189 protein-coding genes, 2 tRNA genes, 10 pseudogenes, 1 riboswitch and 1 other annotated feature are annotated in these 204,425 nt (G+C 52.1%); of the genes and pseudogenes, 147 read left to right on the forward strand and 54 right to left on the reverse strand.

The features are described 5' to 3' along the window. The 3 genes and pseudogenes from CBW42_RS15355 to CBW42_RS08550 form a co-directional block, all read right to left on the reverse strand. Positions 1 to 162 (reverse strand): annotated as a pseudogene (locus tag CBW42_RS15355) (IS3 family transposase); the annotation flags it as partial. Further along, the gene (locus CBW42_RS15360; protein ID WP_087020011.1) at positions 89 to 502 is read right to left on the reverse strand and encodes an IS3 family transposase; all 414 of its coding nucleotides are present in this window, start codon (positions 500 to 502) and stop codon (positions 89 to 91) included. The pseudogene CBW42_RS15355 and the gene CBW42_RS15360, both read right to left, overlap by 74 nt. A gap of 62 nt (positions 503 to 564) precedes the next feature. After that, a complete protein-coding gene (locus CBW42_RS08550) occupies positions 565 to 861 on the reverse strand; it encodes a transposase (RefSeq protein WP_087017840.1) in 297 nt (98 codons plus the stop codon). A gap of 64 nt (positions 862 to 925) precedes the next feature. Between CBW42_RS08550 and CBW42_RS08555 the strand changes: the two genes are divergently transcribed. Further along, entirely contained in the window at positions 926 to 1,396 is a 471-nt protein-coding gene (locus CBW42_RS08555) for a hypothetical protein (protein WP_087020014.1), read from the forward strand. A gap of 82 nt (positions 1,397 to 1,478) precedes the next feature. Then, positions 1,479 to 4,415 carry a phage tail tape measure protein gene (locus CBW42_RS08560; RefSeq protein WP_087020017.1) on the forward strand — a complete coding sequence of 979 codons (2,937 nt, stop codon included), beginning with the start codon at positions 1,479 to 1,481 and terminating at the stop codon, positions 4,413 to 4,415. 104 nt (positions 4,416 to 4,519) lie between these two features. Here CBW42_RS08560 and CBW42_RS08565 read toward each other — a convergent pair. Further along, a tRNA-Arg gene (locus tag CBW42_RS08565) sits at positions 4,520 to 4,596 on the reverse strand. Positions 4,597 to 4,721: 125 nt separating this feature from the next. Here CBW42_RS08565 and hydE point away from each other — a divergent pair. Beyond that, complete coding sequence (gene hydE, locus CBW42_RS08570) at positions 4,722 to 5,774, forward strand: [FeFe] hydrogenase H-cluster radical SAM maturase HydE (RefSeq protein ID WP_087020020.1); 1,053 nt, start codon at positions 4,722 to 4,724, stop codon at positions 5,772 to 5,774. Here hydE and CBW42_RS08575 read toward each other — a convergent pair. Next, entirely contained in the window at positions 5,758 to 6,009 is a 252-nt protein-coding gene (locus CBW42_RS08575; RefSeq protein ID WP_087020022.1) for a hypothetical protein, read from the reverse strand. The two genes, hydE and CBW42_RS08575, sit on opposite strands and share 17 nt — an antisense overlap. A 44-nt stretch (positions 6,010 to 6,053) precedes the next feature. Between CBW42_RS08575 and CBW42_RS08580 the strand changes: the two genes are divergently transcribed. After that, complete coding sequence (locus CBW42_RS08580) at positions 6,054 to 6,695, forward strand: NAD(P)H-hydrate epimerase (protein WP_087020025.1); 642 nt, start codon at positions 6,054 to 6,056, stop codon at positions 6,693 to 6,695. 24 nt (positions 6,696 to 6,719) lie between these two features. Here the strand turns inward: CBW42_RS08580 and CBW42_RS08585 are convergent, their stop codons facing one another. Continuing rightward, positions 6,720 to 7,901 carry an iron-containing alcohol dehydrogenase gene (locus CBW42_RS08585; protein ID WP_087020029.1) on the reverse strand — a complete coding sequence of 394 codons (1,182 nt, stop codon included), beginning with the start codon at positions 7,899 to 7,901 and terminating at the stop codon, positions 6,720 to 6,722. A 90-nt stretch (positions 7,902 to 7,991) separates the two neighbouring features. Then, positions 7,992 to 8,501, reverse strand: coding sequence for a methylated-DNA--[protein]-cysteine S-methyltransferase (locus tag CBW42_RS08590; RefSeq protein ID WP_087020032.1), 510 nt, complete (start codon positions 8,499 to 8,501; stop codon positions 7,992 to 7,994). A gap of 156 nt (positions 8,502 to 8,657) precedes the next feature. Between CBW42_RS08590 and CBW42_RS08595 the strand changes: the two genes are divergently transcribed. The 3 genes from CBW42_RS08595 to CBW42_RS08605 all read left to right on the forward strand — a co-directional run bounded on the left by CBW42_RS08595 (position 8,658) and on the right by CBW42_RS08605 (position 11,915). Beyond that, entirely contained in the window at positions 8,658 to 9,590 is a 933-nt protein-coding gene (locus CBW42_RS08595; protein WP_087020035.1) for a helix-turn-helix transcriptional regulator, read from the forward strand. A 350-nt stretch (positions 9,591 to 9,940) separates the two neighbouring features. Further along, on the forward strand, positions 9,941 to 10,840 hold the full coding sequence (iolE, locus tag CBW42_RS08600) for a myo-inosose-2 dehydratase (protein ID WP_087020039.1): 900 nt from the start codon (positions 9,941 to 9,943) through the stop codon (positions 10,838 to 10,840). A 58-nt stretch (positions 10,841 to 10,898) separates the two neighbouring features. Beyond that, the gene (locus tag CBW42_RS08605) at positions 10,899 to 11,915 is read left to right on the forward strand and encodes a Gfo/Idh/MocA family oxidoreductase (protein WP_087020041.1); all 1,017 of its coding nucleotides are present in this window, start codon (positions 10,899 to 10,901) and stop codon (positions 11,913 to 11,915) included. A gap of 104 nt (positions 11,916 to 12,019) precedes the next feature. Here the strand turns inward: CBW42_RS08605 and CBW42_RS08610 are convergent, their stop codons facing one another. From CBW42_RS08610 to CBW42_RS08670, 13 genes are all read right to left on the reverse strand, one after another. Next, a complete protein-coding gene (locus tag CBW42_RS08610; protein WP_087020044.1) occupies positions 12,020 to 13,231 on the reverse strand; it encodes a MalY/PatB family protein in 1,212 nt (403 codons plus the stop codon). A 117-nt stretch (positions 13,232 to 13,348) separates the two neighbouring features. Next, complete coding sequence (locus CBW42_RS08615; RefSeq protein WP_087020047.1) at positions 13,349 to 14,509, reverse strand: sodium ion-translocating decarboxylase subunit beta; 1,161 nt, start codon at positions 14,507 to 14,509, stop codon at positions 13,349 to 13,351. 15 nt (positions 14,510 to 14,524) lie between these two features. Next, positions 14,525 to 14,905: a biotin/lipoyl-containing protein gene (locus tag CBW42_RS08620; protein ID WP_087020050.1), complete on the reverse strand. Its 381-nt coding sequence runs from the start codon at positions 14,903 to 14,905 to the stop codon at positions 14,525 to 14,527. An 18-nt stretch (positions 14,906 to 14,923) separates the two neighbouring features. Beyond that, positions 14,924 to 15,259 (reverse strand): OadG family transporter subunit, encoded by a 336-nt coding sequence (locus tag CBW42_RS08625; protein WP_087020052.1) that lies wholly within the window; start codon positions 15,257 to 15,259, stop codon positions 14,924 to 14,926. A 12-nt stretch (positions 15,260 to 15,271) separates the two neighbouring features. After that, positions 15,272 to 16,660, reverse strand: a complete 1,389-nt coding sequence (locus CBW42_RS08630; RefSeq protein ID WP_087020056.1) for a pyruvate carboxylase subunit B — start codon at positions 16,658 to 16,660, stop codon at positions 15,272 to 15,274. Positions 16,661 to 16,971: 311 nt separating this feature from the next. Next, positions 16,972 to 17,796, reverse strand: coding sequence for an MBL fold metallo-hydrolase (locus CBW42_RS08635; RefSeq protein ID WP_087020059.1), 825 nt, complete (start codon positions 17,794 to 17,796; stop codon positions 16,972 to 16,974). Between the two features lie 80 nt (positions 17,797 to 17,876). Beyond that, positions 17,877 to 18,656, reverse strand: coding sequence for a tryptophan synthase subunit alpha (gene trpA / locus CBW42_RS08640; protein ID WP_205703628.1), 780 nt, complete (start codon positions 18,654 to 18,656; stop codon positions 17,877 to 17,879). Next, positions 18,649 to 19,833, reverse strand: coding sequence for a tryptophan synthase subunit beta (gene trpB / locus CBW42_RS08645; RefSeq protein ID WP_087020062.1), 1,185 nt, complete (start codon positions 19,831 to 19,833; stop codon positions 18,649 to 18,651). Before trpB ends, trpA begins: the two co-directional genes overlap by 8 nt. 2 nt (positions 19,834 to 19,835) lie before the next feature. Further along, the gene (locus tag CBW42_RS08650; protein ID WP_087020064.1) at positions 19,836 to 20,432 is read right to left on the reverse strand and encodes a phosphoribosylanthranilate isomerase; all 597 of its coding nucleotides are present in this window, start codon (positions 20,430 to 20,432) and stop codon (positions 19,836 to 19,838) included. A gap of 4 nt (positions 20,433 to 20,436) precedes the next feature. After that, positions 20,437 to 21,219, reverse strand: coding sequence for an indole-3-glycerol phosphate synthase TrpC (gene trpC / locus CBW42_RS08655; RefSeq protein ID WP_087020067.1), 783 nt, complete (start codon positions 21,217 to 21,219; stop codon positions 20,437 to 20,439). Positions 21,220 to 21,260: 41 nt separating this feature from the next. Beyond that, positions 21,261 to 22,283, reverse strand: coding sequence for an anthranilate phosphoribosyltransferase (gene trpD, locus CBW42_RS08660; RefSeq protein ID WP_087020070.1), 1,023 nt, complete (start codon positions 22,281 to 22,283; stop codon positions 21,261 to 21,263). A 36-nt stretch (positions 22,284 to 22,319) separates the two neighbouring features. After that, positions 22,320 to 22,880, reverse strand: a complete 561-nt coding sequence (locus CBW42_RS08665) for an anthranilate synthase component II (protein ID WP_087020073.1) — start codon at positions 22,878 to 22,880, stop codon at positions 22,320 to 22,322. A 14-nt stretch (positions 22,881 to 22,894) separates the two neighbouring features. Then, entirely contained in the window at positions 22,895 to 24,364 is a 1,470-nt protein-coding gene (locus tag CBW42_RS08670) for an anthranilate synthase component I family protein (RefSeq protein WP_087020076.1), read from the reverse strand. Between the two features lie 75 nt (positions 24,365 to 24,439). After that, positions 24,440 to 24,688: a binding site (T-box leader), on the reverse strand. A 364-nt stretch (positions 24,689 to 25,052) separates the two neighbouring features. On the opposite strand from CBW42_RS08670, the gene CBW42_RS08675 reads away from it, so the two are divergent. The 6 genes from CBW42_RS08675 to CBW42_RS08700 all read left to right on the forward strand — a co-directional run bounded on the left by CBW42_RS08675 (position 25,053) and on the right by CBW42_RS08700 (position 33,935). Then, positions 25,053 to 27,434 (forward strand): glycogen/starch/alpha-glucan phosphorylase, encoded by a 2,382-nt coding sequence (locus CBW42_RS08675; protein WP_087020078.1) that lies wholly within the window; start codon positions 25,053 to 25,055, stop codon positions 27,432 to 27,434. 244 nt (positions 27,435 to 27,678) lie between these two features. After that, the gene (gene ppk1, locus CBW42_RS08680) at positions 27,679 to 29,862 is read left to right on the forward strand and encodes a polyphosphate kinase 1 (RefSeq protein ID WP_165761110.1); all 2,184 of its coding nucleotides are present in this window, start codon (positions 27,679 to 27,681) and stop codon (positions 29,860 to 29,862) included. Between the two features lie 168 nt (positions 29,863 to 30,030). Then, entirely contained in the window at positions 30,031 to 31,506 is a 1,476-nt protein-coding gene (locus CBW42_RS08685) for a WG repeat-containing protein (protein WP_087020084.1), read from the forward strand. Positions 31,507 to 31,520: 14 nt separating this feature from the next. Next, entirely contained in the window at positions 31,521 to 32,462 is a 942-nt protein-coding gene (locus CBW42_RS08690) for a substrate-binding domain-containing protein (protein ID WP_087020087.1), read from the forward strand. A gap of 154 nt (positions 32,463 to 32,616) precedes the next feature. Continuing rightward, on the forward strand, positions 32,617 to 33,381 hold the full coding sequence (locus tag CBW42_RS08695) for a helix-turn-helix domain-containing protein (protein ID WP_165761111.1): 765 nt from the start codon (positions 32,617 to 32,619) through the stop codon (positions 33,379 to 33,381). 101 nt (positions 33,382 to 33,482) lie between these two features. Next, on the forward strand, positions 33,483 to 33,935 hold the full coding sequence (locus tag CBW42_RS08700) for a DMT family transporter (protein ID WP_087020093.1): 453 nt from the start codon (positions 33,483 to 33,485) through the stop codon (positions 33,933 to 33,935). Here CBW42_RS08700 and CBW42_RS08705 read toward each other — a convergent pair. The 5 genes from CBW42_RS08705 to CBW42_RS08725 all read right to left on the reverse strand — a co-directional run bounded on the left by CBW42_RS08705 (position 33,932) and on the right by CBW42_RS08725 (position 38,397). Then, positions 33,932 to 34,855 carry a TIGR01212 family radical SAM protein gene (locus tag CBW42_RS08705; protein ID WP_087020096.1) on the reverse strand — a complete coding sequence of 308 codons (924 nt, stop codon included), beginning with the start codon at positions 34,853 to 34,855 and terminating at the stop codon, positions 33,932 to 33,934. The genes CBW42_RS08700 and CBW42_RS08705 overlap by 4 nt on opposite strands. A gap of 76 nt (positions 34,856 to 34,931) precedes the next feature. Beyond that, positions 34,932 to 35,561: a uracil phosphoribosyltransferase gene (upp, locus tag CBW42_RS08710; RefSeq protein ID WP_087020099.1), complete on the reverse strand. Its 630-nt coding sequence runs from the start codon at positions 35,559 to 35,561 to the stop codon at positions 34,932 to 34,934. Positions 35,562 to 35,567: 6 nt separating this feature from the next. After that, positions 35,568 to 36,299 carry a tRNA (adenosine(37)-N6)-threonylcarbamoyltransferase complex dimerization subunit type 1 TsaB gene (gene tsaB / locus CBW42_RS08715; RefSeq protein WP_087020102.1) on the reverse strand — a complete coding sequence of 244 codons (732 nt, stop codon included), beginning with the start codon at positions 36,297 to 36,299 and terminating at the stop codon, positions 35,568 to 35,570. Further along, on the reverse strand, positions 36,296 to 36,724 hold the full coding sequence (gene tsaE, locus CBW42_RS08720; RefSeq protein WP_087020105.1) for a tRNA (adenosine(37)-N6)-threonylcarbamoyltransferase complex ATPase subunit type 1 TsaE: 429 nt from the start codon (positions 36,722 to 36,724) through the stop codon (positions 36,296 to 36,298). Before tsaE ends, tsaB begins: the two co-directional genes overlap by 4 nt. A 2-nt stretch (positions 36,725 to 36,726) precedes the next feature. After that, a complete protein-coding gene (locus tag CBW42_RS08725) occupies positions 36,727 to 38,397 on the reverse strand; it encodes a formate--tetrahydrofolate ligase (RefSeq protein ID WP_087020109.1) in 1,671 nt (556 codons plus the stop codon). A gap of 345 nt (positions 38,398 to 38,742) precedes the next feature. Between CBW42_RS08725 and CBW42_RS08730 the strand changes: the two genes are divergently transcribed. Further along, on the forward strand, positions 38,743 to 40,071 hold the full coding sequence (locus CBW42_RS08730) for an FtsW/RodA/SpoVE family cell cycle protein (protein ID WP_165761112.1): 1,329 nt from the start codon (positions 38,743 to 38,745) through the stop codon (positions 40,069 to 40,071). A 48-nt stretch (positions 40,072 to 40,119) separates the two neighbouring features. Here the strand turns inward: CBW42_RS08730 and CBW42_RS08735 are convergent, their stop codons facing one another. Then, the gene (locus tag CBW42_RS08735; RefSeq protein ID WP_165761113.1) at positions 40,120 to 40,734 is read right to left on the reverse strand and encodes a DUF5067 domain-containing protein; all 615 of its coding nucleotides are present in this window, start codon (positions 40,732 to 40,734) and stop codon (positions 40,120 to 40,122) included. Positions 40,735 to 40,941: 207 nt separating this feature from the next. On the opposite strand from CBW42_RS08735, the gene CBW42_RS08740 reads away from it, so the two are divergent. After that, complete coding sequence (locus CBW42_RS08740; protein WP_087020115.1) at positions 40,942 to 41,376, forward strand: RrF2 family transcriptional regulator; 435 nt, start codon at positions 40,942 to 40,944, stop codon at positions 41,374 to 41,376. Between the two features lie 53 nt (positions 41,377 to 41,429). On the opposite strand, the gene epsC is transcribed toward CBW42_RS08740, so the two are convergent. Next, positions 41,430 to 42,353: a serine O-acetyltransferase EpsC gene (gene epsC, locus CBW42_RS08745; RefSeq protein WP_087020118.1), complete on the reverse strand. Its 924-nt coding sequence runs from the start codon at positions 42,351 to 42,353 to the stop codon at positions 41,430 to 41,432. Positions 42,354 to 42,526: 173 nt separating this feature from the next. On the opposite strand from epsC, the gene CBW42_RS08750 reads away from it, so the two are divergent. After that, on the forward strand, positions 42,527 to 43,270 hold the full coding sequence (locus CBW42_RS08750) for a tRNA threonylcarbamoyladenosine dehydratase (RefSeq protein WP_087020121.1): 744 nt from the start codon (positions 42,527 to 42,529) through the stop codon (positions 43,268 to 43,270). A gap of 49 nt (positions 43,271 to 43,319) precedes the next feature. Here the strand turns inward: CBW42_RS08750 and CBW42_RS08755 are convergent, their stop codons facing one another. Genes CBW42_RS08755 through CBW42_RS08765 form a run of 3 tightly spaced genes read right to left on the reverse strand, consistent with a single transcriptional unit; the run spans position 43,320 to position 46,788 of the window. Then, positions 43,320 to 45,590: a xanthine dehydrogenase family protein molybdopterin-binding subunit gene (locus CBW42_RS08755; RefSeq protein ID WP_087020124.1), complete on the reverse strand. Its 2,271-nt coding sequence runs from the start codon at positions 45,588 to 45,590 to the stop codon at positions 43,320 to 43,322. Next, positions 45,587 to 46,039 (reverse strand): (2Fe-2S)-binding protein, encoded by a 453-nt coding sequence (locus tag CBW42_RS08760; protein ID WP_087020127.1) that lies wholly within the window; start codon positions 46,037 to 46,039, stop codon positions 45,587 to 45,589. Before CBW42_RS08760 ends, CBW42_RS08755 begins: the two co-directional genes overlap by 4 nt. Then, positions 46,030 to 46,788, reverse strand: coding sequence for an FAD binding domain-containing protein (locus CBW42_RS08765; RefSeq protein ID WP_087020130.1), 759 nt, complete (start codon positions 46,786 to 46,788; stop codon positions 46,030 to 46,032). Before CBW42_RS08765 ends, CBW42_RS08760 begins: the two co-directional genes overlap by 10 nt. Positions 46,789 to 46,881: 93 nt before the next feature. Between CBW42_RS08765 and CBW42_RS08770 the strand changes: the two genes are divergently transcribed. From CBW42_RS08770 to xdhC, 20 genes are all read left to right on the forward strand, one after another. Further along, the gene (locus CBW42_RS08770; protein WP_087020133.1) at positions 46,882 to 47,082 is read left to right on the forward strand and encodes a hypothetical protein; all 201 of its coding nucleotides are present in this window, start codon (positions 46,882 to 46,884) and stop codon (positions 47,080 to 47,082) included. Positions 47,083 to 47,179: 97 nt separating this feature from the next. Then, entirely contained in the window at positions 47,180 to 49,300 is a 2,121-nt protein-coding gene (gene glgX / locus CBW42_RS08775; protein ID WP_205703630.1) for a glycogen debranching protein GlgX, read from the forward strand. Continuing rightward, positions 49,297 to 50,337: an A/G-specific adenine glycosylase gene (mutY, locus tag CBW42_RS08780; RefSeq protein ID WP_087020139.1), complete on the forward strand. Its 1,041-nt coding sequence runs from the start codon at positions 49,297 to 49,299 to the stop codon at positions 50,335 to 50,337. Before glgX ends, mutY begins: the two co-directional genes overlap by 4 nt. 128 nt (positions 50,338 to 50,465) lie before the next feature. Next, positions 50,466 to 51,416 (forward strand): ROK family glucokinase, encoded by a 951-nt coding sequence (locus CBW42_RS08785; protein ID WP_087020142.1) that lies wholly within the window; start codon positions 50,466 to 50,468, stop codon positions 51,414 to 51,416. Positions 51,417 to 51,519: 103 nt separating this feature from the next. Further along, on the forward strand, positions 51,520 to 51,726 hold the full coding sequence (locus CBW42_RS08790) for a hypothetical protein (RefSeq protein WP_087020145.1): 207 nt from the start codon (positions 51,520 to 51,522) through the stop codon (positions 51,724 to 51,726). Then, positions 51,681 to 52,319, forward strand: a complete 639-nt coding sequence (locus CBW42_RS08795) for a zinc metalloprotease (RefSeq protein WP_087020148.1) — start codon at positions 51,681 to 51,683, stop codon at positions 52,317 to 52,319. Before CBW42_RS08790 ends, CBW42_RS08795 begins: the two co-directional genes overlap by 46 nt. 53 nt (positions 52,320 to 52,372) lie before the next feature. Next, positions 52,373 to 52,861 carry a CarD family transcriptional regulator gene (locus CBW42_RS08800; RefSeq protein ID WP_165761114.1) on the forward strand — a complete coding sequence of 163 codons (489 nt, stop codon included), beginning with the start codon at positions 52,373 to 52,375 and terminating at the stop codon, positions 52,859 to 52,861. Between the two features lie 21 nt (positions 52,862 to 52,882). Beyond that, positions 52,883 to 53,626: a 2-C-methyl-D-erythritol 4-phosphate cytidylyltransferase gene (gene ispD / locus CBW42_RS08805; RefSeq protein ID WP_087020155.1), complete on the forward strand. Its 744-nt coding sequence runs from the start codon at positions 52,883 to 52,885 to the stop codon at positions 53,624 to 53,626. Further along, positions 53,623 to 54,096, forward strand: a complete 474-nt coding sequence (gene ispF / locus CBW42_RS08810; RefSeq protein WP_087020158.1) for a 2-C-methyl-D-erythritol 2,4-cyclodiphosphate synthase — start codon at positions 53,623 to 53,625, stop codon at positions 54,094 to 54,096. Before ispD ends, ispF begins: the two co-directional genes overlap by 4 nt. A gap of 132 nt (positions 54,097 to 54,228) precedes the next feature. Next, a complete protein-coding gene (locus tag CBW42_RS08815) occupies positions 54,229 to 54,414 on the forward strand; it encodes a hypothetical protein (protein ID WP_087020161.1) in 186 nt (61 codons plus the stop codon). 5 nt (positions 54,415 to 54,419) lie between these two features. After that, positions 54,420 to 55,934 (forward strand): IS1182 family transposase, encoded by a 1,515-nt coding sequence (locus tag CBW42_RS08820; protein WP_087020163.1) that lies wholly within the window; start codon positions 54,420 to 54,422, stop codon positions 55,932 to 55,934. Between the two features lie 92 nt (positions 55,935 to 56,026). Then, a complete protein-coding gene (locus tag CBW42_RS08825) occupies positions 56,027 to 56,593 on the forward strand; it encodes a GNAT family N-acetyltransferase (protein ID WP_087020166.1) in 567 nt (188 codons plus the stop codon). A gap of 37 nt (positions 56,594 to 56,630) precedes the next feature. Further along, positions 56,631 to 57,008, forward strand: a complete 378-nt coding sequence (locus tag CBW42_RS08830; protein WP_087020541.1) for a YaiI/YqxD family protein — start codon at positions 56,631 to 56,633, stop codon at positions 57,006 to 57,008. Between the two features lie 12 nt (positions 57,009 to 57,020). Further along, positions 57,021 to 57,353, forward strand: a complete 333-nt coding sequence (locus tag CBW42_RS08835; protein ID WP_087020169.1) for a YccF domain-containing protein — start codon at positions 57,021 to 57,023, stop codon at positions 57,351 to 57,353. A gap of 31 nt (positions 57,354 to 57,384) precedes the next feature. Beyond that, the gene (locus CBW42_RS08840) at positions 57,385 to 57,795 is read left to right on the forward strand and encodes a peptide deformylase (protein WP_087020172.1); all 411 of its coding nucleotides are present in this window, start codon (positions 57,385 to 57,387) and stop codon (positions 57,793 to 57,795) included. A 20-nt stretch (positions 57,796 to 57,815) separates the two neighbouring features. After that, positions 57,816 to 58,187 (forward strand): DUF4186 domain-containing protein, encoded by a 372-nt coding sequence (locus CBW42_RS08845; RefSeq protein ID WP_330395847.1) that lies wholly within the window; start codon positions 57,816 to 57,818, stop codon positions 58,185 to 58,187. A 158-nt stretch (positions 58,188 to 58,345) separates the two neighbouring features. After that, positions 58,346 to 59,308 (forward strand): GTP 3',8-cyclase MoaA, encoded by a 963-nt coding sequence (moaA, locus tag CBW42_RS08850; protein ID WP_087020176.1) that lies wholly within the window; start codon positions 58,346 to 58,348, stop codon positions 59,306 to 59,308. A gap of 58 nt (positions 59,309 to 59,366) precedes the next feature. After that, positions 59,367 to 61,793 carry a xanthine dehydrogenase subunit XdhA gene (xdhA, locus tag CBW42_RS08855; RefSeq protein ID WP_087020179.1) on the forward strand — a complete coding sequence of 809 codons (2,427 nt, stop codon included), beginning with the start codon at positions 59,367 to 59,369 and terminating at the stop codon, positions 61,791 to 61,793. A gap of 26 nt (positions 61,794 to 61,819) precedes the next feature. Continuing rightward, positions 61,820 to 62,710, forward strand: coding sequence for a xanthine dehydrogenase subunit XdhB (gene xdhB, locus CBW42_RS08860; RefSeq protein ID WP_087020181.1), 891 nt, complete (start codon positions 61,820 to 61,822; stop codon positions 62,708 to 62,710). Next, entirely contained in the window at positions 62,703 to 63,197 is a 495-nt protein-coding gene (gene xdhC, locus CBW42_RS08865) for a xanthine dehydrogenase subunit XdhC (RefSeq protein ID WP_087020184.1), read from the forward strand. The genes xdhB and xdhC overlap by 8 nt, the downstream gene beginning before the upstream one ends. A gap of 58 nt (positions 63,198 to 63,255) precedes the next feature. Here xdhC and CBW42_RS08870 read toward each other — a convergent pair whose 3' ends face one another. Further along, positions 63,256 to 64,416: a DUF4317 domain-containing protein gene (locus CBW42_RS08870; protein ID WP_087020187.1), complete on the reverse strand. Its 1,161-nt coding sequence runs from the start codon at positions 64,414 to 64,416 to the stop codon at positions 63,256 to 63,258. 140 nt (positions 64,417 to 64,556) lie between these two features. Next, positions 64,557 to 67,172, reverse strand: a complete 2,616-nt coding sequence (locus CBW42_RS08875) for a calcium-translocating P-type ATPase, PMCA-type (RefSeq protein ID WP_087020191.1) — start codon at positions 67,170 to 67,172, stop codon at positions 64,557 to 64,559. A gap of 341 nt (positions 67,173 to 67,513) precedes the next feature. Here CBW42_RS08875 and CBW42_RS08880 point away from each other — a divergent pair, with 341 nt between their 5' ends. The 5 genes and pseudogenes from CBW42_RS08880 (at position 67,514) to CBW42_RS08900 (ending at position 72,841) form a co-directional block, all read left to right on the forward strand. Further along, positions 67,514 to 67,792 (forward strand): hypothetical protein, encoded by a 279-nt coding sequence (locus CBW42_RS08880; RefSeq protein WP_087020193.1) that lies wholly within the window; start codon positions 67,514 to 67,516, stop codon positions 67,790 to 67,792. Positions 67,793 to 67,816: 24 nt separating this feature from the next. Beyond that, positions 67,817 to 69,972: pseudogene (locus CBW42_RS08885) on the forward strand (hydratase). A 154-nt stretch (positions 69,973 to 70,126) separates the two neighbouring features. Beyond that, positions 70,127 to 70,300, forward strand: a complete 174-nt coding sequence (locus tag CBW42_RS08890) for a DUF4250 domain-containing protein (RefSeq protein ID WP_087020196.1) — start codon at positions 70,127 to 70,129, stop codon at positions 70,298 to 70,300. A gap of 236 nt (positions 70,301 to 70,536) precedes the next feature. Next, on the forward strand, positions 70,537 to 71,409 hold the full coding sequence (locus CBW42_RS08895; RefSeq protein WP_242969837.1) for a phosphoribosylaminoimidazolesuccinocarboxamide synthase: 873 nt from the start codon (positions 70,537 to 70,539) through the stop codon (positions 71,407 to 71,409). 85 nt (positions 71,410 to 71,494) lie between these two features. Further along, positions 71,495 to 72,841: an MATE family efflux transporter gene (locus tag CBW42_RS08900; protein ID WP_087020199.1), complete on the forward strand. Its 1,347-nt coding sequence runs from the start codon at positions 71,495 to 71,497 to the stop codon at positions 72,839 to 72,841. An 80-nt stretch (positions 72,842 to 72,921) separates the two neighbouring features. On the opposite strand, the gene CBW42_RS14660 is transcribed toward CBW42_RS08900, so the two are convergent. Next, a complete protein-coding gene (locus CBW42_RS14660) occupies positions 72,922 to 73,089 on the reverse strand; it encodes a hypothetical protein (RefSeq protein ID WP_165761115.1) in 168 nt (55 codons plus the stop codon). Between the two features lie 73 nt (positions 73,090 to 73,162). Next, positions 73,163 to 73,239 (reverse strand) — tRNA-Pro (locus tag CBW42_RS08905). A gap of 202 nt (positions 73,240 to 73,441) precedes the next feature. Between CBW42_RS08905 and acpS the strand changes: the two genes are divergently transcribed. From acpS to CBW42_RS08935, 6 genes are all read left to right on the forward strand, one after another. Then, on the forward strand, positions 73,442 to 73,795 hold the full coding sequence (gene acpS, locus CBW42_RS08910) for a holo-ACP synthase (protein WP_087020202.1): 354 nt from the start codon (positions 73,442 to 73,444) through the stop codon (positions 73,793 to 73,795). Then, positions 73,792 to 74,652: an NAD(P)H-hydrate dehydratase gene (locus CBW42_RS08915; RefSeq protein ID WP_087020205.1), complete on the forward strand. Its 861-nt coding sequence runs from the start codon at positions 73,792 to 73,794 to the stop codon at positions 74,650 to 74,652. The genes acpS and CBW42_RS08915 overlap by 4 nt, the downstream gene beginning before the upstream one ends. Positions 74,653 to 74,656: 4 nt before the next feature. Then, positions 74,657 to 75,238, forward strand: a complete 582-nt coding sequence (locus CBW42_RS08920) for a hypothetical protein (protein WP_133058283.1) — start codon at positions 74,657 to 74,659, stop codon at positions 75,236 to 75,238. 12 nt (positions 75,239 to 75,250) lie between these two features. Beyond that, positions 75,251 to 76,420 (forward strand): alanine racemase, encoded by a 1,170-nt coding sequence (alr, locus tag CBW42_RS08925; RefSeq protein WP_087020211.1) that lies wholly within the window; start codon positions 75,251 to 75,253, stop codon positions 76,418 to 76,420. 160 nt (positions 76,421 to 76,580) lie between these two features. Beyond that, a complete protein-coding gene (locus CBW42_RS08930) occupies positions 76,581 to 76,940 on the forward strand; it encodes a type II toxin-antitoxin system PemK/MazF family toxin (protein WP_087020214.1) in 360 nt (119 codons plus the stop codon). Positions 76,941 to 77,080: 140 nt separating this feature from the next. Further along, positions 77,081 to 77,581, forward strand: coding sequence for a hypothetical protein (locus tag CBW42_RS08935; RefSeq protein WP_087020217.1), 501 nt, complete (start codon positions 77,081 to 77,083; stop codon positions 77,579 to 77,581). A gap of 9 nt (positions 77,582 to 77,590) precedes the next feature. On the opposite strand, the gene CBW42_RS08940 is transcribed toward CBW42_RS08935, so the two are convergent. Further along, entirely contained in the window at positions 77,591 to 78,916 is a 1,326-nt protein-coding gene (locus CBW42_RS08940; RefSeq protein ID WP_087020220.1) for a DUF1015 domain-containing protein, read from the reverse strand. A 316-nt stretch (positions 78,917 to 79,232) separates the two neighbouring features. Between CBW42_RS08940 and CBW42_RS08945 the strand changes: the two genes are divergently transcribed. The 12 genes and pseudogenes from CBW42_RS08945 (at position 79,233) to CBW42_RS09000 (ending at position 91,172) form a co-directional block, all read left to right on the forward strand. Beyond that, a complete protein-coding gene (locus CBW42_RS08945; RefSeq protein ID WP_087020223.1) occupies positions 79,233 to 79,430 on the forward strand; it encodes an alpha/beta-type small acid-soluble spore protein in 198 nt (65 codons plus the stop codon). A 566-nt stretch (positions 79,431 to 79,996) separates the two neighbouring features. Continuing rightward, positions 79,997 to 80,825, forward strand: a pseudogene (locus CBW42_RS14995) (IS3 family transposase); the annotation flags it as partial. 287 nt (positions 80,826 to 81,112) lie between these two features. Then, positions 81,113 to 82,678 (forward strand): annotated as a pseudogene (locus CBW42_RS08960) (terminase large subunit). 137 nt (positions 82,679 to 82,815) lie between these two features. Then, positions 82,816 to 84,048, forward strand: coding sequence for an ATP-binding protein (locus tag CBW42_RS08965; protein WP_087020228.1), 1,233 nt, complete (start codon positions 82,816 to 82,818; stop codon positions 84,046 to 84,048). Between the two features lie 393 nt (positions 84,049 to 84,441). Continuing rightward, a pseudogene (locus CBW42_RS15530) lies at positions 84,442 to 85,650 on the forward strand (IS110 family RNA-guided transposase). A gap of 124 nt (positions 85,651 to 85,774) precedes the next feature. After that, positions 85,775 to 86,788, forward strand: a pseudogene (locus CBW42_RS08975) (DNA topoisomerase); the annotation flags it as partial. 240 nt (positions 86,789 to 87,028) lie between these two features. Next, the gene (locus tag CBW42_RS15375; RefSeq protein ID WP_407922963.1) at positions 87,029 to 87,184 is read left to right on the forward strand and encodes a hypothetical protein; all 156 of its coding nucleotides are present in this window, start codon (positions 87,029 to 87,031) and stop codon (positions 87,182 to 87,184) included. Further along, on the forward strand, positions 87,181 to 87,489 hold the full coding sequence (locus CBW42_RS08980; protein WP_087020231.1) for a hypothetical protein: 309 nt from the start codon (positions 87,181 to 87,183) through the stop codon (positions 87,487 to 87,489). The genes CBW42_RS15375 and CBW42_RS08980 overlap by 4 nt, the downstream gene beginning before the upstream one ends. Beyond that, positions 87,489 to 88,829: pseudogene (locus CBW42_RS14665) on the forward strand (LPD16 domain-containing protein); the annotation flags it as partial. The gene CBW42_RS08980 and the pseudogene CBW42_RS14665, both read left to right, overlap by 1 nt. Before the next feature lie 477 nt (positions 88,830 to 89,306). Beyond that, entirely contained in the window at positions 89,307 to 89,525 is a 219-nt protein-coding gene (locus CBW42_RS08990) for a transposon-transfer assisting family protein (RefSeq protein ID WP_087020550.1), read from the forward strand. Positions 89,526 to 89,710: 185 nt separating this feature from the next. Beyond that, the gene (locus tag CBW42_RS08995; protein ID WP_087020234.1) at positions 89,711 to 90,964 is read left to right on the forward strand and encodes an ATP-binding protein; all 1,254 of its coding nucleotides are present in this window, start codon (positions 89,711 to 89,713) and stop codon (positions 90,962 to 90,964) included. Between the two features lie 46 nt (positions 90,965 to 91,010). Beyond that, positions 91,011 to 91,172, forward strand: coding sequence for a hypothetical protein (locus tag CBW42_RS09000; RefSeq protein WP_242969838.1), 162 nt, complete (start codon positions 91,011 to 91,013; stop codon positions 91,170 to 91,172). 348 nt (positions 91,173 to 91,520) lie between these two features. Here CBW42_RS09000 and CBW42_RS09005 read toward each other — a convergent pair whose 3' ends face one another. Continuing rightward, positions 91,521 to 92,744 (reverse strand): IS256 family transposase, encoded by a 1,224-nt coding sequence (locus CBW42_RS09005; RefSeq protein ID WP_087017483.1) that lies wholly within the window; start codon positions 92,742 to 92,744, stop codon positions 91,521 to 91,523. Between the two features lie 105 nt (positions 92,745 to 92,849). Further along, positions 92,850 to 93,913, reverse strand: a pseudogene (locus tag CBW42_RS09010) (IS3 family transposase); the annotation flags it as partial. A 239-nt stretch (positions 93,914 to 94,152) separates the two neighbouring features. Between CBW42_RS09010 and CBW42_RS09020 the strand changes: the two are divergent. The 3 genes from CBW42_RS09020 to CBW42_RS09030 all read left to right on the forward strand — a co-directional run bounded on the left by CBW42_RS09020 (position 94,153) and on the right by CBW42_RS09030 (position 95,708). Further along, positions 94,153 to 94,599 (forward strand): hypothetical protein, encoded by a 447-nt coding sequence (locus tag CBW42_RS09020; RefSeq protein ID WP_242969839.1) that lies wholly within the window; start codon positions 94,153 to 94,155, stop codon positions 94,597 to 94,599. A gap of 173 nt (positions 94,600 to 94,772) precedes the next feature. Further along, complete coding sequence (locus CBW42_RS09025; protein ID WP_087020247.1) at positions 94,773 to 95,231, forward strand: low molecular weight protein-tyrosine-phosphatase; 459 nt, start codon at positions 94,773 to 94,775, stop codon at positions 95,229 to 95,231. Between the two features lie 63 nt (positions 95,232 to 95,294). Next, entirely contained in the window at positions 95,295 to 95,708 is a 414-nt protein-coding gene (locus tag CBW42_RS09030; protein WP_087020250.1) for a helix-turn-helix domain-containing protein, read from the forward strand. Between the two features lie 50 nt (positions 95,709 to 95,758). On the opposite strand, the gene dapB is transcribed toward CBW42_RS09030, so the two are convergent. The 3 genes from dapB to asd all read right to left on the reverse strand — a co-directional run bounded on the left by dapB (position 95,759) and on the right by asd (position 98,603). Beyond that, the gene (gene dapB / locus CBW42_RS09035; RefSeq protein WP_087020252.1) at positions 95,759 to 96,520 is read right to left on the reverse strand and encodes a 4-hydroxy-tetrahydrodipicolinate reductase; all 762 of its coding nucleotides are present in this window, start codon (positions 96,518 to 96,520) and stop codon (positions 95,759 to 95,761) included. A gap of 13 nt (positions 96,521 to 96,533) precedes the next feature. Next, positions 96,534 to 97,427, reverse strand: coding sequence for a 4-hydroxy-tetrahydrodipicolinate synthase (dapA, locus tag CBW42_RS09040; RefSeq protein ID WP_087020255.1), 894 nt, complete (start codon positions 97,425 to 97,427; stop codon positions 96,534 to 96,536). A gap of 96 nt (positions 97,428 to 97,523) precedes the next feature. Beyond that, positions 97,524 to 98,603, reverse strand: a complete 1,080-nt coding sequence (gene asd, locus CBW42_RS09045; protein ID WP_087020258.1) for an aspartate-semialdehyde dehydrogenase — start codon at positions 98,601 to 98,603, stop codon at positions 97,524 to 97,526. Between the two features lie 151 nt (positions 98,604 to 98,754). Next, positions 98,755 to 98,936: riboswitch (Lysine riboswitch) on the reverse strand. 210 nt (positions 98,937 to 99,146) lie between these two features. Here asd and queA point away from each other — a divergent pair. The 14 genes from queA to CBW42_RS09120 all read left to right on the forward strand — a co-directional run bounded on the left by queA (position 99,147) and on the right by CBW42_RS09120 (position 117,564). Further along, a complete protein-coding gene (gene queA / locus CBW42_RS09050) occupies positions 99,147 to 100,208 on the forward strand; it encodes a tRNA preQ1(34) S-adenosylmethionine ribosyltransferase-isomerase QueA (protein ID WP_087020261.1) in 1,062 nt (353 codons plus the stop codon). Beyond that, a complete protein-coding gene (gene tgt, locus CBW42_RS09055) occupies positions 100,201 to 101,331 on the forward strand; it encodes a tRNA guanosine(34) transglycosylase Tgt (RefSeq protein ID WP_087020263.1) in 1,131 nt (376 codons plus the stop codon). Before queA ends, tgt begins: the two co-directional genes overlap by 8 nt. A 98-nt stretch (positions 101,332 to 101,429) precedes the next feature. Further along, positions 101,430 to 102,701 (forward strand): 2-hydroxyacyl-CoA dehydratase subunit D, encoded by a 1,272-nt coding sequence (locus tag CBW42_RS09060; RefSeq protein WP_087020266.1) that lies wholly within the window; start codon positions 101,430 to 101,432, stop codon positions 102,699 to 102,701. Beyond that, positions 102,694 to 104,349: an acyl-CoA dehydratase activase gene (locus tag CBW42_RS09065; RefSeq protein WP_087020269.1), complete on the forward strand. Its 1,656-nt coding sequence runs from the start codon at positions 102,694 to 102,696 to the stop codon at positions 104,347 to 104,349. The genes CBW42_RS09060 and CBW42_RS09065 overlap by 8 nt, the downstream gene beginning before the upstream one ends. A 145-nt stretch (positions 104,350 to 104,494) precedes the next feature. After that, entirely contained in the window at positions 104,495 to 105,826 is a 1,332-nt protein-coding gene (locus CBW42_RS09070) for an SPFH domain-containing protein (protein ID WP_087020272.1), read from the forward strand. 30 nt (positions 105,827 to 105,856) lie between these two features. Further along, positions 105,857 to 106,969: a Trm112 family protein gene (locus tag CBW42_RS09075; RefSeq protein WP_087020275.1), complete on the forward strand. Its 1,113-nt coding sequence runs from the start codon at positions 105,857 to 105,859 to the stop codon at positions 106,967 to 106,969. Between the two features lie 13 nt (positions 106,970 to 106,982). Beyond that, entirely contained in the window at positions 106,983 to 107,783 is an 801-nt protein-coding gene (locus tag CBW42_RS09080) for a TPM domain-containing protein (RefSeq protein ID WP_087020278.1), read from the forward strand. 192 nt (positions 107,784 to 107,975) lie between these two features. Then, the gene (locus CBW42_RS09085) at positions 107,976 to 109,385 is read left to right on the forward strand and encodes an amidophosphoribosyltransferase (RefSeq protein ID WP_087020281.1); all 1,410 of its coding nucleotides are present in this window, start codon (positions 107,976 to 107,978) and stop codon (positions 109,383 to 109,385) included. A 129-nt stretch (positions 109,386 to 109,514) separates the two neighbouring features. Continuing rightward, positions 109,515 to 111,203 carry a sensor histidine kinase gene (locus CBW42_RS09090; RefSeq protein ID WP_087020283.1) on the forward strand — a complete coding sequence of 563 codons (1,689 nt, stop codon included), beginning with the start codon at positions 109,515 to 109,517 and terminating at the stop codon, positions 111,201 to 111,203. Then, on the forward strand, positions 111,200 to 112,156 hold the full coding sequence (locus CBW42_RS09095) for a sugar ABC transporter substrate-binding protein (protein ID WP_087020286.1): 957 nt from the start codon (positions 111,200 to 111,202) through the stop codon (positions 112,154 to 112,156). Before CBW42_RS09090 ends, CBW42_RS09095 begins: the two co-directional genes overlap by 4 nt. Beyond that, positions 112,149 to 113,645 carry a response regulator transcription factor gene (locus CBW42_RS09100; RefSeq protein WP_087020289.1) on the forward strand — a complete coding sequence of 499 codons (1,497 nt, stop codon included), beginning with the start codon at positions 112,149 to 112,151 and terminating at the stop codon, positions 113,643 to 113,645. Before CBW42_RS09095 ends, CBW42_RS09100 begins: the two co-directional genes overlap by 8 nt. 305 nt (positions 113,646 to 113,950) lie before the next feature. Beyond that, entirely contained in the window at positions 113,951 to 114,958 is a 1,008-nt protein-coding gene (gene iolG, locus CBW42_RS09105; protein ID WP_087020292.1) for an inositol 2-dehydrogenase, read from the forward strand. 1 nt (position 114,959) lies between these two features. Next, positions 114,960 to 115,748, forward strand: coding sequence for a TIM barrel protein (locus CBW42_RS09110; RefSeq protein ID WP_087020295.1), 789 nt, complete (start codon positions 114,960 to 114,962; stop codon positions 115,746 to 115,748). A gap of 304 nt (positions 115,749 to 116,052) precedes the next feature. Further along, positions 116,053 to 117,564, forward strand: coding sequence for a solute:sodium symporter family transporter (locus CBW42_RS09120; RefSeq protein ID WP_087020301.1), 1,512 nt, complete (start codon positions 116,053 to 116,055; stop codon positions 117,562 to 117,564). Positions 117,565 to 117,856: 292 nt separating this feature from the next. Here CBW42_RS09120 and CBW42_RS09125 read toward each other — a convergent pair whose 3' ends face one another. Then, on the reverse strand, positions 117,857 to 119,140 hold the full coding sequence (locus tag CBW42_RS09125) for a helix-turn-helix transcriptional regulator (protein WP_087020304.1): 1,284 nt from the start codon (positions 119,138 to 119,140) through the stop codon (positions 117,857 to 117,859). Positions 119,141 to 119,523: 383 nt separating this feature from the next. Between CBW42_RS09125 and uidA the strand changes: the two genes are divergently transcribed. The 9 genes from uidA (at position 119,524) to CBW42_RS09170 (ending at position 131,952) form a co-directional block, all read left to right on the forward strand. Next, complete coding sequence (gene uidA, locus CBW42_RS09130) at positions 119,524 to 121,344, forward strand: beta-glucuronidase (RefSeq protein ID WP_087020307.1); 1,821 nt, start codon at positions 119,524 to 119,526, stop codon at positions 121,342 to 121,344. A gap of 57 nt (positions 121,345 to 121,401) precedes the next feature. Next, positions 121,402 to 123,672, forward strand: coding sequence for a glycoside hydrolase family 2 protein (locus tag CBW42_RS09135; protein ID WP_087020310.1), 2,271 nt, complete (start codon positions 121,402 to 121,404; stop codon positions 123,670 to 123,672). Between the two features lie 52 nt (positions 123,673 to 123,724). Then, a complete protein-coding gene (locus CBW42_RS09140; RefSeq protein WP_087020313.1) occupies positions 123,725 to 125,116 on the forward strand; it encodes an MFS transporter in 1,392 nt (463 codons plus the stop codon). Between the two features lie 98 nt (positions 125,117 to 125,214). Further along, positions 125,215 to 126,060, forward strand: a complete 846-nt coding sequence (locus CBW42_RS09145; RefSeq protein ID WP_087020316.1) for an HAD family hydrolase — start codon at positions 125,215 to 125,217, stop codon at positions 126,058 to 126,060. Between the two features lie 108 nt (positions 126,061 to 126,168). Continuing rightward, positions 126,169 to 127,239, forward strand: a complete 1,071-nt coding sequence (gene uxuA, locus CBW42_RS09150; RefSeq protein WP_087020319.1) for a mannonate dehydratase — start codon at positions 126,169 to 126,171, stop codon at positions 127,237 to 127,239. Positions 127,240 to 127,257: 18 nt separating this feature from the next. Beyond that, positions 127,258 to 128,658: a glucuronate isomerase gene (gene uxaC / locus CBW42_RS09155; RefSeq protein WP_087020322.1), complete on the forward strand. Its 1,401-nt coding sequence runs from the start codon at positions 127,258 to 127,260 to the stop codon at positions 128,656 to 128,658. A gap of 29 nt (positions 128,659 to 128,687) precedes the next feature. Continuing rightward, positions 128,688 to 130,274, forward strand: coding sequence for a mannitol dehydrogenase family protein (locus tag CBW42_RS09160; protein ID WP_087020325.1), 1,587 nt, complete (start codon positions 128,688 to 128,690; stop codon positions 130,272 to 130,274). 18 nt (positions 130,275 to 130,292) lie between these two features. Further along, positions 130,293 to 130,937 (forward strand): bifunctional 4-hydroxy-2-oxoglutarate aldolase/2-dehydro-3-deoxy-phosphogluconate aldolase, encoded by a 645-nt coding sequence (eda, locus tag CBW42_RS09165; RefSeq protein ID WP_087020327.1) that lies wholly within the window; start codon positions 130,293 to 130,295, stop codon positions 130,935 to 130,937. Next, a complete protein-coding gene (locus CBW42_RS09170) occupies positions 130,930 to 131,952 on the forward strand; it encodes a sugar kinase (protein ID WP_087020330.1) in 1,023 nt (340 codons plus the stop codon). The genes eda and CBW42_RS09170 overlap by 8 nt, the downstream gene beginning before the upstream one ends. A gap of 190 nt (positions 131,953 to 132,142) precedes the next feature. Here CBW42_RS09170 and fliB read toward each other — a convergent pair whose 3' ends face one another. The 3 genes from fliB to CBW42_RS09185 all read right to left on the reverse strand — a co-directional run bounded on the left by fliB (position 132,143) and on the right by CBW42_RS09185 (position 135,371). Beyond that, positions 132,143 to 133,210, reverse strand: a complete 1,068-nt coding sequence (gene fliB / locus CBW42_RS09175) for a flagellin lysine-N-methylase (protein ID WP_087020332.1) — start codon at positions 133,208 to 133,210, stop codon at positions 132,143 to 132,145. 170 nt (positions 133,211 to 133,380) lie between these two features. After that, positions 133,381 to 134,406 (reverse strand): ketol-acid reductoisomerase, encoded by a 1,026-nt coding sequence (gene ilvC / locus CBW42_RS09180; RefSeq protein ID WP_087020335.1) that lies wholly within the window; start codon positions 134,404 to 134,406, stop codon positions 133,381 to 133,383. Between the two features lie 59 nt (positions 134,407 to 134,465). Then, on the reverse strand, positions 134,466 to 135,371 hold the full coding sequence (locus CBW42_RS09185; protein ID WP_087020338.1) for a LysR family transcriptional regulator: 906 nt from the start codon (positions 135,369 to 135,371) through the stop codon (positions 134,466 to 134,468). Between the two features lie 466 nt (positions 135,372 to 135,837). On the opposite strand from CBW42_RS09185, the gene CBW42_RS09190 reads away from it, so the two are divergent. Both CBW42_RS09190 and ppk1 (CBW42_RS09195) read left to right on the forward strand, forming a co-directional pair. After that, positions 135,838 to 137,205, forward strand: a complete 1,368-nt coding sequence (locus CBW42_RS09190) for an NAD(P)/FAD-dependent oxidoreductase (RefSeq protein ID WP_087020341.1) — start codon at positions 135,838 to 135,840, stop codon at positions 137,203 to 137,205. A 156-nt stretch (positions 137,206 to 137,361) separates the two neighbouring features. Then, entirely contained in the window at positions 137,362 to 139,446 is a 2,085-nt protein-coding gene (gene ppk1 / locus CBW42_RS09195; protein WP_087020344.1) for a polyphosphate kinase 1, read from the forward strand. A 95-nt stretch (positions 139,447 to 139,541) separates the two neighbouring features. Here ppk1 (CBW42_RS09195) and CBW42_RS09200 read toward each other — a convergent pair whose 3' ends face one another. Beyond that, positions 139,542 to 140,447, reverse strand: coding sequence for a precorrin-6B methylase (locus tag CBW42_RS09200; RefSeq protein WP_087020348.1), 906 nt, complete (start codon positions 140,445 to 140,447; stop codon positions 139,542 to 139,544). 216 nt (positions 140,448 to 140,663) lie between these two features. On the opposite strand from CBW42_RS09200, the gene CBW42_RS14670 reads away from it, so the two are divergent. From CBW42_RS14670 to CBW42_RS09220, 4 genes are all read left to right on the forward strand, one after another. Next, positions 140,664 to 141,083, forward strand: coding sequence for a leucine-rich repeat protein (locus tag CBW42_RS14670; RefSeq protein ID WP_165761118.1), 420 nt, complete (start codon positions 140,664 to 140,666; stop codon positions 141,081 to 141,083). 35 nt (positions 141,084 to 141,118) lie between these two features. Then, a complete protein-coding gene (locus CBW42_RS09210) occupies positions 141,119 to 141,421 on the forward strand; it encodes a hypothetical protein (protein WP_087020351.1) in 303 nt (100 codons plus the stop codon). A gap of 259 nt (positions 141,422 to 141,680) precedes the next feature. After that, the gene (locus tag CBW42_RS09215) at positions 141,681 to 142,664 is read left to right on the forward strand and encodes an IS5 family transposase (RefSeq protein ID WP_087020354.1); all 984 of its coding nucleotides are present in this window, start codon (positions 141,681 to 141,683) and stop codon (positions 142,662 to 142,664) included. 400 nt (positions 142,665 to 143,064) lie between these two features. Continuing rightward, on the forward strand, positions 143,065 to 143,838 hold the full coding sequence (locus CBW42_RS09220) for an IclR family transcriptional regulator (protein ID WP_087020357.1): 774 nt from the start codon (positions 143,065 to 143,067) through the stop codon (positions 143,836 to 143,838). A gap of 96 nt (positions 143,839 to 143,934) precedes the next feature. On the opposite strand, the gene CBW42_RS09225 is transcribed toward CBW42_RS09220, so the two are convergent. Continuing rightward, a complete protein-coding gene (locus CBW42_RS09225; RefSeq protein WP_087020360.1) occupies positions 143,935 to 146,160 on the reverse strand; it encodes a glycoside hydrolase family 3 N-terminal domain-containing protein in 2,226 nt (741 codons plus the stop codon). A 268-nt stretch (positions 146,161 to 146,428) separates the two neighbouring features. Between CBW42_RS09225 and CBW42_RS09230 the strand changes: the two genes are divergently transcribed. From CBW42_RS09230 to CBW42_RS09250, 5 genes are all read left to right on the forward strand, one after another. Continuing rightward, a complete protein-coding gene (locus CBW42_RS09230; RefSeq protein WP_087020363.1) occupies positions 146,429 to 146,989 on the forward strand; it encodes a flavin reductase family protein in 561 nt (186 codons plus the stop codon). A 14-nt stretch (positions 146,990 to 147,003) separates the two neighbouring features. After that, on the forward strand, positions 147,004 to 147,201 hold the full coding sequence (locus CBW42_RS09235) for a DUF1858 domain-containing protein (RefSeq protein ID WP_087020366.1): 198 nt from the start codon (positions 147,004 to 147,006) through the stop codon (positions 147,199 to 147,201). A gap of 167 nt (positions 147,202 to 147,368) precedes the next feature. Next, a complete protein-coding gene (locus tag CBW42_RS09240; RefSeq protein WP_087020369.1) occupies positions 147,369 to 148,232 on the forward strand; it encodes a leucine-rich repeat domain-containing protein in 864 nt (287 codons plus the stop codon). Between the two features lie 10 nt (positions 148,233 to 148,242). Continuing rightward, entirely contained in the window at positions 148,243 to 149,589 is a 1,347-nt protein-coding gene (locus tag CBW42_RS09245) for a vWA domain-containing protein (protein WP_087020372.1), read from the forward strand. Next, complete coding sequence (locus CBW42_RS09250; RefSeq protein ID WP_087020375.1) at positions 149,586 to 151,106, forward strand: ATP-binding protein; 1,521 nt, start codon at positions 149,586 to 149,588, stop codon at positions 151,104 to 151,106. The genes CBW42_RS09245 and CBW42_RS09250 overlap by 4 nt, the downstream gene beginning before the upstream one ends. 67 nt (positions 151,107 to 151,173) lie before the next feature. On the opposite strand, the gene CBW42_RS09255 is transcribed toward CBW42_RS09250, so the two are convergent. The 4 genes from CBW42_RS09255 to CBW42_RS09270 form a co-directional block, all read right to left on the reverse strand. Further along, positions 151,174 to 151,716 carry a TetR/AcrR family transcriptional regulator C-terminal domain-containing protein gene (locus tag CBW42_RS09255; protein WP_087020379.1) on the reverse strand — a complete coding sequence of 181 codons (543 nt, stop codon included), beginning with the start codon at positions 151,714 to 151,716 and terminating at the stop codon, positions 151,174 to 151,176. 212 nt (positions 151,717 to 151,928) lie between these two features. Further along, complete coding sequence (locus CBW42_RS09260) at positions 151,929 to 152,669, reverse strand: energy-coupling factor ABC transporter ATP-binding protein (RefSeq protein ID WP_087020382.1); 741 nt, start codon at positions 152,667 to 152,669, stop codon at positions 151,929 to 151,931. Further along, complete coding sequence (cbiQ, locus tag CBW42_RS09265) at positions 152,666 to 153,478, reverse strand: cobalt ECF transporter T component CbiQ (RefSeq protein WP_087020385.1); 813 nt, start codon at positions 153,476 to 153,478, stop codon at positions 152,666 to 152,668. Before cbiQ ends, CBW42_RS09260 begins: the two co-directional genes overlap by 4 nt. After that, positions 153,475 to 154,473: an energy-coupling factor ABC transporter permease gene (locus CBW42_RS09270; protein ID WP_087020389.1), complete on the reverse strand. Its 999-nt coding sequence runs from the start codon at positions 154,471 to 154,473 to the stop codon at positions 153,475 to 153,477. Before CBW42_RS09270 ends, cbiQ begins: the two co-directional genes overlap by 4 nt. 206 nt (positions 154,474 to 154,679) lie before the next feature. On the opposite strand from CBW42_RS09270, the gene CBW42_RS09275 reads away from it, so the two are divergent. The 9 genes from CBW42_RS09275 (at position 154,680) to CBW42_RS09315 (ending at position 160,828) form a co-directional block, all read left to right on the forward strand. After that, positions 154,680 to 155,018: a metal-sensing transcriptional repressor gene (locus CBW42_RS09275; RefSeq protein WP_087020392.1), complete on the forward strand. Its 339-nt coding sequence runs from the start codon at positions 154,680 to 154,682 to the stop codon at positions 155,016 to 155,018. Positions 155,019 to 155,252: 234 nt separating this feature from the next. Beyond that, positions 155,253 to 155,555, forward strand: coding sequence for an urease subunit gamma (gene ureA, locus CBW42_RS09280; RefSeq protein WP_087020395.1), 303 nt, complete (start codon positions 155,253 to 155,255; stop codon positions 155,553 to 155,555). A gap of 12 nt (positions 155,556 to 155,567) precedes the next feature. After that, a complete protein-coding gene (ureB, locus tag CBW42_RS09285) occupies positions 155,568 to 155,927 on the forward strand; it encodes an urease subunit beta (protein WP_087020398.1) in 360 nt (119 codons plus the stop codon). Positions 155,928 to 155,939: 12 nt separating this feature from the next. Continuing rightward, positions 155,940 to 157,661, forward strand: coding sequence for an urease subunit beta (gene ureB / locus CBW42_RS09290; protein WP_087020401.1), 1,722 nt, complete (start codon positions 155,940 to 155,942; stop codon positions 157,659 to 157,661). Positions 157,662 to 157,688: 27 nt separating this feature from the next. After that, positions 157,689 to 158,198 carry an AmiS/UreI family transporter gene (locus tag CBW42_RS09295; RefSeq protein ID WP_087020405.1) on the forward strand — a complete coding sequence of 170 codons (510 nt, stop codon included), beginning with the start codon at positions 157,689 to 157,691 and terminating at the stop codon, positions 158,196 to 158,198. 27 nt (positions 158,199 to 158,225) lie between these two features. Beyond that, positions 158,226 to 158,705: an urease accessory protein UreE gene (locus CBW42_RS09300; RefSeq protein ID WP_087020407.1), complete on the forward strand. Its 480-nt coding sequence runs from the start codon at positions 158,226 to 158,228 to the stop codon at positions 158,703 to 158,705. 11 nt (positions 158,706 to 158,716) lie between these two features. Next, the gene (locus CBW42_RS09305) at positions 158,717 to 159,406 is read left to right on the forward strand and encodes an urease accessory protein UreF (RefSeq protein WP_087020410.1); all 690 of its coding nucleotides are present in this window, start codon (positions 158,717 to 158,719) and stop codon (positions 159,404 to 159,406) included. A 24-nt stretch (positions 159,407 to 159,430) separates the two neighbouring features. Continuing rightward, positions 159,431 to 160,039 (forward strand): urease accessory protein UreG, encoded by a 609-nt coding sequence (ureG, locus tag CBW42_RS09310; RefSeq protein ID WP_087020413.1) that lies wholly within the window; start codon positions 159,431 to 159,433, stop codon positions 160,037 to 160,039. Further along, complete coding sequence (locus tag CBW42_RS09315; RefSeq protein ID WP_087020416.1) at positions 160,040 to 160,828, forward strand: urease accessory protein UreD; 789 nt, start codon at positions 160,040 to 160,042, stop codon at positions 160,826 to 160,828. A 60-nt stretch (positions 160,829 to 160,888) separates the two neighbouring features. On the opposite strand, the gene CBW42_RS09320 is transcribed toward CBW42_RS09315, so the two are convergent. After that, the gene (locus CBW42_RS09320) at positions 160,889 to 162,031 is read right to left on the reverse strand and encodes an MFS transporter (RefSeq protein ID WP_087020419.1); all 1,143 of its coding nucleotides are present in this window, start codon (positions 162,029 to 162,031) and stop codon (positions 160,889 to 160,891) included. Between the two features lie 194 nt (positions 162,032 to 162,225). Here CBW42_RS09320 and CBW42_RS09325 point away from each other — a divergent pair, with 194 nt between their 5' ends. The 12 genes from CBW42_RS09325 (at position 162,226) to CBW42_RS09380 (ending at position 174,691) form a co-directional block, all read left to right on the forward strand. Beyond that, positions 162,226 to 163,182 (forward strand): tRNA dihydrouridine synthase, encoded by a 957-nt coding sequence (locus tag CBW42_RS09325; protein ID WP_087020422.1) that lies wholly within the window; start codon positions 162,226 to 162,228, stop codon positions 163,180 to 163,182. 225 nt (positions 163,183 to 163,407) lie between these two features. Then, entirely contained in the window at positions 163,408 to 163,776 is a 369-nt protein-coding gene (locus tag CBW42_RS09330; protein WP_087020425.1) for a metal-dependent transcriptional regulator, read from the forward strand. Between the two features lie 135 nt (positions 163,777 to 163,911). Next, positions 163,912 to 166,140, forward strand: a complete 2,229-nt coding sequence (locus CBW42_RS09335; RefSeq protein ID WP_087020428.1) for an S-layer homology domain-containing protein — start codon at positions 163,912 to 163,914, stop codon at positions 166,138 to 166,140. 78 nt (positions 166,141 to 166,218) lie between these two features. Beyond that, positions 166,219 to 166,596, forward strand: coding sequence for a NusG domain II-containing protein (locus CBW42_RS09340; RefSeq protein ID WP_165761119.1), 378 nt, complete (start codon positions 166,219 to 166,221; stop codon positions 166,594 to 166,596). Between the two features lie 24 nt (positions 166,597 to 166,620). Further along, positions 166,621 to 167,127, forward strand: coding sequence for a Gx transporter family protein (locus CBW42_RS09345; RefSeq protein WP_087020433.1), 507 nt, complete (start codon positions 166,621 to 166,623; stop codon positions 167,125 to 167,127). Further along, a complete protein-coding gene (locus CBW42_RS09350; protein WP_087020436.1) occupies positions 167,124 to 168,182 on the forward strand; it encodes an FAD:protein FMN transferase in 1,059 nt (352 codons plus the stop codon). Before CBW42_RS09345 ends, CBW42_RS09350 begins: the two co-directional genes overlap by 4 nt. A gap of 15 nt (positions 168,183 to 168,197) precedes the next feature. Next, the gene (locus CBW42_RS09355; protein ID WP_087020438.1) at positions 168,198 to 169,583 is read left to right on the forward strand and encodes an FMN-binding protein; all 1,386 of its coding nucleotides are present in this window, start codon (positions 168,198 to 168,200) and stop codon (positions 169,581 to 169,583) included. Further along, complete coding sequence (locus CBW42_RS09360; protein ID WP_087020441.1) at positions 169,580 to 170,029, forward strand: FMN-binding protein; 450 nt, start codon at positions 169,580 to 169,582, stop codon at positions 170,027 to 170,029. The genes CBW42_RS09355 and CBW42_RS09360 overlap by 4 nt, the downstream gene beginning before the upstream one ends. Further along, positions 170,026 to 170,904, forward strand: a complete 879-nt coding sequence (locus CBW42_RS09365) for a 4Fe-4S binding protein (protein ID WP_087020443.1) — start codon at positions 170,026 to 170,028, stop codon at positions 170,902 to 170,904. Before CBW42_RS09360 ends, CBW42_RS09365 begins: the two co-directional genes overlap by 4 nt. Before the next feature lie 257 nt (positions 170,905 to 171,161). Next, on the forward strand, positions 171,162 to 172,217 hold the full coding sequence (locus CBW42_RS09370; RefSeq protein WP_087020446.1) for a LacI family DNA-binding transcriptional regulator: 1,056 nt from the start codon (positions 171,162 to 171,164) through the stop codon (positions 172,215 to 172,217). A 603-nt stretch (positions 172,218 to 172,820) separates the two neighbouring features. Next, positions 172,821 to 173,246 carry a MarR family winged helix-turn-helix transcriptional regulator gene (locus CBW42_RS09375; protein WP_087020449.1) on the forward strand — a complete coding sequence of 142 codons (426 nt, stop codon included), beginning with the start codon at positions 172,821 to 172,823 and terminating at the stop codon, positions 173,244 to 173,246. A gap of 86 nt (positions 173,247 to 173,332) precedes the next feature. Then, the gene (locus CBW42_RS09380; protein WP_087020452.1) at positions 173,333 to 174,691 is read left to right on the forward strand and encodes an MATE family efflux transporter; all 1,359 of its coding nucleotides are present in this window, start codon (positions 173,333 to 173,335) and stop codon (positions 174,689 to 174,691) included. 196 nt (positions 174,692 to 174,887) lie between these two features. Here CBW42_RS09380 and CBW42_RS09385 read toward each other — a convergent pair whose 3' ends face one another. After that, positions 174,888 to 176,138 (reverse strand): ferritin family protein, encoded by a 1,251-nt coding sequence (locus CBW42_RS09385; protein ID WP_242969840.1) that lies wholly within the window; start codon positions 176,136 to 176,138, stop codon positions 174,888 to 174,890. 405 nt (positions 176,139 to 176,543) lie between these two features. Between CBW42_RS09385 and CBW42_RS09390 the strand changes: the two genes are divergently transcribed. The 15 genes and pseudogenes from CBW42_RS09390 (at position 176,544) to hpf (ending at position 187,959) form a co-directional block, all read left to right on the forward strand. Continuing rightward, the gene (locus CBW42_RS09390) at positions 176,544 to 177,329 is read left to right on the forward strand and encodes a class I SAM-dependent methyltransferase (protein ID WP_087020457.1); all 786 of its coding nucleotides are present in this window, start codon (positions 176,544 to 176,546) and stop codon (positions 177,327 to 177,329) included. A 381-nt stretch (positions 177,330 to 177,710) separates the two neighbouring features. After that, positions 177,711 to 178,205 (forward strand): response regulator transcription factor, encoded by a 495-nt coding sequence (locus CBW42_RS09395; protein ID WP_242969841.1) that lies wholly within the window; start codon positions 177,711 to 177,713, stop codon positions 178,203 to 178,205. 13 nt (positions 178,206 to 178,218) lie between these two features. Continuing rightward, entirely contained in the window at positions 178,219 to 179,220 is a 1,002-nt protein-coding gene (locus CBW42_RS09400) for a sensor histidine kinase (RefSeq protein ID WP_165761120.1), read from the forward strand. Between the two features lie 127 nt (positions 179,221 to 179,347). Continuing rightward, a complete protein-coding gene (locus tag CBW42_RS09405) occupies positions 179,348 to 180,022 on the forward strand; it encodes a polyphosphate polymerase domain-containing protein (protein ID WP_407922962.1) in 675 nt (224 codons plus the stop codon). 35 nt (positions 180,023 to 180,057) lie between these two features. Next, positions 180,058 to 180,728: pseudogene (locus tag CBW42_RS09410) on the forward strand (DUF4956 domain-containing protein). 17 nt (positions 180,729 to 180,745) lie between these two features. After that, entirely contained in the window at positions 180,746 to 182,659 is a 1,914-nt protein-coding gene (locus CBW42_RS09415) for a CotH kinase family protein (protein ID WP_087020462.1), read from the forward strand. Between the two features lie 217 nt (positions 182,660 to 182,876). After that, positions 182,877 to 183,005 (forward strand): annotated as a pseudogene (locus CBW42_RS15380) (integrase DNA-binding domain-containing protein); the annotation flags it as partial. A 57-nt stretch (positions 183,006 to 183,062) separates the two neighbouring features. Continuing rightward, complete coding sequence (locus CBW42_RS09425) at positions 183,063 to 183,305, forward strand: RNA-binding S4 domain-containing protein (RefSeq protein ID WP_087020465.1); 243 nt, start codon at positions 183,063 to 183,065, stop codon at positions 183,303 to 183,305. A gap of 72 nt (positions 183,306 to 183,377) precedes the next feature. Then, the gene (yabP, locus tag CBW42_RS09430; RefSeq protein ID WP_087020468.1) at positions 183,378 to 183,665 is read left to right on the forward strand and encodes a sporulation protein YabP; all 288 of its coding nucleotides are present in this window, start codon (positions 183,378 to 183,380) and stop codon (positions 183,663 to 183,665) included. Then, positions 183,662 to 184,060 carry a spore cortex biosynthesis protein YabQ gene (gene yabQ / locus CBW42_RS09435; RefSeq protein WP_133058284.1) on the forward strand — a complete coding sequence of 133 codons (399 nt, stop codon included), beginning with the start codon at positions 183,662 to 183,664 and terminating at the stop codon, positions 184,058 to 184,060. The genes yabP and yabQ overlap by 4 nt, the downstream gene beginning before the upstream one ends. 108 nt (positions 184,061 to 184,168) lie before the next feature. After that, entirely contained in the window at positions 184,169 to 184,459 is a 291-nt protein-coding gene (locus CBW42_RS09440) for a septum formation initiator family protein (RefSeq protein WP_087020473.1), read from the forward strand. Positions 184,460 to 184,489: 30 nt separating this feature from the next. After that, complete coding sequence (locus tag CBW42_RS09445; protein WP_087020476.1) at positions 184,490 to 184,975, forward strand: S1 RNA-binding domain-containing protein; 486 nt, start codon at positions 184,490 to 184,492, stop codon at positions 184,973 to 184,975. Positions 184,976 to 185,178: 203 nt separating this feature from the next. Further along, on the forward strand, positions 185,179 to 186,339 hold the full coding sequence (locus CBW42_RS09450) for an amidohydrolase (RefSeq protein WP_087020478.1): 1,161 nt from the start codon (positions 185,179 to 185,181) through the stop codon (positions 186,337 to 186,339). After that, positions 186,336 to 187,178 (forward strand): fumarate hydratase, encoded by an 843-nt coding sequence (locus tag CBW42_RS09455; protein ID WP_087020480.1) that lies wholly within the window; start codon positions 186,336 to 186,338, stop codon positions 187,176 to 187,178. The genes CBW42_RS09450 and CBW42_RS09455 overlap by 4 nt, the downstream gene beginning before the upstream one ends. Before the next feature lie 247 nt (positions 187,179 to 187,425). Further along, positions 187,426 to 187,959, forward strand: coding sequence for a ribosome hibernation-promoting factor, HPF/YfiA family (gene hpf / locus CBW42_RS09460; RefSeq protein ID WP_087020483.1), 534 nt, complete (start codon positions 187,426 to 187,428; stop codon positions 187,957 to 187,959). 87 nt (positions 187,960 to 188,046) lie between these two features. Here hpf and CBW42_RS09465 read toward each other — a convergent pair whose 3' ends face one another. Next, positions 188,047 to 188,901: a DMT family transporter gene (locus tag CBW42_RS09465; protein WP_087020486.1), complete on the reverse strand. Its 855-nt coding sequence runs from the start codon at positions 188,899 to 188,901 to the stop codon at positions 188,047 to 188,049. A gap of 72 nt (positions 188,902 to 188,973) precedes the next feature. Further along, a complete protein-coding gene (locus tag CBW42_RS09470) occupies positions 188,974 to 189,525 on the reverse strand; it encodes a DUF4364 family protein (protein WP_087020489.1) in 552 nt (183 codons plus the stop codon). 148 nt (positions 189,526 to 189,673) lie between these two features. Between CBW42_RS09470 and CBW42_RS09475 the strand changes: the two genes are divergently transcribed. The 15 genes from CBW42_RS09475 to CBW42_RS09545 all read left to right on the forward strand — a co-directional run bounded on the left by CBW42_RS09475 (position 189,674) and on the right by CBW42_RS09545 (position 204,346). Next, positions 189,674 to 190,900: a THUMP domain-containing class I SAM-dependent RNA methyltransferase gene (locus tag CBW42_RS09475; protein WP_087020559.1), complete on the forward strand. Its 1,227-nt coding sequence runs from the start codon at positions 189,674 to 189,676 to the stop codon at positions 190,898 to 190,900. Positions 190,901 to 191,045: 145 nt separating this feature from the next. Further along, complete coding sequence (locus CBW42_RS09480; RefSeq protein ID WP_087020492.1) at positions 191,046 to 191,330, forward strand: co-chaperone GroES; 285 nt, start codon at positions 191,046 to 191,048, stop codon at positions 191,328 to 191,330. A 42-nt stretch (positions 191,331 to 191,372) separates the two neighbouring features. Next, entirely contained in the window at positions 191,373 to 193,001 is a 1,629-nt protein-coding gene (groL, locus tag CBW42_RS09485; protein ID WP_087020495.1) for a chaperonin GroEL, read from the forward strand. Between the two features lie 212 nt (positions 193,002 to 193,213). Then, entirely contained in the window at positions 193,214 to 194,206 is a 993-nt protein-coding gene (locus CBW42_RS09490; protein ID WP_087020498.1) for a CehA/McbA family metallohydrolase, read from the forward strand. A gap of 41 nt (positions 194,207 to 194,247) precedes the next feature. Next, entirely contained in the window at positions 194,248 to 195,069 is an 822-nt protein-coding gene (locus CBW42_RS09495) for a MerR family transcriptional regulator (RefSeq protein ID WP_087020501.1), read from the forward strand. A 120-nt stretch (positions 195,070 to 195,189) separates the two neighbouring features. Then, positions 195,190 to 196,302, forward strand: a complete 1,113-nt coding sequence (locus CBW42_RS09500; RefSeq protein WP_087020503.1) for an ABC transporter substrate-binding protein — start codon at positions 195,190 to 195,192, stop codon at positions 196,300 to 196,302. Between the two features lie 15 nt (positions 196,303 to 196,317). Next, positions 196,318 to 197,169, forward strand: a complete 852-nt coding sequence (locus CBW42_RS09505) for an ABC transporter permease (RefSeq protein WP_087020506.1) — start codon at positions 196,318 to 196,320, stop codon at positions 197,167 to 197,169. Continuing rightward, positions 197,166 to 197,960 carry an ABC transporter permease gene (locus tag CBW42_RS09510; protein WP_087020508.1) on the forward strand — a complete coding sequence of 265 codons (795 nt, stop codon included), beginning with the start codon at positions 197,166 to 197,168 and terminating at the stop codon, positions 197,958 to 197,960. Before CBW42_RS09505 ends, CBW42_RS09510 begins: the two co-directional genes overlap by 4 nt. A 7-nt stretch (positions 197,961 to 197,967) precedes the next feature. Further along, positions 197,968 to 198,972 carry an ABC transporter ATP-binding protein gene (locus CBW42_RS09515; RefSeq protein ID WP_087020511.1) on the forward strand — a complete coding sequence of 335 codons (1,005 nt, stop codon included), beginning with the start codon at positions 197,968 to 197,970 and terminating at the stop codon, positions 198,970 to 198,972. 83 nt (positions 198,973 to 199,055) lie between these two features. Continuing rightward, positions 199,056 to 199,943 carry an agmatinase gene (gene speB / locus CBW42_RS09520; protein ID WP_242969842.1) on the forward strand — a complete coding sequence of 296 codons (888 nt, stop codon included), beginning with the start codon at positions 199,056 to 199,058 and terminating at the stop codon, positions 199,941 to 199,943. After that, the gene (locus CBW42_RS09525; RefSeq protein WP_087020519.1) at positions 199,930 to 201,276 is read left to right on the forward strand and encodes a D-serine ammonia-lyase; all 1,347 of its coding nucleotides are present in this window, start codon (positions 199,930 to 199,932) and stop codon (positions 201,274 to 201,276) included. The genes speB and CBW42_RS09525 overlap by 14 nt, the downstream gene beginning before the upstream one ends. Before the next feature lies 1 nt (position 201,277). Beyond that, complete coding sequence (locus CBW42_RS09530; RefSeq protein WP_087020522.1) at positions 201,278 to 202,051, forward strand: histidinol-phosphatase HisJ family protein; 774 nt, start codon at positions 201,278 to 201,280, stop codon at positions 202,049 to 202,051. A gap of 200 nt (positions 202,052 to 202,251) precedes the next feature. Continuing rightward, entirely contained in the window at positions 202,252 to 202,728 is a 477-nt protein-coding gene (locus CBW42_RS09535; RefSeq protein ID WP_087020525.1) for an NfeD family protein, read from the forward strand. Then, the gene (locus tag CBW42_RS09540; protein ID WP_205703629.1) at positions 202,716 to 203,615 is read left to right on the forward strand and encodes an SPFH domain-containing protein; all 900 of its coding nucleotides are present in this window, start codon (positions 202,716 to 202,718) and stop codon (positions 203,613 to 203,615) included. The genes CBW42_RS09535 and CBW42_RS09540 overlap by 13 nt, the downstream gene beginning before the upstream one ends. A gap of 110 nt (positions 203,616 to 203,725) precedes the next feature. After that, the gene (locus tag CBW42_RS09545) at positions 203,726 to 204,346 is read left to right on the forward strand and encodes a hypothetical protein (protein WP_087020532.1); all 621 of its coding nucleotides are present in this window, start codon (positions 203,726 to 203,728) and stop codon (positions 204,344 to 204,346) included. Positions 204,347 to 204,425 lie beyond the last annotated feature (79 nt).

Here is a 204,425-nt window from a genome sequence, read left to right on the forward strand (position 1 = left end):
CGGATACCGGCAGGCAACTGCCTTGAGTGTATTGATACAAAGTTCTTTTCGCATATTGTCATCCATCTGAAGAGAAAGAATCTCACCGTTAAAGCAATCCATAATCGGGGAAATATAGAGTTTTCCGTCCAGGCAGCCGATCTGCGTGATATCTGTCAGCAGTTTTTGATACGGGGTATCCCGAAAATCCTGCTTGATCAGATTTTCCTCCTCTTGAATTTCGGTGGCAGCGCGTGTTAAACCATGCGGACGTCTGGTCTGCGTGAATCAGACCTTTTTCGTGCATAATTCGCCTGATTCTACGTTTTCCTGTGTGGAATCCGTTCTGCTCCAAGGCAAGCTGCATTCGTTCCACGCCGTAATTGTCATTATAATCGGATTCATTCATAATCCTGTCTATTGCCGCCGAAAGAAGCGCGTCCTTAGACGGCTTACTGAGATTCTTCAGATATCGATAATATCCAGATTCGCTTATATGAAGAATTCTGCATAATAGTTCCACACTCCACTCCTTATCTGAATCTGTCTGTATAGAGTGGATAAAGCGGTATCGCTCATGTGCTTTTACTTCTTTCGGCGCGCTGCGAAAAAACCAAGAGCCTCCTGAAGTATATCGTTAGCTCGTTGGAGCTCTTTGACTTCCTTCTCCAGCTCAAGCATTCTTCGTTCCTGCTCGCTTGCCGGCAGTTGTTTATGACCACTTCCTACAAATGCCTGATCTCCGTATTTCTTTCGCTTACCTCGCCAGGTTGTGACTGTATTGTAGGGGATTCCAAGCTGGTCAGCCGCCTTCTTTGCTCCGATTTCATCTGAGAGCTTCAATGCTTCTTCTTTAAAATCTTTATCGTAGCTTCTTGCCATGATTTCTCACCGTTCCTTTGTTCTTATTCTATCATAGTTTGGTGAGTTTTCCGACTCTACTTAAATGATACCACTCCAGAGTTACTGCGGCGTACAAAAGGTATCCATCCTTAGATTAAAAAATAATGATATTGCATGTGTTAAAGGTACATCTAAAAAGAAGGAGTTAAAACCTTATAATATCCCACTTGTGCATATCTATAATACGGATAACGCTGCCAGAGTAGGCAGAAGATCATGGGAAAATTGGAAGAAGAAAAGCAAACATAATAAACAACAACTTTATGGTGACAATAAGAAGTATAGCGTGATTGCCACAAATGGGCAAAAGTATTTTTTTAGTGGTTCACAACATCAAAAAATTACTAATGCAAAAAAGTGGTGCGAGGAGATGGGATATGAGTTGCTATTGTATGCATCAGATAATCCGTCAGGGACGTTTGCTATTAAGGATAGTAATGGCGAAATTATTAAAAAGTGCTACACAGTTAAACAGTTGCAGATGTATGTAAAACAGAAAAAATTATCAAAATGAGTTGTATACAAAATTTAAGTCAGCCCCTAAAAGGCTGACTTTTTTTATTGAATGCTCACAGATTTAATAAAAGGATGGTTAAATGAATGAATTTAAAGCAAGGATAAAAGCAGAACTAGATACAACAAAATTAAATCAACAGCTAAAACAGTTGGAAAACGGCGATCATAAGCTAAAAGTAGATACTGACACCGAAGATGCAAAAAAAGATGTACAGAACGTCAACAAACAGCTTCAAACATCTCAAAAGACAGCAGCTTCATTCGGCAGTACGTTAAAGAGTGCGCTCAATATTGGCAGTGCAGCAGCCGTTACAGCTAAAGGTATACAGGTGATCGGAACTACTGCAAAAAGTGCAGCAGAGTCGATAAAGGAAATTGATAAATCCATTGTTAGTTTGCAGATGGCAACGGGTGAAAGTCGTTCTGCTGTTGTGAGCATGATGAACGACTATAACCAGATGGCACAGCAGATGGGTGCTACCACCACACAGATTGCAGATGCAGCGGATGCCTGGCTTAGACAGGGACACTCTATAAGTGATACCAATACACTCATCAAGGATTCAATGATGTTGAGCAAGGTTGCCGGTATTGATGCTGCTGACAGTACACAATATTTGACCTCTGCAATGAAGGGTTATAAGGTTGCAGCGGAAGATGTCGCGGGCATTGTAGATAAATTGACTGCCGTTGACCTTGTTTCTGCGACAGATGCCGGGGGACTTGCAGAAGCGATGTCCAGAGTTGCGGTAACTGCTGACACGGCTGGCGTGTCAATGGATAGACTGCTGGGTTATCTGGCAACGACAGGAGAGGTAACACAGCGTTCAATGTCATCGATTGGTGAAGCATATAAAACGATTTTTACCAGAATGTCCGATATCAAGAGTGGTAAACTCAAACTGATTGATGACGATGGAACAGAGGAAATGCTTTCTGATGTTGAACAAACTTTGGCAAATGTCGGCATTGATTTACGCAAAACAGTTACAGAATACAATGATTACCAAGATGTATTGGACAATCTTGCGGCAAAATGGAGTTCGCTGAGTCAAGTTCAGCAAAATGCGCTGAGTAAGGCCTTTGCTGGAACAAGACAGGCAGAATACTTCCGCGTGCTGATGGAGAATTACGACAGTGCAAAGAAATATGCTGATGTTGCCGCAAATTCCGCAGGATCGGCAGAACAGAAATTTGGTGCGTATCTTGATTCTTTGGAAGCAAAGACCAATACATTAAAAGCAGCGTTTGAATCTCTGGCAATGAATAACATTTCTACTGGTATTGTCGGTGGTATTTTGGAAGCATCAACGGCGGTATTAAAATTTGTAGATGACACAAATTTATTAAAAAGCACCTTTGCGGGACTTGCAATCACAGGAGCAGTCAAAGGATTTGCACTGTTAAGAACTGGCATTATGCAGGCGGCAACCAGTTTGAGCACATTTGATACCGCCATGGGATTGGTCAAAGGCACTCAAGTGTTGGAGGATGACTTTCAAACACTCATCTCGCTTGCTGGAAATCTGTCAAAATCTCAGTTACGGGCAGTATTATCATCCGAAGCATTGTCAAACGCTCAAAGAACGACCATCCTGACCAGCGTAGGGATGACAGAAGCAGAAGCGTCAGCAGCACTTGCATCAATGGGACTTGCAACAGCAGAAGGAACAGCAACAGGTGCTACAGTAACGCTGGCAGGCGCATTTAAGGGATTGATGGCTACACTGGCAGCAAATCCGCTTATAGCTGTTACACTGGGTATTATGGCAGCAGGGGCAGCAGCTTCCGCACTGGCAAAAAGATATTACAATGCAGCAGAAGCAGCACAGGAAGCACAGACCACCTATGAGGATACCGTAAGCCAGCTTGATTCTGTGAATAGCGAACTGGAAACTACACAAGAAAGAATCGAAGAATTACAGGCATTATCTTCCAATGGTACAATCACATTGACACAGGAAGCTGAACTGGAAAAGCTGAGACAGCAGAATGCAGAACTGGAAAGACAGAAAGCATTATTAGAAGCCAATGCACAGTCACAACAGCGGTCAGCTACAAATGCAGCTATGAATGCATTGACCATTGAAGGAAGTCAGTCCCAGTATTCTAAAGATTACAATCTGAATGCTGTTGGATATACCAACGTCATTGATGCGGCAAAAGAGGATATCAAGCACTTACAAGACCTGTATAACGAACGGGCAAAGCTGAATCAGCAATTGGATGCGGCATTGAATAGTAATGATGTCAATGGAATTTCATATGTGCAGAAACAGTTAACCGATAACCAAGCCGAGATTGACAAATATAATGAGTCTGTTTCAGGCACGATGGAAGAACTCGAAGGATACCGGGATACACTTGCACAGGATACGCAGATTGGCAAGATCAGCGGTGGACAAGAAGCCCTTGACGCTTTAAATGAAATTATAAAAGTCATCAAGGGTGATCCATTGGAACCTGCAATCATGCTGGGATTATTTCTAGGATTGAGGAAATCGGAGTGTTTGGGCTTGCGCTGGGAAGATGTTGACTTCGAGAATGATCTAGTGCATATCAGGAATACGGTTGTACGGTCTAATTGCGGTATCATCGAAAAAGAACAGACCAAAAGTGAGGCTGGAAAGAGGGACTTGCATCTTATGCCAGCGCTGAAAACGTATCTTCTCGACTGGCGCGAACGGAGAGAGGAGATGCGGGAGTTGATTGGTGATTGCTATGTGGAGAATAACCATGTGTGTTGTTGGATTGATGGCAGACCACTTGAACCGAGTTATCCATCACATCATTTTCCGCGCATTCTAAAAAATAACAATCTACCTAAGATCACCTTCCATGAGTTACGGCATACAGCAGGAAGCCTGTTAATCAATGCGGGCGAAGATGCGAAGCGTGTACAAGAGTACTTAGGTCATCAAGATGTAAGCACAACGCTGAACATCTATACTCATTTGACCCCGGCGGTAAAGCGTGAGACTGGAAATCTGATGAACAGTCTGTTGGAAGATGATTGACCCCTTGTTAGAAGTCTTGTTAGAAGTCACTGCAACAGAATAAAACTGAACATCGAAAAAGTTATGAAAAAACCGCCATTTCATTAAGAAACAGCGGTTTTAAGTGGTACGCCCGACTGGAGTCGAACCAGCGGCCTTCAGAGTCGGAGTCTGACGCTCTATCCAACTGAGCTACGGGCGCGTGTCTAACTGTTATTATAGCAACCCTGCCATCATTTGTAAAGTTTTTTTTGAAGAATTGCGCACTTCGCAGAGGAATGGTATACTGTTTTCAGTATTTCCGCGCACGAAAGGAACATTTTATCTATGAATCGACTGATTGACCGCCTTTCGGCTGAGCATGTTCTTCCACGGACAGATTTTGTGCAGCTGATTTCGGCGTTTGCACCGGAAACTGCCTCCTATGCCGCTGAATGTGCACGCAAAACCGCGCAGGCAGTTTTTGGAAACAAAATATATATTCGTGGTCTGATTGAACTGAGCAATTTCTGTCGCAATGACTGCTATTATTGTGGAATCCGACGTTCCAACCGCAAGGCACAACGCTATCGGCTGGAAAAAGAAGAAATCCTGCAATGTGCGGCAGAGGGGTATGCACTGGGATTTCGCACATTTGTTTTGCAGGGCGGAGAAGATGGATACTATACTACGGAGCGCATGGCAGACATCGTATCGTCCATCAAACGGCAGCACCCGGACTGTGCTGTTACATTGTCGGTCGGAGAACAGACCAGAGAGACGTATCAGGCATATTTTGACGCAGGAGCAGATCGTTATCTGCTGCGGCATGAAACAGCAGATGAGGCACACTACAGCCGCCTGCATCCCGCAGAGCTTTCCGGTGCACATCGCAAACAGTGCCTGCGATGGCTGAAGGAGATCGGTTTTCAGACTGGTTCCGGGTTTATGGTCGGCTCACCGTTCCAGACGGCGGAAAATTTGGCAGATGATCTGTTGTTTCTGGCAGATTTACAGCCGGAAATGATCGGAATCGGGCCGTTTATCCCGCATCATGATACTCCATTTGCACAGATGCCGCAGGGGTCAGTGGAACTGACCCTGTTCCTGCTATCACTGTTGCGGCTGATGTTTCCGGATGTGCTGCTGCCCGCGACAACAGCGTTGGGAACGCTCGATCCGGTTGGGCGCGAAAAAGGCATCCTGGCGGGTGCAAATGTCGTCATGCCGAATCTCAGCCCACAGGCAGTGCGCAGCAAATACATGTTGTATGACAACAAGCTGGCAACCGGCGCAGAATCAGCACAGCATATTGCCGATCTGCGCGCACGGTTTGCCAAAATTGGATATGAAATTCAGATCGACCGCGGCGATTCTCCGCGCGTCAAAACATTGAATTGAACTGGTCGGCAACCATCTGTGCCTCCGGATAGGAATCACAGCGGCGGTAGCCGAACTGTTCACACCAGATTTCTGTGGCTTCAAAATCTGGAAGGGAATCCTCATCTGCCAGATCCGGATCCCATTCGCCCTCGTCACAGACGCGGGCATAAAGTTCACATTCCTCTTCGTCATAAACGAGGAAAACGCCCCAGCCGGTGGAGGGGCAGACAAAGGTTTCACTGATTATTTTCATAGGTCATTCTTCCTTATGTTATTGAAATTGGAGGTAATTTTGCTATGCGTATTGTTACAGCCGCACAGATGAAGCAGATTGAATGCAATGCCGACGCGGGCGGGCTTTCCTATCTGCAAATGATGGAAAATGCCGGGACAGCTGCTTATCAGATCATCCGTGCGCACAAGCCGGATGCACATGTACTTGCCATTGTTGCCGGAAAGGGCAACAACGGCGGCGATGGATTTGTCATTGCGCGCCTTGCCGCACAGGATGGGTTGGCCGTACGGGTTGTGCTTGCAGAGGGGGAGCCGGTCACGGTGGATGCAAAGACTAATTTTCACCGCCTGGATGGGTTGAATGTAACCGTCTGCCCAATTGAGCAGATTGATCGGCTGACAGATGCAGATGTTGTCATCGACGCGCTGTATGGCACAGGATTTCACGGTACTCTGCGTCCATCCGGCGCAAAGGCATGCTGCTTCATGAATGAATCGGGGGCGTATCTTGCTGCACTTGACCTGCCAAGCGGGATTCATGCGGATACAGGCGCTGTTGCGGAAGGCGCGGTGCATGCCGATCTGACCGTGACCTTTGATTCATATAAACCGCTGCATGTGCAGGAAACATCCAAACCATATTGCGGTGAAATCGTACTGGCAGATATCGGCATTTCAGAGGAGTGTCATAACGGCATCGGGTGAATACCCGATGCCGTTTGGCTTTTGTTATGCCTTTGCTTTCTGATAGACTTTGTAAATCGCTTCTTTATCCAGCGGTACAAAGCGGCCGATTTTGCGCGTATCCATAAAGCTGCACTTATAGGCGAGTTCGCGCATGTCCTCTTCGGTCAGTTCAATGCCCATCTGATTGATGCGAACCGGCATGCCGATGGACTGGAAAAAGGCTTCCATTGCGTCAATGCCGCGGTTAGCAGTTTCGATGTCGTCTGCCCCCGGCTGTACGCCCATGACCTGGATGGCAAATTTTGCAAAGCGCGCGGGATTGGCAGGCATGACAGTCCGTGCCCAGCTCGACCAGACAGCACACAGGCCTGCGCCATGTGCGACGTCATATTTGCCGCTCAGCTCATGCTCCAGCTGATGGCAGGACCAGTCGCCGCCGTCCGTGCCGCAGCCGGTCAGGCCGTTGTGCGACAGGCTGCTTGCCCACATCAGTCCGGCACGTGCGTCATAATCCTCCGGATTTTTCAGCGCAGCGGTTACGTCGCGCATGACGGATTTCAACAGGCTCTCTGCGATGGAATCGGTGAGACCGAGTGTGTCTACCTGCGTGAAATAACGCTCCATTGTGTGCATCATAACATCGGCGGCGCCGCTTGCCGTCTGGTATGCCGGGAGTGTATAGGTCAGCGTCGGGTCCATAATGGCGAATTTACAGCGACACAGCTCGGTACTCAGTCCGCGCTTGAGCCATCCGTCCTCGTTGGTGATGACGGAGGAATTGCTCATTTCACTGCCTGCCGCTGCGATGGTTAGGATTGTACCGACCGGGGCACACGCCTGTGGTACGCGCTTCTTGGCGTAAAAATCCCATACATCGCCGTCGTTTGCAATGCCATAAGCAATCGCCTTGGAGGAATCGATAACCGAGCCGCCGCCGACTGCGAGGATGAAATCGACGCCCTCGCGCTTGCACAGCGCAATGCCTTCGCGCACAAGGCCGAGGCGCGGATTGGGTACGACACCGCCCAGCATGACATAGGAAATCCCGGACTGTTCCAGCGCATCTGTGACGCGATCGAGCAGTCCGCTGCGCTTAGCCGAACCGCCGCCGTAATGGATCAGAACCTTTTTGCCGTTCTGACCTGTGATGAGTTCGCCGACGCGTTCTACGGCATGTTTGCCGAATACGACATGCGTCGGGGTATAGTATTCAAAATCCTGCATAGATAAGCCTTCCTTTCGCAAAACCAGTCTATCAATTACTGCCTTTATTGTAACGGATTTGTGGCAGCTGTGCAAGGTGCTGCGGCAGAGTTATGTGCGAAAGTGCGCGCCCTCCAGCGTCAGAAGCTGTGCTTTTGCGCGCAGGCCGCCTGCATATCCGGTCAGGCTGCCGTCCGCGCCGAGTACACGGTGACAGGGAATCAGGATACTGATGGGATTGTGCCCGACCGCGCCGCCGACTGCTTGTGCGGAAATGCGCTTTCCGGTCTGCTGTTCCAGCTGCACCGCAATTTGTCCATAGGTCATGGTTTCACCGTATGGAATGCGGAAAAGAATGTCCCAGACTGTCTGCCGGAAGGCACTGCCCTCCGGCGCAAGCGGGAGCGTCATAGCAGGCGCTTCGCCGTGAAAATAACGGTTGAGCCAGTCGATGGCCTGTGCAAAAACAACAAGATTTTGCTCTGTGGCATTCGGTGCGAGTGTGCTGCCGAAATACTTCTGATGCTCCAGCCACAGCCCAGTCAGCTGTGTCCCGTCGGAGGCGAGTGTCAGCACGCCGACAGGGGAATAATAGGTCGTAAGATATGGACTGCGATTCATTTTCAGTTCCTCTCTTCCTGTGCGTTGACCGTATCATATCACAGAAACAGACACGAGACAAGGCGGGGAAAAAACAATAATCTGCTACTCTGACTTTCAAGATTCTGCTATAATAAAGTGCATAGAGAAAGAAACAAGAGGAGAGGAGAAAAAACGATGGCGCAGCAGAATCCACTCAATGTGCAGTGCTTTGTGAAGAAGGATTTTCAGTCGGTATTTGTCGGGGAAAACGACCCTAAATTGCTTTACGTCAGCAGGATTTCGCCGGATGCAAGCACACATCCGCGCGTGATGCATGCACACAGGGATTTTGTAGAGCTGCTCCTGATTTGCAGCGGCAGCAGTGAATATCTGATTCATGACAAGAAACAGCTCATCAAGCCGGGTGATCTGCTGATTTACAATGCCAATGTTGTGCACGATGAAATTTCCGGACCGGGCATCGAAGTCGGCAGTTACTGTGTTGCGGTCGGCGGGCTGCATATGCCCGGCCTGCGTGAAAATGCGCTGATTCCCGACGATGCGGGTTATATTTTCCCGACCGGAGAACACTTTGAAGCCATGCGCACAATCTGTGAAATGATGTTTCACAGTCTGTCCTCCGGAGAGCCGCGTACAGAAGCGTTCTGCCATAGCCTGATGCATGCGCTGCTGGTCAAGGCGCTGACTGTTGTCGGCGGAAGAGAGGCTGCTGCGGATGAACCGGAGGTTGAGGAACCGCATGTACTTGGCCTGCGCATTAAATCGTACATCGACGAGCACTATATGGAACCAATTACGTTGCAGAGCATGGGGGAGGCGCTGCATATCAGTCCGTATTATCTCTCACATGTGTTCAAGCAGATGAGCGGATATTCCCCGGTGCAGTATTTGCTGCGCCGCCGCATCGGCGAGGCGCAGACACTGCTTATCACGACCGATTTGCCGATTACAACAATTGCCGGTATGGTAGGTTACGATACCCAGAGCTATTTTAATCTCCAGTTTACGAAAAATGTCGGCATGCCGCCGAAAAAATACCGGCAAAATTATATTGTCAGCGTCGAGGAGGAAACCAAGCGGGCAAAAAAGAAGAAGAAAAAAGAATAAAAAAACAAGAAGGTGCTGCCGAAAACAGGAAATATTCCGGGTTTCGGCAGCTTTTTTGTGCCCATCACGTGGAAAAACGGTGCGGATCATGGGCTGATATTTTGTGAAATCGCAGGATTTTATAAAATTCGTTCCGGCGGACGCTGTCTGCATATACGGGGATTTTAAGATGAAGGGAATAAAAAATACACAGGAATATCAATTTTGATAAAAAAACGGACGGGAAACAGATTTTTTTGGTAAAAACAGATAAGCCAAGAAGTTGAAAGACGAAATTGCCGCCGGATGATATACTAAAGTCACAATAAAGAAACGAAACATACCGAAGAGGAAAGGAAGGTATTTTGAATATGTTGGACCCGAAGAAAGTAAAAATTGGAATTGCTCCGATTGCATGGACAGAGGATGACATGCCGGAGATGGGCGCGGAGAACAGTTTTCTCCAGACCATCAGTGAAATCGCACTGAGCGGTTATGTCGGCACAGAAATCGGCTGCCAGTATCCGAGAAATCCGGCAGTCCTGAATGAGGAATTCGGCCGCCGCGGCATCTCTGCTATCACGGCATGGATCAGCACGTATCTCAACGAGCAGCCGATGTGGTGGAATGAACGCGCATTTGTCGACCACATGAATTTCCTGAAGGCCATCGGTGCTGAGGTCATCAATGTCTCTGACCAGAGCTTCTCGATTCAGCATCAGTGGAACACCCCGCTGGCGAACAAGAAGGTTCTGAACGATGATGAGTGGGAGGTTCTCACCAAGGGCCTCGATCATCTGGGCAAGATCGCTTATGACAGCGGCATGAAGATCGTTTATCATCACCACATGACGACCACCGTACAGAAGACGGGGGAGATCGACCGCCTGATGGAGATGACTGATCCGAAGTATGTCAGCCTGATTTATGATACCGGTCATCTGACCTTCTCCGGCGAAGATCCGATTGAAATCCTCAAGAAGCATCACGACCGCATCGGCCATGTACATCTGAAGAATGTCCGCAAGCCGGCAATGGAAAAGTGTTATGCAGAAAACAAGAGCTTCCTGCGCTCGATTCCGGAAGGCGTATTCACGGTACCGGGCGACCCGGAGGGCTGCGTAGACTTCCCGACCGTCTTCAAGCTGCTGGATGAGTACAATTATGAAGGCTGGCTGGTTGTCGAAGCGGAGCAGGATCCGGCAAAGGCAAATCCGCTTGACTATGCACGCATGGCGCGCGCCTATGTCAACAAGTATACTGGCCTGTAATCGGACACAATAACGAGTTTATTTCTATCATATAACCATACGTAAGGAGAGAGTTCGTATGAAAAAGCTGAAAATCGGTATCATTGGTGTCGGCCGTCTGGGCTATGAGCATGCCTGCAATATCGCAAACCGCGTACCGGGTTCTGAACTGGTTGCAATCTGTGATGGTAATTTTGCACGTGCAAAGGAAGTTGCAGAGGAACTGGGTGTGACCGCTGTTTACAGCGATCCGAAGGAAATGTGTGCAAATCCGGAGGTTGAGGCGGTTGCCATCGTCACCAACACTGCATCCCATGTTGAAATGATTCAGATTGCCATGGATGCAGGCAAGCATGTCTTCTGCGAAAAGCCGCTGGCAGACACGGTTGAGAAGTGCAAAGAAGCGGAGAAGATCATCGAGTCCCATCCGGAACTGATCTTCATGCTGGGCTTCATGCGCCGCTACGATCATTCCTATCAGGTTGCCAAGCAGAAGATGGAAAATGGTGACATCGGCGATGTTATCCTCGTTCGCTGCTATTCTCAGGATCCGATTTCCATCATTCAGGGCACGCTCGAGTATGCACCGCGCTCCGGTGGACAGTTCATCGACATGTCCATTCATGATATCGACCTGATCCGCTGGCTGACCGGCTCCGAGCCGAAGAAGCTGTGGGCAATCGGCGGCTGCTTCGAGTTCAAGCAGTACAAGGATTGGGACGACGGCGACAATGTTTCCTGCCTGATGCAGTGCGAGAACGATGCAATGGCATTCTTCTTCGCAGGCCGTGCAGCAGCACATGGCTCCCATGTTGAGACCGAAATCGTCGGCACCCGTGGCACGCTGCGCATCGCAGGCGTACCGGCAAGCTCCATGGTTGAAGTTATGAGCGAGCATGGCGTATGCCGTGAGTGCTATCAGGACTTCGTTACCCGTTGGCATGATGCTTACATCACCGAGATGGAAGAGTTCTGTGACTGTGTTGCAAAGGGTCGTCAGGGCAGCCCGAATGTATATGACGGCACTGCATCCACCAACATCGCGTTCCGCTGCAAGGAATCGTTCCTCAAGAATGAGCTGCTGACGCTGGAGTAAATCCAGTTCGATTCCCCCATTTTATTGCTAATATCTCCTATCTGAATATAAGTCTCTGAAAAGCCCCGCCGCTTCGTTTGGAAGCTGGCGGGGCTTTTCCATGTTCAGGTATTGAAAACGTATTTGTCCAGACGGCGGAATGCTTCCTGCACACGGCTGAAGGGCAGGGCAAGGTTCATGCGGATGGCACAGGGGGCTTGGAACATGCAGCCATCCTGCCAGGCAACGCCGACATTCCAGCCGGCTTTTTGCAGTTCCTGCACGGTCTTGCCGTGCGCTTCACACCATTCCGTACAGTCGAGGAACAGCATATAGGTACCCTCTGGCTTGCTGACCCGGATGCCATCAAAATGCTGTACAATGAAGTCATACGCATAGTCTATATTTTGCGTCAGAACCTGACACAGCTCGTCCACCCATTCATATCCCTCAGGCTGATATGCACCAATGAGTGCGTGCATGGAAAGCACATTCATGCTGTTGTAATGCGGCTTGCCGCTCTTTGCACGCACGCGGTCGCGCAGATAGCGGTTGTAGATAATGTGGTAGCTTCCGACCAGACCGGCGAGATTGAATGTCTTGCTCGGAGCATAGACGGCAACTGTACGGTTCTTTGCGTCCTCACTGACCGACTGGGTGGGGATGTGTTTGTGTCCGGACAGCAGAAGATCTGACCAGATTTCGTCCGAAATAACAACGCAGTCGTTGGCACGATAGACCTCCATGGCCTTGTCCAGCTCCCAGCGCTCCCAGACGCGCCCGGTGGGGTTATGTGGGCTGCAAAAGACAGCAACATGGATGTGATGCTGTTTGATTTTTGCATCCATGTCATCGAAATCCATGCGCCAGACACCGTCTGTATCCAATTGGAGCGGGCTGTGGACAATGTGGAAGCCGTTGTCTTCGATGCTGTTGGTAAAGCCAATGTAGGTCGGGCTGTGCAGCAGCACGGCGTCGCCCGGGGCGGCGAATGCGGTTAGCGCGGAAATAACACAGCCAAGCACACCGTTTTCATAGCCGATACAGCTGGCTGTCAGGCCGGTCACACCGTTGCGGCATTCCTGCCATTGAATGATCGATTGGTAATATTCTTTGGTTGGATTGAAATAGCCGAACGCCGGATGCTGGGCGCGTGCAAGAATCGCCTGCGGAATGGTAGGAACAGTGGGGAAATTCATATCTGCAACCCACATCGGAATGGCATCAAAGCCCTCCTTGGGCGCTTCCGGCGCAAAGCCGGGCATAGTTCCAAGGCCGTCAACTGCGATGGCGTCCTTGCCATGGCGATCCAGAATCGAAGTGAAATCATATTTCATGGCAGATGCTCCTTTCTCTGTTATGTGATTGCACCTATTGTAACACACATATCGTTTGCGGGCAAAAAAATCCCCTTCCGGATTTTCCGGAAGGGGATACAAGCCGTATGAAAAGACTCAGCCCATCAGCATCGGGACGAGCTTCAAGAAGAAGCCTGCCGCAGCAGCGGAGCCGATAACACCGGCAACGTTCGGGCCCATGGCGTGCATGAGCAGGAAGTTGGACGGGTTTTCCTTCTGGCCTTCAATCTGTGCAACACGTGCAGCCATCGGTACGGCAGATACGCCTGCGGAACCAATCAGCGGGTTGATCTTGCCCTTGCTAATCCAGCACATGATATCGCCGAAAATGACGCCGCCGAAGGTAGACAGTGCAAATGCAACCAGACCCATCAGGATGATCTCGAGCGTCTGCCAAGTCAGGAACGTATCAGCAGCAGCAGTAGCGCCGACAGACAGACCCAGGAAAATGGTGACGATATTCATCAGGGCATTCTGTACGGTTTCGTCCAGACGAGCGGTTACGCCGCAGACGTGGAACAGGTTGCCGAGCATCAGCATGCCGATCAGCGGAGCGGTATCCGGCAGCAGCAGGATGACGACAGTTGCAACCGCGATCGGGAAGACGATCTTCTCGGTGTTGGATACCTCGCGCAGCTGGGTCATCCTGATCTGACGATCCTTCTTGCGGGTAAACAGACGCATAATCGGCGGCTGAATCATTGGGATCAGCGCCATGTATGAGTACGCGGCGATTGCGATTGCGGACAGATACTCCGGTGCCAGCTTGGAGGTAACCATGATGGCAGTCGGGCCGTCTGCGCCGCCGATGATGCCGATGGCAGCGGCGACGTTGACCGGGAACTTAAAGATCAGCAGCGAGCCGAGGAATGCGGTGAAGATACCGAACTGTGCGGCAGCGCCAAGGATCAGCGAGGACGGGCGCGCAATCAGCGGACCGAAGTCGGTCATCGCGCCGACACCCATAAAGATCAAAGGCGGGTAAATATCCAGCTTTACGCCGGTATACAGCCAGTGCAGCAATCCGTCATTATCCACATTGGAAATCATGTTGGAGAACGGCAGATTCGCCAGCAGCATGCCGAAAGCGATGGTGACGAGCAGCAGCGGCTCGAATTTCTTTGCGATGCCCAGATACAGTAGGACAAACGCGATGAGAATCATAAGCAGGTTTTTCCAACCGCCATCCATGAAAAAGCCTGCATAGCCGGATTCTCCGAGAATTTTGCCGAGAACGGCAGTGAAAGAAAAATCCATTACACGCGACCTCCGTTAAGAGATGGTGCACAGAACACTGCCGGTATCAACCGACGCGCCCTTGGATACACATACGGAAGTGACCGTACCGTCCTTGCTGGCGAAGATTTCGTTCTCCATCTTCATTGCTTCCAGGATGAACAGGATGTCGCCGTTCTTGACGGTCTGGCCCTGCTGGCAGCGGACATCGAGGATGGTGCCCGGCATCGGAGCAGTGATCGGATCGCCTGCGCCTGCCGGAGCGGCCGGAGCAGCAGCCGGAGCCGGAGCGGCCGGAGCCGGAGCAGCAGCAACCGGAGCCGGAGCAGGTGCTTCGCCGATGTAAGCGGCAACAGCCTTGCCCTTTTCTACTTCGACCTCATACTGTTTGTCATTCAGCGTTACAATATATTTCATGTTGTTTGTACCTCCCAATTAAAGCGCCTGAATGCGTCTGAACTGAAGCTCGTCCAGCGGAATATCGGTCTCATCGCTGATGATGGCCATAATGCAGGCAGCAGTTTCCTCATCGACATCGATGAGCTGAAGCTTGCCGTCCCACGGCTTGGAGGGCTTTTCCTTTTCCTTCGCCGGAGCGGGAGCCGGAGCTGCGGTCTCAGCAGCCGGAGCGGCAGCCTTGCCCTTTCCCTCGATTGTCATAACGACAGCAGAAATGACCTTGATGACGAGAATCAGGAACAGGAGAAGGAGGAATACGGTTGCAAAGCCACAGAGAGAAATCAGCAGGGCTTCGCCTACGCCAATGTTCATAGTTGCCCCTCCTTAGTCGTCAACCTTCTGGATGGAATACGTTACCTTCATGCCCTTATGCTCTTCGCGGTACTGGAAGAACTTCTCTGCCTGCTGCGGGAAAGCAACATAGGACAGAACGTCCTCTTCGCAGGTAGCCAGATCGCCCAGCTTCTCGACAGCTGCCGGGATTTCCGGCTCGAGGGTCTCAGCGTAACGGCCTTCCATCGGCTTCTCATCGCCCATAACCTTCTTGACCAGTTCCGGATTGACAGGTGCCGGGGAGGTGCCGTACTCGCCGCGGATATAAGCGCGGATTTCCTTGGTGATGTTCTTGTAGCGCTCGCCCATCAGGACGTTGTTAACAGCCTGCGAACCAACCATCTGGCTCAGCGGGGTAACCAGCGGCGGGTAACCCATATCCTTGCGGACATTCGGAACCTCTGCCAGAACCTCGTTCAGGCGATCAAGTGCCTTCATATCGGTCAGGTTTGCGATCAGGTTGGACAGCATGCCTCCCGGAATCTTGTAGTGCAGGGCGTTGGTGTTGACGTTCATGACGAACGGATTGATCTTGCCCTCGGTGACATAAGCCTTCTTGATCGGCTCAAAGAACTCGTTGACCTTGCGCATTTCCGCTCTGTCCAGACCGGTTTCATAGCCCATCTGAGTCAGAACGTGATCCATTGCCTCGGTGCACGGCTGGGACGTACCGCCGGCGAACGGGGAGATCGCGCAGTCAATGACCTCAGCGCCTGCCTCGACAGCCTTCAGGTAGGTCATGGAGCCCAGACCGGTGGTGGCATGGGTGTGAACGACAATCGGAATCTTGACCTCGGACTTGAGCGCAGTGACGAGGTCAAATGCCTCCTGCGGGCTCATGACGCCGGCCATGTCCTTGATGCACAGGGAGGTGCAGCCCAGCTCTTCGATGCGCTTGCCGAGCTTTGCGTAGTTCTCAAGCGTATGTACCGGGGACTGGGTGTAGGAAATGGTGCCCTGCGCTTCGCCGCCAGCCTTCTGACACTCGTCAACAGCGGTCTCGATGTTGCGCATGTCATTCAGTGCGTCGAAGATGCGGATGATGTCGATGCCGTTTTCCACGCTCTTGCGGACAAATGCGCGGACGGTATCGTCAGAATAATGCTTGTAGCCCAGGATGTTCTGGCCGCGAAGCAGCATCTGCAGCTTGGTATCCGGCATCAGCTCACGGATGGTGCGCAGACGAACCCACGGATCTTCGTTCAGGTAACGAAGACAGGAATCGAACGTTGCACCGCCCCAGCATTCGACGGAATGATAACCAACCTTGTTCATGGTCTCGAGAATCGGCTTGAACTCCGACATCGGGAGACGGGTTGCGCACAGAGACTGGTTGGCGTCACGAAGGACGGTCTCTGTGATCTTCAGTTTTTTTGGCACAGTGTATCAGCTCCTTTTGAAAGATAAAAGATGACAAATAGATACAGTTTGGAAGGGGAAATGCCGATACCAGTCGATTCTGGTGAAAATGATGGTAATCCGGGCGAAAAACACCTCCACCAAACAGGAATATTATACAACAGAATCGTGTGCATTTGCAACGAAAAATTCGAAAAATCAGGCATTTTTGCCTGAAAATTAACAGAGTTTGCAATCGATTGAAATCTTTGCTGTAGAAATGCACAAAGAAAAATGTGAATAAAGTGTAAACTATGGTATTGTTGACAAAATTGGTGCAAGTGATGCAAGAATTAACCCGTTGCAAGCGCAATCTGCATGCCGCCGGACAGATAGGAAACCTGTGCACCCAGCTCGCGACGCAGGATTTCATAGGACGGCATGCCGGTGCAGTGGCAGGTGAAATAGCGCGCTGGAGTGCGTCGGAGCTCGTCGGCAATCGCACAGACAGTCTCCTCCGGTTCATGGATGCCGCGCGAGGGCTGGCACAGATGGAAACCAGAGACAACGTGTGTCATCGGGCGGCCTGCGACCTGCTGTGCCTGCTCCATGATGTTGAGGATGCCGGTGTGTGCACAGCCTGCGACCAGCAGACAGATATCGCCCTCTTCGACGATCAGGCTCTGCTCATGAGAAAAATCATCCGGCAGGCGGGAGCCGTCTGCCTGCTCCATTTGCAGGCCTGCGCAGGAGGAGGCGAGGAATCGGTGTCCGGGTGCGCCGGAAATCAGCGTCAATCCATCCCCCAGATGCGTCACACCGTCGGTGTAATGCAGGCGCGGGCTTGTTTTCAGAGACTGTTCCAGTCCGATATACCGCGTGGCGGATGACCAATGAGGGATGAAGGCATTTTTGTGCAGGTAAATCGGTGCATGGTCATTAACCTGCAAAAAAGCAGGCAGTCCGCCGCCATGGTCATAGTGCCCGTGCGACAGAAATGCGAGGTCTGCCGCGGCGATATCCACACCCAGTTCCGCCGCGTTGTGCAGGAATGTGTCATCCGGACCGAAATCGAATACAATGCGGTGCGCCGCAGTTTCCAGATACAGCGACAGCCCGTGCCGCGATTGGATTTCCGGCGCATGCGAGGTATTTTCCAGCAGGGAAATCAGCTTCATTTTCAAATATCCTTTCTCAGTAAAAAAACAGTGCAGGAAGCATTCCTGCACTGTCAGTGTATCAAATTGGAGGCGGGAAATCAATCCGCGCGGCGGCAGGCGTCCTTTATGGACTTCACATATTCTGCGACCGGCTGCACGCTGTCACGACCGTATTTTGCAATCAGCTTGACAATTGCCGAGCCGACGATGGCACCGTCTGCCTGACGGCACATGGACTCCGCCTGTTCCGGCGTGGAGATGCCAAAGCCGACTGCGCACGGGATGTCGTTGACTTCCTTGACGAGTTTGACCATCGCGCCGATGTCGGTGGTGATATTGCTTCTCGTGCCTGTGACGCCGAGCGAGGAGACACAGTACAGGAAGCCCTCTGCCTGCTCCGCAATGGCGCGGATGCGGTCATGCGAGGTCGGCGCAATCATGGAAATCTGTGCCAGACCATACTTTTTGCACAGAGGCTCGAATTCCTGCTTTTCCTCAAACGGAACATCCGGCACAATAATGCCGTTCATGCCGATTTCTGCGGCGGTTTTGAGGAATTTTTCTGCACCGTAAGAGAAGATGACATTCGCATAGGTCATGAAAACCATCGGGATGCTGACCGTCTGGCGCACACGGCGAACCATATCAAAAATCTTGTCGGTGGTCACGCCGCCGGACAGCGCGCGCAGGTTTGCGTCCTGAATGACCGGGCCTTCGGCGGTCGGATCAGAGAACGGGATACCCAGCTCAATCAGATCTGCTCCTGCGTCTGCAATGGCGGAAATGAGTTTTTCTGTGGTCTCCAAATCGGGATCTCCACAGGTCAGAAACGGGATAAACGCCTTGCCATTTGCAAAGGCATCTGCAATTTTAGTCATGGAGATCCTCCCCTCTGTAGCGGGCAATGGCAGCGACATCCTTGTCGCCGCGGCCGGAGACGTTGATTACAATAATCTGATCAGGCGACATAGTCGGTGCGAGCTTGCACGCATAAGAAATGGCATGTGCGGACTCGATAGCCGGAATGATACCCTCGGTGCGGGACAGGTACTCGAATGCCTGAACCGCTTCTTCATCGGTGACAGGGACATACTTGGCACGGCCGGAATCGAACAGCATCGCGTGCTCCGGGCCGATGCCCGGATAGTCCAGACCGGCAGAAATGGAGTAAACCGGTGCAATCTGACCGTATTCATCCTGACAGAAGTAGGATTTCATACCGTGGAAAATGCCGAGGCGTCCGGTGGACAGCGTTGCGGCGGTTTCCTTTGTATTGATGCCGCGGCCTGCGGCCTCACAGCCGATCAGCTGTACCTCAGGATCGTCAATAAAGTTGTAAAACGCGCCGATGGCATTGGAACCGCCGCCGACACAGGCGATAACCGCATTCGGCAGGCGGCCTTCACGCTCCAGCATTTCCTGCTTGATTTCCTTCGAGATTACCGACTGGAAATCACGGACAATCGTCGGGAACGGATGTGGACCCATGACCGACCCGAGGACATAGTGCGTGTCGTCGATGCGGCTGACCCACTCGCGGAAGGTCTCGGAAACGGCGTCCTTGAGCGTCGCTGTGCCGCTGTCGACCGGGTGTACCTTGGTGCCCAGCAGCTTCATGCGGTAGACATTGAGCGCCTGACGCTCGGTGTCGAGACGGCCCATATAGACCTCGCATTCCAGGCCGAGCAGTGCGGCTGCAGTTGCGGTGGCAACGCCATGCTGACCTGCGCCGGTCTCCGCGATGACGCGTGTCTTGCCCATTTTCTTTGCGAGCAGGCACTGTGCGAGTGCGTTGTTGATTTTGTGTGAGCCGGTGTGGTTGAGATCCTCACGCTTGAGATAAATCTTTGCACCGCCGAGGTCTTTGGTCATTTTCTCGGCATAGTACAGCAGGGAGGGGCGGCCGACATAGTTCCTCATCAGTTCGTCCAGCTCTGCGTTGAATTCCGGATCGTCTTTATAGCGGTTGTACGCTTCTTCCAGTTCATGAATGGCATTCATCAGGGTTTCGGGGATGTATTGTCCGCCGTGAATGCCGAATCTTCCGTTAGACATGTTTAGAAACTCCTTATTTGTTCGATCAGCGCGCGGATTTTGTCAGCGTCTTTGACGCCGTCCGTTTCCGCGCCGCTGGAAATGTCCATGACATACGGCTGCATCTTTGCCGCATCACTGAGATTATCTGCCCGCAGTCCGCCTGCGAGTGCGAATGGTCTGCCGATATCGCGCACAAGCGTCCAGTCAAACACTTCGCCGGTGCCATATCCGTTGTCCAGCAGCACGAGATCTGCGCTGCTGTGGCGTGCCGCGTCCAGATCAGCCTGTGACCGAATGCGGAATGCCTTCCAGACTGGCTTTCCGGTGCGCGCCTGCAATTTTTGGACAAAGGCATCGTCCTCCTGTCCGTGCAGCTGGATGATGTCCACTGTGTGGCTGTTCAGCAGTGCGGCGTTGTACGCGAGCGGTTGGTTGACGGTCACGCCGACCGCCGGGATTTCAGGGGACAGGTCTGTCCGGAGCAGCCATGCCTGTTCCGGGGTCAGGCTTCGATGGCTTTTGGGAAAGTTGATGACAAAGCCGATGTAATCCGGGCGGTATTGATTGACCACTTGAATGTCTTCCGGGCGTTTGAGCCCGCAGATTTTTACTTTCATCGGATTACCCCCGCATCTGTGCCAGCAGAGCAGCTTTATCCGGGGCGCGCATCAGGACTTCACCCATCAGCACGGCGTCCGCGCCGATGCTGCGCAGAGCGGCGACATCAGCCGCGTTTTTGACGCCGGATTCCGCGACATATACGCAGTCCGCCGGGATCAGGTCGCGCAGGCGTGCGGCGTTGGAAAAGTCGACAGAAAAATCCTTCAGATTTCGGTTGTTGACGCCGATGAGTCGGGCACCGGCCTCAACTGCGGAACGGATTTCCGCTTCGTCATGTGTTTCCACGAGAGCGGACAGGCCGAGCTTTTCGCAAATTTCCAGATGGTGCGCGATGGTCTGTGTGTCCAGAAGCGCACAGATGAGCAGGACGGCGTCCGCACCCATCAGCTTTGCCTGATAAATCTGGTATTCGTCTACCGTAAAATCCTTCCGAATCATCGGTGTGTTCACGCGGCTGCGGATATCGGTGAAGATTCTGTCGCTGCCGAGGAACCATTTCGGCTCAGTGAGACAGGAGATGCAGTCCGCGCCTGCCTGCTCATATTCTGCGGCAATGTCCAGATAGGGGAACGATTTTGAAATAATGCCCTTGGACGGAGAGGCTTTCTTAACCTCACAGATAAAGGAAAGGCCGTCGCCGCGCAGCGCTCGTTCAAAGCAAAACGGCGGGCGGGAAGGAGCCGCACCGTCTGCGCACAGATGTTGCAGCGCATCGAGAGAAGTTTTTTCTTTGTCAGCCGCGACGCGCACGCGGGCATAATCGGCAAGTTGATCTAAAATCATGATTTTCTACCTTATCATATTATACTTGCAACGCGATATACTCAGGCATTGGAAACGGCAATATATGCGTTCAGCGTTTCCATTGCCTTGCCGGAGTCGATCATCTCCGCCGCCAGCTTGATGCCATCGGCAATCGAAGCTGCCTTGCCGCTGATGTAAAGGGCAGCGCCTGCGTTCATCAGGACGATATCACGCTTTGCGCCGCGCTCCGTGCCGGACAGGATTGCGCGGGTGATCTGTGCATTTTCTTCCGCACTGCCACCGGTGATATCGCTCTTCTGTGCGCGGGACAGGCCGAAGTCCTCCGGTTGGATGGTGTAGGTCTTGTATTCACCGCCGCCAAAGTCGCAGACTGTCGTCGGTGCGCTGATAGAGATTTCATCCATGCGATCCTGACCATAGACAACCAGGCCGCGCTTGACACCCAGATTGGTGAGCACGCGTGCCATCGGCTCAACCAGATACTCGTCATAGACACCGAGCAGCTGGTAGCACGGGCTGGCCGGATTGGTGATCGGCCCGAGAATATTGAATACGGTGCGGATGCCCAGCTCCCTGCGGATTGCACCGACATACTTCATGGAAGTGTGATATTTCTGTGCGAAGAAGAAGCAGATACCTGCGGTTTTCAGTTCTTCCACACATTTTTCCGGGGACTGGTCGATATTGACGCCCAGTGCTTCCAGACAGTCCGCTGCGCCGGATTTCGAGGAAGCGGCGCGATTGCCGTGCTTTGCAACCGGCTGGCCGGCTGCTGCGATGACGAGTGCAGCAGAGGAGGAAATATTGAACGAGTTGGAGCGGTCGCCGCCGGTTCCGACAATTTCCAGGCATTCAATGTCACCGGTATCGACCATCAGCGCATGGCTGCGCATTGCAGCGGCACAGCCGGAGATTTCATCGACGGTTTCTGCCTTGGCGCTCTTGGTGGACAATGCCGCGAGAAATGCAGCATTCTGTGTGGGCGAGGTTTCGCCGCTCATAATTTCATTCATGACCTGATATGCTTCGTCATAGGTCAGATCTTCCTTCATAACGATTTTTTCAATTGCTTCTTTAATCATGGTAAACGCTCCTTTTTCCGATCCATACACGCATGCTCACAGAGCAAGAAAATTCTTCAGGATAACGGCGCCGTCCGGCGTCAGAATGGATTCCGGATGGAATTGCAGGCCGTATACCTGCTTATCACGGTTCATGACTGCCATGACCTCGCCCACGCTGTCAGCGGAAACAACGGTCAGAGCATCCGGCAGGTCGGTGCCGATGAGGGAATGGTAACGTGCGACCGGAATGTGATCGGGCAGCCCGTCAAACAGGGGGCATGCGGGATCGAGTGAAACGACGCTCTGCTTGCCGTGCATCAGACGGCGCGCATGGGTGACAGTACCGCCGAAGGTCTCACAGATGGCCTGATGACCGAGGCATACGCCGAGCATCGGGATTTTTCCGGCAAATTCGCGGATCACATCTTCGCAGATACCGGCGTCACAGGGACGACCCGGGCCGGGCGAGAGGATGATATGTGACGGCGCGAGTGCACGGATTTCATCTAATGTAATCGCATTGTTGCGTACAACGAGGATATCCGGCTCGATTGCGCCGCACATCTGGTACAGATTATAGGAAAAGCTGTCGTAGTTATCAATCAGTAAAAGCATGCTGCATCCCCCTCTCAGTCCGCATCAACTTCTGCGGCGCGCTCGATGGCGGAGATGACCGCGCCTGCCTTGTTCTGTGATTCCATGTATTCGTTTTCCGGTACGGAGTCGGCGACAATGCCGCCGCCCGCCTGTACGGTAACACGGCCGTTTTTCTTGACTGCCATGCGGATGGCAATGCAGGTGTCCATGTTGCCGGTGAAATCGACATAGCCGAGTGCGCCGCCATATACGCCGCGTGCGCACGGCTCCAGATCCTCGATGATCTCACAGGCGCGGATCTTGGGTGCGCCGGACAGAGTTCCGGCAGGGAGCAGGGTGGAGATGGCGTCAAAGGCGTCAAACTCCGGTTTGATATCGCCTTCAACCACGGAAGTGATGTGCATGATGCGTGAATAGCGGTGGATCATCTGATAATCGGTGACCTCGACCGAGCCAAATTCAGACAGGCGGCCGATGTCGTTTCTGCCGAGATCGACGAGCATATTGTGCTCGGCAAGCTCCTTCTCATCCGATAGCAGGTCAGCTTCCAGCGCCTGATCCTCGGCCTGTGTTGCACCGCGCGGGCGGGAGCCGGCGACCGGGAAGGTGGCGAGACGGCCGTTGCGCAGGCGGACAAGTGTTTCCGGAGAGGTGCTCATCAGTTCAATGTCGTTCTGATGCAGGTAAACCATGTACGGCGACGGGTTAGTGGTGCGCAGGACGCGGTAGGCATCGAGCAGGCTGTCGGTATACGGCGTTTCAAACCGGCGTGAAAGGACTGCCTGGAAGATATCGCCGTCTACAATATATTGCTTGGTTTTGTTTACAATGTCACAGTACTCTTCCTTTGTTACATTGCAGGTGAAGTTCGGCTTGCAGTGGCTGCGCGTGACGGGCAGCGGCATCGGCTCGCGGATCAGACGGATGATTTTTTCGATTTCCGCGCGTGCAGTGCCGTAATTCTCCAGCATATCGTCCGTCCGCATGTTGACAATGACGTCGATTTTCTGCGACAGGTGGTCATAGGCGATGACCTTGTCGAACAGCATCAGGTCGAAGTCATCGACATCGCTCGAGCGCAGGTTCAGGGTCGGTTCGGCATAGCCGATCATGCGGTAGGCGTAGTAGCCGACCAGACCGCCGGTGAACGGCGGGAAGCCCTCAATGCGGGGCGCCTTGTATTGTGCCATCAGTGTGCGCAGCACTTCATTCGGGGTGTCGGTCGTGACGGTCTCCGTGGGGCGTCCGTCGGTGTACTCTGTCGTGACGACATGATCCTTGCAGGTTACGTGCACAATCGGATCGAAGCCGAGGAACGAATACCGGCCCCAGCGCTCGCCGCCCTCGACGCTTTCCAGCAGGAAATAGCGGTCGGAGACCTGTGCGATTTTGCGCAGCAGCGCAATCGGCGTCGTGATATCCGCATAAATTTCGCGGCACAGCGGAATTGTGGAATAATCGGCTGCATAAGCCTGAATTTCTGAAGCAGTTGGTTTCAGCATGGAGAATCTTCCTTTCTTACGATTTGCGGCGGGAAGGGCAACAAAAAAAGCCTTCATCCCGAGTTTGTTCCAAACTCAAGGGACAAAAGCCAAAGCCTCTGCGGTGCCACCCTGTATTGCCGATCCGAAAGGAATCGACCACTCGCCGCACACCATCATGTGCGTTCCGATATAACGGTCGGAGACCGTCAGCGCCTACTGGCCGAAGCGTTCAGGCTGCCCTCACGAGTCCATTCCGCGATCTGTGCGCCGCCGCAATCCCACCACCTGCGGCTCTCTGCATGCGTATCTCGAAAGCGTACTTCTCTCGTTCAACGGTTTTACTTTATTGCATTAAAGATATCACAGAATTGCGACATTGTCAACAGGGAATTGAAAAAACGGTGTTACCAGAAAAAACCTAATCTTGAAAAAGTGAGGGCAATATGCACAAAACGAATTTTTTTACCGAGAAAATCTGACGAAAATCTGTAAAAATATGTTGGAGAATTTGGCAATGCGTTATAAAATGGGGGATGTAAGGCAGGTTTTAGTTGAAAACATTTCAAATCATGGTATAATATTCATATCTCAGATAGGGTCTTGCCGGATTGGGCAGAGGAAGCATGACAGTACGACGGCGTAAACCGCTGCGTATGCCTCCGGCGGAGCCTGTTGCTTACGATCAGAAAGGTGGTATATTCACACGATGAATTGCTCAAAAATTATGGACAACATGGAGGTCTACCTGCGAAGTGACCTTCGCAAAGACCTCGACGAGGCCAATGCGCAGGACCTGCACCATGCACTGTCCAAGGCGATCATGTCAGAAATTGCCGAGCCGTGGAAAGAAAGCCTGCTTCTTCACCAGGCAGGACGCCATGCATATTATATGTCTGCGGAATTCCTCATCGGCCGCGCGATTTACAACAACCTGCTCTGCCTTGGCATCTACGACGAGGTCGAGGAGAAGTTCAAGGAAAGGGGTCTCGACCTGTCTATGCTGGAAGAGGTTGAGGACGCATCGCTCGGCAACGGCGGCCTGGGCCGTCTGGCAGCTTGCTTCCTGGACTCCGCAGCAACGCTCGACCTGCCGCTCGACGGCTATGGCATCCGCTACCGCTACGGCCTGTTCAAGCAGTATATTCAGGACGGCTTCCAGAAGGAGACCGCGGATGACTGGACCCGTTTCGGCGATCCGTGGAGCATCCGTTCCGACTCCGATGCAGTTCTGGTCAAGTTTGCAGACCAGACCGTCCGCGCAGTACCGTATGATATTCCGATCATCGGCTACGGCACCAAGCACATCGGCAACCTGCGCCTGTGGCAGGCAGAGTCCATCTCTTCCTTCGACTTCAACGAGTTCAATGCGCAGCATTACGATGCATCCGTCCGCGAGAAGAACCGCGCAGAGGACATCTCCCGCGTTCTGTACCCGAACGACTCCACCGACGAGGGCAAGAAGCTCCGCCTGAAGCAGCAGTATTTCTTCTGCTCTGCATCCCTTCAGGACATCATCAAGAAGTACAAGGCAAATCACGGCAATGATTTCACCCGTTTTGCTGAGTTCAACGCAATCCAGCTGAACGATACCCATCCGGTTATCTCGATTCCGGAGCTCGTCCGCCTGCTGACCACCTATGAGGGCGTTGAGTTCCGTCAGGCCGTTGAGATTGCGCAGAAGACCTTCGCTTACACCAACCACACCATCCTGCCGGAGGCGCTGGAGAAGTGGAACAAGCATCTGCTGATTGCTGTTGTACCGGAAATCTACGAGATCATCGAGAAGATCAACAACATGTTCATTGACGAGCTGTACAAGCAGCAGCGCAACCCGGATTTCATCCAGGATGTACAGATCATCAAGCACGACATGGTTCACATGGCAAACCTTGCGATGTACGGCTCCAGCTACGTCAACGGCGTTGCTGCGATCCACACCGAGATTCTGAAGAAGAACACCCTGCACTCGTTCTATGAACTGTGGCCGGAGCGCTTCCAGAACAAGACCAACGGCATCACGCAGCGCCGCTGGCTGGCGATGAACAACCGCGAGCTGTCTGCGCTGATTACCCGCCTGCTTGGCTCGGATGCGTGGGTTACCGACCTGACTCAGCTCAAGAAGCTGGAGAAGTATGCGCATGACGAAGCGGTTCTGGACGAGTTCTGGAACATCAAGCACCAGAAGAAGCGCCAGCTCGGCATGTTCATGCTCAAGCACGACGGCACTGCGCCGATCAAGGGCTCGATCTATGATATCCAGATCAAGCGTCTGCATGAGTACAAGCGCCAGTTCCTGAACGCACTGTCCATCCTGTACATTTACTACGGTATCAAGGACGGTTCCATCCAGGACTTCTACCCGACCACGTTCATTTTCGGCGCAAAGGCTGCTCCGGGCTATGACCGTGCAAAGGGCATCATCAAGCTCATCAACGAGATTGCGCGTCTGATTGAGAATGACGGTCAGGTACGTGACAAGATCCGCGTTGTCTTTGTCTCCAACTACAACGTATCCTATGCGGAGAAGCTGGTTGCGGCTGCAAATGTATCCGAGCAGATTTCTACCGCAGGCACCGAGGCTTCCGGTACCGGTAACATGAAGCTGATGCTCAACGGCGCAGTTACGCTGGGTACGATGGACGGTGCAAACGTCGAGATTGTCGAAGAGGCAGGTCTCGAGAACGAATACATCTTCGGCGGCACAGTCGAAGAGATCGAGCGTCAGGAGAACAACAACTATATCCCGTACAACATTTACAACGGCGATCCGAAGATCAAGCGCGTTATGGAAGCACTGGTCAACGGCACGCTCAACGATGGCGGCACGGGTATCTTCCGCGAGCTGTATGATTCCATCATCCATAAGGTTGACTGGGGTCAGAGCCATCCGGATAAGTACTTCCTCATGTACGACTTCCAGAGCTATGTCGACACCAAGCTGCGTCTGAACCGCGATTACCGCGACAAGTATGCATTTGCATCCAAGTGCTGGATGAACATCTGCAATGCAGGCAAGTTCAGCTCTGACCGCACCATCCAGGACTATGCTGCCAACATCTGGCACATTGATCCGGTTGAGTTCGAGTAATTCACCGTTTGAAATAACAGATATGCCAATGTCGGCATCGCCCTTGCGGCGATGCCGACATTTTTTTGCACAGGAACGTCATATAATGAAACAATACGGCTTTTCTATATATGCGTCGGGAAAAAATGTAAAAAATGACGAAAGCCCCCTCGTAATTTGTGCATGATTGCGATATAATGAAACAGGGACAGCCCTGCTGTGATACAACAGAATGAATAACAGGATAAGAAGGAGGGCGGCTGACATGCTTCCCAAGGAATTGCTGGTCAACCGGGAGTTGAGCTGGCTGGAATTTAATAAACGAGTGCTTTCCGAAGCGCTGCGCGCGGATGTGCCGCTGTTTGAACGGCTGAAATTTGCTGCCATCTATTTTTCCAATCTGGACGAGTTCTTCATGGTGCGCGTCGGCTCGCTGACCGACCAGAGCATTATGGATCCCGATAAGCTCGATGACAAGACCGGCTGGAATGCGGCAGAACAGGTTGCACGTATGCTCGAAATGGTGCACTCCTTTGAGCCGATGACCGAAGAGATGTATACCTCCCTTGTCATTGAGCTCAAGCAGCACAGCATCGACTTCATCAATTTTAAGAAGATCAGCAATATGGACGAGATGATTGCGCAGAAGTATTTTACCGAGGAGATCAAGCCGTTGCTTTCGCCGCAGATTGTCGACCGACATCATCCGTTCCCATTCCTGCGCAACAAGGAAAAATATGTCGTCACCTGTCACAACAACAAAAACGGCGGGGAACGGTTTGGGGTTATCCCGATCGGCCATCTGCCGGATTATTTCGTCGTCAGCTTTGACGGGCGCAAAAAGGTGTTGTTCACGTGCGACATTGTGGAGCACTTTATTGGGCAGCTGTTTACCAAGCAGAAAATCGTTGAAAAGGCGACCATTCGCGTCACGAGAAATGCGGATATTGCGGTGGATGAGGCATTGCTGGATTATGATATGGACTTCCGAGGCGTGATGCAGGAGCTGCTCAAAAAGCGCCGCCGTCTGTTTGCTGTCCGTTTGCAGATGTCCTGCAAGTCGGAAAAAATTCAGAAATATCTCTGTGAGCATCTGGAAGTCACGCTTCCGGGCGTTTTCATCCAAAAAATTCCGCTTGATTTTGGCTTTGGCTTTTCCCTTGCCGGGAAGGCGAAGGAAACCGATATCTCGCTGTTTTATCCGGAGCGCAAGCCGCAGGTTCCGGCAGTGTATCATCAGAATATCCCGATCCGTACACTGGCGGACAATGAGATCCTGCTGGCGTATCCGTTCCACAGCTATAATCCGTTCCTCAACATGCTGTATGAGGCGGCAGATGACCCGGAGGTCGTTTCCATCAAGATTTCCCTGTATCGTCTGGCTGGGCACAGCAAGGTGGTTTCCGCGCTGTGCTATGCGGCGGACCGTGGCAAAGATGTGCTGTGCATGCTGGAGCTGCGTGCGCGCTTCGACGAGCAGAGCAACATTGATTATTCCGCAATCCTGGAGGAGGCAGGCTGCCGCGTCATCTACGGACTGAGTGACTACAAGGTGCACGCAAAGCTGTGCCTGATTACGCGCAAGGATGCCGACGGCAACGTCAGCTATACCACTCAGGTCGGCACGGGCAACTATAACGAGAAGACGTCCGAGCAGTATACCGATCTGTGCTTTATCACCAACGAGGAGGCCGTCGGGCGCGATGCGACCGAAGTGTTCAATAATCTCTCCATCGGTGAGACGACGGAACAGACGGAATCGCTTTGGGTTGCGCCGCACTGCTACCGCACACATGTGCTGGAGCTGCTCGACCGCGAGATCGAGGTGCAGAAGAACGGCGGGCATGGTTATGTAGCGATGAAGATCAATTCGTTCAACGATGTCGGTATCATGGAAAAAATGATCGAGGCGTCACAGGCGGGTGTAGAAATCCATCTGTATATCCGTGGTATTTGCTGTCTGCGCCCGGGAATTGAGGGCAGTACGGACAACATTACCATTCGTGCGATAATTGGCCGCTATCTGGAGCATTCGCGCATCTTTGTCTTTGGCGAGGGCGAGCGCCAGCGCATTTATCTCGGTTCGGGCGATCTGCTCAACCGCAATACGCAGCGCCGCGTCGAGATTTTTGCGGAGCCGAAATCGAAGGAAATTCGCAAGCAGCTGTTGTATATTATGAAGACATTGGAAACCGACAACAGCCAGTCGTGGCTGATGCAGCCGGATGGCACCTATGAGCGCGTCGTCTGTCGCGAAGGAGAACGCCCAGTCAACAGCCAGATGAAGCTGTATGACTATTTTAACTGCGATACCGTGACGGCATCCGCCATTCCACCCGCAGCGAAACAGAAGCCGGTTGTTGCTGCCGCGCCGAAAGCGTCGCAGCCGAAATCACAGCCGAAACCCGGATTTTTCCGGCGGCTGTTGGATAGTCTGTTCAAAAAATAATACAAAATTATACAGCGCAGATGGCACAGCTGACCTGCCCAAATCGGACGGGCGGCTGTGCCGTTTTTGCATTATGGCAGAATGTTTACAATACAAACCTTGACAGCGCGATAATACCTGCTTAGAATAATAAAATGATACCGAATACAAACAAGTAGGAGTGATAGTATGAAAAAGCGGGCAGCTGGCCGGGCAGCCGGCATGATTGTTGTATCTGCGCTGCTCTGCGCGGCTGTTGCGGCGCAGCCACAGCCGCGTGCGCCGCAGGACACAGGCTCCGCGCCGGAGGAAAAACCGGCGGCCGCAGAGCTGAGGCCCAATACAGAGGATGTCCTGTTTGAGATACAGGAACCGGTCGGCATTGCGCGCGCCATCGGCGTCAGGGATACACTGACGCCCGCCTCCGATTATGGGCAGATTCTGCCGTATGCTGCAAAAGTGATTGGCTGGAAGCAGGATGGCACACCGGTTTACCGCTATGCACTTGCGGATTCTGCCGGAGAATTGGTCACCAATCCGGTTTATACCTCTGTGGAGCGCAAAACCTGTCAGGATCAGCTGATCTGGTTGATGGTGCAGGACACGGAGGAGGGCACACGTGTTTCCTGTGCCGCACACGACGGCAGTTGGGTACTCGGCCCGTTTGACGGCAGCATTACCGTGAACGAAAGCTGTATTTTTGTTCAGCGCACCGGAAACTCGGTCACAACGGTGTATGACAGCGATGGTAAGATCATCGGGCAAGTGAACGGCGTTGTCTCGTCGTGCACGGATGGCATCATTGTGAGTCGGGAGAGCGCAGAGGACACCACGATCTGGCATATCAGTGACGCAGATTCCACTGAGAGCCGCGCTGCGCTCGCGGCTGTGAAGGTCGGTGCATTTTCTGACGGTACTGCGACGGTACAGCTCACAGAGAATGAATGGGGCTTTATCGACGAGGACGGCACGGTAACAGAGGTGGATGCGGCCTGGCTGGATGAGAGCTGTGACGGTTATGCGCTGGCAAAGAATGCCGAAGGCAAGTTCGGCGTGCTCGATTCATCCGGCAAGACTGTGGCAAAATTCCAGTATAGCAATGGCACGCAGTGCGGCGATGCGCTTCCGCTGTATCAGTTGTGGGAAACAGAGGACGAATGCATGGTTCTCAGCGCCGCGATGGGGCAGAAGCTGATGCTGCCGAAGGATCTGAATGCACAGCAGCTGATTGCACTGCCGGAGAGCTACTTCGCCTATACTGATGCGGAGGGAAATTCGGTTGTATTTGACGATCTCGAGAGCTTTGCGTTTGAGGGCGAGGCATCGTTTTACCGGCAGGGCAGAGAGCGGATGATAGTCGCTCTGGAGGACGGCTATCAGGTCTTTGATCTCGAAGAGGCCAAGGTCGGCAAGCTGCGCCCGTATCTATATACCGCGCCGCAAACGCAGGCCGCATATGACGACTCTGTGTTTACGATTACCGATCCGGAGACCGGCTTGCAGGGCATCGGCGATACCAAGGGACGCATTGTGCTCGAGCCGGAATATAACAGCATTTCCAGCGTGGACGGTTCGTATTTTGCGGCAGTATCTGGCTGCTGGTCGGGCATTGTGGATTCCAATGGCGATTGGATTGTCCGGACAATGCTCACGGGTATAAATTGAGGAGGCGAGCGACGATGAAGAACAGAAACGGTTTGTTCGCGGCGGTGCTGTGCACCGTCCTGCTGGCGGGCTGCGGTGCGGCTCCGGTGCAGGAGGGAAGCGCAGCAGGCTCGGCTTCTGAGGAACCGGCACAGTCTGCGACGGTGGAAAAGATTCCCGCAGACGGACTGGAAGCCTTTGGCGGCTGTGAATCGCTCAGCCTGCCCGGAAATCTGGCGGCAGCCGCGGCGACTGGCGGCGATTATGAGGATGCTTCCGCCCTCACTTCGTTTTATGGCACGAGTGAGGAGGCGTGGCAGCGACTGCTGGACGGAGATCTGGATATCGTGCTGGCGTATGCGCCGGACAGTGAGACCGAGGCGAAGCTGAAGGAACAGGGCGTTTTATTGCAGCCGGTCGGCACAGATGCACTGGTCTTTCTGGCAGGCAGCGCACAGGAATCTTCCGCAGCATTGACACGGGACGAGATTGCAGCAGCCTATAAGGGCAGCTCGGCAAACTGGAAGGGCTATGCATCCGCGCCCAGCGCGGACAGCCGAAAGCTGTTTGCACAGCTGTTTGGTGCGGACAGCGCTGGCGTGCAGGTAAAGGATGGAGAGGATATGCTGACAGCGGCTTGCCCGCATACAGCAGGAACCCTCTGCTATACAACCTGGCTGGAGATGCAGGAAAACGGCATTCCGCAGGGCACTGCGGTCGTTGCGGTGGATGGTATCATGCCGACTGTGCAGACGCTGACAGAGGCCGCAGGTTCTGCGGTGTATCCGCTGCGGGCACAGTATTCTCTTGCCGTATGCGGCGGGCTGGAGGAAGACGATCCCGCGATGCTGTTTTATCGCTGGCTGACGTCGGAGGACGGCATGAACTGGCTTGCGGAAGCTGTTGCTGCACCCCAGGGCGGGGATGCTGCGGATAACACGCAAAGCGAAGAGGAAGCCGGTTCCGGTGAAAGCTGATACTCCTTCTTGCGGGAGTATACTTATTCAGAATTATTTTGGGTTAGTGCTTGACAGTTTGCTGACAGCATGATATCATATCCCTGTAAAACAAAGGCGTTTTATGGTTTTTTACCGTAGAACGCCTTCTTTTTTTATGTTGGAGGCGACAAATTTGCATATACAGGAAGCCAATGATTGGGTAATTTTTAACAATATCACATATCAGATCCATCAGATCAGCGACTTCAATGAAATGTGCCGGAATTTTCTGGAACAGATGCATCTCCTGATGGATTTTGATGGCGCGGTCTTTTATTATTCCTCCGAACAGGAGCTGCCACAGCTGCGGCATGCAGTTTGCAATTCCTATTCAGAGCGCGTTGCAAAGGAATATCTCGACAATTATCAGAAGCTGGACTTCAGCCGCGGCCTGCTTATGGGCGGCAAGAGCATGGTTTACCGCGAGAGTGATGTCTTTTCTGAGGACGAACGCATGGAAACCGAGTGTTATCAGCGCTTTTCCAAGGCGGAGGGCTTTCATCACAGTGTCCATATCCTGCCCGCATTTGAGGGAAAAGTACTCGCAAAAATTTCATTTTACCGCCGTCGCGGGCAGCCGGATTTCCTGTATGACGATGTCTTCCTGCTGGATATGTTCAAGGAACATCTGGCGCTGCGCACTGCACGGTATTATGAAGACCGTGCGCGCCAGCACGAGAAGCTGAGCATCCATGAATGTGAGGAGCGCTTTCATCTGACGGCGCGGGAGACAACCATCCTCGGTCTGCTGATGCAGGGTCTGCCGAATGATGTCATCTGCGCACAGCTGACCATCACCAATAACACGCTGAAGAAACATATTTTAAACATTTACAAAAAGCTGAGTATCCGCAACCGGACACAGCTGTTTAAAATGGTACGTGAATATGCTGACTGAGAAAAAGGGGTTTATCTTTCGAGGAAGATAAACCCCTTGCAGTTGATGTGAACGGAACCGGCAAAAACGGACAATGACACAACAACCCTTGAGGTAGGAGAATAAAACCAGCTCAGGTTGCATTTTGCAGGGCGGTATGCGTCTGCTGGGGATTTGAAAATAACTGCACGCGCCGCATGTCACAGAAGGATGCCGGGCAGATTGTCGTCATTAAGGGACTGTGCTCGGGCTGCAGCTCGCTGCTGCTTGCACTGGCGGTAGGGGAGACGTTTCCTGAGCCTGGTTTTATTGCGCTTACAATGCTGCTGGGTTTTGTCGCATATGGATTGAGCATTTTCTTCTATGTTCGCGCACAGCGCGAGCTTGGCGCGGCAAAAACCAGCGCGTATTATGCAATTGCACCCTTTATCGGAACTGGTCTGTCGCTGCTCCTGTTTCGACAGCGGCCATCGGTTTCGTTCCTCGTTGCGCTTGCAATCATGGCAGCCGGGACATATTTTGCGTCGACGGAGGGCAGACCAAGCCGGAAGGCCTGCCCGCTCCGCTGGGATTAACTGCGCAGGCGGCAGCCCTGCACGCTGTCGCGGCGTTTGAGCTCGCGGTCGATGGCGGCGAGCACAGCGCGCTTGTTGCGGCTCCAGTCGGGCGCGAGCAGATCTTCGCCTTTGCCGTCACCGGTTAGACGTTGGATGACCACATGCGGCGGCAGAACCTCCAGTTGGTCACAGATGACGGAGACATACTGTTCCATGGTCAGACATGAATATTCTGTTTCGGCGAGCGGTGTGCCGCGCAGGATGTGCAGCGCGTGCAGCTTGACTGCGTCGATGCCCATGCTGCCGATCAGACGGGCGGATTGCACCATCTGTTCCGGTGTTTCGCCGGGAAGACCGTCGATCAGATGGACGCACACGGATACCGGCATGCGGCGCAGCCGTTCGAGTGCACGCTCGAAATCTGCAAACGTGTGGTGCATGTTGCACCGCGCGGCAGTAGCATCGAATACCGTCTGCACACCCAGTTCAATGGTCAGGTCAGCCTGTTGTGCGAGCTCCGCGAGCAGCGCACAGACCTCCTCTCCGACGCAGTCCGGGCGGGTGGCAATGGACAGCCCGACTGCATCCGGGAGCGAAAGTGCCTGTGTGTACAGCTCGCGCAGGCGGGATACAGGCGCATATGTCCCGGTAAACGACTGGAAATAGGGGATATAGCCGACCGGCTCCCATTTGCGGAGCATTTGTGTGCGATAGCGGTCGAACTGTGCGCGCAGAGAGGATTCCGGTGCGGCGATAAAATCTCCGCTCCCGGCGGCGGAGCAGTAGCTGCATCCGCCGGTGCCCTTCGTGCCGTCGCGGTTGGGACAGGTGAAACCACCGTCCAGCGGAACCTTTGCGATGCGGCCGCCGTATGTTGTTTTCAGATACCAGAAATACGGATAAAACCGTTTGCCCGAGCCGTCAAAAGGCAGAGACATGGAAAAAACCTCCCCGGACAGAAAAAAGCCGACGCGGCTTCGTTTGATGCGAGCAGCGTCGGCTTTCTGTTTGTGTTTACTTGGTGCCGAACAGACGGTCTCCTGCGTCGCCTACGCCGGGGACGATATAGCCCTTGGAATTGAGCTTTTCGTCGATGGCTGCGCAGTAGACTTCGACATCCGGATGCTCTTCCTGAATGGCCTGAAGCGATTCCGGAACAGCGAGAATGGAAATCAGCTTGATGTTCTGCACGCCGTAGTTCTTGAGGAACTGGATGGCAGCGATGGCAGAACCGCCGGTTGCCAGCATCGGGTCTACAATAATGACATCGCGGCTGCTGATATCAGTCGGCAGCTTGCAGTAATATTCGACCGGCTGCAAGGTATCCGGATCGCGATACAGACCGATATGACCGATCTTGGCATTCGGGATCAGATCGAGAACGCCGTCAACCATGCCGAGGCCGGCGCGCAGAATGCAGACGATAGCCAGCTTTTTGCCGGAAATAAAGCTCGCCTTGGTGCGGGCGATCGGGGTTTCAATTTCAACTTCCTTGAGCGGAAGGTCGCGGGTAGCCTCATAGCACAGCAAGGTGGAGATTTCCTCAACTGCCTCGCGGAATTCTTTGGGGCCGGTAGACTTGTCGCGCATGAGAGACAGCTTGTGTACAATCAGCGGATGATCCATTACGTGAACCTGAGCCATGATTCGTTACTCCTTTGTTGTAATGTGGGTGGTTTGAGCAGCCTCGCGTGCGAGCCGTTCGCGGACGGCCTGCGGCTGGCGCAAATAGCACGGCAGCAGCTGCGCGGCAGATATCAGGTGCCCTTCCTGTGCAAGGCGGTGCGCTTCCATGGCAGCGCCGTGGGCACAGGGGAAAATCAAACCGGGTGGTGCGGGGACAACATCCAGTTCCCCCGAACCGATGAACTCATTATAGCACATTTGTGCGCCATCTCCAACCAAAAGAACGGATTTTCCCAAAGAAATCAGTTCTTTTTTGAGATCGCTTTTGGTAATCAGCCGATCGGGCGTCAGTCGTTCCAGATTGCCGCCGGAGCTGGTAAACAGCGCGTTGTAAAGCTGACTGCGGCGCGCGTCCATAACCGGACAGATAATGCGGTCGGTCAGCGTGACATTCCATGCCGCGCCTGCGAGGCTGGAAACGCCGATGCACGGCAGGCTTTTGCCGTCTGCAATGCCTTTGGCAGTAGCGACGCCGATGCGGATGCCGGTGAAGGAACCGGGGCCGGTGACGGCGGCGACGGCATCGATGTCATCCATCGTCAGCTGGGATGCCGCCATGACATGGTCGATCATTGGCAGCAGGGTTGCGCTGTGCGTCAGCCCGCAGTTCTGGAATGACTGTGCCAGCAGTTTGGTGTCTTCTGTCACGCAGACCGAAGCGGACAGCGAGGAGGATTCCAGTGTAAGAATTTTCAAAGTGTAGTCCCTCCGTCTATCGTGATGATGCGGTCGGTTTCGCCTGCGCCGCGGCGGATATCGACCGTGACATGCGGCTCCGGCAGAGCACCTGCAATGTTTTCGCTCCATTCGACGAGCAAAATGGTATCGCCGTCGAAATAGTCATCCCAGCCGATGTCGTACAGCGCGTCCTCATCCAGGATGCGGTACATATCGAAATGGCAGACACGGCACAGATCGGTGTCATATTCGTTGACAATGGCAAAGGTCGGGCTGGTGACGCGCCCGGTATAGCCAAGCGCATGCAGGAAGCCGCGGCAGAATGCCGTTTTGCCTGCGCCGAGGTCGCCGGTAAAAGCCACGAGTGCACCCGGGGACAGCTTTTTGGCCAGCATACCGCCCGCGCGCTCCGTGTCAGCAACATTGTGTGTTTGAATTACCATAATCAGAACAGTCCGGTGATGCGTCCTTCCTCATCGACATCGATGTTAAAGGCAGCCGGCTTCTTCGGCAGACCCGGCATGGTCATGATTGCACCGGTCTCACAGACAACAAAGCCTGCGCCCGCGCTGACGCGCACCGTGCGGACATTGACAGTGAAGCCGGTCGGACGGCCGAGCTTTGCGGCGTCATCAGACAGAGAATACTGGGTTTTTGCGATGCAGACCGGAAGATTGCCATAGCCCAGCTTCGTGATTGCATCGATGGACTTTTCCGCTGCCGGAGAATAGGAAACACCGTCTGCGCCATAGATTTCCTTTGCGACGGTCTCAATCTTTTCTCTGAGCGGCATCTCGTCCGGATACAGCGGCGAGAAAGCGGCCTTGCCGCTGTCTGCTTCTTCGATGACCATCTGTGCCAGCTCCATGCCGCCGTCTGCGCCCTTTGCAAATACCTCAGACAGGGCATAGCGTGCGCCCATATCGTGGCACAGCGTGCGCAGGTATTCGATTTCCGCGTCAGTATCGGAAGCGAAGCGGTTGATTGCGACAACGACCGGGACATGGTACTTGCCGATGTTCTCGATGTGCTTCTGAAGGTTGACCGAACCGGCCTTGAGCGCTTCCAGGTTTTCCGTACCGAGATCTGCCTTGGCAACGCCGCCATTGTACTTCAGTGCACGGATGGTTGCGACGAGGACAACGCAGTCCGGATGCAGACCGGCCTTGCGGCACTTGATGTCGAAGAATTTTTCTGCGCCGAGGTCTGCACCGAAGCCGGCCTCGGTAACAGTATAATCCGCCAGCTTGAGCGCCATACGCGTCGCGGAGATGGAGTTACAGCCGTGTGCAATATTGGCAAACGGACCGCCATGCATCAGGCAAGGAGAACCGGTCAGCGTCTGTACCAGATTCGGCTTGAGTGCATCCTTGAGCAGGGCAGTCATGGCGCCGTCTGCCTTGAGGTCACGTGCGAATACCGGAGAGCCGTCATAACGGTATGCAACCAGAATATCGCCGCAGCGCTTTTTCAGGTCAGACAGGCTGGTAGCCAGACAGAGGATTGCCATGACCTCACTGGCGACAGTAATCATATAGTGATCCTCGCGCGGTACACCGCTCATCGGACCGCCCATACCAACGACAATGTTGCGCAGTGCGCGGTCGTTCATGTCGACGACACGGGTAAAGACAATGCGGCGCGGGTCGATCTGAAGCTCGTTGCCCTGCTGCAAATGGTTGTCAATCATTGCGCACAGCAGATTGTTTGCCGCGCCGATGGCGTGCATGTCACCGGTAAAGTGCAGATTGATATCCTCCATCGGGACAACCTGTGCATAGCCGCCGCCGGCAGCGCCGCCCTTTACGCCGAATACCGGGCCGAGCGACGGCTCGCGCAGCGCGATGATAGAGCTTTTGCCCATCTTGTCCAACGCCTGTCCCAGACCGACAGTCGTGGTCGTTTTGCCTTCGCCCGCAGGTGTCGGGTTGATGGCGGTTACCAGAATCAGCTTGCCGTCCGGCTTGTCCTTCAGTCGTTTCCAGGCATCGTCGGAAATCTTAGCCTTGTACTTTCCATAGTACTCCAGTTCGTCCTCCAGAAGGCCCGCCTTTGCCGCAACGTCGCGGATCGGCTGCATGGAACAATTCTGTGCAATTTCGATATCAGTAAGCATAAGAAAAACTCCTTTTTCAAACTGAGATTTGTGTTCGTGTGCGAATGGCATCCGTTGCCGGAGGCCCAAATATATTTCCTATTATACCATGAATATATGGAAAATGAAGCCTAAGTTTTGCAAATTACGGAGAATTCCGTACAAAACTGTAAATTTGTGCGAGATGACGGCAATCCGCGTGCGGGAAAATGCGATTTGCAGCAAAAAACTATTTACCACGTGCGACAAAGGTGGTATGATTATTAGGTATTAAATCTGAAACGGATGCGGTTGAATCCCAGTCTGTGTACAGGTCTTCCGCAGCCGCGGAAACGGATTTCCGTTTTCCGGAAAGGGTATCAGTTCATGCAACATTTGAAAGAGAAAATGAGCCGGTATTTTCGGACGATGGACTATTTTCTGCTGCTGATCGCGCTGTTTTGTTCGGCGTTCGGCATGGTTTTGATTTATTCCGCAACCCACAGCCTGGATGGCGGCAGTACGCGGTATATGGTCATCCAGGGTCTGGCGATTGTACTCGGTCTGATCGGCTTTGTGATCGTGTCCTGTGTCGATCTGGAAAAGCTGGCGGGCTGGTGGCGGATTGTCCTCGTCGTGAATGTTCTGTTCCAGCTGTCGCTGATTCTGTTTGGCTATGAGGACGGCGGCAATAAGAGCTGGCTGCGCTTCGGTGGAATCGGCATTCAGCCGGCAGAGCTGGGCAAGCTGTTGTTTATTTTCACGTTTGCCAAGCACATCAACCTGCTGCGTTATCGGCTCAATCGTGTGCGCAGCCTGCTGATGCTGGGTGCGCACCTGCTTGCGATCATGGCAGCAATCATCCTGCCGTCGCATGATGTCGGTATGTCGTTGCCGTATGTCTTTATCGCTGTGCTTATGCTGTTCTCCGCAGGCCTCAGCTTAAAGTGGTTTGCCGGCGGTGCGATTCTGGCCTGCGCGGCAGTACCGATCCTGTGGCAGGTACTCAGCAGCATTCAGAAGAACCGTATTCTGGTTCTGTTTGATCCGACGATTGCACCGGATACATATTGGCAGCAGGAGCAGAGCCGCATTGCCATCGGTTCAGGCAAGCTGTTCGGCACCGGTTTCCTCCAGGGCAACCAGACGCAAAACAACATGTTGCCGGAGAAGCAGACCGATTTTATTTTCGGCGTTGCCGGAGAGGAATGGGGACTGGTCGGATGCATGGTCATCGTAATCGCACTGATGGCTTTGATATTCCGTACTTTTTTCATTGCATATCATGCACACGGACAAATTTCATCGCTCATATGCGTCGGTGTGGGCAGTATGATGCTGTTCCAGACCTATGAAAATATTTTCATGTGCCTCGGCATCGGCCCGGTTATGGGTCTGACGCTGCCGTTTTTCAGCTATGGCGGTTCGTCGATTGCAACGATGTATCTGGCACTCGGTATGGTAGTCAGCGTTTCCCGGCGTGAAAAAACGCGCAGGCTGAAGGGACTTCCGGCAGGGGAACACCTCGTTTCGGAGGAGGCAGAGCGTTTGGGCGAAAAGCGTTCCAATGAAACTGCTGTGCCGCTGCGGCAGCAGCTCCAGCAGCTCGGAGACAGGGCAAAGGATCTGAAATCGCGTGTGAAAATCGATTGGGTGCCCCAAAAAAAGAAAAAAGACAGCTCCGGGAAACGGGATGAGAATTCCGGAGACAAATAAAAAGCGGAGTTCGCGCGTTGCGAACTCCGTTTTTTGCTGATATGTGAATTATTTGCTCTTTACATTTGTTTCGGGATAATCTTCCATTGGCATGCCAGCGATGTCCAGTGTGCGGCACAGGGCATCCGCAGAGCTGTCACGAAGATCCTTAATTTCCAGTTCAACCGGAAGATCGGTAGAAGACAGCTTGAAATAACCGGCGCAGACGATAGATTCCCCGGGATCGAGCAGCGTGAGCAGGGCAGAGTATTCCGGGTCAGTCTCGGCCGGGGTGGCATAGGCCAGCGCTTCCTGTGGATCACCCTGATACGCATTGGGGATGACGGTTGTGCTGAACGAAGCAGACGATTTGGAATCATTTCGGAATTGGCATTCTACACGCAGCGCCGGCTCGCCGTCACGGTCTTCACGGATGCTGTAGCCGAGGATGGTCACAGAACAGTCGCGGTAGACACGTGTATTGGGATCCTCCTGTGCAGATGACGATCCGGATGCGGAACCGGGGGACGGAACAGCAGAACCGGAAGGAATGACAGGCTCAGCGGGAGCTGAACCGGTATCCGATGTATCGGCGGAGCCTGCCGGCGTGGCTGGCGTTGTACCGCAGGCAGTTAAAGTAAGACTCAGAAGACAGGTTGCGAGCATTGCGCCCAGCTTTTTCATGGCAGAAACCTCCCTATTTGTGAAACGTCGAATAATATCATAACATTTTGTTAACACAGATACAAGTAAAAAAATGGGCTTTGCCGAGTTTTTGTACAGAAGTTTCATACGCATCGGAAGGTTTCTGTCAACATCGTACAGAAAAGAACAAAAAGAGCTTGCATGCCTATTTTTCCTACTGTATAATAGGAAAAGGAGGAAGATGGCATGAGAATTTCGACAAAGGGCCGGTATGCGCTTCGCCTGATGCTTGATCTGGCGCTGCATGACACCGGCGAAAATATAGCACTGAAAACAATCGCAAAGCGTCAGAACATCAGCGGGAAGTATCTCGAGCAGATCATTGGTATGCTGACGAAGGCGGGTTTTGTCAAGAGTGTGCGCGGTTCATCCGGCGGCTACCGCCTGGCAAAAGCACCGGAGGAATACACGGTAGGTGACATCCTGCGCCTGACGGAGGGTTCACTCGCGCCGGTTGCCTGCGTGGAGGAGGGCGTGGAGACCTGTCCGAAGGCAGAAAACTGTGTCACCCTGACGCTGTGGAAGCAGCTCAATGATGCAATCAACGGCGTAGTTGACCATGTGACACTGGCTGATTTGGTCGAGCGCAGCGAGAACATGGGCGATTTTTATTCCATATAAATCGGATTCCATCTGACGGCGAAACAGCCGGGGCATTGCCCCGGCTGTTGTGTTTACTGCTGGTTTCCCGATGCTTCATAGGCCTTTTCTCCGAAGTCATCTACGGTCAGCTCGGGATTTTTGACACTGACGCGCGAGAAGGGCGGAATAGAGGAGGTAATAAATGCATTGCCGCCGATGGTACAGCCCTTGCCGATGACAGTCTGGCCGCCCAGAATCGAAACATTGGAATAAATCGTGACGTCGTCCTCAATGGTCGGGTGGCGCTTTTTGCCTGCCAGCTTGAGACCGGCACGGGTGGAAAGTGCACCCAGTGTGACGCCCTGATAGATTTTGACATTGTTGCCGATGGTGGTGGTCTCGCCAATCACGACGCCGGTGCCGTGGTCGATGAAGAAATATTCACCGATGGTCGCGCCGGAGTTAATATCAATGCCGGTCAGGCCGTGGACATATTCACTCATGATGCGTGGGATATACGGAATATCGCGCAGATACAGTTCATGTGCAATACGATGGACAAAGATCGCATTCAGGCCCGGATAGGAAAAGATGACCTGCTCACGGCTGCCTGCGGCAGGGTCGCCGTTGAGTGCGGCTTCTACATCGATGAGGAGCAGCTTTTGAATGCGCGGCAATTCCATGAGCAGTTCGGAGGCAGCTTCCTCGGCGCGCAGCGTGATGCTTTTTGTGCGGCCGCCTTCTCGGTAGGCGAGCGCCAGCTCAATCTGTGGACACAGCTCTTCATAAATGCGGGTCAACATATGGCCTGCGAAATAAGGCGCAGAGGTGCGCGTCGGCTTCTCGTCGCCGAAATAGCCGGGGAACAGAAGCTGGCGGAAATCATTCAGAATCTGAATGATGGCGTTGCGGTTTGGCCGTTCCAGACCGTCGCGGGTAAAAAATAAGTCACTGGACTGGTAGCCGGTTTGCAGCTGCCGGACGATATCGTCCAGATGGTCGTTAAAATGGGACATGGCGGTGATCTCCTTATACATATAAACGGCTGCGAGAGGCAGCCATTTCCTACCGTACTAGTATAACAATAAATGCGGCACAATGCAACAACCAGTGCATTGACAGTCCGCAGCCTGCTGCACTATACTGGAACAAATACAATTCAATTGATATCAAACCGGGAGGACAAACTATGCGGGAAGAATTTGTGCGCACTGAAGCAGTATTTGGCACGGAAGCGATGGAACGGCTGGAACGGGCACGGGTTGCTGTGTTCGGCATCGGCGGTGTGGGCGGTCATGCTGTGGATGCACTGGCGCGCAGCGGCGTCGGCGCACTCGATCTGTTTGACGATGACACGGTGTCGCTTTCCAATATTAACCGGCAGCTTGTGGCGACGCATGCGACGCTCGGACGGCAGAAGACAGAGGTCATGCGAGAGCACATTCTGGATATCAATCCGGACTGCGCGGTCACAGTGCACAATCTGTTTTATCTGCCGGAGACCGCAGACCGCATTGATTTGAGCGTATATGATTATATCATCGACGCAGTTGACACTGTGTCAGCCAAAATCGAGCTGGTATGCCGGGCCAATCAGGCGGGCGTGCCGATCATCTGCTCCATGGGTGCAGGCAACAAGCTCGATCCGACGCGCTTTGAAGTGGCGGATATTTATCAGACATCCGTTGACCCGCTGGCGCGCGTTATGCGGCGCGAACTGAAAAAACGCGGAATCCGCCATCTGAAAACAGTATATTCCAGAGAAGAGCCGTCTGCGCTCAAACGTGAGATTGCAAACGCTACTGTAGCGGGACGTCCGGGCAACAGCAAAAAGCAGGCACCGGGCAGTCTGGCGTTTGTGCCGTCCATTGCCGGGCTGATTTTAGCCGGAGAGGTGCTCAAGGATCTGGCGGGGATTTCCTCGCGCGCATGAAAAATGCGGACTGTCGAATGATAACGACGGTCCGCATTTTCTGTATTGGTTATTTCTGTCCCATCAGGATTTTTTCCGGTTTGATCGGCAGGGTGGTCACACGCACGCCGGTCGCCTGGCATACAGCCTGTGCAATCGCGGGAGCGGGTGTGTTGATGACGACTTCACCGATGGATTTTGCGCCGTACGGGCCGGTCGGCTCGTAGCTTTCGGAGAAGTCCACGACAATTTCGCCCGTATCCATACGGGTTGGGATTTTATAATTCATAAAGCTGTCGGTCATCATTTTGCCGTTCTGCTGATACTGTACGTCTTCGAACAGGGCGAAGCCGATGCCCTGAGACAGTCCGCCTTCGGTCTGCACGCGGGCGAGCGCGCGGTTGATCGGCGTGCCGCAGTCGACGACACCGACCATTTTAATGACATCGGTTTTGCCGGTTTCCGGGTCAGTCTCGGTTTCAACAAAGCCTGCCATAAACGGCGGTGGAGAGATCGGGGAGCCATGAGATGCGGTTGCGACCAACTGATGTGTCTGCGGGCCTGCAACAAGTGCTGATGCGAGATCGTCGAGCGCGAGCGATTTCCCGTCCTCGGAGGTGACGGCTGCGCCGTCAAAGGTGAGCGCTTCACGCGGGCAGTCCATGCGCACTGCCGCCTCATCCAGAATCAGCTCCTGCATGTGTTCGCAGGCCTTGACAACTGCCATGCCGGTGACATAGGTGGAAGCAGAGGCATATGAGCCCGGGTCATACGGCGATACATCGGTATCGACGCCGTGCACCATGACTTTTTCCATCGGGCAGTTCATCGCATCGGCGACCATCTGTGCAAAAATTGTATCACAGCCCGTGCCCATGTCAGTTGCGCCGATCATCAGCGTGTAAAAACCGAAATCCTCCAGCCGCAGCTCGACAGAGGCGGTGTCGACATTCGCAATGCCGGAGCCCTGCATGCAGATTGCCATGCCCATGCCGCGGATTTTTCCGTCCGGCATGACCTGGCGGTGTGGCTTTTCGTTCCAGCCGCTCAGCTCCATGCCGCGGGTGATGCAGCCGCGCAGGCCGGTGGAGTTCAGGTATTTGATTTCCGGCGTCATAAAGACCTCTGCGCCTTCCTTTGCGATGTTGCGCAGGCGCAGCTCTGCCGGGTCAATGCCTGCCTTTTCTGCGAGCTGGTTGATGGTAGATTCCAGTGCAAACGTGCCCTGTGTCGCGCCGTAGCCGCGGAAGGCAGCGGCGGGCTCCATGTTGGTGTATACGACATCCCAGGTAAACCGTCCGCCCTTGAGCTTGTTGTACAGCGGGATGGTCTTGTGTCCGACCAAGCCGACGACTGTTGAGCCGTGTTCGCCGTATGCGCCGGTGTTGGACAGTGATTCCATGGAAATTGCGGTGATGTTGCCCTCTGCGTCACAGCCTGCACGCGCACGCACGCGCATCTGATGGCGGCTGTTGGAGCAGGCAAACGCCTCCTGCCGCGTAAAGATCAGCTTGGACGGCTTGCCGGTCAGCCAAGTGACCGCAGCCGGATAAAATTCAGAGACCGAGGTCTGCTTTGCGCCGAAGCCGCCGCCAATGCGCGGCTTGATGATGCGTACCTTTGTGTATGGGATGCCGAGCATGGTTGCCACATGGCGGCGGGCATGGAACGGTACCTGCGTGGAAGAGACCAGCGTCAGGCGGCCGGAATATTCCATATAGGCGTAGGAACGGAAGGTCTCCATCATGCACTGTTGCTGTGCGGGGGTGTAATAGGTACAGTCGACCGTGTAAGCACATTTGGCAAATTCCGCGTCGAAGTCACCGAAATCTTCACTGCCGGAGGTAATAATGTTGCGTTCCGGGGCATAGCCGAACGGCGCTTTGGCAAAGCTGTCATCGTCGTGCACACGGATTGGGTTGTCCTTCGCCGTTTCAAAGTCCAGAACCGGTTCGAGTACCTGATATATGACTTTGATGAGCTTGCACGCCTGCTCGGCGTGTTTTTCGGTATCCGCCGCGACGATGGCTGCGACATCGCCGACATAGCGCATGGTGTCATCGCACAGCACGCGGTCATAGGGCGACCATTCGGGATAGGTCTGCCCTGCGGAGGTATAGCGGTGGCGCGGTGCGTTTTTACAGGTGAGGATCAGCTCGACACCCGGCACCTTTTCCGCAATTTTTGTGTCGATATCGACAATTTTTGCGTGTGCATGCGGGGAGCGGAGCAGCTTGATAATCAGGCAGTCCTTCGGCGCGAGGTCGTCGGTATACACCGGCTTGCCCTGTACCAGCGCATCCGCATCCAGCTTCTTCACTGCGGTATTGACGTATTTCACGCTTCCACCTCCATATATTTGCGGATGGCGCGCATCTGCCCCATGTAACCGGTGCAGCGGCACAGGTTGCCGGACAGATACTGCCGGATTTCCTCTTCTGTCGGGTTGGACAGCTCGCGCTTCATTGCGAGCACATTCATGATAAAGCCGGGGGAGCAGAAGCCGCACTGCTCTGCGCCCTCTGCGGCGAGGAAATCGGTAAATTTTTTGGATTCCTCCAGTACACCCTCCAGCGTGGTGATTTCATGCCCTGCGGCACGCGCCGCGAGCACCGAGCAGGACAGCACGGGCGTGCCATCCATCCAGACCGTACACAGGCCGCAGTTGGTGGTTTCACAGCCGCACTTGACGGAATAACAGCCGCAGTCACGGACAAAGGTGTATAGTGTGGTGTCCGGATCGACGAGGCGGGTATATTTTTTGCCGTTGATGGCGATGGTTATCTGCATGCCTGTACCTCCTCAAGCGCACGGCGGATGAGAACGGGACAGATTTTGCGGCGGTACTCCGCACTGGCCCGCATGTTGGATGAAAAATTCAGGCTGTCGGTAATGGCCTGTGCGTCCGGTGCCTGCCCCTGGTAGGCGAGACATGCCTTCTGCGGGCGCGCGCCAACCGAAATGCGGTGTATGCCGTCCCGACAGGAAACCGCACAGGTCAGCACGGGAAAATCGGTTGCCTGAAAGCGCATATGCTGATAGGATGCGGCATACGCTTGTTTGGGCAGGATGATGCACTCCAGAATATCCTTTTCATACGGCATAGCGGCGAAGTCCTCGATGGAAACCGTGCCGCGATGGTATAGCCTGACCTGTGCGGGCAGGGCGAGCAGCGCGGTGAGCACATCGGAAAAGCCGAAACGCCCGTACACGCTGCCGCCAACGGTCGCCGTGTTGCGGAACTGTGTGCCGACGATGCCGGAAACCGCGTCGCGGAACAGCGTTCCGTATTGCTGGCGCAGCAGCTCGCTGGTTTCGAGCTGGCGCAGGGAAACCATGGCACCGATTTCAATGGTATCGCCTGTATCGGTAATGCGGTCCAGACCCAGCGCAGAAAGGTCGATGGCGGTGCCGATGGCGCGCCGGCCGAGCCGCAGCCACATGCAGCCGCCCAGAACCGTGTTGTTGCGCGCCGCAGTCAGCGCCTGGTAGGCTTCTTCCAGACTGGAAGGGCATAGAAACTGACGGATGGTATACATATTTTCTCTTCTCCTCCTGCAAAATGGAGCATAATACAAATACTATCATTATAACAAAATTTACTGAGAAAACAAGAAAAACAAACGATTTCAATGATAATATCGGACAAAAAAGTAAAAGGTGTGGAAAAACATACGGATAGCGCGAAAGGAACGGATTTTTCTTTGAAACAGAAATTGAAAACAATTGACAATCCAGTGAAAAAAGATGATAATAATAAGCAAGATTATTACACTGGCGGAGTTTTGATTACCGCTCGCTATAGAATAAAACGAGGTGAGTCACTTGTCTGAACAGAGTCGGAACACAAGGCCGAATTCTTACAGCAGTGTACCGGGAGATATACCTGCTTCCATGCGGCAGGATGATATGGAAACGATTTTACAAAACATGGAATCCGTGCTGCGCGTGCGCAACCGGAAGAGCTTCTTTCACCCAATGCGGGAGATTGGCGGCTTTAAGACCTGTCCCGGATACTGTCTGCAAAATGGCGCCTTTGAATTGCCGGGCGGCATCAATTTTACCATTACGTCGCAGGGTGCAACCAGCGTCGAGCTGGTTCTGTTCAAGCGCCGCCAGTCGGAGCCGTTTGCGGTGCTCCCGTTTCCCGATGAATACCGCGTCGGCAGCGTCTATTCTATGATTGTCTTCGGGCTTCAGATCGATGAATTTGAGTATGCATATCGGATTGGTGGCCCGTATGACCCGAAAAAAGGCCTGCTGTATGATAAGAAAAATCTCCTGCTCGATCCGTATGCCCGTGCGGTTGCGGGTCAGTCTGCCTGGGGCACGCGCCCGCAGACCGGCTTTGAGTACCGCGGACGCATTGTTTCGTCCAATTTCGACTGGCATGGCGTGCGTTCCCCGCACATTGAGATGCAGGATCTGGTCATCTATGAAACACATGTGCGCGGTTTTACGCGCCATGAATCGTCTGATGTCACACATCCGGGAACCTTTGACGGACTGATGGAAAAAATCCCATATCTCAGGGATCTGGGTGTCAACGCCGTCGAGCTGATGCCGATTTTCGAGTTCGATGAAATGCGCGATATGCGCGTGCATGACGGTAAGCTGCTGCTCGATTACTGGGGATATAACCCAGTGGCATTCTTTGCGCCCAATACGGCGTATTCTGCCGAGCATGAATTTACCAACGAGGGAGACGAGCTGCGCCGTCTGGTCCGTGCGCTGCATAAAAACGGCATGGAAGTCATTCTGGACGTCGTGTTCAACCACACGGCCGAGGGCAATGAGGACGGCTCGATTTTCTCGTTTAAGGGTGTGGACAATTCCGTCTATTATCTGCTCGAACCGGACGGAAAATACTATAATTTCAGCGGCTGCGGCAATACGGTCAACTGTAACCATCCGGTTGTCCATCAGATGATTGTCGAGTGCCTGCGCTATTGGGTCATTGAATACCGCATCGATGGTTTCCGCTTCGACCTGGCATCCATTCTCGGGCGCAATGAGGACGGCACACCGATGCACAACCCGCCGCTGCTCGAATCGCTCGCAGCTGATCCGCTGCTCGCGGGCATCAAGCTGATTGCGGAGGCATGGGACGCAGGTGGACTGTATCAGGTTGGCTCGTTCCCATCGCGCGGCGACCGCTGGGCGGAATGGAACGGCAAGTACCGCGATGATCTGCGCTGCTTCCTCAAGGGTGACAGCGGCATGGCAAAAGCCACGTCTTACCGCATTCTGGGTTCGCAGGATCTATACCCGCCGACCAAGCGCGGCGAGTGTGCATCCGTCAACTTTATTACCTGTCACGACGGCTTTACGCTGTATGATCTGTATACCTATAACAAAAAGCACAACGATGCCAACGGCTGGGACAACACGGACGGTGAATCCAACAACAACAGCTGGAACTGCGGCGTGGAGGGCGAAACAGATCGCCAGGATGTCAATGATCTGCGCCGCCGATTGCAAAAAAATGCGGCTGCGGTGCTGATGTGCTCCCGCGGTACGCCGATGTTCCTCGCGGGGGATGAATTCGGCAATACGCAGTTTGGCAACAACAATGCATATTGTCAGGACAATGAAATTTCCTGGTTGGACTGGAATCTGCTGGAGAAAAACCGGTCACTGCATGATTTCTTCCGTTATATGATTCATTTCCGCAAAAAGCATCCGATTCTGCGCGGACATACCAAGCCGGCAGAGAGTCGCTTCCCGGAGACCAGCCTGCACTCCGCAAAGCCGTGGGATGCCAATTATCAGGAAGATACACGCGTCATCGGCGTGACCTTTGCCGGGCGCAATGAAGACGACACGGCGGATGATATTGTGCACATTGCCCTCAATTCTCACTGGGAAGGGCATCAGGTGCAGCTGCCGGAGCTGCCGGACGGCATGTATTGGAGGATCGCAGTCAATACGTTTAACGGTCCGGAGAGCGATTGTATTGAAAACATTGAGGATATGCCCGTATCGCACAGTGGAATTGTCTGGCTTGAGCCGCGTTCTGTGATGATTCTCGTGGCAGCAGAGGGCAAATGACGGAAAAAGAACGTCTGAATGAGGCAGTTGATGCGCTGTGCCGCTGGTATCGCGCCGGGCATCGTGATTTGCCATGGCGCCGGACGCCTACACCGTACCATGTGTGGGTGTCGGAGATTATGCTTCAGCAGACGCGCGTGCAGGCGGTGCTGCCATATTATGAGCGCTTCATGCGCGCACTGCCGACGGTGCAGGCGCTTGCAGAGGTGCCGGAGGAACAGCTGATGAAGCTGTGGGAAGGCCTTGGCTATTACAGCCGTGCGCGCAACCTGCAAAAGGCGGCACGCGTGGTGTGCACACAGTACGGCGGTGAGATGCCATGCACCCGTGACGAACTTCTTGCCCTGCCGGGCATCGGCCCGTATACGGCGGGAGCAGTGGCGTCCATTGCGGGCGGGCAGACGTGCCCGGCTGTGGATGGCAATGTGCTGCGCGTGCTGTCTCGCCTGTTTGCACGCGAATGGGATATCCGGGCGCAGGCAGTCAAGCGGCAGGCGGAACGCGAGCTGACAGCCGTGATTCCGGCGGACTGTCCGGGCGACTGCAACCAGGCGCTGATGGAGCTGGGCGCGATGGTGTGCCTGCCGAACGGTGCACCGCTGTGCGATCACTGTCCAGTGGCAGGACTGTGTCTGGCACATGCAGCGGGAGTTGAGCAGAGGCTCCCGGTTCGCGCGCCGAAAAAACAGCGTCCTGTGGAAAACCGCACGGTTGTTCTGCTGTGGAAGGACGGCAGAATCGCGCTGCGCAAGCGTCCCAATCGTGGCCTTCTGGCGGGACTGTGGGAATTCCCAAACTTTCTGGAGGGAGAAGACGCGGAAAAACAGCTCGGTGTGCGCCTGATGGAAATTCGTCCGCTCAAGCGTGCAAAGCATGTGTTCACTCATCTGGAGTGGCATATGACCGGTATTTCTGCACGAACGGAGGACGGCGGTCTGTTTACATGGGTCACGCCGGAGCAACTGGAACACGACATTGCGCTGCCCAGTGCGTTCTGTGCCTATCGCGCCATTGCGCTTGAACAATTCAAATTGTAAACACAGGTGTATTTTCGCCCCCGGCGGCGGAGATACACCTTTTGCTTTGGACGGATTTATGGTACAATGGACAGGAACAAGAGGCTTTTTGAAACAGGATACATTTGATTCAAAAGAGAGGGATTGCAATGAAAAAGTATTACATTGGCGCAGATATCGGCGGCACAACGGTAAAAATGGGCCTGTATAGTGAAGAAGCCGGATGGGTTGAAAAATGGGAAATCCCAACCCGTACGGAAAAAAGCGGAGCATATATTCTGCCGGATGTTGCGGATACGATTGCGCAGACCTGCGCCGGGCACGGCATTTCCATGGCCGATGTCGCAGGCATCGGCGTGGGCGTGCCGGGACCTGTCCTGCGCAACGGCACGGTCAACGGCTGTGTCAATCTCGGCTGGGGTGTGGTCAATGTCGCCGATGTACTCGGCGGGCTGACGAACTTGCCGGTTTATGTGGCAAACGATGCAAACATTGCAGCACTCGGCGAGCAGTGGAAGGGCGCAGGCAGTGCATACCAGAGCGTTGTCCTGTTGACGCTGGGCACTGGTGTTGGCGGCGGCGTCATTCTGGATGGCAGAATTGTAACCGGCGTTGTCGGTGGTGCAGGCGAGGTCGGACATATGCCGGTATTTGACCACAGCGAGGGCGCATGCAACTGCGGCAAGGACAACTGTCTGGAGCTGGCTGGCTCCGCGACAGGCGTACTGCGCGATGCAAAGCGGCGTCTGGCGGAGAGCGATGCGCCATCTGCCATGCGCGGAATTGAAAATCTGACTGCCAAGGATGTCTGTGACTGCTGCGCAGCGGGCGATACGCTGGCACAGGCGTGCATCCGTCGCACGACGGATGCGCTCGGCACGGCGATTGCAAGCATTGGCTGTGTGCTCAACCCGGAAGCGTTCCTGTTTGGCGGCGGCATGGCGGCAGCGGGGGAACTGCTGCTCGAGCCGATTCGTAAGGTCTACCGCGAAAAGGTATTCCCGCCGCTGCGCGACACACCGGTGCTGCGTGCGACGCTCGGCAATGAGGCCGGTATCACAGGCGGCGTCCGTCTGGTACAGGTTTCGCAGGAAAAGTAAATAACAGGAGATCTGGACCGCGCTGCATCGAAGAACATTCCGGTGCAGGCGGTCTTTTTTTGCGCCGCGCTGCATAGGATAACAGGGAAGGAGGGACGACCGAATGGGGGAGACAATTCGGAGTGCGCTGTGGTGCACCGTGGTCTGTCTGGGAATTCTTCTGACAGCCCGGATGCTGCGTGCGTCCGGCGCGCTGTCCTTCCTGCCGGAGAACGATGCGGGGAAGGCAGCTGCGGTGCTCGGCAGTGCCGTTTCACAGGACGGATGGTCGGAGGAGCTGGTGGCAGTATTCGCGGCGCAGGGAGAGTAACGGCGGCAAAGCTGCGTGCAGAGCCGTCGTTTTATGTATTCTGGGCGGTGTTCTGCCTGCTGGACAGCGAAGGTGTGCTTCCGGTATTCGCAGGTGCGGCGTTGGTGCACGAGCTGGGACATGTGTTCGCCATCTATGCGTGCGGCGGACAGGTGGAATATGTCAGGTTGTCCGCGTGTGGTGCAGTGCTCCGGCAGAGCAGGCCGCTCAGCGATCTGTCCGACTGTGCGATTGCATTGGCAGGACCGGCGGCAGGCATAACGGCGGCTTTGTTGCTCTCAGCCGTGGGTTTCCCCACGGCAGCGGGTGCCAATGTGATTCTGTCAGCGTTCAACTGTCTGCCGCTTCTGCCGCTGGACGGCGGCTGTGCCTTGGCCGCCCTGCTTGCCTTGCTGCCGCCGCGCGCCGCAGAAACAGGACAGCGTGCGCTGGTACAGCTCTCGCTTGCCGGCACATGTATGCTGATTTTGGGCGGTGCGGCGCTGCTGCTGCACACCGGACGCAATGCGACCGTGCTGGCAGCGGGGTTGTTTTTACTCGGCGCGAACCGCTCTTTGTTGCATGAACTGACTAATTATGGTATGATACAATAGAAATCATACTGTACATCCATCGGATGAAAAACGGTGGAAACAGGGGTGATGAATTGACCTTTTCTGTCGGGGATCATGTGCTCCATCCGCTGCATGGCGCGGGCACAATTACATCGATTTCCGTCCGGCAGACCGGCAGCGGCGCGCAAAAATATTATGTGCTGCATCTGGCGCTGGATGGTGCGGTGGTGTATGTCCCGATTTCCTGCTGCAAACAGGTCGGGCTGCGCCCGGTTTGCAGTGCGCAGGAGGCACAGTGTATTCTGTGCGGTGAAATTGGCGTTTTGCCGCCGCAGCCATCGGATTGGGGCGTGCGGTATCGAAACAATATGGAACGCATGCGTTCCGGCGATATCCGAAAGGTTGCACAGGTCGTGTGCTGCCTGCGGCAGAGAAACCGCAGGCGTGCGCTGGCGGGAAGTGAAAAACGCATGCTGGAATGCGCGGAGCGGATCCTGCATTCTGAGCTGATGCTCGCCGCCGGGCTGAGCCGGGACGAGGTAAGACAGAGACTCGAACAACTGTGGAAACGGCTGAGATAACAGAACGGATAGAGGAAAAATATGCTGGATTTATTTAAGAAAAGACCGCAGGACAGGCATGAGCCGGAAACACGCGGCAAGAAGGTATATGCCATTATTCCGGCCGCGGGTTCCTCGCGCAGGATGGGCGGCGGAAATAAGCTGGTAATGGAGCTGGGCGGACAGCCGATTTTGTGCCGGACACTCCGGGTTTTCAATGCGTGCGATGTAATTGACGGCATCATTTTGGTCTGCCGCAGGCAGGATCAGAAGACGTATGCCTCGCTGTGCGCGGACTGGAAGATTGACAAAGTGGCGAAGATTGTCGAGGGTGGCCCGTCGCGTGAGCATTCGGTGCTCAACGGCGTGCTTGCCTGCGGAAAGGAAATCGGCTATGTCGCCATTCATGATGCCGCACGCCCGCTGATTACGGAAGACATCATCCGGGAGACTGTGGAGGCGGCAAAGCGCGATTCGGCGGCGGCTCCGGCGGTCGGCGTCAAGGACAGCATTCAGCGCGTCCAGAAGGGAAAAATGATGGAAAATGTCGACCGCGAGACCATCATGGCGGTGCAGACACCGCAGTGTTTTGACATTGACCTCATCCGTGCGGCGCTGACGAAGGCGATTGACAGCGGCACAAGCCTGACGGATGACTGCGGCGCAGTCACAAAGCTCGGTCAGCCGGTCAGCATGACGCGCGGCAGTTATGACAACATTAAGATCACAACGCCGGAGGATGTCATCCTCGGCGAGGTTATTCTGAAAGGACGGTCGCGCCGATGAGAATTGGACATGGGTATGACGTACATCGCCTTGTGGAAGGGCGTGCCTGTATCATCGGCGGCGTGAATATTCCATATGAAAAGGGGCTTCTCGGGCACAGCGATGCGGATGTGTTGACGCATGCCGTCATGGATGCGCTGCTCGGTGCGGCGGCGCTGGGGGATATCGGACATCTGTTCCCTGACAATGACGATGCATTCCTCGGCGCGGATAGTCTGCTGCTGCTGCGCCGTGTCAACAGCGTGCTGAAGGAGCACGGCTGGAAGCTGGGCAATCTGGACGCGACGGTCGTCGCACAGGCACCGAAGATGGCGCCGCACATCGTACAGATGCGGCAGAACCTCGCGGACTGCCTGGAGGCGGATCTTTCGTGCGTCAGCGTCAAGGCAACGACGGAGGAACACATGGGCTTTACCGGCTCCGGCGAGGGAATTGCGGCACATGCGGTATGCCTGCTCGAAACAATTTGAATGCTCCGATTCCCACAGCCGGTTCAGCCGGTTTGTGGGAATTTTTCATGCGCTTTTATGAAAAAAGCGGAAATAATTTTGGGTATCATCTGCGCCTGACAGGGAAATGCTAACGTCGAGGTGAGAAAAGCAATGGCAGATTATAGGAACCTGACCGAAATGCTCGACCGCGACCGAACCGTGAATGAATATTATCAGGCGCTGCCGGATTTTATCCGCAGCCAGTTGAAGGACGCGGAGATCACATCTTTTGACGAGCTTCAGAAGTATGTGCAGAAAATCGAGATGCAGGAGCGGACAGAATATCCGGAGCTTTAACCGGGATGAAACAGGGCGGCTTCCGTTGTCGGAAGCCGCCCGCAGCCTGTCGAAAAAGTCGCCGAAAGGCGGCTTTTTCTGTTATAATAAAGATAAGAAAGACAGGTGATAAAATGATAGTAAAAGGGAAGGAAAACAGAGAGGCAGTAGAGATTGTAAGTCTGGATATGTTAGTGCCCGAGGATCATCTACTGAGGAAAATAGATGCAGCAGTAGATTTCAAACAAATTTATGAATTTGTAGATGATTTGTACTGCAAGGACAACGGCAGGCCAAGTATCGATCCGGTAGTATTGTTTAAGATTGTAATGATACAGCACATATATGGGATACCATCGCTCCGGCGGACGCTGGAAGAAGTGAATATGAATGTTGCATACAGGTGGTTTATCGGTTATCCATTGAATGAGCAGGTGCCGCATTTTTCAACAGTAAGCTATAATTTTAAGCATCGTTTTACAACAGCAACTGTAGAATATATATTTCGCTGGATATTAAACGCAGCAGCGAGTGAAGGTTTTCTGGATACGAGTGCAATCTTTATAGATGGGACACATATCAAAGCAAGTGCAAACATGAAGAAAAAAGCACGAAAAGCTGTTCCAGTTGAAGCAAAACGATATGCAAAGGAGCTGCGGGAAGAAATTAACAAAGATCGCGAAGAACACGACAAAAAGCCATTCGATGATGATGACGATTCAACACCGCCAAAGGAGAAAGAAATAACAGTTTCGACAACGGATCCGGATGCCGGCGTATTCCATAAAGGTGAACACAAGAAGTGTTTTGCCTACGAAGCGCATACAGCCTGTGACAAGCATAATTTTATTCTCGACGTAGAAGTAACAGCAGGAAATGTACATGACAGTGTAGCGTTTGACCCGTTATATGACCAGCTTTGCGAACATTACCCAGAACATAAAACGATAGTAGCAGACAGCGCCTACAAAACTCCTTCGATTTGCAAACGTATTTTTGAGAGTGGAAGAGTATTATCTACAGCATATAAACGTCCAATGATAAAGAAAGACGGTCATGAATGGTGGAAATATGTTTATGATGAGTATTATGATTGTGTAATCTGTCCGGAGTATAAAACACTTCATTATGCAACAACGAACAAAGATGGATATCGTGAATATAAGAGCAGGTCATACGTCTGCGAACATTGTCCGACCAGAGAGCTGTGTACATCGAGTGCAAAGTTTGAAAAGACTGTCACCAGACACGTATGGGCCGATTATGTAGAGTTGGCAGAAGACGCACGTCATATGACTGAATATCGTGACTTATATAAACTCCGACAACAAAAGATTGAACGTGTATTTGCAGATGCCAAAGAAAAGCATGGCATGCGCTATACACAATATCGAGGCTTGGCTCAAGTTACCAACTGGGTGAAGCTTAAATTTGCTGCCATGAATCTGAAAAAGCTGGCTATGTGGAAGTGGAAGATCCATTTCCCTATTCCAGTTTTCCGGCTTTTTCCCTATATGTGCCAAAATCTGGCTCTCGCTTAATGCGCAGCCGGGTTCTTCGACAGGCTCAGGGCGGCTTCCGTTGTCGGAAGCCGCCCGCTGTGCTAAAATAGGGGAAAAGAAGGTGAAGAGACATGATATTGCAGACAAAACGGTGTGTCCTGCGCCCGTGGCGCGAATCGGACGCGCCGGCACTGTATGAATATGCGCGTGACCCGCGTATCGGGCCGGCCGCGGGCTGGCCAGTACATACGGATGTGCAAAACAGCCGCCGGATTATCCAGGAGGTGCTGTCGGAGGAGGAGACCTATGCGGTTGTGCTGCGCGGAGACAGCGCAGATCGACCGGTTGGAAGCATCGGTCTGATGTTCGGCACGGCGAGCAATCTGCCGCTTGGTGAAGGTGAAGCTGAGCTGGGCTACTGGGTTGGCGTGCCATTCTGGGGACAGGGACTCATTCCTGAGGCGGCACATGAGCTGATGCGGCATGGATTTGAGACGCTTGGTCTGCACACCATCTGGTGCGGCTATTTTGCGGGCAACGAAAAATCACGCCGGGTGCAGGAAAAATGCGGCTTCCGCCCGCACCATGTCAACAAAGATCAGCCGTGGCCGCTGATGGGCGATATCCGCACCGAATATATCACGTGTATCACGCGTGCGCAGTGGGAGGAATTGTGTGAAGCCAAAAATTCTGATTGATGCAGACGGCTGTCCGGTCGTCGATTTGACCGTGCACATGGCGTGTGAAGCGGGACTGGAATGCCTGATCCTGTGTGACACCTCACATGTGTTTGATAAGCCGGGTGCGCAGACCCTGATCGTGTCCAAGGGCGCGGACAGCGTGGATTTTGCGCTGGTCAACCGCGTGCAGCGCGGTGATATCGTGGTTACACAGGACTACGGGCTTGCCGCCATGTGTCTGGCGCGCGGTGCGCGCGTGCTGCGGCAGGACGGACTCGAATACACGGCGGACAACATGGATGCGCTGTTGATGGCGCGGCACACGGCGAAAAAAGTCCGTCGCTCCGGCGGGCGCCTGCACGGGAATGCGCGGCGTACAAAGGAGGAAGACCGGAAGTTTATGCGCGCACTGCGCGCTGTGATTGCGGGATAACGTCAAAATTCGATTTTATTTTACACTTTTGTTTCCGGTCTGAGTTGGTGTCTTGCCGGTCTGCTGTGGAGCATTACGATTGTCGGGATTCCGATTGGCAGACAGTGCTTTAAGTTTGCACAAGTGAGTTTTTTCCCGTTCGGCAAGCAAATCGAATACGGCGGCGGTACGGTGTCAATGCTGGTCAATATCATCTGGCTGATTGTGTCCGGCTTCCCGCTTGCACTGGAGCATCTGGCATCCGGCGCTGTGCTGTGTGTGACCATTATCGGCATTCCGTTCGGCTTGCAGCAGTTCAAGCTGGCAAAGCTGGCGCTGATGCCGTTCGGTGCGCGCATTGTTTGAAATTGACAGAAAAAACTGGAGTGAGAGAAGTATGGTAAAACCAATTATGAAGGATATCTTTTTCCTTCAGCAGAAATCAGAGCCCGCAGCAGCGGCGGACGCGCAGGTCATGCGCGACCTGCTGGACACATTACAGGCGCACAGAGAAGAGTGCGTCGGCATGGCGGCGAATATGATCGGCGTGAAGAAGCGCATCATTGCGGTCTGCATCGGGCCGATCCAGCTGCTGATGGTCAACCCTGAAATCGTCAAAAAATCCGAGTCGTATGAGGCAGAGGAGGGCTGTCTGTCGCTGCCCGGCGTGCGCCGCACGACGCGCTATCAGAGCATTGAAGTGGAATATCAGGATCAGCAGTTGAAGCCGCACCGGCAGGCGTTCAGCGGCTGGACGGCACAGATCATCCAGCACGAGGTCGACCACTGCAACGGCATTCTGATCTGATAGAAGGTTTGGGTAAGCAGATGATGTATGAGAAAGACCGGTTCGGAGATCTGTTTTACCGGCTGTCGCGGTCAAAATTCCGCAGCCGGTTTTATCTGAACGAAAAGGAAAAACAGTATGTGCATGACAAGGGCATGGATACCATCCGCCGCCATGCGGAAGATTTTGTCCGCCAGCGCCTTGCGCCTGCTGTCATCCCGAACGACGGGAAGCAGACGCCAATGCGCGGCCATCCGGCTTTTGTTGCACAGCATGCAACGGCGACCTGCTGCCGTGGATGCCTGTCTAAATGGCATCATATTCCGGCAGGCGTGCCGCTGACACAGGCACAGCAGGACTATGTTGTGGATGTTATGATGGCATGGATTGCGCGGCAGATGCGCATGCAGTGAATACAAAGGTACACAGAGGGCCGGAACGGGCAAAATAATCCGTTCCGGCTCATTTTGCAGGTCTGCGGCGGAGTTGGTCTGGTGTTTCTGGCGGCGATATGGTATGATAGAATCAACAAATATACGGCAACATGCATGGAAGGGAGCGGCAGATTTCGGTGAAAGACGGTTACGGAAGAACCATTGATTATCTGCGGATTTCGATTACCGACCGCTGTAATCTCCGCTGTACCTATTGCATGCCGGAGGAGGGCATTCCGTGCCTGGCGCACGGTGATATCCTGACCTATGAGGAAATTGAGACTATTTGCCGCGCGATGGCACAAATCGGGCTGAAGCATGTGCGCATCACGGGCGGCGAGCCGCTGGTGCGGCGGCAGTGCTGGCGGCTGGTGAAAAAGCTCCGGCGTGTTCCGGGGCTTCAGACCGTTACGCTGACCACCAACGGGATTTTGCTGGAGGAGCAGGCACAGCAGCTGGTTGCGGCAGGATTGGATGGCGTGAACATCAGTCTGGACACACTGGATGCCGCCGTTTACCGGAGTATTACGCGTTGTGGCGATGTCAGCCGCGTGCTCGCCGGGCTGGAGCAGATGCAGAAATATCCGCAGGTCACGGTAAAGCTGAATTGTGTGCTGGGCGGCGTACAGTGGGAACAAACCGCTGTAGCCGTTGCGGGTCTGGCCAAGCGCTGTCCGGTGCATGTGCGCTTCATTGAGCGCATGCCGCTGGCAGAGGAGGATACACAGAGCTGTGCGCAGGACGATGTGCTCGCCGCACTCGAGGCTGTTTACGGCGCGGCGCAGCCGTGCGAAAAGCCGATGGGGTTCGGCCCGAGCACCTATGTACAGTTTGCAGGCTTTTTGGGCAAAGTCGGGTTTATCAGCGCAGTGAGTCACAAATTCTGCGCGGACTGCAACCGCATCCGCCTGACGGCGGACGGGAAGCTCCGGCTGTGCCTGCAATCCGACCGAATGGTCGACCTGCGGGCGCTGGTGCGCGGCGGGCGCACAGCAGAATTGATTTCCACTGTGCAGGAAGCATTGAAGGAAAAGCCGCAGGCGCATTGCTTTGAGCAGCGCGGGATTGAAACTGCGTGTATGTCGTGCATCGGCGGATAGACAATCCGCATGGCAGGACAGTCGGCGGAATACAATAACAGAACAGGGAGGGGAACGTATGCATGTCGTAGGAAAAGCGCTGCCGCGCGTGGATATCCGCGGCAAAGTGACGGGCGAGGCGAAATATACCGCCGATCTGGAACCCGCCGGTATTCTGCACGGGAAGGTGGTGCACTCCACCATTGCAAATGGTGTAGTTACGGGTTTTGATCTGGAGAAAGCGTTGGCTGTACCCGGTGTCGTCAAAATTGTGACCTGCTTTGATGTGCCGGATCATCCGTTCCCGACCGCCGGACATCCGTGGAGCGTGGAAACACGCCATCAGGATATCCGTGACCGAAAACTGCTCAATCAGCGCGTGCGCTATTACGGCGATGATATTGCGGCGGTTGTGGCGGAGACTGAGCTGGCTGCGGAAAAAGCGGCGCGGCTGGTAAAAGTACAATACGAGGAATACCAGCCGATTGTCACGACGGAGGCGGCGATGCGCGAGGGCGCAACCCCACTGCACCCTGAGCTGAGAAAGGACAACGTCATCGTACATTCCCATATGACAATGGGACCGTCGGATTTTACTTTTGAAGAAGGCAGAAAACAGGCGGAGGAACAGTACGGGGCGGACAACATCGCAGTTGTCGACCGGGTTTATCATACCCCGCGTGTTTCACATTGTCACCTTGAACTTCCGACTTCATGGGCATATGTGGAAACCAACGGCAAAATTACCGTTGTGACTTCCACACAAATTCCGCATATTGTGCGCCGGTGTACGGCGCAGGCGCTCGGCGTCCCGGTGGGACAGGTGCGCATCATTAAACCGTATATCGGCGGCGGCTTCGGCAATAAGCAGGATACCCTGTATGAGCCACTCAATGCCTATCTGTCGCTTTCAGTCGGCGGCAGGGCAGTCAGGCTGGAAATCAGCCGTGAGGAGACCATTGTCAGCACGCGCACCCGCCATGCCATTGACGGGCATTGCCGCGGCATCGTCACCAGGGACGGGCGCATTTTGGCGCGCCAGTTGGAGGCGTATGCCAACAACGGTGCGTATGCGTCGCACGGGCATGCCATCTGTGCCAACTGCGGCAATGTCTTTAAGGATTTGTACCGTGACGAGATGGGCGCGGAAATCGACTGCTGGACGGTGTATACCTCGTCCCCGACGGCGGGCGCCATGCGTGGCTATGGCATTCCGCAGTCCATCTGGATGGCGGAATGTCTGACGGATGATCTGGCATATGCCATCGGCGCAGACCCCTGCCAGTTTCGACTGGACAACTGCATGCAGGCTGGCTTTGTCGATCCCGCGAACGGCATCACATTCCATTCCTATGGTCTGAAGAAATGCATCGAAGCGGGACGAAAACACATTGGCTGGGATGAAAAGTGGGAAAATTACCGTCATCAGACCGGCTCTGTGCGCCGCGGCGTGGGCATGGCGATTTTTTGCTATAAGACAGGCGTGCATCCGATTTCACTCGAGACCGCATCCGTCCGCATGGTGCTCAACCAGGACGGTTCGATACAGTTGTGCATGGGAGCGACGGAAATCGGGCAGGGTGCGGATACCGTGTTCACCCAGATGGCGGCAGAAACAACCGGCATCACACCCGACCGTATCTATGCCGTTTCAACACAGGATACGGATATCACGCCGTTTGATACCGGTGCATATGCCTCTCGACAGACCTATGTCTCCGGCATGGCGTGTAAAAAGTGCGCCGAAGAGCTGCGCGCCAAAATTCTGGCGTATGCGGTGCGCATGCTCAATCAGGACGGAATCCAGATGGAGCAGACCATTTATGCCGGTCAGGTGAAACAGGCTGTCCAAAAATTACAGCAGTCGATTGGCCTGCGTGACGGCGAGCCGGTCTCTGCGGATATGCTGGACATCGTGGACAACAAAATTGTCGTTTCCGGCGGCGAACCGGTGCTGTTCGACGTCGCTGAGGTCGCTACGACGGCGTTTTATTCGCTCGATGATTCGCGGCACCTGACTGCGGAGGTCACCAACCAGTGCAAGGACAATTCGTTTGCGTCCGGCTGCTGCTTCGTGGAAATTGAGATTGACCTCCCGCTCGGACTTGTCACCGTGAAGGATATCATCAATGTGCATGATTCGGGTACGATCATCAATCCGCAGACCGCGCGCGGGCAGGTACAGGGCGGCATGAGCATGGGTCTTGGCTACGGTCTTTCTGAAGAGTTGCTGATAGATGAAAAGACCGGTCGCGTACGGAATGACAACCTGCTGGATTATAAAATTCCGACTGCGATGGATACACCTGATCTGCATGTGGAATTTATTGAACTGGATGACCCCACCGGGCCGTATGGAAACAAATCACTCGGCGAGCCGCCTGCCATCCCGGTGGCACCCGCCATCCGCAACGCGATTCTGAACGCGACCGGTGTGGCAATGGACACGGCGCCCATGACTGCACAGCGGCTGATTGCGGCGTTCCGGCAGCATGGGTTGATTTAAGTCTCTGAGATCGGAGGGAGCATACCATGTATGACATCAAATCGTTTTACGAGGCTTCGAGTGTTTCGGATGCGGTCGATGCGCTGGTGCGCGAGCCGGATGCGGAGATTATCAGCGGCGGCACAGATGTGCTCATCCGCGTGCGAAATGGACGCGACACCGGGAAAGCACTCGTTTCCATCCACAATCTGAACGAATGGAAGGGCGTGCGCCTGACGGAAGACGGCGACCTTTGGATTGGTGCGGGCACTGCATTTTCTCACATCACCGCAGATCCGTTGATTCAACGATATGTGCCGATGCTGGGCGAAGCAGTCGATCAGGTCGGCGGCCCACAGATTCGCAATGTCGCCACCATCGGCGGCAACATCTGCAACGGTGCGACATCGGCGGATTCTGCGTCTACCATGTGCACACTGGAAGCAGAGGTCGTACTGAGCGGCCCGAACGGGCAGCGTGTTGTCCCGGTGTGCGAGTTTTACACTGGACCGGGCAAGACCGTGCGCGAGCGGACGGAGGTTTGCACGCATTTTCTCATCCGGCGGGAAAATTTTGAGGGATGGTCGGGCGAGTATATCAAGTACGGCAAGCGCCGGGCGATGGAAATTGCGACGCTCGGCTGTGCCGTGCGCGTCAAGCTGTCACAGGATAAAACGCGCTTTGAAGATGTGCGGCTGGCTTATGGCGTGGCCGCACCGACGCCGGTGCGCTGCCGGGCTGCGGAGGATGTGCTGCGCGGCTGTGCGGTTGCGGACAGCCAAGCAGCCGCAGCATTTGCCAAAACCGCGCTGACTGAGGTCAATCCGCGCTCGTCGTGGCGCGCATCGAAGGAATTTCGTTTGCAGCTGGTAGAGGAACTCGCCAAACGCGCGCTGCACGCAGCAGTACAGAAGGCAGGAGGGATCCCATATGCTTAACATTGTACATATGACGGTCAACGGGAAGGAACAGGAGCTTGCTGTTGATGTGCGTGAGTCTCTGCTGGATACATTGCGGAATCGCTTGCATCTGACCTCGGTCAAAAAAGGCTGTGAGGTCGGCGAATGTGGGGCATGTACGGTGCTGGTCGACGGCGAGGCAGTAGACAGCTGCCTGTATCTGACCATGTGGGCAGATGGCAAACATGTGCTGACTGTAGAGGGGCTGAAGGGGCCGAACGGTGAGCTGTCGCCCATCCAGCAGGCCTTCATTGATGAAGCTGCCGTGCAGTGCGGCTTCTGTACGCCCGGACTGATCCTGACCGCAGTAGAAATCGTCGGAACCGGTAAGACATACAGCAGGGAGCAACTGAAAAAGCTGATTTCCGGCCATTTGTGCCGCTGCACCGGCTATGAGAGCATTTTAAACGCCATGGAACGCATTGCCGGAGAAAAACGGGAGCAGACAGCATCGGACGACAGATAACAACACATAAAAATGCACACCCTCGTTCGGGGGTGTGCATTGCTGCATAACAGGGAATTTATTCTCCTGCTTGCGCCGTGGCAAGCTCCGGCTCAAACTGGATGGTTACGCCGCTGACTTCCACATTGTCCTCGGCGCGGATCAGGATGTACTTGATGCCGTCGATGGTTTTTGTCTGAATCAGGTCGCGCGCTTCCGGCTTGACCTGAATGGTCACACCGGTTGTTTTGATATCGAAGCGCCGGTTGTCGATGATGTTTTTCGGGCTGACTGTCTGTCCTGCGCCAAAAGCGGCATCGAACTGCTCTTGAAAGGCATCGAGATGTTGTTCGGAAACGCCGCAGTCCTCCAATACCTCTTCGACTGTTTCGCGGTTAATCATCAGCGGTTCGGGCACTTTGCTTTCCTTGTGCATCTGGATCAGATCACTGAGCTGCTCGTGCACCGCCTGCACGACCTCCATGCTGCACTCTTCTTCCAGAGAAGCGGACAGCACTGTCTCAAAGCTGCGCCGCTGCTCCATGGCGGGTTTGGGCGCTTCTGCCTGGAAAATTGTGCTGATAAATTCCTCATGCGCATCGTCATCGCTGCGGGTATAGCACAGTGAATTATACAGGTTGGTCGTGCGGTCGTCGAAGGCGGGGAACAGGAAGCCGAGCTGCGGCGGGGAAACCAGCCAGTTTCCGGCAATGGTGCAGAACGACTGCTGCTGATAATCATAGCCCAGCCCCGGTTTGGATTTTTTCACCGGGCAAATGCTGCAAATAATATGGGAGAATACATCCTCGGAACCGTCGGACAGCTCGAGGTCATCCTTTCCACGATATGGCACATCATAGGCGTTGTGCGCCATCAGGATGAGGTAATTTTCCCCAAGCGATACGCAGGAGATGACCTTCTGATAGAAGGTATTGCGCGCATCGGCGTCCTCCAGACGGCTGTCGCGCAGCTTCATCAGCAGCGCGTGCGCTTCGCCATGCATCACCTGTTCGTTGCTGAACGGGATATCGAGCAGATTTTTGCCGAGCGTGCCCGAAAGACTTTTTTTCAGCAGCCCGAGATATGCCTCGGATTCCTCTTGTGTCGTCAGCCCGAGAGACTGCTCAAAGGTGGAGACAATCGTGCGGTTTTCATTGACATAGCAGCCATATACCTTTGAAATTCCACTGCGATCCGGGCGAAGCTGACGGCGCAGTTCGGAAACTTCTTTTTCAATCATAGCATAACTCCTGTTCTGGGTAATCGAAAATGTATTGCCATTTTACCGCGCAACCGGAGGAATTGTCAACATGGGTGTGCCGCAGAAAAAAGCCCGGCGTCCGCGCAGATGACGCGGTACCGGGCAAAAGCCAGACAGGCTTAGTGACTGTGCCGAATCAGACCACATGCCTTGGAAAACTCCATGACTGCCACGGGGACGAAAATCAGCACCAGCCCGATGAGATACAGGCTTACCGGCAGGCGAACCAGTCCGAACGGGATGGACAGCGGCGTAAACAGCACCAGAGCGACCAGCACAATGGATACCAGTGCTGCCTGATTCAGTCTTCGATTGCGGAACACGCCGATGCGGAACAGCGAGTGCTCAGAGCGCATGTTAAATGCCTGAATGACCTGGGACAGCGAAAGGACGAGGAATGCCAGTGTCTGTCCGCCAGCCAGCTCGCCGGTGACGGTCTGTCCGATGTGGAAGGCAAGCAGACACAACGCACCGAACAGAACGCCTTGAAGTACGATGCGCACGCCAAAGCCGTGGGCAAATAAGCTCTCATTTTTCGGGCGCGGTTTCTGATCCATGACATCCGATTCAACTGCCTCCATGCCGAGCGCAATAGCGGGCAGACTGTCGGTGACGAGGTTGGTCCACAGCAGCTGCATGGACAACAGCGGTGATCTGTGCCACAGCAGCATGGCGGCAAAGACAGCAATGACCTCGCCGATGTTGGTTCCGAGCAGGAAGCCGACGACCTTTTTGATGTTTGCATAAATGCCGCGTCCTTCGCGCACTGCGTCGACAATGGTGGCAAAGTTGTCATCTGTCAGTGTGATATCAGCGGCGCCCTTGGCGACATCCGTGCCGGTGATGCCCATCGCGCAGCCGATATCAGCGGCCTTGAGTGCGGGTGCGTCGTTGACGCCGTCGCCGGTCATGGACACGATCTGGTCTTTGCGTTGCCATGCCTTGACGATGCGGATTTTATTTTCCGGTGAAACGCGCGCATAGACGGAGATGTGTTCCACCTGTGCGTCCAGTTCCGTTTCACTCATCGCATCGAGCTCAGTTCCGGTAACAGCGCGGTCGCCGTCTTGAAAAATACCCAGTTCGCGCGCGATAGCTGTGGCAGTTACAACATGGTCGCCGGTAATCATCACTGGCTTAATGCCGGCTTTGCGGCAGACGCCGACGGCTTTCTGTGCTTCCGGGCGCGGCGGATCGATCATGCCGACCAGACCCAGGAAGATCAGCCTGCTTTCCAGCTCTTCCGGAATCGGCACGGCGGGGACACAGTCGATTTCTTTGTATGCGACTGCCAGCACGCGCAGGGCGGAGGCGCTCAGCTGTTCGGTGATACGCTGTGCGGCTTCCAGATTGCCGCTGATACAGCGCGACGCCATCACATCAAACGCACCCTTGACGATGACAACATACCTGCCATCGATTTTATTTATCGTGCTCATGAGTTTGCGGTCGGAATCGAATGGGATTTCTGCCAAACGGGGGCATGCCCGGTTGAGCTCGTTCTTCGGCATGCCGTTTTTGTGGGCGGCAAGAATAATAGCGGTTTCAGTCGGGTCGCCGACGTGCTGTTCTTGGCCGTTTTCAAATACAACGGAGCCATCACAGCAGAGCGCACCATATCGCAGCAGCTGTTTGATTTCTTTGGAATTGTCTGTGGAGATGTCCTCCGGGCTGTCCATACCGTCGAGCCATGCCTTGGTGAGCGTCATGCGGTTTTGGGTCAGCGTGCCGGTTTTATCCGAGCAAATTATAGACGCACTTCCCAGTGTCTCGACAGCGGGGAGGCGGCGGATAATTGCGTTTTTGCTGACCATGCGCTGCACGCCGATGGACAGAACGATGGTGACAATGGCCGGAAGACCCTCTGGAATTGCGGAAACAGCGAGGGAAACGGCGGTCATGAAGATTTCCATCGACGGGATACCGTTCAGAATGCCGACAACAAAGATAATTGCACAGGCAGCGAGTGCGAGAATGCCCAGATATTTGCCGAGCTGCGCCAGCTTTTTCTGGAGCGGCGTCATGCTTTCCTCCTCGGCTTCGAGGAGGTTGGCAATGTTACCCATCTCGGTGTTCATACCGGTAGCGGTGACGACAGCTGTTGCGGTGCCGTAGGTGATGCTGCAACCGGAAAAGACCATGTTGGTGCGGTCGCCCAGCGGGGCGTCCTCTGCAATGACCGCTTGTGCGTCCTTTTCTGCGGGGACGGATTCACCGGTGAGGGCGGATTCTTCACTTTTCAGACTGGCACTCTGGATAAGCCGCGCATCTGCGGGGATAAAATCGCCTGCTTCCAAGCGGATAATGTCGCCTGGGACAAGCTCACTCGCGTCAATAACGGTTTCTTTTCCGTCGCGCAGGACACGGGCATGCGGTGCGGAGAGATTTTTGAGCGCGTCGAGCGCTTTTTCTGCCTTGCTCTCCTGCAGGACACCCATCATTGCGTTGAGTACGACAATGAGCAGGATGAGCACTGGCTCAAAGAAGCCTTCCGGATCGCCTTCGATACAGGCGATGACAAAGGAAACTGCGGCAGCTGCAATCAGAATCAGGATCATAACATCCTTGAATTGATCGATAAACCGGCGCAGATTGCTTTTTTTCTTCTTTTCACGCAGCCTGTTTGATCCATACTGCTGTTTGCGCTGCACAGCCTGGCTGCTGCTCAGACCGTCGGACAGGCTGGAAGCAAGCTCCTGCATGACGGTCTCACCCGTTTCATGATGGAATATCATAGAGCATCCTCCTTGTTTGGGAATATTGGAATATCAAGACAGCTAGGGCGTATCAGAAAAGTCGAAACGTTTGACTCTTTCTACAAGTGCGGATCGCTTCATCGTTAAAAACACTTGAAATCCGAACGGATTCCTGCGAGCTTTTGTCGAGAATCGACCTCGCCTTTGCGAAATATTCGTCATTTTCTTGGTTTTTAGATAGCGCCTGGAAAAAGTTCGATATTTCCTCAGATTACAGAATCTGCTGCGCTTTTGGACATTATACATGATTCATGCGGAAAATACATGCAGATTCCCGTTTTTGTTGTGTTAAGGATGATCTGACCGGCAACGGAGGATGGATGGCGGAAGAGACAAAAGAAGTACCTGCAAGATGTACGGAGATTACCCCTGCTACTGCTCCGGGGGAAGCCGAACACGCCGATGTTGCAGAATGGAGCGGAAAAAAGCACGATTTTTGCAAAGAAATAGAAGGAATTCCGCGCTTTTTGATTGAAGAATTGAAAAAGATATCATATAATATTTCTAAAGAACAGCAGAACGGCTTTGTGTGGACATCTGCGCAGGCCGGGACGTTGTCCGCAAAACCAGAGTATTCGATAACGATTTCCAATCGATGACGAATAAAGAAGGGAGCAAATCAAATGGTCAAATTATATGACGGCGGCGTATATCTGGTCGGCGGCAAGGAAATTGTCGCAGAGCAGGATGCAGCGAAGGTACAGGCACTGACCGGACAGGCGGCAGACAAGGAGGAAGCAAAGAAGGGCACGATTGCCTATTCCATCCTCTCCGCGCACAACACCTCCGGCAACATGGACAAGCTGAAAATTAAGTTTGACGCCATGACTTCGCATGACATCACGTTTGTCGGCATTGTCCAGACAGCCAAAGCATCCGGCATGGAGAAATTCCCGATCCCGTATGTCCTGACCAACTGCCACAACTCGCTGTGTGCGGTCGGCGGTACCATCAACGAGGACGACCATGTATTCGGCCTGTCCGCTGCGAAGAAGTATGGCGGCATTTATGTTCCGCCGCATCTGGCAGTTATCCACCAGTACATGCGCGAAAAAATGGCAGGCTGCGGCAAGATGATTCTCGGCTCGGACAGCCACACCCGTTATGGCGCACTGGGCACCATGGCAATCGGCGAAGGCGGCGGCGAGCTGGTCAAGCAGCTGCTGTGTGATACCTATGATGTCAGCTATCCGGGCGTTGTCGGCATTTATCTGGACGGCAAGCCGCAGCCGGGTGTCGGCCCGCAGGATATCGCACTGGCAATCATCGGCGCAGTCTTCAAGTGCGGCTATGTCAAGAACAAGGTCATGGAATTTGTCGGCCCGGGCATCGCTTCGATGACCACCGATTTCCGCAACGGCGTCGATGTTATGACGACGGAGACCACCTGCCTGTCTTCGATCTGGTGCACGGATGACGACACCAAGGCATATCTGACGATGCATGGCCGCGGCGATGACTATAAGAAGCTCAATCCGGCGGATGTTGCATACTATGATGGCATGGTTTATGTTGACCTGAGCACCGTCAAGCCGATGATCGCACTGCCGTTCCATCCGAGCAACACCTATGAGATCGACGAGCTGAACGCAAACCTCGGCGATATCCTGCGTGCAGTAGAGAAGGATGCGGAGCGCCTGATCGGTGGCAATTCCGATATCAAGTTTACGCTGATCGATAAGATTGTAAATGGCAAGCTACAGGTACAGCAGGGCATCATTGCCGGCTGCGCAGGCGGCGGCTACACCAATGTCATGGAAGCAGCACACATCCTGCGCGGCGCACAGTGCGGCGCGGACGAGTTCACACTGTCCGTCTATCCGTCTTCCATGCCGGTTTACATGGATCTCGTCAAGAAGGGCGCAGTTTCCGAGCTGATGGCAGCAGGTGCTGTTCTCAAGACCGCATTCTGCGGCCCGTGCTTCGGTGCAGGCGACACACCGGCAAACAACGGCCTGAGCATCCGCCATACGACGAGAAACTTCCCGAACCGCGAGGGCTCGAAGCCGGGCAGCGGTCAGATGTCCTCTGTCGCACTGATGGACGCGCGTTCCATCGCGGCAACGGCGGCAAACGGCGGCATTCTGACTCCGGCAACCGCAGTGGTCGACGATTATGTTGTACCGGAATACGAGTTCGACGATTCGTCCTATCGTTCCCGCGTCTATCAGGGCTACAATGCACCGGTTGAGGGTGCAGAGCTGGTTTACGGCCCGAATATCAAGGACTGGCCGCAGATGAGCGCACTGACCGACAACATCCTGCTCAAGGTATGTACCAAGATCATGGACGACGTCACTACGACTGATGAGCTGATTCCGTCCGGTGAGACCTCATCCTACCGCTCCAACCCGCTGGGTCTGGCAGAGTTTACGCTGTCCCGCCGCGATCCGAAGTATGTCGGACGCTCCAAGGAGGTCGACAAGCTGGAAAAGGCGCGTGCCGCAGGCAAGAATCCGGTTGACCTTGAGCCGGAGCTGGAGAAGGTTTATGCACAGATCAAGACCATCGATCCGGACATGGTTCCGGCCGATACCGAAATCGGCAGCATGATCTACTGTTCCAGATGAAGGGCGAGCCGGAGTTTGAGATCGGCGATTACATCTATATCCCGAATGTCAAGGTCGCACTTGACGGCGATATGCAGGACATCAAGGCGTACGTTCTCGGCGAGCAGGTAAAGGAGATTTCCCTTTACATCGCGGATATGACGCCGGATGAAAAGAAGATTGTCAAGGCAGGCTGCCTGATTAACTACAATCGCAATCGCAACCGCTGAGTTGTGGCAAATCAAGATGCCTGAAAGAATACAAAAGGAGGGGCTGCACAAGCAGCCCCTCTTTTTGCATGTGGTTGCATCCGAGCGTGTTCTGATGTAAAATAACAGGGAAAACAGACAGGAAATACAGATGAGAAACACAGGAGGTTTTTTTATGCTGCCACAGGATCCGATTATGCTGCTGAGCTATGTCAACACTAAGTTGCGCGACTCGTATTCGTCGCTGGACATGCTTTGCAGTGATCTGAATATCGACCGGGAAACGCTCGTGCGCAAGCTGGACGCCGTCAATTATACCTACGATTCCCAGCAGAACCGCTTTGTTTGACCGCTGTGGTCAGACAGCAGAATCAGCCTCGACTCGCAGCTGCGTTGCAGCAATGGCGGTGGGAGGCTGTTTTTCATGTGCAGGTATGACCGTCCCGCCTGTATTGAAAATAATATGGTGCTTTTTTGACAAAAAATAGTGAAAAATACCATTGATTTTTATCTCGAAATCTGATTAGCTAATAAGTAGTATTTTTTTACGAAAATTCCGCAATCTGTACAGTGAGGTAATCGAACATGAGTACGAAAGAAATGAAGCCGATTAAGGAAGGCAAGGTTCGTGAGATCTATGACAACGGTGACAGCCTGATTATGGTTGCAACTGACCGCATCAGCTGCTTTGATGTCATTCTGAAAAATCAGGTCACCAAGAAGGGCACTGTCCTGACCCAGATGTCCAAGTTCTGGTTTGACATGACGCAGGATATTCTCCCCAATCATATGATTTCCGTCGATGTAAAGGATATGCCGGAATTTTTCCAGCAGCCGAAGTTTGACGGCAACAGCATGATGTGCCGTAAGCTGGAGATGTTGCCGGTCGAGTGCATCGTCCGCGGCTATATCACGGGCAGCGGTTGGGCGAGCTATCAGAAGGATGGCACGGTCTGTGGCATCAAGCTGCCGGAGGGCCTGAAGGAGTCCGACAAGCTGCCGGAGCCGATCTATACCCCGTCCACCAAGGCGGAAATCGGCGACCATGACGAAAATATTTCCTATGAGCAGAGCATTGCTTATCTGGAAAAGCGCTTCCCGGGCAAGGGCGAGGAATATGCTTCCAAGCTCCGCGATTATACCATTGCACTGTACAAGAAGTGCGCTGATTATGCACTCAGCCGCGGTATTATTATTGCAGATACGAAGTTCGAGTTCGGTCTGGACGAAGAGGGCAATATCGTGATCGGCGACGAAATGCTGACCCCGGACAGCTCCCGCTTCTGGCCGGCAGATGGCTATGAGCCGGGCCATGGCCAGCCGTCTTTTGACAAGCAGTTTGCGCGTGACTGGCTCAAGTCCAATGAGCATGACTGGGAGCTGCCGCAGGAAATTGTCGATAAGACGATTGCCAAGTATCTCCAGGCATACGAGCTGCTGACCGGCAAGAAGCTGTAACAATTATTTGCTGCACAGAAATACCATGTCGGTGGCTGCTTTCGGCAGCTGCCGGCATTTTTTGTGCACAGGGGAGCAAGACAACATGTTAATCAAAGATAAAAAATTTTACCGTTCATTTCTCATGCTGTGCCTGCCGATTGTCCTGCAAAATGTCATTGCGCTCAGCGTCAACCTGACGGACAATCTGATGCTGGGACGATATGCGGAGAGCGCGCTGTCCGGCGTAACAGCGGTCAATCAGATCCAGTTCATTTATCAGAATCTGCTGATGGGCATCGGTGACGGTATGGTCATCCTTGCCGCACAGTATTGGGGAAAAAAAGACACGGCTTCGATTCGCAAGGTAGCGGGTGTTGCCATGCAGACTGCGCTTGTGTTAATGGCGCTGCTGTTCCTCATCGTGTCGTTCTTTCCGGCGCAGGTGGTCGGCTTATTTACGGAAGATCCGGCGATTATCGCGGAGGGTGTGCGCTATCTGAATATCGTTCGCTTTACCTATCCGTTCTTTTGTATCACAACGATCCTGTTGGCAGTTCTGCGCAGCACAGAGGTCGTAAAGATTGCTTTTTTTCTGTCACTGAGCACGTTGTGCATCAATTTCAGCATTAACTGGGTGCTGATTTACGGACATTTTGGCATGCCGCGCCTGGGTGCAGCGGGCGCTGCCATCGGCACGCTGACCGCGCGTATCATTGAATGCGTTGTCCTTTTGCTTTATATCAAAAAGAAAGAAGTCAATCTACACCTGAAGCTCAAGGATTTCCTGCATGCTGACCGCACGATTGCCGGAGATTATTTCCGTGTCAGTGCGCCGATTATCCTGCTGCAAAGCCTGTGGGGCGTCAATACGGCGTTGCAGACAGCGATCCTCGGACATCTGACCTCGAGCGCAATTGCAGCAAACAGCATGGCATCCAACCTGTTCCTGATTGTCAAGACAGTTGCGGTCGGCTCTGCTTCGACGGCGAATGTCATGATCGGCAAGGCGATTGGCGAAGGCGAGATGAAGACGGTCAAGGATTACGCGAAGACCTTTCAGGTGGTCTTCCTGTGCATGGGTATTTGCTGTGGTATCCTGCTGTTCGCATTGACCGAACCGGTATTGTCGCTGTACAGCTTTTCGGATGAAAGCCGCCAGTTGGCGCGCTCGTTCCTGCATATTCTGTGTATTGTCATGGTCGGCATGTCTTATCAGATGCCAGTCAATGCCGGTATCATCAAGGGCGGCGGCGATACCAAGTATGTCATGAAGCTCGACCTCATCAGCATCTGGTGTATCGTCATTCCACTTTCGTTCATTATGGCGTTTGTCGTGAAGGCGTCGCCCATAGTCGTCGTCTGGTGTCTGAACCTCGATCAGCTGTTCAAATGCGTCCCGGCGTTTATCAAGGTAAACTACGGCCACTGGGTGAAAAAACTGACCCGGTAAAGAAAGTAAAAGTACATAGAAAAAAGGTGCTGATTCCCGGCAAAGGAGTCAGCACCTTTTTACAATTCTATGGAATGTGGTCACAGGAACAGCTTGAGCAAAATTCCGGCTGCGGCGAACAGCAGAAGAGTAGGGGCAGGAGACAGCGTGAGTTGTTTGCCGATTGCCGCATACCAAAGAACGGAAAACACAAGCGGCAGAGTGCAATTGTCGAACTCTTCGTCAGCGGGGCGGATGTTGCGTTTCATGAATCAGCCGCCTTGAACCATACCGTTGTTTGGACAAAAAAAACAGAGCAAGCGAAATTTCGCTTGCTCTACATGGTCGAGGTGGCGGGACTTGAACCCACGGCCTCTGCGTCCCGAACGCAGCGCTCTACCAAACTGAGCCACACCTCGATATTCTGTTCAGCAGCTTTCCTCGCTGCAACGATAATTATTATATCAGCCTGACCGAACAATGTCAACAATTTTTTTCAAATTCTGCGAAAAATTTTTAAACGCAGGATTTTGGGGCGAATCCTGCAAAAAAAGGAGAAAAACGCGACAACACGCGGGAATTGTGGTACAATAAAAACCGCATGGACAGGAGGAATTGCATATGACTGGTTTGGGAACAGATATGATAGAGATCCGCCGCATCGAGCAGGCATTGCGCCGTCCTGCCTTTGCACAGCGCGTGTTCACACAAGCGGAGCGTGACTGGCTGGATGGGCAGGGAAACAACCTCCCGCAGTCTGCCGCAGGTCTGTTCTGCGCAAAGGAAGCAGTTGCAAAGGCATTGGGAACCGGCTTTCGCAATGGACTGAATCTGAAGGATATCGAAATCAGCCATACGGAGCTGGGTGCACCGTTTGTGCTGCATCCGCATCGGAATTTTCTGTTGAGCATTGCGCATTGTCAGAGTTATGCGACGGCGACAGCGATTTTGCTGGATGGAGGGAATGCGGAATGACTGTCATTGACTGGAATTATGTTGCGGCGCACATCCGGCCGCGTCAGCCGGAGAGCGACAAAAATACCTATGGCCGTGTGCTTGCCATTTGTGGCTGCCGGGATTACATCGGAGCGCCGTATTTTGCGGCACAGGCTGCCGTGCGCACCGGTTCGGGTATCGTAACGCTTGCCGTGCCGCAGTGTATTTACCCGATTCTGGCGGGCAAGCTCAATGAGCCGACTTTTTTGCCGCTGGAGGCGGACGAAAACGGCAAAATTACGGCAGACTGTCTGCCGCCGCTTGCGCGGCGCGCGGCTATTCTGGCAGGACCGGGATTGGGCATCAGCGAAGGCGTTGCACAGGCGGTGCAAACAATCATCCGTGAGGCAGAATGTCCCATTATTGTCGATGCAGACGGTATAAATGTGCTCGCCGGACATATACATGTACTGGAGGAAGCCAGGTACCCGGTGATTCTGACCCCACATGCACGCGAATTTTCGCGCATTTGTGACATTCCCTGCACAGGAATTCCGGAGCGGGATGCCGCAGCCTTTGCACAAAAACATCACTGTGTGCTGCTGCTCAAGGGACACCGCACGGTTGTTGCGGGGCCGGATGGGACGGTGCTGCAAAATGTGCACGGCAATCCCGGTATGGCGAAGGGCGGCAGCGGAGATGTGCTGTCCGGCATCATTCTGTCACTGCTGGGACAGGGGGTGCCGCCGCTGGCAGCTGCTGCTTGCGGCGCGTATATCCACAGCCGTGCAGGCGATTTGTGCGCCAATGAAATCGGTGAGTTTGGCATGACGCCGACCGATATGCTGTCCCGTATCCCACAGGTACTCAAACCGCTGAACTCCAGGGAGTGGTAAGTGTTTGTTTCGACGCTGTTTTTGCGCTGTGGCAGCTGTCTTTCTACTGACCGGCTGTTCTGCGGTAAAAAACCCCGAAGAAATCGCCGCATCCGTCCGGGATGTGTATGCGGCGGCTTCGTCCATCGAGACAGTTGCAGACATCACATCCGATTTGAATGAAGAGACTATGACCTATCAAATCGGCTATGACTATGAAAAAAAGGAAGGGACAGCGACTGCTGTCATGACCGTGCTTGCACCGGAATCCATTGCGGGGATTCAGGCTGAGGTAACGGGGGAAGACGTTACGTTCTCTTATGACGGCACAGAGCTGGAAACTGCCATGCCGGACCGCAAAGGTCTGACGCCCGCAGATGTCACCACCTATCTGCTGTATGATCTGATGAATACCGTTCCGGAGCAGGTATGGATGGAGGGCGAGCTGTTGGCGCTCCGTTTTGAGGAGGTCACGGATGAATGCACGGCAGTGAAGGAAGTTTATTTGAATGCAGAGACAGGCGCCTTGTCTGAGGCGCGTATTTACTGCGACGGAAAACAAATCATGCGGTGTACGTTTGCATCGTGCACGCTGAATGGAAAGTGAGCATCAAACAGTATGGAAATCCCCAATAAAACCAGCCGGAGCTGGGCAGAAATCAATCTGAACAATTTGGAATTCAACTTTACGCAGATCAGGCAGCGCGTCAAAGCGATCATGCCGGAGGCAAAGGTACTCGGCGTTGTCAAGGCGGACGCGTATGGACATGGCGCGGTGCAGGCGGCGCGGACATTGGAGCGTGCAGGCGCGGACTTTTTTGCCGTTGCAACTGCGCTGGAGGGCGTTGAACTGCGCGAAGCGGGCTTTACTCTGCCAATTCTGGTTCTCGGTTATGTCGGGGACGAGGACGCGCCGCTGCTGGCGCGCTATGATATTGCCGCAGCGTTGTGCGACAGGGACAATGCGGAAGCCTTTTCCCGGGCCGCACAGGCGGAAGGCAAGCCCATCCGCGTACATATTGCCCTCAATACCGGCATGACCCGTATCGGCTTTGAAACGCGCAGCACAAAGGAAAATGTTCGACAGATTCTGGATGCAGTGGCACTGCCGGGTATCGAGACAGAAGGTATCTTTACCCACTTTGCCGTTGCTGATGTTGATGGCGGCGAGGAATTTACAGAATTACAGTATCGCCGCTTTGTCGACATGTGTCTGGAATTGGAAAAGCATGGTGTGAGCCTGCGCTACCGCCACTGTGCAAACAGTGCGGCGATTTTACAGCACAGCCAGACATTTACCACCGACCTGTATCAGGATGGCGTGTTCAATATGGTGCGCGCGGGCATTATCCTCTATGGCTATTATCCGGACAGTACAACCCAAAAAACCATCCCGTTAAAACCGGTTATGACTGTCAAGGCACGCGTGGTTCAAGTGCGTGATATCCCGGCGGGCGATTCCATCGGCTATGGCCGCACGTTTACGGCGGACAAACCGATGCGCGTGGCGGTGTTCACAATGGGCTATGCGGACGGTTATCCGCGCTGCGCGAGCAACCATATTTCCGTCGTCATAGGCGGCAGGGTTGTCCCAACCGTCGGACGCATTTGCATGGACATGGCGTGGGCGGATGTCTCTGGTATGGATGTCAGACGCGGTGATGAGGTCGTAATTTTCGGCGATGGCCCGGTGACGGCGGATACACTCGCGGAAGCTGCCAATACGATTTCCTATGAGGTGCTGTGCGATATCAGCAAGCGCGTTCCGCGCATTTATATCGGCGAATAAAGCGCGCATGCAACCGCCGTGCGCAGGCCGCATAAGATGAGACAGAAAAATATTCATACGATGCATGATTAAAGCAATGGGTTGCTGGGGAAAGTAACAGTAACAGGCGGGAAGTGAATCGCTTCCTCCTGAAATTTCTTTCCTTTGGAGTGTGATTAGATTGGATCATCATGTCAAGCGCGGAGACATTTATTATGCAGATCTTTCGCCTGTTGTCGGCAGTGAACAGGGCGGCATGCGCCCGGTGCTGATTGTGCAGAACAATGTCGGCAATCGGTACAGCCCGACCGTTATCGCAGCCGCGATTACATCGCAGGTCAATAAAGCCAAAATGCCGACACATATTTCCCTCGGCGCGCGCAGCTTCGGCCTGACGCGGGATTCCGTGATTCTGACCGAACAGATCCGGACGCTGGATAAACGCCGCCTGCGCGAGAAAATGGGTACGCTGGATGAATCACACATGGATGAGGTTGACCGTGCGCTGGCTGTCAGCTTTGGTTTGACCGCGCGGGAGTAAAGAGAAACGGTTTCGGCCGATGCTTACATAAAACACCGGCCGGACTGGTAATAGAACTCCCCTGCATGGCATATGCTGTGCAGGGGAACCTCTTTTTTTGCAGGAAAAATTCGGTGTGTGCCGCGAAAGGAGTCGGAGCCATGCGCATCAGCAGGAACGGAGAGGACTGGGGCGAGATCACTGTACAGACGGACGGACAGCAGGTGAAGTTCCGTGCGCACGGCGCGCTGCCGAAATACGGTGAGATTTTACGCGTCTGGGGCATACGCGACGGCGCCCAGCCGCTGCTCATCGGCGTAGCGGAGCCGGATGGCGATGGGCTGGCGGTCAGCCGCACGATGAGCCGACAGTATCTCGCGTCTCTGGGATATACGGAACTGCCGGAGCAGTATGTCGCCGGTGTCCGCGCACCGGAGCTGGCAGAGATGCCGCATACAGATGACCCGCTGGTGCAGCAGGCGATGCAGGACGGGACGGTCAGTGTGCGCAGAGAAGAGGGAGTAGACGTACTGTCATGTACATTTGAAAAAAACCATGCCTTCCCGCTGGCCTTTGCCTGCTGCTGCTGTACGGTACAGGGAGGGCGGGCACAGCTGGTCTGGGACAGAAAAAAGGGCTGTCCGGTGTGGACAGCCCCATAAAGTCATTGCTTATCTGACGATCAGTTTGGATTCCATATAATAGCGCTTTTCATGCGCTTCGCCCATGGAGAAGGTCTTTCTCGGCAGGACGCCGTCGATGATGACACCGCGGAACAGGTCATTCTTTTCGATATCGGGCAGGAAGAAGCCCATGTTGCCCTCCGCTCTGCCGAGCGAGTTTACAACATCTGTACCGTGGATGTAGTCGATTTTTGCGTCTGTATGCTGATCCAAATAGGCATCGAGGAACGCCTGAAGCGTGCCGAGCGGGATACCCCACTTCGGATTCTTCACAGTCAGCACTCCGGTTTTTTCACCGCAGCAGATACCGACGGTATGTACGTTTTCTTCCTGTTTCAGGCTGTATGCGGTCGGGCTGTCGCTGAGGAAATATTCGCATTCGCTGCCGTTTGCTGCATAAAACTCCTTTGCGGAAGCCAGCAGGTCATCTGCGTTGACATGGAACATTACGCGGTGGATCGGCTCGATGATGAGGCTTTCGTCGTGAATATTGACGATTTCACACAGCGCAAAGCGTGCCGGATGGGTCGCCTGCTCTTCCGGTGTCAGGTTCTTTTTGACATCCTCCCAGTATGCCTTTGCGGTCGCCATCGAATGGTTGCCGTCACCGACTGCGAACGGCAGCAGCGGCAGGTCTTCGGTCAGACGGTATTTCTTATTGAAGGTCTCGCGGTCGTTCAGTGCATCCATCGCAGAAAGCAGATGATCGGTCAGCGCACCTTCCGGAATGAACCAACCGTTGATGTGACCGCCGTCCTGCATCAGATCGGTGTTGTAAACCTGCTCCAGTTCTGCGGTTTTTTTAAACATCGGCTCAATCACGGTGCGATCCGGGTCATCGATGAGCAGCATGATATGCGGAACCTCGATCGACGCATTTTTGCGGATTTCCAAGCGTGGCGGGATGCGCTCGACAACCGTCTTTTCGGTTGGACGGACGAGGGAACGGGAGCCTGCGGTATATTCATAGCACTCGAGGTCAATTGCTGCGACAAGGCCGCGGCGCGGCGTTTCTCCGCCGGAGAAGCGTTCGGTCAGGATAAAGCCTGCCGGCAATTCGGTCAGTACACCGTCGGACAGGTACTGCTTCATCGTGGTATTGATCTCATCGGTCAATGCTGCGACATCACCGGTTTCCAGAAAGACCTCCGGCAGTGTAATGCGCAGGGTGGACGGTGCATCGCCGACAATGCGGTCAGTTTCTTCCCAGTATTCCGGCTGGGATGTATACTGGTCGCAGGCGACAACGGACCATTTATACAGGTCAGTGCCTTTTTTAGGCATCAGAATTTTCGGTACGGATACACAAGACATGATTATTCCTCCAGAAATATAAAGAAATCATTTCAGCTTTCTCTATTATACCGGACAAGCTGCCATGATTCAAAACAAAATACATATTTTAGACAAATACTGGCATAGTCCATAAAATATATGGGAAATGATACATGTGTTTGCGGGAAAACGACAACGAATGGATGCAAAACCGGGGGCTGGACATGGCGTCCAAATTTGACCGAATAACCAAATGTTTCTGGCAATTTCGACATTCTTTTTGCATAGGATTTTTAAATTTCCATACACTATTAGCACAGAGGACGGACGGGGACCAAAAAAGGAGAGAACGATTATGAACCGCAACTCGAACAAACTGACTGTACCGGAAGCTAAGGCCGCAATGGAACGTTTCAAGATGGAAGCGGCGAATGAGGTTGGTGTCAACCTGAAGGAAGGCTACAACGGCGATCTGACCTCCCGTCAGGCAGGCTCGGTCGGCGGCCAGATGGTCAAGAAGATGATCGAGGCATACGAGAACAGCATCAAGTAACGCACAGAAAACGCGAAAGAACAACTGTTGTGGTGACAACGGGATTTTGCGATTGAATTGGGAACAGGCACCTGTACAGGTGCCTGTTCTGCAATGGTGCATGAGCAATTGAACCGATAAAAACGGACAATGTTTTTTACAGTTTTAGAGTGGAGCACACAAGCAAAATTGCGAAGTGTGGCTATACTCCGACAAAACGAGGGTGTCCCAAGGATCCCCCCTTGGCACACAACATTTGGAACAAAGGTATATTGGGGCGTGCGAGGATAAGAAGAAATTAACCTATGTCCAGCAGCCAATCCTCTGTTTCCTCATCGAAGTAAACTGTTTCTCCATCTAATGTTATGTAGGTCATATAGACTATATTGCTATACTCTGGAACATAGTAGCACCGGGCTGTTACCTCATGCAAAATATTTTGTCCGAATGCATTGGTTGTTTCATAGGCGGTCCGAATGAGATAATAATAGGCCGTATATCCATCACTTGTTTGTGAATCGCTGATATAACTATACGCCGTATGAGTCCACTTATAATCACTGTATGGAACACCAATTCATGATTTTTTCAGTTTGCGCTGGCTGCTCAGACGGCTTTGTAATCTGTCCGAATGCTTATTATAACTACCGGAAACACCGGAAGGCGGATTATTATACCCAAAAATCAGAGGTGCAGTCACAAATCATGGATATTTACCATGAGCACATGGGCGTGGATGGATATCGGAGCATGACGGTTTATCTGGCGCGCAGAGGATATCATTACAGTCGAACACCCATTCATAAATATATGAATAATAAAACTGTTCTCTGTCGTGCGTCCGAAAAAGCCGGATTATGGACATGGCAAGCCACAGCTACATAAAGTGTTTGAAAATAAGCTCCATCAGGATTTTACTGCTGAAAAGCCAAATCAAAAATGGTGTACGGATTTCACATATCTGTTTTTGAAAAACCATGGAGTACGGTATAACTGCACCATTCTGGATCTGTATGACCGCAGCGTAATCGCCAGTACACTGGATCGAAACATTGCCAGTGAGCTTGCCATCCGCACGCTGAAAAAGCGTTGGAATCACAGCCGTCTATCAAAGTCGGAGTGATCCTGCATTCCGATCAGGGGACACAGTATACGTCGAAAGCATTTACCGAATTTTGTGAATCTCAAAATGTGACGCAAAGCATGAGCAGGGCAGGTTATCCATATGACAATGCACCAATGGAGCGATACTTTAACACGTTGAAAAGCGAGTGTACAAATTTATATGAATTTGCAACGGAAGAATCGCTCTATCAGAAAGTGGAGGAATTTGCATACGTTGACTACAATCATGTACGACCATACACCTTCAATGGATATCGGACCCCGTTCGAGGCCGGAATGCAGCGTAACTGATTTATGATATTTTTAGCCATAAGTGTTACAAAAAAGCTTGACCACAACATTTCCAATCTCATAGTAATAGGTAGACTTGGACAACCCCAGCGCTTTCAGTAAGTATTTCAGGGTGTATCCTTCTTCGCGCAGTTCTTCGACGAGCGCTGCTTTCTCGCCTTGAGTTGCGCTACACATCTCTCTTCTCTCAAGGCGATCTCTTTTTTTATTACGGCATTCTCCGCTTTCAGTCGCTCATTTTCCGCTCTGAGCCGAATCATCTCTTCGCGTTCTGACGGTGTCAGTTTATGCTGGACACCTCCTATTATGATAAGGAGTTAGCGGATTACGCGGTCAGCTTTGTTGAGTGCCTTTGCCATACTAAGGGAACCTGGGCCGGTAAGCCATTTAAGCTCTTGGACTGGCAGGAACAGATTATCAGAGATCTGTTCGGTACGGTTAAACCCAATGGGTACCGACAGTTCAACACTGCATATATCGAAATTCCGAAGAAAAACGGCAAGAGCGAGCTGGCAGCAGCGGTTGCCCTCTTACTTTGCTGTGGAGACGGTGAACAGCGTGCCGAGATCTATGGCTGTGCAGCAGATCGAGGGCAGGCTACCATTGTTTTTGATGTGGCTGCGGATATGGTTCGCATGTGTCCGGCTCTGAATAAGCGCTGCAAAATTCTGACCTCCTAGAAGCGTATTCTTTTTACGCCAACCAATAGCTTTTATCAGGTGTTGTCGGCAGAAGCCTATAGTAAACACGGCTTTAATATTCACGGTGTTGTATTTGATGAGCTTCATACACAGCCAAACCGAAAGCTGTTTGACGTCATGACCAAAGGCTCCGGCGATGCCCGTATGCAGCCGCTATATTTTCTGATTACAACGGCCGGCACGGATACACATAGCATCTGTTTTGAAACCCATCGGAAAGCATTGGATATTTTGGAGGGCAGAAAAATTGATCCAACTTTCTACCCGGTGATTTATGGTGCCGGTGATACAGAAGATTGGACTGATCCTAAGGTCTGGCTGAAAGCAAATCCATCTTTGGGTGAGACCATCGGAATGGATAAAGTTGAGGCCGCTTGCGAAAGTGCAAAGCAGAATCCCGGTGAGGAGAACTCCTTCCGACAGTTGCGTCTGAACCAATGGGTGAAGCAAGCTGCGCGTTGGATGCCGATGGACAAATGGGATGCCTTTGCTTATCCAGTCGATGAAGAAATGCTGGAAGGCCGCGTCTGTTATGGCGGCTTGGACTTATCTTCTACCACAGACCTTACTTCCTTCTGCTTGGTGTTCCCTCCAGAGGATGAGGACGAGCCATATTATGTATTGCCGTATTTCTGGGTTCCTGAGGATACGTTGGAGCTTCGCGTCAAGCGCGACCATGTTCCATATGACCTTTGGCACCGACAGGGATATTTAGAAACCACAGAAGGTAATGTTGTTCACTACGGTTATATCGAAAAATTTATTGAACGGCTGGGAGAATGTTTTAACATTCGTGAGATTGCCTTTGACCGTTGGGGTGCGGTTCAGATGGTACAGAACTTAGAAGGTATGGGATTTACAGTCGTTCCGATGGGACAGGGTTTTGCCAGCATGTCTCCTCCAACGAAGGAACTGATGAAACTGACGCTGGAAAAGAAGCTGGCACACGGTGGGCATCCAGTACTTCGCTGGAATATGGATAATATTTTCATCCGTACAGACCCTGCCGGAAACATCAAAGCAGATAAAGCAAAGCCCACAGAGAAGATTGACGGTGCCATCGCCATGATTATGGCATTAGACCGTGCAATTCGCTGCGGCAACGATGTCAGTGAATCGGTCTATGACAGCCGAGGACTGCTGTTTATCTGACGGCACACAGTTGGATTTTTTGCCCTAGCAAGTCGAAAACTATCGAATATAAAGAAGTTTTAGACTTACACTTCAGAAACTATTTACTTTCTCGAGATTTTGGATATAATAGAATCAAGAAATTCAGGAGGTGCGTTATGACCGAATTGATTAATCGACCCCAATATCTGAATCAGCTGATTCAAAACAAGGATGTGGATTTGGTGAAAATCGTCACCGGCATCCGACGCTGCGGAAAATCGTCCTTACTGGATTTGTTCCATCAGTATCTGTTGGAGCAAGGTGTGCCGGATTCTCATATTATCCATATGAACCTGGAGTCTTTGCGCTATCGTGACTTGACCGATTATCTTTCGTTTTATGATTATGTCAGCAAGCAGATTGCTGAGGAAGGAAAGACCTACCTTATCTTTGATGAACTGCAGGCAGTGGAGCACTGGGAAAAAGCAATCGAGTCGTTCCGTTTGGATTTTGATGTAGACATCTATATCACGGGCTCCAATGCTTACCTGTTGTCCACGGAATTTTCTACGCTGCTCTCCGGCAGATATGTAGAGATACGGATGCTGCCGCTGTCGTTTAAGGAGTTTCTGGACTTTTATGAATTTGCAGCCGATGTAACTATGGATGAAAAATTCCAGAAGTATCTCCAATTCGGCGGGATGCCTATTTTGCGAGAATATAAGTTCAACGAAGCCAGAAGCAACCAGGCGTTGGAGGGTATCTATTCCACTGTAGTACTGCGGGATATTTTGCAGCGCAACAGTGGAGCAGACCAGGCAATGCTTCAGAAAATCATGCTGTTTCTGTGCTCCAACATCGGCAGTATCACTTCCCCAAACAGCATCGGAAATGTGCTCTCCAACGAGGGAGATATTCATACCGGAAAGCAGAAAAACATCGCAGGGAAAACGGTGGACAAATATATTTCCATGCTGTGCAATGCATTTGTATTCTTCTCTGTTGGTCGGTACGATGTAAAAGGCAAGCAGCTTTTGAAAACGCTGGGCAAGAACTATATCATTGATATGGGCTTTCGCAATATGCTGTTAGGCTATCGAGATGTTGACCGCGGGCATATTATTGAGAACATCGTATTTCTGGAACTTCTCCGCCGTGACTATCGGATGTATATCGGAAAAGTTGGAGAAACAGAGGTTGACTTCGTTGCGGAAAAGCCAAATGATAAGGTATATATCCAAGTGACGGAGAGTATGCAGTCACCGGAGACCCGTGAACGGGAACTTCGCCCACTGCGCCTGATTCCAGACAACTATGAAAAAATCGTGCTGTCTATGGACCGCAGCTTTATCAATTCCTATGATGGCATCAAGTCCGAAAATCTCATAGATTGGCTGCTCACCGAATAAGCATTGCATTTTCGATGCGGAATCAAAAGTTTCTGCATTTCAAGTCGGAAACTCCTAAAATCAAAACACTTTCGGACTTGAAAATAGCTACATTCAAACTCTTCAAAGCATCTGTCTGATAGGCAGGTGCATTTGGTACTATAAAAGCGTAAGTGTAAGGCACCGACGGGTGTTTCACATTTGCGCTTATTCTTTTACAATAAGGGAGTAATTGGTCTGGCGTGGTGCTTTTTGGAGCGAAGCCTCCGACATAAAAACTGCCAGCCATCCCTTATTGTAAACATTCGATTAAGCAGGTTGAAACCGGAATGGGCTTTCGCGTAACGAACCAAACTGAATAGCAATAAGTGCAGATGGGATTACAATTACAGATTTCAATCAGGAGGGTTTAACATGACAAGCGTTGGCATTGATGTATCGAAGGTCAAAAGTACCGTCTGTATTCTCCGACCATACGGAGAAGTAATTGCTTCACCATATGAAGTACAGCACAGTGAGCCGGAGATCAAAGAGCTCATATCCCGAATCAAGGCTGTTGACGGAGAGGTTCAGATCGTAATGGAAGCCACCGGAGCTTATCATCTACCGTTGCTTTCCAGTTTCAAGGAAGCTGGCCTTTTTGTGAGCGTTGTCAATCCGTTGTCTATGAAGCGGTATGCTTCGACGGCCATTCGCAAGGGCAAAACCGATAAAATGGATGCCGTGAGAATTGCAAACTACGGGATTGACAATTGGTTTAAGCTGGTGGATTATATACTGCCGGATGAAATATATGCCCAGCTTAGAATTTTGGGGCGGCAATACGCCCACTATATTACGATTCGGATTGAAAGTAAACTGGCTTTGACTAATCTGTTGGACAGGACTATGCCCGGAATAAAGAGCTTACTCAGCTGAAAACGTTCGGAAGAGCCAACAAAGGACAAACTCAGTGATTTTGTAGCGGAATACTGGCATTTTGACAACATTACAAAGAAAAGTGAAGCTCAGTTCGTTCGGTGTTATTGTAACTGGGCCAAAAAGAAAGGATACCATGCAAGTGAATCCAAGGCAAAAGAAATTTACACCTTGGCTTGCAATGGTATCCCTACTTTGCCCTCCGGCGCCGCATCGACCAAAATGTTAACGCTGGAGGCTGTGAGAGTCCTAAAAGAAGTGAACAAGACTCTGGAAACTATTTTAGCACAAATGCAGGAGCTTGCAACTACTTTACCCGAATACAATACTGTTCGTGCTATGAATGGCGTTGGTGATGTTTTAGCGCCAAGGCTGATTGCCGAGATTGGCGATGTTCGACGTTTCCATAGCGGAAGCGCACTAATTGCCTTTGCCGGGATTGACTCGCCACCGTTTCAGTCAGGCAGCTTTACAGGGACACAGCGTAAAATCTCTAAACGAGGATCTTCACTGCTTCGTAAAACCGGATATGAAGTAATGAAATGCCTAAAGGCTGTGAAACCAACCGAGGACGCGGCTGTTTATCTGTATATGCTCAAAAAAGAAGCCAAGGGTAAACCTAAAAAAGTGGCAAAGATTGCAGCCCTCAACAAGTTCCTGCATATTTATTACGCCCGCGTGAGCGAGGTGTACGCAGCGGAATAATAATCCCAGCTTCATTAGGTCAGCGGATTCCCGGTGGCCCGCTTTGCTATACCTTTTTTCTCAATAATATTTTTCTCGTCTTGCTAAGATTTGTCCTTGACTTTTCTTAGCAGGTTTTTATACGGTGAAGCTGGATGCCGGTGATTTCACGGCGGTCAGTGAAAAGATGAAAAACAAGCCGGATGCGGAAAACCTGAAATCTGCCTGCACAGGAGCGCCGGCGGTGATCCGAAGTGTGAAGCAGAAGGAGAAATCCGAAAAAGCCCCGGCGCTCTATGACCTGACGACACTCCAGAGAGATGCCAACCGTATCCTGGGCTTTACCGCTCAGCAGACGCTGGACTATCTTCAGTCCCTGTATGAGAAAAAGCTCTGCACCTATCCGCGAACCGACAGCCGCTTCCTGACGGACGATATGGAAAGCGGAGTTCCGGCCGTCGCGGCCTGCGCCGCCGGAATTCTCGGCGTATCGGTCGGAGATGTGTTTGCAAAACAGGTCTGCAACAGCCGCAGGGCTTCCGACCATCACGCCGTCATTCCTACGATGGCTGCCGGAGAAGCCGAACTCTCTGCTCTGACAGCCGGAGAGCGCGAGGTGCTGAAGCTGGTTGCCCGTCAGGTTCTGATGGCGGTCAGTGCGCCGTACACCTATCTGGAAACGGTGGCAACCGTCGAATGCGGCGGACAGGTTTTCACCGCAAAAGGAAAAACCGTGCTGAACGCCGGTTGGAAAAGCTATGCGGCGGGCGAACAGAAGGAAAAGGTGCTCCCTCCGATGACCGAAGGACAGTCCATTGACAGTTTTGCTGTTTCGATGGAGGAAGGAAAAACAAAGCCGCCTGCCCGATAAACCGAGGATACGCTGCTTTCCGCCATGGAAAATGCGGGAGCCAAGGAAATGCCGGACGATGCCGAGCGCAAGGGGCTGGGCACGCCCGCTACCCGCGCCGGGATTCTGGAGAAACTGGTTTCCTCCGGCTTTGTGGAGCGAAAGAAAAATAAAAAGGCGGTCAGCCTGGTTCCCCAGGATATCGGCATCTCCCTGATCACGGTGCTTCCGGAGCAGCTTCAGTCTCCGCTGTTAATTGCGGAATGGGAGAACATGCTGAAGGAGATCGAGCGCGGCGAGCTCTCTCCGGAGGCGTTTATGGCGCAGATCAGCCGCATGGTTTCCGAGCTGGTGCGTGACTACGAACCTGTGAGCGGTGCGGAGGTGCTGTTCCCGTCCGGACGCCCGGTGGTCGGAAAATGTCCCCGCTGCGGCAGTCCGGTTACGGAGAGCAAGACCGGCTTTTTCTGTGAGCGCCGCGACTGCCGCTTCGGACTCTGGAAGGACAACCGCTATCTGTCCGCAAAGCACATCATTCTGACAAAAAAGATGGCGGAGGCGCTTCTGAAGGATGGAAAAACCTTTGTCAGCGGCATGTACTCCGAAAAGACCGGCAAAAGCTATTCTGCCTACCTCGTACTGACGGACGACGGGCAGAAATCCAGCTACGCACTGGAGTTTGACAGGGAGAAAACCGGCGCATGAAGCTGAGCCCCGCAGAACGCGAAACGATTATCCTGTTTTCCGATGCAGACGATACCACCAGCGTCTACACCTACGACAGGAGGCTGATTAAAAAGCTGGACGCCCTTTGCAGAAAATGTCCGGAAGAAGTGTATGAGGAGAAGAAGCGTTCCTCTGCCGGTGCGAAAAGCTATATCGTGCCGAAAAGCTGTGTTTCCGTCCGAGAGCCGTTTTCCAGAGCGCGGCGCGAGGCGGCCAGCAGGCGTGCAAAGGAGGCCGGCACCGTCCCGCCGGACAGAAGCAAAGGCCGCGATTCAGATGAATAATGCAGGGAGATGGGCGCAGGGCTTCGGCTCTGCGCCCTGTTTCCCGGAAAGGATGGTATATGGCAGAAAAACAGAACAGCAAGGACAAGCTGAAGGAGATCACAGCGAGCATTGAGGACGGCATCAAGGAGCTGTTCCAGTCGGAGACCTATGCGCAGTATCTTCAGACCATGAGCCGGTTTCACCATTACAGCGTCAACAATCAGGTGCTGATCCACATGCAAAAGCCGGACGCCACGCTGGTGGCGGGCTTCAATAAGTGGAAAAATCAGTTCGGCAGAAATGTCATCAAGGGAGAACACGGCATAAAAATCATCGCCCCGACTCCCTTTAAGAAGAAAATCGAGCAGGAAACGCTCGACCCGGATACGCATCTTCCCATGCTGGATGCGGACGGGAAAGTTATTACAGAGGAAAAGACCATCCAGATTCCCATGTACAAGCCGGTGACGGTGTTCGACGTTTCGCAGACCGAGGGCAAGCCTTTGCCCCAGCTGGCCCATGACCTGTCGGGCAATGTGGCGAATTACGATGTGTTCATGGAGGCGCTGCGCCGCTCCTCTCCGGTTCCCATCTCCATGGAAGTGATGGGCGGCGGCATGGACGGTTACTTTGACCTGGAGCATCAGGATATCGCCATCCGCAGAGGCATGAGCGAAGTGCAGACGGTATCTGCGGTCATACATGAGATGGCGCATGCCCTACTTCACAATCGCAAGACAGCGGATGAACCTGCTCCGGGCTGGAATGTGGTTATGGTCAGCGAAGGAGGAACGAAGCGCGCATTCAGTTCCGGTTTTGAGACTGAGGAAGAAGCGGAGAAGTTCGCTGAGTCGGAGGGCTGGCGCTATGTGGATGAGAATGAATTTGAGTGGCGTCTGGAAGTTGAGGAAGCATCCTCCGAAGTGAAGGTACAGACACTCTCCCGCAGTACCGAAGAAGTACAGGCGGAAAGTATCTCTTATGCGGTGTGCGCTTATTACGGCATCGCTACCGGCGACAACAGCTTCGGCTATATTGCATCTTGGTCGAAGGATAAAACTCTGCCGGAGCTACGGGAAAGTCTGGAAGTGATCAGCAAGACTGCCGACGGTCTTATCAACGATATCGACCGGCATTATGCGGAAATCCTGAAAGAGCGCGAGGCGGAGCTGATTGCCGCTGAACCTGCCATGGCGATGGAGCGCCTTTATGCCGTGGATGAGCGGTATCTTCATGTTCAGCGCACAGACACTGGTGTGGATTACACGATTTACGATAAGGCATCCATGAAGGAACTCGACGGCGGTCAGCTGGATATGGAGATCAGCACGCTGGCCGGCGCGGTGCTTGAAATCTGCAACTCCCATGGAATCGGGCAGAAGGCCCCGAGATATCGGGATACTGGATGAGCTGCAGGCCGCGCAGGATGCAGCGATTGCCATCGAGCCGCCTGTGCAGGGGAATCCGGAGCCGGAGACGGACATTCCACCTGACCCGGCAATTTCCGTGGAGGCACGGAACGCTTACGGCTATACGGATGATGCGATGCTCCCGCTGACAAAAGAACGTGCTATGGAGCTGTTTGAACGCGATGTGCCGGTGTATCTTCTCTATGGAGATACATCATCAACAACGGTCCAAAGGAACAGCCGGAGGTCAAGCCAAAGGCGCCCGATTTATCGGCGCTGTTTGAAGCCGCAAAACAGGTTATTCAGGAAGATAAGCAGGATTCTGAACCGGGTAAAAAGCCTTCCGTTCTGGCAATGCTCCACGCACCCGCGCCGTCCAGAAGCGAAAAGACCGCGCAGACAAAAAAGCGCAGAAAGGGATTTGATATGACGAAGTTCACCAATGATGAGATGAATCTGATGTGCATCTACAGCGCCGGCAGCAGCCGTGCCGGTCTGATGCAGAAACTCACGGAAATGAAGAAGTACCTGGAACGCGATGAGGTGCAGCTTCTGGAACTGACCGAGGGGGCGCTTGCAAAACTGGGAACAATGACCGATGAGGAGTTCGGGCAGCTGGAGCTCTACCCCGATTTCGATATCTGATTCTATTCCGAAAAAAGGTGCAAACGCACCCAATTTCGGAATACAGTTTGATTTTTATTTCAGATTTTTGCGGGAAACCGCAAAAATCTTTCGTAGACCGGTTGTAAAATGACTTCGCGCGAGGTATAATACTATTGCAGATAATTGCAGTAAACCGCAAAAATCTGCAATAGGAGGTGCGCTGCATGGAAATTAAAAGAGACCGTTACCTGAATCTGCTGATCAGCAAGAAGCATAACGGATTGATTAAAGTGATAACCGGCATGAGGAGATGCGGAAAGTCTTATCTTCTGTTCAATCTCTTCAAGGATTACCTGCTTTCGGAAGGAGTAGAGAAAAGCCACATCATTGAGATTGCATTTGATGCTTATGAAAACAAGCAGTACCGTGATCCCGATGTGCTCTATCCTTACCTGAAGGAGCAGATCAAAGACGACGGCATGTATTATGTGCTGCTTGACGAGGTGCAGCTGCTTGGGGAATTTGAGGCAATCCTGAACAGCCTGACCCGAATGAAAAACGTGGATGTGTATGTGACCGGAAGTAATGCCCGCTTCCTCTCCAAAGATGTGATCACCGAGTTCAGAGGACGCGGCGATGAAGTGCATATGTATCCACTCAGCTTTGCGGAATTCATGTCGGTTTATCCTGGTACGAAGCAGGATGGCTGGAATGAGTATATGCTGTACGGCGGTCTGCCGCTGGTACTGAGCTTTACTACTCCGGATCAGAAAATCGCGTTTCTGAAATCTCTCTTTGAGGAAACCTATATTTCGGATATTGTCGGAAGGCACAACATCCGCAACAAGGCGGAGCTGGAAGAGCTTCTGAACATTCTATCCTCCGCAATCGGTTCGCTGACAAACCCTGAAAAACTGGCTGCAACCTTCCGGTCGGTCAAAAACAAGAAAATCAGCAGCAGTACAATCAAGAAGTATATTGATTATCTCTGCGATTCCTTCCTGATCGACAGCGCCGTCCGGTATGATGTGAAAGGCAAAAAATACATTGATACCCCGATGAAATACTACTTCACCGATATGGGGCTGAGAAATGCCCGTCTGAATTTCAGACAGCTGGAAGAAACGCACAGTATGGAAAACATCATCTTCAATGAGCTGAAAATCCGCGGCTTCAATGTGGATGTGGGCGTTATCATGCAGTATGATACCAACGAAAAGGGAAACAGCATCCGCAAGCAGTTGGAGATTGACTTCGTCTGCAATAAAGGCTCCAAACGCTATTATATCCAGTCGGCTTACGCGATTCCGGATCAGGCAAAGATGGAGCAGGAACAGCGTTCTCTGATGCTGACCGGAGATTTCTTCAAGCGGATTATCATCACCAAGGATACTCCAGCGCCGCATTACAATGAGAATGGTGTCCTGATTATGAGCGTCTATGATTTCCTGCTGAACGAAAACAGTCTGGATATCTAAAGCAATGGGAAAGAGCAATAAGGTCTGCACGAACTGCGGACGAAGGATGAAACAGCAGTTCATCGGCTTGCAGCATTGTAAATGCGGGATGAGCTGGAAAAAAGATATTGGCTTTTTTGAACGGACGTCGGATATGGTGTTCGGACTCCGGCATAATGCGCCGGGTAAAAAGCCAAGCCGGATGATCGAGATCAGACGGGAAAACTGAATACAATTCAAAGTGTTGTGGTCAAGCTTTTTTGTAACACTTTGACCTGATTTTTACTGCATAGGTTTTACGCCCCGTAGCGTGCCTCGAAAGGCGTTTTGTAATTATTATAAGAATGCGGTCGTTCATGGTTATAATGGACATACGCAAATTCTTCGATGGATGTATAGGTACTCCGTAGAATTTTGTGTAAGCGATATTCGACAAATGTCAAGAATGGTGCAGTTTTCTGCGCATGTGCTGGCCTGAATTCCCTTGGCTACCGTTCTCCCGTGCAGGCTCTGCAATATGCGCGCCCGCAGGGCGTGAATGCTGCCAGAGCCTGCCGGGAAGCCTACAGCCTGGGAATCAGGTAACGCTGCGGTCGGCGAACATGATCTCCAACTGGCTCAGAATCAGATCCCAGTTCTGGCACCGGGGATGCCAGTGCTTCACAATCCGCTGTGAGGCCAGATAAAGCATCCGGCGCAAGGAATCGTCGTTGGTGAACGACGGCTTGTTCTTCGTCATTTGCCGGAACTGGCGGTTCAGCCCCTCAATAATGTTCGTCGTGTATATGATCTTCCGAATCTCCATGGGATATTCGAAGAAGGTGCTGAGCACGTCCCAATTCTCTTCCCAACTCTTGACGCAGGAAGGATATTGGCTGCACCATTTTTCTGCAAAGTTTTTCAGTTGTTGTATGGCCTCGTCTTCTGTCACTGCCGTGTAGATTTTCTTCAGATCGGCAACGACTTGACGGATGTCTTTGTAGCTAACATATTTGGTAGAACTGCGAATCTGGTGCACGATGCAGCGCTGCAGCCTTGCCTTGGGATAGACCGCCTCAATCGCCTGGGGCATTCCACAGAGACCATCGGTGCAGAACAGATAAACATCCAAAACTCCTCTGCTTTTCAGGTCATTCAACACATTTAGCCAAAATTTGCTGCTCTCGTGCTCTCCAATCCAGACACCTAAGATATCCTTCTGACCGTCCATCGTGATACCCAGCACTACATAGGCAGCCTTGGTCACATATCGGTGATCCTCCTTGACCTTGTAGTGGATAGCATCCATAAAGATAAATGGGTAGACCGGTTCCAGCGGGCGATTTTGCCAGGCTGTAACTTCTGGCATAATTTTCTCACTGATCTTTGTGACCAACTCAGGAGAAATGTCCACGTCATACAGGCTCTTGATCTGCTCTGCAATATCCCGCTGGCTCATCCCGCAGGCGTATAGGGCCAGAATCTTGTCCTCCATCCCCTCCGCATTCCGACTATACTTGCCAATAATCTTTGGCTCAAAGCTGCCGTTGCGGTCACGCGGGACCCTGATGTCAATCTCGCCTAACTGGGTTTTTACTTTCTTCCGGGAATAGCCGTTGCGGTAATTCCTGGGTTGATCTCCTGCTGTAGGGGCAGAACGCTGGCATCTTTCATGACCGAGTTCCTCCTCCATCTCCACTTCCATCACCTGCTGAATGACGTCTCGGAACATCTCTTTCATAGCTTGCATGATGTCGGCTGTGCTGGTAAAGTGTTGGCTTTTCACGTATTCCCGTAATAAATCCTGTGGTACTCTCTGCATGATTATTGTCTCCTTTTCCGTTTAGGTGGTTGCTTCCATTCTTGACGGATTGGAGTTCAATCATACTGCCGAAGCTTGTCGTTTACACGAAATTTTCAGGGGTCTCGATGTATATAATTCTTTCTCAGAATGATAGTAATGATGATTTATCAATTCATTCTTGAGAGTGTTGTAATATCGCTCCATAGGGGCATTATCGTATGGATATCCAGCCTTGCTCATACTTTGCGTTATACCAACTGATTCGCAGTATTCTGTGAATTCCTTTGAGGTATACTGGCTTCCCTGATCCGAGTGAAGAATCAGGCAGCTGGGATCTAAGCCCGGCTGGGAATCAATTGCTTTCTGCAGGGTCCTTTTTGCAAGCTCTGCGGTTATGTGTTTGTCGGTAATGCTGGCAATAACGCTTCTGTCATATAGATCAATAATCGTGCAATTATAACGTTTGCTGCCATTCGTTAAAAATAAACAGGTAAAATCAGTGCACCATTTCTGGTTAATGGATTCTGCCTTAAAATCCTGATGGAGCTTATTCTCAAACACTTTATGAGGTGCACCGTATTCATAGTCCGGCTTGCGTTTCCTTACAATTGAGAATAACTGAAGCTCTGTATTCATGTATTTATGGGCAGTTATGCGACTGATGTTATATCCTCTGCGAAGGAGATAAGCATGCATGGTTCTGTAACCATCTGTGCCGTTGTGAGAGTGGTATATATTCACAATTTCACGCTTGATTTTGTCCTTATGCTTATGATAATCACATTTTCTGTTTTTCAGAAAATTATAATAAGCATTTGGTAAGATATTCAGTCTTTTCAACAACCAACGGACACCATATTTGTGCCCATACTGCTGAATAAATCGATAAGCCGCTAATCGATTTCCTTCGCAAAGAACGCCGCCGCTTTTTTTAGGAAGTCATTTTCCTTCTGAAGTTCTGCCAACTGCTTTTTCAATTGCAGATTCTCCTTCATGTAATCATAATCAGCTTTGGCTTCTTCATTTGTTTGGCATTCTTTGCGGAACTGCTTGATCCAGATAGATATACTTGCCTTGGATACACCATATTCGGCAGCAAGCCCTTTGAGGGTCCTTCCCTCCTCAAGATGAAGACGAACTATCTTCTTCTTGAATTCTGGTTCATAGTGTTTACTCATTTGTGACATACCTCGTTTCCTCCTAAGATTATATCCTATTAGGTCGAGGTGTTACAACTATATTATATCACAACAGTAATGGCAATTCTGTCGAGCTTGTATACGATATTTTTGACAGAGTCGTTGAAGAGAAGTATAATGGAACAACAAAGTATAAATATGTTTACAATGGCGAAGGTGACCTGGCGAAGAAAATTGAAGTCAATGGTGACCAAATAGTCAACATCACTGGTTATGAATATGATGGATTGGATCGTCTGATTCACAGCTGGGAAGAGCGCGTCGAAGGTAACAAGATTACCGAAGTGCAGCGCAGTGAGCATACTTTTGAACAAAAATCTTGTCATATAGAGGTAGGAGATTCTATAAATCAGAAATTCATTGAGATTTCTACTCGGCAAGCTTCATTTAATAGTATGAGTACGGATGAAAAACTTGCCGAGATTGCAAACTTAATAGAAAATATGCTAAAACGGGACGGGAAATTTGTAACGCCCGATTATTCAAAAGTGTGCTGTGGATTTATCACTGATTCTGTGGTAAAAGACTACAGAAAGAAGATGCAATGCTTTCGGCATTGTTCGGATGAAGCGATAGGAGAAAGAAAAACCTATTCTGAAGAACAAAAGAATTTCTTTGTTGATTACGGGCTCACTATTGTTAAAGCTATTCATTCACTGTTGCAAAAACGGTAGTAAACAGGCCCGATTTTTACTACCATTTTACTACTACAGCTTGCCGTAACTTGCTCCATTTTGCCCTGTTTCGGGAAATCTGTGACAGAGCAGATGCTACTACACCCAGAAAACAGTCAGGATAAATCGGAGCAAATCGGGGCAGGACAGTGCATTTTAGGAGGAATTACATTTTGATAAAAGTATTATTTGTTTGCCACGGCAATATCTGCCGCAGTCCAATAGCTGAATTTGTGATGAAAGATATGGTACAGACCGCCGGGTTATCTGGCGAGTATTCTATTGAATCTGCTGCGACGAGCTCGGAGGAACTGGGCAATCCGGTGTATCCGCCCGCACGGCGTATCCTTGCCGCACATGGCATCGATTGTTCCGGCAAGACGGCACGTCGCATACGCCGAAACGATTATAATGACTTTGATCTGCTAATTGGCATGGATCGAGCGAATCTGCGCAATATGCACCGCCTGTTTGTCGAAGATCCTGAAGATAAAATTCATGCGCTGATGGAATATACTGACCGACCGGGAGATGTGGCTGATCCATGGTATACACGAGATTTTGAAGCGACCTGGCGCGATGTGCAGGAGGGTTGTGCCGGTTTGCTGAAGTGGCTTGAGACAGGAAAGTAACTCTACGCTGCGTTTGTTGCACTGACTGCCTCTGTCCTGTATGATAGATATGAGGTGAGAAAAATGGATATCAAGAATACCGGCAGATTAATTGCGGCGCTGCGAAAAGAACAGCATATGACGCAGAAGGAACTGGCGGAGCTGTTGTATCTGAGTGACCGCACGATTTCCAAATGGGAGCGCGGGGCGGGTACGCCGCTTGAGCCTCTGGAAGCGAAGCCGGAGGATGATACCCATGCCATTTCCGTGGAAACGATCGACGGCGAATACTATGTCAGTGTACAGCATGTCATGACAAAGGAACACCATATTGCTTTTATGGCGTATCTGACAGGTGATAAGCTGTATCTCAATCGTCTGTATCCGGAAGGAGATGCGGCGTCCCGATTTCCGAGAATTGGAATGGGAACACTGTATGTGTACTGTACAGATGACGGACTGTATCGAAAATACATCCGGCGGGAAAGAAAAGCATGAAAAAATCCCTCAGACCGCTGGTCTGAGGGATTGCTGTTTATAAGAGAAGTTTACTTTGCAGCGATGACATCCGACATGTCATACATACCCGGCTGAGTATGTGCGCCAAGAAAAGCCGCTGCATCGACTGCGCCAACAGCAAAGACTTCACGGGACAGGGCAACATGGCGAATTTCAATCAATTCGTCACGGCCTGCAAACAGAACCTCATGTTCGCCGACAATTGTGCCGCCGCGGACAGTATGAATACCGATTTCATGTTCCGGGCGCTTCATGCGGCGCTCATGGCGGTCATACACATACTCGGCATCGTACGGCAGTGCTTCGTTGACTGCATCGGCCAGCATCAGCGCCGTGCCGGACGGAGCGTCCAGTTTCTGATTGTGATGCTTTTCCGTGATTTCCACATCGTAGCCGTCGCCGAGGACAGAAGCTGCCTTGCGCAGCAGATCCATCATCAGATTGATGCCAATGGACATGTTGCCGGAACGAAAGACAGGAATTTCCGCAGAAGCGGCGCGCATTTCTGCAAGCTGCTCCTTGCTGTGGCCGGTGGTGCAGATGACAACCGGTGTCTTAGTCTTCTTGCAATAATCCAACAGCATTTCGAGTGAATTTGCATTCGAGAAGTCGATAATAACGTCACATGCACCGGTAAACTCATGCGGATCAGCGTAAACCGGGTAATCCGACAGTTTTTCGGTGTAGGCATCAAAGCCTGCAACAATTTTCATGTTTTCTTTTTTGGAGACAATGTCAGTGATGACCTTGCCCATGCGGCCATTGCAGCCGCAGAGTCCAATTTTCAACATCTGTTTGTGCTCCTTATTCTGCCAGCTTGAGGCCCGCTTCGGTCATGGCAGCTTTGAGCTGTGCCACATGCGCATCTGTCATGTCACAGAGCGGCATGCGCAGTTCGCCGACATCCCAGCCGAGGAAACGCATTGCCATCTTGACCGGAATCGGGTTGACCTCGAGGAACAGCGCATTGATGAGATCAAGGTATTTGATCTGCATTTCCCGTGCTTCGGCATACTGACCGTCGAGACATTTCTGTGCAATGCCATGTGCGATATCCGGTGCGACGTTAGCGAGGACGGAGATAACACCCTTGCCGCCCATTGCCATCAGCGGTACAATCATGTCGTCGTTGCCCGACCAGAAGTTCAGCTCATCGCCGCAGAGACGCATGGCTTCTGCCAGCAGGGAGAAGTCACCGGAGGCTTCCTTTGCACCGTTGATATTCGGATGCTTAGAGAGCTCAAAATAGGTTTCGGGTTTGATGGTCATGCCGGTGCGGCTCGGTACGTTGTAGACAACGATCGGGGTTGTCGTTGCATCAGCCAGCGTATAAAAATGCTTAATCAGACCCTGCTGGGTGGTCTTGTTGTAATACGGGGTGACAGTCAGCAGGCCGTCAGCGCCCGCCTGGGATGCGAATTTACCCAGTTCAACGGCATATCTCGTGTCATTGGAGCCGGTACCTGCGATAACCGGAACACGGCCGTTGACATAGTCGATACAGAACTGGATGGTATCCTTGTGCTCTTTGTCAGTCAGGGTGGAACCCTCGCCGGTCGTACCGCAGATCGTGATGGAATCAATGCCGCGGTTGATCTGGTCGTCGATGATGCGTTTAAATTCCGGATAGTTGACGCCGGTAGCGGTCATCGGTGTAATAATAGCGACGTTAGCGCCGGTAAAGATAGGCTGTTTCATGAAGTTTTCCCTCCGATCAAATTGGTGTCTATCTGCTCTCCAGCGGAACCGTTCCCGGTTTCAGAGAAACGGGAACGGGTTCTGTTGTTGGAACAATCAATCCATGTAGCCCTCGGCACACAGCAGCTCTGCCATTTCAACAGCGCCGCCTGCAGCACCGCGCAGGGTGTTGTGTGACAGGCTGACAAAACGGTAATCAAAAATGACATCGTCGCGCAGTCTGCCAATGGAAACGGCCATACCGCCCTCGAGATTGCGGTCCAGACGTGCCTGCGGGCGGTCATCCTCTTCAAAATAGTGCAGGAACTGCTTCGGTGCGCTCGGCAGATTCAGCTCCTGTGCACGGCCGCTGTAGTTTGCCCATGCTTCCAGAATCTGCTCCTTGGTCGGCTTGTTCTTGAACTTGACGAAGGCAGCGGCGGTGTGACCGTCGCTGACCGGGACACGCAGACACTGCGCAGAAATCACCGGTTCAGAAGCTGCAACAATTTCATTGCCCTCGATGTGGCCCCAGACCTTCATCGGCTCCTTCTCGGATTTCTCTTCTTCGCCGCCGATGTACGGAATGACGTTGTCAACCATCTCCGGCCAGGTCTCGAAGGTTTTTCCGGCGCCGGAAATTGCCTGATAGGTGCAGACAGCGACCTTCTCAATGCCGAAATCCTTGAGTGCGGTCAGAGCCGGAACATAGGACTGGATGGAGCAGTTGGACTTAACGGCAATAAAGCCGCGCTTGGTTCCCAGACGCTCGCGCTGTGCCGGGATGATCTTTGCATGGTCTGCGTTAACTTCCGGGATAATCATCGGAACATCCGGGGTAAAGCGGTGTGCGCTGTTGTTGGAGATAACCGGGCATTCCAGCTTTGCATACTTCTCTTCGAGGGCGCGGATGACGTCCTTCTTCATATTGACAGCGCAGAAGGTGAAGTCGACCTTAGAAGCGAACTCCTCCGCATCTGCCTCTGCGTCGTACAGAACCATGTCCTTGACGTTCTCCGGCATCGGGGTGGTCATCTTCCAGCGACCCTCGACCGCTTCCGCATAGGTCTTGCCCTTGTTGCGGCCACTGGCTGCGATTGCAGCGACAGTAAACCACGGATGGTCTGCGAGCAGGGTGACAAAACGCTGACCTACCATACCGGTGGCGCCAATGATGCCGACTCTGTAATTCTTCATGTTGGGTATCCTCCTGAAAAGCAAATGTTTTGTCATTATTATAGTCCGCAGCACGCAGTTTGCGCCGGCTTTTTGAGCAAGAAAAAGCCGGTCGGAAAAAGCCGGCCGGAGATGCGGAACAAAGTGCCTGCACGAAGCCGCACAGGGAACAAGTAGCGATAGCGCATCACGGGAGCAAACCGGTGACAGCCGGGCAGATGTTCTCGTACCCGTCCAGACAGACGTCAGCGAACGAAACGCCCTCTTCGGCGGCAGACCCTTTTGTGTCCGGTCATCGGAGCATTCGCCTCCTGTTCGGACAGTACTGATGAAAACCGCGCCTCAATCGTACTATGAAATTATGCTTTCCTTATTTTATCATGGTACAAAAAACTTTGTCAAGCCGATTCCATGGGGAAATCGCACAAAACGACGGCTTTTCCCGCACTTGATTTCGTATGTGCTTTGCGATATGATAGAAGCCGTATCATTCCGGGCAGAATTTTTACTGCTGCAAGGGGATAAGGAGGCAGGCGCGCTGTACTCGCGCCAACAATGTGAACGATGAAAACAAGTGATTTTTATTATGACCTGCCGGAACGTCTGATTGCACAGACACCGCTCGACCACCGGGACGAGTCGCGTCTGCTTGCGCTCTGTAAGGACACCGGCGAGATTCAGCACAGGCATTTTTATGACCTGCCGGACTTCCTGCGTCCGGGTGACACGCTGGTGCTCAACAATTCCCGCGTGATTCCGGCGCGCCTGCTCGGTGTGCGTGAAGATACCGGATATCCGATTGAGCTGGTGCTGCTGACGGATAAGGGCGACGGTGTATGGGAATGCCTGACGCGCCCAGGCAAAAAATGCCGCGAGGGCGCAAAGCTGAGCTTTGGCGACGGCAAACTGACTGCCACAGTCGAGGAAATCCTGCCGGACGGTGGCAACCGCCTGATCCGTTTCCATTACGAGGGAATTTTCCTGGAAATTCTGGAGGAGCTTGGCATGATGCCGCTGCCGCCATATATCAAGGAAAAGCTGGATGACCCGGAGCGTTATCAGACAGTTTACAGCAAGACGCCGGGCTCTGCAGCTGCACCGACGGCAGGTCTGCATTTTACACCGGAGCTGCTGGAGAAAATCAGGGCAATGGGTGTCAACATCGCCTGTGTGACACTGCATGTCGGTCTGGGCACGTTCCGTCCGGTCAAGGTGGACGATGTGCAGGATCATGTCATGCATTCTGAGTTTTATATGATGGACGAAGAAAACGCGGCAATCATCAACAACACCCGCAAAAACGGCGGACGCGTTTTTGCAGTCGGTACGACGGCAACGCGCACGCTGGAAACCATTGCGGCAGAGGATGGTTCGGTGCGCGCCTGCTCCGGCTGGACGAATATCTTTATCTATCCGGGCTACCGCTTCAAGGCGATCGACTGCCTTGTGACCAATTTCCATCTGCCGGAGAGCACGCTGATGATGCTGATTTCCGCTTTTGCAGGGCGTGATATGATTATGAATGCCTATCAAATCGCTGTCGAACAGGAATACCGCTTTTTCAGCTTTGGCGACAGCATGCTGATCTACACCGAAAACGCACACAGGGAGGACACGAATGTTTAAGGTACTGCGTACAGAGGGCAATGCCCGCCGCGGCGAATTTACCTGTGCCCATGGCACGGTGCAGACGCCGGTTTTTCAGAATGTCGGTACACAGGGCGCGATTAAGGGTGCTGTTTCCGCACAGGACTTGAAGGAACTGGGCTGCCAGATTGAGCTTTCCAACACCTATCATCTGCATGTGCGTCCGGGTGACCAGATTGTGCGCGCGATGGGCGGTTTGCATAAGTTTATGAACTGGGACGGCCCGATTCTGACCGACAGCGGTGGATTTCAGGTGTTTTCACTGTCGTCCCTGCGCCGCATCAAGGAAGAGGGCGTATATTTTTCTTCGCATGTAGACGGCCGGAAGATTTTCATGGGTCCGGAGGAGAGCATGCAGATCCAGTCCAATCTCGGCTCTGATATCGCGATGGCATTTGACGAGTGCTGTGAGAACCCATCGCCGTATGAATATGTCAAAAAATCCTGTGAGCGCACGACGCGCTGGCTGTATCGCTGCAAAGCGGAACTGGATCGCCTGAATAGTCTGCCGACTACGGTCAATCCGCAGCAGATGCTGTTTGGCATCAACCAGGGCGGCACGTATGATGACCTGCGCATCCAGCATATGAAGGACATCGCGCAGCTCGACTTGCCGGGCTATGCCATCGGCGGCCTTGCCGTGGGCGAGTCCACCGAGACCATGTACCACATTCTTGATGTCGTGCTGCCGCACGCACCGGCGGACAAGCCGCGCTATCTGATGGGTGTCGGCACACCGTCCAATATCATCGAAGCCGTCTGGCGCGGTGTAGACTTTTTTGACTGCGTCATGCCGACGCGAAATGCGCGCCATGGTCACCTGTTTACCTGGGACGGCATCCGAAATCTGAACAATGCAAAATATCAACTGGATGACAAGCCGATTGATGAGCGCTGCAACTGTCCGGTCTGCCGCACCTACAGCAGGGCATATATCCGCCATTTGCTCAAGTCGGGCGAAATGCTCGGCCAGCGCCTGACGGTCATGCACAATCTGTGGTTCTACAACAACCTGATGGCGGAAATCCGCAAGGCGCTTGATGAGGGCCGCTTTGCCGAATTCCGCGCGCAGTGGAGCGACCGGCTGAGCCAGCGCATCTGATGAAACAACACCGCGTGCAGTGGAGAGCCGGTATGCTTTCCCTGCACGCTTTTTGCGGCATCATGCGCCGCACAGACACCTCTGAGGGGAGGCAACGTATGCAAGTAGTAGAAACCTTTGGAAAACTGATAGAAAACTGGAGCGATACCAGCCCGGCGCGTGCACAGTGGCTGCTCAAAACCGGCTGGGAGGCGCAGAATCTGAAAAATCAATGGAAGCCGGACAGACGGCTGCTTCCGGCAGACCGATATATGGCGAAAATGATGATGGATGCCATGCTGAAGCCGCTGCAAAAGCCGGAGCAGTCTGTCATTGTCAGCGTGTTTACACCGTGTGAGCTGATGCAGGAGGTCGGCTTGAACCCGTATAATGTCGAGAGCTTTTCCTGCTTCCTGGCGGCGTCGAAGGCGGAGCGTGCGATGCTCCAGCAGGCGGAGAACAGCGGGCTGTCCGAAACGCTGTGCAGCTATCACAAGACATTTCTCGGCGCGGCGGAAAAGGGATTGCTGCCCCGGCCAAAGTGCATTGTTTACACCAACCTCACTTGTGACGCGAATCTTGTGACGTTCCGCAGGCTGGCGGAACTGTTTGATGTGCCGTCATTCGCCATAGATGTGCCGATGCAGCAGAACGGCGAAAACGTTGCCTATGTTGCGGACCAGCTGCGCGGGCTGGCCGCATTTCTGGAACAGCAGACAGGCAAAACGATCAAAGAAGATCGGCTCATCCGTCGTCTGGAGACCAGCCGCCGTACATTGCGGCAGCATGAGACCTTCCAGATGCTGCGTGCGGACAAATATATCCCGGAGGATCTGGTCTCCCCACTGTATGCGGGTATGGCGAACAATATTTTGCTCGGCACATCGGAACAGGAGAAATATACGAAGCTGCTGCTTCGTGATGTGAAGAAAGCGCCTCCGGCAAAGGGAAAACGCATTTACTGGATGCACACGATTCCGTATTGGTCGGATGCGGTGCGTGATGCGCTGCGGTTCAATCCCGATGCGCAGATTGTCGGCTGTGAGCTTTCCCAGACATGGACCAAAGATTTTGACCCGGACAAGCCGTATGAAGCAATGGCATCCCGCATGGTCTATCATGCGCTCAACGGCTGTGTTTCGCGCCGCATCGATCATGGCATCAAATGCGCCAGACAGGCGGGCGCGGATGGCGCAGTCTGGTTCTGCCACTGGGGCTGCAAACATACGCTCGGCGGCGCACAGCTGGCGAAAAAGAAATTTGAGGAAAACGGTATCCCGCTGCTGATTCTGGATGGCGACGGCTGTGACCGCAGCCACGGCGGAGAGGGACAGACTGCAACCCGCCTCGGTGCGTTCCTTGAAATGCTGGGAGGGGTAGAGCATGAATAAAACCTATTATGTCTGCAAATATACACCGGTTGAGCTGCTCACGGCGTTTGGCGCGCAGTGTGAAAACCTCAATCAGATGCCGCAGGGCTTTGAGCTGGCAGATCAGATTGCGCACCCGAATCTCTGCGGCTTTGGCAAGGCGCTGATCGAGGCAGTCATGGCGGGCGAGGTAAAAGAACTGGTACTCGTCAACTGCTGTGATACCATCCGCAGTGTGTATGATATTCTGGAGGACAGCGGCAAGCTGGATTTCCTGTATCTGGTCGATATTCTGCACAGCGATGGCACGTGCAGCCGTGCGCGCACAGCGGTGCAGCTCAAAGGACTGGCGCGCGCCTATGGTGCATACAAGGGAACGGCGTTTAACGAAGAGAAATTCCGCGCCGCGTTTGTGCGGCCGCATCAACTGCATGAACCATATCTGACGGTGCTCGGCGCGCGCATGGGGCGCGAGCTGTTCAGCATGGTGCAGGAGGCGATGCCACTGCCTGTACAGAACAACAGCTGTGTGCACAACCGTTCGGTCGGTGAGGAACAGCCGCCGGAGGGACTGGATTTTGATGCGCTGATGGAATGGTATGCGGGCGAGCTGCTGCATCAGCTGCCGTGCATGCGCATGCTGGACAACACCGGGCGCAAACAGCTGTATCATGACCCGAACCTGCGCGGTATCATCTATCATACGGTCAAATTCTGTGATTTTTACAGCTTTGAATATGCAGAGCTCAAGCAGCATGCTGCCGTGCCGCTGCTGAAAATTGAATCGGATTACACGGTGCAGAGCAGCGGGCAGCTGCTGACGCGGCTGGAGGCGTTTGCGGAGAGCATCGATCCGGCACAGTGTGAAGGAAAGGAGATCAGCATGGGGAAAGGATATTTTGCGGGCATTGACAGCGGCTCGACGAGTACGGACGTTGTCATTTTAAATAGAGATAGAGAGATTGTCACAGATATCATCCTGCCGACCGGTGCAGGCGCTGCCATCGGCGCGGAGCGCGCACTCGAAGAGGCACTGAAGCATGCAGGGCTGGAGCGCAATGACATCGATGCGCTCGTTACGACCGGTTATGGCCGCACGGCGATTGAGCAGGGCGATAAGAGCATTACAGAAATTACCTGCCATGCGCGCGGTGCACATTATCTCGACCCGGAGGTGCGCACGGTCATCGATATCGGCGGGCAGGACAGCAAGGTCATCCGCTTGAATGAGGACGGTTCGGTTGCAAATTTTGTCATGAACGACAAGTGCGCGGCGGGCACCGGGCGCTTTCTGGAAATGATGGCGCGCACGATGGAGATGAGCCTGGACGAGATGAGCGTTACCGGACTGGAGTACGGTGAGGATATCACGATTTCGAGCATGTGTACGGTGTTTGCGGAATCCGAGGTTGTCTCGCTGATTGCACAGAACAAGGCGACAGATGACATTGTCCACGGATTGAATAAAGCGGTTGCGGCAAAGACCGCATCACTGGCGAAACGCGTCGGCGGTGCGGAAAAATATATGATGACCGGCGGCGTATCCAAAAACAAGGGACTGGTCAAAACGCTGGAGGAACGACTGGGTACAGAACTGGTCATCAGCGATAAGGCACAGCTGTGCGGCGCGCTCGGCGCGGCACTGTTTGCAGCCGATATGGTAAAATAAATTGTAAAAAAGTGACAGCTGCCGGGGCATAACAGCCCCGGCAGTTTGTATATTCAGCGCATCCTAAGTGGATTTTATCGCCTTGGTCTGATATAATGAACGCAGAGAGACAACCGAATTGTTGAGATGGAAGGGAGAACAGGATATGGGATTGATTAAGGCAGCGTTTGGCTCCGCAGGCGGCGTTCTGGCCGACCAGTGGAAGGAATATTTTTATTGTGATGCACTGGAAGCCGATGTCATCGCGGCAAAGGGACAGAAGCGCACTTCGAAACGCTCCTCCAATAAACGCGGCAATGAAAACATCATTACGAGCGGCTCAGTGATTGCGGTTGCCGACGGACAGTGCATGATGATCGTCGAGCAAGGCAAGGTTGTCGATATCTGCGCCGAACCGGGCGAATATACCTATGATGCGGCGACTGAGCCGTCGGTTTTCTGCGGCGATCTGAGCAAAAACATACCGGCGGTGCTGAAAAATATCGGTAAGCGGTTCACCTTTGGCGGTGAAGCGCCGATGGATCAGCGCATTTACTATTTCAACACCAAAGAGCTGATCGGCAACAAGTACGGCACGCCGTCCCCGGTGCCGTTCCGCGTGGTGGATACCAATGTTGGCCTTGATGTCGACATTTCCATCCGTTGCTTTGGCGAATACAGCTATCGTGTGACCAATCCGGTGCTGTTTTATACAAATGTCTGCGGCAATGTGGACGGTGTTTATGAACGCAGCGAACTGGACGGACAGTTGAAATCCGAGCTGTTGACGGCATTGCAGCCTGCGTTTGCGCGTATCAGTGAACTGGGTGTGCGCTATTCCGCGCTGCCCGGACATACAGCGGAAATTGCGGCGGCGCTCAACGAGATTCTCTCGGCAAAGTGGAAGGATCTGCGCGGCATTGAGATTGTATCCTTCGGTGTATCCAGCGTCAAGGCGTCGGATGAGGATGAGCAGATGATTAAGGAGCTGCAACGCAATGCAGCGTTCCGCAATCCGACAATGGCAGCGGCACACATGGTCGGCGCACAGGCGGCAGCGATGCAGAGCGCGGCGGCGAACGAGGGTGCAGGCCCCGCCATGGCGTTTATGGGCATGAACATGGCACAGGGCGCAGGCGGAGCCAATGCACAGCAGCTGTTCCAAATGGGGCAGCAGGCACAGCCTGCTCCTGCTCAGCCTGCGGCAGCATCGGCGGCGTCGGGAGCCGGTTGGACGTGTACCTGTGGACATACGGGCAATACTGGCAAATTCTGTACGGAATGCGGTGCGAAAAAGCCGGATGCGGACGGTTGGGTCTGCCCGTCCTGCGGTACAGTGAACAAGGGGAAATTCTGCTCTGAGTGCGGAACGAAGAAACCGGCGGGTGTTCCGCAGTATCGGTGCGACAAGTGCGGCTGGGAACCGGAGGATCCGGCACACCCGCCAAAATTCTGTCCGGAGTGCGGCGACCCGTTCGATGATGGCGATATCAGATAAACGACATATTTTCGGGAGAGGGGTATACCGATGCCGACACAGGTAAAAAATTATCAGTGCCCTGCCTGCACCGGGCCGCTGCATTTTGACGCGGCGACCGGAAAGCTGGCGTGTGATTACTGCGGCTCATCCTATGAGATCGCGGAAATCGAGGCAATGTATGCACAACAGGAACAAAAAACAGAACAGGCAGAACAGGCCACACAGACCGGGCAGAAGGAGGAAGCGAAAACAGATGCGTGGGATACCTTCGGTATGGCAGGCGAATGGCACGCGGACAGTATGCGCGCCTATACCTGCCCGTCCTGCGGCGCGGAGCTGATTTGTGATGCGAACACAGCGGCGACGAGCTGCCCATACTGCGGCAATCCGACTGTTGTGCCCGGGCGGCTCGAGGGTATGCTCAAGCCGGACTACATCATTCCGTTTAAGGTGGATAAAAAAGCCGCAGTGGAAGCGCTGAAAAAGCATTACAAAGGCAAGCGCCTGCTGCCCAAGGCATTCACCAGTGAGAACCATATTGAGGAAATCAAGGGCATTTATGTCCCGTTCTGGCTGTTTGACGGCACGGCAGATGCGGATGTGCGCTTTCATGCGACCCGATCCTTTATGCATTCGGACGGGGAATATGAGATTACGACCACCCAGCATTTCGAGGTGCACCGCGCGGGTACCATCCCGTTTCAGCGCATTCCGGTTGATGCATCCAGCAAGATGCCGGATGCGCATATGGATTCCATCGAGCCGTTTGAGTATGCGGATTTGGAGCCGTTTTCCATGGGGTATCTGCCCGGTTATTTGGCCGATAAATATGATGTCAGCATAGAGGAATGCGCTGAACGTGTAGAAGATCGCGTACAGCGCAGCGCCGTTGAGGCCATGCAGGCAACGGTACATGGCTATGAAATGTGCGTGCCGGAGCGTGCAGATGTGCAGCTGCATCGGGGAAAGGTAAGCTATGCGCTGCTTCCGGTCTGGATGCTCAGCACACAGTGGAACGGGAAGAATTTTCTGTTTGCCATGAACGGGCAGACCGGAAAGCTGGTTGGCGATCTTCCTGTAAGCTGGGGCAGATTCTGGGCATGGTTCGCAGGCATTGCATTGCCGCTGGCGGCAGTGCTTGCGCTGGTGCTGTTTTTATGAGGAGGGCAGGACAATGAAAAAACGGATAACTGCGTTCCTTTTTGCACTGTGTCTGTTGCTTGCATTCCCAGTGGCAGCTTGCGCAGCGGATGCGGATTTTGTCGTCGATGAAGCTGGTCTTCTGACCGATACAGAAAAGTCGGAGCTCACGCAGCGTGCGTCTGCCATCTCGCAGCAGTATGCATGCGGTGTCTATATCGCCGTGTTGCAGGATTTCACCGACGGCGGTTATACGGATATTCTGGCGTGTGCGAAGGATTATTACAGAAACAACGATCTCGGCGTAGGTGAAGGCAGGGACGGCGAGCTTCTGATGCTGAGCATGGAGGATCGCGATTTTGCACTTATCGCGTATGGGGATTTCGGCAACGCCTCGTTTACCGATTACGGCAAGGAGGTGCTGGAGGATGAATTTCTCGACGATTTTGCCGATGACAACTGGTATGACGGCTTTTCCGACTATCTGGACAAGAGTGAGGAAATGCTGGCGCTGTCGCAGAACGGCACACCGCTGGATGTGGGCAGCGATCCGGATGCGGCGCGCCGGTCGATGGGCACCAATCTCGCCATTGTCATTGTCGTGCCGTGCCTGATTGCGGGCGTTGTCTGCCTGATTTTCCGCATGCAGATGCGGACGGTACATGCCGCGCCGACTGCGCGCGATTACATCGCAGCGGATGCTGTGGCCCTCACACTGCATACAGATATGTACACCCACACGACCGAAACGCGGACGAAGATTCATAAGGATTCGGACAGCGGGGGAACGAGCGTGGGTTCGGACGGTTTTTCCGGCGACAGCGGAAAATTCTGACCAAACGATGTGAAAAAACGGGAAAAGGGAATCCTGCCGGCGGGCGGATTCCCTTTTTGGCGGATGGAAACAACTTTTTTGTGAAAAAATGGTTTCTTCCCGCCACAAAAGCACACATCTGTGTTATACTTGCTTTGAAGAAATTTTTGCTTTTCATCACATTTGTTTTTTTGATGCATAAGGAGGAAACCCATGGGAGGATTTTTTGGCGTTGCTGCGAAGGATGACTGCGTGTTTGACCTGTTTTTCGGAACGGATTATCATTCTCATCTCGGAACGCGTCGCGGCGGTATGGCGGTGTATGGCGAAAACGGCTTTGACCGTTCCATCCATAACATTGAAAATGCACCGTTCCGTACAAAGTTTGACAAGGATGTCCAGGAGATGAAGGGCTATCTGGGCATCGGCTGTATCTCCGACTACGAACCGCAGCCGTTGATTGTGCGCTCGCATCACGGCACCTACGCTATTACAACGGTCAGCAAGATCAACAACACCGATGAAATCGTCAGCACCATTTTTGACAATGGTAATTCGCATTTTCTGGAGATGAGCGGCGGTGACGTCAACCCGACTGAGTTGGTCGCGGCGCTGATTAACCAGAAAGAAAATCTCATCGAGGGCATCCATTATGCGCTGGAGACCATCGACGGCTCGCTGACGCTGATGGTCATGACACCGAAGGGTATTTATGCCGCGAGAGACAAATACGGCAGAACGCCGATCACCATCGGCAAAAAGGACGATGCCTATTGTATCGCCTTTGAAAAGTTCTCCTATCTCAATCTCGGCTATCAGGATTACAAGGAGCTCGGTCCGGGAGAAATTGATGTCGTGACGCCGGAGGGAGTCAAGACACTGATTGCGCCCGGAAAGGATATGAAGATTTGCACGTTCCTCTGGGTCTATTATGGCTATCCGTCCAGCTCGTATGAGGGCGTGAGCGTCGAGCAGATGCGCTACCGCTGCGGACAGAAAATGGCAAAACGCGACCATGTCCGCCCGGATACCGTCGCAGGCGTGCCGGACTCCGGCATTGCGCATGCAGTCGGCTATTCCAACGCGTCAGGCATTCCGTATTCCCGTCCGTTCATCAAGTATACGCCGACCTGGCCGCGCTCGTTCATGCCGACCATTCAGAGCAAACGCAATCTGATTGCAAAGATGAAGCTGATCCCGGTGCACGACCTAATCCGCGGCAAGCGCCTGATGCTGATCGACGATTCCATCGTCCGCGGCACACAGATGCGCGAGACGACGGAATTTCTGTATCAGAGCGGTGCGAGCGAAGTACATATCCGTTCGGCCTGCCCGCCGCTGGTATACGGCTGCAAATATCTCAATTTCTCGCGCTCGTCGTCGGAGATGGATCTGATTACCCGCCGTGTCATCGCACGGCTGGAAGGTACGGAGGATGTTTCTGACGAGGTGCTTCAGCAGTATACCGATCCGGAATCCCCGAAATATGACACCATGGTCGAGGAAATTCGCAAGGAGCTGGACTTCACGTCACTGCGCTATAACCGTCTGGACGATATGCTGGAAGCGGTTGGCATTCCGAAGGAAAATCTCTGCACCTATTGCTGGGACGGCAGGGAATGACAGAAACAGAAAATTGACCCGCGACGGGGCTGCCGGTGTGCAGCCCCGTTTTTGCTGTATTTGATAACCATTTTTGAATGTGATATAATTACCGCGACAGAAACAAAGGGAAAAGGTGGAAGAGGGTACATGAAGCTGGGATTCAGGCAGAAAAGCATACTGAGCATGATTTTTGTATCGATGATTGTGTCCATTGCATTGTCTGCGGTATTATATAACAATTCCGTGGATGTCATCGAGGAAAATTATACCGATTCAGCGACCAACAGCCTGACTGTCTGTGCCGGAATGTTTGACGACATGATGCGGGAGGCGTACTATACGGCAATCAATGCAGCGGCGGATACAGAACTGCAGCAGCTCGTACAGGACTACGACAGCAGCACCGATCCTCAGATTCTGGAACGGCTGGCATCGTACCGCAACGGCAGCATTGATTCGGTTTACTGCTTTCTTCCGTCACAGAGCCTCGCGCTCAAGGTGACGCAGTCAGAACAGCTGGCTCAACCGTGCAGTGAAGAAGATGTCTTGTGGATGTACCGCCTGACCGATGTGCAGGACGACCCGCTTTCGCCACAGTATGTGACAGATGAGACCTCTGTCGTGAAAAAACAGATTTTCACCTATGCAAAGCCTGTGCACAATACAACAGACGGGCAGACGGTGGGATATATCATTGTCAATGTGGACGAGCGCGATGTATATTTCAGCTGTTTGCAGGGGCATGGAAATCCCGGCAGGGGGAGCAGCTATATTATCACGCCGGATGGACGTGTGGCTTCGGGAACAAACCTGAAGCTGCTCGGAACACAGCGGAAGGAACCGCAGGACAATATGCTTGTCACAAGCGTGACAGCGCCACTGAGCCAGTATGAGATGACCATTGTAGCGGACAGGAGTGTTATCACAGGCGACATCACGCGCACAAGAAACCAGATATTCCTGATTGCGCTCCTGCTCAACCTTCTGGCATGCATCCTGATTCTGGTCATTGTCACCAAGATGCTGCGCCCGTTGAAAAATCTGGAGGAAACGATGGATCAGGTCAGCCAGGGCGACCTGACGGCGCGTACAGAAGTACAGTCGGAGGATGAAATCGGACGCCTGTCCAAAGGATTTAATGATATGATCGGACAGGTTGAGGATTTAATTGACCAGCTGGTTACGGAAAAGCTGCTTAAAAAGGAAGCGGAAATCGAGGCGCTCAAATATCAGATTACACCGCATTTCATGTATAATACGCTCAATTCCATCAAATACGCCGCGGTTTTGCAGAATTCCTCCGAGATCGCGGAGCAGCTGGAGGCATTTATCGAGCTGCTGCAGCTCAGCGCGAGCGACCGCGGCGCGTTTATCACCATGGAGCAGGAGATTCACATGGTGCAGAATTATACAAAGCTCCAGCTGTTCCGTTATGCCAACAGCTTTACAGTGGATTTCGATGTCAGTCCGGATATTGCACGCTGCTATGTGCCCAGCCTGCTCATTCAGCCGCTGGTGGAAAATGCAATCCTGCACGGCATCGACCTCAAGAAATCGGGCGGGCGCATTGTTGTCCGCGCGGCAAAGGAAGGGGATATGCTGGCAATCAGCGTCGAGGACAACGGCAGAGGCATGACAGAAGACGATCTGAAGCAGTTGATGAGCGGCGAACGGCGCAGCAAATTCAGCGGCATCGGCGTGCGCAATGTGCGCGAGCGGCTGCAATTATACTATGGAGAAAAGGGAAAGCTCGCATTTTATTCCGGAGCGCAGTACGGCACGGTGGCCGTGATTACCATGCCGGCTTCCTATGATGCGGAGGAGTATACGATTTGAGAAGGCATGCAATTAAAATTGCTGTATTGCTGCTGGCAGCGCTTTTGCTGGCCGGCTGTGGCAGTGAGGAGCAAACGCAGGAAAAGCGCACGATCTGCGTCGTACTCAAAGCGATGGACTCAGTGCACTGGCTGTCTGTGGAGGACGGCTTGAAAAGCGCGGCAAATGATTACGGTGTTTCAGTCAACATCCTGTGGCCGTCGCATGAGGACGATGTGGAGACGCAGAATACCATTTTGCAGGATGTAATCGATTCTGAACCGGATGCCATTGCGGTCTCACCGTGTGATTCGGATGGTGCTGATGTGCTGGGTCTGGCTGCGCGGGAGGACATTCCATGCTTTTATATTGATACGGTGGCGGATCGGTTTGATTTTCCATATATCGGCGCAAACAATCATCAGATCGGCGTGCTGGCGGCAAAAGCACTGGACAGAAAGCTGGGGAGCGGAAAGGTTGCCGTCATCACCGGCAGCCGCAGGCAGAGTACGCATGAGGAGCGTTTGCAGGGCTTTACTGACTACATCGAACAATATACAGATTTAGAGCTTTGTGCGGTCGAAGAGGCAGAGAGCAGCAGCTATGTCGAGGGCACAGCCTGTATGGAACAGCTGATGCGGGAGAACCCGGATATTGAAGGTGTCTTCTGCACCAGCGCAGTGATTGTGCTCGGCGCAATGCAGCAGCTTGAGCGCACCGGCGGTGATGTGCAGCTGGTTGGTGTGGACATGCAGAGCGATGCGATGGCAGGCGTTGAGGATGGAAAAATTCTCGCGCTGGTCGGACAAAACGGCTATGAAATCGGATATCAGACCGTTGCGACCATTGTACATTCGTTGGATGGGGAGGAAATTTCCCACCATACATATGTGGAGACACCGCTGATTACACAGGGAAATGTGGCGGAATATTTAGAAAAATATCTGACGGAGAGAGGTGAGAGTGATGACTAAGATACTGCTTGTGGATGATGATTTCCTTGTCCGCACATTCTTATCGCGCCTGACGGACTGGGAAAAGCACGGCTACACACTGGTCGGTGCAGCGCAGGACGGAGAGGAAGCGCTGCGCATGACGGAGGAATACCGGCCGGATATCATCATCACCGACATCAGCATGCCGGTGATGGACGGCATTGAACTGATCCGCAGGCTCAGACAGCAGGAAAATACCGCGTGTATCGTCGTACTGAGCTGCCATGACGACTTTGACTATGTCAGGGAAGCCATGAAGCTCGGCGCAAATGAATATGTCCTCAAAAATCTGCTGACAGAGGACACGCTGCTCAAGCTGCTCGTCGATTTGAAGAAGAAGATTGTATCGACATCACAGGGCGGGCTTCAGTTCGATGCGCCGGAGGTGGAGCGGGCCTATTACCTGAAGCTGCTGCAGGGCAGCGCGCCGCGGCCGGAGGACGGCTTCCACACAGGGGCTGCACTTGCGGTGCTGATTCTCGATTATGAAACCCGGGTCTCTGCAATGGAGCTGGAGCAGCAGAAACGATTCCATTCCTCATTTGCTCAGATTTGCCGCGAGGTGTGCCGCAACCAGTCGGCCGTCCGCTGTATCCATGTGCAGCAGGGGGAATATGCATTGCTGCTGGATTTTTCCGGCATTTCGAGCGTATATGAACGCCGGGAGAAAATACAGCAATATGCATCGGCGGTTGTGCGGTATGCGGAGCGGTATCTGGCAGTTTCGGTGTGCGTCGGCACGAGCCGGGCAGAGAATTTCAATCCGAAAGCTGACGAATGCTGGCAGGAAGCACAGGAAGCACGGAACGAGCGGTTTTATTCGGCGCAGACCGTCCTGTATGGCTGGCAGATTGAGCCATGTGGAAAAGAAATCCCGTCTGCGGCGCAGCGGTTCAGTGAGGAAGTGCCGAAGTATATGGAAAAGCGGGACGGCGGGCTGCTGCGGCAGCGGTGGGAGGAAGCACTGGCGGCATTCCGCGCGGAACATACCGAGGCGCGGCTGGTACAGGAATGGCTGCGGCAGACAGACCGGAAAGCTGGGATTCCCCAGCGCACTGCGCCGGATATGCTTGACGGCTTCCGCGGCTTGGAACGTGCCTACCTGACCTTCCGCGAGGAAATCCTTCCGCAGCCGGACAACTACAGCAGTGCGGTCAGCCGCACCATCCGCTATCTCCAGCAAAACCATACCGGTGAAGCCACACTGATCGAAGCGGCAGAACAGGTTCACCTCAACCCGGCATATCTGAGCCATATTTTCAGCAAGGAAACCGGCATCACGTTTTCGGAATACCTGCTTTCCTGCCGCCTTGGCACGGCGAAGGAACTGCTGGTGAATACGGATGATAAAATCCGGGAGGTCAGCGTAAAGAGCGGTTTTAATGACTACCGTAATTTCTGCAAGGTGTTCAAAAAAACTGTGGGAGAGACCCCACAGAATTACCGGAAACAGTGCAGGACAAAATAAACCACAGGAAAACAGGCAGGGCAGAAGGCATATGCTTTCTGCCCTGTTTTTTTGCCTAAAAAAATGACACAATTCCAAAAGATGAACACAAAAAAACGGGAGACAAACGTGGCAGACCTAAAATAATGACACATTGAGAAAATGTTTGTACAGTTTTCCGAACAGCTTTTGACCAAAGTGCAAAACCAACAACACAAAATCTAAACAAACTGACATTTTTCTGCCTGTATTTTCGCAGTACAATAGCGCCAGCAAAAGACAATGACAGCTTCTGCAAAATAATTCACGAAAAAGGAGAGATTTTCATGAAGGTTGGTATTATCGGTGCTGGACGTATTGGCAAGGTTCATGCAAAAAACATTTCCATGTTTGTCCCGGAGATGGAGATCAAGACCATCGCGGATCCGTTTGCGAACGATGCAACTCGTGAGTTTGCGGCACAGTGCCACATCCCAAACGTTTCCACCGATCCGGCAGATATCCTGAACGATCCGGAGATTGAAGCAGTTCTGATCTGCTCCTCCACGGATACGCACTCTCATTTCATCATCGAAGCGGCGAAGGCAAAGAAGCATATCTTCTGTGAGAAGCCGATTGATTATGATCTGAACAAGGTTCACGAAGCAATCAATGCGGCAAAGGAAGCCGGCGTCAAGCTCCAGATCGGATTCTGCCGCCGCTTCGACCACAACCACCGTGCCGTATACGATATGGTTCAGAGCGGCAAGGTTGGCAAGGTCAACATCATTAAGGTGTCCTCCCGTGACCCGGAGCCCCCTCCGGTATCCTATGTCAAGGTTTCCGGCGGTATCTTTTATGACATGATGATCCACGACTTCGATATGGTTCGCTTCCTCGCGGGCTCTGAGGTAACGGAAGTCAGCGCATACGGTTCGGTTCTGGTTGATCCGGGCATTGGCGAGGCAGGCGACGTAGATACCGCAGTTGTCACCCTCAAGTTTGAGAACGGCGCAATCGGCATCATCGATAACTCCCGCAAGGCAGTTTATGGTTATGACCAGCGCGTTGAGGTCTTCGGTTCCGAGGGCTGCGCACAGGATGAAAACGATATCCCGTCCACCGCTGTTCTGTCCACTGCGGATGGCACAACCTATGGTACCGCATACAAGGTTATGTGGGATCGTTACACCGGTGCATTTGTCTCTGAGATGAAGGCATTTGCAGATGCTGTAATCAACGACACAGAGACCCCGGTAACCGGCGAAGACGGTCTGTATCCGGTTCTGATGGCTGCTGCGGCAACCAAGTCCCTCAAGGAAGGCCGCCCGGTCAAGATTTCGGAGGTAGAGTAATATGGCATTGAGAAAATGCGCATGCATTGACACCCTGTATACTGAGCTGCCGTGGCTGGAACGCTTCCAGGCGGCAAAAGATGACGGCTTTGAAGCCGTAGAGTTCTGGGACTGGCGCATTCGTGATCTGGATGCGACCCGCGAAGCGGCGGAAAAGGCTGGCATTGCGATTTCCGGTTTCAACGGCGACGCAGATTACTCGCTCGTCGATCCGACGCACAAGGAAAAGTACATTGATTATTTGAAACAGTCGATTGCGGCGGCAAAGAAGGTCGGCGCTTCCAGCGTGACCATTCATTCCAACGCACTGGGCGACGGCGGCATTGTCGTTGACCACTATGACAACCTGTCACACACTGTCAAGCTGTGTTCGATGTACGACATGCTGCTGGAATGTGCCAAAATTGCAGAGGAAGAGGAAATGAACCTCAATCTGGAAGCACTGAACATCACAACCGACCATGTCGGCAATTTCCTCGAAACCACCCAGATGGGTGCAGAAATCTGCCGCCTGATTGGTTCCCCGCGCCTCAAGCTGTTGTACGATGTCTATCACATGCAGATCAACGAAGGCTGTATCTGTGACACCATCAGCAAGTACAGCGATCAGTTTGGCCACATTCATGTGGCAGATGCGCCGGGCCGCCACGAGCCGGGCACGGGCGAGATCAACTATACCAAGGTGATCCGTCATCTGGAGGCCTGCGGTTATACCGGCCGCGTCGGCTATGAGCTGTTCCCGTCCACCGACACAAAGACCGCTGTTAAGGCAATCATGGAGAACTGCTGAGCCGGGCATTTTGCCTGTAATTTGGGAACGAACTGCCATACATGGCAGTTCGTATAGAGTTTATAGTTTTTCTCAAAACATCTTCAACTCACGTGAAAGAGGAAACGCTCCTTTCGAACCCCGGCGCAGGATTCCGGGACGGCGGCTATTGGGAGGCCGCTGTCCCAATGGGATCTTTCACAGCAGGGAAGGGAAGAAGAAATGAGAAACAGTTAAAGCATCATTCCTTTACAAATAGAAAAAGCGGGTTTGAGTCCCGCATTGCGAATCAAAAGAAGAGAATAGAAAGAGAGGGTATAGAGATATGCTTTGGACACTGATTACCTTTATCGGCTTTACGATTCTGGTTGCGGTCATCTCGTATGTCAAGACGAAGGGTGACGACCAGACGACAGCCGACGGTTATTTCCTCGCAGGACGCGGCCTGCCGGGCTTCGTCATTGCAGGATCCCTGCTGCTGACCAACCTGTCCGCAGAACAGTTGGTCGGAACCAACGGACAGACCTGGGCAGTTGGCATGAGCCCGATGGCATTTGAGGTTCTGGCTGCTACTGCACTGATTGTACTGGCACTTTGGGCGGCACCACGCTATCTGAAGAGCGGTATTACCACCATTCCACAGCTGATCGGCCTGCGCTTCGACCGCAGCACCAAGCTCTGGTTCTGCATCGCATACATCATCCTGTACCTGGTTGTACAGATTCCGGTTATCCTGTATTCCGGTTCCCTGGTCTTTGAGAATATTTTCGGCGTTTCGCAGCTGCTGCACATCACCAAGTTCCAGTCCATCGTTGTTCTGTGTATCTTAATCAGCGTTGTCGGTTCGATTTATGCGATTTTCGGCGGCCTGAAGGCAGTTGCCGTTTCCGATACCGTCAACGGTATCGGCCTGCTGATCGGCGGCCTGATGATTCCGTTCTTTGCACTGCATGTGCTGGGCAATGCCACCGGTTCGGAAGGCCTTGCCATTGTCGATGGCTTCAAATATCTGGTTCAGAACTATCCGGAGAAGCTGAATTCCATCGCCCCGGCTGATTCCCTGCCGCCGGCAGTTCCGTGGCCGACCGTATTCACCGGCCTTGTATTTCTTGGCCTCCAGTCCTGGTGCACGCACCAGTCGTTCATTCAGCGCGTACTCGCTGCTGAAAATCTGAAGGAAGCACAGAAGGGCGCACTGTACTGTGCATTCCTGAAAATCCTGGGCTTTATGTTCCTCGCACTGCCGGGTGTCATTGCATACGCGCTGTTCGAGGTACAGGGCAATCAGGTTACCATGATGGATGACGCATATCCGCAGCTGGTTACGCAGGTCATCCCGGCGCCGCTGATGGGCTTCTTTGCAGCCGTTATGTTCGGCGCGATTCTGTCCTCGTTTAATTCCGTTCTGAACTCGGTTAACACCATGTTCACGATGGATATCTATAAGGAATTTATCAACACAAACGCTTCGGAAGAAAAGCTGGTCAAGGTTGGCAAGAATGTCGGCATCGTCTTTGCGGTTGCTACCACCATTGTCGGCCCGATGGTTTACTTCTTCCCGGCAGGTCTGAAGACCTTCCTCGATTCGTTTGTCATGCTGATCGGCCTTCCGGTTCTGTCGGCAGTATTCGGCGGTTTCTTCTTCAAGTATCTGCCGAAATATGTGGCGAAGGTTATCATGGTATTCCACATTGCCGTTTATGGCATTTTCATGATTACAATGAGCAGCGATCTGCATTATCTGTATGCAGTTGCCGTTCTGTGGCCGATTGAGCTGATTATGATGGCAATCATGAACAGCCGCAACAAGGCAAAGAATCCGCAGCTGAAGGCCTAGGAGCAGGAGGATGTCAAGGCAGTTGACCTGACACCGTGGAAGTACCGCAAGATTGTCAGCGTAATTGTTCTGATCTGCGTCATTGCGGTTTACATCGCATTCTCCCCGCTCGGAATTGGCGCATAAAACAGCTATCTACTTTTTGCACTTTTGTGTTTTCTCTCAACTTGTCGGAAACAGAGCCTTATGCCATGGGGCTCTGTTTCCCATTTTACGGAAAAAAGAGAACAATAATCCCCTTCCGCACCGGATGCGAAAGGGGATATTTGCTGTTTGGACGAAAAAGCAGACATCAGTGAAAATCGGAGGAATCCGGGTTCCCGGCGGAAGGGGAAGCCATCTCCTGATATTGCTCGAAGGAATTGGTGTTGTTGCGATATGCCTTCGGCGTTGTACCTGTGATGCGCTTGAACAGGCGGCTGAAATAGTAGACATCCGGAATGCCGCATTTCAAGGCGACCGATTTGATGGGCATTTCCGTGCTGATAAGCAGCTTTTGAGCGTGTGAAATGCGCCGATGGTTGACAAAATCTGTCAGAGACATGCCCATTTCCTTTTTGAACAGTGTAGAAAGATAGCTCGCATTGACCGACAGACGCTCGGAAAGTGCCTTCAGACTGAGGTCGGCGCACAGCTCGGTGTCCACATAGGTGATAATTTTTTGTGTCAACAGGGAATAATCCTTCAGGTTGTGCTTGCGAACGAGCAGGCAATAGGAGCGGATCATCTTTGAGCGAAAGCTCCGGCACTGTTCGATGCTGGAAAGCTGCTCGATCAGCTGGATGTTTCGATTGGATACCGAATCGATGTGGATGGGATGCACGCCCGCCTGTTCTACTGTTTTTCGCAGCAGAGTGTTGAGCGTAATCATATAGTCCTTGCTGTCACGCAGTTCGTTGGCTAAGCGCTGGGGAATTACATGTGCGGTCCAGCGCGCACAGGATGCAAGAGCTTTGCTTTCATTTCCGTTGGCGACAGCATTGAGCGTCGCATTTTCCAGCTCATACCGCTCTTCAATCATCTGGATGCTCAGAAACGGCTTGTCCGGAACACGGTAATAGTACTCATAGCTTTGAAACAGCTCTTTCATGGAGCCGAAATCCGAATAAATCGCCTCATAGTTGTTTTCTCCAAACAACTGATTGCCGAGTATCGTAAATACACTCAGGTACAGGGTTTGCGCGGGGATGAATACCACGCGGTAATAGTAATCCCGAATCTGGTCGCGCAGTTCTTCCGGCACATTCAGCTTGTCGCAGATTTGTGTCAGTCGTGCGGCGCGGATCTCTTCGAACAGAACCGGACCGCACACAAGCATTTCATCGCTGTCCGGCAGCCGGATCAGTGTATAGTTGCACTGAAAGTCATCGGTGGTGTGATAGATTTTGTTCTTCTGGAGCGTAGCGAGCCAGTGGTTCAACTCATCCGTAGAGGAGGAAACATCTGAATGCAGAATGCTTTCACGAAGTCCCATGTCGAGCCATGTCAGGTTGTCACAAGGTGGTTGAATAAAACGAACCGGAATGTGGTTGATTTTTAAAAACTGGTATACAAAATCGATTGAAGTGTTTTTCATGCCCTATCCTCTCCCAAGCGGCGCAAAATCCTCTGACGTGCTGTCCTGACAATATCATACGGACTGTTTTTTGCCGATGGACTGCTTTTGGATTTCTTTGTACAAAATTTAGGTTGATTGTATTTCATCCAAAAAACAGACAAAAACAGCTGAAAATTCTGCATAGCAAATCGTCGAGATTGACAATATAATAACATTAACAAAAAACAGGAAAATGCAAATGAAATTGTGCAGAAAGTCAGTCATACTTCGTGCGTTTTACAGTTAAAATGTGTATTGATGAGTAAAAATTGTTAATTTATACAAAAAATATTGCCGGATTTAGAGTGATAACGCATAAAATGTTTTTAAAAAAACACAAATGTCAAGGAAGGTGATAAAAAATGTTAAAATATTCGATGTTGTATCCGGAAAATACATGTTCCAGACGTTCTGTCAACCTGAGTGGTATGTGGAGGTTCCAGACAGACCCACAGTCATGCGGCGTGGAGCAGGGCTGGAATGACGGCCTCCCGGCGCCCGACATGATTCCGGTACCGGCGAGCTTTGCAGATTTTTACACTGACAAAGAAACACGCGAATTTTGCGGTGATTTCTGGTATGAAACCGATGTCTTTGTGCCGGATGAATGGAAGGGCAGAGAGATCGATCTCCGTTTCGGCAGTGTAACTCACCGTGCGACGGTTTACTTTAACGGCGTTGAGATTGCGACGCATGAGGGCGGTTTTCTTCCATTCTGCGTTAGAATCACAGAGATCGCGCGTTATGGCGCAAACAACCGGCTTGTCGTTCTCGGCAACAATGAACTGAGCGAAACCACACTCCCGTGCGGTTCGGTTTCCACCCTGCCAAGTGGGCGCAAAATCGCAAAGCCGTATTTTGATTTTTATAATTACGCAGGCATTCACCGTCCGGTCTGGCTGATTGCGACACCGAAGGAATACATCTTTGATTTCTCCGTATCCCATGCCATCAGCGGCTCCGACGCAGTGGTCAGCTATCACACCGTCACGACGGGCGACAACGAGGTTACAATCGAAGTAAAGGACGAGGCGGGAAACACCGTTGCTATGGCAAAAGGCAAGGACGGGGAGATCGATATCCCGAATGTCCACCTGTGGAAGGTGCGCGATGCGTATCTGTATCAGTTTATCATCCGCATTGTCGACGGAGAAACCGTTGTCGATGAATATACCGAGCATATTGGTATCCGGACTGTTGTAATTCAGAACAATAATATTCTCATCAATGGCGAGCCGGTGTATCTGAAGGGCTTTGGCAAGCATGAGGACAGCGACATCGTTGGCCGCGGCTTCAACATGGGCGTGATGAAACGGGATTTCGAGCTCATGAAATGGATCGGTGCCAATTGTTTCCGCACCAGCCATTATCCGTACAGCGAGGAAATCTATCAGTTGGCAGACCGCGAGGGCTTCCTGGTGATCGACGAGGTTCCGGCAGTCGGCATGTTCCCGAGCCTGATGAACTTCACCGATGCGTCCAGCGGCAAACAGACTGCATTCTTTGCGCAGGAGACCGCACCGGAGCTGCAAAAAAATCATCTGCTTCAGGTAGAGGAAATGATTGCCCGCGACAAAAATCATGCCTGTGTATTCGCATGGAGCCTGCTCAATGAGCCGGACACGCTGGACGAATCATCTACCGTTTATTTTGAGAAAATTTTTGACCGCTGCCGTGAGCTTGATCCGCAGAAACGTCCAAGAACCTTCGCATTGCTGATGAATAGCACGCCGGATAAATGCAAATGCTGGCAGTTATCAGACTTTATTTCGCTCAACCGCTATTTTGGTTGGTATGTTCTGGGCGGCGCGGATATTGAGAGCGCGGAGATCGCATTCCGCAAGGAAATGGATGCATGGGCACAACTGGTCGGGGATCGCCCGATGATTTTCACCGAATATGGCGGCGATACCAATGGCCAGATGGACAAGCTCCCGAGCGTCATGTGGAGCCAGGAATACCAGATCGAGTGTCTGGATATGTGCCACCGTGTCTTTGACAGCTATCCGTTTGTCAAGGGCGAGCTGGTCTGGAACTTTGCAGATTTCCAGACGACAGAGGGTATTATGCGCATGGACGGCAACAAAAAGGGCATTTTTACCCGTCAGCGCCAGCCCAAGCGTGCGGCATTCACTTTCAAGCAGCGTTGGGAGAGCTTGCCGCTCGATTACAAGGCAAAGTGAAACACAGCATGGCTTTCATGCTGACAAACATACAGTAAGGAGATTAGGAGGAAAACTATGCGCAACATTATCAACATCAATGACGGCTGGCAGTTTATCCAGAAGGACGTTGGCCTTCCGGCATCCATGCCGACCGACTGGCAGTGCATTGATCTGCCGCATACGTGGAATGCTGTTGATGGGCATGACGGAAATGGCAGCTATGATCGCGGCACCTATTGGTATGCCAGAACCTTCGCAACCCCGAAGCAGCCGCTGGCAGGCGGTCGCGTATACGTGGAAATTCTGGCGGCAGGCCAGCAGGCTTCCGTATATGTCAACGGCGAGAAGGTTACCTATCATGAAGGCGGTTATTCCATCTTCCGTGCAGATGTCACTGACCTGTGCAAAAACGGCGAAGATAACCTGCTGGTTGTCGAGTGCAGCAATGTAAACAAGAGCAGCGTATATCCGCAGTCAGCTGACTTCACCTTCTACGGTGGCCTGTACCGCGGCGTCAACATCATCAGCGTACCGGAAACTCATTTCGATCTGGATTTTTGCGGCAGCAACGGTCTGCGCGTCACTCCGAAGCCGTGTGACTGTGGCGGTGCCTGCTTCGAGGTGAATTCCTGGGTCAAGAATGCAGATGAAAACTTCACCGTTCTGTACACCATCACCGATGCAGACGGCAAGGAAGTGGGTTCCGCATCCCGCCCGGCAGACGCTACAAAGACGACAATTTATGTACCGGATGCGAAGCTGTGGGAGATTGACAGTCCGTATCTGTATACAGTGACCGCAACCCTCCAGCGCCGCAATGAGGCATATGATGAGGTATCTGCTAAGGTCGGCGTCCGCAGCTTCTCCTGCGATCCGGACAAGGGCTTCATCATCAACGGCAAGGCAACTCCGCTGCGCGGTGTCAGCCGCCATCAGGATCAGCTCTACAAGGGCAATGCCCTGACCCGCGAGGATCATTTTAAGGACGCGGAAATCATCAAGGAACTGGGTGCAAACACCATCCGTCTGGCACATTATCAGCATTCCCAGGATTTCTATGATGCATGCGATGAGCTGGGCTTCATCATCTGGGCAGAGATTCCGTTTATCAGCGTGATGAACAACGATCCGCAGGCACATCAGAACTGCATCAGCCAGATGAAAGAACTGATTGCACAGAACTACAACCATCCGTCCATCTGTTTCTGGGGTGTTTCCAATGAAATCCTCATCGGCGGCATTTCCGAGCAGCTGGTTGAAAACCACAAGGAGCTGAACGCACTGTGCAAGGAGATGGATCCGACTCGTCTGACCACCATTGCGCACGTTTCCATGACGCCGGTTGACAGCCCGATGCACGGCATCACCGATGTCGAGAGCTACAACCATTACTTCGGCTGGTATGGCGGAAAGATGGAGGACAACGGCCCGTGGTTCGATGACTTCCATAAAAAGCATCCGGAAATTTGCATCGGCGTTTCCGAGTACGGCTGTGAGGGCATTATCACCTACCATAGCTCCAACCCGATGTGCAAGGATTATTCCGAAGAGTATCAGGCTCTGTACCATGAGCATATGGCAAAGGTGCTGGACGAGCGTCCGTATATCTGGTCGAGCCATGTCTGGAATATGTTCGACTTCGGCTGCGCAGCACGCGACGAAGGCGGCGTGGCAGGCAGAAACAACAAGGGCCTCGTCACAATGGATCGAAAGACCAAAAAGGACAGCTACTATATCTACAAAGCATACTGGAACAGCGAGCCGATGGTTCACCTGTGCGGCAGACGCTATGCACAGCGTGCAGGCGAGACCACCCAGATTCGTGTTTACTCCAACCAGTCCCCGGTTTCGCTGTATGTCAACGGCAAGCTGATCGATGTCAAGGCAGCTGACAAGGTATTTGTATTTGACGGCGTTGCACTGGATGACGGCATGAACATCATTGTCGCTGAGGCATGCGGCGTAAAGGACACCATGACGCTCGAGAAGGTCGAGACCGAACCGTCTATCTACGTTCTGCCGGAGTTCAACGAGAGACAGGAAGGCGTTGCCAACTGGTTCAAGCTGGCAGGCGACCTCGACCTCAAGGCTCCGATGGAATTCCCGGAGGGCAAGTACAACGTTAAGTACACGATGGAAGAGCTTGCAGAGAGCGAAGAGGCACTGGCAGTTGTCGCTGAAGCGGTTAAGCTGGCAACCAACTTCAATCTTGTACCGGGCGAAGGCATGTGGGATATGATGAAGGCCATGTCGCCTGAGCGCATGATGGCGATGGCGGGCAATACCCTGCCGGAGGGCTTCCTCGAGAGCCTCAACGCCAAGCTGATTCAGATCTCTAAGGCATAACAGTGCCTTAGAGATAGAGAGAATTGATTTGAAAGAAAGAGAGGGAAAAATAATGGCAGCTAATTCTACATCTGTGCGGCCGTTTGGCATGAAGGATAAGATAGGCTACATGTTTGGTGACTTCGGCAATGACTTCACCTTCATCCTGTCCTCCAGCTTTATGCTGAAGTTTTATACCGACGTAATGGGAATCGGTGCAGGCGTAGTCGGATTGCTGATGATGGCAGCCCGCTTCGTCGATGCGGTAACTGACGTTACGATGGGTCAGATCGTTGACCGTTCCAAGCCGACCAAGGACGGCAAGTTCCGCCCGTGGATCAAGCGCATGTGCGGCCCGGTTGCAATCGCTTCATTCCTGATTTATCAGTCAGAATTCGCAGGCATGTCCTACGGATTCAAGGTATTCTGGATGGTTGTCACCTACATCCTGTGGGGTTCCATCTTCTATACCTCCATCAACATTCCGTACGGTTCGATGGCATCGGCAATTTCTTCCGATCCGACTGACCGTGCACAGCTTTCTACCTGGAGAACAGTCGGCTCTACACTGGCAAGCTTGGTTATCGGCGTTGGTACGCCGCTGGTTGCGTATGAAACCGTACAGGGCAACACCGTTCTTTCCGGTTCCCGCATGACCATCATTGCAGGCGTATTCAGCATTTGCGCCATCATCTGCTATCTGCTTTGCTTCAACCTGGTTCGCGAGCGCGTTGAGGTTCCTGCAAATACCGAAAAGCTCGATGTGGTAAAAATGCTCAAGAGCATTTTCACAAATCGCGCACTGCTGGGCATCATTGCAGCTGCAATCCTGCTGCTGCTGGCTATGCTTGGTATGCAGGGCATGTCTGCATATGTCTTCCCGAACTATTATGGCAGTGCAGCAGCACAGTCTGCGGCTTCGTTTGCAGGTTCGATTGCTATGCTGGTTATCTGTGCGCCATTTGCTACCAAGCTGTCGGCGAAGTTTGGCAAAAAAGAGCTGGCTACCGTTTCCTGCCTGTTTGGCGCAGCAGTATACGTTGTCTGCCTGATTCTGCGTCCATCCAATCCATATGTGTACGTTGCGTTCTACACGCTGGCATTTATCGGCCTCGGCTTCTTCAACACGATTATCTGGGCCATGATTACCGACGTTATCGACGATGCGGAAATCAAGAACGGCATCCGTGAGGATGGCACGATCTATTCCGTTTACTCGTTTGCACGTAAGCTGGGTCAGGCGTTCTCCTCTGGCCTGGTAGGCGGTATTCTGGGCATGATCGGTTACACCCCGGAAACTGCATTTGATCCGGCTGTTACGTCCAAGATTTTTGATATGTCCTGCATCATTCCGGCTGTCGGCCTGTTTGCCGTTGCATTGGCACTGCTGTTCATCTACCCGCTGAGCAAGAACAAGGTAGAAGCGAACGTAGCAGAACTGGCACGCCGCCGCGGTGAAGGCTAAAATCCATCCTCCAACCACATAACTCTCCAACTGACCGGAAGGGAGAGGGCTTTCAGGGAGCCCTCTCCCACCCGGGAGGGAAGAAAGGCAGGATTGCTATGGCGAATCAGCTCGAACGTTTTGTAAAACGGAAAAATTACCTGGTTTTTGTCGACAGTGACGGATGCGCCATGGATACCATGGAGAGAAAACATACACAGTGCTTCGGCCCCGGCCTTGTGGCGGAATGGGGACTGGAGCCGGCGCGCGGCCTGGTTCTGTCGCGCTGGAATGAAATCAATTTGTATTCGATGACACGCGGAATCAACCGCTTTGAAGGTCTGGCATTGATCCTGAAAGAGATCAGTGATGCAGGCGGTGATATTCCAGGGCTGGACGATCTGCTGCGGTGGACATCCGCCGGCGGAGTGCTCAATCATCGCACACTTCGGGCGGAGATTGAACAAACCGACAGCATTTGTCTGAAAAAGGCACTGCTTTGGAGCAGGGAGGTCAATCGTCAGGTTGCCCTGCTGCCAAAGGAAGACCGACGCCCGTTTGAGGGTGTACAGCGTGCACTGGCACGGGCGCACCGCTATGCGGATGTTGCCGTCATTTCCAATGCACCGCTGGAAACCGTATTGGAAGAATGGGACATGTATGGGCTGCTGGAACACACAGATATTGTTCTGGCAGAGGATTGCGGAAGCAAGGAACGCTGTATTGCGGGGCTGCTCGAAATGGGCTATTCCCGCGACCATGTGCTCGCCTGCGGCGATGCCTGCGATGACCTGCGTGCGGCAGAGCGGAGCGGTGTGTTCTTTTATCCCATTCTGGTAAAGCATGAAAATGAGAGCTGGGCGGAGTTTGCATCCGACGGCCTGAACTGCCTGCGCACCGGAACCTATGCCGGTGCCTATCAGCAGGAGAAAATAGAACAATTTTTAGCGAATCTTTCCAAATGAGTTGTTATTGGGAACGAGAAAAAATTTACAGAGAAACTCATATTGTTTACTATAAATGATAGGGTTTAGTATGAGATTTATAACAGTGAGCAGTAAGGAGGATTTTTTATGCAGATGACATTCCGTTGGTACGGCGAGGGCAATGACAGCATCACGCCGGAAATGATTAAGCAGATCCCGGGCGTCACCGGACTGGTCTGGGCACTGCATGACAAGCAGGCAGGCGAGGTCTGGACGGTCGAGGAGATCGAAGAGGCTCGCAAGCAGATTGAGGGCGCAGGCTTCAATATGGATGTCGTAGAGAGCGTCAATGTGCACGACGACATTAAGATTGGCCTTCCGACCCGTGACAAGTATATCGAAAACTACAAGACGACACTGAAAAATCTGGCGCAGTTCGGTGTCAAGGTTGTTACCTACAACTTTATGCCGATCTTCGACTGGACGCGTACCGACCTGTTCCATCCGATGGGAGACGGCGCAACCGCACTGTACTACGAAAAGTCCAAAATTCAGCAGGATTACAAGGAAATGGCAGATTACATCCTCGGCAACCTGCATGGCATGACGTTCCCAGGCTGGGAGCCGGAGCGCATGGCGAAGCTGGACGAGTTGTTTGAGGCGTATAAGCCCGTTACCAAGGAAAAGCTGTGGGAGAACCTGAAGTATTTCCTCGAAGCCATTATGCCGACCTGCCATGAGACTGGCATCAAAATGGCGATTCATCAGGACGATCCCCCCTGGGATATCTTTGGTCTGCCGCGCCTGCTGGTTGACAAGGAATCCATTGGACGCTTCCTGAACATGGTGGACGATGACCACAACTGCCTGTGCCTGTGCTCCGGTTCGCTGGGCGCAAACCCGAAGAACAATGTCGCAGATATCGTCCGCACCTATTGCGACCGCATTGCGTTCGCACATGTGCGCAATGTCAAGCATTTTGACAACGGCGACTTCACCGAAGCCTCTCATCGTGACTGCGATGGCGATGTCGGCATTCTTGACATCATGAAGGCGTACCACGACTGCGGCTATCAGGGCTACATGCGTCCGGATCATGGACGTCATATCTGGGGCGAGGAATGCAGACCGGGTTATGGCCTGTATGACCGCGCACTCGGCATTATGTACCTCTGGGGCTGCTGGGATATGCTCGACAAGACTGAGGGCAAAGTATAAGCAACAGGAGGCGCAGGTATGAAACCGTTTCTGGATCAGGATTTTCTGCTTTCCACTGAGACAGCAAAAAAGCTGTACCATGAAGTAGCGGAGCAGATGCCGATTATCGACTATCACTGCCATATCAATCCGCAGGAAATTGCTGAGGATCGGAAATTTGATAACATTTCTCAGGTCTGGCTCGGCGGCGACCACTATAAATGGCGCGTGATGCGTGCAGCCGGAACGACCGAAGACAAGGTCACCGGTGACGCAGATGACCGCGAAAAATTCCGTGCTTTTGCGGCGACTATGCCCCAACTGATTGGCAATCCGCTGTATCACTGGAGCCATCTTGAGTTGCAGCGCGGCTTTGGTATCACAGAGCCGCTGACGCCGGATAATGCGGACGAAATCTATGACAAATGCAATGAAATCCTGAAGGGATATTCCGCACGCAGCCTCATGGAGAAGTTCAATGTCAAGGCGATTTGCACGACCGATGATCCGGTGGACGACCTGCACTGGCATGAGCTGATTGCCGCAGACGAGTCATTTTCGATCAAAGTGCTGCCGGCATTCCGTCCGGATAAGGCGGTCAATATCGAAAAACCTGGGTTTGATGCGTATATCCGGAAGCTGTCCGGCGTTGTCGGACGCGAGCTCACAAGCGCGGAGGATGTCGCGGCGGCGCTGTGTGAGCGCATTGCGTATTTCGGTGCAAAGGGCTGTCTGTGTGCAGACCATGGCCTGGATTACTGCATGTATGCCGCACCGGATTCCGCGGCAGCCAATGAGGCATTTGCTCTTGCGATGGCTGGAAAGAAGCCGGATCAGGCGCTGGCGGATGCATATAAGACGCTGGTTACCATTGCATGTGCAAAGAAATACACGGAGCTGAACTGGGTCATGCAGATTCACTTCGGCTGTCTGCGCGATAACAACAAACCGCAGTTTGCAAAGCTCGGCCCGGACACCGGCTATGACGCCGTCAACAGCCAGTCCGGTGTGGAAAATGTCGCACCGCTGCTCAATGCCTTTGCGGAAAACGACGGTCTGCCCAAGATCATCCTGTATTCGCTCAATCCGGTAGATAATACCGCGATTGCAACGATTATGGCATGTTTTCAGGGCGGCGGCGTTGCAGGCAAGATGCAGCAGGGAAGCGCGTGGTGGTTCAACGACAACCGCCCGGGTATGCGCCAGCAGCTGATTGACCTCGCGTCGAACGGCGTGTTGGGACGCTTTGTCGGCATGCTGACCGATTCGCGTTCGTTCCTGAGCTATACGCGGCATGAATATTTCCGCCGTGTCCTGTGTGAACTGATCGGCGAATGGGTCGAGAGTGGACAGTATCCGGCTGACGAAACGCAGCTCAGAAAACTGGTGGAAGACCTGTGCTATCACAATACCAATGAATTTTTCCGCTTTGGCGTGTGAATTTTTAAAGAGAAAGAGATGGGAAAATTATGAAGCTTTCGTTACAATCCATTCAGAATAAGGACGCATGGAAGGGCTACCACCTTCCGAGCTTTGACCCGGCGGAGATCGCTGCCAATACGGCGAAAAAGCCGCAGTGGATGCATTTCGGTTCGGGCAACATCTTCCGCATTTTCCCGGCGGCACTGTGCCAGCGCCTGATCGAACAGGGCAAGATGGACACCGGCATCATCTGCTGCGAGAGCTATGACGACGAAGTGATTACCAAATGCTTCCGTCCGTATGATAACCTGACCATTGCTGTTACGCTGAACGCAGACGGCAAACTGGACAAGGAGGTTATCGGTTCGATGGCGGACAGCCTGACCATGCTGTATGACGGCGATAAAATTGCCGAAATCTTCAAGCAGCCGTCGCTCCAGATGGTTTCGTTCACCATCACGGAGAAGGGCTACAGCCTGCGCAATGCAAAGCATGAGCTGGTTCCGGCTGTTGTCGAGGATATGGCAAACGGCCCGGAGGGCTGCAAATCGTTCATGGCACAGCTGGCTGCCATGTGTCTCGGCAGAAAGCATGCCTGCGGCGCGCCGCTCGCACTGGTATCTATGGACAACTGCTCGCACAATGGTGAGAAGCTCCAGATGGCAGTGATGGAAATCGCCAAGGCATGGCTGGATAACGGTAAGATTTCCGCAGAGGATTACGCATATCTCGAAAACGATATCGCATTCCCGTGGAGCATGATCGATAAGATCACCCCGCGCCCGCATCCAGTTGTTGAAAAGCAGCTGATTGAAGACGGTCTGGAGGATATCAGCCCGTTTACGACGGCAAAGCATACCTATACCGCACCGTTTGTCAATGCAGAAAAGACGCAGTATCTGGTTATCGAGGATCAGTTCCCGAACGGCAGACCGCCGCTGGAGGACGCTGGTGTCATCATCACTTCCCGTGACACCGTCAACAAGGTCGAAAAGATGAAGGTCTGCACTTGCCTGAACCCGCTGCACACCTGCCTCGCTGTTTACGGCTGCATTCTGGGCTATACCTCTATCGCAGAGGAAATGAAGGACCCGGAGCTGAGTGCATTTATCGATAAGATGAGCCATGTCGAAGGCATGCCGTTTGTCGTTGATCCAGGCGTCATCGAGCCGAAGAAGTTCCTCGAAGAGGTACTGACTGCACGTTTCCCGAATCCGTTCATGCCGGACACCCCGCAGCGCATCGCAACGGATACGTCGCAGAAACTGTCCATCCGCTTCGGCGAAACCATCAAGGCATATATCGCATCGCCTGACCGCGAAGCTTCCGAGCTGAACCTCATTCCGCTGGTACTGGCTGGCTGGCTGCGTTACCTCATCGGCGTGGACGACGAGGGCAAGCCGTTTGACATCAGCCCTGACCCGTTGCTTCCGGCTATGCAGGAGAAGCTCACCGGCATCACGCTGGGCGGCGAGATCGACGCAGAGCAGCTGCGTCCAATTCTGTCCGACGCATCTATTTTTGCAGTTGATCTGTACGAATGCGGTCTGGCAGAGAAGGTCATCGGCTACTTCCAGGAACTGATGGCGGGCCCGGGCGCAGTCCGTGCAACGCTGAAGAAGTATGTCCACTGACGGCAGGAGGATGCAACTATGAATGCACTGAATCAGGCAATTTCCGACATCGGCGTAGTCCCTGTTATTAAGTTAAACAACCCGGAGCGCGATGCCGCTCCGCTGGCAAAGGCACTGTGCGAAGGCGGCGTTCCGGTCGCTGAAGTCACCTTCCGTGCAGCAGGCGCACCGCTCGCCATCAAGGCAATGAAGGAGACCTGCCCGGACATGATCGTCGGCGCAGGTACCGTGACTACCACCGCACAGATCGACGAAGCGATTGCTGCGGGCGCACAGGTTATCGTAACCCCGGGCTTTGATCCGGAGCTGGTTGCATATGCACAGAGCAAGGACATCGCCATTTATCCGGGCTGCACCACCCCGACCGATTACCATGCGGCTCTGAAGTTTGGTCTGGAAGTCCTGAAGTTCTTCCCGGCTGAGCAGTCCGGCGGCCTCGCTAAGATCAAGGCAATGAGCGCACCGTTCCCGCAGTTCAAGGTTATGCCGACCGGCGGCGTATCCCTCAAGAACCTGAAGGACTATTTGTCCAGCCCGGTAATTGCAGCATGCGGCGGCTCCTACATGGTAACTGCTGATCTAATCGATAACCATAAGTGGGATGAAATCACCGACCTGTGCAAAAAGTCCCGTGAAATCGTAAAGGAGGCGCGCAATGGCTAAAGTAATTACCTTCGGCGAAATTATGCTTCGCCTTGCTCCGAACGGTTACTACCGTTTTTTCCAGAATGACCAGATGCAGGCAACCTTTGGCGGCGGCGAAGCCAATGTCGCCGTTTCGCTGGCAAACTATGGCATTGATACGGCATTTGTCACCAAGCTGCCGGAGCATGCCATCGGACAGGCAGCTGTCAACAGCCTGCGCCATTACGGTGTAGATACCTCTATGATCGTCCGCGGCGGCGACCGTGTCGGCATCTACTATCTGGAAAAGGGTGCATCCCAGCGCGGCTCGGTATGCATCTATGATCGTGCCCACTCTTCTATTCAGGAATCCTCTGCGTCCGAGTATGACTGGAACGCAATTTTCGAGGGCGCAGAGTGGTTCCATTTTACCGGAATTACCCCGGCACTCGGCCCGAATGTCGTTGAAATCTGCCGCGAGGCATGCAAGGCGGCAAAGGCACACGGCGTCAAGATCTCCTGCGATCTGAACTACCGCGGTAAGCTGTGGACGCGTGAAGAAGCGCGCGCAGCAATGACCGATCTGTGCCAGTATGTCGACGTCTGCATCTCCAACGAAGAGGATGCAAAGGATGTCTTCGGCATCGAAGCAGAGAACACAGATATTTACGGCGGTAAGCTGAACAAGGAAGGCTACAAGTCGGTAGCCAAGCAGCTGGCTGACAAGTTTGGCTTCGAGAAGGTTGCCATCACCCTGCGCACCTCGATTTCCGCAAGTGACAACGACTGGGCAGCAATGCTGTACGACGGTGAGAACTACTGTTTCTCCAAGGAGTATCACCTGCACATCACCGACCGCGTCGGCGGCGGCGACAGCTTTGGCGGCGGCCTGATTTACTCCCTGCTGACCGGCAAGTCCACGCAGGATGCGGTTGAGTTTGCTGTTGCGGCATCCGCACTCAAGCACTCCATCGAAGGCGACTACAACCTGGTTACGGTTTCTGAGGTTGAAAAGCTCGCCGGCGGCGACGGTTCCGGCCGTGTTCAGAGATAATCTACCAATCCCCTTACTTTCCCTATGAAGTGCAGGACAGCATTTCCTGAGAGGGAAGCTGTCCTGCATAAAATCCTTTCCTTATTTTGATATCTGATTTCTCATTTGATAGCATCCAGTAATACACCTTTCCTGCTTGAGCCCGTCCGCCTTTTTTGGCGGACGGGCTCAAAACTTTGTATCGAAATACTCACAGGATAGAATACAGGAGGATTTTTTCCGTGTTTTCCTCGTCGTATTCAATTTCTTCGGAATAGCGCCTGCACAGATCAATTTGTCGGGCATGCGTCAGGCATCCCTCTGTCAGCCATGTCTGTATGTCCAGCAACTGGATCATGCAGGTGCTGATGAGCGCAAAATTGACACGCCCACACAGCATGCCATCCCAGCGAGCTCCCATAAAATGGCGATACAGGAAGTAGAGAAGCAGCTGTTCATATTCATACAGATTATCCTGATAACAGGAAAGAAACGCCTGTCTGTGGCGCAGGAGTTCAGGCAGCTGTGCTTTTGTCTCGAAGAGCAGGTCACGCCATGCAGGTTCATTGATTTCCAGCGTGAGAAAGAAATCGAGCAGACGGGTGAGCGATCCCAGCTGCCAGAATGCATCCGTCCAATTGGGGACGTATGCAGCTTCGACGGCAGAAAACATCCATGTATCACAGGTTTTCTGCATGTTGACGGCAGTGATGTACAGCCGGTTCATGCGTTCCTCCAGCGGCAGATATGGTTCTGCTTTGACGATGTGAAACAGCTCGTCCCGCATGCGGAACAGCTCATGCTCTGCGGCGCGCTCGTCTTCTGAAAGCGCTTCTGGTTCAAAGTCGTCATCGGGGACGGCTTCCAGCGCGGGAACACTGGTATTTTGCAGAATCAGCTCAGCGGCAGCCTCACAGCACAATCCGACACCGGCTTCTGTCCCATCGGAAAACCAATCGTAATAGCGCGGATGCTCGGTGCAGATCTGACAGAGGTGTTCTGCACCTAGCTCGGTATAAATATCGCACAGGTTGTGCTTACCCAGAAACGGGCAGCGTCCCTGTGTATCGAGCATAAAATGTGCGGTTTCGCCCGGCTCAGCGGGCAGTGCGATATGTGCCCGCAGGCGGTCACCACATGCACCATCGACCTGCTGGTAATAGGTGAGCGTTTCGTCGTCGATGTCGATTTCCCAGCCCGCAAGACAGCAGTTGTGCGTACAGGCGGATGCCGTACAGCGGAATTTTGGATAATAAGACGGGTATCTCAGATAACCCATGCAGCATTCCTCCCAGATGGAAAATGTCGTTCCCATTATAGCAAACGGAGCGCGGAAAGTACACAGCCGCGTTCTAAATGCAATGGTTCCGGCAAAACAAAAAGAAGAGGCTTTCGATCAGTTGACCAAAAGCCTCTCCCTTTTTAGGAAAGCAAAATTTTAGGAAATAATCAGTTGTTAATCAGCTTGTCGCTCTCGTTGTTCCAGCTGTACAGCTTGCGGATCTCCTCGCCGACCTTCTCGGACGGATGCTCAGCATGCAGCTTTCTCATCGCCTTGAAGTGAACCTGCTTGCCGGCATCAGCCATGTCGAGCAGGAAGTCCTTTGCGAAGGTGCCGTCCTGAATGTCAGCCAGAACCTTCTTCATTGCCTTCTTGGTGTCCTCAGTGATGATCTTCGGACCAGTGATGTAGTCGCCGTATTCAGCGGTGTTGGAGATGGAGTATCTCATGCCTGCGAAGCCGCTCTGGTAAATCAGGTCGACAATCAGCTTCATCTCATGGATGCATTCAAAGTATGCATTTCTCGGATCATAGCCAGCTTCGCACAGAGTCTCGAAGCCTGCCTGCATCAGAGCGCAGACACCGCCGCACAGAACAGCCTGCTCGCCGAACAGGTCGGTCTCAGTCTCAACGCGGAACGTGGTTTCCAGAACGCCAGCGCGTGCGCCGCCGATAGCGGAAGCATAAGCCAGTGCAAGATCCAGAGCCTTGCCGGTAGCGTCCTGCTCAACAGCAACCAGGCACGGGGTGCCCTTGCCAGCGAGGTATTCACTTCTTACGGTGTGGCCCGGAGCCTTCGGCGCGATCATGGTGACATCGACATTCTTCGGCGGAACGATGCAGCCGTAATGGATGTTGAAACCATGTGCGAACATCAGCATGTTGCCCTCTTCCAGATTCGGGCGGATGCTTTCCTCGTACAGCTGAGCCTGTTTCTCATCGTTGATGAGGATCATGATGATGTCAGCCTTCTTGGCAGCCTCGGCAGCGGTATAAACCTCGAAGCCAGCCTTTTCAGCCTTAGCCCAGGAACGGGAGCCTTCGTAAAGGCCGATGATGACATTGCAGCCGGATTCCTTCAGGTTCAGTGCATGTGCATGACCCTGGGAGCCGTAGCCGATGATGGCAATGGTCTTGCCATCCAGCAGTGCAATATTACAATCTTCCTGATAGTAAATTCTTGCGTTTTCCATGGGTAATTACTCCTTTTCGCATCTATAGAATTGAAATCGAAAACAAAAACAGGTGCGGTCTATCGTCCGCTGTCCTCCATGTTTTTCTGAATCCAGCCAGTCGTGAATGTCCAAAACCGTTTTTCTGCCGCTGACATCTCCTGATTTTTGCGCCGCACGAGAAATACATTTCGCGTGAAGCTGTCGTCACAGAACGGGATGACGGCAACATTGTCATCTGCATACTGCTCAGCGAAGAAGTCCGCCGTGATACCGGCACACCAGTTTTGCCGCGCAGCTTCCACAATCAAAGAATCATCGCTGATTTCCAGCAGAATCTGCGGCGTCAGTCCACCGCGTGAGAATTTTGTCATATTGACCGGATAGAACGAATAATCCCGCCCCTTAATGGCGAGAGGGATGCCGTTCAGGTCGCGGTACTCGACGCAATCTCTGTCTGCCAGCGGATGTGCTTTGTTGACAACCAGACAGTATCTGTGGGAAAAACAGTATTCGATCTCATACTTGACAATGTCAATCGGTTCGGGGAGAAATGCAAAATCAATTTTCCCCTCATCCAGCATGTCGAAGATGGGATATTCCGGATATTCGACCAGATCAAGATGAATGCTTGGATTCTCACGGTAAAAATCCTGAATGAACGCGAGTGACAGGCGCTTCGGCACACCGTAGGTCGATGCGATATGCAGTGTGCAGGTTGAGTCACTGGTCTGCCCGCTGAACACAGCGCGCACACGCTCATATTCGTTCAGAATGATGTTAGCGCTGTAAGCCAGCTGATGTGCGTGCGGCGTCGGTGTCAGGCCGGAAGGGGAGCGGTCGAACAGTGTCTGTCCCAGTTCTTCCTCAAGCCGCTGAAGCCGTTTGCTCATCGACTGCGGAGAGATATACAGTTCATCCGCCGCCTTGTGGATGCTTCCCAGCTGGTATAGCTTTGTAAAACAAATCAGACTGTATGAATCCATTGAAGTCCTCCGTGCATTATCATGCTCAGACGGAACGCTGTGTCAAATTTCTGTTGCTACGCGCTCCGACATCAAATAGCATAGCTTATTTTTTATCAGCCGTCAATTCATGTCATAATTGCGGCCTTATCTGTGAGGACGTTACTATTATAGCTGAATTTCCCAACATCAGATATCACAAAGGAGGAGACTGGTATCACATTTTCGTTGATACCTTGTGCGATACCATCCACGTTTTGCTGATAGCGTATCAGTGCATGCGTGATTCTGTACAGAAAATTGGGGGGAGCAGACGGCCGCAGCACGGTCTGTCCTGCGGCGAAGCGAAAAGAATAGCGTTCCGGCTTTGGATGCATACTGACAGTATCAATTGAAAAAAGTGCCGGGCAATGCTACAATAAAGGCGGTATATCAAATAACTGCATGCATGGTAGAAGATGGTGCGTGTGATCCGGGAGAATTTTGTATGAAATATGACGTAATTATTATAGGTGCAGGGCCGGGCGGTATTTTTTCCGCCTATGAACTGTGCAAAAAGGGCAGTGGGTTGCGTATTGCCGTATTTGAGGCAGGATATCCGCTGGAAAAGCGGCGATGCCCGATCGACCGCAGCAAGGTAAAATCGTGCATCAACTGTGAAACCTGTGCGATTATGAACGGCTTCGGCGGTGCAGGTGCTTTTTCTGACGGAAAATACAACATCACAAACGATTTCGGCGGCACGCTGTATGAGTATATCGGCAGGGAAGAGGCTATTTCACTGATGAAATATGTCGACGGCATCAATGTCTCGCACGGCGGAGCGCATACGAAGATGTATTCGACTGCCGGAACGAAATTCAAAAAGCTGTGCATGCAGAATAAGCTGAAGCTGTTGGATGCCTCTGTCCGGCATCTCGGCACGGACATCAATTATGTCGTGCTGGAAAATCTCTACAATGAACTGAAGGACTGCGTTGACTTCTATTTCCATACACCGGTCACCGATTTGGAATGTATCGAGGACGGATACCGCGTGCGGTATACAGATGGCTTTGCCGACTGTACCAAATGTATTGTTTCGGTCGGACGGAGCGGAAGCAAGTGGATGGAACGTATTTGCAGCAGTCTGGACATCCCGACGAAATCCAATCGTGTGGACATCGGTGTGCGCGTAGAGCTTCCCGCTGTGATTTTCTCTCATCTGACAGACGAGCTGTATGAGAGCAAAATCGTCTATCGGACGGAAAAATTTGAGGACAATGTCCGGACATTCTGCATGAACCCCTACGGCATTGTCGTCAATGAGAATACAAATGGCATTGTAACAGTCAACGGTCACAGCTATGAGGACCCGGAGCACCAGACAGAAAATACCAATTTTGCGCTGCTGGTGGCAAAGCATTTTTCCGAACCATTCAAAGACAGCAACGGATATGGCGAGAGCATTGCGCGCTTGTCCAACATGCTGGGAGGCGGTGTCATTGTCCAGCGCTTTGGTGACCTGATCCGTGGCAGGCGGAGCACAGCGAAGCGCATGGAGGAGGGCATGGTCGTTCCGACGCTCACGGCGACACCGGGCGATCTGAGCCTTGTACTGCCCAAACGTATTTTGGACGGTATTGTTGAGATGATCTATGCGTTGGATAAAATTGCGCCGGGAACGGCGAATGATGATACGCTGCTCTATGGTGTAGAGGTCAAGTTCTATAACATGGAAGTGGATTTGGACAAAAATCTGGAGACAAAGCACAGGGGACTGTATGTCATCGGCGACGGCAGCGGTGTCACGCATTCGCTGTCACATGCATCCGCGAGCGGAATCTATGTCGCAAGGCATATTTTAGGTGAATAACCATTGCAATGGGGCTCCCGGCTGTGCCTGCAGCTGACAGGAGCCCTGTTTTTTTACAAAGACATTACATTGTTTTACAGAAAAGTGGTAGAATCGAGTTAAAATTACTGGTTTAATAATGATAAAAGCGATTGATTCATAATAGGGAGGATATCAATGGATACCACATGCTATACAAACAGAGAGCTGTCCTGGTTACAGTTCAACGAACGGGTACTGAATGAAGCAGGGAATGCCAGAGTTCCACTGGCAGAGCGCCTGAGCTTTGCGGCGATCTATCAGTCCAATTTGGATGAATTTTTCATGGTTCGCGTCGGCACATTGATGGTTCAAATGCATTCCGATGAAAAAATTCGTGAGAATAAGACGAATATGACCAGCGAGGAGCAGGTAAAGGCCATCCTCAAACGTGTTGCGGAGCTGGAACAGAAGAAATCCAGAATTTATGAACAGCTGATGGGCGAGTTGGAGCCGCAGGGTATCCGCATCATCAATTTTAACAAGCTGTCGAACGAGGAAGGCGCTCTGCTGGAGACCTATTTCGACCAGAATATTGCGCCGTTCCTGTCCCCGATGATTATCGGCAAGCAGCAGCCGTTCCCATTCCTCAACAACAAGCAGTTGTATGCGCTGGTTTTGCTGTCCACAAAGGGCGGCAAGGGCAAGATGGGAATCGTGCCATGCACAAACAGTGTATTTAAGCGCCTGATTGAAATCCCCTCCCGTCCGGGCACGTTTATGCTGTGCGAGGAGCTGATTCTGCACTTTGTCTCTAAGCTGTATCCGAAATATACCGTCAGAGAAAAGTCCATCATGCGCGTAACCCGCAATGCAGATATTGACGCAACAGATGTACTGGATGAAGATCTCGATTACCGCGATGTCATGGAGCATCTGATTAAACAGCGCACCCGCCTGAGCCCGGTGCGTCTGGAGCTGAGTCGGCAGATCAATGATAAGACACAGAAGGAGCTTGCAAAGTTCCTCGGCGTACATAAGCGGCATATCATCAAGGTAGACACCCCGCTCGACCTGTCGTTTGGCTTCCAGCTGCAAGGCTATCTGCGAGATAAGACCAACCTGTTTTATGAGCGCAGAAGCCCGCAGATGACGCCCGCACTCAACCTTAAGGAAAGCATTCTGGATCAGGTCGCAAAGAAGGATGTCCTGCTGTCCTATCCGTTTGAGAGCATGAAACCGTTCCTGCGCATGCTGCATGAGGCGGCAGAGGATGACAGTGTGGTATCCATCAAAATGACGTTGTACCGCGTTGCAGAGCGCAGTAAGGTCATCGATGCACTGATCGAAGCGGCAGAAAACGGAAAAGAAGTTGTCGTATTGGTTGAACTGCGCGCCCGGTTTGATGAGGCGAACAATATCGAGATGTCCAAGCGGCTCGAAGACGCTGGCTGCCACATCATTTACGGTCTCGGCATGTACAAGGTACATTCCAAGCTGTGCCTCATTACGCGCCATACCGAACAGGGGCTGTCCTATATCACCCAGATCGGTACGGGCAATTACAACGAAAAGACTTCGCGGCTGTATACCGATCTGTCGCTGCTCACGGGCAACCAGAAAATTGGTGCAGAAGCGGCACGCGTATTCAAATCGTTGATGCTCGGCGAGACGGTGGAACAGACGGAACACCTGCTGGTTGCACCGAAGTGCCTGCAAAACAAAGTTATCGCGATGATCGACGCCGAAGAACAGAAGGCATTGCGCGGTGAGCCTGCTTATGTCGGCGTAAAGATCAATTCGCTCACAGACAAGGCCATCATTGAAAAGCTGATTGAAGCATCGAAGGCGGGCGTAAAGATTGAGCTGATTGTCCGCGGCATCTGCTGCCTTGTTCCGGGCATTCCCGGCGAGACAGAAAATATCACGGTGGTCAGTGTTGTCGGACGTTTCCTCGAGCATTCACGTATCTATCGCTTCGGCGTAGGGGCAGACGAGAAGATTTATATCGCTTCTGCCGATTTCATGACGCGCAATACCATCAAACGCGTTGAGGTCGCCGCGCCGATTTATGATGAAGAAATTCGTGACCGCCTGCGCCATATTTTTGATACAGTTATGGCGGACGACGAGAAGGGCAAGCAGCAGACCTGTGACCGCGCATATGTTGATCGGAATCTCCATGAGAAAAAGCTCAATTCACAGGAGCTGTTCTATGAGGAGGCATACCGCGCAACTGCGACACAGGATCCGGCAACTGCCGCACAGGATCAGGATAACTGAGAAGATATCTGCGCAAAATTGTGAAAACAGCAGCCGGAAGCTGCAAAATGCGGCTTCCGGCTGCTGTTATTTGTTCAGAGATTCTGTATCACGGCTCATTCTCCCGCCTTGCCGGTGATGATCCACGGTGCCGGCTGGGTGTCAAAATTGTTTTTGCTGTTGAGCTTGGAGACCGAAATCTGGATGATATCCGGGTCGTTGATGCCGAGACTCTTGCACAGCGCAGGCATTTCGGCGGCAACTCTGAAGTCCAGTGTATAGATGACAAATTCCATGTTCGGATTGAGCTTGAGCAGGCACTTCATTTCCTGCTCCATGCTGGCGGATGCGACGAGCATCGTGACGTCCGGAACAGGCAATCCCTTCATGGTCTCGTCATCGACATGATCGATGATGGTGACATTGTTCAGACCAAACTGGTTGATGTTGTCTTCCAGAGTCTTGCGGTCGCGGGAGTTGTATTCTACGGCGATAACTGTACCTTCGCCGCCGAGGATGGCAGCTTCGACAGCGATGGATTCGCCCGAAATGACACACAGATTTTTCTGTGGATCGATCTGCATCTTGCTCAGGATGACAGCACGGATTTCCGATCCGACATACCGGACAGAGCCGAAGGCAAAGGAAAGGTTGTTCATGCCGAATTTAAACGTGCTGCGTGCCTTGGGATTGAGAATCAGCATGCCGGCAGAGGCATTGATGCCGCGGTTCATCATATCATAAACCTTGTTCTGCTTGATCGGGCCGCTCGGTTCACTGCCTTCGTTGTAGATAACGGTGCATTCACCCAGACCGGCGTTATACATGCGATAGAAGATATCCGGATGGCCGGCTTCGGTAAACACCAGAACAGAACGATGGGACTCAACAGTCGGAATCAAGTTTTTGTTTTTTCGGGTGATATCCAGAATTTTGACCCGTTCCAGATCAACATCTGCGTTGTCCGTAAAATACTGAAGCCATGCCAGAATATGGGCATTTGTAAAAAGGTTGTTTTCCATATAAAAACGCTCCTTTGCGTTTGGTTTCTCTTATCATATCATACTTTCGTGAGAAATGCACGAAATATAAAGAAGAATAGAGAAGTTTTTTGTGTGAATGCGCCTGCGGACAGGCCAATACCTTCTGTGGGAAATTGCCAAATCCCCTTGTCAGTCTTTCGGAGGTGTGCTATGCTAACAATAATTCCTGAGAATGAAAGTCAGAGAGGGACTGGTATGGCAGACGAAAACAGGCTTGAAATCATTGACGGAACCCTGAGACGATGCATCGGCGGAGCAGGAAAGCTCGTCCTGCCGCACGCAGTGGAACGGATTGCAGCACAGGCATTTGAAAGCTGTACGTCTGTGGAGAAAATAGAATTGCCGGGCAATCAGCTCCGGCTGCTCGCAGAGCATATTTTCTCCGGCTGTACGTCGCTGAAAAAACTGTCACTCTGGGGTGAAGTAGAAGATGCGGAAGGAAAGCGTTTTACAAGCCGGGCTCGGTTGAGAGAATACCTTGGGCTGGAAGAAAACGTACAGCTGGAATGGGAGTGCCCGACTGTTTGGTGTCTGGAAGACCGGTGCCAGTTCTGCGGCGGAATGCTTTGGGACGGCGTAATGCGCGTCTGTTCCTTCTGCGGAAGAATCAACTGATGGATGCGCTGCATCTATGGGAAAGGAGAACAGAAATGACATTTGAGCAACTGGAACAGAAATTTATCGGCAGAGAGGTCGATGAGGACAGACTGAATTATTATTTTACCATGATGGGAAGGTTTGGCAAGGCATCGATGTATACGTTCTCGTTCCATACGGAAGGATATACCATTTCAGCGGATGTATGTGTCGAACAGGGCAGAATCACGGGTATTGTGCCGGAAAAGGAGCCGCGTGAAGATGAATGGGGCCGTGTTCCCGATCCCGGCCCGGCAGATATCCAGCCGGAAGAATACGAGTCGATGGCAATGTATTTTCAGAGCGTGGTAATTTAGGAGTATCTGAACAGATAGTGCCTAAGCTCCACATGCCGCAGACGATGCAGCGACAGAGGAAAAGGGAAAAGGCAGACCAGAAGCAAGTTGTGCTTTCGGTCTGCCTTTTTTGCAGGAAAATAGATTGGGTTTTGTAGGTTAGGTTTAGTAATGAGAGTTTATTTTGTGAGAATTAGGGAACCTCTGATTTAATCCTCACCACCATATAGGTTGGGGATATGATAAAATAAGACTATCAAAACAAAGGTGGTGCATGACAATGAAGCAGGAAACATTTACAGACATGGAATACAGCTTCCGCAAGAAGAAAACCAAGCGGGAAGAATTTCTGGAAATCATGGACGAGATCATCCCCTGGGATGAGTGGGTAGGTGTCATTGCACCCTACTACCCCAAGGGAAAACGAGGCCGTCCACCTATGGGAATTGAGAAAATGCTGCGGATGTATCTGCTTCAGATCTGGTTCAACCTGTCTGACCCGGCAACCGAGGATGCCATTTACGACAGCTATGCCATGCGGAAATTTACAGGCATTGACTTCATGACGGAAGCGGTGCCGGATGAAACGACGCTGTGTAAATTCCGCCATCTTCTGGAAGAAAACGGGCTGAATAAACTGTTTTTTGACGCAATCAACCGGGTTATGGTAGGAACCGGACACATGATGAAGGGCGGCACCATCGTGGACGCGACGATCATCAATGCTCCCAGCTCCACAAAAAACGCTGAGAAAGCTCGTGACCCCGAAATGCACCAGACCAAGAAGGGGAAAGAATGGCGGTTTGGGATGAAATGTCATATCGGCGTAGATGCAGGCAGCGGCCTGGTTCACACGATAACCGTCACAGCAGCAAACGAGCATGACATCACGCAAGTAGCGAATCTGCTCCGGGAAGATGACGAGGTAGTCTATGGGGATTCCGGCTATCTTGGAGTACAAAAACGTCCTGAAATTGCCAACAATGCGCATTTTTCAAAGATTGACTTTCGTATTAACCGCCGTCCCAGAAGTCTTCCTAAAGTCAGTGACAAAGCCACTGACTGGGAACGGTATATCGAAAACCACAAATCCTCGGTGCGGTGCAAAGTAGAGCATGTGTTTCGGATCATCAAGTGTCAGTTCGGCTACAAGAAAACGGTGTATCGTGGACTGATGAAAAACGAGAATCGACTATACGCCATGTTCGCCTGTGCCAATTTGTACGCTCTCGCCATCGCCGGGCGAAAACTTTCCACAACCTGATATAGGGGTAGTCTGCCCTTTTTCGGAAAAGGAGCCGAAAAACAGAAGAATAACGGCTATTTCGCTCTGAAATCGCCTTAACCAAGCGCAAAAACGGCAATGTATCGAGTGGGAACAGAATAAAGGCTATTTATTCAGAGGTTCCTTAACTTAATAACAGGGACTACGCCGATGTCGGAAATTGCCTGATTCAGTGCATTCATTTTGTTTCCCTCCAGATTTGTTTTGAATTATGAAACTGCGTTTTGTATTTCCCTTTGCTGATTCTTATTATGTACCCTTTGCCAAAAAAACAAGTGGAAATTCGTGAATTGATTGACAAAAATATCTTGTAATTTTTATGAAAAACCGATAAAATAGAAACAGAGTTTCATAATTCAAAACAGAGAGGAGATTGACCATGGCTGAAAAGAGTTCTCCCGTGCAGTCGCTCGACCGTGCATTTGATATCATGGAGCGACTCTGCGAAGCGCGCGACGGACTGACCATTCACACACTCACTGAGATGACCGGACTGCACAAGAGCACCGTGCACCGGATGCTGTCTGCCATGGTAACACGCGGCTATGTGCGCAAGGATGAGGAGACAAACAAATACCGCATGACGACGCGCCTGTATGCGCTGGCAGGACAGGTCGTGGAAAACCTCGACCTGGTACAGATTGCCCGCGGGCCGATGGAGCGCCTGCGCGACGAGGTCGGAGAGACTGTGCATTTGGTCGTGCCGGACGGCAGCGACATTGTCTATGTCCACAAGGTGGAGGCAGAAAACAGTGCCATCCGCATGTTCTCGCGCATTGGCATGCGCCGCCCGATGTACTGCACGGGTGTGGGCAAGGCGATTCTTGCGAGCCTGACCGATAAAGAGGTGGATGCGATCTGGGAACAGAGCGACATTCAGCCGTATACGCAGCACACAATTGTGACGAGGGAACGCTTGCAGGATGTACTGGAGGCGATCCGGCGCCGCGGTTATGCGTTTGACAACGAGGAAAATGAACTCGGCGTGCGCTGTATTGCAACGGCGATTTACGATTACACAGGCCGGGCCTGCGGTGCGATCTCACTCAGCGCCCCGCTGATGCGCATGACAGATACCTATCTGGCACAGCTCCAGCCGCATCTGATGGCGGCGCGTGACCGCATCTCACGTGACATGGGCTGGAGGGGATGACATGTCCCTGTCCGGCAGATAGAGCAAAGCCCTCCCGTAATCGGTTGGCGGAAGGGCTTTGCTGTTTTTACGGGATTTTCCGGAAGGAAATCAAAATCAGTAGCTCAGACCGAAGTTGAGTTCATAGTAGTTGCCTGCGGTGTCGCGGTATGCATATGCCTTGCCGTTTTCGTCCTTGAGCGCATCCGGCATGTACAGATCCTTGTCATAGCCCGGGACGTCGTTCGGGCTGACACAGCGGCCTTCGGCGTCGACAGCGAGGACCTCATCGCCGCGCGGCAGCGTGATGGGCAATTTGCCGGTTGCCGCATACCGACCGAGCATGACGTCGACAGTTGCGGAGAGATAGGTGTCATAGCCTGCGGTGAGCGCATCGACATGAGGCTCAATATTGCCCACCTGCCATGCAAGCGTGAAATTGATGTTGGCAATGACTTTGCCGCCGTTTGCGTGGACGGCAGCTGTGATGTCCACAATGCGTTTTGCACCGGGGAGCGTGGTTTCTGTGTGCGTTTCTGCGACCGGACGGCCCGTTTCATCGACGTTCGGCACTGTCTTGTCTTCACAGATATCCAGTTCGAGATAACCCGATGTGGCGTTAAAGTATTCGCCGGAGGACGGAGAAATCATCAGGATGGCATAGTCCGTCTGTGCGGGATCTTCGACAATCACAGCACCTTCCAACAGCTTTTTCAGTTCGGCGGTGTCTTTTTCTGCAAGCTCCGGCTGCTTGTAAAATGCCTCCGCATAGACCTTTTTGCCGGTGAGACTGTCGGCAGTCAGCGGCAGTGTGCCATCATTTTTCAGCAGAGTTACGCTCTTGCGGTGCGCATCCATTGCATTCGCCCAGTCGGTCTGGTTGGCGGTGACGGCCTTCGCCTCCGCCGGATCACGGTACGGATTGTCAAACATGCCGAGTGCAAACATCTCGGTCATTGTGCGGATGACAGCGCGGTTCAGCGCTTCTTCGGTCAGTTCAAGCTCCTCTCTGCGGAAGCCGTCCGGGACGGGATGTGTGTCGTAATAGCCATTCTTTGTACGCGCCAGTGCTTCCTTGCCGTAATCAATGTCAAACAGACCGCTGATGAGGTCGACACCGCCATTGTTCAGCGCGAATGCAATGCGCTCCGGCTGGTCGAGCATTTCAACACCCCAGCCCATGTTATGGACAATGCCGGTATCCGAATTGATATAGCCCTGGAAGCCCATCTGCTTGCGCAGCATGCCGTCGATAAACGGTTTGTTATATGCGAAGCCGAACGGCTGCATTTCTATCGGATGGCCGTTTTTGTCTGTCTGCGGTGCGCTCTTTTCGGCGGACGGCTTGGAATAGTATGGCATGATCGCGGAGGCATGGTTGTCTACAGCAACCTGGAAGGCTGGGATGTGGTATTTCTGGAGGCTGCCCTCGGTGGCGTAGACGTTCCACTGTCCTGCGGCATAGTGTGGGTCAAAGCCATTTTCCCGTGCGCCGCCGCCCGGGAAATGCTTGACTGTCATGGCGACGCCATCGTTCGTGACACCATCTGAACTGCCCTGAATACGCGGCAGAAGGTGCTCGAAAATCTCGCAGATCAGTGCCGGATCTTCGCCGAAGGTACCATAGGTGCGCTGCCAGCGCGGATCGGTCATGACATCCGCCATATACATATATCCCTTGCGCAGGCCGGTTGCATTCCAGCTGCGGCGGATTGCGTCGGCAAACTGGTCGGCGATTTCGATGCTGTCGCCCTTGATGGCGGCCGCAATGCCAAGCGTACCCGGCCAGGTGGCAAAGACACCGGAAGCATCATTCATGCCGAATACGGGAATTGCATGCTCATTGCGCGAGTTGGAAGCTGCCTGTACCGGGACAAAATGTTCACATTCCTCGGCGACGGCCTGCATCTGGTTGAGGAAGTCGGTCAGATATTCTGCGTCAGAATTGGCACGCAGAATAAAATGCCGTGCCCACCAGTTCTTCAGCAGGAAAGAAGTGCTGGGCAGGTGTTGCTCGCCGAAAATGGTTTTGCCGTGTAATTCGCCTTCGTCCAGAAGGCCGGATTCATCCAGCAGACTTTTGTCCTTTTGCGCCTCGCCGGTGCGCCAATCTGAAATAAAAATCTGTCCCAGCTTTTCCTCTGTGGTCAGCGTCTGCGCATAGGCGCGGGCGCGTTCCTCTGCGGGCAGACGCCAGTCCGCAACCGGGTTCAGCGTGCCGGAGCCGTCGATGTCCTTAAAATAACAACCATCCTGCTCAATGATACGGCGTGCAACCGTGCCGATCACCGGCCCGTTTGCATTTTTATAGTATGTTACGTGTTCAGAAGCCTTTTTTGCCATGTCATGTCCTCCTGTCTCTGTCCCGACAGCAATCGGGATAAAAAATTCTATTTGGGATACAAAGAGTAACTATCACGTGCTTCTATTATACCATGTTCTTTTGGGCGAAAACGGGGTAGTTCTCATCTAAAAATATACAATTTTATGTTTTTTTGCATTTTTGTTTTGTTTTCAGAGAAAAGCGGCAGGACACTTTGCGATTGGAAGAGCCTGTGCTATAATAGCGGTATCCAAAATAAAACCTATTTCACGACAGGAGTGAAACAAAATGAGAAAGAGCTTTGGCGCAAAGCCGTTTCTGTATCCGCAGCCGGTGCTGATGATCGCATCCTATGACGCGGACGGCATGCCGGATGTCATGAACGCCGCATGGGGCTGCATCAGCGATTCCAACCAGATCGCCCTGTATCTCAGCGCCGGACACAAGACCGTCAAGAATATTCTTGCCAGAAAGGCATTTACCGTCAGCATGGCAGATGAAGCGCATGTAGTTGCCTGCGATTATGTCGGCATTGTCTCCGGCAATCAGGTGCCGGACAAGGTTGCACGCGCGGGCTTCCATACGACAAAGAGTGAACTGGTGGATGCGCCGATGATCGATGAGCTGCCGATGACACTGGAATGCCGATTGGTCAGCTATGACGAACAGTCGGAGTGCATGCTCGGCGAGATTGTAAATGTCAGCGCGGAGGAGAGCATCCTTGGGGCCGACGGCAATATTGACCCGTCCCGGCTGCACCCGATTGCGTTTGACCCGGTTAACCGCACGTATCTGGCGCTGGGCGAAAAAGTCGGAAATGCATTTCAGGATGGAGCAAAGTTGAAATAAAGGAGAACAATCACATGAGAATCAATAAGAATACGACAATCGGCGCACTGCTGGAGGCCATTCCGGAAGCAGCGGATATCCTGACCAATATGGGCATGCACTGCATCGGCTGCCCGTCCGCCCGTATGGAGACACTCGAGCAGGCGGCAGAGGTTCACGGCATGGATGCAGATGATCTGATTGAGGATCTCAAGGGCTTCCTGGGTGCGTGAGCACGGCAAGCGTTCCATATAGACAAATGCACCCGCTGCGCATGCAGCGAGTGCATTTTTTCTGCCGATAGGGGCGGTTTGCAAAGAAAATTCCGCCCGACTGTGGCAGAGCGGCGGGCGGCGTGGTACAATAAGGACGATAAAACAACTGGCTCAGGGGGCATTGGATGGAAAATCTGATATTTGAACAGGGAAAACGCGGGGCAGTACTGGTAAAATCCAACAGCAGCGCCGCGTTTCTGACGGTTCCGGACACGTGGCAGGGTGTGCCGGTGACGGAAATCGGAGATTATGCCTTTGCGCAGCAGCCGCAGCTCCGGCGTGTCGCGCTGCCGGGAAGTGTCGATTCCATCGGCAATCATGCATTTTATAACTGCGCTGCGCTGGAACAGCTGGTGCTGCAAAACGGCCTGCGCTCGGTCGGCGACGGCGCATTCAAAAACTGCCGGGCGCTTCACCACATTTTTGTGAGGGGGCTGGCCTGGCTCAAAAGCATTGTGACCGATTTTACCAACGAAATTACGCTGACCATCGAGACAGGGGACAGACAGACAGTTGTCCTCCTGTTCCCGGAATATGATTATGCCTTTCAGGAGATCATTCCACCGCGCGAATTCCGTTCAGTCACCTATGGTTCCGGTTCGTTTTACCGGATGTGTGTGACGCGCAACGGCGTCAATTTCGACGAATATGACCGCACCTTCCCGCGCGCAGTGCGCGAGGACGAGCCGGAAGCTGTGCAGGCGATCGCGTTTTACCGCCTGCTGTACCCATACCAGCTGCGCGCGAAATATCGGACAGCGTATCTGGATTATCTGTCCGCGCATGCAGCGGAAGTCGTTTCCGATGTGCTGACAGCGCGTGATTTGCCGCGGCTGGAGCTGTTGATTCGAGAAGAGCTGCTGACCCGGGAGCAGCTGGAAGACGCGATTGCGGCAGCATCGGAACGTGAGTTCCCAGAGGGTGTCAGCCTGCTCATGGATCACCGGTTGTCGCGTTTCGGACGCCGGGCAAACCGGTTTGCGCTGTAGGGGGTGCGGCATGAATGCACTTCATGAACAGCTGATCCGGATCGGAGACCGCATTCTGTCACTGGCACGCAGTGAGCTGTACCTGTCTATGCGGTTTCTGGATGTGGCGCTGTCCGCACTGTCCTATGAATTAAATCTGAATACGCGAACCATTGCCACTGATGGCGTGCACATCTTTTACAATCCCAATTATCTGATTTCTGCCTATCAGGACGACCCGGTGGGTGTCAACCGCACTTATCTGCATATGGTGCTGCATTGTATTTTTCGGCATATGACGCAGGACGAAGACCGCGATGCGGAGGACTGGAATCTTGCATGTGATATTGCGGTGGAATCCGTATTGGATTCCATGGAGTATCCGTGCGTGCAGCGTCTGGTGACTGACCGCAGGCAGGAATATTATGACCGTCTGGAATTGTCAGTCTGCAACGCGGAACAGGTTTACGGTGCGCTGTCTCACATGTCCTACGTTGACAAGCGGCGCATGCAGGAAGAATTTCTGGCGGACGATCACAAATTCTGGGAACAGCTGAAAGATGACAAAAACGACGGGCAGCCATCGCCCGACAGCGATTCCCCGGACAGTCCGCCGCCTGACCGGGAGGAAGTCGATCGGAAATGGCAGGACATCAGCCGCAAGACACAGACCTCGATGGAGACCTTTCACCGGGAGCTCAACCTCATGGCGGGCAGCCTGCGGCAGCAATTACAGATTGAAAACCGGGAACGCTGTGACTACCGCAAATTTTTGCAGAAATTTGCGGTCACGCGTGAGGAGGTTCGCATCGATCCGGACAGCTTTGACTATGGGTATTACAACTACAGCATGCAGCTGTACCAAAATATGCCGCTGATAGAAGAACTGGAATACCGTGAGGCGCGCAAAATCCACGATTTTGTCATTGCGGTAGACACCTCCGGTTCGTGCAGCGGCGAGCTGGTACGGCGGTTTCTGGAACAGACAGTGAGTCTGCTGCTGGATACCGGCAGCTTTTTTCGCTCAGTCAATGTCCACGTTATCCAGTGCGACGCCGACATCCAGTCAGATTTGAAAATAACCGATACCACGCATCTGACGGAGGTTTTGCAGACGTTTGAGGTCTGCGGAAACGGTGACACGGATTTTCGACCGGTCTTTGACTATGTGGAACAGCTACAGCGGCAGGGTGAGCTGCTGCACCTGCGCGGCATGCTGTTTTTTACCGATGGATTTGGCATTTTTCCGCAGAAACGCCCGCCCTATGATGTCGCGTTTCTGTTTCTGGATGACAATTATGCCGACCATATGGTGCCGCCGTGGGCGATGAAGCTCGTCCTGGGCACAGACGATATCACAAAAGGGATGAAACGATGAATATACTACGCGCAAAACAGGAAATCATTCACACCGTGCGGGCCTATCTGGCGAAGGATGGGGAGGGGAATTACTGCATTCCCTCCGTGCACCAGCGTCCGGTTTTGCTGATGGGCCCTCCGGGCATCGGCAAGACCGCGATTATGGAACAGGTCGCCGCAGAGTGCGGCATTGCACTGGTGTCTTATACCATCACGCACCACACCAGACAGAGCGCCATCGGTCTGCCGTATCTGACAAAGCGAAATTACAGCGGCAAAGAACTGACCATCACGGAATACACGATGAGCGAAATTATCGCGTCCGTATACGACAAGATGGAGGAGACTGACCTGCGCGAGGGCATTCTGTTCATCGATGAGATCAACTGCGTTTCCGAAACACTTGCACCGACCATGCTCCAGCTGTTACAGCGCAAATCCTTCGGAAGCCATTTTGTGCCGGAGGGCTGGATCATTGTTGCCGCCGGAAATCCGCCGGAATACAACAAATCTGTGCGCGATTTCGATGTTGTCACGCTCGACCGCCTGCGTCGTATTGATGTGCAGGAGGATTATGCAGTCTGGAAGAAGTATGCTTACCGCAGCCGCATCCATCCGGCGATTCTCTCTTATCTGGACATTAAGAAGCAGAATTTTTATGCGTTTGAAACCACAGTAGACGGACAGGCATTTGTCACCGCGCGCGGCTGGGAGGATCTGTCGCAGTTCCTTCTCACCTGCGAGCAGCTGGATTTTCCGGTCGATGAACCGGTCATTCTGGAATATCTTCAGCATCCGCGCATTGCGCGCGATTTTGCCGCGTATTATGATCTGTTCTGCAAATACCAGTCGGATTACCATGTGGAGGAAATCCTGTCCGGCGGGCTGCCTGCCGCCGCACTGGAGCGGCTGAAAACCGCGCCGTTCGATGAACGGCTCAGCGTGATCGGCCTGCTGATCGGCCGCCTGACAGAGGCTTTTTCCACAGCGTATTACACGGACATGTCAGCTTCACGCCTGTTTGAGGGCCTGAAATCGGTCAAACGATATCTCGGCCAGCAGCCGCTGGGCGAGTTGCTGGCGCGCGAGTCCGACCGCATCCGTACATCGCTGTATGCCCGTCAAAAAGCTGCGGCTGTCGACCGGAGGGAGGTCTCCGCACTGCTGCGGGCAGCACAACAGCTGGAGGATGACCGGGCAGTGTTGTCTGCGGAGGCAGTCCGCAGCGATGACGACGGTTTTGTGCTTCTCTCGGAACGCTTTCAGGCAGAAGTACAGAAAATGGAGGAGCAGGCAGACTCTGCATCACAGCAGCTGGAGCACGCCTTTGCCTTCCTGGAAACCGCCTTTGGCAAAAGTCAGGAGCTGGTGGTCTTTGTTACCGAGTTGAATACAAACTTTTTCAGCACGTGGTTTATCGGGCAGTATGGTAGCGAGGCATACGCCCGCAACAACAAAGAGCTGATGATCGGAAAGCGGCGGCAACAGCTGCTGGGCGATATCGGGAAAATTCAGAGCTTCCTGACCGGACTTTGAGAAACCGGGACAGAGAGGATAGAAAAAAATCCGGATGGCATTTTTTACCAGCCGGATTTTTGTATGCTCACAGCTCATCAACATGTATTTTGTGGGCGATGCGAATACAGGATTTCATTGCCTCAACAAATTCATCCGGTTTCATACAGTCCTTGCTGAGAATCCATCGCTCGATCGAAAGCAGGAATGCATCGGCAAAGAAATTCAGCTGGATATCATTGACATCCGGCTCGTCGACCAGCGTTTCCAGTACGCGGGTAAAGATCGGGAGGCAGAGCTCCCGAAAATGCTCAGAGAAGGCGTTTTGCCCTCTGATTTTCAGTGCCTTTCGATAGAATGGCCTGTTATCATAAAAATAATTGCACAGATCGCGGTAAAAATTCCAGGCGTTGGGATTTTGCGCACCGTTCTCAATCTCTTCGATGAATTCGGTGTCGAAAATCCAGTTCACCAGATCGTATTTGTCTTTGAAATGATAATAGAAGCTCTTGCGGTTCATGCTGCATTTTGCGCAGATATCCGCAATATTGATCTTGGAAAACGGTTTTTCCTCCATCAGCTCCTTGAGCGCTGCGGCAAGTGCATGCTTTGTTGTATTGGAATCAGCCAAGGGCTGGACACATCCTTTCTGTTACGGCATGGAGCGAGAAAAAGACAGAACTCGTCTGCCGGGCAGATACGTTCCATCGCTTCCAATGATGCCGGAAAACGCGGGGTCTCTGTGGCTGGCATCATGCTGTACCGTGCCGGCTGTTTCGACGCTATTATAGCAGAAAAAAGGCTGATTTGCAATACAATTCGACGGATTACGCTGTAATTGCGTCATAGCGGATGCCGCATATAGCTGAGTGGAAGCTCCAGTCCGTTGGCCTCGAGTAATTCCCGGTCAGTCAGGATATCTGCTGTCGGGCCGTCACGCACAATGGTTCCGTTCGCCATCAAAATAGTGCGTTCGCACGTGTCGAGGATCATATCCAGATCGTGGGAGGCGATGAGCTTCAGACCCGGAAGGTCGTTCAGAATATGAATCAGCTGCCTGCGGTTGCGCGGGTCGAGTGCAATCGACGGCTCGTCCATGAGGATGATATCCGGCGTCATGGAGAGAATTGTGGCGATAGAAACCATCTTCTTTTCGCCGCCGGACATTTTATAAATCTGTTTATCGCGCAGATGGTCAATGCCAATCAGTTCCAGCGCGTGGTGTACGCGCGCATCCACTTCTGCTTCAGAAAAACCGTAGTTGCGCGGGGCAAAGGCAATATCCTCATATGCTGTTGACAGGAATAACTGGCTGTCCGAGTCCTGAAAGACATAGCCGGTTTTCTCCCGGATCTGTGGAAGCGTCTTTTTTTCCACAGGCAGTCCGTTGACATGGATGCTGCCGGAAAAGGCAAGGTTCAGCCCGACCAGCAGCTTGAGCAGCGTCGATTTTCCCACACCGTTTGCGCCGACCAATCCAATCGCTTCTGACCCGGATGCGTGAAACGTGATATCGTGCAGAATCTGTCGGCTGTCTTCATATGCAAAAGAGAGGTTTTCCACCTCGATTTGTGGCTGATTCATGTAAACAGACCTCCTGTCAGGTTGCCGATTAAGATGAAAACCGGATATTTGCGGAACAGTGTCAGCACCGTCAGCCAGACTGCAAAGAATGCGATGTCCTGCGCGCGCAGGCGCGTTTTTTCGCCGATGTATGCAAAGCTGCCGCGATGGCCGCGCAGTACCATGCTTTCATAGACAACATTTGCACGGTCAACGCTGCGCAGCAAAAGCTGTCCCGTCAATGAGCCCCAGGCGGTGATATGAATGCCCTTTTGATTGGGCGCACGCAGTGCATATGCCTGCATCATGCGGCTGACCTCTTCGAGCAATACCGTGATATAACGATAGGTCAGAAGAATCTGTGTCATCAGGATTTTGGGCATATGCAACAGACGGAATGCATAGCAGAGCTGATCGATGGATGTGGTCGCAATCAGCAGATACGAGGCGAGTAAACTGAATACGCCCTTACAAATCAGTGTCAGCATGGACAACACGCCTGCGCTCATCTCAATGCCGCCGAGTTCAATTGTTGTATGATCCAGAAACGGGTTCAGGATTCCGACGACGCAGACCAGCGGCAGGACGAGCTTCAACCGCCGCAGGCAGTCGGAAAACGAAAGCTCAGACAGCAGAAACATAACGAGAGGATATATCACCATACCGCATATACCAATCACATCATATTTGGAAAATGAAACAGTCAGCGCAATATAATACACGGTCAGGAGAAATTTGACCAGTGGGTGAAGGCGGTTTGCCCACTGATCCTGAGATGCGGCGCAGTCCATGCGATGGATTTCACGGACTGCATTTTCTGCTCTGCTCATGCCGATTTTTTCTTCCGGAAGAATTTGAACACACAGCAGACAAGTGTGCACAGGACAATGACAACAATACCGCCGATCAGACCGGAACAGGCCGTTCCGAGTGCGGATTCCGAGCTTTTAAACGCATAATCCGGCAAAAGTGCGGTTGCCTGCTGAATTGCGCCTGCTGCTTCATAGACGCCGCCGGAGGAGGTGAGTTCGGTCGAGCCGGTCAGCCTGGCAATGGACCATTCCAGACCGTCCGGATTGGAGGAAGCGAAATAGGACAGTCCGCCGCCGATTACAGCTGCGGCTGCGGCGAGGATTGCCAGCGTCTTGCGGAAGGAACAACGCCCTTCTGCCTGTTTGGCATATTTATGGCAAAACAGGAGTTCCGGGCGTGCTTCATAGACGAACAGAAGCACTGCCGCTGTAATCAGGCCTTCCACCAGGCCGATGGCAAGGTGAATCGGCTGCATGACAGCGAAAAAGGCAGCGAACGGGAGTTCCGTTACCCCGGAGGCGAGTGTTTCCAGCGTGACGCTGAACGCACCGCACTGGAGCGTCAGCATACAGCCGAGGATTGAGGCCGCGATAATTTTTTTCTTCGACATACCGGTTTTCATCATTGGCTTCCAGATGAACAGGGCACCGAGGAAACAACCGTAAAATGCCATATTCCAGATGTTGCAGCCGAGTGCGAGCAGACCGCCGTCTGCGAACAACAGGCACTGGATGAGCAGCACGCCAATCATCGTCAGAAAGCCGGCATATGGTCCCAATAGCGCGGACAGCAGCATGCCGCCGCACAGATGTCCGCTCGATCCTGTGCCGGGGATGGTAAAGTTAATCATCTGCGCGGCAAATACGAATGCACCCATGACACCCATCAACGGAATTTTTCTGGAATCGCTTTCCATACGGACTTTTTTGATGGAATAGCCCGCTGCGGCGGCGGAACAGAAATACATTGTTCCGGCTACTGCGGGCGTTACCAGTGCGTCAGCCATATGCATGATAAAATCCTCCTTGTGAATAATTTGAGATTTAGACTTGCAATTTTATATTCCTCACTTTACCACAGGAAATTGTCTGCGCAAGCCCCCAAGGGGGTTGTTTTTTTCTTTTGGTTCCACCAGAGACTGGCAGAACGGGGCAATTTTGGCTTGTCAGAATCGCGGATTTCATGCTATACTGTTCCGTACAGAAAGGGGAGTTCTCTATGGATCAACACGAGCATGAACGTCTGCATGCCGCCGGAATTCCACATGAGCACGGCGCATCACAGGAACACGGGCATACGCATGCCAACACCAAAGCTGTTATCAATCGGCTGTCACGTGCAATCGGACATCTGGAATCCGTCAAAAAAATGGTGGAGGATGGGCGCGACTGCCCGGAGGTGCTCATTCAGCTCGCGGCGGTGCGCGCCGCGCTGACCAACACGGGCAAGGTGATTCTCAAGGATCACATCGAGCATTGCATTGTCGATGCTGTCGAGCAGGGCGACGAGCAGGCTATCCGCGATCTGGAGCGCGCCATCGATCAGTTTATGAAATGATTTCGAGAATGGTTTTTGGATTGTTTCCAGATTTTGCTTGACAATTCGGGAACAGTTTTGTATACTGTTGTCGAAATAAATCATCCCCTGCGTAGGGATGTATACAGAGGCAGACAACGGAGTCGCACAAAATGACTCTCCCAGTCTGTCTTTTTTTATGCGCAGTCTACAGAGTTGTTTGCATGCTCTGCTGACTGCGATTTTTTATTTACTCGGACAGAGAGGAGCAATATTATGCGTCTGAATCCAAAGGAGCAGGAAAAGCTGATGCTGCACATGGCAGGCAATCTTGCAAAGGAGCGCAAGGAGCGCGGCCTGAAGCTGAACTATGTCGAAGCGCTGGCGTATATCAGCTCGGAGCTGCTGGAGCTTGCCAGAGACGGAAAGACAGTTGTTGAGCTGATGCAGCTCGGCACCAAAATCTTGACCAAAGAGGATGTTATGGACGGTGTAGCCGATATGATCGGTGAGGTTCAGGTAGAAGCCACCTTCCCGGACGGCACCAAGCTGGTCACCGTCCACAACCCGATTCAGTGAGGAGGCAGGAACATGAAAATCGGCGAAATCATGCCCGCAGATCGCGATATCGTTCTGAATGAAGGCAAAAAGACTGTTACCATCGTTGTTGCAAATAAGGGCGACCGTCCGGTTCAGGTCGGCTCGCATTTCCATTTCTTTGAGGCAAATAAGTGCCTGTCCTTTGACCGCGATGCGGCATATGGCTACCATCTGGATATTCCCTCCGGTACAGCTGTCCGCTTTGAGCCGGGCGAGGAAAAGGAAGTCCAGCTTACCGAGATGGGCGGCCGTAAGCGTGTGTTTGGCCTGAATGACCTGACCTGCGCACAGGCAACCGATGCAACCAAGGCGGCTTCGCTGGAAAATGCCAAGCGCAAGGGATTTCTGTAAGGAGGGACAATCATGAGCATTTCGATTTCTGGCAGCAAGTATGCTGCAATGTACGGCCCCACGGTCGGCGACAAGGTCCGTCTGGCGGATACCAGCCTGGTCATTGAGGTCGAGAAGGATTACACCACCTACGGCGACGAAGCCAAGTTCGGTGGCGGCAAGACGCTGCGTGACGGCATGGGTCAGTCGGTCAAAACCCGCAGCATGGACGGCGACCTTGATCTCGTCATCACCAATGCACTGATTGTCGATTCCACCGGCATTATTAAGGCGGATATTGGCATCAAGGACGGTAAGATTGCGGGCATCGGCAAGGCGGGCAACCCGGATACGATGGACGGCGTCACGCCGGGCATGACGGTCGGCGCGTCCACCGAGGCACTCGCGGGCGAGGGCATGCTGGTCACCGCGGGCGGCATTGATACCCACATCCATTTCATCAGCCCGCAGCAGATTGACTGTGCACTGTACAGCGGTGTCACCACGATGATCGGCGGCGGCACCGGTCCGGCGGACGGCACGAATGCAACCACCTGTACTCCGGGTCCGTGGAACATCAAGATGATGCTCAAGGCGGCGGAGGAATACCCGATGAACCTCGGCTTCCTCGGTAAGGGCAACTGCTCTGATGAACAGCCGCTGATTGAACAGGTCAAGGCGGGCGCGATGGGTCTGAAGATTCATGAGGACTGGGGCGCAACCCCGGCTGTTATCGACCACTGCCTCAACGTCGCGGATGAATACGACGTACAGGTTGCCATCCACACCGATACCCTGAACGAGGGCGGCTGTGTTGAGGATACGCTGGACGCGATTGCCGGACGCACCATTCACACCTACCACACGGAGGGCGCAGGCGGCGGACATGCGCCGGATATCATCCGCGCGGCAGCAGCACCGAATGTACTCCCGTCTTCCACCAACCCGACCATGCCGTTCACTGTCAACACGCTGGACGAGCATATGGACATGCTGATGGTCTGCCACCATCTGGACAAAAACATTCCGGAGGATATTGCGTTTGCGGATTCCCGCATCCGTCCGGAGACCATTGCGGCGGAAGATGTCCTGCACGATATGGGTATTTTCAGCATGATGAGCTCTGACTCGCAGGCAATGGGTCGTGTCGGCGAGGTTATTACCCGCACCTGGCAGACCGCCAGCAAGATGAAGGACGAGCGCGGTGCATTGCCGGAGGACGAGGGTCACGGCAACGACAATTTCCGCGTCAAGCGTTACATTGCAAAGTATACCATCAACCCGGCGCTGACCCACGGCATTGCCGACTATGTCGGTTCGGTCGAGACGGGCAAGTTCGCCGATCTGGTTCTGTGGAACCCGGCATTCTTCGGCGCAAAGCCGGACATTATCATCAAGGGCGGCATGATCCTCGCCTCCAAGATGGGCGATGCGAATGCATCCATTCCGACCACCCAGCCGGTGCTGTATCAGCCGATGTTTGCGGCGCACGGCAAGGCAAAGTTCGAGTCCTGCCTGACCTTTGTCTCTAAGGCTGCCATGGATGCGGATGTCAAGGGCGCATACGGTCTGGAAAAGACGGTCGTTCCGGTTTCCGGCTGCCGCAAGATCACCAAGAAGGACATGGTTTACAACGACCGCACGCCGGCGCTTACCGTTGATCCGGAGACCTATGAGGTCACGGTTGACGGCGAACCCATCAGCTCCAAGCCGGCAGAAAAGCTGCCGCTGACACAGCTGTACAGCCTGTTCTAATTCTACTGCATTCAGGAGGAAACCAATATGTTAGGCGTTTGCCTGTTATTCGTTGGCATTGTACTGATTAACAACGGTATGTGCAACCTTTATCACGTGGACGGCAAGTCCGCCGCCGTGATGAATATCTTCACCGGCGGCCTGTCGCTGTTCATCAACTTTGTCAATCTGGTTCAGGGCAACTACTATGCCGCCGGCACCGGACTGCTGTTCTGCTTCACCTATCTGTTTGTCGCCGTGAACAATTTCCTCGGCAAGGCAAATCCGATCCCGTTTGCGTGGTTTTCCACGTTTGTCGCGGTCAATGCCGTCATTTTCGGCATCATTGAGGGCGTCACCGGCAGCGCGGCACTCGGCATTGTGCCGGACTGGCGCTGGGCTGTGATCTGGTGGCTGTGGGCCATCCTCTGGGGCACTGCCTTTGTCGAGGACATCATGGGCAAGAAGCTGGGCAAGTTTACGCCCTGCCTCCAGGTTTTTGAAGGCGTTGTCACTGCCTGGATTCCGGGCGTCATGATGCTGCTTCAGATCTGGTAAAACAAACACGAAATGAGGAATTGAGTTATGCTTTGCGAACAGGTTTTTGGCACGCTGCGCGATATTGATACGGTCGGCAAGACGGTGGAGACCGTCGATATCGAGTGGCATGAGGCGTTTAAGAAAATCCACAGAAAGACGACAGACAAGGGTCATGAAGTCGGTATCCGTATGGATGATTCCGTGCTCACGCGCGGCCTGCGTCAGGACGATGTGATTTATGTGGATGACAATACGGTGGTTGTGGTGAACATCCCGCCCTGCGAGGCGATCCGGGCAGAGGTACGCCGGGATCATCCGCGCCAGATTGCGAAGCTCTGCTACGAAGTCGGAAACACGCATACAACGATGTTCCGCGGCGAGGATGATTTTACGTTTTACATCCCGTATCATGAGCCGATGATGGACAAGCTGGGCAAAATCCACGGTGTGACGGTCGAAAAGACAACAGTACGGTTCGATTTTGACAAGTCTCTGTCATCGACCATCAACAACCACCATCACTGATGGGTGCGGACATGAACGAAACACAGTTTTATCTTTTACAGGTCAACGATGCACTGTTCCCGATTGGTGCTTATTCGCATTCGCAGGGACTGGAAACTTATATCCAGAAGGGCATTGTTCATGATGAAGCGACAGCGGAGGAATATATCTCGCACAAGCTGCGCTGGAATCTGGCATATACCGATCTGCTCGCTGTGCGCCTTGCCTATGAGCGCGCGCAGGCAGAAGATCTTGCCGGGCTGATGCGGCTGGAAGATCTGCTGGCAGCATCTCGTTTGCCGATGGAGCAGCGGGAGGCTTCCCGCAAGATGGGTTCCCGGTTTGCGAAGACGATACAGAAGCTGGAGATCAACGGTCTCGGCGCGGTTTTTTCCGAATATCTTGCCGCACGCAGCAGGAAGCCGATGACACACTGCTGTATTTACGGCGTCTTCTGTGCGGCACTCGGGATCGGACTGGATGATGCGTTGTCGCATTACCTGTATGCCCAGACATCCGCTATGGTCACCAACTGTGTCAAGACCATCCCACTCAGTCAAAGCGCCGGACAAAAACTGCTGAGCAGCTGTTACAATTCCTTTCAGGAAATTCTCTCCTCCGTCCGCGAATGGACGGAGGAAGATCTCTGCCTCTCGGCGCCCGGTTTTGACCTGCGGGGCATTCAGCATGAAAAGCTGTATTCCCGCCTCTATATGTCATAACAAACAGAAATGGAGTAAGCAATTATGTCTTATGTAAAAATTGGTGTCGCCGGGCCGGTCGGTTCGGGCAAAACTGCGCTGATCGAAGCGCTGTCCAGACGCATGGCAGAAGAATACAGCATCGGTGTCATTACCAACGATATCTATACCAAGGAGGACGCGGAATTCCTTGCGAAGAACAGCGTCCTGCCGATTGAGCGCATTATCGGCGTCGAAACCGGCGGCTGTCCGCACACCGCAATCCGTGAGGATGCTTCGATGAATCTGGAAGCGGTCGATGATATGATGGAGCGCTTCCCGGATATTGAACTGCTGTTTATTGAGAGCGGCGGTGACAATCTCTCCGCAACCTTCAGCCCGGAGCTGGTCGATGCGACCATTTTTGTCATCGATGTCGCAGAGGGTGACAAAATCCCGCGCAAGGGCGGCCCGGGTATTACGCGTTCCGATCTGCTGGTTATCAATAAGATTGATCTTGCACCGTATGTCGGCGCGAGCCTCGAGGTGATGGAGCGTGACTCCAAAAAAATGCGAGGAGATCGCCCGTTCCTGTTCACCAATATCCGCAGCGGCGAGCATGTGGACGAGGTCGTCGACTGGATCAAGAAGAACGTCCTGCTGGAAGGAATCTAAATGGACAATCAATTCGGAAAAACCTCCCGGCTTTCGGTTTCAGCGGTATGCCGCGATGGCAGGACAATTCTGGACGATGTGTCCTTTACCGCACCATATAAGCTGATGAAGCCGTTTCCCAAAGCAAATGGCGGCATACAGATTATGCCGGTGTGCGCGTCGGCGGGTATCATGCGCGGCGATACGCAGGAATTTGCATATCATGTCGGCGCAGGTGCCGATCTCGAGGTACTGTCGCAGTCATTTGACAAAATCCATAAAATGGACAGCGGTTCGGCATCCCGGCACATCCACATTGAAGTGGAGCTGGACGCCGTGCTGTATTATGCGCCGCAGCCGGTCATTCCGTTTGCACAGTCCGCTTTTGACAGCGAGATGGATATTCATCTTGCGGATGTTTCTTCTCGCTTTTTTTTGCAGGATATCATTTCCTGCGGCAGAACTGCCTATGACGAACGGTTTGCCTACCGCAGATTTTCATCAAAGGTATGGATTACGCGCGGGGAGGAACTGATTTACCGCGACAACACGCGGTACGAGCCGGACAAAATGCCAATGGAGGGCATGGGTATGTATGAGGGCTATACGCACATGGCGAATTTGTTCCTCTCCGGCCCATGCACACAGCTTCAGGAGCCGATCTGGGACATTCTGGAGCAGGCAGAGGCAGAAGGCGGTGTGACCGCGCTGACACAGGGCGATCTCGCGGTTCGTATTTTCGGAACTCGTGCGCAGCAGCTCCAGCAGACTGCGGAGAAAATTCGCCAGCTGTATGAAAACAATCTTTGACCAGAATATTCTGTGATAAAAAGAGGCTCTCGAATTGCTGTTCGGGAGCCTCTTGACACGTTATTGGTCTTTTTTTGCGTGTTCCAGTCGGACGAGCAGGAGAGAGCTGACAAGCATGCCCGCGACAGCGGCGGTGATTGCCATCATGCCGGCAGAGATACCCAGTCGTGCACCGACTGCACCCGTGATATACGGCATGACGATTGCTCCAATTCCGGCAGTAGGCAAAAGAATGCCCATGGCACGCGCCGACATGGCAGAGCCGACACAGGCGACGGCCGTCGGGTTGATGCCTGCGATGGACAGTCCGAACAGTGCGAGAAAGGCCAGAGCTGCCACAGAATGGTGCGCGTTCATCAGCCCGACATAGGTGATAAGACAGCAGACTGACATGAGCGCCAGCGCGCGCGGGTGGCTGCGGATGGGCAGGACAAATGCAACGGCAAGTCGTCCGATCAGCGTCGCCAGCCAGATCACAGTGATGGTTCCCTGACTCCAGAAGGGCGGCAGGATACCGGTATCCTTAAAATAGGTGACCATCCAGCCGGTCACGCTGATTTCTGTGCAGTTTTGGAAGAAAATCAGGGCAGTCAGAATCCAGAAGCGTGTGCTGCGCAGAAAGCTCCAGTCGCTGTCTGCCTGTCCGGATGTCCGGCGGGTGGTGGACAGCCCTGCCTGCGAAAATAGCAGCCACAGCAGAAGGCCGCAGACTGCAAAGCCAAACATGGACGCGTTCCAGCTGATCCGACTCAATGCGGCGATAAACAGCGGGGAGAGCAGCGCGCCGACGGCATATGCTGCGTGAATGAGGTTCAAAGAGCGCGTGCGGTCGACGGCTTTTCCGGCGAGCACGTTGCTGGCGTTGAGTGTGCTGCCCTTTCCGATGCCTGCCAGAAAGAAAGCGGCGAACAGCCAGAGCGGATTGCCTGAAACTGCCATCAGACAAAAGCTGAGCATATAGCCTGCCGAGAGCAGGAGAACCGTGCGCCGGTCACCGAGATATGCGGGCAGCATGCCGGTCAGAAAGGCAGAAACCAGATTGCCGACGCTGAGCGCTGCGAGAAGGGTTCCGCCCAATTCATAATCAAATCCGTACCGATCCTGTAAAATTGTGAGCAGCACGCCGCCGCTTGCGACACATGCGCCGCTGAAAAACATCGTGCCGCGGGCGCAGATATCCGGCCGTAATGCCTGTGTTGCCATTGTTGTCCTCCTGTATTGTCAAAATTATCAAATTTTGTTGCTCTGAAAATCATACCGCATATATTCTGGTGTTGTCAACCGCAATTTCGACAAGAACCGCATTGGGTGTCGGCGTTGATTTTTGTGTACGGATACCGTATACTGAAAGGCAAATAAAACAGATGGATACATATTATATAGGATGGATTTTGACGATGAGATATTATTTTGCCCCGCTGGAAGGGATCACCGGATATATATTCAGAAACACCTATAAGGAGCATTTTGGCGCGATCGATGCCTATTTTTCCCCTTTTTTGGGGCCGAATCGCGACGGCGGGCTTCGGTCAGGGGAAATCAATGACATTCTGCCGCAGAATAACAGCAGAATACATCTGGTACCGCAGATTCTGACCAATGATGCTGCCGCGTTTGGAACGGTCGCAGACCGGCTGTGCGAATACGGCTATGAGGAGGTCAATTTGAACCTCGGCTGTCCATCCGGGACTGTTGTCGCCAAGAAAAAGGGTGCAGGTCTTCTGGCGGAGATGGAACGGTTGGAACGCTTTCTGGATGAAATTTTTTCGCAGTGCTCCATTCGGATTTCCATTAAAACCAGAATTGGCAAGGACAGCCCAGAGGAATTCCCGGCACTGCTGGAGCTGTTTAACCGGTACCCGGTTTCTGAGCTGATTGTCCACCCGCGCGTACAGACAGATTTTTATAGAAACCAGCCCAACTGGGAGGCCTTTGCCTGCGCTGTAAACGGCGCAAACATGCCGGTGTGTTACAACGGTGATTTATTCACGACAGAAGACATCTACCGCTTTGCGGCACGGTTTCCCACGGTAGAGACAGTCATGCTTGGGCGCGGTTTGCTGTCCAATCCCGGTCTTGCGGCGCAGGCAGAGGGACATGCACCGACAGATAAAAAGCACCTGTATGGCTTCCATGACGCGCTGCTGGAACGATATCAGGAGGTTTTATCCGGACAGCGCAATGTGTTGTTCAAGATGAAGGAGCTGTGGGTATATCTCAGCTGCCTGTTTGAACATCCCGAAAAATACGCCAAAAAAATCCGAAAAGCGCAGACGCTGGCGGCATACCGCAAGGCAGTCGATGAGCTGTTCGCGGAGCAGGAACTGCGGAACGAATCCAGCTTTGCAGGATAATGGAATCGGACACATGGTCTGCGCTTCTGTGCATGCAGAGCGCAGATTTTTGTACCCTTGCGCCGAGATGGACGAGACACGGAAGTTAGCGAATGCTTAAAATTTTACCGGTAGTGATTGACAGCCCGTTAGATGTGTGATATGCTGAAAACTAGTTAGCATAAGCTAATAAGATATGCTTTTTCGGCAACCATATATGCCGGAGAGACAGGAGGAGGCAGGTAGATGGAACTGACAAGTACACATCTGCGCTATTTATTGACAATGTACGAGCTGTCAAAGACCGGGAATGATATTCGACTGACAGAAATTGCGAGTATCCTACAGGTCAAAAAAGCGTCAGCAGCGCGCATTGTCGCTGTTTTTCGTGACAAAGAGCTGGTGATTCAGCAGCCGTATGGCAAGGTCCATCTAACGGAATATGGCAGGCAGACGGCGGGCCTGTATGAGCAGTGTGTGGACAACCTCGCAGCGTGCCTGATCCGTGCAGGACTTCCTCTGAGCGCGCAGGAAGCACAGCAGGCCGCCTGTGTTCTGTTGACAGAGCTGCCAGAGGCGTGTATCCGAAAGATGAAAAAAGTTGTTGACAACTAACAAGAGACGCGCTATAATTTACCTGTCAGAAATAAGAAGAAAAGTTGCGTGGAGAGTTTGCTCCACGCAACTGCTTTTTTCAAAGAAAGTTAGCTCATACTAACAACACCACACGCGGACAGAAAGGAAAGTAACGTGAAAAAGAATAACAGATTTGCAGTACGTGCGTGCAGCATTGTGACCGCAGGCGGCATGTTGCTCGGCAGCGGTGCAGCGTTGGCGGCGAATTCGGATATCACCGGACATTGGGCAGAAGCTACGCTTCAGGCATTTATTAACAAGGGTTATCTGGCAGGCTACGGTGACGGCATTTACAAGCCGGACAACACCATTACCCGCGCAGAGTTCTCTGCGATTGCGAATGAAGTCAAGCAGTACACCGAAGGCAGCGCGAATATCGCACGATATACAGATGTTTCGGAAAAAGATTGGTTTTATGCGGATCTGAGTGCGGCGCTGAAGGCTGGATATATGAAGGGTACCACTGCAACTACGATGGAGCCGAATAAAAATCTGACACGTGCAGAGGGCTTTACGATGGTTGCCAATATGCTTGGTCTGGAATGCAACGGAACACGTGCGGATTTGAAGGGCTTTGCGGATGCGGCAGACGTTCCGGAGTGGGCGGTATCGTATGTCGGTGCACTCGTGCGCGAAGGTCTGATTGCGGGCTATCAGGCTGCCGACGGCAGTGTGACCATTCAGACGGGCAACAGCATGACGCGCGCAGAGGCCATTGTCATGCTGAACAAGTGCCTGATGGGAGATCCGGATGAATTGGTCTATGTCAGCATGAATATCCCGTATGCGGATTTCTATGCGGCGGAAATCAACAATACGGATGCGGTCGATGCCGTTTCGTCCGCAACCAATGCCAAGTCGATCAAGAATGGCGAGGGTGAACTGAACGAAGGTACCTATAACGACTACAATGCAGATACCTGGGTTGCCGGGGAGTCGCGTGTCAATATCAAGGGTGTGACCTATCCGGTTGCGGTTTGCAGAGGTGATCTGGCGAAGCTGCCGCAGGCGCAGAGCGCACAGTCGGATTATTATTACACCATGCTCGACAGTGCGCCCGCTGTTTACAAGACGCTGACCGTCGATGGAGACAAGCTGACATTTGGAAAGGCGGAGTGCGAGGCGCAGAAGTTGGAAGCTGGCGTTTCGATTTCGACCAACAGCGCGTGGGGCGATTACCAGTTAGAAATTGACACCGATGCATTTGACAATGCCAAGGTGTATGGTGTCGTCCTGTCTGCGGAGAAGGACGGCGTGACAACCGCCTATGGTATGCGCCATCAGGAGAACATCTGGAGAAAAACGGAAATCGCATGGTCGTCCGGCATCAAGACCACGGAGCCGCACGGCAATACGCTCAATTCGGAGCACTATGTCGGCCTGATGGGCAGCACGATCCAGTCGGTGACATATTATACCGATGCGGGTGTGTATACCATTGACTGCAATGCTTATGTGGCAAAGAAGTTTGTCAGCACGCTTGCCGTTGAAAATGCACCGGCAGATAGTGGCCGCACTGCTGTCTCAATGGAAGACTTCCCGGAGGACTATGACAAGCAGTATGTGGTCACCAATGCAAAGGGAGAAACGGTTGAAGGCTTTGCCTGCGATGGTCAGAGTGTTTCCTGGACGGGGACTCCGACTGTCGGTCAATATACATTGACGGTTTCCGACCAGAGCGGCGTCTATGCACCGGTATCTACGTCCTTTGTGCTGACAAGTGATGCGGTTGTAGCGGCTTATGACGCGCAGAATATCCAACTGATTCGTGCCGAGGATGCTGCGGAGGATGATTTCTCCAATTATCTGGCCAATATCGCAAGCGTCACAGTCGGTGAAACCTCCTATAATGCGAGTGGAAAGCGTTCCGTCAAAATCATCAATGATGACGGTACAATCAACTTGGAAGCAAAGTCAGGTGAGACGGCGATTTTTGAAGCAGGCAAGACCTATTCCGTCGAAGTCACGGCGACGGGCTATACCAAAAATCTGAGCTTTACGTTGTCTGTTCCGGGCGGTGAGCAGACGCTGACCGGAACTGCGACCACTGAGCCGGATGAATTCCACGATTTTGACGCCTATGATATTACCATTGACGTCGTTGTGGAGAACGATGTTGTGAAGTCGATTGCGCTGAACACCGGCTGCAAAATTGATGACGAAAATCTGACCTATTTCAACAAGGCAATGAACGGCAGAGGCTCGAAGGCAGGTATCGCCGCACAGCTGACCGGCAAAAGTGTCTCGGAGCTCTCTTCTGTGGAGTGCGACGCCGTTTCCACTGCAACCTGCTCCTCCAATGCGATTGTGAAGGCAGTGCAGAATGCAGTCAAGGGCGAATAACGAACAACAGGTAATACAAACGGCATGCCTCGGCCGGGTCTTCCGGCCGGGGCACGCTGTCTGGCGGGAGGATTTTACGTGGAGCTGAAAAAACAGGATATCATTTTGATCTGTGGCCTTTTGGCAGGAAGCCTGCTGTTCGGTTCCGCTCTCGCGCTGGGACGAACGGACGGAGATACGGTTGTCGTACGTGTCTCCGGAGAGAAGGTTGCAGAGTTTTCACAGAACCGAAACACGGTATATTGTATTGAGGGCGCAGGCAGCGGAGTCAATGCACTTGTGATACAGGACAGAGAGGTCTGGCTGGAGGACGCGAGCTGTCCGGATCAGCTGTGCGTGCATCAGGGTCATATCCGGCATGTGGGAGAAAGTATTATCTGTCTGCCCAATGAGGTGGTTGTTGCCATCGAAGGAAAAGCAGAAGGAAGCGCGGCGCCGGATGTTGTGGCGTCTTGAATACACTGTGAAAGGGAGCAATCGATGAGAAAGACCAAATGTTTGGCTGAATATGGCATGCTGGCGGCACTCGCCATGGTGCTCAGCTATTTGGAAACGCTGATTCCGGCATTTTTTGCCGTGCCCGGCATGAAGCTGGGATTGACCAATCTCGTGGTGCTGGCAGCGCTGTACCGTATGGGTGCGCGGCCGGCAATCACCATCAATTTTGTGCGCATTATCCTGACGTCGATGCTGTTCGGCACGGCGGTCAGCCTGTGGTATTCACTGGTCGGCGGCCTGATGTCCGGGGCGGTTATGATTGCGCTGAAGCAGACCGGAAAATTTCAGCCGCTGACAGTCAGCATAGCGGGCGGCGTGGCACACAACGTCGGACAGATTGTGATCGCCATGCTTGTCATGCAGACAACCGCGGTTGCATGGTATCTGCTGGCATTGTGGGTGTCCGGCATTGCGGCAGGTGCGGTTATCGGACTGCTGGGTGGCTGGCTGATTGACCGCCTTCCGAAAACAGAAGGGAGCATGGCATGAGAAAAGATTGGATTGCAGGCGCGCTTACCGTCTGTCTGCTGCTCACGGGCTGCGGCACGGGAGCAGAAAATACAGCAGAAGCCGCAGGGAGCAGCGTGCAGACAAATACAGAAGAACCTGTGAGCAGGGAAATCTTTGCAATGGATACCTATATGATCATCACAGCCTACGGTGAAAATGGACAGGAGGCAGTGGATGCCGCCGAACAGGAAATTGATCGGCTGGATGCACTGTTGTCTACCGGCTCGGCGGACAGTGAAATCTCGAGACTCAATGCCGCAGGAACAGCACAGCTGTCAGAGGATTCCGCAGAACTGGTGTCCCGCGCGCTGGAAATCAATCGCGGAACAGGCGGCGCATTTGATATCACAGTCTATCCGCTCATGCAGGCGTGGGGCTTCACGGACGAAGCCTATCAGGTTCCGTCGGACAGTACGATTGCGGCGCTGTTGGAGCACACCGGAAGCGATCAGCTGGACTGGGATGATGACAGCAACACACTCACGCTGGGAGATGGACAGGCAGTTGATCTCGGCGGCATTGCAAAGGGCTATACCTCCGGCCGCATTATGGAGTTGTTTGATGAATACGGCGTTCAGAGCGGTCTGGTTTCGCTCGGCGGAAATATGCACGTGCACGGCACAAAACCGGACGGCGATAAATGGCGCGTTGGTGTTCAGGACCCCGAAAATTCGGAGAATATTGTCGGTGTGCTCGAGGTGACTGACTGTGCAGTTATCACCTCCGGTGGCTATGAGCGGTATTTTGAGCAGAACGGAACAACGTATCATCATATTATAGATCCGTCCACGGGCAAGCCTGCGGACAGCGGACTGTCTTCCGTTACCATTGTGAGTGCCGACGGCACACTTGCAGATGGCCTTTCAACGGCGTTGTTTGTCATGGGCGCAGATAAAGCAGCAGAATACTGGCGGCAGCATGCGGATGAATTTGACGCAGTGCTGATTGCAGATGACGGTTCGATTTCTGTGACGGAGGGTATCGCGGATGCCTTTTCCAGCGATCAGTCCTTTGAAATAATTTCACGAAAGTAATGCGGGAGGCAGAGCATGCGTATTTTTCACAATGATACAGTTGACAGACTGGCAAAACGACTGATTCCGGGCGTGGCGGTTGCAGGTCTTGCCGCATGGGGCATTGCATATGGCGGACCGGAGCTGGAAAATGTTCCGGGGCTGATTCCACTGGCGGAGGCAGTTGAGCTGGAAAACGGGGAAAGCACATCTTCGGGTTCCGCCGCGGGTACACTTGCGGCGCTCAATGCGGCAAGCCAGGGAGGAACTTCTTCCGACCCGTTTACAGACGGTACCTATAAAGATGGCACGTATACTGGTACGGCACGGGGCTTTGGCGGCAATATTACCGTGAAGGTAACCATTTCGGGCGGGAAAATTGCATCGATTGATGTCGTTTCTGCACCGGCGGAAACGCCGTCCTATTTCGCACGTGCCAAGGGCGTCATCTCTCAAATTCTGTCCAAACAGAGCCCCAACGTAGACACGGTATCCGGTGCGACCTATTCCTCCAACGGAATCATCAATGCGGTCAAGCGTGCGCTCACGCAGGCGGCAGGCGGCACCTCCGGCGGGGAGGATGAAACATCGTCTGTTCCGGCAAACCCGACTACACCGACTGAACCGGCCAAGCCAGATGATTTTACAGACGGCACATATAAGGATGGGGCTTATACCGGCACTGCTGAGGGCTTTGGCGGCAATATTACCGTGAAGGTAACCATTTCGGGCGGGCAGATCAAAGCCATTGATGTGGTTTCTGCAAAGGATGAAACACCGTCATATTTTGAAAGGGCAAAGGCAGTCATTGCACAGGTCATTGCAAAACAGACACCAAATGTTGATACAGTGTCCGGCGCAACCTATTCGTCCAATGGCATCCTGAATGCGGTGCGGCGCGCACTCACACAGGCTTCCGGACAACCCGAAGAGCCGGAGCAGCCCGATACACCGGAACAGCCGGAGGAACCGACGACGCCTCAGGAGCCGGATGAGAATACAGAGACAGAGGACATGGTCTATTCGGCAGAGGTATCCTGCGTGCCGGATGAATTCGGCGATTTTGACGCGTATGATATGACGGTTGCCGTTACGGTGCGCCAGACGACCAAAACCGAGACCCAAACGGCAACAGATGCGGACGGGAACACGAAGACCGTAACGAAAAAAACGGTAACACGTGCGCTTTCCAATATCGCTGTTACCCGGCCGGATGCCGCTTCTGAAAATTGGCGGTATATCACCTGGGCATTGGACGGCAGAGGCAGTGCAGCGGGTATCAAGGCACAGGCAATCGAAAAACAGAGCTTTGGCGGGCTGGATGTGGTCAGTCGGGCAACCTGTTCGTCCAAATCCATCGTGGAAGCGGGCAAAATGCTTGACCTGGCGCTCGGCACGACAGTCACGGAGGAGGAACAGTGAAGCATCGCGAATTTTGGATGCGCGCGGCAAGTCTGATTGTCGCAGTGGGTGCGCTGGGGATTTATCAGGCAAATGCGCTGCAATGGCAGCGCGCGGAGGAGGCCAATCAGCTCGCCATGCAGCGGGCACAGGAACACAATGCTGCCGCGCAGCAGGCAGTTTTTGATACAGCAGCGGACTATCAGGACGGTACCTATGCCGGAAGCGGTGAAGGCTTCGGCGGGACAGTTTCCGTTGAGGTCACTGTATCCGAAGGAAAGTTGGCGGATATTGCCGTCACAGCCGCAAATGGCGAAGATGCTGCCTATCTGGATCGGGCAAAGCAGATCATTGACCGCATGCTCGCAGCACAGAGTGCGGAGGTGGATACCATCAGTGGTACGACCTTCAGCTCGACCGGCATCAAGACTGCTGTACAGCAGGCGTTGGAAGGGGCGAAAAAATGATTTCATCGAAAACAGAACAAAAGCCCGTGTCTCCGAAGAAGCGCGTGGCACAGCGCCGCCGCCTGCGGGCAGGCATTCAGCTGATCTTTTTCCTGCTCGCACCATCAGTCTATACCGCAGCGTTTTCCGGCATCAAGGAAATTGCCACAGCAATTGGCGCGGGTGAGCCGCTTGCATTCAGTTCTTTTGCTGCCGCATTGCTGGTGATATGCGTATATACGATCTTGTTTGGACGGTTTTTCTGCGGCTACGCGTGCGCATTCGGCTCATTTGGCGATGCGGTTTACGCGCTGTCCCAGCTGATCCAGCGCAAGATCGGACACCGCCTGCCACAGCCTCCCGAATTGGCCGTGCACCGGATGCAGAAAATCAAGTATCTGGTGCTGGCAGCCATTGTGATTTTGTGCGCGGCGGGCGTCTATGCAGGCCTGTCCGGCTGGAGTCCATGGGATGTCTTTTCCATGCTGACAGCACTTAAATGGTGTGGGTCGGCGTATGCGCTGGGCAGTATCCTGCTGGCGCTGATTGTGGTCGGCATGGCGGTAAAGGAACGGTTTTTCTGCCAGTTCTTGTGCCCGATGGGCGCGGTATTTGCGCTGTTGCCCGTCGTCGGGCGATATACACGCAACCGGGAAAGCTGCCTGATGCGCTGCTCTGCATGCGCGAAAAGCTGCCCGGTCTGTGTTGAAACGGATGCGGACAATGTGCGCATGGGTGAATGTATTTCCTGCGGCAAATGCAGCGACATCTGTCCAAAGCGCAACATCTCGTATGCAGGGCACATCAGCGATGGCAATGCGCCGCTCGCAGTGCTGCTTCGCGCCGGGATTCTGTTTGCCGTATGTGCAGTGTTTGGACTGGTGCGCGTGTTATAAATAATCCTCCTTTTATCTGTCCATCAGAACAGGAAAGAGTGGAACTGCGGAAGAATAGCAGGTCGGCTCTTTTCCTGCGTGTGTGGGCACCTTCCGGCGATTCTGTGGGCTTGGCCGGCTTGTGCCGGACTGGATAGAAGAATCCGCTTTACTTTCCTCTGCATTTGCACTAAAATAAGGAAAAACAGCTGCGGCAAACGGGCAGTATGTACCGGGAAAACCGGCAGAACAGCAGGTGAATCGGAGGCTTTCTTATTATGGCAGTCACACTCAAAACGCTCGCTGAGCATACAGGCTTTTCCCTCGCTACAATTTCACGCGTCCTCAACAATGATCCTTCTATGACGGTCAGTGAGGAGACACGTCGGATTATTTTCGATACAGCGAAAAAGCTGGGGTATGCAGGCGGTTCCGGGCGGCGGACACAGCGCATTGTTACGGATACCATGACAATTGGTATTGCAGAAATGCTTTCCCCGGCGGAACAGATGGCAGACCCTTATTTTATGTATCTGAAGAATTTTGTCGAGCAGACCTGCTATGAGCAGAAAATGCAGACGGTCATGCTGCGTGCCGATTCAGATGGATATCATGCGTTGTCTGCCTCCGGCATCGATGGCATCATTGCCATCGGATATTTTTCCGATGTACAGATTGCCTCCATGCAGATGCTCAGCAATAACATTACTTTTTTGGATTCTTCTCCGGACGAACTCCGACACGATTCAGTTGTGCTGAATTTTGAATTGGGCATGAAACAGGCGCTGGATTATCTGCGTGAACTGGGGCACAGCCGCATTGGATTTATCGGTCCCAAACGGCTCGGTGATGAGACCAAACGCATTGTGCGCGAGCCACGGCGGCGGTATTATGAGCATTATATGCGGGAACGTGGACTGTTTCGCCCCGATTTGGTAATTGAAGCGCCGATGCGTGACCAGATGATTGTGGAAAATGAATTCAGCATGCGTCTGCGCGCAATGGAGCGGGATTCTGCACCGACAGCGATCGTCACAGTAAATGAGGAATGCGCCATCGGCGCGATTCATGCGCTGCGCAAGTTGCAGGTACAGGTGCCGACGGATATGAGCATCGTCAGCTTTAATGATACCGTGATGTCATCCGTGGTCGAGCCGCCGTTGACCAGCGTCAGCCCGCATTTGGACTTTATGGCGGCGACTGCCGTGCATCTGGTCATGCAGCGCGCCTCTACGCCTGCACACCGACCGGAACGGCGCTATCCGCAGAAGATCGTGATCCCGCCCGCGCTGGTCAGACGCAGCAGCACGGCACCATATATAGAGAAAGAATAGCAGAAGCGTTACCCCGTTCGGTTTTCCCATTTGATATGTACCTCCAATACTGGACACCCAGTATTGGAGGTACATATCATTATCATAGGTTTGTTCTATATCCGCTTTTTTACCCCCTGTTATTGTAATATTTCCAGCAGTTTTGCTCGGCTTATCGAAAAAGCACCGCTTATGCGGTACTTTTTCGATATAATAAAGAGGGGGATGTGCTGGTAAATGGGCAGGAGAACAGAGTAGTAGAGAGCGTCAGTTTAGATATGTTAGTTCCGCGGGATGATCTGCTGAGAAAAAATAGATGCAGCAGTAGACTTCAATCGAATTTATGAATTTGTAGATGATTTCTTCGTTTTGTTTTTTGCATTTGTGTTTTTTCTCCCATATACTTCAAAAACCTGCTTTGGCGTGATACCAAAGCAGGCTTTTTCTACAAATAGCAGGAGTATATCCAAAAGGCTGTCACAGCCGTTTTTTTGCCGGCACTATTTTTCGGTTGCCTGTGATATCGATGGATGTTTCATTGGATTATTTAGCAAAAATCAAAAGCATGCTATTGACTTTTGTGCGTATGTGCAATATAATGGAATCCATTGAGGAGGTGCTGATATGACCGATCAAAATTCCTGTGGGATGCTGCTCAAACAGATCAATGACGAACTGGAAAAGAGAGCCAACAATAAACTGCGGGCGCAGGACTTAACAATGGCTCAGCTCTGCGCACTCATGATGCTAAACCAAGCGTCTGAACGGCAGATGACGCTGAAAGAATTGGAACGAAAGCTCCATGTTGCCCAATCCACAGCAGCGGGCATTATCACTCGACTGGAGCAGAAGGGATTTGTTGAAGGTTTCGGAGATGCCGCAGACCGCAGAATCAAAATGGTACGCATCACGAAACTGGGAATTCAGTGCTGCATGACAGCTGAAAAGAATATGGAGCAGGAGGAAGCCACGCTTCTCTCTGGGCTGACGGATACAGAACGGATTGTTTTTATCAGTCTGCTCCAGAAAGTCCGCAATACACTCTCATAAAAACGGTCCGATTTCAGTCGGACTTTTCCAAAACTATATCAATAGCATGCGATTGACAGCATGCTTGTGTTTAAGGAGCAACTTCAATGGAAAATCAAAAATCAATGGAAGTTTTTAGTTCTATGCCAGTGCCAAAGGCGGTGTTCAAGAATGCAGTCCCCGCGATGGCTGCTATGCTGATGGTTTTGATCTATAATCTGGCCGATACCTTTTTTATCGGGCAGACACATGATGCCTTACAGGTGGCTGCTGTTTCTTTAGCAACGCCGGTGTTTCTGATTTTTATGTCCATCGGTTCCATCTTAGGTATTGGTGGTACTTCTGTGATCTCCAGAGCGATAGGAGAGGGACGTTTTGAATATGCACGGAAGGTGTGCGCCTTCTGTATGTGGAGTTGTGTCGATATCGGTATTGTGTTGTCCACGCTGATGCTGATTTTTATGGACCAGATTCTTGCCCTGGTCGGCGCAAGTGCGGATACATGGGAACTGGCAAAAAGCTATCTGACCATCGTTACCTGTTGTGGGCCATTCGTCCTGATCTCCAATTGCTATTCCAATGTAATCCGTGCGGAGGGAGAATCCGGAAAGGCTATGATGGGACAACTTCTGGGAAATCTTCTGAATGTCATTCTCGATCCAATCATGATCTTAGGCTTTGGTTGGAATATTGTAGGTGCTGCCATTGCTACCGTTATTGGTAATGTGGTAGGTGCAGGCTATTATATTCTCTATTTCCTGCGTGGGAAGTCCTCTCTCAGTGTCAATATCAAGGATTTCACACTGAAGGGTAAGGTGTGCAGCAGTGTCCTGGCCATCGGTGTCCCTGCCGCTCTGGGATCTCTGCTTATGAGTGTTTCACAGATCATTATCAACAGCCAGATGGCCGAATACGGAGATATGACCATCGCCGCTATGGGCGTTGCCATGAAGGTCGTGACTATTACTGGTATGGTATCCATGGGGCTCGGCCAGGGCGTCCAGCCGCTGCTGGGATACTGCGTCGGTGCAAAGCTCTGGGGTCGATTCAAGAAGGTGCTTCGCTTCTCTCTGACCTTTGCGTTGTGTTTGAGCCTTGTTTTGACTGCGGTATGCTATCTGTTTACCAATCAGATTGTCAGTGCATTCCTGACGGACGCCATGGCGTTTGATTACGCAGTACAGTTCGCACGCATCCTGCTGACCACCAGCTTTTTGTTTGGTGTCTTTTATGTAATAATTAACGCACTTCAGGCCATGGGTGCCGCTACAGAATCTCTGATTATCAACTTGAGCCGTCAGGGTATCATCTTCATCCCAGCGCTGTTTCTTTTGAAAGAAATGATGGGTCTGACTGGTCTTGTCTGGGCGCAGCCTGTTGCAGATTTGATTTCTATCGTATTTGCGGTTATTCTATATATCCGTATTTCACAAAAAATGATGAATACAAACACTGTTCTAAATTGATTTCCTGATTTTCGCAGATTTTCGACTGGCTGCCGAATCTGGTTGCAATCCAACAAATATAATGTAATATAAACAGTAGGAGGCTGCTCTTGAAATGGAGCAGCCTCCTTTGGCATGACACAGAATACATATGGGAAAACGGAATTTCGTTTGGATTCAGGCAAATGAACATAAATTCCTGATATCGTTCAGCAGGTCAGCTTTGAAATACCTCAAATTGCCGTTTTGGACCTCCGCATACTGGACAGCGATCTGGAACCGGATCTCCGGTCATCACATAACCGCAAATCGGACATACATAAACTGTTTCTTTATCAAAGTTGTCGATTGCTGCTGCTTCCTTTAGCAGTTCGGTATGAACTTTTTCGGCAGCAGCAGCTCCCGAAAACGCTTGTTTTGTCAGTGGTGCGTCTTTTTGGAGCGCATACTCTTCCATCATTTTGTAAAAATGTTGATATTCAAACTCTTCGCCGGGAATAAATGCTTCCACCGACTCTCCGAATGGCATTTTATTTTGAATGACTGAATAAAAATTTCTGGCATGATGATATTCTGATGCTGCCAATGCTTCGAAAAGATTGGCAATTCGATCCATTCCACGTCTTTTTGCGCGATCCGCAAACATCAGATATTTCAGATGTGCCATCAGTTCGGACGCTACTGTCTTTTCGAGATTTTCTCTCAAAATAGGCACTTTTCGTTCTGTGTCATAAGCGTTTTCGGAGAGCTCATCAAATCGGTATGCAAGCTCATTTTTTTCCATGAAAAAGTGAACCATATGATGCTCTACGTCACATGCCCGAATATCCTCCGACACATCTTCTATGAGGGCACCTCCGCCACCTGTACAGATCAGGGGAATCCCATCTATACGATCTTCAAATCTGGAATGCACGTGGCCACACAGGAAATATTTTACCTTGTTCTTCCATGGTGTGTAGGCCTCTTTTAGCCGTTCGAATTCTTCTTCAGATACAGAATTTCGAATAAAATGATTTGGGATTGGAATATGAAAGGCAATAATGACCTGATGAACCTCTTCCATTTGAAGTACTTGCTTCAGAAGTTCCAGTCCATCTGATTCAAAGGTTCGCATGGCATTGTCCAGAACGACCACAGAAAACTCTTTTGCAAGTAATGCATAGTTTTTTCTTCCGAAATAATCGGTATAAGCTCCGGTATCATGATTTCCGCGCAGTACATAGATATCGTTATGTGCAATTACTTCGGTTAATGCACTGATTTCTTCGTAATAATGTGCATTTCCTGCCGGAACCAGATCACCTGCAATCAATGTAATGTCGTCTTCGGCACTCTTTTCCAGTGTCCCCGCATACACCTTCATATTGTATGTGCCCAGTCCTTCACAACCGGGATCACCAATGACTCCCATGGAATTTACCCACGGGAGACGTATAACTGGTTGCTCTACTTTCTGAATTTTCATAATATGCATACCTCATCTTTCTATCATAAATCATTACGTATATGAAATCCTGTTGCCGGAAGTTGGAATAGTTGTTCTGATAGCAGGGGCATATTGGATTATCAACTTCTGTCGTTTCACTATCACTATTATCATACCATAATCTTTGACGCAACACTACAGCAATGCAAATAAATAATGCATTCTGTTGACAGATATTACGATCGATAGGGTATATGGTATCTATTTTTGCCGCTTTATTTTTTCACCTATGATGAATTGGAAAATCGGACCAGCACGAAGGGCAGAGATACCATACGTGCCACATAGAATTGAGCACTGCTAGCCAGTATTTTCATTTCATGTTATAATATTATAATATTTGTTTTAATGGTATGAATAAGGGGAGATGGAGGAGATAGATCGATGACGAATACGAGGGACAACGATACGCAAAAACACTCGGAAAATCTGATTGTTTTTGCCGATAGTGGCGCGGACATCGAAGAGGCTGAATGGTTAGCACAGCGATTGAGCGTAGAAATCACATGGGACAAGTCCAATGCGGAACACGCGGATTTGATGCTTCGGTTGGATGCCGACGGCCTTTCGTTGGTAAGCGGAGAACTGGTGCTGCGCGGTGATTTCACCCATATGCTGCCGCGGCTCAGACCTGCTAATCTGCAACGTGAACTTCTTGTGCGTGCGGCGAAAATAAAAAACGCGGATTATACACTGAAAGCAGTTGATGCCACCGCCGGACTGGGAGAAGATGCGCTTTTGCTGGCAGCAGCTGGATTTTCTGTACAGCTCTACGAATATGATCCGGTGATCGCGGCACTGCTGCGGGATGCCCTGCGACGGGCAGCGGAATTGCCGGAGTTGGCAGAGATTGTCGGACGAATGCAGCTTTTGGAAGAGGATAGTTTGGCTGCACTGCCGCAGCTGGCAACTGCGCCAGATGTGATTTTGCTTGACCCTATGTTCCCGGAACGGCAGAAAAGTGCACTGATAAAAAAGAAGTTCCAGCTCCTTCAAAAGCTGGAACGGCCGTGTGCGGATGAGATTGAGTTAGTTAATGCAGCTGTTGCGGCACATCCTCGCAAAGTGGTTATCAAAAGGCCGCTCAAAGGACCGTACTTGGCGGGTCGCAAACCCAGCTATTCACTTAAGGGAAAGGCGATTCGATATGACTGTCTTGTATTGCCGTAATCATACGTATATACACAAATGGATTGGAAAATTATGCTGGTTATGCCAATGAACGTGAAAATTATTTGTTTGTACGCACGAGCAAGGAGACAGTTGTAACATGTCTGAATCTGGTTCATTTTGATATCACAAAACAAAAAAGAGGTAAGGTAAACAACCTGTGTGATGGGAAAGATGGCTGCCTCTGATGCACTGCAATGATAAAATGAAAAAGTATAACATCAATACCCGGAAGGAAAAAGAAACACATGAGACTGTTATACGCTGAGGACGAACGCGGCATGTCTGAAGCAGTCGTAGACATTTTGACCTATCACAATTACATTGTAGATGCTGTTTACGACGGAGAAGAAGCACTTGCGTTTGCCCAGACGCAGCAATATGCTGGATATCATGATGCCAAAAATAGATGGACTGGAAGTGCTGAAGCGTCTGCGGGCAGGTGGATGCAGTACGCCGATTTTGCTCCTGACAGCAAAATCGCAGATTGAAGATCAGATTATGGGTCTGGATATGGGCGCGGATGATTATTTGCCCAAACCCTTTTCTATGAAGCTGCTGCTGGCCCGTGTTCGTGCCATGCTTCGCCGCCGAAACGAATTTACACCTGATATTTTAAGATGCGGCAATATTTCTCTCAACCAGCAGAGTTATGCGCTGTCCTGTGGGAATCAGACTGTCGTGCTGCCAAAGCTGGAATACCAGCTGATGGAGCTGCTGATGTTGAACGAAGGCATGTATCTTTCTACAGAGGAACTGCTGTGCAGAGATTTCAGACCGGGAGACCAGGCAAAACCAACGCCCCGACACCCCTGCAGATCTGCCGGGAATGGAACGCTCTCAGGATCCACTGCCCTTTGGCAATCGAAAAAATGAGGAGGATATATGGATGTCCTCCAATTTTTTTGTCGTTCGTCTGAATGAATCGGGAGAGGTGATTTATGTGGATGTCAGCCGCACCTCAACGGTCACCCAAGAGGAAGCCGTTGTGTTGGCAGGACAGGCAGAGGACAATGCAACGAAATCCGGAAGGATTGGGCAGTACCGGTATCAGATCACACAAATGAATACTGCAGAAGGAACTGTGGTGGTATTTTTAGATACTTCAGATGAAATGTTGTCATATCTGCGGGTTTTGCTGCTTTCAGGAAGCGTAGGAATAGTTTGCTGGTGCCTGATGCTATTGTCGGTATTTCTGCTTTCCAAACAGGCGATCCGTCCGATTGCGGAAAATATGGAAAAACAAAAACAGTTTGTTACCAATGCGGGACATGAAATCAAGACTCCTCTCGCAATTATTCAATCCAATACAGAGGCAATGGAATTATATCAGGGAGAAAACAAATGGAGTCGGAACATCAAAGAACAGACAGAACGCCTTTCCGATTTGATGCAGCATTTGCTGCTGCTTTCCCGGATGGATGAAGGAGTGGAGCATGTGCATGCAATTGACTTTTGCTTTAGCGATCTGCTCATGGAATCTGTACGGAGTTTTATGCCATTGATGGAATCCAAACAGATTGATGTACATACGCATATTCCGTCGGATGTCCAAATCCATGCGGATCAGAGTCAGATAGAACAGTTGTGCTCCATTTTGCTGGATAACGCTGTAAAATATACCAACGAAGGCGGCCGGATTCAGATTGAGCTGATGCAGAAAGAAAAACATCTGCAATTCACGGTGCAGAATACCTGCAAGAGACTGCCTGCTGTATCGCCGGATAAGTTGTTTGACAGATTTTTTCGCTCGGATGAAGCACGTACACAGAAAAGCGGCGGGTATGGGATTGGGCTTTCGGTGGAAAAAGCTATCGTTCAGGCAAATCACGGGGACATTCGTGCATCTTATATGGAACCGGATGTGATTTGTTTTACCATTTGTGTGTAAACGCATGATTCTCTGAATATTCACAAGGACTTCACGAAATCTTCGTGGAGTCCTGTCTTTTTCTAAGCTTGGACTAAGGTTATCGGGGTAAAATGTTTTCATAACATTTTTGAAAAGGAGGACGGCGATGATGGACTTTCGGCATGAATGGAAACATGAGATCAGCTGCGCGGATCTGTTTGCTTTACGCCCGAGATTGACGGCGGTTATGCAGCCGGATGCACATGCCGTGCATGGCCGGTATGAAATCCGCAGTATGTATTTTGACAATCTGCAGGACAAAGCGTTACGGGAAAAGATAGATGGCGTGAACAGTCGGGAAAAATTCCGTATCCAATATTATAATGCGGACATTTCGCTGATTTTGCTGGAAAAGAAAAGCAAAATGAACGGACTTTGCGGCAAAGAAAAGGAAAAATTGACGTTGGAGGAAGTGCAAGGCATCGCAAGCGGAGATTGGACTGTCGCTGCGGACACGAAAAAAACCTTGCTTCAGGAGCTGTATTTAAAGCAAAAGATTCAAGGACTTCGCCCCAAAACCATTGTGGATTATACGAGAGAGCCGTTTGTGTATGCGGCAGGAAATGTACGGGTGACACTGGATTATCATATCCGGACAGGGATGCGGTGCACGGATTTTTTGAATCCACAGTGTGTTATGGTGCCCGCCGGGGATGCACCGATCATTCTGGAGGTCAAGTGGGAAACCTTTTTGCCCGCGGTAATCCGGGATATTGTACAGATTCCGGGCACACATACGTCGGCATTTTCCAAATATGCAGCTTGCCGGATTTATGGATAATCCGGCTCCGTGTTTTGTAAAGGAGATCCATTCATATGACATTTAATGATATTTTCAAATCAGATTTTTTAGAGAACATCACAAGCATCTCTGTTTTTGATATGGTGCTTGCCATGGTATTGTCTTTCGGTATCGGCTTGTTTATCTTTCTGATATACAAAAAACCTTTGCCGGAGTTATGTACTCATCCAGTTTTGGTGTAACGCTTGTGGCGATAACCATGATTTCGACGTTTGTTATCCTTGCGGTAACTTCTAATGTCGTACTTTCTTTGGGCATGGTTGGCGCCCTTTCCATTGTACGGTTTCGCACCGCAATCAAGGAACCGCTGGACATTGCGTTTCTGTTCTGGGCCATTGCGGCAGGCATTGTTCTGGCTTCCGGTATGATTCCGCTCGCTGTATTCGGCAGCGTGATTATAGGCATTGTACTTCTGGTTTTTGCCAACAAGAAGACGCATTTAAATCCTTATATTGTTGTGCTCCGCTGTGAAAACCATGACAGTGAGCTGGCGGCTGTGGATTTTCTGAAAGAGCAGGTAAAGAAATGTGTTGTAAAAAGCAAAACTGCGCAAAAGGGCTCGATTGAGCTTACTTTGGAAATCCGTATGAAGGAGGACAATACCGATTTCATCAATACCCTTTCCGAGCTACATGGTGTAAACAGTGCTGTGCTGGTCAGCTATAACGGCGAATATATGGGATAGAATAAGGAGACAACCATATGTCAACGCACAAATATATAGACCGCATTTGCTGTGCCGTTCTTGCGTGCATCCTTCTGCTGACGGTTTTGCTGATGACGCATGCGGAAAGCCTTGGCATCATGCAGACGGACAGTCATATGGGGTATGAAGATCTTCTGTTTGATACGTCCTCTGTCCATACCATAGACATTGTGATGGATGATTGGGATGGGTTCCTTGAAACATGCACCGATGAAACGTATGCGCTCTGTTCCGTGGTGATCGACAATGAAGCCTACAAAAATGTAGCCATTCGAGCCAAAGGCAATACCTCGCTGACGCAGGTAGAAAGCTATGGAAATAATCGTTATAGTTTTAAGATTGAGTTCGACCATTATGACAATTCCGCCACCTATCATGGCTTGGATAAACTGAGTCTGAACAATCTGATTCAGGATAATACTTACATGAAGGATTATCTTACCTATCAGATGAGGGGATCGTTTCAGGTGGATGCTCCGCTTTGCAGCTTTGTTTATATTACAGTAAATGGCGAAGATTGGGGCTTATATCTGGCAGTAGAAGGCGTGGAGGATTCGTTTTTACAACGCAATTATGGTTCGGATTCCGGTGAGCTGTATAAACCTGACAGTCAGAGCATGGGAGGTGGCCGTGGCAATGGCGGTGATTTCCATATGGATGACTCGGATGACAGTGCAGAACAGCCAGATGAATCGGTTGACAGTGGCAATACCGATTCTCAGAATGACAGAAAGATGCCAGATAAACAACAAAATGGTGGAGGTATGGGAAGCAGCGATGTTTCATTGATCTATTCTGATGATGAATATACCAGCTATCAGAATGTTTTTGACAATGCAAAGACGGAGATTACCGATGCGGATAAGGATCGGCTCATCGCAGCCATCCGGCAGTTGAATGAAAATACCAATATCGAAGAGACCGTCGATACAGATGAAGTGATTCGGTATTTTGTCGTGCATAATTTTGTATGTAATTTTGACAGTTATACCGGCTCTATGATTCACAATTATTACCTTTATGAAGAGGATGGACAGCTGTCCATGATCCCATGGGATTATAATCTGGCCTTTGGCGGCTTTATGTCATCTTCTGACGCCACAGAACTTGTCAACTATCCCATTGATTCTCCGGTGTCTGGCGGGACAATTGAATCCAGACCTATGCTGGCATGGATTTTTTCCAATGAAACATATACAGAACAGTATCATCAATATTTTGCGGAATGGATCGCGGATTATTTTGACAGCGGTTACTTTTCTGACATGATAGACCGTGTGCAGGAAATGATTGCTCCTTATGTTGAAAAAGATCCCACCAAATTCTGTACCTATGAAGAATTCGAGACAGGAATAGAAACATTGAAAGAATTTTGCCTGCTCCGGGCTGACAGTGTCCGAGGACAGCTTGACGGCAGCATCGCGTCAACCTCTGACGGACGGGCACAGAATCCGGATGGAAGGATAGATGCCTCCGATCTTACGATTTCGGATATGGGAACGATGAACCACGGCAAAGGCGGTGATACAGCCCAGCCGGCAGGAGACAAGACGGAAAATGAGGATTCATCTGCTGTGTCAGAACGTACTGTACCGAATGAACGTGGGTCTTCTACGGAGAACGGAACACAGCCGGACGTCCGAAGGCAGCCCGGACAGCCGGGGAATGGACAGGATGAACCGGCAATGGCATCGGATGCCGCGTCGCAGCAGGATGAATCCATGCAGCCGGGTGTGCCATCAGATGAGAACAGCAATGTGGAGCGAAGTGAGACAACGCGCAGAGAGACACAGTCTGTTTCACCGGACCAGGCACAGTCTGAGCCAATCGACTGGCGTTTGCTGATTCCCTCTGTGATGGTATTGGCAGCGGGCATTATTCTGGCGGGTTTGTATCGAAAACGCGTCTGAAAACGAGAAAAAAGGGCGGCAATCCGTAAATAGATTGCCGCCCTCAGCCTGTGGAAAAACTTTAAGAATTATCTGGACTGTACCTATTATGATTTCCATTTATAGACCGCATAGATCGTGTTTGAGAAATTACAGAGCATTCGTTGCGAAGGATGCTCCTGATATGTTATAATAACAATATCACGGTTTTTTTAACCAAAAAAAGAACCAGAAACAGAAAGATCACAGAGGGCATGCTTGGAGAAACGGAGAAAGTCGACGGAGTGACGGCAGGTATGCTTTCCAATACACAAGATATCTATGGTCGAAGGAAACCTGTTTACAATTTTCTTTCTATAAACAGTAAAGATTGATTCGACTTTTGAAAATTACGAACTTTTACAAAGGATGTGCGATAATCAACATGAGACTGGACAAATATTTAAAGGTATCCCGCCTGATTAAGCGGCGAACGATTGCAAATGAAGCGTGTGACAATGACCGTATTCTGGTCAACGGCAAGCAGGCAAAGGCTTCCTATCAGGTCAAGGTTGGAGATATCATTGAAATTTCCTTCGGCCAGCGCACACTCAAGGTTGAAGTATTGAACATTGCCGAGCATGTGCTCAAAAATGATGCATCTGCGCTGTACCGCGAACTGCAATAATACCGTCATATTGTTCTGCCCGAACGCATAAGCTGAAGCGTTCGGGCATTGCTTTTTTACGGAGGGGATGACATGGAGCGCGATGCAAAAGGGGAAAGCCGGGCGTTGCCGCATGGTCTGTCGTTGCAGGATCGACAAAAGTTGGCGATTTCAGGTGTAAGTGATGTGATAAACTTCGATGAGAATCAGGTGATTGTCTCTACTGGACTGGGCACGCTGACCATTCGCGGCAACGGGCTGCATGTTGACCAGCTCAGTCTGGAAAGTGGGGAACTGCGTGTGACTGGAACGGTTGACCTGCTGGAATACGATGACAGTGGAACGCCGGGAGGTGGATTCCTCCGGCGGTTGTTTCAGTGACTGTGGTTAATCCGCTGCCGGAGCAGCTCTGGACGATCCTTATGGCGCTTCTTTCAGGAGCAGCCTGCGGTGCGGTATATGATGTTTTAAGAGAAATCCGGCTGGTTGTGGGACGGCGCTGGCTGGAGTTGCTGCTCGATGCGTTGTTTTCTGTTCTCGTTGCAGCTATTCTATTTGTACTTGTTGCAGGCATATCGCAGATGCGCCTGCGCGGCTTTATGCCGGTGTCCATGCTTGCGGGCGGTATTCTTTGGAGCGCGACCGCCGGGCGACTGCTCCGCTGGCTGCTGCGAAAGTGCGGAAGAATGGTGAAAACAGGCAGCATGATCCTGCGCGGCGTTTGCGCCCGGTTTGCGCGGCCACTGCGCAATCATAGAAAAAATAGAGAGAAATAGCATTCAGTTTTAGAGAAATCGCGAAAAAATAAAAAAAGTTCTTCCATTTTTGCCTGCGGTGGTATAAAATAAAGTAGTATTGTTATTCGTGATGTAAGGAGGAGTACGATGAAACGCCGCAGGAAGTCAAAGCTGCATCCGCTTGTCAAAGCTCTGCTGGTTCTCGTTGTTGTATTTGCCGGAGTCCGGCTTGTTTCCCTCCAGCTTCAGATCAACGACCTACAGCAGCAGTGCGAGGAACTGGATAAAGAGATCAAACATAAGGAACTTGCAAATAAGGAGCTGAAGGAATCGCTGGACGAAGGCGTCACAGACGAAGCAATTGCAAAAATCGCGCGTGATGTGCTGGGCTACGCATCCCCTGGCGAGCGCATTTTTATTGACAGTTCGGAGCAGTAACCACATTCATGGAGGAAAAATCAAAAAGGTATGGAGTTGGCCGTAGGAGAAATCATTTCCGGTAAGGTAACCGGAATCACAAAGTTTGGCGCATTCGTTTCCCTGCCGGAGGGAAAGACGGGACTGGTACATATTTCTGAGGTAGATCAGTCATATGTCAGCAATATCCGCGATCATCTGACAGAGGGTCAGGAGGTCAGGGTTAAGATCATCGCAATTGATGACACCGGCCGCGTCAATCTGTCCATCAAAAAAGCGCAGCCGCGCGCGAATACGGAGCGTCGCCCGGCAGGCCGCAGCTCTGCGGGAAACGGAAGCTATGCGCCGCGTTCCAACGGCGGAAAGAAATCCCTGCGTTCCTCCTCTGGCGGCGGTTATGTCCCGCGTCAGCAGGCGAAGGATGTACCGGCTTCGTTTGAGGATAAGCTCAAGCACTTTATGCAGGACAGCGAAAGTCGTATGGCTGACATCCGCCATAACCGCGATAAAAAGACCGGTGCGCGCCGCCGCAAATAAGCTGAAATTGAAATGCCGCCCGATGGTTTTGGCGGCATTTTTTCTGCAAACAAAAAAACACCCTTCGGAAAACCGAAGGGTAAAATGGATTGTGGGGATAAAGATATGAACGGTGCATGGATGGCAGCATCCTGCCACCGTGGTTATCGTACCATGATTTCCAATAAATGTCAATTAGTTTTTTCACCGCATAAGGAATTGTTATGATTATTTGCAACGGAAAAATTGTTCCCATGGAAGGGGAAATCATCGAAAACGGTTTTATTTCGTTTGAAAATGGAAAAATTACCGCGATTGGGTCGATGGAAAATCTTCCTGCCGGAGAATACTTCGATGCGCACGGCGGCTGGGTTATGCCGGGGCTGGTCGATGCGCACACCCATCTGGGACTGTTTGAGGATTCTATCGGCTTCGAGGGAGAAGACGGAAATGAAGATACCGATCCGATCACGCCGCAGCTGCGTGTCATTGACGGCATCAATCCGATGGAGCGCAGCTTTGCCGAAGCACGCGCCGCAGGCGTGACCTGCTGTGTGGTTTCTCCCGGCAGCTGTAACCCGATTGCCGGACAGGCAGCTGCGATTAAGACCAACGGATGCCGCATTGATGATATGATTGTTCAGGCGCCCTGCGCTATGAAATTTGCACTGGGTGAAAATCCCAAATCGTGTTATAATGATAAAGATGAGGCACCGGTTACACGTATGGCGACCGCAGCACTCATTCGCGAAACACTGCATAAGGCGCAGGAATATGCCGCACAGAAAAAGCGTGCGGACGATCCTGCCGATGCACCGGAATATGATGCAAAAATGGAGGCGCTGATTCCTGTGCTTGACGGAAGCTGTCAGGCACATTTTCACGCACACCGTGCAGATGATATGTTCACTGCTCTGCGCATTGCAAAGGAGTTTTCGCTGCATGCGGTCATCCTGCACGGCACAGAAGCACATCTGGTTTCGGATATTCTGGCAGAGGAGGGCGTGCCGATCTGTTCGGGCCCGTTCCTGACCGACCGCTCCAAACCGGAGCTGCGGCATCTGACCGAACAGTCCCCCGCGCTGCTGACGCGCGCCGGGATTCTGACGTCTATCAGCACCGATCATCCGGAAACGCCGCTCAAGCATCTCATGCGCTGTGCTGTCGCTGCTGTTCAGGCAGGTATGCAGCCAATGGATGCGTTGCGCGCGATTACATGCATTCCGGCACAGATTGCCGGGATTGATGACCGCGTCGGTTCGCTCTGTGTCGGGAAAGATGCAGATATCCTGATTACCAGCGGAGACCCGCTGGATTACCGCACCAAAGTAACTGCTGTATTTATCAACGGAACCCAAATCAAGCAGGAGGATTGTAAGATATGAGAACCATCGAAGCAAAAGAAATCACCGCGCTCGTTCGCGAGCTGTGCATGAAGGCCAACTATGTCCTGCCGGAGGACATCCGCCAGTCGTATCTGGACGGACAGGAAGCGGAGCAGTCCCCGCTCGGCAAGACCATCTTCGGCAAGATGATCGAGAATTGTGACATCGCCTGTAAAAATCAGGTTCCGATCTGCCAGGATTGCGGCATGGCGGTTGTCTTTGTCGAGGTCGGACAGGACGTCCACATTACCGGCGGTCTGCTGGAGGACGCTGTGGACGAAGGCGTGCGTCAGGGCTATATTGATGGTTATCTTCGTCTGTCTGTCGTGCGTGATCCGCTTGACCGCGTCAATACCAATGACAACACCCCGGCAATCCTGTACACCCGTATTGTCGAGGGAGATCAGATTCATATCACCATTGCACCAAAGGGCTTCGGCAGCGAGAACATGAGCGCTATGAAGATGTTCACTCCGGCAGCAACGCGCGAAGATATTATTGACTTTATCGTTGAGTCCTGTGATCGCGCCGGTTCCAACCCGTGCCCGCCGATTGTCATCGGTGTCGGACTTGGCGGCACTTCGGACAAGGCTGCCTATCTCGCAAAGCGTGCACTGATGCGCCCCGCCGGACAGTTCAATGAGAACCCATTCTATGCGGAGATGGAGAAGGAAATCATCGAGCGTGTCAATGCGCTCGGCATTGGACCGCAGGGACTGGGCGGAACTGTTACCGCGCTGATGGCGGCCATTGAGCCGTTCCCGACGCATATTGCCGGTTTGCCGTGCGTTGTCAACATCGGTTGTCATGTCACGCGCCACGCGGATGGAACGATTTGATATTTGAAGAAATTTCACGAAAACAAGAGATAATCGAAGATGTTTTTTATACAACCTGTCCCAGGGTCGAATTTGCCTGAATTTGCCATGGGACAGGTTTTCTAATATGTGGTATACTTAAAGTAACAAAAGGAAGCGTAAGTTTTTTCGTGATTTATACGATACATCTGCCGGCGGTTGCCGGGACGCATTTCCGCACAATTGAATATCGGAAACTGGGTCGTATTGACCATAAGGAGCTGATGTTATGAAGATCACCATCGTTGAAAGAAAAATGCAGATTAGCGACGAGCTTCGCGCTTACGCCATCAAGAAAGTAACCAAGCTGGATCGCTACTTCCACAAAGATACTTCTGCAACAATTACTTTCAGTGAGTTGAAGGGCAGACAGACGGCGGAAGTAACCGTCAGACACAGCGGAATGGTTTTCCGTGCAGAGGAAACCACGACCGATATGTTTGCTTCTGTGGATGGTATGATCCGTAGCATCGAGAAGCAGATCCGCAGAAATAAGACTCGTCTGGAAAAGAAACTGCGTGAAGGCGCATTCGACAAGGCTGCCGCAAACGATGCGAGCATGGCAGACTATGTTGAGGATACCTATGATGTCATCCGCCGCAAGCGCTTCGATGTCACCCCAATGACGGTTGAGGAAGCAATTCTTCAGATGAATCTGCTGGGACACCAGTTCTTCTTCTTCAAGAATGCGGAATCTGACGACACACCTGCCGTAATCTACAAGAGAGCGGCTGGCGGCTACGGTCTCATTGAAAGCAATTGACAGTTTATCGATATACGTGAGAAATAAAATCTGGGTATAGAGCAACCCCGCAGCCGGCTTCGGCTGCGGGGTTGATTTTTGCGTGTGTCAGTGTTTTTGATTGTAGAAAAACATCGCAATGGAAGTGCCGCAGATGATGATATAGCCGATAATGCTGAGCGCATCCGGAATCTGCTCGAGGAAGACAAAGCCGAGCAGCGCGGCGAAAACAATCTGTGAGTAATCGAAGACGGAGATTTCACGCGCCGGCGCATTGGCATAGGCTGCTGTAATGGCGAACTGTCCGCCCGCTGCGGCCAGACCGGCGAGCAGCAGGAACACGAGCTGCTGCATGGTCATCGGGTGATAGGCGAACAGCAGATAGGGCAGACAGAAGACACATGAAAATGCGGAGAAGAAAAAGACGATAAACGGCCCGCGTTCGCCGTTCAGACTGAGCTTGCGCACCATCGTGTACGCTGCACCTGCGCCGAGTCCGCCCAGCGCGCCGAGCAGTGCGGGGCCTGTTGTAAGCGAGGAAAAGCCCGGTTTGATGATGCACAGTGCGCCGAGGAAAGCGATGATAACCGCCGAGATCTGAAACGGCGTGACTTTTTCCTTCAGGTAGAAATATGAGATAATGACGGCGAAAAACGGTGACAGCTTGTTGAGCATAGATGCATCCGACAGCACCAGATGGTCAACCGCATAATAGTTGCATAAAATGCCGAGCGTGCCAAATGTAGCGCGCAGAATCAGCAGCGGGAGATTTTTGTGGTTGAATTTGAACTTTTCCTCTGACCGCAGCAGGACCGCAAGTGCAAAAATAAATGCAACGAAATTGCGGAAAAAGCTCTTCTGCATGGACGGCAGATCACCGGACAGCCGCACAAACAGATTCATCAGCGCAAAACAGAACGCCGACAGAATGATAAATAAAATACCTTTTGTTTTTTTTGACATGATTCACCGTTCCAATCTATATCATTTTTTTGGCAGCAAAAAAGGCGGTTTGCAATCCGCCTTGTTCTGCCGTTATTCTTCGTAGTTATGCGTGAGTGTGGACAGCAGCTGCTGATACATCTCTTCGGCATGTTTTTTGAAGTTCTGTTCGAGAAGCGCGGCCTGCTGGAGGCTGACGACATTCATGCGGACGGAAAAGACGTCCTGCATGGTCATTTCGACGACAAAATCCTTTTCGTCCTTCTGCTCCGTGGTTACGAAAACCTGTGCATCGCGGCGTATTTTGCGGATCACGCGCAATGCGGACAGTTCAGCTGCCTCGCGCACAGTATAGGGCAGACGGTTCTGGAAAGCATCTGCGGTCTCGCGGCCCTTCTGTGTGATGGAAAACACTTCTTCGCCGTCGGTTTCCGTTTTTTGCACATGTTTGGAATCCTGAAGCTCGGAAAATGCCTCAGACAGCTCGAAATAACCGAACCCATCGTCACACCAGGTACAGATATCTACGATAGCGTCGTAGGATACCGGAAACGGCAGGTAAGTCATACAGGTCAGGATCAAAAATTTGATTTCGTCTTTGGTACGGATAAAGCCGTAACGGATCATGCGAACACCTCGAATCATTCAGTATTGTATTCAGTATAACACAAACAATTGGAAATGCAAAGTGAAACGCGGCAGATCATGTCAAAGCTACTTGTCTGACCGGCGAAAGTATAGTACAATGAAACACACGCCGCATTCTGCGGCAATTATGGAAGGATTTTTATATATGGAATATGAATTTTGCTGTCCGACCCTGTTCGGACTGGAGGGAATCGTCGGCGATGAGCTGCGCCATGGCGGCGGGCTGACCGATGTCCGTGTCGAAAACGGGCGGGTATTTTTTTCCGGCGATGCGCGCACACTGGTATGGGCTAATCTGTGGCTGCGCTGCGCGGAGCGCGTGTTGATTAAAGTGGGAGAATTCCCGGCACGTACCTTTGAAGAGCTGTTTGAGGGTGTTTACGAGCTCCCGTGGCTGGACTACATTGAAAAGGACTGTGCGTTCCCGGTCAAGGGTTATTCGCTGAATTCAAATTTGCACAGCATCCCGGACTGCCAGAGCATTGTAAAAAAAGCGATTGTCAAAAGCCTGTCGGAATCCTACGGCATTGGCTGGTTTGAGGAGACTGGCCCGCGCTGCCAGGTACAGTTCTCTATCATGGATAATATTGCAACACTGTATCTGGATACCTCGGGTGCTGGACTGCACAAGCGCGGTTACCGCGCGAATGCAAACGAAGCGCCGCTGCGCGAGACGCTTGCGGCGGCGATGGTGCATCTCTCACGTTACCGCGGGCGGGGAGAATTCCTCGACCCATTCTGCGGTTCGGGTACGATCCCGATCGAGGCGGCGATGATTGCCATGAACCGCGCGCCTGGACTGGCGCGTTCCTTTGACGCGGAAAAATGGGCATGTATCGACCCGGAGCTGTGGCGGCAGGGAAGGGAACAGGCACTTGACGTCATCTACCGTGACCGCTGCTATGACATCTGCGGCAGTGATATCGATCCGGCATGCGTTGAGCTGTCTGCGGAAAATGCGAAAAAGGCGGGCGTAGAGCATACGGTGCGTTTCGAGACACGTGATGCCTGCACACTGCGCCTGGACAGACGCGAGGGCACACTGATCTGCAATCCACCGTACGGTGAGCGCATGATGGACGTTGCTTCTGCGCGCAAGCTGCTGCGAAATTTTGGCACAACGGCCTCTCGTTCGCCAATGAAGCAGTATATTATCAGCTCTGACGAGAATTTTGAGGAGTTTTTCGGGGTAAAAGCGGATAAAAAAAGAAAACTGTACAACGGCATGCTGCGCTGTAATCTGTTTATGTATTATCAGCCGCCTGAAAAGCGAAAGCGGTTCCGTTCGTTTGCCAACACAAAGAATAACATGAAAAAAGTTCAGAAAAATCGCAATAATCGCCCAAACAAGCGGTTTGAGGGTCATTCATAAATTGTTTACAAAAATATTGGAAAAATCGGAAAAAAACTCTTGCGTATTCGGGGCAAATGATATAATATAATATACGTTAGCACTCCGGGTAATCGAGTGCTAAACCTGAAGAAGTTATTTTAATCATCTTAGGAGGATTTTTATTATGAAGCTCAAGCCTTTATCTGACCGCGTTGTCATCAAGATGACCGAAGCAGAAGAAACCACCAAGAGCGGTATCATTCTCACCGGCTCTGCAAAGGAAAAGCCGCAGGTAGCAGAAGTTCTGGCTGTTGGCCCGGGTGGTGTTGTCGACGGCAAGGAAGTCGTTATGCAGGTTAAGGTTGGCGATAAGGTAATCACCAGCAAGTACTCCGGCACCGAGGTCAAGATTGACGGCGAGGAACTGATCGTTGTCCGTCAGAACGACATTCTGGCTGTTGTCGAGTAAGTTTAAGCATTTATTACCCATCATTTAGGAGGCTATTATATCATGGCAAAGCAGATTCTTTTCGGCGAGGAAGCTCGCCGTGCACTGGGTCGCGGCGTAGACCAGCTGGCTGATACGGTCAAGGTAACTCTCGGTCCGAAGGGCCGCAACGTCGTTCTCGACAAGAAGTACGGCACCCCGCTGATCACCAACGACGGCGTTACCATCGCAAAGGACATCGAGCTGGATGATCCGTTCGAGAACATGGGCGCACAGCTGGTCAAGGAAGTTGCAACCAAGACCAACGATCTGGCAGGCGACGGCACTACGACTGCTACCGTTCTGGCTCAGGCTATCATCACTGAGGGTATGAAGAACGTTGCAGCAGGCGCAAATCCGATGATTATGCGCAAGGGTATCGCCAAGGGCGTTGCTACTGCGGTTGAAGCAATCAAGGGTAACTCCGAGAACATCAAGGGCACCAGCGATATTGCTCGTGTTGCAGCGATTTCTTCCAGCGACGTTGCAATCGGCGATCTGATTGCTGAGGCAATGGAGAAGGTTTCCGCTGACGGCGTTATTACCGTCGAGGAGTCCAAGACCGCTGAGACCTATTCTGAAATCGTAGAAGGCATGCAGTTCGATCGCGGCTACATCACGCCGTACATGGTAACGGATACCGATAAGATGGAGGCAGTTCTGGATGATGCTGTTATCCTGATTACCGATAAGAAGATTTCCAACATTCAGGATCTGCTGCCGCTGCTGGAGCAGATTGTCAAGACCGGCAAGAAGCTGCTCATCATTGCAGAGGATCTGGAAGGCGAAGCACTGTCTACCCTGCTTCTGAACAAGCTGCGCGGCACCTTCACCTGTGTTGCAGTTAAGGCTCCGGGCTTTGGCGATCGCCGCAAGGAGATGCTGAAGGATATCGCTGTTCTGACCGGCGGCCAGGTTATTTCGGAAGAGATCGGCCTCGAGCTGAAGGACGCTACGCTGGATATGCTGGGTCGTGCACGTCAGGTCAAGGTTAACAAGGAAGGCACTGTCATTGTTGACGGCGCTGGCGCACAGGAAGAAATTGCGGCACGCGTTGCAAACATCCGTCATGCAATTGAGATGACCACCTCTGATTTCGACCGTGAGAAGCTCCAGGAGAGACTGGCAAAGCTGGCTGGCGGTGTCGCTGTCATCAAGGTTGGTGCTGCAACTGAGACTGAAATGAAGGAAAAGAAGCTGCGTGTTGAGGATGCACTGAACGCTACCCGCGCTGCTGTTGAAGAGGGTATTGTTGCCGGCGGCGGCGTTGCATATGTCAATGCAGTTTCCGCAGTTGCTGCTGTTGCTGATACCTGCGAAGGTGATGAGAAGACTGGTGTCAGCATCGTTGCAAAGGCACTTCAGGCTCCGATCAAGCAGATTGCTGCAAACGCAGGCATCGATGGCGCAGTTGTTCTGGAGAAGATCCGCGAATCCGGCAAGGTTGGCTATGGCTTCGACGCTTACAGCGAGACCTACTGCGATATGATCGAGTCCGGTATTGTTGATCCGACGAAGGTTAACCGTTCTGCTTTGCAGAATGCGGCTTCTGTGGCAGCTACCGTACTGACAACCGAGTCCATTGTTACCGACATCAAGGAGCCGGCTCCGGCTGCTGCTCCGGCTGCTCCGGACATGGGTGGCATGTACTAAGTCAGTGCCATAACACAAGGTACACCAAATTTACGAGAGATTCTCGATTTAAGAATTCCCGCCGAAAGGCGGGAATTTTTTTGCTTTTATACACATTTTTTAACTGATGTCAAAATCAAAGCTTTACATTTTAAGAAGACTTAACCAAAATTTTACGCTGGTATGGTAGATTGCAGCATTTGGGGCAGATACAATAGGGAAGAGGTGATTTTATGAATATCAACGGTTTTACCGAAACAGGAACATGGTACAAAGGCAATTTGCACTGCCATTCGACAAATTCAGATGGATTATTGAAACCTGACGAAGTTGCTGCATTATATAAAGAGCATGGATATCATTTTCTGGCCATCAGCGATCACGATTTATATTCCGATTACCGCAACGAATTGGGCAGTGATACGTTTCTTATTTTGCCCGCTCTGGAGGCATCAGCCGTGTTGTATGAGGATGAGAGTAAAACGGAACGATTGCGGATTCATCATATTCACGGCATCCTGGGAACGGAAGAGATGCAAAAGAACGCAGAACACAATCTGTTTCATCATCTGGAATATTATCCGCCGCGTCTGTTTTACGGCAACTGGGATGGCGCAGCTGTGGCGCAGGAGCTTCAGGATGATCTGAAAAAACATGGATGCATTACTACCTACAATCACCCTGTCTGGTCCAGAGTCAGGGAGGATGAATTTATCGATATTGAGGGTTGTACGGCAATGGAAATTTTTAATTACGGCACGGTGAACGAAAGTGCAACAGGAGTTGATTCTCTGCATTGGGATGTTATGCTGCGCAAGGGAAAGAAAATTTTTGCCGTTGCTTCGGATGACAACCACAATGATGGCATTGTGGAGGACAGTTTTGGCGGATATATCGTAGTCAAAGCGGAGAAGCTGAACCATGAATCGATTGTTCAGGCCATTGTGGACGGAAATTATTATTCTTCTTCTGGCCCGGAAATCTTTGACTGGGGTATTCGGGACAATGTGGCATATGTGCAGTGCAGTTCAGTAAACAGAGTAAATTTTATCGCAGGCAATTACATCAATGCAGGAGGATGTGTGGTATCCCGGTCAGGGAAAGATGACATAACCGAGGCGAGGTTTGCATTGCGCGGTAATGAGGATTACATCCGGGTTGAATGCACCGACCGACACGGAAATACCGCATGGACGAATCCAATCTTTTTAAAGGGACTCAGATGAGTCCCTTTTTCGCACACCCAAAAATACAGAGGAAAGGCAACATGGTCAAATATGTACTTTCAATTTCAGAACTGGCAAAATTAAAAAACGTCACAAGTGAAACTCTGAGACATTACGACAGAATCGGGCTGCTGAAACCGGATTATACCTCGGAGAGCGGACGACGGTATTATTCGATCCGCCAGTATGAACGCCTCGGAACCATTCTTGAACTGCGTCAGGCCGGTATGAGTCTGAATATGATTCAGGAATACCTTGACAATCGGAATTTTCAAAAGTCTCTTTCGATGCTGGAGGAGTATCAGAGGGAATTTGAACGAAAATTACAGGAACAAATGCAGTTGAATGAGGCGCTGCTCCGGAAGCTGGCGTTTTTGAGAAGTTTGTCTGACCTTCCGCAAATGGAAACCGTATTTGAAATGGAATTTCCAATCCGTTATATGGTTACCTTTGGAAAGGAAGCGGGCGACAGGGAAGAGCATGCGATGGCGTTCACCAAGCTGGAGAATTATATCAGAGAAAAAATACCGATCCTTGCCAGTGACCGGGTAGGAGTCATAGCTGACGAGAGATTGCTTGTCCCCAACGATCAGCTTATTCCGGCTGTACCGATGCTGCTGGTTTCTCCCGAAAAGGCGGACACAACTTATTTGAGGGAAATTCCGTCAGGTAAGTATGTCTGCATGTACTATAAAAATGGAGTTCTGGAAAAATATGATCGCTGTTTTGAGAAAATCAAGCAGTACATTCAGGAGAAAAACTATCGAATTTGCGGCAAGATTTTGCAAATATATAAAATCGATGTCACATTGACCAACAATGCGGAGGAAACCGTGCTGGAAATTCAAATTCCGGTACAATAGCGGTCAGAATTTTCTTGAATTTAACAAACTTTACTGATTCATGAGTTGAAGTTTTTGCTGCACAAAGAAGTATGCTGTAAAAGAAGTCAAAAAAGATCCATTTAATTTCAGGAGGTAACAATGAAAAAGAGATTCATTCAATTGACGGCTGCGGTTTTAACAGCTACGATTTCTGCCGCATGTCTTGCAGGCTGCGGAAGTACAGGCAGCACACAAACAGAAAGTGTAGATTTGAACAGCATGTCTCTGGAAGAGATTACAGCCAAGGCGAAAGAAGAAGGAGAAGTTAATTCCGTAGGTATGCCGGATGACTGGGCAAACTGGGATGATACGTGGAGCGGAATTTACGATACATATGGATTGAAGCACACCGATGTCGACCTGTCTTCCGCAGAGGAACTGGCGATGTTCGAGGCGGAGAAGAACAATGCGACCAAGGATATCGGTGATGTGGGTGAGACCTACGGCGCAGTTGCAGAAGAAAAGGGCCTGACTCTCAAATATAAGACCAGCTATTGGGATGAAATCCCGGATTGGGCAAAAGATGATGATGGCGACTGGGTGGTTGCATATTACGGAACCATGGCGCTGATGACCAACAAGAGGCTGGTTCCGGATGCGCCGACGTCATTCCAGGATCTGCTGGACGGCGACTATGTCGTATCCATCGGTGACGTTGCAAAGTCCACCAGAGCACAGTATGCTGTGCTGGCTGCGGCTTATGCAATGGGCGGAGATGAAAGCAACATTCAACCGGGTCTGGATTTCTTCCGCCAGCTTGCGGAGCAGGGACGTCTGGATAAGGGAGAATTCAATTTCAGCCGCATTGAAAAGGGTGAAATTGGCGTTGCAATTATTTGGGATTTCGTAGGAATCGGCTACCGCGAACAGATCAAGGAAAACAATCCGGATGCAGATTTTGAGATGTGCATTCCGAGCGACTGTTCGGTACAGAGTGGTTACACAACTATCATCAACGCGTATACCAAACGTCCGTATGCGGCAGCTTTGACGAGAGAATATATTCTGAGTGATGAGGGACAGTTGAATCTGGCAAAGGGGTATGCGAAAACAGTGCGCGATATAGATCTGCCGGCCGAGCTGGAGGAAAAAATGATCCCGGATAATCAGTATAACAATGTAAAGATGGTAGAAGATCAGGAAGCATGGGAAGAAACCGTGGCAGAGCTTCCCTCTCTGTGGAATGAAGAAGTCATGGCATACGCCAAATAAACAGGGAGTGGAATTATGAGGAAGACGCAGACAAAAAAGTATTTGCTGGCATTGCTTCCGTTCGTGATTCTGGTGGGGCTGTTTGAGATTATCCCGATTGCAACCATTATCGTAAGAAGCTTTACACCAGAGAGCGGAGAGATTGGTCTTACCTTGGCCAATTATGTCCAGGTTTTTACCAAAAAACTATATCGGTCAGCTATTTTTAATAGCCTGATTATTGCGGTGTTCTCATCTGTCATCGGCCTGTTTGTGGCATTCTTTGGATCCAAGGCGGCCTATGAAAAAGGCGGCAGAGCGAAAAAGATTTTCATGAGCCTGCTCAATATGGTTTCCAATTTTTCGGGCGTTCCGCTGGCATTTGCCTACATTATCATGCTGGGCAACACGGGCATTCTCACCCTGATCGGACAGAAATACGGCATTCAATTTCTGGCAGAATTTCCGTTGTATTCGGTTGTAGGCCTGATGTTTACCTATATTTACTTCCAGATTCCGCTGTCCACACTTCTGCTGCTCCCGGCATTCGAGTCCATCAAAAAGGAATGGAAGGATGCTGTCGGGCTGCTGGGAGGTACCAGCAGAACATTCTGGATGAAGGTTGGTATTCCGGTACTGATGCCGAGCATCCTGGGTACCTTTTCCGCGATGTTTGCCAATGCCATCGCGGCCTATGCGACTGCGTATGCTCTGGTGATGAACAATGTTTCGATTCTCCCGATTCGGATTTCGGAACAGTTTGTCGGAGATGTCGTACAAAATCCGCATCTCGGCGGCGCACTGGCTGTCATACTGATGGCACTGATGGTCCTTTCCGTTTTCATCAATGAGAAGATTCTACAGAAAGACAGGGGGCACCAGGAATGAGAGAAACCGGAAAGAAAAGAGGAAGCAGTGAGCTTCTGTGGGTTATCGGAATTTATCTTTTGTTCCCATTGCTTTTGACCTTTATCTATTCGCTGTTTACCGAATGGATTACGATTCTTCCCAAAGGATTTACACTGAATGCCTATCTGGAACTGTTCCGGGATTCGTATTTTTGGAGCTGCGTTGGAAGAACAGTCCTGATCTCCGTTGTGCCGATTGTCATTTGTACCATTGTTGTCCTGCTTGCCATGTATGTGGTAGTGGTGTACCTGCCTAAGCTGGACAGCATCATGAAGGTGATTTGTACGATCCCATATGCCATTCAGGGCGTTATCCTTCCGATCAGTGTGCTGGGATTGTATGTCAATGCGCCGGAGCCATTTTCCAACCGCGTATTCATGCTGGTCTGCACCTACTGCATCGTCGTGCTTCCCTATATTTATCAGGGTGTGCGCAATAATCTGAATGCAGTACACGCGCCGAGACTACTGGAAGCGGCACAGATGCTGGGGGCTGGAAGGTTTTATGCATTTTGGAACATCATCCTTCCCAACATTGCAAGTGGTGTTATGGTCTCCGCCATGCTGGCATTGTCGATTGTGTTTGGCGATTTTGTCATCATCAATACGCTGGCGGGCAACTACTTCCCAACCGGACAGATGTATCTGTATGCTGTCATGAAGCAGTCCGGACAAAAGGCAAGCGCCGTTATTGTATTGCTGTTTATCGTAACGCTGCTGATTTCTCTGGCAGTATTCGGCCTACAGAAAGACAAAAAGAAGGAGAGGTAAATTCCAGATGGCATATATTGAATTCAGGAATATTGATAAATTTTATGGCGAAAATCACGTGCTCAAAAATGTGAATTTGAATATCGAAAAGGGGCAGTTTGTCACGTTGCTGGGACCGTCTGGCTGCGGCAAGAGCACGCTTCTGCGTTGTCTGTCTGGTCTGGAGGAAATTTCCTCCGGACAGATTATCATGGACGGCAAGGATATCACCGGACTTGAGCCAAAAGATAGAAACATCGGCATGGTGTTCCAGCATTACAGCCTGTTCCCAAACATGACGGTAGAGGAAAATATCGCGTTTGGTCTGAAAATGAAAAAGAAGCCACAGGATGAAATCGACAGTAAGGTGAAGGAAGTCATGGAAATGGTCGAGCTGACCGGGAAGGAGAAGGCCTATCCGGTCAGTCTGTCTGGCGGACAGCAGCAGAGAGTTGCACTGGCACGCAGCATTGTGCAGCAGCCGAAGGTGCTGCTGTTGGACGAGCCGCTCAGTGCCATCGATGCCAAGCTGAGAAAGGCACTCCAGCAGAGCATCCGCGAGGTGCATAAAAAGCTGGGTCTCACCAGTATCTTTGTCACGCACGATCAGGATGAGGCGATGGTCATGTCGGACACCATCCATCTGTTCCATGACGGAAAAATTGAGCAGTCGAGTGATCCGATCGGCATGTATACTGCGCCGGTCAGCAAATTTGCCGCTACCTTTATCGGAAATTATAATATCCTGTCGGAAGAGCAGTTTGCAGCTGTCACAGGCAAGCGTGTGACGGCACCGGAAGGTATTGCCATCCGCCCGGAAACGCTGCAATTTGTCGATGGTGAAACAGACGAAGAATATTGCTTTACTGGCACGATTGTCGACAACACGCCGAAGGGCAATGTGTTGCAGTACCGTGTCCGGGTCAATGGAATCATTCTCAAGGTTGATGTCCTGTTCCGCAGCAAAACACTTTTCCAGAACGGGAATAAGGTCAAACTGGCAGTTGCAGACCACAACTGTATTAGATTATAATGAAAGAGAACAAATATATGAAATACGGAACAGTAAATTCTTTACAATCCCCAAGATTTGCCGGAGTTAAGACGTTCATGCGGATGCAGAATATCAGAACGCTGGATGACATTGATTTCGCTGTGCTCGGAATTCCGTTTGATACCTGCGCAACCTATCGCGCAGGCGCGCGTTTTGGCCCGGCTTCTATCCGGGAAATGTCATCGCTCGCGGCAAAGCCGTATCATCCGGAACTGGAGGTTGACATCTTTGCGCAGTGCTCCGGTGTCGATTACGGCGATATCGGCTCTGTACCGGGATATGTGGAAGAGTCGTTTGATGTGATGCAGAAAGAGATGAAGGAGATTTTTGCGCGGGGCATCATTCCGATTGCCATGGGCGGAGATCACAGTGTTACCCTGCCGGAGCTGCGGGCGTGCAGCGAAGTGTATGGCCCGGTTGCACTGGTTCATTTTGATGCGCATTACGATACGATTTCCGAATACTTCGGAAAGCCCTACAGCCATGGCACACCATTCTATCATGCCGCAATGGAAGGTCTGGTGGACACCGCACATTCCATTCAGTTGGGCATACGGGAGGGGCTGTACGGTGCGGAGGACGCAGAGAATTCCGCAAAGCTCGGCTACCAATCGATAACAGCGGCACAGATGCATGAGATGTCCGGTGAGGATGTGATCCGATGCATTTGTGCGCGCACAGAGGGGAAAAAGGTATTCCTCACGTTCGATATCGATTTTCTCGATCCTGCCTTTGCTCCGGGTACCGGAACGCCGGTTCCGGGCGGATTTTCCACCTGGGAGGCGCTTAAGATTCTTCGTGGTTTGAAGGAACTGGACATTGTAGGCTATGATATCGTTGAAGTCGCCCCGGCTTTTGACGGCAGCGGGATTACATCGATTGCAGCCGCCGGAATCATACAGGAATTTATGTCCCTGATTGCATGGAGGAAAAAACATGGAAAACTTTGAGACGCTCATATCGGACTCTCGTGTTCTGGAATCACTCAGACAGGGACAGGAGGTTGTTTGGATCAATCCTGATAAACGCTGTCTGGAACAGAGTATGCAGGGCTGTGAGCTGAATCAGAGCGACATAGATGACGCGGAACAGAGGCTTTTTCGGTTTGCACCGCTCATTCAGGCATATTTTCCGGAGACGCAGCCGCAGGGTGGTCTGATTGAATCGCCGCTTGTGGCGATTGACGCGATGCAGGCATGCCTGAACCGGAAATACGGCAGCGTACAGACCGGCAAACTCCTGCTGAAAAAGGACAGTCATCTTGCCATTGCCGGGTCTGTCAAAGCGCGCGGCGGCATTTATGAGGTGCTCAAGCACACGGAAGATCTTGTCCTGCGGCATCACCTGTTGGAGCCGGGCGAAAGCTATGCGAAGCTGGGAGATCCGGATAAGAAAGCATTTTTTCGTGCATATACCATCCAGGTCGGTTCTACCGGCAATCTGGGGCTGAGCATCGGTATCATCAGTGCAGTACTCGGATACCATGTGGTTGTCCATATGTCTGCCGATGCAAAGCAGTGGAAGAAAGATTTGCTGCGGAGCTATGGTGTCGATGTGCGCGAATATGAGGGCGACTACAGTGAAGCCGTCAGGAATGGCAGAATGCTTTCCGATGCAGACCCCAAGAGTTATTTTGTAGACGATGAAAATTCCAGAAATCTGTTTCTCGGTTATGCCGTAGCTGGAAAACGCCTGAAGCAGCAGTTAGATGAGATGGAAATTGTTGTGGATCAAGACCATCCGTTGTTTGTCTATATCCCGTGTGGTGTCGGCGGCGCACCGGGCGGCATCACCTTTGGTCTCAAGCAGGTGTTTGGCGATGATGTTCATTGCTTTTTCGTTGAGCCGACACAGGCACCCTGCATGCTGCTCGGCCTGGCAACCGGTTTGAACAACAAAATTTCAGTGCAGGATATCGGTCTGAGCGGCGAGACACAGGCGGATGGCCTTGCTGTGGGAAGACCATCTGCTTTTGTAGGCGGCATAATGAAAACCATGCTGAGCGGCGCATGTACCGTTGCCGATGAAAAGCTGTATCGATATATGAAGGACATGATGGATACCGAAGGGATCTTTCTGGAACCGAGTGCATGTGCGGCCGTGCACGGTGCAGTGTGCATGAATACAGAATCGGAGACAAGACGCTATCTGGAAGACAATCAGCTTGTTTCGCGGATGGCAAATACCACGCAGATTGTATGGGCAACCGGCGGAGGCCTTGTGCCTCAGACGATCCGGGACGACTATATGCGCACAGCAGCGGAACTGGAAAAGGACAGTTGAAATGTACGATACACATATGCATACGACGCCGTTTTCTTCTGACAGCCGAATGAAAATTGCCGAGGTTCAGCAGTATGTGCGGCAAACTGGAATCGGTGTCGTGCTGACGGAACATATGGATTATGAATTTCCAGAGCCAAAGGTATATGAATTTGATCCGGAAGCGTACTTTTCCGCATATGCGCCACATCGGAGCGACACGCTTCTCCTCGGTGTGGAGATCGGATTGCAGCGCTTTGTTGAGGGGAAGAATCAAACGTTGGTTTGTTCCTATCCCTTTGATATGGTGATTGGTTCCATTCATGCTGTATGTGGCAGGGATTTATATGATCCGTCGTATTTTCAGCTTTTTCCGGACAGGAAAAGCGCTTATACGGCATATCTGGAAGCCATGTATGAAAATGTCAGAAGCTATGATGATTTCGATACCCTGGCACACATCGATTATGTCAGCCGACACGCGCCATATGAAAATTCTATCCTGCTGTACGAGGAGTTTCCAAATCTGTTTGACAGAATACTGGAATGTCTCGCGGCAAAAGGAAAATCACTTGAAATCAATACCCGGCAGTTTGGAGATGGGCGGGCAGTAGCTGCACTTCGTAAGCTGTGCTGTCGGTTTGCTGAGTCGGGTGGGCGTACTGTGACCATCGGTTCGGACGCACACGACTGCGGCAGCATAGGGGCGTATCTGAAAGAGGCATACCAGCTGGCCGCAGCGTGCGGGCTGACTCCGGTATATTACAAAGAGCGACAGGCCTGCATGGCGCTGTGACACTGAATGCTTTCAAGGGCAGGTATTCCTTTCATCTCGTGATATTTCATCTTATGATAAATGACACCCGATCTTCCACGGTATGAAGATCGGGCTTTTTCATAGATTTTACCTTATTGCCATCTTTTTGTTACGGTGTTGTTGTGTACATTGCCGTGTGGATATGATATAGTAAACAAAGAAGGAGGGTGAGCGATGTGATGCTGATTTCAACTGTGTCACCGGTGTGTTTCTGGCTGGTTGTGATCATCGCCTGTCTGATAATAGAAGCAGTGACGACACAGCTTGTCACACTCTGGTTTGCGGCCGGTTCCATCGGTGCGCTGCTTGCGGCAAATGCCGGTTTGAGCTGGGCGGGACAGTTTGGAATCTTCCTTGTCCTGTCGTTCGTGCTTTTGTTGCTGCTTCGTCCGTTGCTGCGCGGGGTTCTGCGCCCGCAGCGGGATAGAACCAATGCAGACCGCATTCTCGGACAGGAGGCGGTTGTGGTACAGGCGATTGACAACAGGAATGGCACGGGTCAGATCCGCCTGATGGGTCAGATCTGGACCGCCAGAAGTATCCACAATGAACAGATTGCAGAAGGAGAAACCGTTGTTGTGCGGGAAATATCCGGCGTAAAGGCAATGGTGGAACACTGTGATGAAAATGGAGGTAATGGATCGTGGTATTTGTGATCATTGTTTTGGCACTGATTGTGCTCATCGTACTGGTTTCCAACATCAAGATTGTCCCGCAGGCAAAAGCCTACACCATTGAGCGCCTTGGTTCGTATCAGGGCACATGGCAGACCGGCCTGCATTTTAAAATTCCGCTGATTGAAAAGATTGCGCGCAAGGTCACACTCAAAGAACAGGTCGTTGATTTCGAGCCGCAGCCGGTTATCACGAAGGATAACGTCACGATGCAGATCGATACGGTTGTTTATTTCCAGATTACCGATCCGAAGCTGTTCACCTATGGCGTGGAAAACCCGATGGCAGCGATTGAAAACCTGACCGCGACGACACTGCGAAATATCATTGGAGATCTCGAACTCGATGAAACGCTGACCTCCCGCGATGTTATCAACACCAAGATGCGCACCATTCTGGATGAAGCAACCGATGCATGGGGCATCAAGGTCAACCGTGTCGAGTTGAAAAACATCATTCCGCCGAAGGCAATTCAGGAATCGATGGAAAAACAGATGAAGGCGGAGCGTGAACGCCGTGAGGCAATCCTTGTTGCAGAAGGCCAAAAGCAGTCCGCCATTCTTGTCGCACAGGGTGAGAAGGAGTCTATGGTACTGCGCGCAGATGCAAAGCGCGAAGCACAGATCAAAGAAGCACAGGGTCAGGCAGAGGCGCTGATGACTGTGCAGAAGGCACTGGCGGATTCCCTCGAGCTTTTGAACAAGGCGGCACCGAATGACCAGGTCATTCGCCTGAAGGCGTTGGAGGCATTTGCAAAAGCCGCAGACGGCAAGGCGACCAAGATTATCATTCCGTCGGAAATCCAGGGACTTGCAGGGCTTGCAACCTCGCTCCAGGAGGTCTGGAAGACGGAAACTCCGGATAAATAATCAGATAATGCAGCAGCTCCACCGGACAGATGATCTGGTGGAGCTTTTTTGTACGTATATTTTTTTGGACATACGCATACGCTGTGCACAGGGAATGGAGTGGTGCAGATTTGAGTGGAGTAAAAAAATTCCGTATTACTCTGATTGTCGCAATCTGTGCGGCAATTGGCGTGGCAGCCTTCAGCAGGCTGTATGTAGGAAGGACACTGCCGGAACACGATCCCGGCACGGCAGAGTTGCAGGAGCATGCAGCTGAGGAAACAGAAGGAGATTCCGGTGAACAGACAGAACTTGTGCTCGGAGAAGAGGTTTTTCTTTCGGCTGTAGAGGAAGCACTGGGCGGACAGCTGGAAGTGTCCGATTTATCCGCAGAGATCGGTGAAAATGGGGTAGTCCTATTATCCGGTTCTGTGAATAAGTCTGATGCTGCGGCACTGTTAAAGGAGCAGGATGACAGCATTTCCTCGGCATATCTCTCCGTTCTGGATTTGCTGCCGGATAGCCTGCCGCTTCAGCTGGAGCTTACATTGTGTGCCGATGGCGGCGCGGTTGCAGTTGTGCCGAAAAGCCTGAAGGTGGCGACGATGGAAATTCCGGATACAGTGGTGGGGGCAGATGCGTTCAATCAGCTGGAAACGAGCATAAATCGAAGTCTGGCCGGAAAACTCAGCCGGGTGGAATCGATTTCCTCTGCCGACGGAAAATTGACTGTAACAGGGGCGAAGGCATAAAGAAAACCCGACTGGGAAACCAGTCGGGTTATTTGCTATGTAAATCAATAACGGCCTGCGCCAACGTAATGCGAAGAAT

Source organism: Butyricicoccus porcorum, assembly GCF_002157465.1.
GTDB classification, from domain to species: domain Bacteria; phylum Bacillota; class Clostridia; order Oscillospirales; family Butyricicoccaceae; genus Butyricicoccus_A; species Butyricicoccus_A porcorum.

Coding starts and splice junctions, on each gene's coding strand:
- CBW42_RS08550 (WP_087017840.1), bottom strand. CDS start 861: ATGGCAAGAAGCTACGATAAAGATTTTAAAGAAGAAGCATTGAAGCTC.
- CBW42_RS08555 (WP_087020014.1), top strand. CDS start 926: ATGATACCACTCCAGAGTTACTGCGGCGTACAAAAGGTATCCATCCTT.
- CBW42_RS08560 (WP_087020017.1), top strand. CDS start 1,479: ATGAATGAATTTAAAGCAAGGATAAAAGCAGAACTAGATACAACAAAA.
- hydE (WP_087020020.1), top strand. CDS start 4,722: ATGAATCGACTGATTGACCGCCTTTCGGCTGAGCATGTTCTTCCACGG.
- CBW42_RS08575 (WP_087020022.1), bottom strand. CDS start 6,009: ATGAAAATAATCAGTGAAACCTTTGTCTGCCCCTCCACCGGCTGGGGC.
- CBW42_RS08580 (WP_087020025.1), top strand. CDS start 6,054: ATGCGTATTGTTACAGCCGCACAGATGAAGCAGATTGAATGCAATGCC.
- CBW42_RS08585 (WP_087020029.1), bottom strand. CDS start 7,901: ATGCAGGATTTTGAATACTATACCCCGACGCATGTCGTATTCGGCAAA.
- CBW42_RS08590 (WP_087020032.1), bottom strand. CDS start 8,501: ATGAATCGCAGTCCATATCTTACGACCTATTATTCCCCTGTCGGCGTG.
- CBW42_RS08595 (WP_087020035.1), top strand. CDS start 8,658: ATGGCGCAGCAGAATCCACTCAATGTGCAGTGCTTTGTGAAGAAGGAT.
- iolE (WP_087020039.1), top strand. CDS start 9,941: ATGTTGGACCCGAAGAAAGTAAAAATTGGAATTGCTCCGATTGCATGG.
- CBW42_RS08605 (WP_087020041.1), top strand. CDS start 10,899: ATGAAAAAGCTGAAAATCGGTATCATTGGTGTCGGCCGTCTGGGCTAT.
- CBW42_RS08610 (WP_087020044.1), bottom strand. CDS start 13,231: ATGAAATATGATTTCACTTCGATTCTGGATCGCCATGGCAAGGACGCC.
- CBW42_RS08615 (WP_087020047.1), bottom strand. CDS start 14,509: ATGGATTTTTCTTTCACTGCCGTTCTCGGCAAAATTCTCGGAGAATCC.
- CBW42_RS08620 (WP_087020050.1), bottom strand. CDS start 14,905: ATGAAATATATTGTAACGCTGAATGACAAACAGTATGAGGTCGAAGTA.
- CBW42_RS08625 (WP_087020052.1), bottom strand. CDS start 15,259: ATGAACATTGGCGTAGGCGAAGCCCTGCTGATTTCTCTCTGTGGCTTT.
- CBW42_RS08635 (WP_087020059.1), bottom strand. CDS start 17,796: ATGAAGCTGATTTCCCTGCTGGAAAATACCTCGCATGCGCCGGAAATC.
- trpA (WP_205703628.1), bottom strand. CDS start 18,656: ATGACTAAAATTGCAGATGCCTTTGCAAATGGCAAGGCGTTTATCCCG.
- trpB (WP_087020062.1), bottom strand. CDS start 19,833: ATGTCTAACGGAAGATTCGGCATTCACGGCGGACAATACATCCCCGAA.
- CBW42_RS08650 (WP_087020064.1), bottom strand. CDS start 20,432: ATGAAAGTAAAAATCTGCGGGCTCAAACGCCCGGAAGACATTCAAGTG.
- trpC (WP_087020067.1), bottom strand. CDS start 21,219: ATGATTTTAGATCAACTTGCCGATTATGCCCGCGTGCGCGTCGCGGCT.
- trpD (WP_087020070.1), bottom strand. CDS start 22,283: ATGATTAAAGAAGCAATTGAAAAAATCGTTATGAAGGAAGATCTGACC.
- CBW42_RS08665 (WP_087020073.1), bottom strand. CDS start 22,880: ATGCTTTTACTGATTGATAACTACGACAGCTTTTCCTATAATCTGTAC.
- CBW42_RS08670 (WP_087020076.1), bottom strand. CDS start 24,364: ATGCTGAAACCAACTGCTTCAGAAATTCAGGCTTATGCAGCCGATTAT.
- CBW42_RS08675 (WP_087020078.1), top strand. CDS start 25,053: ATGAATTGCTCAAAAATTATGGACAACATGGAGGTCTACCTGCGAAGT.
- ppk1 (WP_165761110.1), top strand. CDS start 27,679: ATGCTTCCCAAGGAATTGCTGGTCAACCGGGAGTTGAGCTGGCTGGAA.
- CBW42_RS08685 (WP_087020084.1), top strand. CDS start 30,031: ATGAAAAAGCGGGCAGCTGGCCGGGCAGCCGGCATGATTGTTGTATCT.
- CBW42_RS08690 (WP_087020087.1), top strand. CDS start 31,521: ATGAAGAACAGAAACGGTTTGTTCGCGGCGGTGCTGTGCACCGTCCTG.
- CBW42_RS08705 (WP_087020096.1), bottom strand. CDS start 34,855: ATGTCTCTGCCTTTTGACGGCTCGGGCAAACGGTTTTATCCGTATTTC.
- upp (WP_087020099.1), bottom strand. CDS start 35,561: ATGGCTCAGGTTCACGTAATGGATCATCCGCTGATTGTACACAAGCTG.
- tsaE (WP_087020105.1), bottom strand. CDS start 36,724: ATGGTAATTCAAACACACAATGTTGCTGACACGGAGCGCGCGGGCGGT.
- CBW42_RS08725 (WP_087020109.1), bottom strand. CDS start 38,397: ATGCTTACTGATATCGAAATTGCACAGAATTGTTCCATGCAGCCGATC.
- CBW42_RS08730 (WP_165761112.1), top strand. CDS start 38,743: ATGCAACATTTGAAAGAGAAAATGAGCCGGTATTTTCGGACGATGGAC.
- CBW42_RS08735 (WP_165761113.1), bottom strand. CDS start 40,734: ATGAAAAAGCTGGGCGCAATGCTCGCAACCTGTCTTCTGAGTCTTACT.
- CBW42_RS08740 (WP_087020115.1), top strand. CDS start 40,942: ATGAGAATTTCGACAAAGGGCCGGTATGCGCTTCGCCTGATGCTTGAT.
- epsC (WP_087020118.1), bottom strand. CDS start 42,353: ATGTCCCATTTTAACGACCATCTGGACGATATCGTCCGGCAGCTGCAA.
- CBW42_RS08750 (WP_087020121.1), top strand. CDS start 42,527: ATGCGGGAAGAATTTGTGCGCACTGAAGCAGTATTTGGCACGGAAGCG.
- CBW42_RS08760 (WP_087020127.1), bottom strand. CDS start 46,039: ATGCAGATAACCATCGCCATCAACGGCAAAAAATATACCCGCCTCGTC.
- CBW42_RS08765 (WP_087020130.1), bottom strand. CDS start 46,788: ATGTATACCATCCGTCAGTTTCTATGCCCTTCCAGTCTGGAAGAAGCC.
- CBW42_RS08770 (WP_087020133.1), top strand. CDS start 46,882: ATGATAATATCGGACAAAAAAGTAAAAGGTGTGGAAAAACATACGGAT.
- glgX (WP_205703630.1), top strand. CDS start 47,180: ATGGAATCCGTGCTGCGCGTGCGCAACCGGAAGAGCTTCTTTCACCCA.
- mutY (WP_087020139.1), top strand. CDS start 49,297: ATGACGGAAAAAGAACGTCTGAATGAGGCAGTTGATGCGCTGTGCCGC.
- CBW42_RS08785 (WP_087020142.1), top strand. CDS start 50,466: ATGAAAAAGTATTACATTGGCGCAGATATCGGCGGCACAACGGTAAAA.
- CBW42_RS08790 (WP_087020145.1), top strand. CDS start 51,520: ATGGGGGAGACAATTCGGAGTGCGCTGTGGTGCACCGTGGTCTGTCTG.
- CBW42_RS08795 (WP_087020148.1), top strand. CDS start 51,681: ATGGTCGGAGGAGCTGGTGGCAGTATTCGCGGCGCAGGGAGAGTAACG.
- ispD (WP_087020155.1), top strand. CDS start 52,883: ATGCTGGATTTATTTAAGAAAAGACCGCAGGACAGGCATGAGCCGGAA.
- ispF (WP_087020158.1), top strand. CDS start 53,623: ATGAGAATTGGACATGGGTATGACGTACATCGCCTTGTGGAAGGGCGT.
- CBW42_RS08815 (WP_087020161.1), top strand. CDS start 54,229: ATGGCAGATTATAGGAACCTGACCGAAATGCTCGACCGCGACCGAACC.
- CBW42_RS08820 (WP_087020163.1), top strand. CDS start 54,420: ATGAAACAGGGCGGCTTCCGTTGTCGGAAGCCGCCCGCAGCCTGTCGA.
- CBW42_RS08825 (WP_087020166.1), top strand. CDS start 56,027: ATGATATTGCAGACAAAACGGTGTGTCCTGCGCCCGTGGCGCGAATCG.
- CBW42_RS08830 (WP_087020541.1), top strand. CDS start 56,631: ATGGCGTGTGAAGCGGGACTGGAATGCCTGATCCTGTGTGACACCTCA.
- CBW42_RS08840 (WP_087020172.1), top strand. CDS start 57,385: ATGGTAAAACCAATTATGAAGGATATCTTTTTCCTTCAGCAGAAATCA.
- CBW42_RS08845 (WP_330395847.1), top strand. CDS start 57,816: ATGATGTATGAGAAAGACCGGTTCGGAGATCTGTTTTACCGGCTGTCG.
- xdhA (WP_087020179.1), top strand. CDS start 59,367: ATGCATGTCGTAGGAAAAGCGCTGCCGCGCGTGGATATCCGCGGCAAA.
- xdhB (WP_087020181.1), top strand. CDS start 61,820: ATGTATGACATCAAATCGTTTTACGAGGCTTCGAGTGTTTCGGATGCG.
- xdhC (WP_087020184.1), top strand. CDS start 62,703: ATGCTTAACATTGTACATATGACGGTCAACGGGAAGGAACAGGAGCTT.
- CBW42_RS08870 (WP_087020187.1), bottom strand. CDS start 64,416: ATGATTGAAAAAGAAGTTTCCGAACTGCGCCGTCAGCTTCGCCCGGAT.
- CBW42_RS08875 (WP_087020191.1), bottom strand. CDS start 67,172: ATGATATTCCATCATGAAACGGGTGAGACCGTCATGCAGGAGCTTGCT.
- CBW42_RS08880 (WP_087020193.1), top strand. CDS start 67,514: ATGGCGGAAGAGACAAAAGAAGTACCTGCAAGATGTACGGAGATTACC.
- CBW42_RS08890 (WP_087020196.1), top strand. CDS start 70,127: ATGCTGCCACAGGATCCGATTATGCTGCTGAGCTATGTCAACACTAAG.
- CBW42_RS08895 (WP_242969837.1), top strand. CDS start 70,537: ATGAGTACGAAAGAAATGAAGCCGATTAAGGAAGGCAAGGTTCGTGAG.
- CBW42_RS08900 (WP_087020199.1), top strand. CDS start 71,495: ATGTTAATCAAAGATAAAAAATTTTACCGTTCATTTCTCATGCTGTGC.
- CBW42_RS14660 (WP_165761115.1), bottom strand. CDS start 73,089: ATGAAACGCAACATCCGCCCCGCTGACGAAGAGTTCGACAATTGCACT.
- acpS (WP_087020202.1), top strand. CDS start 73,442: ATGACTGGTTTGGGAACAGATATGATAGAGATCCGCCGCATCGAGCAG.
- CBW42_RS08915 (WP_087020205.1), top strand. CDS start 73,792: ATGACTGTCATTGACTGGAATTATGTTGCGGCGCACATCCGGCCGCGT.
- alr (WP_087020211.1), top strand. CDS start 75,251: ATGGAAATCCCCAATAAAACCAGCCGGAGCTGGGCAGAAATCAATCTG.
- CBW42_RS08935 (WP_087020217.1), top strand. CDS start 77,081: ATGCGCATCAGCAGGAACGGAGAGGACTGGGGCGAGATCACTGTACAG.
- CBW42_RS08940 (WP_087020220.1), bottom strand. CDS start 78,916: ATGTCTTGTGTATCCGTACCGAAAATTCTGATGCCTAAAAAAGGCACT.
- CBW42_RS08945 (WP_087020223.1), top strand. CDS start 79,233: ATGAACCGCAACTCGAACAAACTGACTGTACCGGAAGCTAAGGCCGCA.
- CBW42_RS08965 (WP_087020228.1), top strand. CDS start 82,816: ATGACCGAATTGATTAATCGACCCCAATATCTGAATCAGCTGATTCAA.
- CBW42_RS15375 (WP_407922963.1), top strand. CDS start 87,029: ATGGCGGAGGCGCTTCTGAAGGATGGAAAAACCTTTGTCAGCGGCATG.
- CBW42_RS08980 (WP_087020231.1), top strand. CDS start 87,181: ATGAAGCTGAGCCCCGCAGAACGCGAAACGATTATCCTGTTTTCCGAT.
- CBW42_RS08990 (WP_087020550.1), top strand. CDS start 89,307: ATGACGAAGTTCACCAATGATGAGATGAATCTGATGTGCATCTACAGC.
- CBW42_RS08995 (WP_087020234.1), top strand. CDS start 89,711: ATGGAAATTAAAAGAGACCGTTACCTGAATCTGCTGATCAGCAAGAAG.
- CBW42_RS09000 (WP_242969838.1), top strand. CDS start 91,011: ATGAAACAGCAGTTCATCGGCTTGCAGCATTGTAAATGCGGGATGAGC.
- CBW42_RS09005 (WP_087017483.1), bottom strand. CDS start 92,744: ATGCAGAGAGTACCACAGGATTTATTACGGGAATACGTGAAAAGCCAA.
- CBW42_RS09030 (WP_087020250.1), top strand. CDS start 95,295: ATGGATATCAAGAATACCGGCAGATTAATTGCGGCGCTGCGAAAAGAA.
- dapB (WP_087020252.1), bottom strand. CDS start 96,520: ATGTTGAAAATTGGACTCTGCGGCTGCAATGGCCGCATGGGCAAGGTC.
- dapA (WP_087020255.1), bottom strand. CDS start 97,427: ATGAAACAGCCTATCTTTACCGGCGCTAACGTCGCTATTATTACACCG.
- asd (WP_087020258.1), bottom strand. CDS start 98,603: ATGAAGAATTACAGAGTCGGCATCATTGGCGCCACCGGTATGGTAGGT.
- queA (WP_087020261.1), top strand. CDS start 99,147: ATGAAAACAAGTGATTTTTATTATGACCTGCCGGAACGTCTGATTGCA.
- tgt (WP_087020263.1), top strand. CDS start 100,201: ATGTTTAAGGTACTGCGTACAGAGGGCAATGCCCGCCGCGGCGAATTT.
- CBW42_RS09060 (WP_087020266.1), top strand. CDS start 101,430: ATGCAAGTAGTAGAAACCTTTGGAAAACTGATAGAAAACTGGAGCGAT.
- CBW42_RS09065 (WP_087020269.1), top strand. CDS start 102,694: ATGAATAAAACCTATTATGTCTGCAAATATACACCGGTTGAGCTGCTC.
- CBW42_RS09070 (WP_087020272.1), top strand. CDS start 104,495: ATGGGATTGATTAAGGCAGCGTTTGGCTCCGCAGGCGGCGTTCTGGCC.
- CBW42_RS09075 (WP_087020275.1), top strand. CDS start 105,857: ATGCCGACACAGGTAAAAAATTATCAGTGCCCTGCCTGCACCGGGCCG.
- CBW42_RS09080 (WP_087020278.1), top strand. CDS start 106,983: ATGAAAAAACGGATAACTGCGTTCCTTTTTGCACTGTGTCTGTTGCTT.
- CBW42_RS09085 (WP_087020281.1), top strand. CDS start 107,976: ATGGGAGGATTTTTTGGCGTTGCTGCGAAGGATGACTGCGTGTTTGAC.
- CBW42_RS09090 (WP_087020283.1), top strand. CDS start 109,515: ATGAAGCTGGGATTCAGGCAGAAAAGCATACTGAGCATGATTTTTGTA.
- CBW42_RS09100 (WP_087020289.1), top strand. CDS start 112,149: ATGACTAAGATACTGCTTGTGGATGATGATTTCCTTGTCCGCACATTC.
- iolG (WP_087020292.1), top strand. CDS start 113,951: ATGAAGGTTGGTATTATCGGTGCTGGACGTATTGGCAAGGTTCATGCA.
- CBW42_RS09110 (WP_087020295.1), top strand. CDS start 114,960: ATGGCATTGAGAAAATGCGCATGCATTGACACCCTGTATACTGAGCTG.
- CBW42_RS09120 (WP_087020301.1), top strand. CDS start 116,053: ATGCTTTGGACACTGATTACCTTTATCGGCTTTACGATTCTGGTTGCG.
- CBW42_RS09125 (WP_087020304.1), bottom strand. CDS start 119,140: ATGAAAAACACTTCAATCGATTTTGTATACCAGTTTTTAAAAATCAAC.
- uidA (WP_087020307.1), top strand. CDS start 119,524: ATGTTAAAATATTCGATGTTGTATCCGGAAAATACATGTTCCAGACGT.
- CBW42_RS09135 (WP_087020310.1), top strand. CDS start 121,402: ATGCGCAACATTATCAACATCAATGACGGCTGGCAGTTTATCCAGAAG.
- CBW42_RS09140 (WP_087020313.1), top strand. CDS start 123,725: ATGGCAGCTAATTCTACATCTGTGCGGCCGTTTGGCATGAAGGATAAG.
- CBW42_RS09145 (WP_087020316.1), top strand. CDS start 125,215: ATGGCGAATCAGCTCGAACGTTTTGTAAAACGGAAAAATTACCTGGTT.
- uxuA (WP_087020319.1), top strand. CDS start 126,169: ATGCAGATGACATTCCGTTGGTACGGCGAGGGCAATGACAGCATCACG.
- uxaC (WP_087020322.1), top strand. CDS start 127,258: ATGAAACCGTTTCTGGATCAGGATTTTCTGCTTTCCACTGAGACAGCA.
- CBW42_RS09160 (WP_087020325.1), top strand. CDS start 128,688: ATGAAGCTTTCGTTACAATCCATTCAGAATAAGGACGCATGGAAGGGC.
- eda (WP_087020327.1), top strand. CDS start 130,293: ATGAATGCACTGAATCAGGCAATTTCCGACATCGGCGTAGTCCCTGTT.
- CBW42_RS09170 (WP_087020330.1), top strand. CDS start 130,930: ATGGCTAAAGTAATTACCTTCGGCGAAATTATGCTTCGCCTTGCTCCG.
- fliB (WP_087020332.1), bottom strand. CDS start 133,210: ATGGGTTATCTGAGATACCCGTCTTATTATCCAAAATTCCGCTGTACG.
- ilvC (WP_087020335.1), bottom strand. CDS start 134,406: ATGGAAAACGCAAGAATTTACTATCAGGAAGATTGTAATATTGCACTG.
- CBW42_RS09185 (WP_087020338.1), bottom strand. CDS start 135,371: ATGGATTCATACAGTCTGATTTGTTTTACAAAGCTATACCAGCTGGGA.
- CBW42_RS09190 (WP_087020341.1), top strand. CDS start 135,838: ATGAAATATGACGTAATTATTATAGGTGCAGGGCCGGGCGGTATTTTT.
- ppk1 (WP_087020344.1), top strand. CDS start 137,362: ATGGATACCACATGCTATACAAACAGAGAGCTGTCCTGGTTACAGTTC.
- CBW42_RS09200 (WP_087020348.1), bottom strand. CDS start 140,447: ATGGAAAACAACCTTTTTACAAATGCCCATATTCTGGCATGGCTTCAG.
- CBW42_RS14670 (WP_165761118.1), top strand. CDS start 140,664: ATGGCAGACGAAAACAGGCTTGAAATCATTGACGGAACCCTGAGACGA.
- CBW42_RS09210 (WP_087020351.1), top strand. CDS start 141,119: ATGACATTTGAGCAACTGGAACAGAAATTTATCGGCAGAGAGGTCGAT.
- CBW42_RS09215 (WP_087020354.1), top strand. CDS start 141,681: ATGAAGCAGGAAACATTTACAGACATGGAATACAGCTTCCGCAAGAAG.
- CBW42_RS09220 (WP_087020357.1), top strand. CDS start 143,065: ATGGCTGAAAAGAGTTCTCCCGTGCAGTCGCTCGACCGTGCATTTGAT.
- CBW42_RS09225 (WP_087020360.1), bottom strand. CDS start 146,160: ATGGCAAAAAAGGCTTCTGAACACGTAACATACTATAAAAATGCAAAC.
- CBW42_RS09230 (WP_087020363.1), top strand. CDS start 146,429: ATGAGAAAGAGCTTTGGCGCAAAGCCGTTTCTGTATCCGCAGCCGGTG.
- CBW42_RS09235 (WP_087020366.1), top strand. CDS start 147,004: ATGAGAATCAATAAGAATACGACAATCGGCGCACTGCTGGAGGCCATT.
- CBW42_RS09240 (WP_087020369.1), top strand. CDS start 147,369: ATGGAAAATCTGATATTTGAACAGGGAAAACGCGGGGCAGTACTGGTA.
- CBW42_RS09245 (WP_087020372.1), top strand. CDS start 148,243: ATGAATGCACTTCATGAACAGCTGATCCGGATCGGAGACCGCATTCTG.
- CBW42_RS09250 (WP_087020375.1), top strand. CDS start 149,586: ATGAATATACTACGCGCAAAACAGGAAATCATTCACACCGTGCGGGCC.
- CBW42_RS09260 (WP_087020382.1), bottom strand. CDS start 152,669: ATGAATCAGCCACAAATCGAGGTGGAAAACCTCTCTTTTGCATATGAA.
- cbiQ (WP_087020385.1), bottom strand. CDS start 153,478: ATGAGCAGAGCAGAAAATGCAGTCCGTGAAATCCATCGCATGGACTGC.
- CBW42_RS09270 (WP_087020389.1), bottom strand. CDS start 154,473: ATGCATATGGCTGACGCACTGGTAACGCCCGCAGTAGCCGGAACAATG.
- CBW42_RS09275 (WP_087020392.1), top strand. CDS start 154,680: ATGGATCAACACGAGCATGAACGTCTGCATGCCGCCGGAATTCCACAT.
- ureA (WP_087020395.1), top strand. CDS start 155,253: ATGCGTCTGAATCCAAAGGAGCAGGAAAAGCTGATGCTGCACATGGCA.
- ureB (WP_087020398.1), top strand. CDS start 155,568: ATGAAAATCGGCGAAATCATGCCCGCAGATCGCGATATCGTTCTGAAT.
- ureB (WP_087020401.1), top strand. CDS start 155,940: ATGAGCATTTCGATTTCTGGCAGCAAGTATGCTGCAATGTACGGCCCC.
- CBW42_RS09295 (WP_087020405.1), top strand. CDS start 157,689: ATGTTAGGCGTTTGCCTGTTATTCGTTGGCATTGTACTGATTAACAAC.
- CBW42_RS09300 (WP_087020407.1), top strand. CDS start 158,226: ATGCTTTGCGAACAGGTTTTTGGCACGCTGCGCGATATTGATACGGTC.
- CBW42_RS09305 (WP_087020410.1), top strand. CDS start 158,717: ATGAACGAAACACAGTTTTATCTTTTACAGGTCAACGATGCACTGTTC.
- ureG (WP_087020413.1), top strand. CDS start 159,431: ATGTCTTATGTAAAAATTGGTGTCGCCGGGCCGGTCGGTTCGGGCAAA.
- CBW42_RS09315 (WP_087020416.1), top strand. CDS start 160,040: ATGGACAATCAATTCGGAAAAACCTCCCGGCTTTCGGTTTCAGCGGTA.
- CBW42_RS09320 (WP_087020419.1), bottom strand. CDS start 162,031: ATGGCAACACAGGCATTACGGCCGGATATCTGCGCCCGCGGCACGATG.
- CBW42_RS09325 (WP_087020422.1), top strand. CDS start 162,226: ATGAGATATTATTTTGCCCCGCTGGAAGGGATCACCGGATATATATTC.
- CBW42_RS09330 (WP_087020425.1), top strand. CDS start 163,408: ATGGAACTGACAAGTACACATCTGCGCTATTTATTGACAATGTACGAG.
- CBW42_RS09345 (WP_087020433.1), top strand. CDS start 166,621: ATGAGAAAGACCAAATGTTTGGCTGAATATGGCATGCTGGCGGCACTC.
- CBW42_RS09350 (WP_087020436.1), top strand. CDS start 167,124: ATGAGAAAAGATTGGATTGCAGGCGCGCTTACCGTCTGTCTGCTGCTC.
- CBW42_RS09355 (WP_087020438.1), top strand. CDS start 168,198: ATGCGTATTTTTCACAATGATACAGTTGACAGACTGGCAAAACGACTG.
- CBW42_RS09365 (WP_087020443.1), top strand. CDS start 170,026: ATGATTTCATCGAAAACAGAACAAAAGCCCGTGTCTCCGAAGAAGCGC.
- CBW42_RS09370 (WP_087020446.1), top strand. CDS start 171,162: ATGGCAGTCACACTCAAAACGCTCGCTGAGCATACAGGCTTTTCCCTC.
- CBW42_RS09375 (WP_087020449.1), top strand. CDS start 172,821: ATGACCGATCAAAATTCCTGTGGGATGCTGCTCAAACAGATCAATGAC.
- CBW42_RS09380 (WP_087020452.1), top strand. CDS start 173,333: ATGGAAAATCAAAAATCAATGGAAGTTTTTAGTTCTATGCCAGTGCCA.
- CBW42_RS09385 (WP_242969840.1), bottom strand. CDS start 176,138: ATGAAAATTCAGAAAGTAGAGCAACCAGTTATACGTCTCCCGTGGGTA.
- CBW42_RS09390 (WP_087020457.1), top strand. CDS start 176,544: ATGACGAATACGAGGGACAACGATACGCAAAAACACTCGGAAAATCTG.
- CBW42_RS09395 (WP_242969841.1), top strand. CDS start 177,711: ATGCTGGATATCATGATGCCAAAAATAGATGGACTGGAAGTGCTGAAG.
- CBW42_RS09400 (WP_165761120.1), top strand. CDS start 178,219: ATGTCCTCCAATTTTTTTGTCGTTCGTCTGAATGAATCGGGAGAGGTG.
- CBW42_RS09405 (WP_407922962.1), top strand. CDS start 179,348: ATGATGGACTTTCGGCATGAATGGAAACATGAGATCAGCTGCGCGGAT.
- CBW42_RS09415 (WP_087020462.1), top strand. CDS start 180,746: ATGTCAACGCACAAATATATAGACCGCATTTGCTGTGCCGTTCTTGCG.
- CBW42_RS09425 (WP_087020465.1), top strand. CDS start 183,063: ATGAGACTGGACAAATATTTAAAGGTATCCCGCCTGATTAAGCGGCGA.
- yabP (WP_087020468.1), top strand. CDS start 183,378: ATGGAGCGCGATGCAAAAGGGGAAAGCCGGGCGTTGCCGCATGGTCTG.
- CBW42_RS09440 (WP_087020473.1), top strand. CDS start 184,169: ATGAAACGCCGCAGGAAGTCAAAGCTGCATCCGCTTGTCAAAGCTCTG.
- CBW42_RS09445 (WP_087020476.1), top strand. CDS start 184,490: ATGGAGTTGGCCGTAGGAGAAATCATTTCCGGTAAGGTAACCGGAATC.
- CBW42_RS09450 (WP_087020478.1), top strand. CDS start 185,179: ATGATTATTTGCAACGGAAAAATTGTTCCCATGGAAGGGGAAATCATC.
- CBW42_RS09455 (WP_087020480.1), top strand. CDS start 186,336: ATGAGAACCATCGAAGCAAAAGAAATCACCGCGCTCGTTCGCGAGCTG.
- hpf (WP_087020483.1), top strand. CDS start 187,426: ATGAAGATCACCATCGTTGAAAGAAAAATGCAGATTAGCGACGAGCTT.
- CBW42_RS09465 (WP_087020486.1), bottom strand. CDS start 188,901: ATGTCAAAAAAAACAAAAGGTATTTTATTTATCATTCTGTCGGCGTTC.
- CBW42_RS09470 (WP_087020489.1), bottom strand. CDS start 189,525: ATGATTCGAGGTGTTCGCATGATCCGTTACGGCTTTATCCGTACCAAA.
- CBW42_RS09475 (WP_087020559.1), top strand. CDS start 189,674: ATGGAATATGAATTTTGCTGTCCGACCCTGTTCGGACTGGAGGGAATC.
- CBW42_RS09480 (WP_087020492.1), top strand. CDS start 191,046: ATGAAGCTCAAGCCTTTATCTGACCGCGTTGTCATCAAGATGACCGAA.
- groL (WP_087020495.1), top strand. CDS start 191,373: ATGGCAAAGCAGATTCTTTTCGGCGAGGAAGCTCGCCGTGCACTGGGT.
- CBW42_RS09490 (WP_087020498.1), top strand. CDS start 193,214: ATGAATATCAACGGTTTTACCGAAACAGGAACATGGTACAAAGGCAAT.
- CBW42_RS09495 (WP_087020501.1), top strand. CDS start 194,248: ATGGTCAAATATGTACTTTCAATTTCAGAACTGGCAAAATTAAAAAAC.
- CBW42_RS09500 (WP_087020503.1), top strand. CDS start 195,190: ATGAAAAAGAGATTCATTCAATTGACGGCTGCGGTTTTAACAGCTACG.
- CBW42_RS09505 (WP_087020506.1), top strand. CDS start 196,318: ATGAGGAAGACGCAGACAAAAAAGTATTTGCTGGCATTGCTTCCGTTC.
- CBW42_RS09510 (WP_087020508.1), top strand. CDS start 197,166: ATGAGAGAAACCGGAAAGAAAAGAGGAAGCAGTGAGCTTCTGTGGGTT.
- CBW42_RS09515 (WP_087020511.1), top strand. CDS start 197,968: ATGGCATATATTGAATTCAGGAATATTGATAAATTTTATGGCGAAAAT.
- speB (WP_242969842.1), top strand. CDS start 199,056: ATGCAGAATATCAGAACGCTGGATGACATTGATTTCGCTGTGCTCGGA.
- CBW42_RS09525 (WP_087020519.1), top strand. CDS start 199,930: ATGGAAAACTTTGAGACGCTCATATCGGACTCTCGTGTTCTGGAATCA.
- CBW42_RS09530 (WP_087020522.1), top strand. CDS start 201,278: ATGTACGATACACATATGCATACGACGCCGTTTTCTTCTGACAGCCGA.
- CBW42_RS09535 (WP_087020525.1), top strand. CDS start 202,252: ATGCTGATTTCAACTGTGTCACCGGTGTGTTTCTGGCTGGTTGTGATC.